Origin of the sequence: Pseudomonas sp. zfem005, from assembly GCF_032621735.1 — a bacterium.
Taxonomy (GTDB): domain Bacteria; phylum Pseudomonadota; class Gammaproteobacteria; order Pseudomonadales; family Pseudomonadaceae; genus Metapseudomonas; species Metapseudomonas solani.
This window is the reverse complement of record NZ_JAVYJE010000005.1, coordinates 1-230,686: the sequence shown is the minus strand read 5'-3', so window position 1 is coordinate 230,686 and position 230,686 is coordinate 1. Positions and strand designations below refer to the sequence as shown.

174 protein-coding genes, 1 tRNA gene and 4 pseudogenes (1 of these 179 cut by a window edge) are annotated in these 230,686 nt (G+C 66.9%); 88 read left to right on the top strand and 91 right to left on the bottom strand.

Annotation, left to right across the window (positions count from 1 at the left end; translation table 11 throughout):
• A protein-coding gene (locus RTW82_RS13255; RefSeq protein WP_316925358.1) for a PglL family O-oligosaccharyltransferase crosses the window boundary here: on the top strand, positions 1-1,676 show its 3' portion. 52 nt of this gene lie to the left of the window's left edge; 1,676 of the gene's 1,728 nt are visible here — the last part of the coding sequence; its start codon lies off the left edge, out of view; it ends in the stop codon at positions 1,674-1,676.
• Between the two features lie 39 nt (positions 1,677-1,715).
• Positions 1,716-1,791: transfer RNA gene (locus RTW82_RS13250), tRNA-Thr, on the top strand.
• Between the two features lie 61 nt (positions 1,792-1,852).
• On the opposite strand, the gene nadC is transcribed toward RTW82_RS13250, so the two are convergent.
• The gene (gene nadC / locus RTW82_RS13245; protein WP_316925357.1) at positions 1,853-2,701 is read right to left on the bottom strand and encodes a carboxylating nicotinate-nucleotide diphosphorylase; all 849 of its coding nucleotides are present in this window, start codon (positions 2,699-2,701) and stop codon (positions 1,853-1,855) included.
• A 321-nt stretch (positions 2,702-3,022) separates the two neighbouring features.
• Here nadC and RTW82_RS13240 point away from each other — a divergent pair, with 321 nt between their 5' ends.
• The 5 genes and pseudogenes from RTW82_RS13240 to RTW82_RS32170 all read left to right on the top strand — a co-directional run bounded on the left by RTW82_RS13240 (position 3,023) and on the right by RTW82_RS32170 (position 9,179).
• Positions 3,023-5,362 (top strand): DUF1631 domain-containing protein, encoded by a 2,340-nt coding sequence (locus tag RTW82_RS13240; RefSeq protein WP_316925356.1) that lies wholly within the window; start codon positions 3,023-3,025, stop codon positions 5,360-5,362.
• A gap of 105 nt (positions 5,363-5,467) precedes the next feature.
• Entirely contained in the window at positions 5,468-6,031 is a 564-nt protein-coding gene (gene ampD, locus RTW82_RS13235) for a 1,6-anhydro-N-acetylmuramyl-L-alanine amidase AmpD (protein WP_316925355.1), read from the top strand.
• The gene (gene ampE, locus RTW82_RS13230) at positions 6,028-6,864 is read left to right on the top strand and encodes a regulatory signaling modulator protein AmpE (RefSeq protein WP_316925354.1); all 837 of its coding nucleotides are present in this window, start codon (positions 6,028-6,030) and stop codon (positions 6,862-6,864) included. Before ampD ends, ampE begins: the two co-directional genes overlap by 4 nt.
• Before the next feature lie 317 nt (positions 6,865-7,181).
• Positions 7,182-8,321: pseudogene (locus tag RTW82_RS32175) on the top strand (HAMP domain-containing protein); the annotation flags it as partial.
• Between the two features lie 144 nt (positions 8,322-8,465).
• Entirely contained in the window at positions 8,466-9,179 is a 714-nt protein-coding gene (locus RTW82_RS32170; protein WP_410478800.1) for a methyl-accepting chemotaxis protein, read from the top strand.
• Between the two features lie 115 nt (positions 9,180-9,294).
• On the opposite strand, the gene RTW82_RS13220 is transcribed toward RTW82_RS32170, so the two are convergent.
• Positions 9,295-10,101: a TatD family hydrolase gene (locus RTW82_RS13220; RefSeq protein WP_316925352.1), complete on the bottom strand. Its 807-nt coding sequence runs from the start codon at positions 10,099-10,101 to the stop codon at positions 9,295-9,297.
• Positions 10,102-10,181: 80 nt separating this feature from the next.
• Entirely contained in the window at positions 10,182-11,765 is a 1,584-nt protein-coding gene (locus RTW82_RS13215; RefSeq protein WP_021217730.1) for a peptide chain release factor 3, read from the bottom strand.
• A 562-nt stretch (positions 11,766-12,327) separates the two neighbouring features.
• On the opposite strand from RTW82_RS13215, the gene RTW82_RS13210 reads away from it, so the two are divergent.
• The 6 genes from RTW82_RS13210 (at position 12,328) to RTW82_RS13185 (ending at position 19,968) form a co-directional block, all read left to right on the top strand.
• The gene (locus RTW82_RS13210; protein ID WP_021217731.1) at positions 12,328-13,491 is read left to right on the top strand and encodes a type III PLP-dependent enzyme; all 1,164 of its coding nucleotides are present in this window, start codon (positions 12,328-12,330) and stop codon (positions 13,489-13,491) included.
• 136 nt (positions 13,492-13,627) lie between these two features.
• Positions 13,628-14,746 carry an alpha-hydroxy acid oxidase gene (locus RTW82_RS13205; protein ID WP_316925351.1) on the top strand — a complete coding sequence of 373 codons (1,119 nt, stop codon included), beginning with the start codon at positions 13,628-13,630 and terminating at the stop codon, positions 14,744-14,746.
• Between the two features lie 164 nt (positions 14,747-14,910).
• On the top strand, positions 14,911-17,499 hold the full coding sequence (locus RTW82_RS13200; protein WP_316925350.1) for a sulfite reductase flavoprotein subunit alpha: 2,589 nt from the start codon (positions 14,911-14,913) through the stop codon (positions 17,497-17,499).
• 125 nt (positions 17,500-17,624) lie between these two features.
• Positions 17,625-18,371, top strand: a complete 747-nt coding sequence (locus RTW82_RS13195; RefSeq protein ID WP_316925349.1) for a 5-oxoprolinase subunit PxpA — start codon at positions 17,625-17,627, stop codon at positions 18,369-18,371.
• Positions 18,368-19,045, top strand: a complete 678-nt coding sequence (gene pxpB, locus RTW82_RS13190; RefSeq protein ID WP_316925348.1) for a 5-oxoprolinase subunit PxpB — start codon at positions 18,368-18,370, stop codon at positions 19,043-19,045. Before RTW82_RS13195 ends, pxpB begins: the two co-directional genes overlap by 4 nt.
• Positions 19,042-19,968, top strand: a complete 927-nt coding sequence (locus RTW82_RS13185) for a biotin-dependent carboxyltransferase family protein (RefSeq protein ID WP_316925347.1) — start codon at positions 19,042-19,044, stop codon at positions 19,966-19,968. The genes pxpB and RTW82_RS13185 overlap by 4 nt, the downstream gene beginning before the upstream one ends.
• Before the next feature lie 431 nt (positions 19,969-20,399).
• Here the strand turns inward: RTW82_RS13185 and RTW82_RS13180 are convergent, their stop codons facing one another.
• The 8 genes from RTW82_RS13180 to RTW82_RS13145 form a co-directional block, all read right to left on the bottom strand.
• Complete coding sequence (locus tag RTW82_RS13180) at positions 20,400-21,371, bottom strand: peptide ABC transporter ATP-binding protein (RefSeq protein WP_316925346.1); 972 nt, start codon at positions 21,369-21,371, stop codon at positions 20,400-20,402.
• The gene (locus RTW82_RS13175) at positions 21,371-22,342 is read right to left on the bottom strand and encodes an ABC transporter ATP-binding protein (protein WP_184488641.1); all 972 of its coding nucleotides are present in this window, start codon (positions 22,340-22,342) and stop codon (positions 21,371-21,373) included. The genes RTW82_RS13180 and RTW82_RS13175 overlap by 1 nt, the downstream gene beginning before the upstream one ends.
• A gap of 10 nt (positions 22,343-22,352) precedes the next feature.
• Positions 22,353-23,255, bottom strand: a complete 903-nt coding sequence (locus RTW82_RS13170; RefSeq protein ID WP_184488642.1) for an ABC transporter permease subunit — start codon at positions 23,253-23,255, stop codon at positions 22,353-22,355.
• Positions 23,256-23,264: 9 nt separating this feature from the next.
• The gene (locus RTW82_RS13165; RefSeq protein ID WP_021217741.1) at positions 23,265-24,275 is read right to left on the bottom strand and encodes an ABC transporter permease subunit; all 1,011 of its coding nucleotides are present in this window, start codon (positions 24,273-24,275) and stop codon (positions 23,265-23,267) included.
• Between the two features lie 114 nt (positions 24,276-24,389).
• On the bottom strand, positions 24,390-25,970 hold the full coding sequence (locus RTW82_RS13160; RefSeq protein ID WP_316925345.1) for an ABC transporter substrate-binding protein: 1,581 nt from the start codon (positions 25,968-25,970) through the stop codon (positions 24,390-24,392).
• 45 nt (positions 25,971-26,015) lie between these two features.
• Positions 26,016-27,461, bottom strand: a complete 1,446-nt coding sequence (locus RTW82_RS13155) for an OprD family outer membrane porin (RefSeq protein ID WP_316925344.1) — start codon at positions 27,459-27,461, stop codon at positions 26,016-26,018.
• Positions 27,462-27,704: 243 nt separating this feature from the next.
• On the bottom strand, positions 27,705-29,306 hold the full coding sequence (locus tag RTW82_RS13150; protein ID WP_316925343.1) for an ABC transporter substrate-binding protein: 1,602 nt from the start codon (positions 29,304-29,306) through the stop codon (positions 27,705-27,707).
• A gap of 277 nt (positions 29,307-29,583) precedes the next feature.
• Complete coding sequence (locus RTW82_RS13145; RefSeq protein WP_021217745.1) at positions 29,584-30,147, bottom strand: helix-turn-helix domain-containing protein; 564 nt, start codon at positions 30,145-30,147, stop codon at positions 29,584-29,586.
• A gap of 163 nt (positions 30,148-30,310) precedes the next feature.
• Here RTW82_RS13145 and RTW82_RS13140 point away from each other — a divergent pair, with 163 nt between their 5' ends.
• Entirely contained in the window at positions 30,311-31,525 is a 1,215-nt protein-coding gene (locus tag RTW82_RS13140; protein WP_316925342.1) for a Xaa-Pro peptidase family protein, read from the top strand.
• 63 nt (positions 31,526-31,588) lie between these two features.
• Here the strand turns inward: RTW82_RS13140 and RTW82_RS13135 are convergent, their stop codons facing one another.
• The 8 genes and pseudogenes from RTW82_RS13135 to RTW82_RS13100 all read right to left on the bottom strand — a co-directional run bounded on the left by RTW82_RS13135 (position 31,589) and on the right by RTW82_RS13100 (position 41,634).
• Positions 31,589-31,858, bottom strand: a complete 270-nt coding sequence (locus tag RTW82_RS13135; protein WP_316925341.1) for a hypothetical protein — start codon at positions 31,856-31,858, stop codon at positions 31,589-31,591.
• 441 nt (positions 31,859-32,299) lie between these two features.
• Positions 32,300-32,776: a hypothetical protein gene (locus RTW82_RS13130; protein ID WP_316925340.1), complete on the bottom strand. Its 477-nt coding sequence runs from the start codon at positions 32,774-32,776 to the stop codon at positions 32,300-32,302.
• On the bottom strand, positions 32,763-35,438 hold the full coding sequence (locus RTW82_RS13125) for an RHS repeat-associated core domain-containing protein (protein WP_316925339.1): 2,676 nt from the start codon (positions 35,436-35,438) through the stop codon (positions 32,763-32,765). The genes RTW82_RS13130 and RTW82_RS13125 overlap by 14 nt, the downstream gene beginning before the upstream one ends.
• Positions 35,439-35,457: 19 nt before the next feature.
• A complete protein-coding gene (locus RTW82_RS13120; protein WP_316925338.1) occupies positions 35,458-36,957 on the bottom strand; it encodes an RHS repeat protein in 1,500 nt (499 codons plus the stop codon).
• A gap of 295 nt (positions 36,958-37,252) precedes the next feature.
• Positions 37,253-37,392, bottom strand: a pseudogene (locus RTW82_RS13115) (aldehyde dehydrogenase family protein); the annotation flags it as partial.
• A 56-nt stretch (positions 37,393-37,448) separates the two neighbouring features.
• On the bottom strand, positions 37,449-39,038 hold the full coding sequence (locus RTW82_RS13110) for an ABC transporter substrate-binding protein (RefSeq protein ID WP_316925337.1): 1,590 nt from the start codon (positions 39,036-39,038) through the stop codon (positions 37,449-37,451).
• Between the two features lie 54 nt (positions 39,039-39,092).
• Positions 39,093-40,694 carry an ABC transporter substrate-binding protein gene (locus RTW82_RS13105; protein WP_184488671.1) on the bottom strand — a complete coding sequence of 534 codons (1,602 nt, stop codon included), beginning with the start codon at positions 40,692-40,694 and terminating at the stop codon, positions 39,093-39,095.
• Positions 40,695-40,920: 226 nt separating this feature from the next.
• On the bottom strand, positions 40,921-41,634 hold the full coding sequence (locus RTW82_RS13100; RefSeq protein WP_043246084.1) for an SIMPL domain-containing protein: 714 nt from the start codon (positions 41,632-41,634) through the stop codon (positions 40,921-40,923).
• Between the two features lie 236 nt (positions 41,635-41,870).
• Between RTW82_RS13100 and RTW82_RS13095 the strand changes: the two genes are divergently transcribed.
• The 9 genes from RTW82_RS13095 to RTW82_RS13055 all read left to right on the top strand — a co-directional run bounded on the left by RTW82_RS13095 (position 41,871) and on the right by RTW82_RS13055 (position 55,298).
• Positions 41,871-43,127 (top strand): ATP-binding protein, encoded by a 1,257-nt coding sequence (locus RTW82_RS13095; protein WP_184488672.1) that lies wholly within the window; start codon positions 41,871-41,873, stop codon positions 43,125-43,127.
• A 22-nt stretch (positions 43,128-43,149) separates the two neighbouring features.
• Complete coding sequence (locus RTW82_RS13090; protein WP_021217751.1) at positions 43,150-43,710, top strand: response regulator transcription factor; 561 nt, start codon at positions 43,150-43,152, stop codon at positions 43,708-43,710.
• Between the two features lie 344 nt (positions 43,711-44,054).
• Positions 44,055-44,996 (top strand): AEC family transporter, encoded by a 942-nt coding sequence (locus RTW82_RS13085; RefSeq protein WP_043246081.1) that lies wholly within the window; start codon positions 44,055-44,057, stop codon positions 44,994-44,996.
• Positions 44,997-45,113: 117 nt separating this feature from the next.
• Complete coding sequence (locus RTW82_RS13080) at positions 45,114-45,905, top strand: YfaP family protein (RefSeq protein WP_043246079.1); 792 nt, start codon at positions 45,114-45,116, stop codon at positions 45,903-45,905.
• Positions 45,906-45,940: 35 nt separating this feature from the next.
• Positions 45,941-47,632 (top strand): DUF2138 domain-containing protein, encoded by a 1,692-nt coding sequence (locus RTW82_RS13075; protein WP_316925336.1) that lies wholly within the window; start codon positions 45,941-45,943, stop codon positions 47,630-47,632.
• Entirely contained in the window at positions 47,617-48,279 is a 663-nt protein-coding gene (locus RTW82_RS13070) for a DUF1175 domain-containing protein (RefSeq protein WP_271660102.1), read from the top strand. The genes RTW82_RS13075 and RTW82_RS13070 overlap by 16 nt, the downstream gene beginning before the upstream one ends.
• Positions 48,276-52,844 carry an alpha-2-macroglobulin gene (locus RTW82_RS13065; RefSeq protein WP_316925335.1) on the top strand — a complete coding sequence of 1,523 codons (4,569 nt, stop codon included), beginning with the start codon at positions 48,276-48,278 and terminating at the stop codon, positions 52,842-52,844. Before RTW82_RS13070 ends, RTW82_RS13065 begins: the two co-directional genes overlap by 4 nt.
• Positions 52,845-52,872: 28 nt before the next feature.
• A complete protein-coding gene (locus RTW82_RS13060) occupies positions 52,873-54,492 on the top strand; it encodes a DUF2300 domain-containing protein (RefSeq protein ID WP_316925502.1) in 1,620 nt (539 codons plus the stop codon).
• A gap of 5 nt (positions 54,493-54,497) precedes the next feature.
• Positions 54,498-55,298 carry a YfaP family protein gene (locus RTW82_RS13055; RefSeq protein ID WP_271660104.1) on the top strand — a complete coding sequence of 267 codons (801 nt, stop codon included), beginning with the start codon at positions 54,498-54,500 and terminating at the stop codon, positions 55,296-55,298.
• A 604-nt stretch (positions 55,299-55,902) separates the two neighbouring features.
• On the opposite strand, the gene feaR is transcribed toward RTW82_RS13055, so the two are convergent.
• The 3 genes from feaR to paaY form a co-directional block, all read right to left on the bottom strand.
• A complete protein-coding gene (gene feaR / locus RTW82_RS13050; protein WP_031286962.1) occupies positions 55,903-56,817 on the bottom strand; it encodes a transcriptional regulator FeaR in 915 nt (304 codons plus the stop codon).
• A 156-nt stretch (positions 56,818-56,973) separates the two neighbouring features.
• A complete protein-coding gene (gene paaX / locus RTW82_RS13045; RefSeq protein WP_316925334.1) occupies positions 56,974-57,897 on the bottom strand; it encodes a phenylacetic acid degradation operon negative regulatory protein PaaX in 924 nt (307 codons plus the stop codon).
• Between the two features lie 67 nt (positions 57,898-57,964).
• Positions 57,965-58,561 carry a phenylacetic acid degradation protein PaaY gene (gene paaY / locus RTW82_RS13040; RefSeq protein ID WP_043247186.1) on the bottom strand — a complete coding sequence of 199 codons (597 nt, stop codon included), beginning with the start codon at positions 58,559-58,561 and terminating at the stop codon, positions 57,965-57,967.
• 420 nt (positions 58,562-58,981) lie between these two features.
• Here paaY and paaF point away from each other — a divergent pair, with 420 nt between their 5' ends.
• The 7 genes from paaF to RTW82_RS13005 all read left to right on the top strand — a co-directional run bounded on the left by paaF (position 58,982) and on the right by RTW82_RS13005 (position 65,735).
• Positions 58,982-59,755 (top strand): 2,3-dehydroadipyl-CoA hydratase PaaF, encoded by a 774-nt coding sequence (gene paaF / locus RTW82_RS13035; protein WP_316925333.1) that lies wholly within the window; start codon positions 58,982-58,984, stop codon positions 59,753-59,755.
• 38 nt (positions 59,756-59,793) lie between these two features.
• The gene (gene paaG / locus RTW82_RS13030; protein WP_316925332.1) at positions 59,794-60,585 is read left to right on the top strand and encodes a 2-(1,2-epoxy-1,2-dihydrophenyl)acetyl-CoA isomerase PaaG; all 792 of its coding nucleotides are present in this window, start codon (positions 59,794-59,796) and stop codon (positions 60,583-60,585) included.
• 4 nt (positions 60,586-60,589) lie between these two features.
• Positions 60,590-62,113, top strand: coding sequence for a 3-hydroxyacyl-CoA dehydrogenase PaaH (gene paaH, locus RTW82_RS13025; RefSeq protein WP_316925331.1), 1,524 nt, complete (start codon positions 60,590-60,592; stop codon positions 62,111-62,113).
• Complete coding sequence (gene paaI, locus RTW82_RS13020) at positions 62,100-62,549, top strand: hydroxyphenylacetyl-CoA thioesterase PaaI (RefSeq protein WP_316925330.1); 450 nt, start codon at positions 62,100-62,102, stop codon at positions 62,547-62,549. Before paaH ends, paaI begins: the two co-directional genes overlap by 14 nt.
• A complete protein-coding gene (gene pcaF / locus RTW82_RS13015; protein WP_316925329.1) occupies positions 62,542-63,747 on the top strand; it encodes a 3-oxoadipyl-CoA thiolase in 1,206 nt (401 codons plus the stop codon). Before paaI ends, pcaF begins: the two co-directional genes overlap by 8 nt.
• Before the next feature lie 90 nt (positions 63,748-63,837).
• The gene (gene paaK, locus RTW82_RS13010; protein ID WP_184489018.1) at positions 63,838-65,151 is read left to right on the top strand and encodes a phenylacetate--CoA ligase PaaK; all 1,314 of its coding nucleotides are present in this window, start codon (positions 63,838-63,840) and stop codon (positions 65,149-65,151) included.
• A 230-nt stretch (positions 65,152-65,381) separates the two neighbouring features.
• On the top strand, positions 65,382-65,735 hold the full coding sequence (locus RTW82_RS13005) for a DUF1428 domain-containing protein (protein WP_316925328.1): 354 nt from the start codon (positions 65,382-65,384) through the stop codon (positions 65,733-65,735).
• A gap of 154 nt (positions 65,736-65,889) precedes the next feature.
• Here RTW82_RS13005 and RTW82_RS13000 read toward each other — a convergent pair whose 3' ends face one another.
• Positions 65,890-66,078 (bottom strand): hypothetical protein, encoded by a 189-nt coding sequence (locus RTW82_RS13000; protein WP_316925327.1) that lies wholly within the window; start codon positions 66,076-66,078, stop codon positions 65,890-65,892.
• 69 nt (positions 66,079-66,147) lie between these two features.
• The gene (locus RTW82_RS12995) at positions 66,148-66,786 is read right to left on the bottom strand and encodes a hypothetical protein (protein WP_316925326.1); all 639 of its coding nucleotides are present in this window, start codon (positions 66,784-66,786) and stop codon (positions 66,148-66,150) included.
• Between the two features lie 113 nt (positions 66,787-66,899).
• On the opposite strand from RTW82_RS12995, the gene paaA reads away from it, so the two are divergent.
• The 16 genes and pseudogenes from paaA to RTW82_RS12920 all read left to right on the top strand — a co-directional run bounded on the left by paaA (position 66,900) and on the right by RTW82_RS12920 (position 82,570).
• Entirely contained in the window at positions 66,900-67,889 is a 990-nt protein-coding gene (gene paaA / locus RTW82_RS12990; RefSeq protein WP_316925325.1) for a 1,2-phenylacetyl-CoA epoxidase subunit PaaA, read from the top strand.
• Positions 67,890-67,939: 50 nt separating this feature from the next.
• Positions 67,940-68,221: a 1,2-phenylacetyl-CoA epoxidase subunit PaaB gene (gene paaB / locus RTW82_RS12985; protein WP_111262632.1), complete on the top strand. Its 282-nt coding sequence runs from the start codon at positions 67,940-67,942 to the stop codon at positions 68,219-68,221.
• A 10-nt stretch (positions 68,222-68,231) separates the two neighbouring features.
• Positions 68,232-68,993 (top strand): 1,2-phenylacetyl-CoA epoxidase subunit PaaC, encoded by a 762-nt coding sequence (paaC, locus tag RTW82_RS12980; RefSeq protein ID WP_316925324.1) that lies wholly within the window; start codon positions 68,232-68,234, stop codon positions 68,991-68,993.
• Positions 68,980-69,513: a 1,2-phenylacetyl-CoA epoxidase subunit PaaD gene (paaD, locus tag RTW82_RS12975; protein ID WP_316925323.1), complete on the top strand. Its 534-nt coding sequence runs from the start codon at positions 68,980-68,982 to the stop codon at positions 69,511-69,513. Before paaC ends, paaD begins: the two co-directional genes overlap by 14 nt.
• Before the next feature lie 165 nt (positions 69,514-69,678).
• Entirely contained in the window at positions 69,679-70,755 is a 1,077-nt protein-coding gene (gene paaE / locus RTW82_RS12970; protein WP_316925322.1) for a 1,2-phenylacetyl-CoA epoxidase subunit PaaE, read from the top strand.
• Positions 70,756-70,918: 163 nt separating this feature from the next.
• Entirely contained in the window at positions 70,919-71,227 is a 309-nt protein-coding gene (locus RTW82_RS12965) for a DUF485 domain-containing protein (protein ID WP_316925321.1), read from the top strand.
• A complete protein-coding gene (locus RTW82_RS12960) occupies positions 71,224-72,870 on the top strand; it encodes a cation acetate symporter (RefSeq protein ID WP_316925320.1) in 1,647 nt (548 codons plus the stop codon). Before RTW82_RS12965 ends, RTW82_RS12960 begins: the two co-directional genes overlap by 4 nt.
• A 71-nt stretch (positions 72,871-72,941) precedes the next feature.
• Positions 72,942-74,996: a phenylacetic acid degradation bifunctional protein PaaZ gene (gene paaZ / locus RTW82_RS12955; protein ID WP_316925319.1), complete on the top strand. Its 2,055-nt coding sequence runs from the start codon at positions 72,942-72,944 to the stop codon at positions 74,994-74,996.
• A gap of 226 nt (positions 74,997-75,222) precedes the next feature.
• Positions 75,223-76,560 (top strand): hypothetical protein, encoded by a 1,338-nt coding sequence (locus RTW82_RS12950; protein WP_316925318.1) that lies wholly within the window; start codon positions 75,223-75,225, stop codon positions 76,558-76,560.
• 44 nt (positions 76,561-76,604) lie between these two features.
• Positions 76,605-77,894, top strand: a pseudogene (locus RTW82_RS32165) (HAMP domain-containing protein); the annotation flags it as partial.
• A 24-nt stretch (positions 77,895-77,918) separates the two neighbouring features.
• Positions 77,919-78,749 (top strand): methyl-accepting chemotaxis protein, encoded by an 831-nt coding sequence (locus tag RTW82_RS32160; protein WP_410478799.1) that lies wholly within the window; start codon positions 77,919-77,921, stop codon positions 78,747-78,749.
• 431 nt (positions 78,750-79,180) lie between these two features.
• Positions 79,181-80,326 carry an amine dehydrogenase large subunit gene (locus tag RTW82_RS12940; RefSeq protein WP_316925316.1) on the top strand — a complete coding sequence of 382 codons (1,146 nt, stop codon included), beginning with the start codon at positions 79,181-79,183 and terminating at the stop codon, positions 80,324-80,326.
• Positions 80,327-80,336: 10 nt separating this feature from the next.
• Positions 80,337-80,876 carry a MauE/DoxX family redox-associated membrane protein gene (locus RTW82_RS12935; protein ID WP_316925315.1) on the top strand — a complete coding sequence of 180 codons (540 nt, stop codon included), beginning with the start codon at positions 80,337-80,339 and terminating at the stop codon, positions 80,874-80,876.
• A 3-nt stretch (positions 80,877-80,879) separates the two neighbouring features.
• A complete protein-coding gene (gene mauD / locus RTW82_RS12930; RefSeq protein WP_021217249.1) occupies positions 80,880-81,497 on the top strand; it encodes a methylamine dehydrogenase accessory protein MauD in 618 nt (205 codons plus the stop codon).
• A gap of 15 nt (positions 81,498-81,512) precedes the next feature.
• Complete coding sequence (locus tag RTW82_RS12925) at positions 81,513-82,034, top strand: methylamine dehydrogenase light chain (RefSeq protein WP_316925314.1); 522 nt, start codon at positions 81,513-81,515, stop codon at positions 82,032-82,034.
• Between the two features lie 14 nt (positions 82,035-82,048).
• Positions 82,049-82,570, top strand: a complete 522-nt coding sequence (locus RTW82_RS12920; RefSeq protein ID WP_316925313.1) for a cytochrome C — start codon at positions 82,049-82,051, stop codon at positions 82,568-82,570.
• Positions 82,571-83,293: 723 nt separating this feature from the next.
• Here RTW82_RS12920 and RTW82_RS12915 read toward each other — a convergent pair.
• The 5 genes from RTW82_RS12915 to RTW82_RS12895 all read right to left on the bottom strand — a co-directional run bounded on the left by RTW82_RS12915 (position 83,294) and on the right by RTW82_RS12895 (position 88,189).
• Positions 83,294-83,893 carry a LysE family translocator gene (locus RTW82_RS12915; RefSeq protein ID WP_316925312.1) on the bottom strand — a complete coding sequence of 200 codons (600 nt, stop codon included), beginning with the start codon at positions 83,891-83,893 and terminating at the stop codon, positions 83,294-83,296.
• Between the two features lie 94 nt (positions 83,894-83,987).
• Positions 83,988-84,824, bottom strand: a complete 837-nt coding sequence (locus tag RTW82_RS12910) for an AraC family transcriptional regulator (protein ID WP_316925311.1) — start codon at positions 84,822-84,824, stop codon at positions 83,988-83,990.
• A gap of 125 nt (positions 84,825-84,949) precedes the next feature.
• Entirely contained in the window at positions 84,950-85,567 is a 618-nt protein-coding gene (gene ycaC, locus RTW82_RS12905; protein ID WP_316925310.1) for an isochorismate family cysteine hydrolase YcaC, read from the bottom strand.
• A gap of 63 nt (positions 85,568-85,630) precedes the next feature.
• Entirely contained in the window at positions 85,631-87,469 is a 1,839-nt protein-coding gene (locus RTW82_RS12900) for an amidohydrolase (RefSeq protein ID WP_316925501.1), read from the bottom strand.
• A 153-nt stretch (positions 87,470-87,622) separates the two neighbouring features.
• On the bottom strand, positions 87,623-88,189 hold the full coding sequence (locus RTW82_RS12895) for an antibiotic biosynthesis monooxygenase (protein WP_021217256.1): 567 nt from the start codon (positions 88,187-88,189) through the stop codon (positions 87,623-87,625).
• Positions 88,190-88,578: 389 nt separating this feature from the next.
• On the opposite strand from RTW82_RS12895, the gene RTW82_RS12890 reads away from it, so the two are divergent.
• The 4 genes and pseudogenes from RTW82_RS12890 to RTW82_RS32150 all read left to right on the top strand — a co-directional run bounded on the left by RTW82_RS12890 (position 88,579) and on the right by RTW82_RS32150 (position 93,893).
• Positions 88,579-90,000, top strand: coding sequence for a mechanosensitive ion channel domain-containing protein (locus tag RTW82_RS12890; protein ID WP_263404636.1), 1,422 nt, complete (start codon positions 88,579-88,581; stop codon positions 89,998-90,000).
• A 465-nt stretch (positions 90,001-90,465) separates the two neighbouring features.
• Positions 90,466-91,599, top strand: coding sequence for an alanine dehydrogenase (gene ald, locus RTW82_RS12885; protein ID WP_021217258.1), 1,134 nt, complete (start codon positions 90,466-90,468; stop codon positions 91,597-91,599).
• Between the two features lie 401 nt (positions 91,600-92,000).
• Positions 92,001-93,035: pseudogene (locus RTW82_RS32155) on the top strand (cache domain-containing protein); the annotation flags it as partial.
• Positions 93,036-93,128: 93 nt separating this feature from the next.
• The gene (locus RTW82_RS32150; RefSeq protein WP_410478798.1) at positions 93,129-93,893 is read left to right on the top strand and encodes a methyl-accepting chemotaxis protein; all 765 of its coding nucleotides are present in this window, start codon (positions 93,129-93,131) and stop codon (positions 93,891-93,893) included.
• Between the two features lie 424 nt (positions 93,894-94,317).
• Here the strand turns inward: RTW82_RS32150 and RTW82_RS12875 are convergent, their stop codons facing one another.
• Positions 94,318-94,671: a winged helix-turn-helix transcriptional regulator gene (locus tag RTW82_RS12875; RefSeq protein ID WP_263404633.1), complete on the bottom strand. Its 354-nt coding sequence runs from the start codon at positions 94,669-94,671 to the stop codon at positions 94,318-94,320.
• Positions 94,672-95,055: 384 nt separating this feature from the next.
• On the bottom strand, positions 95,056-95,940 hold the full coding sequence (locus tag RTW82_RS12870; protein WP_316925308.1) for a LysR family transcriptional regulator: 885 nt from the start codon (positions 95,938-95,940) through the stop codon (positions 95,056-95,058).
• Between the two features lie 100 nt (positions 95,941-96,040).
• Between RTW82_RS12870 and RTW82_RS12865 the strand changes: the two genes are divergently transcribed.
• Positions 96,041-97,027 carry a cyclase family protein gene (locus RTW82_RS12865; RefSeq protein WP_316925307.1) on the top strand — a complete coding sequence of 329 codons (987 nt, stop codon included), beginning with the start codon at positions 96,041-96,043 and terminating at the stop codon, positions 97,025-97,027.
• 152 nt (positions 97,028-97,179) lie between these two features.
• On the top strand, positions 97,180-98,025 hold the full coding sequence (locus RTW82_RS12860; RefSeq protein ID WP_021217263.1) for an EamA family transporter: 846 nt from the start codon (positions 97,180-97,182) through the stop codon (positions 98,023-98,025).
• 5 nt (positions 98,026-98,030) lie between these two features.
• Here the strand turns inward: RTW82_RS12860 and RTW82_RS12855 are convergent, their stop codons facing one another.
• From RTW82_RS12855 to RTW82_RS12820, 8 genes are all read right to left on the bottom strand, one after another.
• A complete protein-coding gene (locus RTW82_RS12855) occupies positions 98,031-98,687 on the bottom strand; it encodes a DUF2848 family protein (protein WP_021217264.1) in 657 nt (218 codons plus the stop codon).
• A 244-nt stretch (positions 98,688-98,931) separates the two neighbouring features.
• Positions 98,932-99,273 (bottom strand): I78 family peptidase inhibitor, encoded by a 342-nt coding sequence (locus RTW82_RS12850; RefSeq protein ID WP_021217265.1) that lies wholly within the window; start codon positions 99,271-99,273, stop codon positions 98,932-98,934.
• 223 nt (positions 99,274-99,496) lie between these two features.
• Positions 99,497-100,759 (bottom strand): type II toxin-antitoxin system HipA family toxin, encoded by a 1,263-nt coding sequence (locus RTW82_RS12845; RefSeq protein WP_316925306.1) that lies wholly within the window; start codon positions 100,757-100,759, stop codon positions 99,497-99,499.
• Positions 100,752-101,069, bottom strand: coding sequence for a helix-turn-helix domain-containing protein (locus RTW82_RS12840; protein ID WP_265168507.1), 318 nt, complete (start codon positions 101,067-101,069; stop codon positions 100,752-100,754). The genes RTW82_RS12845 and RTW82_RS12840 overlap by 8 nt, the downstream gene beginning before the upstream one ends.
• 228 nt (positions 101,070-101,297) lie before the next feature.
• The gene (locus RTW82_RS12835; protein ID WP_316925305.1) at positions 101,298-102,593 is read right to left on the bottom strand and encodes an MFS transporter; all 1,296 of its coding nucleotides are present in this window, start codon (positions 102,591-102,593) and stop codon (positions 101,298-101,300) included.
• Between the two features lie 44 nt (positions 102,594-102,637).
• Positions 102,638-103,972 (bottom strand): amidase, encoded by a 1,335-nt coding sequence (locus RTW82_RS12830; protein WP_316925304.1) that lies wholly within the window; start codon positions 103,970-103,972, stop codon positions 102,638-102,640.
• Entirely contained in the window at positions 103,969-104,643 is a 675-nt protein-coding gene (locus tag RTW82_RS12825; RefSeq protein ID WP_263404447.1) for a DUF2848 domain-containing protein, read from the bottom strand. Before RTW82_RS12825 ends, RTW82_RS12830 begins: the two co-directional genes overlap by 4 nt.
• Positions 104,644-104,695: 52 nt before the next feature.
• On the bottom strand, positions 104,696-105,370 hold the full coding sequence (locus RTW82_RS12820) for a GntR family transcriptional regulator (RefSeq protein WP_316925303.1): 675 nt from the start codon (positions 105,368-105,370) through the stop codon (positions 104,696-104,698).
• A 190-nt stretch (positions 105,371-105,560) separates the two neighbouring features.
• On the opposite strand from RTW82_RS12820, the gene RTW82_RS12815 reads away from it, so the two are divergent.
• On the top strand, positions 105,561-106,448 hold the full coding sequence (locus RTW82_RS12815; protein ID WP_316925302.1) for a pseudouridine synthase: 888 nt from the start codon (positions 105,561-105,563) through the stop codon (positions 106,446-106,448).
• 369 nt (positions 106,449-106,817) lie between these two features.
• Entirely contained in the window at positions 106,818-108,218 is a 1,401-nt protein-coding gene (gene lpdA, locus RTW82_RS12810; protein WP_184489045.1) for a dihydrolipoyl dehydrogenase, read from the top strand.
• 226 nt (positions 108,219-108,444) lie between these two features.
• Here the strand turns inward: lpdA and RTW82_RS12805 are convergent, their stop codons facing one another.
• On the bottom strand, positions 108,445-109,731 hold the full coding sequence (locus RTW82_RS12805) for a sigma-54-dependent transcriptional regulator (protein WP_263404450.1): 1,287 nt from the start codon (positions 109,729-109,731) through the stop codon (positions 108,445-108,447).
• 316 nt (positions 109,732-110,047) lie between these two features.
• On the opposite strand from RTW82_RS12805, the gene RTW82_RS12800 reads away from it, so the two are divergent.
• Together RTW82_RS12800 and RTW82_RS12795 are read left to right on the top strand one after the other, a co-directional pair.
• Positions 110,048-111,925 (top strand): di-heme-cytochrome C peroxidase, encoded by a 1,878-nt coding sequence (locus RTW82_RS12800; protein ID WP_316925301.1) that lies wholly within the window; start codon positions 110,048-110,050, stop codon positions 111,923-111,925.
• 69 nt (positions 111,926-111,994) lie between these two features.
• Complete coding sequence (locus RTW82_RS12795) at positions 111,995-113,161, top strand: catalase family protein (RefSeq protein ID WP_316925300.1); 1,167 nt, start codon at positions 111,995-111,997, stop codon at positions 113,159-113,161.
• 277 nt (positions 113,162-113,438) lie between these two features.
• Here RTW82_RS12795 and RTW82_RS12790 read toward each other — a convergent pair whose 3' ends face one another.
• Together RTW82_RS12790 and RTW82_RS12785 are read right to left on the bottom strand one after the other, a co-directional pair.
• Entirely contained in the window at positions 113,439-114,002 is a 564-nt protein-coding gene (locus RTW82_RS12790) for a hypothetical protein (RefSeq protein ID WP_316925299.1), read from the bottom strand.
• 1 nt (position 114,003) lies between these two features.
• Entirely contained in the window at positions 114,004-115,596 is a 1,593-nt protein-coding gene (locus RTW82_RS12785; protein WP_316925298.1) for an anti-phage dCTP deaminase, read from the bottom strand.
• 532 nt (positions 115,597-116,128) lie between these two features.
• Here RTW82_RS12785 and RTW82_RS12780 point away from each other — a divergent pair.
• On the top strand, positions 116,129-116,632 hold the full coding sequence (locus RTW82_RS12780; RefSeq protein WP_271661147.1) for a Bro-N domain-containing protein: 504 nt from the start codon (positions 116,129-116,131) through the stop codon (positions 116,630-116,632).
• A 334-nt stretch (positions 116,633-116,966) separates the two neighbouring features.
• Positions 116,967-117,590: a hypothetical protein gene (locus tag RTW82_RS12775; RefSeq protein WP_316925297.1), complete on the top strand. Its 624-nt coding sequence runs from the start codon at positions 116,967-116,969 to the stop codon at positions 117,588-117,590.
• Between the two features lie 284 nt (positions 117,591-117,874).
• On the opposite strand, the gene RTW82_RS12770 is transcribed toward RTW82_RS12775, so the two are convergent.
• The 11 genes from RTW82_RS12770 to RTW82_RS12720 form a co-directional block, all read right to left on the bottom strand.
• Complete coding sequence (locus tag RTW82_RS12770; RefSeq protein WP_316925296.1) at positions 117,875-118,279, bottom strand: phosphate ABC transporter substrate-binding protein; 405 nt, start codon at positions 118,277-118,279, stop codon at positions 117,875-117,877.
• Between the two features lie 11 nt (positions 118,280-118,290).
• Positions 118,291-119,460 (bottom strand): hypothetical protein, encoded by a 1,170-nt coding sequence (locus RTW82_RS12765; RefSeq protein WP_271661145.1) that lies wholly within the window; start codon positions 119,458-119,460, stop codon positions 118,291-118,293.
• Between the two features lie 26 nt (positions 119,461-119,486).
• The gene (locus RTW82_RS12760; protein ID WP_271661144.1) at positions 119,487-121,109 is read right to left on the bottom strand and encodes a methyl-accepting chemotaxis protein; all 1,623 of its coding nucleotides are present in this window, start codon (positions 121,107-121,109) and stop codon (positions 119,487-119,489) included.
• A 564-nt stretch (positions 121,110-121,673) separates the two neighbouring features.
• Complete coding sequence (locus tag RTW82_RS12755) at positions 121,674-122,051, bottom strand: cupin domain-containing protein (RefSeq protein WP_236208344.1); 378 nt, start codon at positions 122,049-122,051, stop codon at positions 121,674-121,676.
• Positions 122,052-122,127: 76 nt separating this feature from the next.
• A complete protein-coding gene (locus tag RTW82_RS12750) occupies positions 122,128-122,937 on the bottom strand; it encodes an AraC family transcriptional regulator (protein ID WP_316925295.1) in 810 nt (269 codons plus the stop codon).
• Between the two features lie 666 nt (positions 122,938-123,603).
• Positions 123,604-124,644 carry a hypothetical protein gene (locus tag RTW82_RS12745; protein WP_316925294.1) on the bottom strand — a complete coding sequence of 347 codons (1,041 nt, stop codon included), beginning with the start codon at positions 124,642-124,644 and terminating at the stop codon, positions 123,604-123,606.
• A 109-nt stretch (positions 124,645-124,753) separates the two neighbouring features.
• Positions 124,754-125,530, bottom strand: a complete 777-nt coding sequence (locus tag RTW82_RS12740) for an APH(3') family aminoglycoside O-phosphotransferase (RefSeq protein ID WP_316925293.1) — start codon at positions 125,528-125,530, stop codon at positions 124,754-124,756.
• A 120-nt stretch (positions 125,531-125,650) separates the two neighbouring features.
• Positions 125,651-127,174, bottom strand: coding sequence for an MFS transporter (locus RTW82_RS12735; protein WP_316925292.1), 1,524 nt, complete (start codon positions 127,172-127,174; stop codon positions 125,651-125,653).
• On the bottom strand, positions 127,171-128,595 hold the full coding sequence (locus RTW82_RS12730) for an efflux transporter outer membrane subunit (RefSeq protein ID WP_316925291.1): 1,425 nt from the start codon (positions 128,593-128,595) through the stop codon (positions 127,171-127,173). The genes RTW82_RS12735 and RTW82_RS12730 overlap by 4 nt, the downstream gene beginning before the upstream one ends.
• Positions 128,596-128,600: 5 nt before the next feature.
• Complete coding sequence (locus RTW82_RS12725; RefSeq protein WP_316925290.1) at positions 128,601-131,726, bottom strand: efflux RND transporter permease subunit; 3,126 nt, start codon at positions 131,724-131,726, stop codon at positions 128,601-128,603.
• A 27-nt stretch (positions 131,727-131,753) separates the two neighbouring features.
• The gene (locus RTW82_RS12720; protein WP_316925289.1) at positions 131,754-132,902 is read right to left on the bottom strand and encodes a MexC family multidrug efflux RND transporter periplasmic adaptor subunit; all 1,149 of its coding nucleotides are present in this window, start codon (positions 132,900-132,902) and stop codon (positions 131,754-131,756) included.
• 172 nt (positions 132,903-133,074) lie between these two features.
• On the opposite strand from RTW82_RS12720, the gene RTW82_RS12715 reads away from it, so the two are divergent.
• Positions 133,075-133,638, top strand: a complete 564-nt coding sequence (locus RTW82_RS12715) for a TetR/AcrR family transcriptional regulator (RefSeq protein WP_316925288.1) — start codon at positions 133,075-133,077, stop codon at positions 133,636-133,638.
• Between the two features lie 479 nt (positions 133,639-134,117).
• On the opposite strand, the gene RTW82_RS12710 is transcribed toward RTW82_RS12715, so the two are convergent.
• A complete protein-coding gene (locus RTW82_RS12710; protein ID WP_316925287.1) occupies positions 134,118-135,248 on the bottom strand; it encodes a M14-type cytosolic carboxypeptidase in 1,131 nt (376 codons plus the stop codon).
• Positions 135,249-135,347: 99 nt separating this feature from the next.
• Positions 135,348-136,001, bottom strand: coding sequence for a YceH family protein (locus RTW82_RS12705; protein ID WP_316925286.1), 654 nt, complete (start codon positions 135,999-136,001; stop codon positions 135,348-135,350).
• A gap of 386 nt (positions 136,002-136,387) precedes the next feature.
• Here RTW82_RS12705 and RTW82_RS12700 point away from each other — a divergent pair, with 386 nt between their 5' ends.
• Positions 136,388-136,873, top strand: coding sequence for a hypothetical protein (locus tag RTW82_RS12700; RefSeq protein ID WP_316925285.1), 486 nt, complete (start codon positions 136,388-136,390; stop codon positions 136,871-136,873).
• Between the two features lie 136 nt (positions 136,874-137,009).
• Here the strand turns inward: RTW82_RS12700 and RTW82_RS12695 are convergent, their stop codons facing one another.
• On the bottom strand, positions 137,010-137,468 hold the full coding sequence (locus RTW82_RS12695; RefSeq protein WP_316925284.1) for an Lrp/AsnC family transcriptional regulator: 459 nt from the start codon (positions 137,466-137,468) through the stop codon (positions 137,010-137,012).
• A gap of 131 nt (positions 137,469-137,599) precedes the next feature.
• On the opposite strand from RTW82_RS12695, the gene RTW82_RS12690 reads away from it, so the two are divergent.
• Complete coding sequence (locus RTW82_RS12690) at positions 137,600-138,238, top strand: LysE family translocator (protein ID WP_316925283.1); 639 nt, start codon at positions 137,600-137,602, stop codon at positions 138,236-138,238.
• Positions 138,239-138,287: 49 nt separating this feature from the next.
• Here RTW82_RS12690 and RTW82_RS12685 read toward each other — a convergent pair whose 3' ends face one another.
• The 3 genes from RTW82_RS12685 to RTW82_RS12675 are packed head-to-tail and all read right to left on the bottom strand — an operon-like array spanning position 138,288 to position 143,209.
• On the bottom strand, positions 138,288-139,412 hold the full coding sequence (locus RTW82_RS12685) for an ABC transporter permease (RefSeq protein ID WP_263403977.1): 1,125 nt from the start codon (positions 139,410-139,412) through the stop codon (positions 138,288-138,290).
• 3 nt (positions 139,413-139,415) lie between these two features.
• Positions 139,416-142,139 carry a ribosome-associated ATPase/putative transporter RbbA gene (gene rbbA, locus RTW82_RS12680; protein WP_316925282.1) on the bottom strand — a complete coding sequence of 908 codons (2,724 nt, stop codon included), beginning with the start codon at positions 142,137-142,139 and terminating at the stop codon, positions 139,416-139,418.
• A complete protein-coding gene (locus RTW82_RS12675; protein ID WP_316925281.1) occupies positions 142,139-143,209 on the bottom strand; it encodes an HlyD family secretion protein in 1,071 nt (356 codons plus the stop codon). Before RTW82_RS12675 ends, rbbA begins: the two co-directional genes overlap by 1 nt.
• A 233-nt stretch (positions 143,210-143,442) precedes the next feature.
• Between RTW82_RS12675 and RTW82_RS12670 the strand changes: the two genes are divergently transcribed.
• Positions 143,443-143,631, top strand: coding sequence for a hypothetical protein (locus tag RTW82_RS12670; protein WP_263403980.1), 189 nt, complete (start codon positions 143,443-143,445; stop codon positions 143,629-143,631).
• 62 nt (positions 143,632-143,693) lie between these two features.
• Here RTW82_RS12670 and RTW82_RS12665 read toward each other — a convergent pair whose 3' ends face one another.
• Positions 143,694-143,990, bottom strand: coding sequence for a hypothetical protein (locus tag RTW82_RS12665; RefSeq protein WP_184489109.1), 297 nt, complete (start codon positions 143,988-143,990; stop codon positions 143,694-143,696).
• Positions 143,991-144,183: 193 nt separating this feature from the next.
• The gene (locus RTW82_RS12660; protein WP_316925280.1) at positions 144,184-144,627 is read right to left on the bottom strand and encodes a VOC family protein; all 444 of its coding nucleotides are present in this window, start codon (positions 144,625-144,627) and stop codon (positions 144,184-144,186) included.
• Positions 144,628-144,760: 133 nt separating this feature from the next.
• Between RTW82_RS12660 and RTW82_RS12655 the strand changes: the two genes are divergently transcribed.
• Positions 144,761-144,991: a DUF2789 domain-containing protein gene (locus RTW82_RS12655; protein ID WP_263403982.1), complete on the top strand. Its 231-nt coding sequence runs from the start codon at positions 144,761-144,763 to the stop codon at positions 144,989-144,991.
• A gap of 249 nt (positions 144,992-145,240) precedes the next feature.
• Here the strand turns inward: RTW82_RS12655 and RTW82_RS12650 are convergent, their stop codons facing one another.
• Positions 145,241-145,984 carry an SDR family oxidoreductase gene (locus tag RTW82_RS12650; RefSeq protein WP_021217302.1) on the bottom strand — a complete coding sequence of 248 codons (744 nt, stop codon included), beginning with the start codon at positions 145,982-145,984 and terminating at the stop codon, positions 145,241-145,243.
• A 138-nt stretch (positions 145,985-146,122) separates the two neighbouring features.
• Between RTW82_RS12650 and RTW82_RS12645 the strand changes: the two genes are divergently transcribed.
• Positions 146,123-147,037, top strand: a complete 915-nt coding sequence (locus RTW82_RS12645) for a LysR family transcriptional regulator (RefSeq protein ID WP_316925279.1) — start codon at positions 146,123-146,125, stop codon at positions 147,035-147,037.
• Between the two features lie 279 nt (positions 147,038-147,316).
• Here RTW82_RS12645 and RTW82_RS12640 read toward each other — a convergent pair whose 3' ends face one another.
• Complete coding sequence (locus RTW82_RS12640) at positions 147,317-148,318, bottom strand: zinc-dependent alcohol dehydrogenase family protein (RefSeq protein WP_316925278.1); 1,002 nt, start codon at positions 148,316-148,318, stop codon at positions 147,317-147,319.
• Positions 148,319-148,552: 234 nt separating this feature from the next.
• On the opposite strand from RTW82_RS12640, the gene ptrC reads away from it, so the two are divergent.
• Complete coding sequence (ptrC, locus tag RTW82_RS12635) at positions 148,553-148,744, top strand: type III secretion system co-regulatory protein PtrC (protein WP_316925277.1); 192 nt, start codon at positions 148,553-148,555, stop codon at positions 148,742-148,744.
• Between the two features lie 24 nt (positions 148,745-148,768).
• On the opposite strand, the gene RTW82_RS12630 is transcribed toward ptrC, so the two are convergent.
• From RTW82_RS12630 to RTW82_RS12615, 4 genes are all read right to left on the bottom strand, one after another.
• The gene (locus RTW82_RS12630; RefSeq protein WP_316925276.1) at positions 148,769-151,006 is read right to left on the bottom strand and encodes a xanthine dehydrogenase family protein molybdopterin-binding subunit; all 2,238 of its coding nucleotides are present in this window, start codon (positions 151,004-151,006) and stop codon (positions 148,769-148,771) included.
• Between the two features lie 11 nt (positions 151,007-151,017).
• Positions 151,018-151,476 carry a (2Fe-2S)-binding protein gene (locus tag RTW82_RS12625; RefSeq protein ID WP_043244769.1) on the bottom strand — a complete coding sequence of 153 codons (459 nt, stop codon included), beginning with the start codon at positions 151,474-151,476 and terminating at the stop codon, positions 151,018-151,020.
• Positions 151,477-151,615: 139 nt separating this feature from the next.
• Positions 151,616-152,542 (bottom strand): AraC family transcriptional regulator, encoded by a 927-nt coding sequence (locus RTW82_RS12620; protein WP_021217308.1) that lies wholly within the window; start codon positions 152,540-152,542, stop codon positions 151,616-151,618.
• Positions 152,543-152,808: 266 nt separating this feature from the next.
• Positions 152,809-153,828: a zinc-dependent alcohol dehydrogenase family protein gene (locus RTW82_RS12615; RefSeq protein WP_316925275.1), complete on the bottom strand. Its 1,020-nt coding sequence runs from the start codon at positions 153,826-153,828 to the stop codon at positions 152,809-152,811.
• A 166-nt stretch (positions 153,829-153,994) separates the two neighbouring features.
• Here RTW82_RS12615 and RTW82_RS12610 point away from each other — a divergent pair, with 166 nt between their 5' ends.
• The 4 genes from RTW82_RS12610 (at position 153,995) to RTW82_RS12595 (ending at position 161,268) form a co-directional block, all read left to right on the top strand.
• On the top strand, positions 153,995-154,912 hold the full coding sequence (locus RTW82_RS12610) for a LysR family transcriptional regulator (RefSeq protein WP_031286975.1): 918 nt from the start codon (positions 153,995-153,997) through the stop codon (positions 154,910-154,912).
• 523 nt (positions 154,913-155,435) lie between these two features.
• A complete protein-coding gene (mexE, locus tag RTW82_RS12605; RefSeq protein WP_271661126.1) occupies positions 155,436-156,677 on the top strand; it encodes a multidrug efflux RND transporter periplasmic adaptor subunit MexE in 1,242 nt (413 codons plus the stop codon).
• 11 nt (positions 156,678-156,688) lie between these two features.
• On the top strand, positions 156,689-159,877 hold the full coding sequence (locus tag RTW82_RS12600) for an efflux RND transporter permease subunit (protein WP_263403987.1): 3,189 nt from the start codon (positions 156,689-156,691) through the stop codon (positions 159,875-159,877).
• Positions 159,874-161,268: a TolC family protein gene (locus RTW82_RS12595; protein ID WP_316925274.1), complete on the top strand. Its 1,395-nt coding sequence runs from the start codon at positions 159,874-159,876 to the stop codon at positions 161,266-161,268. Before RTW82_RS12600 ends, RTW82_RS12595 begins: the two co-directional genes overlap by 4 nt.
• 460 nt (positions 161,269-161,728) lie before the next feature.
• Here RTW82_RS12595 and RTW82_RS12590 read toward each other — a convergent pair whose 3' ends face one another.
• The 6 genes from RTW82_RS12590 to RTW82_RS12565 all read right to left on the bottom strand — a co-directional run bounded on the left by RTW82_RS12590 (position 161,729) and on the right by RTW82_RS12565 (position 167,294).
• Positions 161,729-162,352 (bottom strand): NIPSNAP family protein, encoded by a 624-nt coding sequence (locus RTW82_RS12590; RefSeq protein WP_043244765.1) that lies wholly within the window; start codon positions 162,350-162,352, stop codon positions 161,729-161,731.
• An 85-nt stretch (positions 162,353-162,437) separates the two neighbouring features.
• A complete protein-coding gene (locus RTW82_RS12585; protein ID WP_410478796.1) occupies positions 162,438-163,427 on the bottom strand; it encodes a 3-hydroxybutyryl-CoA dehydrogenase in 990 nt (329 codons plus the stop codon).
• Positions 163,427-164,533, bottom strand: a complete 1,107-nt coding sequence (locus RTW82_RS12580) for an NAD/NADP-dependent octopine/nopaline dehydrogenase family protein (protein ID WP_316925273.1) — start codon at positions 164,531-164,533, stop codon at positions 163,427-163,429. Before RTW82_RS12580 ends, RTW82_RS12585 begins: the two co-directional genes overlap by 1 nt.
• Positions 164,534-164,868: 335 nt before the next feature.
• A complete protein-coding gene (catA, locus tag RTW82_RS12575; RefSeq protein ID WP_316925272.1) occupies positions 164,869-165,798 on the bottom strand; it encodes a catechol 1,2-dioxygenase in 930 nt (309 codons plus the stop codon).
• Positions 165,799-165,853: 55 nt separating this feature from the next.
• The gene (gene catC, locus RTW82_RS12570) at positions 165,854-166,144 is read right to left on the bottom strand and encodes a muconolactone Delta-isomerase (protein WP_021217318.1); all 291 of its coding nucleotides are present in this window, start codon (positions 166,142-166,144) and stop codon (positions 165,854-165,856) included.
• A gap of 28 nt (positions 166,145-166,172) precedes the next feature.
• Positions 166,173-167,294 carry a muconate cycloisomerase family protein gene (locus tag RTW82_RS12565; RefSeq protein WP_184489120.1) on the bottom strand — a complete coding sequence of 374 codons (1,122 nt, stop codon included), beginning with the start codon at positions 167,292-167,294 and terminating at the stop codon, positions 166,173-166,175.
• Between the two features lie 125 nt (positions 167,295-167,419).
• Between RTW82_RS12565 and RTW82_RS12560 the strand changes: the two genes are divergently transcribed.
• Complete coding sequence (locus tag RTW82_RS12560; RefSeq protein ID WP_265168490.1) at positions 167,420-168,301, top strand: LysR family transcriptional regulator; 882 nt, start codon at positions 167,420-167,422, stop codon at positions 168,299-168,301.
• A gap of 355 nt (positions 168,302-168,656) precedes the next feature.
• On the opposite strand, the gene RTW82_RS12555 is transcribed toward RTW82_RS12560, so the two are convergent.
• From RTW82_RS12555 to RTW82_RS12510, 10 genes are all read right to left on the bottom strand, one after another.
• A complete protein-coding gene (locus RTW82_RS12555; protein ID WP_021217321.1) occupies positions 168,657-169,934 on the bottom strand; it encodes an OprD family porin in 1,278 nt (425 codons plus the stop codon).
• A gap of 280 nt (positions 169,935-170,214) precedes the next feature.
• A complete protein-coding gene (locus RTW82_RS12550) occupies positions 170,215-170,715 on the bottom strand; it encodes a flavin reductase (RefSeq protein ID WP_031286976.1) in 501 nt (166 codons plus the stop codon).
• A gap of 18 nt (positions 170,716-170,733) precedes the next feature.
• Positions 170,734-171,690, bottom strand: coding sequence for a PDR/VanB family oxidoreductase (locus RTW82_RS12545; protein WP_316925271.1), 957 nt, complete (start codon positions 171,688-171,690; stop codon positions 170,734-170,736).
• Positions 171,691-171,766: 76 nt separating this feature from the next.
• Positions 171,767-172,507 carry an SDR family NAD(P)-dependent oxidoreductase gene (locus RTW82_RS12540; protein WP_316925270.1) on the bottom strand — a complete coding sequence of 247 codons (741 nt, stop codon included), beginning with the start codon at positions 172,505-172,507 and terminating at the stop codon, positions 171,767-171,769.
• 153 nt (positions 172,508-172,660) lie between these two features.
• Positions 172,661-173,137, bottom strand: coding sequence for an aromatic-ring-hydroxylating dioxygenase subunit beta (locus RTW82_RS12535; RefSeq protein WP_043244749.1), 477 nt, complete (start codon positions 173,135-173,137; stop codon positions 172,661-172,663).
• Between the two features lie 159 nt (positions 173,138-173,296).
• Complete coding sequence (locus RTW82_RS12530) at positions 173,297-174,571, bottom strand: aromatic ring-hydroxylating dioxygenase subunit alpha (RefSeq protein WP_316925269.1); 1,275 nt, start codon at positions 174,569-174,571, stop codon at positions 173,297-173,299.
• Between the two features lie 137 nt (positions 174,572-174,708).
• Positions 174,709-175,230 carry a nuclear transport factor 2 family protein gene (locus RTW82_RS12525; RefSeq protein ID WP_316925268.1) on the bottom strand — a complete coding sequence of 174 codons (522 nt, stop codon included), beginning with the start codon at positions 175,228-175,230 and terminating at the stop codon, positions 174,709-174,711.
• Between the two features lie 5 nt (positions 175,231-175,235).
• Entirely contained in the window at positions 175,236-175,598 is a 363-nt protein-coding gene (locus tag RTW82_RS12520) for a hypothetical protein (protein WP_021217328.1), read from the bottom strand.
• 27 nt (positions 175,599-175,625) lie between these two features.
• Positions 175,626-176,798: an acyl-CoA dehydrogenase family protein gene (locus RTW82_RS12515; protein WP_316925267.1), complete on the bottom strand. Its 1,173-nt coding sequence runs from the start codon at positions 176,796-176,798 to the stop codon at positions 175,626-175,628.
• A 25-nt stretch (positions 176,799-176,823) separates the two neighbouring features.
• Complete coding sequence (locus RTW82_RS12510) at positions 176,824-177,936, bottom strand: amidase (protein ID WP_316925266.1); 1,113 nt, start codon at positions 177,934-177,936, stop codon at positions 176,824-176,826.
• Between the two features lie 785 nt (positions 177,937-178,721).
• Here RTW82_RS12510 and RTW82_RS12505 point away from each other — a divergent pair.
• The 7 genes from RTW82_RS12505 (at position 178,722) to RTW82_RS12475 (ending at position 187,028) form a co-directional block, all read left to right on the top strand.
• Positions 178,722-179,873 (top strand): ABC transporter substrate-binding protein, encoded by a 1,152-nt coding sequence (locus RTW82_RS12505; protein WP_184489129.1) that lies wholly within the window; start codon positions 178,722-178,724, stop codon positions 179,871-179,873.
• A 159-nt stretch (positions 179,874-180,032) separates the two neighbouring features.
• Positions 180,033-181,070: a branched-chain amino acid ABC transporter permease gene (locus RTW82_RS12500; protein WP_265168485.1), complete on the top strand. Its 1,038-nt coding sequence runs from the start codon at positions 180,033-180,035 to the stop codon at positions 181,068-181,070.
• Entirely contained in the window at positions 181,067-182,869 is a 1,803-nt protein-coding gene (locus RTW82_RS12495; RefSeq protein WP_316925265.1) for a branched-chain amino acid ABC transporter ATP-binding protein/permease, read from the top strand. Before RTW82_RS12500 ends, RTW82_RS12495 begins: the two co-directional genes overlap by 4 nt.
• A 5-nt stretch (positions 182,870-182,874) precedes the next feature.
• Entirely contained in the window at positions 182,875-183,660 is a 786-nt protein-coding gene (locus RTW82_RS12490) for an ABC transporter ATP-binding protein (protein ID WP_410478795.1), read from the top strand.
• A 49-nt stretch (positions 183,661-183,709) separates the two neighbouring features.
• On the top strand, positions 183,710-184,690 hold the full coding sequence (locus tag RTW82_RS12485) for a 2-dehydropantoate 2-reductase (protein ID WP_316925263.1): 981 nt from the start codon (positions 183,710-183,712) through the stop codon (positions 184,688-184,690).
• A 14-nt stretch (positions 184,691-184,704) separates the two neighbouring features.
• The gene (locus tag RTW82_RS12480; protein ID WP_316925262.1) at positions 184,705-185,469 is read left to right on the top strand and encodes a class II aldolase/adducin family protein; all 765 of its coding nucleotides are present in this window, start codon (positions 184,705-184,707) and stop codon (positions 185,467-185,469) included.
• A 2-nt stretch (positions 185,470-185,471) separates the two neighbouring features.
• On the top strand, positions 185,472-187,028 hold the full coding sequence (locus RTW82_RS12475; RefSeq protein WP_316925261.1) for a methyl-accepting chemotaxis protein: 1,557 nt from the start codon (positions 185,472-185,474) through the stop codon (positions 187,026-187,028).
• 172 nt (positions 187,029-187,200) lie between these two features.
• Here RTW82_RS12475 and RTW82_RS12470 read toward each other — a convergent pair whose 3' ends face one another.
• The gene (locus RTW82_RS12470; protein WP_316925260.1) at positions 187,201-188,184 is read right to left on the bottom strand and encodes an AraC family transcriptional regulator; all 984 of its coding nucleotides are present in this window, start codon (positions 188,182-188,184) and stop codon (positions 187,201-187,203) included.
• 324 nt (positions 188,185-188,508) lie between these two features.
• On the opposite strand from RTW82_RS12470, the gene RTW82_RS12465 reads away from it, so the two are divergent.
• Both RTW82_RS12465 and RTW82_RS12460 read left to right on the top strand, forming a co-directional pair.
• Positions 188,509-189,852 carry an MFS transporter gene (locus tag RTW82_RS12465; protein WP_316925259.1) on the top strand — a complete coding sequence of 448 codons (1,344 nt, stop codon included), beginning with the start codon at positions 188,509-188,511 and terminating at the stop codon, positions 189,850-189,852.
• Between the two features lie 176 nt (positions 189,853-190,028).
• Complete coding sequence (locus RTW82_RS12460; protein WP_021217341.1) at positions 190,029-190,505, top strand: MarR family winged helix-turn-helix transcriptional regulator; 477 nt, start codon at positions 190,029-190,031, stop codon at positions 190,503-190,505.
• A gap of 436 nt (positions 190,506-190,941) precedes the next feature.
• On the opposite strand, the gene RTW82_RS12455 is transcribed toward RTW82_RS12460, so the two are convergent.
• From RTW82_RS12455 to RTW82_RS12445, 3 genes are all read right to left on the bottom strand, one after another.
• Entirely contained in the window at positions 190,942-193,197 is a 2,256-nt protein-coding gene (locus RTW82_RS12455) for an acylase (protein ID WP_316925258.1), read from the bottom strand.
• Positions 193,198-193,265: 68 nt separating this feature from the next.
• A complete protein-coding gene (locus tag RTW82_RS12450) occupies positions 193,266-194,600 on the bottom strand; it encodes a lysine N(6)-hydroxylase/L-ornithine N(5)-oxygenase family protein (protein WP_021217343.1) in 1,335 nt (444 codons plus the stop codon).
• A 134-nt stretch (positions 194,601-194,734) separates the two neighbouring features.
• The gene (locus RTW82_RS12445; RefSeq protein ID WP_316925257.1) at positions 194,735-195,214 is read right to left on the bottom strand and encodes a sigma-70 family RNA polymerase sigma factor; all 480 of its coding nucleotides are present in this window, start codon (positions 195,212-195,214) and stop codon (positions 194,735-194,737) included.
• A 185-nt stretch (positions 195,215-195,399) separates the two neighbouring features.
• Here RTW82_RS12445 and RTW82_RS12440 point away from each other — a divergent pair, with 185 nt between their 5' ends.
• From RTW82_RS12440 to RTW82_RS12425, 4 genes are all read left to right on the top strand, one after another.
• Positions 195,400-196,431: a FecR family protein gene (locus tag RTW82_RS12440; protein ID WP_316925256.1), complete on the top strand. Its 1,032-nt coding sequence runs from the start codon at positions 195,400-195,402 to the stop codon at positions 196,429-196,431.
• A gap of 130 nt (positions 196,432-196,561) precedes the next feature.
• Entirely contained in the window at positions 196,562-197,710 is a 1,149-nt protein-coding gene (locus tag RTW82_RS12435; RefSeq protein ID WP_184489139.1) for an efflux RND transporter periplasmic adaptor subunit, read from the top strand.
• Positions 197,707-199,683, top strand: a complete 1,977-nt coding sequence (locus RTW82_RS12430) for a MacB family efflux pump subunit (protein WP_316925255.1) — start codon at positions 197,707-197,709, stop codon at positions 199,681-199,683. The genes RTW82_RS12435 and RTW82_RS12430 overlap by 4 nt, the downstream gene beginning before the upstream one ends.
• Positions 199,680-201,110 carry an efflux transporter outer membrane subunit gene (locus RTW82_RS12425; protein WP_316925254.1) on the top strand — a complete coding sequence of 477 codons (1,431 nt, stop codon included), beginning with the start codon at positions 199,680-199,682 and terminating at the stop codon, positions 201,108-201,110. The genes RTW82_RS12430 and RTW82_RS12425 overlap by 4 nt, the downstream gene beginning before the upstream one ends.
• A gap of 607 nt (positions 201,111-201,717) precedes the next feature.
• Here the strand turns inward: RTW82_RS12425 and RTW82_RS12420 are convergent.
• Positions 201,718-203,349 carry a PvdJ/PvdD/PvdP-like protein gene (locus RTW82_RS12420; RefSeq protein WP_316925253.1) on the bottom strand — a complete coding sequence of 544 codons (1,632 nt, stop codon included), beginning with the start codon at positions 203,347-203,349 and terminating at the stop codon, positions 201,718-201,720.
• A 173-nt stretch (positions 203,350-203,522) separates the two neighbouring features.
• Between RTW82_RS12420 and pvdM the strand changes: the two genes are divergently transcribed.
• The 5 genes from pvdM to RTW82_RS12395 all read left to right on the top strand — a co-directional run bounded on the left by pvdM (position 203,523) and on the right by RTW82_RS12395 (position 211,380).
• Positions 203,523-204,896, top strand: a complete 1,374-nt coding sequence (gene pvdM / locus RTW82_RS12415) for a pyoverdine-tailoring dipeptidase-like protein PvdM (protein WP_316925252.1) — start codon at positions 203,523-203,525, stop codon at positions 204,894-204,896.
• Positions 204,896-206,185: a pyoverdine-tailoring periplasmic protein PvdN gene (gene pvdN, locus RTW82_RS12410; protein WP_316925251.1), complete on the top strand. Its 1,290-nt coding sequence runs from the start codon at positions 204,896-204,898 to the stop codon at positions 206,183-206,185. Before pvdM ends, pvdN begins: the two co-directional genes overlap by 1 nt.
• 26 nt (positions 206,186-206,211) lie before the next feature.
• Complete coding sequence (locus tag RTW82_RS12405) at positions 206,212-207,066, top strand: formylglycine-generating enzyme family protein (RefSeq protein ID WP_271661096.1); 855 nt, start codon at positions 206,212-206,214, stop codon at positions 207,064-207,066.
• Between the two features lie 110 nt (positions 207,067-207,176).
• Complete coding sequence (locus RTW82_RS12400; protein WP_184489146.1) at positions 207,177-208,826, top strand: cyclic peptide export ABC transporter; 1,650 nt, start codon at positions 207,177-207,179, stop codon at positions 208,824-208,826.
• A gap of 148 nt (positions 208,827-208,974) precedes the next feature.
• On the top strand, positions 208,975-211,380 hold the full coding sequence (locus tag RTW82_RS12395) for a TonB-dependent siderophore receptor (protein ID WP_316925499.1): 2,406 nt from the start codon (positions 208,975-208,977) through the stop codon (positions 211,378-211,380).
• A 662-nt stretch (positions 211,381-212,042) separates the two neighbouring features.
• On the opposite strand, the gene RTW82_RS12390 is transcribed toward RTW82_RS12395, so the two are convergent.
• From RTW82_RS12390 to RTW82_RS12380, 3 genes are all read right to left on the bottom strand, one after another.
• Positions 212,043-212,999 carry an alpha/beta hydrolase gene (locus RTW82_RS12390; RefSeq protein WP_316925250.1) on the bottom strand — a complete coding sequence of 319 codons (957 nt, stop codon included), beginning with the start codon at positions 212,997-212,999 and terminating at the stop codon, positions 212,043-212,045.
• Between the two features lie 87 nt (positions 213,000-213,086).
• Positions 213,087-225,410 (bottom strand): non-ribosomal peptide synthase/polyketide synthase, encoded by a 12,324-nt coding sequence (locus RTW82_RS12385; RefSeq protein ID WP_316925249.1) that lies wholly within the window; start codon positions 225,408-225,410, stop codon positions 213,087-213,089.
• A partial coding sequence (locus tag RTW82_RS12380; RefSeq protein WP_316925248.1) for a non-ribosomal peptide synthetase occupies positions 225,410-230,686 on the bottom strand: 5,277 nt, incomplete at its 5' end. The genes RTW82_RS12380 and RTW82_RS12385, both read right to left, overlap by 1 nt.

The window sequence follows — 230,686 nt, the reverse complement described above, 5'->3', positions numbered from 1 at the left end:
TTGGCCTGGCTTTCTGTATACCTCTACACCTCTACCCCTTCCCCAATTATATTGAGGAGCTGTTGGTCACCTTGGGGGTATTCGCCTGTTCGGCATGGTTAATGTGGCAAAGGGTAGATCTGAAGTTTTCCGTATGGTCCGGCCTTTGGCTTATTTTGGGAGTGATGTTCATTGCTTCGGCCCTGACACAAAGTGCCTCATTCGCTGCTTTCAAGCTGTTCTATATTTTTTTCTGGTTCGTTGGGGCCTTGGCGCTACTAATCAGTGAGCAGGTGGACTGGGACGATCATGGTGTTTCCGACGTCTTGGCAATGGTGTTGCTTTATTCGGCCCTGGTGTGTGCGGTGGTTGGGCTGCTGCGTCACTTCGATCTGCTCTGGCAGGATGTTACGATTTTTATTCCCATGTACCGATCAGAGCGGATGATGGGGCTTATTGGGCATAGCAATTACTTTTCTTTTGTATGCCTTGTCGGTGTTTTGTCGGCTGCCTGGTTGTTTCAGCGTGGCAAGTTGGGGATGTTTGGGGTTATATCGTCTGTCACGATTTTTATAATTTGTATTGTCTTGACATGGACTCGCTCGGTAGTCGTTGCCTGGTTTGTACTGGCTCTGCTTTTGTCGCTGCAGTTCAGACGGCTCAATGCCAGTCGGTTCATGCTTGTGGTTTTGCTTGGCTTGGCAGCATTGGCTCTGCTACAGCCTTTTGGTAGCTTGCTGAGTCAGTTGTTGGGTGGTGGAGCGGCAAATGTTGTCGTTGATGACAGGCTGGCGGCATTTGGTGGCAAGGGGGGGGACAGTTCTGGGCGCCTCAGGGAATGGGTTATCGCTTGGCAGGTGTTCTGCGATCATCCATTTTGGGGGGTGGGTATTGGCAATTATGGGGAAGCAGCTTTTGCGAAGCATATCGAGTTAGGTGTTCTCTCTCCGGCTGGCTTATTTACACATTCCCATAATTTGTTACTGCAATTTCTTGCTGAGTTGGGTGTGTTTGGCGGGCTGTGGCTTTTGCTTTTTTTCACCTTGGGTGTGCGGGGGTGGTGGCGTGCGGCTGCGGATGTGCAGCGTGTGCTTCCAGCATCGATATTGTTGATTTTTAGTGTGTACAGTTTTTTTGAGTTCCCTTACTGGCTCATGCATTTCTTCGTCTTGAATTTGCTTGTTTTGGGGGCGTTGGGTGGAAAAAGAGTTCAAGTGGACTTGACGTTGGGAAAGGTTTTCTCGGGTATTCTGGTTTTCGTTTTTTTTGCAACATCCATCGTGTATGTGCCGCTTGTCGAGCGGTTTTACTGGTCTCTGAACCAATACTTGGTTCGAGCGCCTACTGACATAAATCAGTATGTCTTTGTCGATTCGCTCATTAGGGATCCTTTGATGGAGCCTTATGGGTATTTGGTTTATATCGCCAATTTCGAGGTTTCTCCCAAAACGGCTCAGCAGGAATTGCCGGTGCTTGAGAAGCTCCGGCGTCACCTCCCGTTCGACAGCGTTTTGGCGCGGCTTGCGGTTTTGCAGTTCGCAACTGGACGTACGGCCGAGAGTTTGAAAACTATTGAGGACATGCGGATCTACTATGGCGATGAGACTGTGAGGAATTTCTTGTCACAGCTTGAAGAAGTTGAGCGCGCATTCCCTGATGTTGATTTCTCGGCTCTATCCAACGCAATGGAGCAGTGATTGCCTTCCGCGAGGGGGAGTGCTAATTTCCGCCCCGCCGCCGGTGTAGCTCAGTAGGTAGAGCAGCGCACTCGTAACGCGAAGGTCGCAGGTTCGATTCCTGTCTCCGGCACCAGCTCAAACGAAAAGCCCCGCTTCTGCGGGGCTTTTTGTTGGGCGCTATATAAAGGAAAGGATCAGATGCTCAGGCGCATCGACAGGTCGACGGCCCTGACGTCCTTGGTCAGGGTGCCGATGGAGATGTAGTCGACGCCGGTCTCGGCGATGGTGCGCAGGGTGGTGTCGTTGATGCCGCCGGAGGCTTCGAGCTTGGCGCGGCCGGCGGTGAGGGTGACGGCGGTGCGCATGTCGTCGAGGCTGAGTTCGTCGAGCATGACGATGTCGGCGCCGGCGACCAGGGCCTGGTTCAGTTCGTCGAGGCTTTCCACTTCGATCTCCACCGGCTTGCCGGGGGCGATGCGGTGGGCGGCGGCGATGGCTTCGGCGATGCCGCCGCAGGCCGCAATGTGGTTTTCCTTGATGAGGAAGGCGTCGTACAGGCCGATGCGGTGGTTATGGCCGCCGCCGCAGGTGACGGCGTACTTCTGCGCCAGGCGCAGGCCGGGCAGGGTCTTGCGGGTGTCGAGCAGTTTCACCTGGGTGCCTTGTACCAGCTCCACGTAGTGGGCCACGCGGGTGGCGACGCCGGAGAGGCACTGGAGGAAGTTCAGTGCGCTGCGCTCGCCGCTGAGCAGGGCGCGGGCGGGGCCTTCGAGGTGGAACAGCGGCTGGTTCGGCTGCACCTTGTCGCCATCGGCCACCTGCCAGTGCACGGCCACCCGTGGGTCGAGCTGACGGAACACCGCGTCGACCCACGCTGTCCCAGCAATCACGGCGGCCTCGCGGGTGATGATGGTGGCGTGCGCGAGGCGCTCTTCGGGGATGAGTTGGGCGGTGATGTCGCCGCTGCCGATGTCTTCGGTCAGTGCCCGGCGGACGTTGGCTTCGATCTCCGCGCTCAGGTCGGCGAGTTTCAAATTGGGCATGGGAGGCTCCGCTGCAGAATGGCGCGATTATAGAGGCAGGCGACCGCTGGTACAGCGCTGGTGGCAACTGTCTTGGGCTTTCTGCTAGATATTCAGGGGATGGGACGGTCTGTCAGAGGTCGTCCCACAAAGGGTTGGGACATCTGTGACGTATTTCATGTCTGGAGGAAATCTCCCCTTGGTTGCGACGAGAGTATCCCTATAATGATTCTGACTTTCTCTATTTGACGCCAGAAGCTTGACGTTAGGGATAACTCCCCGTTTATAGCTGTGCAGCCAGCGAAGCCCACTAGATCGGACGCTGGTTGCGGGAGATTCACTATGCAGACCGACGCGAACGTGGTGCCCCTGAACAAGGGCGCCTCCGAGCAATCGCCAACTTCGCCGGTAGGAAGGCTGCCCGTGGCACTTATCCAGGTGCGCGACAAGGCTGCACAACAGCTGAAGCAAGCGCTGCAGGCGCTGTTCGACAACGCGGACGACACCCTCTTCCAGATGGCCGACCGTGCGACCAGCAACGCCGAGCAGAACGCCTTCTTCGAGGCAATGCGCGACTTGCGCCTCAAGCGCAAGAGCATCGAGCGCGGCTTCCTGCAAAAAGTGTTCGAGACCTTCGCCAACCTCAACCAGTACGAGATCGGCAAGGCGCCGGTGCTGGATGCGGTGTCGTTCGAGAGCCTGAGCCTGGTGCAGAACGACGAGCTGGAAGAGTCCGTCGCCCTGGATGCCATGGTCGCCAAGGTGATGAGCCGTGACGGCGTCGCCCTCGGCCACCTGACCACCCGCCTCAACACCCTGGTCACCAAGAAGATCGAGGACAAGAGCAACCCGCTCGGCCCGCGCGCCCTGTGCGAAGCCTTCCTCGACGCCTGCCGCAGCCTGGGCGTGGAGATCAAGGTCAAGCTGATCATCTTCAAGCTGTTCGAGAAATACGTCCTCAGCGACCTCGACCAGCTCTATGCCGAATCCAACCTGGCGCTGATCACCGCCGGTGTGCTTCCCGAACTCAAGTCCGCGCCACCGGCCCGTCGTCCCCAGGGGCGCACCCCGGGTGCTGCCCGCTCCGCACAGGCCGCCGCAGGCGGTGAGGCGATGGGCGATGGCGCCTACGCCGACGAGGGCGTGCAGGAAGTTTTCGGCGCACTGCAGGAATTGCTCTCCCAGGTCCGTGGCTCCGGCGGCGGTGTGGGAATGGGCATGGGCGGCCAGCGTCGCGAGATGCCCGCCGATGCGGTGCCCATCACCAGCAACGACCTGATGCGCCTGCTTTCGCACCTGCAACAGCATCTGCCCATGCAAAGCGCCGGCGATGTTGACCTGCGTTTCCAGCTCGACAACCTGCTCACCCGCGCCAGCGCCAAGAGCGGCAAATCCCGTGTCGTGGGCCAGGTGGACGACGACGTCATCAACCTGGTGTCGATGCTTTTCGAATTCATCCTCGACGACCGCTCCCTGCCGGATTCGCTCAAGGCCCTGATCGGCCGCCTGCAGATCCCGATGCTCAAGGTCGCGGTGCTGGACAAGACCTTCTTCAGCCGCGGCAGCCACCCGGCGCGCCGCCTGCTCAACGAAATCGCCTCGGCGGCCATGGGCTGGAACGAGCAGGACGATGTCCAGCGCGATGCCCTCTACCAGCGCATCGAACAGGTCGTGCTGCGCCTGCTGAACGATTTCGTCGACGACCCGACCATCTTCTCCGACCTGCTGTCCGACTTCCTCGCCTACACCGGCGACGAGCGCCGTCGCAGCGACCTGCTGGAACAGCGCACCCGCGACGCCGAGGAAGGCCGCGCCAAGGCCGAGCTGGCCCGCCAGCAGGTCGAGCAGGCCCTGAACGAGCGCCTGCTGGGCCGCACCCTGCCCGAAGTGGTGGTGCGCCTGCTGCAGGAAGCCTGGAGCAAGGTCATGCTGCTGACCTGCCTCAAGCACGGCGTCGATTCCGAGGAATGGCAGGCCACCCTGTCGACCATGGACGACCTGATCTGGAGCGTGGAGTCCCACGAAGCGCCCGAGGCACGCATGCGCCTGCTGGAGCTGGTGCCGGGGCTGCTCAAGGCCCTGCGCGAGGGGCTGACCAGCGCCGCTTTCGATCCCTTCTCCACCAGTGAATTCTTCAGCCAACTGGAAACCCTGCACGTGCAGGCCTTCCAGCGCTTCAAGCGCGTCGAGCCGGAGCCGGTCAGCGTGCCGGCAGCGACCGAGGGGGAGGGCGAGAGCCTGACCGCAGAAGTCGAAATGCCTCTGCTCGACCTGCCTGCCGACCTGGAAGTGGGCATGCCCGCCGAAGCGCCGACGATGGTCGAAGTGGTCGAGGAGATCGTCCTGCTCGCCCCCGGCGAAACCCGTGCGCCCGAGCCCGATGCCGCCCTGCCGGATGACGACGAGGCGCTGGGCCATGTCGATAACCTGCGCGTCGGCAGCTGGGTCGAGTTCCAGGAGGACGAAGAGCACAAGGTGCGTTGCAAGCTGGCGGCGATCATCAAGCCCACCGGCAAGTACATCTTCGTCAACCGCACCGGCATGAAGGTGCTGGAGAAGACCCGTATGGGCCTGGCCGTGGAGTTCCGTCGCCAAGCCATCCGCCTGCTGGACGATGCCCTGCTGTTCGACCGCGCGCTGGAATCGGTCATCGGTAACCTGCGCCGCCTCAAGGGCGCCTGAGTCATCGCTCCCCTCACGACGCCCGGCTTGCCGGGCGTCGTCGTTTCCGGGCCTTGGCCCTGGGCGCGGCCTGCTCTAGAGTGTCCGCCAACCAAGGAGCCCTTCATGCAGCCGGACCCCGCGACAGGTTGGTGCCAAGGCGCCCGCCACTGCCCCTCGCCGAATTTCAATGCCCGCCCGGAGGGGGAAATCTCCCTGCTGGTGATCCACAACATCAGCCTGCCGCCCGGGCAGTTCGGCACCGGCAAGGTCCAGCAGTTCTTCCAGAACTGCCTGGATGCCGACGAGCATCCCTACTTCGCCGATATCGCCGCCATGCAGGTCTCGGCGCATTTCCTCATCGAGCGCGACGGTGCCGTCACCCAGTTCGTCTCCTGCCTGGAGCGCGCCTGGCACGCCGGCAAGTCCTTCTTCGCCGGCCGTGAGAACTGCAATGACTTCTCCCTCGGCATCGAGCTGGAAGGCACTGATGACCAGGCCTATTCCGAGGCCCAGTACGCCGTGCTCGGCCAGCTCGCGCGGGGCCTGCTGCGCGCCTACCCCGGCATCACCCCGGCACGTATCCAGGGGCACAGCGACATCGCGCCCGGGCGCAAGACCGATCCCGGCCCCGCATTCGATTGGGCGCGATTCCGCGCCAGCCTGCTCGACAAGGAGGTACACCCATGAGTTTCCTGGTTCTCCTGCTGGTGCTGTGGGTGGAGAAGTTCTCCAGCCTGCGCCAGCGCATCCAGCAGGACGGGCCCTGGCTCCGCCAACTGGCCCGTCTTTCCGCTAACCCGCGTCTGGCCGGCCGCCCCTGGGCGGTGCTCGGCCTGCTGGTGGTGTTGCCGCTGGTGCTCCTGGCCCTGGTGCTGATGGCGCTGCAACCCCTGGCCTATGGCTGGCTGGCCTTGCCGCTGCACCTGTTGGTGGTGATCTACGCCCTGGGGCGTGGCGATGTGCAGGCGGACCTCGGTTCCTTCCGTGATGCCTGGCGCCGGGGTGACGTACAGGGCGCCTACCACGTTGCCGAGCGTGACCTCGGCCTGGAAGTGGAGGAGGGCGACGACCTGCTGCTGCGGGTCCAGGGCCACCTCGTGTGGCAGGCCTATCAAAGCTTCTTCGCGGTGATCTTCTGGTACTTCCTGCTCGGCCCGGTGGCTGCCCTGGCCTATCGCCTCCTGGCGCTGGCCGCCGACCACGCCGAAGAGCCCGCCCTGCGTGAGCGCGCCGCGCAGATGCGCCACGCCTTCGACTGGCTGCCGGTGCGGGTACTGGCGGCGAGCTTCTCGCTGGTGGGTAATTTCGTCGCGGTCAGCCGTGTGCTGCTGCACGAGCTGTTGAACTGGGATATCGCCGCCGAGCGCTTCGTGGTCATCGCCGGGCGTGCTGCCGGTGAGTTGCCGGACGACACCGCGGGCGAGGCGGGTGTGGCCAGCCTGGATGCGCTCTGGCACCTGCTGGTACGTGCCGCCGTGCTCTGGTACGCGGGCTTCGCGGTCTGGACCCTGCTGTTCTGACGGACGGCCGGCGGTGCAATACCGCCGGTCCGCCGCTACCGTTTTTGCTCCTGCTCAGGGGGCTTTCTTAACCTTAAGTTACAGAAACTTCCGCCGATATCAGGTACACAGTTCTTGAGCCTCGCCAGCTTTTTCGTGAAATGCGTCACGATTATTGTTCGGCATTGGTAGTCCTTATCTGTCATCCACAGGTCGGACAATCTGGGACGGCCGCACTGCCAGATGCGATCCTTGGCCGCCCCCGAGGCGACCCATAAGAATAATTAGGAAACAGGAGACGTCTTGTGAAGACCGTGTTGTATCCGGCCATCGCGCTGATGAATCGCCTCAGCTTCGGCATGAAATTCAGTCTGATCAGCGTGTTGTTCTTCCTGCCCATGCTGGTCACCAACTTCTACCTGGTGCGCGAGTCCTACGAGCAGTTCGTCAGTACCCGCTCCGAGCTGGAAAGCCTCGACCTGCTGGGTACCAGCCAGGGCATCCGGCGCAACCTGGAAAACCTCAACGACCTGGTGCTGATCAACTCGCTGATCGGCCAGTCCGGCCAGGCCGGCGACCTCGACACGCGCATCGGCAAGCTGGAAAAGGACCTCACGGGTGCCCTGGAGAACCTCGCCCCCGTCACCTCCGAGCCGGAGCAGGTCACCGAGTTCAACAACAAGCGCGAAGAGATGCTCAAGGGCCTGCAGGCCGCCGAGACGGAAACCTCCCTGCAGAGCAAGAGCGCCATGATCGAGAAGCAGCTGGGCAATGCCCAGGTGTTCATCAAGCTGGTCGCCAGCCAGGCCGGCCTCAGCCAGGACAGCCAGCGCGACGTGCGCCAGGTGGCCGAGCTGGTCACCGGCGTTACGCCGACCGTCACCGCCGCCATCAGCAAGGGCCGCGCCATCGGCGCCTATTCCCTGGGCCAGGGCTTCCTCAACTCCGCCGCCAGCACCAAGCTGGACGAGCTGCTGCTGGAACTGGAGAAGATCGGCTCCGAGTACGGCCTCAAGGTCCAGGACGCGCTCAACGGCAACCCCCGCGCCCAGGCCGCCCTGGGTGACCTGGCCACCGCCAGCCGTGAAACCCTCAAGCAGAGCGCCACCCTGTTCGAGGACCAGGTGATCATGGCCGACACCCTCGACACGCCCTGGCCGCAGTTCTACGACCAGGTCACTGCGCAGATGGACAAGACCTACCAGCTCAACGACGCCGCCCTCGGCCTGCTCAAGAGCGAGCTGGAGAAGCGCCTCGGCGAGAAGCGCGCACAGACCGTGCTGCTGGTCGTCGCGCTGGTGGTGGTGTTCCTCGCCATCGTCTACCTCTACAGCGGTTTCTACGTTTCCACCCGCACCACCCTCAAGAGCCTGGGCCGGGTGATGGACCAGGTCGCCGCCGGCGACATGACCGTCAGCTTCCGCGCCCAGAGCAAGGACGAGCTCGGCGAACTGGGCCAGGTGTTCAACGGCACCGTGGCGAAGATCCACGACCTGATCGAACTGGTCGGCCAGACCGTCACCGAGGTCGAGCGCCAGGCCGGCCGGGTGCAGAGCGTGTCCGAAGAGAGCAACCAGGCCGTCGCCGGCCAGCGCAGCCAGATCGAGCAGGTGGCGACGGCGATGAACGAGATGTCCGCCACCGCCCAGGAAGTTGCTCGCAGTGCGGCCGCCGCGGTGAACAGCGCCCAGAGCGTCAACCAGGAAACCGTCAGCGGCCGTGCCCTGGTGGAATCCCAGTTGGGCAGCATCGAGCGCCTGGCCCAGGAGATCGAACAGTCGGTCAACGTGATCAACCAGCTCGCCTCCGACAGCGCCTCCATCAGCCGCGTGCTGGAAGTGATCAAGGGCATCGCCGAACAGACCAACCTGCTGGCCCTCAACGCCGCTATCGAGGCCGCTCGCGCCGGTGAGCAGGGCCGTGGCTTCGCCGTGGTGGCCGATGAGGTGCGCACCCTGGCCAAGCGTACCCAGCAGTCCACCGAAGAGATCGAGCAGATGATCGTCCGTCTCCAGGGCGGCGTCGGCGCGGCGGTCAAGGCGATGAACACCAGCCACCAGATGGCCGATGGCACCGTCAACCAGTCCGGCCGCGTGCAGCAGGCGCTGGAAAACATCCTCGGTGCGGTGGGCATGATCGTTGACCAGAACCAGCAGATCGCCGCCGCCGCCGAGCAGCAGACCGCCGTGGCCCACGACATCGACCAGAACATCGTCGAGATCAACAGCGCCGGCGAGCGCACCGCCCAGGGCGCCAGCCAGACCGAGCAGGCCAGCCGCCAGCTCTCCGACCAGGTGGCGCAGCTCAAGCAGCTGATCGGCGCGTTCCGCGTCTGATCCAGTGCGCCACGCAAAAGCCCGCCGATTGGCGGGCTTTTTCGTTTATTGGAGGCGCCGCCGGTGGGCTGAAGCCCACCCTGCATCTGGCCTGTGGAGCTTCGTAGCCCGGGCTTCAGCCCGGGAGGGGCGGCCAGCCGAACAGCTCGCAGGCATTGCGGCTGCTGGTGGCGGCAAGCTCGCTCGGGGTGAGGCCCAGCAGCTCGGCCAGATTGGCGCAGATGTCCGGCAGGTACTCGGGGCTGTTGCGCTGGTGCGGGTGCATGGAGGGGGCCATGTCCGGGGAGTCGGTCTCCAGCACGATGGCGTCCAGCGGCAGTTGCGGCACCACCTTGCGCAGGCGGTTGGCCTGGGGCCAGGTAGGCGCACCGCCCAGGCCGAGGCGGAAGCCCAGCTTCAGGTACTCGCGGGCTTCCTCGACGCTGCCGGCGAAGGCATGGACGATGCCGGCGCGCTGCAGGCGGAAGCGCTTGAGGGTGGCGATCACCGCTGCGTGGCTCTTGCGCACATGCAACAGCACCGGCAACTGCGCATCGGCGGCAATGGCGAGCTGGGCCTCGAACAGCGCCTGCTGCGCGTCGCGGTCGAGCGCTTCGAGGTAATAGTCCAGGCCGATCTCGCCCACCGCGCAAAGCTTGGGGTGCCCGGCATGGGTCAGCAGCGTATCGCGCAGCTCGTCCAGATGGGTTGGTTGGTGCTCGTCCAGATAGATGGGATGCAGGCCGAAGGCGGCGTAGAGGTCGCCCTCGGTGGTGGCCAGTTCCCAGATGCGCTGCCAGTTGCCACGGGTCACGCCCATCAGCACCTGGCGCTGCACCCCCAGCGCGCGGGCACGGGCCAGCACTTCGGCGCGGTCGGCGTCGAACTCGGGGAAATCCAGGTGGGTGTGGGTGTCGATCAGCATGGTGGGCGGCGGTCGCATCAGGGGATGGGTGTCAGCCTAGCCCAGGGGCGCCGCCGGGAAGCGGCGCCCCTGTTGTGCATCCGATCGATAAAGCGCGATCAGTGGTGTTCGCGGGTGGCGCGGAACTTGATGTCCGGCCAGCGCTCTTCCATCAGCGCCAGGTTGACGCGGGTCGGGGCCAGGTAGGTGAGGTGGCCACCGCCGTCCACGGAGAGGTTCTCGAAGGCCTTGTCCTTGAACTCCTTGAGCTTCTTCTCGTCCTTGCATTCGATCCAGCGTGCCGACCAGACGTTGATCTGCTCATAGGCGCACTCGACCTTGTATTCCTCCTTCAGGCGGCTGGCGACGACGTCGAACTGCAGCACGCCGACCGCGCCGAGGATGATGTCGTTGTTGCGCTCGGGGAAGAACACCTGGGTGGCGCCTTCCTCGGCCAGTTCCTGCAGGCCCTGGCGCAGCTGCTTGGATTTCAGCGGGTCCTTCAGGCGCACGCGGCGGAACAGCTCGGGTGCGAAGTGGGGGATGCCGGTGAAGCCCAGGGCCTCGCCTTCGGTGAAGGTGTCGCCGATCTGGATGGTGCCGTGGTTATGCAGGCCGATGATGTCGCCGGCGAAGGCTTCCTCGAGCTGCTCGCGCTCGCTGGAGAAGAAGGTCAGCGCGTCGCCGACGCGCACGTCCTTGCCCAGGCGTACATGGCGCATCTTCATGCCTTGGCTGTACTTGCCCGAGCAGATGCGCATGAAGGCGATACGGTCGCGGTGCTTGGGGTCCATGTTTGCCTGGATCTTGAACACGAAGCCGCTGAACTTCTCTTCCTGCGGCTCCACGCTGCGCTCGTTGGCTGCGCGCGGCAGTGGCTTGGGCGCCCAGTCGACCACGGCGTCGAGCACGTGATCGACACCGAAGTTGCCCAGCGCGGTGCCAAAGAACACCGGGGTCAGCTGGCCGCTGATGAACTCGTCCTGGTCGAAGGGATGGCAGGCACCCTGGACCAGCTCCAGCTGATCGACGAAACGGTCGTACTCGTCGCCCAGGTGGGCACGGGCCTCGTCGGAGTCCAGCTTCTCGATGATCTTCACCGCGGTGCGCTCGTGGCCGTGGCCCGGGGTGTAGACGATGATGTAGTCGTCGGCCAGGTGATACACGCCCTTGAAGTCCTTGTAGCAGCCGATGGGCCAGGTGATGGGCGCGGCCTTGATCTTCAGCACCGCCTCGATCTCGTCGAGCAACTCGATGGGGTCGCGGATATCGCGGTCGAGCTTGTTGATGAAGCTGACGATGGGCGTGTCGCGCAGGCGGCACACGTCCATCAGCGCGATGGTGCGCGGCTCTACGCCTTTACCGCCGTCGAGGACCATCAGCGCCGAGTCCACCGCGGTGAGGGTGCGGTAGGTGTCTTCGGAGAAGTCTTCGTGGCCGGGGGTGTCGAGCAGGTTGATGATGTGCTCGCGGTAGGGGAACTGCATCACCGAGGTGGTGATGGAGATGCCGCGCTGCTTCTCCATTTCCATCCAGTCGGAGGTGGCGTGGCGGTCGGACTTGCGCGACTTCACCGTACCGGCGACCTCGATCGCCTTGCCCATCAGCAGCAGCTTCTCGGTGATGGTGGTCTTACCGGCGTCAGGGTGGGAAATGATGGCGAAGGTGCGGCGTTTGGCGACTTCGGCGGCCTGGATGGTCATGGATATGTGCCTGGCTGGAAACGGTTGCGGGCCATGTGCGGCCCGAAAAGCGCGGAATTATAGCGGGAAACGACCGGGGGATCAGTCCGCATGTCGCAGGCGGCGGTGATGGTGTTGCCGGCACCCAGTCGGGCGATGGGGATGAACCCTCGAGGGGATCATCGGTCTGTCAGAAAGGAGGGCCATGATCGCCAGGTCCGGGCGCGTACTGATGCGCTGCAAGGGCCGTCGCCAGCGGTTTTGTGCAGCATTCCATAACGTTTTGTTTTGAATACAGAACAGTCAACAGGTAACGCGACAAAGGGATGTGAAAAAGCGGCATTTTTTGATTGATCTGCGCCCCCCATGGTCCTAAAGTTCGCGCCCGAACGTCCATGCTGGAAACGATCCATCCGGCTCAAGTACTGACGACGAGAGGTTGGCGGCCGCAAGGCTGCAAATCCTCGGCGACATGCCTTGGGAAGTAGGCGAACCAAAGTGGGGAAACGGATTAGACGTTCAGGCTTTTCGCACCAAGCCCATCCCTTGCAACTTTTGTGTTTTTTGCCCAATGGAGCCCAGTATGTCGATCAAGGTCGAAGACTATTTCGCACCCGCCACTTTCCAGCGCATGAAAGCGTTCGCCGATCAACACGAGACCCCTTTCGTGGTGATCGACAAGCAGACCATCGCCGATGCCTACGACCAACTGGTCGGCTGCTTCCCCTTCGCCAAGATCTACTACGCGGTGAAGGCCAACCCGGCGACCGAAATCACCGAACTGCTGCGTGACAAGGGCTCCAACTTCGACATCGCCTCCATCTACGAGCTGGACAAGGTGATGAAGACCGGCGTCGGCCCGGAGCGCATCAGCTACGGCAACACCATCAAGAAAGCCCGGGACATCCGCTACTTCTACGAGAAGGGCGTGCGACTGTTCGCCACCGACTCCGAAGCCGACCTGCGCAACATCGCCAAGGCCGCCCCGGGCTCGAAGATCTACGTGCGCATCCTCACCGAGGGTTCCACCTCCGCCGACTGGCCGCTGTCGCGCAAATTCGGCTGCAACCCCGACATGGCGCTGGACCTGCTGATCCTCGCCAAGCAGCTGGGCCTGGAGCCCTATGGCCTGTCCTTCCACGTGGGCAGCCAGCAGCGTGATATCGACGTCTGGGACGCCGCCATCGCCAAGGTCAAGGTGATCTTCGAGCGCCTCAAGGAAGAAGACGGCATCACCCTGAAGATGATCAACATGGGCGGCGGCTTCCCGGCCAACTACATCCAGCGCACCAACGCCCTGGAAACCTACGCCGAGGAAATCACCCGCTTCCTCAAGGAAGACTTCGGCGACGAACTGCCGGAAATCATCCTCGAGCCGGGCCGCTCGCTGATCGCCAACGCCGGCATCCTGGTCAGCGAAGTGGTGCTGGTGGCGCGCAAGTCCCGCACCGCGGTGGAGCGTTGGGTCTACACCGACGTGGGCAAGTTCTCCGGCCTGATCGAAACCATGGACGAGTCCATCAAGTTCCCCATCTGGACCGAGAAGAAAGGCGAGATGGAAGAAGTGGTCATCGCCGGTCCGACCTGCGACAGCGCCGACATCATGTACGAGAACTACAAGTACGGCCTGCCCCTGAACCTGGCCAGCGGCGACCGCCTCTACTGGCTTTCCACCGGTGCGTACACCACCAGCTACAGCGCGGTGGAATTCAACGGCTTCCCGCCGCTGAAAGCCTTCTACCTGTAAGCGCCGCGTGACCGAAGAAGCCTGCCTCGCGGCAGGCTTTTTTATGCCCGCGAGATAATCCGAGGCGGCGTCTTGTCGCGGTTGCCTCGCTGCATCCCGCCCTTACCATGTGCAGCCGCGCTTCCCCAGGTGACCCATGACGCTTCTGCCCCCGCTGCAACAGATACCCGCCAGCATCGCCGCCGTTTCCGACTACGAACCCTTCGCCCGCGAACGCATGACGCCCCAGGCCTGGGCCTATATGGCCGGCGGCGCGGCGGACGAACTCACCCTGGGCGAGAACCGTGCGGCCTTCCAGCGCGTGCGTCTGCTCAACCGAGTGCTGGAGAACCTGAGCGGCGGCCACACGCGCCTGCAGCTGTGCGGGCTGGAACTGGACTACCCGATCCTCCTGGCGCCGGTCGCCTTCCAGCAGCTGGCACACCCGGATGGCGAACTGGCCAGCGTGCTCGGCGCGTCCGCGATGAAGGCCGCCATGGTGGTCAGCACCCAGGCGGGCATCAGCCTGGAAGACATCGCCGAGGCGGCGCAGACGCCACTGTGGTTCCAGCTCTACATCCAGCCGGACCGCGACTTCACCCTGGCGCTGGTGCGCCGTGCCGAGGCGGCGGGTTACCGGGCGCTGGTGGTCACGGTGGACGCGCCGGTCAGCGGCCTGCGCAACCGCGAGCAGCGCGCCGGCTTCGTGCTCCCCAAGGGCATCGAGGCGGTCAATCTCAAGGGCATGCGGGCATTGCCGCCTGCCGTCGCCCAACCCGGCGAGAGCCCCCTGTTCGGCAGCCCGCTGCTGGAGCAGGCGGTGACCTGGCGCGACCTCACCTGGCTGCAGGCCCATACGCGCCTGCCGGTGCTGCTCAAGGGCGTGATGAACCCCCGGGACGCGGCGCGGGCCGTGGAGCAGGGCGTGGCCGGCATTGTCGTCTCCAACCACGGCGGCCGCACCCTGGACGGCATGCCGGCGACGCTGGACATGCTCCCGGACGTGGTCCAGGCGGTGCAGGGCCGGGTGCCGGTGCTACTGGATGGCGGCATCCGGCGCGGCACCGACGTGTTCAAGGCGCTGGCGCTGGGCGCCAGCGCGGTGATGATCGGCCGGCCTTACATCCATGGCCTGGCGGCCGCCGGGGCGGCGGGTGTCGCCCATGTGCTGCACCTGCTGCGCACCGAACTGGAAGTGAGCATGGCGCTGACGGGGTGCCGCACCCTGGCGGATATCCACCGTGAGCTTCTCGTGCTGCCCCCCGCAGGACGCTGAGGACGGGGGGGCGGGCGGCGGCCACAAAGTAAATAGAAAGTAAAAGGCGCAGCTCGCACTGTTGGTGAAATTTATTCTCAAATAGAATCGCGTCCCATCTGAGTATCCATGGCCCCCGTCACTCCGGCTGACGGGGCGCTGCCTGCTTCCAACAAGGGGTCACCGTGTTCAAGAAAGTCCTTTTCCAGCTGCACTGGTTCCTCGGCATCAGTGCCGGCCTGGTGTTGTCCCTCATGGGCATCACCGGTGCCGCCTACAGCTTCCAGGACGAAATCCTCGACTGGCTAAATGCCGACACCCTGCATATCGAGGTGAGTGACAGCGGTGTGCTGCCGCCCGCCGAACTGGTGCGCAAGATCGAAGCCGCCGAGGGCAAGCAGGTTACCGGGCTCTGGGTGGAAACCCAGTCCGGCGGGCCGGCGCGGGTGTTCTTCATGCCGCCCCCCGGCGAGCGGCGTGGCCCCATGCGCTGGTTCGACCCCTACACGGGTGAGCTGCTCGGTGACCCTGTCGGCCAGCCCTTCTTCGGCCTGATGCTGCAACTGCACCGCTTCCTCGCCATGGGCGAGACCGGCAAGCAGATCACCGCCGCCAGCACCCTGGCACTGATCTTCTTCTGCCTCTCCGGCCTCTACCTGCGCTGGCCGCGCCAGGCTGGCAGCTGGCGTGCCTGGCTGACCCTGGACTGGGCGCGCAAGGGCCGCAGCTTCAACTGGGACCTGCACGCGGTGGCCGGCACCTGGTGCCTGGCGCTCTACCTCCTGGCCGCGCTGACCGGCCTGTTCTGGTCCTACGAGTGGTACCGCGCCGGCCTGCAGCGCCTGCTGGCCGATGCGCCACCCGTCGAACAGCAGCAGGGCAAGCCTGGCGAACGTCGTGGTGAAGGCCGTGGCGAGCGCCGCGAAGGGGGCCGCCCGGGCATGCAGCAAGCGCCGTCGGGCCCGCCGCTGGTGGTGGACTACGACGCCGTCTGGGCCAGCATCCGCGAGGCCGCCGGCCCCGGCATGACCGCCTACAACCTGCGCCTGCCGCCGGTGGGTGGCCAGCCGGCCACGGTGTTCTACCTCCTAGGGGATTCCAGCCATCCCCGTGCCACCAACCAGATCACCCTCGACCCGGCCACCGGCAAGGTCGCCCGTGTCGAGCGCTACGCCGAGAAGAGCTTCAAGGCGCAGTTGCTCACCAGCATCTACGCCCTGCACGTGGGCGAATACTTCGGCCTGACCGGGCGCATCCTGATGATGCTGGCGAGTCTCGCCATGCCCCTGTTCTTCATCACCGGCTGGCTGCTCTACCTCGACCGCCGGCGCAAGAAGCGCGCGATCAAGGCCGCCCGCGGTGGCCTCGGCAACGGCGGTGACGGCGAGCCCTGGCTGATCGGCTTCGCCAGCCAGAGTGGCTTCGCCGAGCAGCTCGCCTGGCAGAGCGCCGGCCAGCTCCAGGCCGCCGGCTACCCGGTGCGCGTGCAGCAGTTGGGCGAACTGGATGCCGGGCAACTGGCCGAGGCGCGCAACGCCCTGTTCGTGGTCAGCACCTTCGGCGATGGTGAGGCCCCGGACGCTGCCCGCGGCTTCGAGCGCAAGGTGCTGGGCCAGGCCTCGCAACTGGCCGACCTGCGCTTCGCCGTGCTCGCCTTGGGCGACCGCCAGTACCAGCACTTCTGTGGCTTCGCCCACCGCCTGCAGGCCTGGCTCCAGGGCCAGGGCGCCAACACCCTGTTCGACACGGTGGAAGTGGACAACGGCGACGCCGGCGCACTGCAGAGCTGGCAGCAGCAACTGGCCAGCCTGTCCGGCTCCAGCCTGGTGCCGACATGGACCGAGCAGCCTTTCGAAACCTGGACCCTGGCCGGCCGCGAACACCTCAACCCCGGCAGCCAGGGCGAATCCACCTGGCTGCTGCGCCTGGGCGCCCCGGCGGGCAGCCAGATCAGCTGGCAGGCCGGCGACCTGGTGGAAATCCTCCCGCGCCAGGCCGACCCGCGCATCCAGGGCTGGCTCGACCGCCATGGCCTCGACGGCGAGGCCCAGGTGACGGTGGATGGCATCGCCCAGCCCCTGCGCCAGGCCCTGGGCGCACGCCTGCTGCCGGACTCCTTCGAGCACCTGGTGGGCCTGCACCCGCAAGCGCTGCTGGATGCGCTGATCGTGCTGTCGGTGCGCCAGTACTCCATCGCCTCCCTGGAAAGCGACGGCGCCCTGGAGCTGATCGTGCGCCAGGAACAGCACGCCGACGGCACCCTGGGCATCGCCTCCGGCTGGCTCACCCATGCGCTGCCGGTGGGCGCCAGCCTGCCGCTGCGCCTGCGTCGCAATGCCCGCTTCCACCGCCTGGAAGGCGAACGCCCGGCCATCTTCATCGGCAATGGCACCGGCATCGCCGGCCTGCGTGCGCTGCTCAAGGCCAACGTCGCTGCCGGCAACGGCCGCAACTGGCTGCTGTTCGGCGAGCGCAACCAGGCCCACGACTACTACTGCCGTGACGAGATCGAAGGCTGGCTGGCCAGTGGTGAGCTGGAGCGGCTGGACCTGGCCTTCTCCCGCGACCAGGCGCACAAGGTCTACGTACAGGACCGCCTGCGCGAAGCCGGGAGCGAAGTGCGCGCCTGGGTCGAGGCGGGTGCGGTGTTCTACATCTGCGGCAGCCTGCAGGGCATGGCCGACGGCGTCGACCGTGTGCTCCGCGAACTGCTGGGCGACGAGGCCCTGGATGCCCTCGCCGCCGAAGGCCGCTACCGCCGCGACGTGTATTGATCGGTTCATGGGCTGTGCTTCAGACCCGGGTGGGCTTCCCGGGCTGAAGCCTGGGCTACGGGCGCTGATCCACCTGTGGATAACCCCATCTCGCACAGCCCGCCCGCTGTCGCCATAATCAGGCGATGAAAAATCGAATCCTGCTGAACTGCGACATGGGCGAGAGCTTCGGCGTCTGGACCATGGGCGACGACGAACACGCCATGCCGCTGGTGGACCAGGCCAACCTGGCCTGCGGCTTCCACGCCTCCGATCCCATGACCATGCAACGCACCGTCGACCTGGCGGTGCAGCACGGCGTGAGCATCGGCGCGCACCCGGCCTACCCGGACCTGATCGGTTTCGGCCGCCGGCAGATGGCCCTGTCGGTGGAAGAGGTCCGCGCCCTGGTGCTCTACCAGATCGGTGCGCTGGACGCCTTTTGCCGGGCCGCCGGTACCCAGGTGGCCTACGTCAAACCCCATGGCGCGCTGTACAACGAGCTGGTGCGCAACGATGCCCTGCTGGAAGCGGTGCTGGACGCCTGCGCCAGCTACCGCCAGGGCCTGCCGCTGATGGTCCTGGCCCTGGCCGACAACCGCCGCGAAATGCGCCTGGCGGACGAGGCGGATGTGCCGCTGATGTTCGAGGCCTTCGCCGACCGTGCCTACCTGGCCGACGGCCAGCTGGCGCCGCGCCGGCTCGAAGGCGCCGTGCACCACGAGCCGGAGCGCATCATCGGGCAGGCCGTGGCCATCGCCCGGGGCGAGCCCTTCGCCGATATCGACGGCAAGCCGCTGCAACTGGTGGCCGACAGCCTCTGCGTGCACGGCGACAACCCGCAATCCCTGGCGGTGCTGCGCCGGCTACGAGCCTACCTGGACGCCTCGTGATCCGTATCGAACCGGTCGGCGCCGAGGCGTTGCTGCTGGTGCTGGCGGATGAGCCGGACAGCCGCCTGCCGCAACGCATCGCCCAGCTCGCCACTGTTCTGCGCCAGCACTTCGGCCACCGGCTCCGCGAGCTGGTGCCGGGCTGGACCACCCTGCTGCTGCACTACGACCTGTTGCACACCGATCACCTTCGGCTGGCCGCCGAGTTGGCGCCGTTGCTGGAGCAGTGGCAGCGGGCGGCTACGGTCGAGCAGGCCGGGCGCCTGCACGAGCTGCCCGTCTGGTACTGCGGCGAGGACCTGGCCACGGTGGCCGATGCCTGTGGGCTCAGTACCGGGCAAGTGATCGAGCTGCACGCCGGGGTGGAATACCGCGTCGGCGCCATCGGCTTCGCCCCGGGGTTCGCCTACCTGGGCGAGCTGGATGCGCGCCTCGCCCTGCCACGGCGCGGTACGCCGCGCACGCGGGTGCCGGCGGGCAGCCTGGCCATCGCCGAGCGGCAGACGGCGATTTATCCACAGGCCTCACCGGGCGGCTGGCACCTGCTGGGCCTGTGCCCGACGGCGCTGTTCGACCCGGCGCGTGAACCGCCGTGCCCGCTGGTGCTGGGGGACCGTGTGCGCTTCGTGCCCATCGATGAACGGACCTACCGCCGCGAACGGGGTGAGCCATGAACGGCCTGCGGGTGATCAAGGCCGGGCCCCTGAGCCTGCTGCAGGACGGCGGGCGCAGCGGCTGGCAGCACCTGGGGGTGTCCCCGTGCGGGCCCATGGACCGCCACGCCGCCTACTGGGCCAATCGCCTGCTGGGCAATGCGCCGGGCGCCAGCCTGGTCGAGATCGCCCTGGGCGGTGTCGAGCTGGAAAGCCTGGGCGATGGCTGGGTGGCGCTCTGTGGCGCGGACCTGCCCATCACCCTGGATGGCGCGGTGCAGCCCAACTGGTCGCGCTTCCCGCTGCGCGCCGGGCAGCGCCTCAAACTCGGCTTCGCCCGCAACGGCCAGCGGGCCTATCTCGCCATCACCGGTGGCTTTCGCGTCGAGCCGGTGCTGGGCAGCGTCGCCTGCCAGGTGCGTGAAGGCCTCGGCGGGCTGAACGGTCAAGGGGCGAAGCTGGCCGACGGCGATCTGTTGCCAGGTGGGGAGGGGCGTTTCGAACGGGGCGCCAGCGTGCCTTGGCCCTGGCAGCCGGACTACCGCGCCGAGCGCCCGCTGCGGGTGATGCTCGGCGGCGATGCCGGGCAGTTCGCCGATGACCAACTACAGGCCTTTTTCCAGCGACCCTGGCAGCTCAGCCCGCAATCGGATCGCATGGGCGCGCGCCTGCAGGGCGAGGCGATCCGTGCGCCGCAGCGGCAATGGTCCCTGGGCGTGGTGCGCGGCACCGTGCAGGTCCCGCCGGATGGCCAACCGATCATCCTCCAGGCCGACCAGCAGACCATGGGCGGCTACCCCATCCTCGGCTGGCTGCACCCCCGGGATTGCGACCGCCTGGCCCAGTGCGCCTCGCACCAGGTGCTGCGCTTCGAGGCTGTGGATATCCCGGTCGTGCAGGCCGAGGTGCGCGAATTCCGTCGCTTCTTCGGCGCCCGTTCGTAGGGCGGGTGAAACCCGCGTGTGCCCTTGTCGGGTTTCACCCGACCTACAAGAGCTGTGTCGTTCCGTAGCCCGTGCTTCAGCGCGCAGAAAGGCGCTGCCGGTGTTCCCGGACTGAAGTCCGGACTACGGGTGTGGTTGGAGTGTAGGGCGGGTGAAACCCGCGTGTGTTCTGGCCGGGTTGCCCCCGACCTGCAAGAGCCGTGTCGTTCCGTAGCCCGTGCTTCAGCGCGGGAAGGGCGCTGCTGGTGTTCCCGGACTGAAGTCCGGGCTACGGGTGGTGTTGGGGCGTAGGGCGGGTGAAACCCGCGTGACAGGGGATGTATGTGTCGGGTTTCACCCGACCTACGGGCATCGCGAATGAATTCGCTCCTACAGAGCGGTCATCACGGGCCAGCGAACCCCATCGTGGCGATGGGGTTCGTAGGGCGGGGTTACGGGGCGATGGTTTCGGCGTGGTGGCAGGCGACCTGGCGGGCGTCCAGCGGGCGCAGCTCGGGGACTTCCACCTGGCAGCGCTCGGTGGCGTAGGGGCAGCGCTTGTGGAAGGCGCAGCCGCTGGGCGGGTCGAGGGGGTTGGGCAGTTCGCCGACGATCTTGATCTTCGGCTTGGCCGGGTCCGGGTGGATGGTCGGCGTGGCCGAGAGCAGCGCGCGGGTGTAGGGGTGCAGCGGGCGCTCGTAGATGAGCGCCGCCGGGCCGATCTCCGCCGGGCGGCCGAGGTACATCACCAGCACGTCGTCCGCCACGTGTTGCACCACCGAGAGGTTGTGGGAGATGAACACGTAGCCGGTGTTGAAGCGTTCCTGCAGGTCCATGAACAGGTTGAGCACCTGGGCCTGGATGGAAACGTCCAGCGCCGAGGTGGGTTCGTCCGCCACCAGCACCTTGGGGGTGAGCATCATGGCGCGGGCCAGGGCGATGCGCTGGCGCTGGCCGCCGGAGAACATGTGCGGGTAGCGCTGGTAGTGCTCGGGGCGCAGGCCCACCTGCTGCATCATCGCCTGCACCCGTTCGCGGCGCTCGGCGCGGGACAGCGAGGTGTTGATCAGCAGCGGCTCGGCCAGCTGGTCGCCGATCTTCTGCCGCGGGTTGAGGGATGCATAGGGGTTCTGGAACACCATCTGCACGTCGCGGCGCATCTGCTTGCGCTGCAGGCCGTTGGCGCGGGTGACTTCCTGCCCGCCGATCTGCAGGGAGCCGGAGCTGGGGATCTCGATCAGGGTCAGGGCGCGGGCCAGGGTGGACTTGCCGCAGCCGGATTCGCCGACCACGGCGAGGGTCTTGCCGGCCTGCAGTTCGAAGGACACGCCATTGAGGGCGCGCACCGTGGCCGTGCCTTTGAACAGGCCACGGGAGATGTCGTAGTGACGGGTCAGGTCACGGGCGGTCAGTACGGCAGTCATCAGGCCACCTCGCCGAGATTCAGGGGGAAGAAGCAGCGCACCGCGCCATGTTCGTGCGGGTCCAGGCCGGGGCGTCGCTCGCGGCAGCTGGCCTGGGCGTAGGGGCAGCGCGGCGACAGCAGGCAGCCGTGGGGCCGGTCGTAGCGGCCGGGGACGATGCCGGGCAGGGTCGCCAGGCGGCGCTGGCCCTGGCTGTGCTCGGGAATCGCCTTGAGCAGTGCTTCGGTGTACGGGTGGGTGGGTTCGTCGAACAGGCGCGGTACCTCGCCTATCTCCACCGCCTGGCCGGCGTACATCACGCAGACGCGGTCGGCGGTCTCGGCGACCACCGCCAGGTCGTGGGTGATCAGCACCAGGGCCATGTCATGGTCGCGCTGCAGGTCCAGCAGCAGGTCCATGATCTGCGCCTGGATGGTCACGTCGAGGGCGGTTGTGGGTTCGTCGGCGATCAGCAGCTTGGGTTCGGCGGCGATGGCCATGGCGATGGCCACGCGCTGGCTCATGCCCCCCGACAGCTGGTGCGGGTAGGCGTCGAGGCGGCTGGCGGCGCCGGGTATCTCCACCCGCTCCAGCAGCTCCAGGGCGCGCTGGCGGGCGGCGCGGCCCTTGAGGCCGAGGTGCTGCTGCAGCACTTCCTCGATCTGGAAGCCTACGGTGTAGCTGGGGTTGAGGGCGGTCATCGGGTCCTGGAAGACCATGGCCAGGTCCTTGCCGACGATGTGGCGGCGCTGCTTGCCCTTGAGGCGCAGCATGTCGGTGCCGTCGAACTGCATGCTGTCGGCGGTGACCTTGCCGGGGGCGTCGATCAGGCCCATCAGCGCCATCATGGTCACCGACTTGCCGGAGCCGGACTCGCCGACGATGGCCAGCACCTCGCCCTTGTTCACGGAGAGGTCGAGGCCGTCGACCACCGGTACCGCATTGGCGTCGCCGAAGCGCACGCCGAGGTTCTTGATATCCAGAAGGCTCATGGTGGGCTCCTCAGACGGCATTCTTGAGTTTCGGGTCCAGCGCGTCGCGCAGGCCGTCGCCCATCAGGTTGATCGCCAGCACGCTGAGCAGGATGGTCAGGCCGGGCAGCGAGACCACCCACCAGGCGCGCTCGATGTAGTCGCGGGCGGAGGCCAGCATGGTTCCCCATTCCGGGGTCGGCGGTTGCACGCCGAGGCCGAGGAAGCCGAGGGCCGCGGCATCGAGGATGGCGGAGGAGAAGCTCAGGGTCGCCTGGACGATCAGCGGCGCCATGCAGTTGGGCAGCACGGTGATGAACATCAGGCGGAAGATGCCGGCACCGGCGAGGCGCGAGGCGGTGACGTAGTCGCGGTTGCGCTCGACCATCACCGCGGCGCGGGTCAGGCGCACGTAGGAGGGCAGCGAGACGATGGCGATGGCGATCACGGTGTTGATCAGCCCTGGGCCGAGGATGGCGACGATGGCCACTGCCAGCAGCAGCGAGGGCAGGGCCAGCATGATGTCCATCAGGCGCATGATCAGCATGCCCAGCAGCGGGGCGAAGCCGGCGATCAGGCCGAGGAGGATGCCGGGCAGCAGCGACATCACCACCGAGGCGAGGCCGATGAGCAGCGACAGGCGCGCGCCGTGGATCAGCCGCGAGAGCAGGTCGCGGCCCAGCTCGTCGGTGCCGAGCACGAACTGCCACTGGCCGCCTTCGAGCCAGGCCGGCGGGGTGAGCAGGGCGTCGCGGAACTGCTCGCTGGGGTCATAGGGCGCGATCCAGGGCGCGAACAGCGCGCAGATCACGATGATCACCATGAAGGCGAGGCCGCCGACGGCGCCCTTGTTGTGGGAGAAGGCCCGCCAGAATTCCTTCATCGGCGAGGGGTAGAGGATGGCCGGTTCGACCGTGTTCTGAGCGATGGTCATGACGGGGCCTCAGCGCTGGTGGCGAATGCGTGGGTTGGCGAAGCCGTAGAGCACATCCACGACGAAGTTCACCAGGATCACCAGGCAGGCGATCAGCAGGATGCCGTTCTGCACCACCGGGTAATCGCGGGCGCCGATCGATTCGATCAGCCATTTGCCGATGCCCGGCCAGGAGAAGATGGTTTCGGTGAGCACGGCACCGGCCAGCAGTGTGCCGACCTGCAGGCCGAACACCGTGAGCACCGGGATCAGCGCATTGCGCAGGCCGTGGACGAAGACCACGCGGGCCGGCGACAGGCCCTTGGCGCGGGCGGTGCGCACGTAGTCCTCGCGCAGCACCTCGAGCATGGCCGAGCGGGTCATGCGGGCGATCACCGCCAGGGGGATGGTGCCGAGCACGATGGCCGGCAGGATCAGGTGGCGCAGGGCGTCGAGGAAGGCGCCTTCCTCGTCGGAGAGCAGCGTGTCGATGAGCATGAAACCGGTGACCGGCTCGATGTCGTAGAGCAGGTCGATGCGCCCGGACACCGGCGTCCAGCCGAGCCAGACGGAGAAGAACATGATCAGCAGCAGGCCCCACCAGAAGATCGGCATGGAATAGCCCGCCAGCGAGATGCCCATCACCCCGTGGTCGAACAGTGAGCCGCGCTTGAGCGCTGCGATCACCCCGGCCAGCAGGCCCAGGGTGCCGGCGAACAGCAGGGCGGCCAGGGCCAGCTCCAGGGTCGCGGGGAACAGGGTGAGGAATTCGTGCCAGACGCTTTCGCGGGTGCGCAGGGACTCGCCCAGATCACCCTTGGCGAGCTTGCCGATGTAATCGAAGTACTGCTCGCGCAGGGGTTTGTCGAGGCCGAGGCGGGTCATCGCCTGGGCATGCATTTCGGGGTCGACCCGGCGTTCGCCCATCATCACTTCGACCGGGTCGCCCGGGATCAGGCGGATCAGCGCGAAGGTGAGCAGGGTGATGCCGAAGAAGGTGGGGATCAGAAGCCCCAGTCGGCGGGCGATGAAACTTAGCATCTCGGTGGTTGACTCCTCAGGTATCACGCCCGCTTCCGCTTGTGACGGTGGGCGGGCGCCGTTCTTGTTGTTGGGAGCGTCGCGGCTGTGGGTTGGACCGCCGCGACGCTGCCGTTACTTCACCCGGGTGGTGGCGAAGTTGTTGTTGCTCAAGGGGCTGATCACGTAGCCGTCGATATTGCTGCGGCGCACATTGAACAGCTTAGGGTGTGCCAGGGGAATCCATGGGGCCTGGTTGTGAAATACCTCCAGGGCCTGTTCATAGAGCTTCGCCCGTTCCGCCGGCTCGCTCACGGTGCGGGCCTTCTGCATCAGGGTTTCGAAGTCCTGGTCGCACCAGCGCGCCTGGTTTTCCCCCGACTTGGCCGCCGCGCACGACAGGTTGGGGCTGAGGAAGTTGTCCGGGTCGCCGTTGTCGCCGGCCCAGCCCAGCAGCACCATGTCGTGTTCGCCGCCCTTGGAGCGCTTGAGCAGCTCGCCCCACTCCAGCGAACGGATGGTCATCTGGATGCCGGCCTTGGCCAGATCCGCCTGCATCATCTGTGCCGCCAGCGCGGGGTTGGGGATGGTAGGTGAGGTGCCGTTGCGGATGAAGAGGGTGATCTTCAGGTCCTTCACCCCGGCTTCGGCGAGCAGCGCGCGGGCCTTCTGCGGGTCGTGGGGCCAATCCTGTATCTGGTGGTTGTAGCCCAGCAGCGTCGGCGGGTAGGGGTTGACCGCGGCGCTGGCGGCGCCCGGGCCGAACACCGCGCCGAGCAGGGCCTGCTTGTCGATGGAGAGGTTGATGGCCTGGCGCACGCGGGCGTCGTCCAGCGGCTTGTGCTCGGTGTTGATGGCCACGTAGGTAGTCAGCAGCGCGTCGATCTCGTCCACCGCCAGGCGCGGGTCGTTGCGGATGCCGGCCACGTCCTCGGGTTTCGGGTAGAGCGCCAGCTGGCACTCGCCGGCGCGCACCTTCTGCAGGCGCACGTTGGGGTCGAGGGTGATGGCGAAGATCAGGTTGTCGATCTCGGGCTTGCCGCGGAAGTAGTCCGGGTTGGCCTTGTAGCGCACCTGGGCGTCCTTGGCGTAGCGGTTGAAGACGAAGGGGCCGGTGCCGACGGGCAACTGGTTGAGCTGGTTGGTCTTGCCCGCCGCCAGCAACTGGTCGCCGTACTCGGCCGAGTAGATGGAGGCGAAGGGCATGGCCATGTCGGCGAGGAAGGGGGCTTCGGGGTGGGTGAGGGTGAAGCGCACGGTGAGCGCGTCGACCTTCTCCACGGACTTGATCAGCTCGCGCATGCCCATGGCGTCGAAGTAGGCGTAGCCGCGCTGCGCCGACTCATGCCAGGGGTGCTTGGGGTCGAGGGCGCGCTGGAAGGTCCAGACCACGTCGTCGGCGTTGAACGGCCGGCTGGGGGTGAACCAGTCGGTGGCGTGGAACTTCACGTCCGGGCGCAGGCGGAAGGTGTAGATCAGGCCGTCGTCGCTGATTTCCCAGCTGGTGGCCAGGCCGGGGATCAGCTCGGTGGTGCCGGGCTTGAAGCCGAGCAGGCGGCTGAACACGGTCTCGGCGGTGGCGTCGGCGGTCACCGCGCCGGTGTATTGCACGATGTCGAAGCCCTCGGGCGCGGCTTCGGTGCAGACCACCAGGTTCTGGGCCTGGGCGCTGGCGGCGGCGAGGGCGGCCAGCAGGGGCAGGTAACGTAGCTTCATGTCGGGTCCTCCAGGCGCCGGCGCGGGGCCGGCGCCGCATCCATGTCAGAGCAGGTCGAAGGGGAAGGTGCTGACGATACGCAGCTCGTTCACGCTGCCGTCGATCTGCTGCTTGCTCGCTTTGTGGGACATGTAGGTGACCTTGAAGGTGCTGTCCTTGATGGTCCCGCTCTGCACCTTGTAGGCCGCCATCAGGCCGTATTCACGGTGGCGCTCGTCGTCCATGGCGCGCACTTCCGCGTAGTTGCCGTAGGCACCGTTGCGGTCACCGTCGTAGTGGGTGCCGTCGATGTCCCAGCCCTTGGCGTACCAGGCGGTGGTGGAGAAACCGGGGATGCCGAAGTAGCTCCAGTCGGTCTCGTAGCGGATCTGCGCGGACTTCTCGTTGGGGCTGTTGTAGTCCGAGAGCAGGGAGTTGGCCAGGTAGATGGCGGCGGTTTCGTGGATGTAGTCGAAGTACTCGTTGCCGTCGACCTGCTGCCAGGCGAGGGTCAGCGCGTGGGCCTGGTGGGCCAGGGTGAAGGCCAGGCTGAAGGTGTCGTTGTCGATGTAGCCGGCCTTGCGGTCACCGGTGTCGCGGGTGCGGTAGCCGTTGAAGGCGGTGCGCAGGGACAGGGTCTCGCGGTCGCCCAGGTCGTGGGCCACGCTCAGGTAGTACTGGTCCCAGACGTCTTCGAAGCGGCCGGCGTAGACCGCGACCTCGAGGTTATCCAGCGGCTTGTAGTTGCCGCCGAGGTAATGCATGTGCTCGCCCGTGACTTCGCGGGTGCCGTATTCGGTGGTGAAGGCCTCGTCGCCGGCGCCGGTACGCGGGCTGGCGCGGCGGAAGCTGCCGGCCTGCAGGGCGAGGCCGTCGAACTCCTCGCTGGTCACCGCGTAGCCGGTGAAGCTGGAGGGCAGGGCGCGGTTGTCGATGTAGCTGAGTACCGGGGTGTCCACCAGGAAACGGCCGGCCTTGAACTCGGTGTTGGAAGCGCGCAGGCGCACGTTGGCGACGCCGAGCTTGGACCACTCCTCGTGGCCGTGGCCGTTGCTGTCGGCCAGGGTGCGGTTGCCGCCACCGCCGATGCGGCCCTTGCCGCGCTCGAGGTTGATGGCGTTGAAGGCCGCCACATCCAGGCCGAAGCCGATGGTGCCTTCGGTGTAGCCGGAGCTGTATTTCAGCTGGGTGCCCTGCACCCAGGCGCGGCGGCTGTGGGTGCGCTGCGGGCCGTCATCCTTGGGGATGGTGAAGCCGAAGCCGTCCTTCATCTGCTCGCGGGCGGCGAAGTTGCGGGTGCTCAGGCTCAGGCTCTGGCCTTCGATGAAGCCGGTGGCGCCAGCCTGGCCCTTCACCGGTTTTTCCACGGCGGGGATGTTCTGCACCTGGGCGGCGTAGCTGGGGTTCTCGGGCACCGGCGGGACCTTTTCCTCTTCGGCGGCGAAGAGGTGTGCGCTGGCAGCCATCAGTGCCAGTCCCAGGGTTACTCGTTGGAAGGGGGTGGATTTCATCACGTGTGCTCCTTTTTTGTTATCGCTTCTTCATCGAAACAAGGGCGCTCATGCGGACTGCCGCCGACGCCGGGCAAGCCGGTGCCGACGCGCGCAAGCGCAGCATCCTTGCGAACTCGTTGGGGCAGGTATGAAAGGGGCCTCCTCCGATCTGGCGTCGGATGGAGATGGGGTTCACGGAGTGGCCCGGAACGGGCCGCGAAAGCCGGCGGGCGTGGGGCCCGCCGGGTTCGTCAGATGCAGTCAGGGCGCATTGGATACGCCGTAGAAGGAGTTGGTGGAGAAGGGGCTGATCTTGAAGCCCTGCACGCTCTTGCTCATGGGCTGGTAGACGGTGGAGTGGGCGATCGGGGTGATCGGCACTTCACGTTGCAGCAGCTGCTGGGCCTGCTTGTACAGCTCGGTGCGCTGGGCCTGGTCGGTGACGTTCTTGGCCTGCTTGACCAGCTTGTCGTAGTCCTTGTCGCACCACTTGGAGAAGTTGTTGCCGTTGATCGAGTCGCAGCCATAGAGGGTGCCGAGCCAATTGTCCGGGTCACCGTTGTCGCCGGTCCAGCCGATCAGCATGGCGTCGTGCTCGCCGGCGTGGGCGCGCTTGATGTACTCGCCCCACTCGTAGCTGACGATGCGTGCCTTGATGCCGACCTTGGCCCAGTCGGCCTGGAGCATCTCGGCCATCAGCCGTGCGTTGGGGTTGTAGGGACGCTGCACGGGCATGGCCCAGAGGGTGATCTCGGTGCCTTCCTTGACGCCGGCGGCCTTGAGCAGCTCGCGGGCCTTCTCGGGGTTGTACTCGCTGCCCTTGATGGTCTCGTCGTAGGACCACTGGGTCGGCGGCATGGCGTTGACCGCCAGTTGGCCGGCGCCCTGGTACACGGCCTGGATGATCGCCGGCTTGTTCACCGCGATGTCCAGCGCGCGACGCACCTCGACCTTGTCGAAGGGCGCGTGGGTGACGTTGTAGGCGATGTAGCCGAGGTTGAAGCCGGGGTTCGACGGCACCTGCAGCTTGGCGTTCTGCTTCAGCGACTCGAGGTCGGCGGGGCGCGGGTTGAGGGTGATCTGGCACTCGCCAGCCTTGAGCTTCTGCGCGCGGACCGAGGCGTCGGTGTTGATGGAGAAGATCAGGTTGTCGATCTTCACCTCGCCGGGCTGCCAGTAGTCCTTGTTGCCGGCGAAGCGGATCTGCGCGTCCTTCTGGTAGCGCTTGAACACGAAGGGGCCGGTGCCGATGGGCTTCTGGTTCAGCTCGGCGGCCTTGCCGGCCTTGAGCAGCTGGTCGGCGTATTCGGCCGAATGCACCACGGCGAAGGGCATCGCCAGGTTCTGGATGAAGGCGGCGTCGACGGTGTTGAGGGTGAAGCGCACGGTGTGCTCGTCGACCTTCTCGACCTTGGCGATGTTCTTGTCCAGGCCCATGTCGGTGAAGTAGGGGAACTCGCTGGGGTACGCCTTACGGAACGGGTGTTCCTTGTCGATCATGCGCTGGAAGGTGAAGAGCACATCGTCGGCGTTGAATTCGCGGCTGGGCTTGAAGTAGTCGGTGCTGTGGAACTTCACGCCGGGGCGCAGGTGGAAGGTGTAGCTGAGGTTGTCCGGGGAGATGTCCCACTTCTCTGCGAGGGCGGGGACGGCCTGGGTGCTGCCTCGTTCGAACTGCACCAGGCGGTTGAACAGGGTTTCGGAAGCCGCGTCGAAATCGGTGCCGGTGGTGTACTGGCCGGGGTCGAAGCCCGCTGGGCTGCCCTCGGAGCAGAACACCAGGTTGCTGGCGGCGGAAACGAATGGGGAACCGAGAAGCAGGCCTGCGGCGAGCAGGGCCTGGATGGGGGTGTTCTTGCGCATGCAAACCTCAATTTGTTCTTTTTCTGAGGGCGTCATGTGCGTGGCGGCCTTTTGGACCGAGCACATGCATCGGTACACCCCGCTGCATTCCGGGTCCCTGGTCGGGTGAGCCGGCCCTTTGCAGCGGTAAGCGGCGTTGCCATGGGTCCATCCCCGGCAAACAGCCGAGGCCGAAATTAAGTCATGCTGAAATTCCGGTCAATAGAAATTAAGCGCGACTAACATTGGCGCGTCACAGTCCTGTGCATGGGCGTTGCGGGAGCCCCGTGGAAAGGGCTCAGGAAGCGCTGTGGTCGTCGAACAGCGGCATGGTGGTGATGGTCAGGACCTCGGCCATTTCGCTGCCGGCGTTGGCCAGGCAATGGGCCTTGCCCGCATCGAAGTGCACCGAATCGCCGGCGCTGAGAGGATATTGCCGACCCTCGATGGTGTAGATGATCTGCCCCGAGAGCACATAGGCGAACTCCGAGCCTTCGTGGGCGATGAGCTCCGACTGGTAACCCACCGGCATGTTCATCTTCACCGCATTGAGCAGGTTGCCGGGAAACGAGGTGGACAGGCGCTCGTAGGCCAGCGGCTGGCCCTCGATGGTGTAGCGCACGCGCTCGCCCTGGTGGGAGTCGGGCTGCGGCTGGGGCGGCTGGTCGAAGAGGACGTTGAGCGGAACGTTGAGGGATTTGGCGATGCTCGCCAGGGACGAGATCGACACACCGGTGAGATTGCGCTCCGCCTGGGAGAGGAAACTGGCGGTGAGGCCGGACTCGCTCGCGACCTCGTTCAGGGTCTTCTTGGCGGCGCGTCTGTAACGGCGCAAGCGTTCTCCGATGCGATCTACGGACATGGCGAGGGCTCTTGTTGGAAGGCGGCCAGTATAACGGCACGGGGCCTGCGTGAAAGCGCCGCAGGGGGTGGATGATTTTTAAGTGGGACTGAAAATTTGTTTTGACCTCTATTTAAGTCTCACTTAAATTTCGCCGCAATTGTCGGACAAAGAGGTTTCAGCGATGACCAGGGGTGTAGGCGGAAGTACGCCGGAGCAGGCGCTCGCCGGATTGCGTGACATGACCGCCGGGAGCAGTCCCATCGGGCTGGCCGAATACCAGGCCCGGATCGAGCGCGCCCAGGCCTTGATGCAGGCGCAGGGCATCGCCGCCCTGTACCTCAACGCGGGCAGCAACCTGCGTTATTTCACCGGCGTGCAATGGCACCCGAGCGAACGCCTGGTGGGCGCGCTGCTACCGGCCAGCGGCGAGTTGGAATACATCGCCCCGGCCTTCGAGGAAGGCACGGTGCGCGACTTCCAGGTGGTCCCGGGTTCGATCCGCACCTGGCAGGAACACGAGAACCCCTATCGCCTGCTGCTGGACATGCTCGCCGGCCTGAACCTGGCTGCCGATGCCCGGGTGGCGCTGTGCCCGAGCCTGCCGTTCTTCATGTTCGACGGCATCCGCCGTGAAGGCAGCGCCTACGACTTCATCGACGGCGCCCGGGTGACCGGCCACTGCCGCCAGCGCAAGTCCGCCGCCGAGATCGCCCTGATGCAACGGGCCAAGGACATGACCCTGGAAGTGCACAAGGCCGCCGCCAGCATCCTCCGCGTCGGCATCAGCACCACCGAGGTCGAGGAGTTCATCCACCAGGCCCACCGCAAGGTCGGCGCCCCCGGCTCCTACTTCTGCATCGTGCTGTTCGGCCCCGCCAGCGCTTTCCCCCACGGCGTGCGCGAGCCGCAGGTGCTCAAGGACGGCGACATGGTGCTGGTCGACACCGGCTGCAAGCTCCACGGCTACATCTCGGACATCACCCGCAGCTACGTCTTCGGCACCCCGAGCGAACGCCAGCGCACCTTCTGGGACTTCGAAAAGGCCGCGCAACTGCACGCCTTCGAAGCCGCGCGCCTCGGCGCCCCCTGTGAATCGGTGGACGCCGCCGCCCGCCGCTCCCTGGAAGCCAACGGCCTCGGCCCGGACTACCAACTCCCCGGCCTGCCACACCGCGCCGGCCACGGCATCGGCCTGGACATCCACGAAGGTCCCTACCTGGTGCGCGGCGACGCCACGCCCCTGGAGCCGGGGATGTGCTTCTCCAACGAGCCGATGATCTGCGTGCCCGGCGAGTTCGGCATCCGCCTGGAAGACCACTTCTACATGGCCGAAGACGGCCCGCGCTGGTTCACCCAGCCCAGCCACTCCATCGACGACCCGTTCGGGTTGGGGTGAGCCAATCAAGAAGCCTGCCCGGCAGGGTAGGCCTCTTCTTTCTCGCTATTGGTTGTGTGGTGATCAGGGTCTTGGCTGATCAGCCGGCAACTTCGCCAACTCCACCAGCCTGCAGAAGTCCTCATAGTTACTGCGCGACAGGTGAACCATCGCGTCCATCAAGGCGCCTTCCCGGTATCTGCTGAGGTAGGAGTAGTCGGCGCCGTCGCGCAAGGCTGCGAAATCCAGGAGCAACTCCGCCATCACTTGGGTGGTGTGCAGTCGCGTATCGAGGTGGTCGACCAACTGCTGGATGCGCTGCTCTTTGTAATCGATCAAAGGGGCGCTGTTCATGCCGAGGCCTCCTTTGTGGATACGTGGAGGGGGTGAGCAAGAGGGACATAAGCTTCATGCATGGTGGGTCTCCGTTATGAGGTCAGGAGCTGGCACCAATTCGCTGTCAATCGAAGGGTGGCAGACCGCACGGGGTTGACAGACCGGCTAACGGGAACCGGCAGACCGCGAAGGTCTCCCCGCGCGATCTGCCATAGAGCAGAGCAGCTATGAAAGCTGCATGCGTACCGATGCCTGCAAAAAACATTCGCTGTTTCTCGCATGCACGTCGTGGCGCATTCGCGCCCGTTAGTTTCGGGCTGTCAAACCCGGCCACGGGATTGACCGTGGCCGGGGCAGGATAGGGAGGAGGGGGCGGGAGGGCAAGGGGAGATAGTCGGTATCTATTCAATTGGACTACGCGCGGCCATTCCTTCTCATGAAGCAAACGGCACTGAGCTTTTAGCTGTTGAGAGAGGCTAGCAATTCTTGAATTTTCATGTCGTCTTCAAAGTTTGTGTACATGTGCATGACTCCTTTTGCTTCGGATTTCAGGCCTAATTCGAGTCTCGCATTTATTCCTCCAATTATGGAGTTCAACAATATTTTTCGTGATTTCTTGGCAGCGTCATCAAAGAAAGTAATGGAGTTTTGCGTATTGTCTTCTACGGCGTAGCAAAAATACCCAAGTTCCATGAGTGTTTCAGGGTTTTCTGGATCAAGTGCTAGGGCTGAAAATAGAGCTTCTTTTGCATCATCTAAAGTATAGCCTTGTGAGTCCTCTGCTAGCTGTATTGCTGTTGATTTCATTATTAGTAAGCTAGGGGTGAGCTGCTCGTTTTTTAGGTTTTTGTACTCCTCAATGACTAGGTTGAACGACTTCTCTTTAATTAGTCTGGAGATTTTTTTAAAGGCGTCGGAAGGGTCATAATTTGTCATGAAGTCGCTCCTGCTGCTCAATTAGCTTTTTCATTTTCTTCGCCTTGTTCGCGATTTCTCCACTGCCCTTTGCCAATTTGCATATCTCGGCATAAGAGTGGCCCTCAAGCTCGCTTGCGTATGATGCTGATTGCCTTGTTTTCCCTCTAATCAAGTCTCTTGCTGGAGTTAGTGCTCGTCTGATTATTGCATTTTGGGCGGGGCTGGCTGTTGCCTCCATTATTGTTTGCAGCTCTGCCACATCACCGCGACTGATGGCCTGCGTAATTGCTTTGTCGACTGTAGTTTGCTGAAGGCCAAACCCATCAATAAAGATCAAGGGGTTGGCATTTACATACCCATAAGTATTCAACCCCCCATCCAAGCCAATCGGATCACTCTCCACATACCGCCCGGTCTCTGGATCGTAATCCCTGAAGTAGTTGTAGTAGAGCGCACTGTGCGCATCGGCGACTTGCCCAGGGAAGCGCAGGATCACATCGATATTGCCGCCGTAGGTGTTGGGCTGCCCCACCCCAAAGGCATCGCTCTGCCAGCTCCACACCAGTTTGCCGCCCTGGTTGGTGGCCAGACGTGGAGTGTTGAGGTGGTCGCTGTGCAGGTAGGTGAGGGTGGTGCTGGCGATGGTGGTGCCGGCGGCGTCGTAGCTCAGGTCGATCTGGGCAATGGGCAGGCTGTCGAGCCACACGTAGTAGCTGGCTTTGCTCTTCTTGCCGTTGCTGGTGTAACGCACCTGCCCGAGCACCTGGCCATCCGGGCCGTAGAGGTAGGTGTAGGGCGTGTGGGCGGTGCCTTGCTGCACGTCCTTGAGCACGCGCTGGCCGAGGGCGTTGTAGGCGTAGCGGGCGATGGGCGTGCCGGCCTCGTCGGTGACGGCGCTGAGGCGGCCCTGGTCGTCGTAGGTGTAGCGACGGCTCTGGCTGTAGCGGGTGTAGTTGCCGGCGGCATCGGCTTCGACGGCGTAGCTGGTGCTGCGCTGGCTGAGGCGGTTGCTGTCGGTGGCGTAGTGCAGGGTCTGCTTGGCGGTCTGCGCTTCGGTGCCATTAGTGGTGGCGTAGGTGGTGCGCGAGCTGCGGTTGCCGGTGGCGTCGTAGGCGTAGGCCTTGCGGCTGGCGGCGGCCTTTTCCTCGGTCAGGCGATCGAGGGCGTCGTACTGGTAGTCGAGGCTGCCGAACAGGCTGTGGGCGTGGGCGGTGATGTTGCCGTTGGCGTCGTGGCTGTAGCTGCTCTGCCAGTTGCCGACCTGYTGGGCGGTGAGCTGGTAGTCCTGGTCGTAGGTGCGGCTGAGGACGATGCCGTTGTTCCAGGTGAGGCTCTTGAGCGGCCCGAAGGGGGCGTAGCCGATGTTGCTGGCGAGGCTGGTGGGYGTGGCGCTGCCCACCGCAAAGCCGACCTGGCTGACYTGGCCGGCGGCGTTGCGGCTGTAGTGGATGCTGAAGCCGGCCGGGTAGTCGATGCGGATGAGGTTGTTGGCGGCGTCGTAGGCGTAGCCGAGGGTGTCGTACTGATCAGTCCCCAGCACGGCCACGGAGCGCAGCTGCTCGATGAGGTTGCCGCGCTCGTCGTACTTGTAGCCGAGCACGCCACTGGCGTCCTGCACCGCAGTGAGGCGGCCGATGCCCTTGTTGCCGTTGGCGGTCATGTCGTAGTGGTACTGGACGTTGAGCGCRGGGGTGGCGGGGKACTGGCGGCCGGTGAGGCGGTCGAGGGCGTCGTAGCTGTAGGTGGTGACGATGCCRCGGGCGTCGGTCTTCTGGGTGACGTTGCCGGCRGCRTCGTGCCCRTAGGTGGTRGTGCCGGTGTCGGGGCTGATGAGCTTGGTGAGGTTGCCGAGGCCATCGTATTCGTAGCGGGTGGTGACACCACGCGGGTCGACGACCTGGGTGAGGTTGTCCTGGGCGTCGTAGCCGAGGCTGGTGACCTTGTTCAGCGGGTCGGTGCTGGAGACCAGGCGGTCGAGGGCGTCATAGGCCTGGGTGTGGCTGAACTGGCGCGGGTTGGTGTCGGTGGTGGGGTTGTCGTTGAGGTCGTACTGCCGGCTGTGGGTCTGGCCACCGGCGCCGACCGAGCGCAGCAGGCGGCCGAGCTCGTCGTACACCCACTGTTGCTGCTGGGTGAGGTTGTTGGAGGCGTCCTTGATGCGCTGGGCGGTGCGGTTGCCCATGGCGTCGAGGTCGAACTCGACCTGCTCGCCGAGGTTGTTGGTGATCYTGGTCAGGCGCCGGGCATCGTCCCAGGTGTAGGCGAGCCARYTGCCRTCGCCGCGGGTGACCTTGGTGATCTGGCCGATGGCRTCGTGCTCGAAGGCGGTGSTGCCGCCGGCAACGCTGACCGAGGCGAGCCAGCCCTGCGGGGTRTAGGTSAGGGCGGTGGTGACGCCGTTGGGGTCGATGACGGTYTGCGGGTTGCCGAAGCTGTCGAAGCTGGACAGCTGGGTGATATGGCCCAGGGCATTGGTGACGCTGGTGAGGTGGCCCTGGGCGTCGTAGGCGTAGTGGGTGACGTCCTGGACATCGGTACGGGGGCCATCGGCGGTTTCGATCTGGCCGGTGGCGGTATAGGTGTAGCTCCAGTTGCGCGGGGCGGCCTGGAGGTTGGCGGCAGCGAGGGTGCCGGCCAGGGCGAGCGTGAGTACGCTCAAGCGGTGGTGCAGGAGTTTCATGGGCAAGTCCTTGTGCGGATCAGCGCTGGCTTACGCTCTGGCTGAGTGGTCGTCCTTGGTCGTCGTAGCTGTAGGTGGTGATGCGGTCGGGCTCGGTCACGGTGGCCGGCAGGAACAGGGTCGGGTGCCAGGTGGTGGTGACGGTGCGCGCCTGGGGCGTGCCGAAGGCTTCGGTGCGGGACACTTCGAGGCCACGCTCGTTGTAGTCGAAGGTAGTGACGTTGCCCTTGTTATCGGTACGGGTCTTCACCAAGCCGCGGTCGTCGTAGGTGAAGCTGGAATTGCTGTTGGGGCAGTTGGCCGAGGGCTCGCCTTCGATGGCGGTGATGCGCCGTATGCCCTGGACGGTCTGGAAACGGTAGGTGGTGCGCTTGCCAAGGGCGTTGGTGACGGTGGAGGAGCCATCGGCGTTGTAGCTCACCAGGGTGCGCTCGGCGCCGCCGGCATGCTCGCTGGAGATGGCGCGGCCCTGGTCGTCATAGGTCCAGGTGGCGTAGCGAACGCCGCGTTCGTCGGTGATGCCGGTGAGGAGGCCTACATTATGCGGATCTTCATACGAGTATTTGCTGCTGGTTACGACCCCATTGGCCCGACGTGTCGCTTCTATTAATTGACCCGTTCTGCTGTAGGTGTAGTCGATAATCTGAGTGCCGGCTTGTGCGCTAAGAATACGGCGGTCTACAGATTGAGTAATTACAAGTACCCTCCCATTTTGGTCAGTAATTGTGATCTTGTTGTCCAGGTAGGAGAGTGTGATATGTGCCGATATGCTGTTTTGAGCGATGAGTCGGCCGTTGCTGTCGAAATGGAGGTCTTTATTGTCTCTAGACTTGTAGGTCCATCCACTGCTGTTTTTTGTTAGTGTTCCAGAATTGATGTCGGTTGGAGTGGTGTCGTTCTCGTTGTGGAGAAATATTTCTTCTTGGCCAGTTGGTTTTATTAACGCTATATATTTTTCTGAGCTGGTGCGCAAGCGAGTGGAGTAGCTATGCTGCCAGGAACTGTCGATACTGTTGTAGTGTAGCTGCAGGGGGGCGTTAAGTCCGCTTTCCTGTAGCTCTTCTCTGAATATGTAGTTGTTTCCGATCGATGTTTTTATACTTGAGTCTTGGGTGCTGCATAGTGCAGGTGAATTGATTGAGTCGGGCCCTTTCTGTTCGTCGTTGCTGCACTCCCCGGTTGTGGGGTTGTATTGGCGATATTGTGGGCAAGTATCACCAGATCGGAATAGCAAATCATAGTCGCGGAGGGATTCTGTTGCAAAATTATCCTGCCAGTATGACTGAATCGCCCAGCATTTGGCGATAGGAAAGCCATCTCCTGGAGTTAGAGTCGTATGAGAGTATCTCAGCCTCAACAGTTGTGGGTTTGTACTTGGGAGGTTTTTTATACAGCCTGCAGTTGGAGATGCATGGGTGCCAACGTAGCTGAACGACGTCCAGTAGAACTCCTGTGCAGAAGTCATAGGGCTGAATTGCAGAGGATAAAGTGCTATTGCCAGCGATGCGTACTTCTTCAATCCTTGAGTCCTAGCGCGGTGAGAGCTTGCGTCATGCGTTGCTCTGCTTTAGGCGGCAATTATAAATTGATGGTCTCTTAGCTTTTCAAGGTTCAATCTGCTTTACAGTCAAGTTTATTTTACGCTCATGCTGGTTTTGGGCAGGGCCAAAAAGGCGTTCAGATGCGGGATGAGTGTTGTTCGCCTCAGTCTTAGAGGACCTATTAGCCTGACCAGACTCGGATTGTCCTCAGGGCTGAAAGTGGTCCATGCATTTAGCTCCCCAAGGCCCGCCTCTAAAAGCGGGCCCCTCCTCTCACACTCTGATCAACTCCGACTGCACCTCCGTGTAGTGCTCGATCGCAGCTGCGCCCATTTCCCCCCGACCCCCGACATCTTGTAGCCCCCGAACGGCAGCGCCGGGTCGAGAGCGCTGTGGCAGTTAACCCAGACGGGGTTAGCAATAAGTTCACGCGCCCTGGGCGCCAGCCGCTATCCCGCTTCCTCTCCGCTCAATTCCGATCCAACCATACCCGCGCAAAGTTGTTCGACCCCAGCGGGCTCATGCGGAAGCCTTCCACCTCGGGGGTGAGGACGTTGAACAGCCTGGGGTGGGCGAGGGGGATCCAGGGGGCTTGCTCGTGGAAGATCGCCAGGGCCTGGCGGTAGAGCTGGGCGCGTGTTTCCCGGTCGTTTTCTGCGCGGGCCTGGCGGATCAGTTCGTCGAACTTCGTGTCGCACCAGCCGGCCTGGTTCTCCCCTGATTTGGCGGCGGCGCAGGAGAGGTTGGGGGTGAGGAAGTTGTCCGGGTCGCCGTTGTCGCCGACCCAGCCCATGAACACCAGGTCGTGCTCGCCGTTCTTGGCGCGCTTGATCAGTTCACCCCATTCGAAGACGCGGATGTCCGCCTGGATGCCGACGGCGGCCAGGTCGGCCTGGAGCATCTGCGCGCCGATGCCGGGGTTGGGGTTGGTGGGGCCGCCGCCGGGGCGGGTCCAGATGGACAGCTTGAGGCCCTTGCCGTGGCCGGCTTCGGCCAGCAGCTGGCGGGCGCGTTCGGGGTCGTGGGGCCAGGGGTCGAGGTCGCTGTTGTAGCCCAGCAGGGTGGCGGGGTAGGGGTTGACCGCGGCGCTGGCGGCACCTTCGCCGTACTGGGCGCGGATGTAGGACTTCTTGTCGAAGGCGAGGTTGATCGCCTGGCGCACGCGCACGTCGTCCAGCGGTGGGTGGCGGGTGTTGAGGGCGACGTAGGCGACCATCAGCGCGTCCTGCTCCACCAGCTTCACGCCGGGGGCGCCGCGCAGGGCGGGCACGTCGGTGGGCTTGGGGTAGAGGGCCATCTGGCAGGCACCGGCACGCAGCTGCTGGATGCGCACGTTCGGGTCGGGGGTGATGGCCAGCAGCAGGCGGTCGCTGGGCGGCTTGCCGTTCCAGTAGTCGGGGTTGGCGAAGAAGCGCACCTGGGCGTCCTTGGCGTAGCGCTGGAAGACGAAGGGCCCGGTGCCCACCGGCTGGCTGTTGAGGGCGTCGGGGGTGCCGGCGGCCAGCAGCTTGGCGGCGTATTCGGCGGAGTAGATGGAGGTGAAGCCCATGGCCAGGTCGGCGAGGAAGGGCGCCTCGGGGTGGCGCAGGACGAAGCGCACGCGGCGGTCGTCGAGCTTCTCGATGCGCTCGATCAGCTGGGCGAAGGCCATGGATTCGGCATAGGGGAAGCCCCGTGGCGAGAGGCCGTGCCAGGGGTGCTTGGGGTCGAGCTGGCGCTGGAAGCTCCAGAGCACGTCGTCGGCGGTGAATTCGCGGCTGGGGGTGAACCAGGGCGTGGTGTGGAACTTCACCCCGCGGCGCAGCTGGAAGTCGTAGGTGAGGCCGTCCGCGCTGATGTCCCAGCGCTCGGCGAGGCCGGGCTGCAGGCGGGTGCTGCCGGGGGCGAACTGCACCAGGCGGTCGAACAGCGTTTCGGCAGCGGCATCACCCGTGGTGGCGGCGGTGTACTGGACGATGTCGAAGCCTTCGGGGCTGGCTTCCGTGCACACCACCAGGGAGCTGGCGGCGTTGCAGGCGAGGGGCAGGAGCAGGGCGAGGGACGACAGGCATCGGCGCATGGTGCTTCCCTTCGGGGGTGGAGGGGCGGGGCCGGGCGGCCCCGCCGACAGGGCCTACTTCTCGACGCTGACGCCATAGAAGGAGTTGAGGCCGAAGGGGCTGATGCGGAAGTCCTTGACCGTCTTGCTCATGGGTTGGTTGACGGTGGAGTGGGCGATCGGGGTGATCGGCACTTCGCGCTTGAGGATCTGCTGGGCTTCCTTGTAGAGGGCGGTGCGCTTGTCCTTGTCGGTGACCGCCTTGCCTTCCTTGATCAGCTTGTCGTAGCCCTTGTCGCACCAGCGCGAGTAGTTGTTGCCGCCGATGGCGTCGCAGCCGTAGAGCACGCCGAGCCAGTTGTCCGGGTCACCGTTGTCGCCGGTCCAGCCGATCAGCAGGGCGTCGTGCTCGCCGGCCTTGGCGCGCTTGTTGTACTCGCCCCACTCGTAGGAAACGATCTTGGCCTTGATGCCGATCTTGGCCCAATCGGCCTGGAGCATCTCTGCCATCAGCTTGGCGTTGGGGTTGTAGGGGCGCTGCACCGGCATGGCCCAGAGGGTGATCTCGGTGCCTTCGGCGACGCCGGCGGCCTTGAGCAGGGCCTTGGCCTTCTCGGGGTCGTAGGCCGGGTCCTTGATGCTGTCGTCATAGGACCACTGGGTCGGCGGCATGCCGTTGGTGGCGAGCTGGCCGGAGCCCTGGTAGACGGCCTTGATGATGGCCGGCTTGTTCACCGCCATGTCCAGCGCCTGGCGCACTTCGAGCTTGTCGAAGGGTTTGTGCTCCATGTTGTAGGCGATGTAGCCGACGTTGAAACCGGCCTGCTGGGGCACGTCGAGCTTGGGGTCCTTGCGCATGGCGTCGAGGTCGGCCGGGCGCGGGTAGGCGGTGATCTGGCATTCGCCGGCCTTGAGCTTCTGGTAGCGCACCGAAGCGTCGGAGTTGATGGCGAAGATCAGGTTGTCGATCTTCACGTCCTCGGGCTTCCAGTAGTCCTTGTTGCCCTTGTAGCGGATCTGCGCGTCCTTCTGGTAGCGGCTGAAGACGAAGGGGCCGGTGCCGATGGGCTTCTGGTTGAGGTCGGCGGCCTTGCCGGCCTTGAGCAACTGGTCGGCGTATTCGGCCGAGTGGATGGAGGCGAAGCTCATGGCCATGTTCTGGATGAAGGCCGCGTCCACGGTGTTGAGGGTGAAGCGCACGGTGTGCGCGTCGAGCTTCTCCAGCTTGGCGATGTTGGCGTCCATGCCCATGTCGGTGAAGTAGGGGAACTCGGTGGGGTACGCCTTGCGGAAGGGGTGGTCCTTGTCGAGCATGCGCTGGAAGGTGAAGAGCACGTCGTCGGCGTCGAATTCGCGGGTCGGCTTGAAGTAGTCGGTGCTGTGGAACTTCACGCCGGCGCGCAGGTGGAAGGTGTAGGTCAGGCCGTCATCGGAGATGTCCCACTTCTCCGCCAGGCCGGGTTCGACTGCGGTACCGCCGCGCTCGAACTGGGTGAGGCGGTTGAACACGGCTTCGGCGCCTGCGTCGAAGTCGGTGCCGGTGGTGTACTGGCCGGGGTCGAAGCCCGCCGGGCTGCCTTCGGAACAGAAAACCAGGTTGCTGGCGGCGCTGGCGAACGGTGCGGCGGCGATCAGGCCGGCGGCGAGCAGCGCTTGGATGACGGCGTTTTTACGCATTTTGACCTCATGTCTTGTTGTGGTTGTCATCGTGAGGGGCCCCTTCGTGAGGGACCTTGCAAGAACCTATGCACGGCACATGCCTGAGGCAAGCCGAGGGCAGGGGAGAGTGTAGAAGCTGTGACGAAGGTGTACGGCGGTGTCGCAAATATGCAAAAGAAGTGGCGCGTGTATGACGCGTATATGAAAGGGAGCCGCGCCGTTGCAGCGCGGCTCCCGCCCGTTATCAGGGCATCTGCACCTCGATGACGCCGTCGGCGTTGACGGTCACGCGGCTGGTGCCGGCTTCGACTTCCGGTGCCGGGGCGCTGTCGTACATCGACGACTTGGCGGCCATGGCGCGCATCATCACCGGCTGCGGCTGGAAGCCGGCGCTGTTCAGGTTGAGGCTGACCAGCTTGTAGCCGCTGCCGCCGAGGGCTTCGGTGGCCAGTTGGGCACGGGCCTTGAAGGCGTCCACGGCCTGCTTGATCAGGGCGTCTTCGTTCTTCTTGCGGGTCGGGTCGGCGATGCTGAAGTCCATGCCGCCCATCTTCAGGCTGCCCATCAGGTCGGCGCTGAGCTGGGAGAGGGTGGCGAAGTCCGGGCTTTCCAGGCGCAGTTCGGCGCGCTCGCGCCAGCCGGTGATCTTCTGGCCCTTGTCGTCATAGACCGGGTAGCTGTTGCGGCTGCCCAGGCTCACCGATACCCCGTTGGTGGCGCGGGCCTTCTCCACCGCCGCGTTGATGGTGCGGGTGATTTCGGCGGCGAGCTTGGCCGGGTCGGCGCTCTGGGATTCGCTGTAGAGGGTGACGTGCATCAGGTCGTGGGCCACTTCCTGGCTGACCTCGGCGCGCAGCGCCACCTGGTTGTAGCGGGCGTCTTCGGCCTGGGCGGAGAGGCTGCCGAAGGTCGCGGCGCACAGGGTGATGGCGGCGGCGAGGCGGGTGATGGCTTGCATAACGGCTCCTTGTGAGAGGCAGTGGGTGCACGGATTGTGCAGCAGTCACGGGGTTAGACGCAGGTCCGCTGCGAACGGGGTTAAGACCTGGAAGTTTTTTTTGCGTTCCGGTCGGGCACTGCCAAAGGGCGACCCGTCGTCGGCCGACGAAAGGCGCGCGACGATGCGGCGAGTTGACGCATATCAGCGGAGCGCGCGGCGCCTTGGTTATACTCCGCCGACGCCCTGGAGTACCCATGCTCGCACCCTTGCAATTGTTATCCGCCAGCCGGCAGAACCTGCTGCGCCTGACCTTCATCCGCATCCTCGTGCTGGCCGCCCAGGCCGGTTCGGTGGGGCTCGCCTACAAGGCCCAGCTGCTGCAACTGCCCTGGCTGGAGCTGTCGGTGACCCTCGGTGTTTCCCTGGTCCTGTGCCTGAGCACCGCCTTGCGCCTGCGCGGGCCCTGGCCGGTCACCGAGCTGGAATACTCGGTGCAGCTGGCCTGCGACCTGGTTATCCACAGCGTGCTGCTCTATTACTCGGGCGGCTCGACCAACCCCTTCGTTTCCTACTACCTGGTGCCGCTGACCATCGCCGCGGCGACCCTGCCCTGGCTCTACACCCTGGTGCTGGCGGGCATGGCGCTGGCTGCCTACACCTTGCTGCTGGTGTGGTTCCACCCGCTGGAGATGCCGGTGGCCCAGCGCGAGACGCTGCTGATCTACGGCATGTGGCTGAGCTTCGCCCTGGCCGCCGCGATGATCACCTTCTTCGCCGCGCGGATGACCGAGGAGCTGCGCCGCCAGGACCAGCTGCAGTCGGTGCGTCGCGAAGAGGGCATGCGTGACCAGCAACTGCTGGCCGTGGCCACCCAGGCCGCCGGTGCCGCCCATGAACTGGGCACGCCGCTGGCGACCATGAGCGTGCTGCTCAAGGAACTGCGTCGGGAGTATGGCGACAAGCCCTCCCTGCAGGAGGACCTGGCCCTGCTGCAGGAGCAGGTGCGCCTGTGCAAGGACACCCTGCAACAGCTGGTGCGCGCCGCCGAGGCGGATCGACGCCAGGCGGTGGTGGAGCAATCGGCCGTGGAGTGGCTGGAGGTCACCCTCAACCGCTGGCACCTGATGCGCCCTGAAGCCACCTATCGCTACCAGTGTCTGGGCATCGGCCTGCCACCGCGGCTGATGCCGCCGGCCGACCTGACCCAGGCCCTGCTCAACCTGTTGAACAACGCCGCCGACGCCTGCCCGGACAAGCTCGACATCCGCCTCAACTGGGATCCCCAGTGGGTGGTGCTGAGCATCCGCGACCAGGGCGCCGGCGTGCCTCTGGCCATCGCCGAGCAGCTCGGCCGGCCCTTCTTCACCACCAAGGGCAAGGGCTTCGGCCTCGGCCTGTTCCTCAGCCAGGCCAGCGTTACCCGCGCCGGCGGAACCGTGAAACTGTACAACCATGAAGATGGCGGTACGCTCACCGAGTTGCGCCTGCCGCGAGGCTACGGCGTTGCCTGAGCTGAACCCGCGAGGAGTTGAAATGAGCGATGAACCCCTGATCGAAGGCGAAGAGCAGCCCCACCTCCTGCTGGTGGACGACGACACCACCTTCACCCGCGTCATGGCTCGTGCCATGAGCCGCCGCGGCCTGCGGGTCTCGGTCGCCGGCTCGGCCGAAGAAGGCCTGGTCGTGGCCAAGGACGACCTGCCCGATTACGCGGTGCTCGACCTGAAGATGGACGGCGACTCCGGCCTGGTGCTGCTGCCCAAGCTGCTGGAGCTGGACCCGGAGATGCGCGTGGTGATCCTCACCGGCTACTCGAGCATCGCCACCGCCGTGGAAGCCATCAAGCGCGGTGCCACCAACTACCTGTGCAAGCCGGCCGACGCTGATGACGTGCTGACCGCGCTGCTGTCCCAGCATGCGGACCTGGACACCCTGGTGCCGGAAAACCCCATGTCGGTGGACCGCCTGCAGTGGGAGCACATCCAGCGCGTGCTGGCCGAGCACGACGGCAATATCTCCGCCACCGCCCGCGCCCTGGGCATGCACCGCCGCACCCTGCAGCGCAAGCTGCAGAAGCGCCCGGTCCGCCGCTGACGCCGGCGCCGAACAAAACCTCGGCGCCTTGTTAGGGATGTGTAGGGTGGGCTTCAGCCCACCGCTTCTCCTTTACTTGCTAAATCATCGATGCCGGAGCCCCGGGCACACTCCTGTGCCGACCCTGGCCCCGTCTGGTGGAGGTAAAAGGCGACCTCCACCCTACGCCGGAGCCGTCCTGGCAGCCCGGGTTCGCAGAGGCCTTGTAGGGGCGACTTCAGTCGCCAAGCGGCGCGCAGCGCCGCCCTCGGTTTTTATCCCCCTGAAAGCTTCCCGAAAGCCACTTCCCGCCCCGACTTGGTTATCCTTAGCCGCCTAACTATCCCCGCGCGCCAGGCCCCTCCATGTTCGCCGTCGTCCAGCAAATCATCGGCATCACCGCGCCGGTCTTTTCCATGCTTTTCCTCGGCGTCCTGCTGCGTCGCCTGCGCTGGATCGATGCGCCCTTCATCGATACGGCGTCCTCGCTGGTGTTCCGCGGCACCATGCCGACCATGCTGTTTCTCGCCATCGTCCAGGCCGACCTGCGCACGGCGTTGCAGCCACGGCTGATCGGCTACTTCGTCCTGGCCACGCTGGTGTGCTTCGGCCTGGCCTGGCTCTGGGCGACCTGGCGGGTGCCGAAGGCGGACCGCGGCGTCTACACCCAGGGCGCCTTCCGTGGCAACAACGGCATCATCGGCCTGGCCCTGGCCACCAGCATGTACGGCGACTACGGACTCTCGGTGGGCGGGGTGCTCGGGGGCGTGGTGATCCTCTGCTACAACACCCTGTCTTCGGTGGTGCTGGCCATCTACGCGCCCAACGCCAAGACCGACCCCTGGAGCCTGTTCAAGAGCATCCTCTGCAACCCGCTGATCATCGGCGTGCTGGCGGCCATCCCGGTGGCCTACCTGCAACTGCCGCTGCCGGCCTGGGTGGTCACCTCCGGCGAGTACTTCGCCCAGATGACCCTGCCCCTGGCGCTGATCTGCATCGGCGGCACCCTGTCTTTGGCTTCCCTGCGCGCGAGCGGACCGATGGCGCTGAGCGCCAGCCTGATGAAGATGGTCTGGCTGCCCCTGGTGGCCACGCTCGGCGCCTGGGCCTGCGGCTTCCGCAATGCCGAGCTGGCGATCCTCTTCCTGTATTTCGCCAGCCCCACGGCGGCGGCCAGCTTCGTCATGGCGCGCGCGGTGAACGGCAACCACGAGCTGGCGGCGGCGATCATCGTGGTCACCACCCTGGCGGCGGTGGTTACCACCAACATCGGCCTGCTGACCTTGCAGCTGATGGGGCTGATCTAGCTTTCCGAGGTTAGATGTTTCAAATTGTGAGGAACTTCCGACTCCTCATCGCCCCGGATTGCGCGGCTCCTCGTCAGGCTCTAGCATCACCGCCTTTGCGCCGTTAAAGGATTAAACATGCGCGCCCCCCTCCTGCTCTGCCTGACGCTCCTGGCCTCCCTGGCCCAGGCTGCCGAACCGTCTGCGACGCTGGAGGGGCCGACTGCCGGCTGGCGCTACGCCGGGCTGCTGGACCGCAGCGAGAACCCCGCCGTCGCCTACCCCACGCCGCCCATCGACCGTGGCGGCCAGCGCAACCGCACCCTTATCGAGGGCCGCCTGGCCAACATCGGCCAGGTGCGCCAGCCGCACCGCCTGGTGGTCAACGGCAACCCGCTGCCTCTCTACACCGACGACCAGGGCCGCTTCGTCCGCCCCTATGCCTTCGGCGCCGGCTCCAACGGCGTGGAAGTGGTGTCCGGCGACGGCAAAACCCTCCGCCGCGTGCAGTTCTACGAAGCCAACACCCATCGCACCCCGGCGCGCCTGCGCGTGGTGCTCGGCTGGGACGACCCCAAGGCCGAGCTCGACCTGCACATCGTCACCCCCGACGGTCAGCACGCCTTCTGGGCGGACCCGGTGATGAGCAACGGCGGCGGCCTGGACACCGACAGCGTCGATGGCCCGGGCCCCGAGATGTTCACCATGACCGCGCCGCTGCACGGCACCTACCTGGTGTACGTGAACTACTGGGGCAACCTGGGCGCCGGCGGCTACAACTTCGATGCCGGCAGCAACCAGAACGAGGTGATCACCTCGCAGATCAGCCTGGTGTTCAACGAGAACACCGTGAACGAGAAGCGCGAGACCTTCATCGTCCCGCTGCGCGCCATCGGCGAGCTGCTGCTCGTCAAATCCTTCAATTTCTGATGTCCCGACGCTTGGATGAACTGGGGTTATTCGACATGAGCCAGACCACCACACCCGAACCGGCCCGCCGCCCGGCCCTGGCACGCCATCCGCGCGTGCTCGCCGCTGGCTTGCTGCTGCCGCTGGCCGCCTTCGGCCTGCTGGGCGGGTGCTCCAAGGAACCGCCGCGCGAGCTGGCCGAGAAGAGCGCCCTGGGCCTCGACCTCAAGCGCCCCGACGCGCTGATCGAGAGCGTCTCGCTGAGCCGCCTGCCCAAGGACATCCTCGCCGTGCCGCTGCTGCGCGACACCCTGACCGAGGACTTCGTCTTCTACTACCAGGACAACGCCGATCGCCTCGGGCTGTCCGGCAGCCTGCGCCGGATCATCTACGAGCGTGACCTCAAGCTGCAGGACACGCTGCTGGACGAACTGCTCGACCAGCCCGCCGAAGTCGCCCTGTGGCGCGGCGCCGACGGCAAGCTCAAGCACGTGCTGCTGACCATCGAGCGTGGCGGCCTGGCGCGGGTGCTGGAGCCCCTGGCCCACATCGCCCTCGACGACAGCCAATTGAGCCAGGCCGGCGAACTGCGCGTGGACGGCGACTCCGTGCCGCTCTACCGCCTGAGCTACCTGGGCGACCGCTCCGTGCTGCTGGCCAGCCACGGCGACAAGCTGCTGGTGCTGTCCAGCCCCGGCATGCTGATGGACGAGGCCGGCCAGCTGGCCAAGGACGCCACCGAGTCGGTGGAATCCCTGCTCGACGGCGAGAATCCCTTCCCCGAGCGCTTCGGCCTGGATGCCCGTGGCACCGAGCAGCAGCGCATCGCCCTGTCCGGCGAGTACGTCGCCTTCGGCTACCAGCGCTTCTTCCCGTCCTTCGCCGGGCTGCGTTTCGAGATGGACGACAAGGGCTGGCACAGCTACGTCGCCCTCAACGAGATCGACGATCAGCCAGCCTTCGACTTCACCCCCATCTGGAAGGCCATGCCCATGGGCGCCAGTGCCTGCGTGGCCCTGCCGGTGGCCCCGGGTGTGCCCGGCAAACTGCTGGACCGCGTCGGTGGCGGCAAGGACGTTGCCGCCGAGCTGGAGAAACGCCTGAACGGCGCGGCCGGTCTGTGCTGGTACGCCGAGTCGCGCCTGCACTCGCCGCTGCTGGTCACCCAGCTGGGCGAGGCGGCCACGCCTGAACTGGATACCGCCATCGAGGGCCTGTTCGGCTCGGTGATCGGCGCCTACGAGCCCTATGTCGAAGGCGGCCGCTTCCCGGTGGACGACCAGACCAATGGCCCGACCCGCCGCTGGACCCGCGACGTCGGCTCCAACTTCGGCCAGTACCCCGCCAGCGAGAACGCCAACCCGGACGCCCTGGGCTCCACCGGCTTCTTCCGCGTGAGCCTGGCGCGCCATGGCGACACCCTGCTGTTCTCCCTCGACGACAAGCTGGTGACCAAGGGCCTGGATACCCTCGACAAGCGCTTCCCGCCGTTGGCCGAGACCCTGCCCAAGGACGCCCTGGTGCCGGCCTTCATGGCCCCGGATGGCCTGTCCAAGCTGCTCGAGCGCGAGACCCTCGACAGCCTGCCGAGCAACTACGAGCCGGTGTTCCGCAACGCTGCCGAAACCCACCTGCTGCCCAAGCTGCGGGCCCTCGGTGGCCACGGCAAGTACGCCCTGGCGCTGCCCGAAGGCACCAAGGCCGGTTCCGACTGGCAATGGCTGCCGCTGGAATGGCGCCCGCTGTGACCCGCACCCTGGCCCGCCTGCCGCTGGGCTTCGCCGCGCTGTTGATGGCGTGGAGCCTGGCCCTGCGCGCCGACGACGTTCCCGCCCTGGACGCCGAGCAGTCCCAGGTGTTCCGCGCCTGGTTCGTGCGCATCGCCCAGGAGCAGCTGCGCCAGGGGCCGAGCCCGCGCTGGCACCAGCAGGACTGCGCCGGCCTGGTGCGCTTCGCCGCCAACGAGGCGCTCAAGCCCCATGACGGCAAGTGGCTGCGCGCCAATGGCCTCTCCAACCGCTACCTGCCGCCGGAGCTGGACCTCAGCGAGGGCCAGCGCCGCCTGGCGCAGACCTGGCAGCAGGGCGGCGGCAAGGTCGGGCCCTATGTGAATGCCATCAAGCTGATCCAGTACAACAGCCGGTTCGCCGGCCGTGACCTCAACCAGGCGCGGCCCGGCGACCTGATCTTCTTCGACCAGGGCGACGAGCAGCACCTGATGATCTGGATGGGCCGCGACATCGCGTACCACACCGGAACCACCACGCCGACCGATAACGGCATGCGCTCCGTGAGCCTGCAACAACTCATGACATGGAAGGACACCCGATGGATCCCCGACGAATCCAACCCCAACTTTATCGGCATCTATCGGCTGCACTTCCTCTCCCGATGACTGCCGCCCGCCTGCTGCGCCGCGCCGCCTCCCTATCGGCGGCGGCCCTGCTCGCCCTGGCCTTGCCCTTCGGCAGCGCCCAGGCCGAGGACGAGGTGCCGTCCAGCGGCTACACGCCGCTCGCGGGGGAATCCTTCTTCCTGCTCTCCGACAGCAGCTTCGCCGCCGATGAGGTGGCCAAGGTGCGCCTCGAAGCGCCGGGCCGCGACTACCGCCGCTACCGCATGGAAGGCTACGGCGGCGTCGACGTGCGGGTGTACCGCATCGACAACCCGCTGGACTTCCTCAAGCGCCAGAAGAACCTGCACCGCGTGGTCGCCGAGGGCGACTTCAAGGGCGAGGGCCTGTCCAACACCCTCGGCTACCTGTGGGACAACTGGTACCGCAAGTCGCGGCGGGTGATGCAGCGCGCCTTCTCCTACGAGTCGCGCAAGCAGGTCACCGAGGAAGCCCCCGAGCTGAAGATGGGCGATGCCATCCGCACCCCCACCGAGTTCACCCCGCAGGTGCAGTACGCCCCCATGAAGGGCCTGCCCCTGGTCGCGCAGTTCCGCTACCCGCTGTGGGAAGCCAAGCCCATCGAGCCGCCGAAGGGCGTCGAGCTGGCCGGCTCCTCCAGCCAGTTCACCAGCACCCAGCCGGGCAACGTCTACATCCCCCTGGGCAAGCTCAAGCCGGGTCTGTACCTGGCCGAAGCCATAGTCGGCAAGTACCGCGCCACCACAGTGGTATTCGTCTCCAACACCGTCGCCGTGAGCAAGATCACCGGCGGCGAGCTGCTGGTATGGACCGCGCGCAAGCATGAAGGCACCCCAGTCGCCGGGGCCAAGGTGCTGTGGACCGATGGGCTGGGCGTGATGACCAGCGGCAGCACCGATGCCGAAGGCCTGCTGCGCCTCGGCCATGCCAGCCCGGAGCGCTCCTACGTGCTGGGCGAGGACGCCGAAGGCGGCGTGTTCGTTTCCGAGAACTTCTATTACGACAGCGAGATCTACGACACCAAGCTCTACGCCTTCACCGACCGCCCGCTGTACCGTCCGGGCGATTGGGTGGAAGTGAAGATCGTCGGCCGCGAATTCAAGAACGCCCGTGACTCGGTGGCGCCCGGCGCCGCACCGGTCAAGCTCGCCGTGCTGGATGCCAACGGCACCCAGCTGCAGACCCTGGACCTGAAGCTGGAATCCAGCTCCGGCACCGCCGGCCGCTTCCAGCTGCCGCAGAACGCCGTGGCCGGTGGCTACGAGCTGCGCTTCACCTACCGCGACCAGGTCTACAGCAGCGCCTTCCGCGTCGCCGACTACATCAAGCCGCACTTCGAGGTGTCGCTGGACCTGGCCAAGCCCGATTTCCGCACCGGCGAGCCGATCAAGGGCGCCCTGGTGCTGCTTTACCCGGACGGCAAGCCGGTGGTCAACGCCAATGTGCAGCTGAGCCTGCGCGCCCAGCAGCTGTCGATGATCGACAACGAACTGCAGTACCTCGGCCAGTTCCCCGTTGAGCTGACCAGCAGCGAGCTGTCCACCGACGCCAAGGGCCGTGCCGAGTTCGACCTGCCGGCCGCGGAGAAGCCCAGCCGCTACCTGCTCACCGTGTTCGCCAGCGATGGCGCCGCGTACCGGGTCAAGACCAGCAAGGAAATCCTCATCGAGCGCGGCGCCGCCCGCTATGTCCTGAGCGCCCCGCAGCGCTTCAGCAGCACCGGCGAATCGGTGCGCTTCACCTACCGCAGCGAACGCCCCACCGAGCTGAAGCCGGCGCGTTACGACTGGGTGCGCCTGGAAGACCAGAGCAGCCACAGCGGCAGCCTGTCCGCCGGTGACGAGGGCTTCGACCTCAAGTTCGAGCGCCCCGGCACCTACAGCATCACCCTCAAGGACGAGCACGACCTGATCCTCGGCGCCACCGGCCACTCGGTGAGCGGCGAGGGCGTCAAGTCCGTGGCCGGCACCATCGAGATCGTGCTGGACAAGGCCGAGTACCAGGCCGGTGACGAGGCCCTGGCCCTGATCACCTTCCCCGAGCCGGTGAGCGATGCGCTGCTGACCCTGGAGCGCGACAAGGTCGAGGCCACCGCGCTGCTGTCCAAGGGCGCCAGCTGGCTGAAGCTGGAGCGCCTGTCCGACACCCAGTACCGCGCGCGCATTCCGGTGGGCGAGACCTTCTCGCCGAACATCACCTTCTCCGCGCTCTACACCCGTGGCGGCGACTACAGCTTCCAGAACGCCGGCATCAAGGTGGCGACGCCGCAGATCGACATCCAGATCGTCGCCGACAAGGAAACCGCGCGCCCCGGCGACATGGTCACCGTCGAGCTGACCACCCGCTACGCCGGCAAGCCGACCGCCTCGCGCCTCACCGTCAGCGTGGTGGACGAGATGATCTACGCGCTGCAGCCGGAGATCGCCCCGGGCATCGACCAGTTCTTCTACCACCCGCGCCGCAACAACGTGCGCACCAACGCCAGCCTGTCGTTCATCGCCTATGACCTGGCCCTGCCCGGCACGCCCAGCGCCCCGGGCCGCGCCAACCGCAGCGACCGTGGCGTGAAGGTGCTGGAGCGTCCGCGCCGCGAGGAAGTGGACACCGCCTCCTGGCAGCCGGACCTGGTCACCGACGCCGACGGCAAGGCCCGCTTCAGCTTCCGCATGCCCGACTCGCTGACCCGCTGGCGCATCACCGCCCGCGCCGTCAACGCCGATGGCCAGGTCGGCCAGAAGCGCCAGTTCGTGCGTTCCGAGAAGCCGCTGTACCTGAAGTGGAGCGGCCCGGCCACCTACCGTGGCGGCGACAAGCCGGCCCTCGGCCTGTTCGCCTTCAACCAGGGCGAGGCCGCGACCAAGGCCGAGCTGGTGACCCGCTACAATGGCCAGGAACAGCGCACCCCGGTGGAGCTGGCCAAGGGCATCAACTACCTGCCCCTGGCCGAGACCGCTTTGGTGAATGGTGACTTCCACGCCGAGCTGGTGCAGGACGGCCAGGCCGTCGACGCCCTGGACGTCGCCCTGCACCTGGCCGCCAGCGGCTGGCAGAGCGCCCAGGCGAAGACCGTCGTCGCCTACGCCGGCAAGACCGAACTGGGCCTGCCGGCTGACGCCAGCGCCATCCGCCTGCGTCTCGACGACAGTGGCCGCTCCCTGTTCAAAGGCGCCCTGGACGACCTGCTCGGCTACCCCTACGGCGGCGTCGAGCAGACCGCCAGCCGCCTGCTGCCGCTGGCCCTGGCCTACCCGACCCTGGCCCAGGGCGAGCCGCGCGTGCGCGACCGCCTGCGCCTGATCATGCAGAACAGCCGCCTGCGCCTGGTGCAGATGGCCGGCCCCGAAGCGTCCTTCACCTGGTGGGGCGACGAGGCGGATGCCGATGCCTTCCTCACCGCCTACGCCTACTACGCCGACTGGTACGCCAGCCGCGCCCTGGAGGTGCAACTGCCGGCGGAACACTGGCAGCGCGTGCTGGACGTCTACGCCGCCCAGGCGCCGACCACGCCGTTGCTGCAACGTGCGCTGATCCTCGGCTTCGCCCGCGAGATGCAACTGCCGGTCAATACCCTGATGGAGGGCCTGATGGCCGACCTGGCCGCCGCCGGGGAGGGCAGCGACCAGGCCCTGTCGGACGACGGCAGCCAGAGCCTGGTGATGACCGCGCCGGATTCGGCCCTGGGCCTTGCCGCCGCGCGGGTACTCACCGTTGGCCTGGCGCGCCAGGTGCAGGTCCAGGTGCCGGACGCACTGGCCGCCCAGGTCGGCGCCGCCCGCGAACGCCTGGCCGCCAGCCAGCAGCCCTTTGGCGAGGCCATCGGCCTGTACGTCAACGGTGCCGACCGCGAACGCGCCGCCTCGCTGCTCAAGCGTCTGGCACCCGGCCAGGCCACCCTGGAACGCGCCCTGGCGCTGACCTGGCTGCAGCGTTCCCTCGGCCAGGACAGCGAAGACATCGTCCTCAAGCCCCAGGGCGACTGGCACGCGGCCGAAGGCACCAGTGGCGAAGGCTACTGGCTGTGGCAAGGCCAGGGCGTGCCGAGCGAGCTGGAACTGCCGGCCGACCTGCCGCACCCGGTGGACGTGCGCCTGGACTTCAACAGCGCCCAGGCCACCCCGGTGAAGCTGGACGTGGAGATTTCCCGCCGCTTGCTGCGCCTGGTCCCCAGCGATGAGGCTTTCAACTTCACCGCCGAGGAGGTGAAGCCGGAAGACATCTCCAGCGACGACCTCTACCTGGACACCATCGTGCTCACCAGCAAGGGCGAGCGCGCGCTGCGCTACGGCATGCTGGAAGTGCCGCTGCCGCCGGGCGCCGATGTCGAGCGCACCACCTGGGGCATCAAGATCTCCGGTCTGGGTGGCGAGGAAGCCGAAACCCTGGAGCGCGCGCGCAACGAGCCGGGCCAACTGCTCTACGCGGTGCCGGTGGACAGCCTGCAAGGCAGCGTGGTGCTGCAACACCTGGTGCGCTTCTCGCAGAAAGGTTCCTTCGAACTGCCGCCGGCCCGCTACCAGCGCCTCTACGCTCCCCAGGAGCAGGCGCTGGAGAGCGAACCTGCGCTCGGACGGATCAAGGTTGACTAGGACGCGACATCTGGCCGGGGCCCTGCTGATGCTGGCGGCCCCGTTGCTTCACGCGGGCGAGGCGCCTTTGAACCTCGCCTGGCGTGGGCCCCAGGGCAATGAGCTGCTGCAGCTGGACCGCAGCCGGGTGCTCACGCGCGGGCCGCTGCCCGCCGAGCACCAGACGCCCCTGGGCAGCCTGTGGAAACTGTTCATCTACGCCTACCTCGTGGATAACGCGCGCCCCGACCCCGGCTACCAATGCAAGGGCCAGGACCGCGACGAGGTCTATTGCTGCAACCCCGGCGAGCGCATCGACCGGGACCAGGCGCTGGTGAAGTCCTGCGGCCTGTACTTCTCATCCCCCGAACTGCACCTCGACCCTGCCGACTGGTCGCGCTACTGGCATGAGCGCCAGGGCGCCGGCTGGCTGCAGCGGCTGGACCAGCTGCAGCCCCAGGCCCGGGTGCCGGTGGGCGAGCTGCTGGACGAGCTGGCCCACCTGCCGGCCCAGGCCCAGGCGCGCCAGGTGCTGCTCGACGTGCCCCTGTCGGCCCCCGATTCCGCCACCCTGGGCGCCCTGGGTGGGCGCCTGCGGGCCAAGACCTGGAGCTGGCTGGCCGATGGCGATGCCCAGGCGCGCCAGGGCGGCTTCGCCGGCTGGCTGGCCGATGGCACGCCGATCTGGGCCGGTGGCCCGGGTACCAGTCAGCGGGTGCTCAAGGATTACGCCGAGATACTCGGGCAGACACTGCCCACGACCTGGCCAGCGGAAACCGGCGCCTGCGTCGAAGTCGATCTGTTCACCCGCTACCCGGTGCGCCAGGTACGCCGCGAGGGGCAGGCCGCCGCCGTGGCGCCGGGCATGCTACGCGGGCACTATGAGGTGGAGTTCGCCAATGGCAACCGCCTGGGTATCGAAAGCGACGGCGAGCTGTTCCTCGAAGGCCAGGGCGATGCCCAGACGCTCACCGCCCACCTGCAACGCGAGGACTACGTGGCCCGCGTGCTGCAACGCGAAGCCTCGGCGCAGCCGGCGGAGGCGGCCAAGGCCCTGGCCGTAGCCATCCGCAGCTACCTGCAACAGAACGCCGGCCGCCGTGGCGAGTGCCTGACCATCGACGACAGCAGCGCCAACCAGCGCGTGGCGCCACGCCCGGCCACCGCCGAGGCCCGCGCCATCGCCGCCTGGACCGCCGACCTGGTACTGGCCGGCAGCCCGGTGACCTATCACAGCGACAAGCCGGGGCCCGATCGCCTGGCCTGGCAACAGGCGGTGCAGCAGGCCGGCGATGGCTTGCGCTACGACGCCATCCTCGCCCGCGCCTTTCCCCGTGCCAGCCTCAGCCGCTGGGACAAGCCCGTGGCCGCCTGCCAGGGGCTGCCCAATGCCGAGGAGTGGCTGCGCACGCAGCGCCGCGGCTGGCGCGCGATCCTGGATGCCGAGCCCGGTTATGACGAGATCCAGCAATTCGCCGTGTGCCGCCTGGCGTCCGGCAAGCCCCATGTCGACCGCGAGCGGCGGCGCATCTTCGTGCGCGGCCTGTTCTCCCTGCAGGACCGCCTCGACCTGACCCACGAATACCTGCACCTGGCCTTCGAAGCCCACCCCAACGGCCAGGACGAAGACTACGTCGAACGCCTCGCCCGCCACCTGTTACTGGAATGACCCCCATGCGCCTGCGCCCCGGATACCTCGCCCCCTTGCTTCTCAGCCTGATCCCCCTGGCCGCCAGTGCCGAGGTGCGCCTCGACACGCCCCGTGGCGGTTGGCGCGAAGGCAGCGGCAACGGCGAGCACTTCATGCAGCAGGTGAACTACCCGGCGTCCTCGGTGAACGTCGCCGAGGACCAGGCCGACACCGCGCGCATCAAGGGCGCCATCACGGGCCTGGCCAAGGCTCCGCAGGGCCCGGGCCGGCTGGTGGTCAACGGCATCGACATGCCGCTGAAGATCAATGAGGACGGCGGCTTCGACCGCCCCTTCGTGTTCCCGGGGGGCAGTAACAGCGTTGAGGTGCGCAGCCCCGACGGCCAGCAGAAGCGCCGCGTGCAGTTCTATAGCCTCGGTCGCGGCGGGGCCTCGGCGCGCCTGCGGGTGGTGCTGTCCTGGGACAGCGACAACACCGACCTCGACCTGCACCTGGTGACCCCGGATGGTGGCCATGTGTGGTACGGCGAGCGCTCCCTGGCCAACGGCGCGGCCCTGGACGTGGACGTGACCACCGGCTACGGCCCGGAAATGATCGCCACGCCGACCCCGCTCAAGGGCCAGTACCTGGTCTACGTGAACTACTACGGTGGTGGTTACCGCAGCGAAGAGGACGGAAGCAGCTCGCCGGGCCAGGCGCTGACCATCGGCCAGATCACCGTGATCAGCGAAGAGGGCACGGCCAACGAGAAGCAGCAGAGCTTCCTCGTGCCCATGCGCCAGCCGGGGGAGCTGACCCTGGTGAAGAGCTTCAGTTATCCCTAATCGCTAGGCATGGCGGCGCTGCGCGCCGCTTGGCGAATGAATTGGCTCTGTCGGCGTTAGCTGTTGTGGTTTTAACTCAGGCGCTCAAGCACGGCCCTTTCCGGGCACCCAAGGGTTTGTGCCACCTCCACCGCATGGGTTTCGCTTCGCTCTACACCATCCTACGAAAGCCTGTGCGCACCACGTGGCGATGCGCTGGACGAAGAAAGTTGGAGCAGCCGCCAAGGCCCCTCCAGGAGGCCGAACGCAGTCGTTGCGCCGGGGGACGAGCGGCATGGATGCCGCGAGAGGCGCGCCAGGCCATGGATGGCCCATCGCGCCGGCCCCCAGACGACGCTTGCGGCGAACGCACTTCAGTGCGGCCCGAAGGGCGAGCGTAGCGAGTAACGACGATGGAGTGAGGGAACCCCAGCGAAGCCGGGGCCGGATGATGGGGCAAGCCCTTTTGGTTCCTTTTCTGGCGACTGAGAAAAGGGACTCGCCCGGGTGGGCGAAACCAAAAGCACCAGCAGAACTCGGCAATCAGCTGGGCTCAAATCCTCTCGCAACACTTAACGCAGACAGAGCCAATGAATTCGCCCCTACAGCGTCGCGCACAGGCCAATCAGTGCTGGTAGCGCTTGCGGTACTCGCCGGGGGAGACGCCGAAGCGCGCCTTGAAGGCGGTGGAGAAGTAGCTGGAGTCCGAGAAGCCCCAGGAGTAGCCGAGGGCCGAGAGCTTGTGCTCGGCGGCGCCCAGGCGCAGGGACTCGGCGCAGAAATCCAGCCGGCGGTTCTTGATGTACTGCGCCACCACCAGCCCCTTGCGCGAGAACATGCGGTACAGGCCGCGCACCGAAACCCCCACCTCGCGAGCCAGCAGCTCGGGGCAGAGCTCCTCGGAGCGGATGTGCGCATCGATGAAGTCCAGGGTCTTGCGGAACGCCCGCTCATGGGGATCGGCATCGCCTTCGGCGGCACTGATAGCCGGGCGCAGCAGGCTGACCACCGCCTCCAGGGTCGCCTCGCTCTCGTGCTGGCTGAGGCACTCGTGCTGGCTGGCCTCGAGGATCAGCCGATGGGTGAGCAGCGCGATGGGCGAGGTGGCGGCGATCTTCTGCGCGCAGCGCACGCTGCCGTAACGCAGGTTCTGCTCCACTAGGTGGCGCGGCAGGATCAGCGACAGCTGCCGGGAGTTGGCGCCGTAGGTGAAGTCGCTGGGCAGCGAGGAGTCGATCAGGGTGATGTCGCCAGGGGCCAGGCGCACGCGGTTGCCGCCCTGCTCCATGTTCGACTCGCCCTGCAGCTGGAAGGCGGCGAAGAAGTGTCGGCTGTCGCTCTGCGCCACCTCATGCTCGGTACGGTAAAGCCGGGCCTGGGCGACGTCGACGAAGCTGAGCTTGATCGCGCCGGATTTGTATTCGCGGACCGCCCCGGAGAATTCCTCCCCGAGGGTCTTGGCGCAGAAGCGCCCGCAAACCTGATTGATCCGCTGCAACCATTCGTCGAAGCGGTCGGTTCTCAGTGCACGTGCAGTCATGGCCATGGAGCCTCTGGCTAGCTTTCTTATTGTTATTCAAGGCCGCATCGAGGCGACCTTCGTTCATTCTTCCTCCGTGCCATCCCGCAACCTGCGGTGCGGCCCGGCGGATCACGCCAAGCACTTCGCCCTCCAGGGCATTTCGAGACAGGAGCCCTATTTAAGCCCGCCGAACCGCCGATAGAAACTTTCGCCGACATCCGGCAGCGGGCCGTCGGCGGTTTCCAGGGCGCCATTGAGCCATTCCTCGGCCTTGGCATGCACCAGGCGATAGATGTTGCGGCACAGCTGGCGCGCCGCACGGCCTTCCCAGTCGCCCGGCAACAGCTCGTCGGGCAGCTGCGGGTCGCGCAGCAGCAATTTGCGGTACTCGTGTATGAGCAGGGTTCGTGCCAGGAAGCAGTCCTGCGGCTGCAGCGCTTCCTGTTCCCGCAGCGCCTGCCAGAGCGGGCGGAACAGCTGGATGAATTCGCTGTAGTGGGTCGCCAGCTCGTCGATGTTCCAGCTCTCGCGAACCTGCATGCGCAGGGCCCTGGACGCCAGGACGTCCTGGGCGGTGGTCTCGAAGACGATGGTTTCCTCCAGGGCGTCGAGGTCCTGCAGGGTGGCGTTCACGTCCATGCGGTCGCAGCGCGGGCAGGCCAGCACGATGGGAGAAACCGCACCAAAACCTTGCCACTCCAGCTCCTCGCGCACCTGTTTGCGCTTTTCCTGGGGCAGCTGCGAGAGCATCACCAGGCACCAGGAGCCGTCCCAGGCCGGCAGGCTGGAGCTGTACACGCGCTTGAAGGCCTTCTCGAAACGCCGCCGCCCGGTGCCGGTGAGGCTGTAGTAGCTGCGCCGGCCGACCTTCTCGGCGGTGAGCCAGCCTTCCTTGGTCAAGCGGAAGATCGAGGTGCGGATCAGCCGCTCGTTGACGCCAATGGGTTCCAGCAGCTGGATCAGGCTGCCCAGCCACACGGTGCCGCCGTGGGGTTCGATGGCATCGCCATAGAGGGTGATGATCAGCGAGCTGGCGCGCAGCGGCGTCTGCTCCTGGAAGCGGGTGATGAGGTGCTGCAGGGGAGCGAGGGACGTCATGGGCGAACCGGGCGCTGGAAAGTTGCCGAATATACCCGCCGCATCGGCGCGCTGACCACAGTCGCACTCATGCCGACTCCCCCTTCGGACGCAGGCCGTCGACGCGGTTGCGCGGGCGATCGGCCTCCACCGCCGCCAATGGCTCGCAGGCCACCATGCTCGCCATGCAGCGCCGCGCCAGCGCCTGGTACTCCTGGGTGCCGCGCTGCTTCCAGGCCACCTCCTCGTCGCTGAGGCGACGCTTCACCTGCGCCGGCGCGCCCATGACCAGGGACTGCTCCGGGCACTCGAAGCGCGCCTTGACGAAGGCAGCGGCGGAAACGAACGAACGGGCGCCGATCTGCGCGCCATCCATCACCACGGCATTCATTCCCACCAGGGCGTCCTCGCCGATGCGGCAACCGTGCAGCACCGCGCCATGGCCGATATGGCCGTTGCGCTCCACCACCGTGTCGCTTTCCGGGAAGCCGTGCATCACGCAGGTGTCCTGGATGTTGGCGCCCTCCTCCAGGACGATCCGCCCGAAGTCGCCACGCAGGCTGGCCAGCGGGCCCACATAACAGTTGGGGCCGATGATCACGTCGCCGATCAGCACCGCCGAAGGGTGCACGTAGGCGCTCGGGTCCACCACCGGAACCAGGCCGTCGAGGCTGTAGCAGGTCATGGCGCGACACCCCGCGCGACGGGCTGTAGAGGGAACAGGCGGCTCATGGTCGGTCCTCGCAGGGCGATGCCGCAACGGAAAGCGATGCGACGGATGACGCAACTTGTATCACATCATTTTTATCGGATAAAGCAGGCAATCGCGTATCGGTTGGTGCGAGGCCCACGCCCGCCTCGCGAAACCCGCATAAATACTGGATAAACTTCCCAGGAAAAGGCAGCAGGCCAGCACCCGGATACCCATCGAAGCATGGAAAGCCACTCCATTAGAGACACATAAATACGATTCAATACTTATTGTTTTGTATCGCTTCATGCGTATACTCCGGAAAAACGCCAGCCCGCCCAACGGACGAACGCCTGGCAATCCAACAACAAAGCCCGGCCCAGATGCCGTGCGTGCACCCTGAGGGCCCGTTCCATGCCCGAGACTCTTGCCGTCCTGCCCCCTGACCGGGGCGTGCGCCTGATCACCCTGCAGCGCCCGGAGGCGCTCAACGCCCTGAACACCCGGCTGCTGGGCGAACTGGCCCAGGAACTGGACGATGCGGAACACGACCCGCAGACCCGCGTGGTGGTGATCACCGGCAGCCGCAAGGCCTTCGCCGCCGGCGCCGACATCAACGAGATGGCCGAGCGCGACCTGGCGGGCATCCTCGACGACCCGCGCCAGGCCCACTGGCAGCGCATCACCCGTTTCCCCAAACCCCTGATCGCCGCGGTCAACGGCTTCGCCCTCGGCGGCGGCTGCGAACTGGCCATGCACGCCGACATCCTCATCGCCGGCGAGGACGCCCGCTTCGGCCAGCCGGAAATCAACCTCGGCATCATGCCCGGCGCCGGTGGCACCCAGCGTCTGCTGCGCGCCGTGGGCAAGTCCCTGGCCATGCAGATGGTGCTCAGCGGCGAGGCCATCGACGCCCGCCACGCCCTGCGCGCCGGCCTGGTCAGCGAAGTGACTCAGCCGGAGTTCACCGTCGAGCGCGCCCTGGCCATCGCCCGCGTCATCGCCGGCAAGGCGCCCCTGGCGCTGCGCCTGGCCAAGGAGGCGTTGCTCAAGGCGCAGGACACCGACCTCGCCAGCGGCCTGCGCTTCGAGCGCCACGCCTTCACCCTGCTGGCCGGCACCGCCGACCGCGAAGAAGGCCTCGCCGCCTTCCGCGAGAAACGCACCCCCGAATTCACCGGCCGCTGACCCGGCCGCCCACAACTCGACTCCATAGAGCGCACGCCATGAATTTCGAGCACATCCTGTTTTCCATCGAGGCCGGGGTCGCCACCCTCAGCCTCAACCGTCCCGAACAGCTGAACAGCTTCAACGCCGCCATGCACGGCGAAGTCCGCGAGGCCCTCAAGCGCGTGCGCCAGGACCCGGAGGTGCGCGTGCTGCTGCTCACCGGCGAGGGCCGCGGCTTCTGCGCCGGGCAGGACCTGGCCGACCGCAACGTCGCACCGGGCGCCGAAATGCCCGACCTGGGGCTGTCCATCGAGCGCTTCTACAACCCGCTGATCCGCGCCCTGCGCGACCTGCCGCTGCCGGTGATCTGCGCGGTCAACGGCGTGGCCGCCGGTGCCGGCGCCAACATCCCGCTGGCCTGCGACCTGGTGTTGGCGGCGCGCTCCGCGAGCTTCATCCAGGCCTTCTGCAAGATCGGCCTGGTGCCCGACTCCGGCGGCACCTGGAGCCTGCCGCGCCTGGTCGGCATGGCCCGCGCCAAGGCCCTAGCCCTGCTGGGCGACCGACTGACCGCCGAACAGGCCGAGCAATGGGGGCTGATCCACCGCGTGGTGGACGACGCCGCGCTGCGCGACGAGGCCCTGAAGCTGGCGCGCCACCTGGCCACCCAGCCCACCTACGGCCTGGCCCTGATCAAGCGCGCCCTCAACGCCAGCCTGGACAACGGCTTCGACCAGCAGCTGGAACTGGAGCGCGACCTGCAGCGCCTCGCCGGCCGCAGCGAGGACTACCGCGAAGGCGTTGGCGCCTTCATGGAGAAACGCACCCCGAGCTTCAAAGGACGCTGAGCCCATGCACGCCCTGAACAGAGAAACCCCGGTGGCCGTGATCGGCGCTGGCGCCATGGGCGCCGGCATCGCCCAGGTCGCCGCCCAGGCCGGGCACCCGGTGCGCCTGTACGACACCCGCCCCGGTGCTGCGGCCCAGGCCATCGCCGGCATCGACCGGCAGCTCGCCCGCCTGGTGGAGAAAGGCAAGCTGGAGGCCGCCGCCCAGGCCGCCACCCTCGCCCGCCTGCGCCCGGCCGATGCGCTGGAAGAACTGGCCGACGCCGGCCTGGTGATCGAGGCGATCGTCGAGAAGCTGGAGATCAAGCGCGAGCTGCTGCAGCGCCTGGAAGCCCTGTGCGCCCCCGATTGCATCCTCGCCAGCAACACCTCCTCGCTGTCCATCACCAGCCTCGCCGCCGGCCTGCAGCACCCGGGCCGTGTACTCGGCATGCACTTCTTCAACCCCGCGCCGCTGATGGCGCTGGTGGAAGTCGTCTCCGGCCTCGCCAGCGACCCGACCCTGGCCGCCCGCCTGTTCGCAACCGCCCACGCCTGGGGCAAGCAGCCGGTGCACGCCCGCTCCACCCCCGGCTTCATCGTCAACCGCGTGGCGCGCCCCTTCTATGCCGAAAGCCTGCGCCTGCTGCAGGAAGGTGCAGCCGACTGCGCCACCCTCGACGCCTTGCTGCGCGAGGCCGGCGGCTTCCGCATGGGTGCCTTCGAGCTCACCGACCTGATCGGCCATGACGTCAACTACGCCGTCACCTGCTCGGTGTTCGACGCCTACTACGGCGACTTCCGCTTCCAGCCCTCGCTGATCCAGAAGGAGCTGGTGGAAGCCGGCCGCCTCGGGCGCAAGAGCGGCCGGGGCTTCTACGACTACGCCGAAGGTGCCGAGCGCCCGCAGGCGGCAACGCTCGCCAGCACCGCCACCGTGGACGCCTGCGCCATCGAAGGCGACCTCGGTGTCGCAGCCCCGCTGGTACAGCGCCTGGAAAACGCCGGCGTGCGGGTCACCCGCCGTGACGGCGCCGGGCTGCTGCGGGTCGGCGACGCCACCCTGGCGCTGAGCGACGGCCGCCTGGCCGCCCAGCGCGCCCGCGAGGACGGCCTCGACAACCTGGTGCTGCTGGACCTGGCCCTCGACTACGGCCGCGCCGAACGCCTCGGCGTCAGCTGGGCGGCGGGCACCACCCAGGCCGCCATCGACGCGGCGGTCGCCCTGCTCGCCCGCGCCGGCATCGCCGCCAGCCCGCTGGCCGACGTCCCCGGCCTCGCCGTGCTGCGCACCGTGGCCATGCTCGCCAACGAAGGCGCCGACGCCCTGCTCCACGGGGTCGCCAGCGCCGCCGACATCGACCTGGCCATGTGCGCCGGGGTCAATTACCCGCGCGGCCCGCTGGCCTGGGCCGACGCCATCGGCCTGCCCCAGGTGCTGGGCACCCTGGACAACCTGCAGGCCGCCTATGGCGAGCCGCGCTACCGCCCCTCGCTGGCCCTGCGCCGCCGGGTGGCCGAAGGGAGGACGCTGCATGACCAACCGTGAAGCCCTGTCGCTGGCCGAAGCCTGCGCCAGCACCCTGTACGAACGCGACGCCGCCAGCCAGGCCATGGGCATGCGCCTGCTCTCGGTGGCGCCCGGCGCCGCACGGGTCGGCATGAGCGTGCGCGCCGACATGCTGCAGGGCGTCGGCACCTGCCATGGCGGGCACCTGTTCGCCCTGGCCGACTCGGCCTTCGCCTTCGCCTGCAACACCTACAACGAAGTCACCGTGGCCATCGGCTGCAGCATCGACTACGTGGCCCCGGCGCACCTGGGGGACACCCTCACCGCCCAGGCCACCGAACAGAGCCGCAGCGGCCGCACCGGCAACTACGACGTACGCATCGAGAACCAGAACGGGCAGCTGATCGCCCTGTTCCACGGCAAGTCCTACAAGGTGCGCGGCGCCCTGCTCGACGAGGAATCCCTGCATGAATGACGCCCTGATCATCGACGCCGTGCGCACGCCCATCGGGCGCTACGCCGGCGCCCTGTCCTCCGTTCGCGCCGACGACCTTGGCGCGGTGCCGATCCGCGCCCTGATGCAGCGTCACCCCGAGCTGGACTGGGGCGCCATCGACGACGTGATCTACGGCTGCGCCAACCAGGCCGGCGAAGACAACCGCAACGTCGCACGCATGGCCGCCCTGCTCGCCGGTCTGCCGGTCACCGTGCCCGGCACCACCCTCAACCGCCTGTGCGGCTCGGGGCTGGACGCCATCGGCAGCGCCGCCCGCGCCCTGCGCTGCGGCGAGGCCGGGCTGATGCTGGCCGGCGGCGTGGAATCCATGTCCCGCGCGCCCTTCGTGATGGGCAAATCCGAGCAGGCCTTCGGCCGCAGCGCGGAGCTGTTCGACACCACCATCGGCTGGCGCTTCGTCAACGGTCTGATGAAGCGCCAGTACGGCATCGACTCCATGCCCGAGACGGCGGAGAACGTCGCCGAGCAGTTCGGCATCAGCCGCGCCGACCAGGACGCCTTCGCCCTGCGCAGCCAGCTCAAGGCCGTCGCCGCCCAGGCCAATGGCCGCCTGGCGAAGGAAATCGTTCCGGTGGAGATTGCCCAGCGCAAGGGGCCGTCGAAGTGGGTCGAGCAGGACGAACACCCGCGCAGCGACACCACCCTGGAACAGCTGGCGCGCCTCGGCACGCCGTTCCGCGAGGGCGGCAGCGTCACCGCCGGCAACGCCTCCGGGGTCAACGACGGCGCCTGCGCCCTGCTGCTGGCCAGCACCGATGCCGCCCGCCGCTTCGGCCTGAAACCCCGCGCCCGCGTGGTCGCCATGGCCTGCTCCGGCGTCGAGCCGCGCATCATGGGCATCGGCCCGGTGCCGGCCACGCGCAAGGTGCTGGCGCTCGCCGGCCTGTCGCTCGCCGACATGGACGTGATCGAACTCAACGAAGCCTTCGCCGCCCAGGGCCTGGCCGTGCTCCGCGAACTGGAGCTGGCCGACGACGACCCGCGGGTCAACCCCAATGGCGGCGCCATCGCCCTGGGCCACCCGCTGGGCATGAGTGGCGCGCGCCTGGTCACCACCGCACTGCACGAGCTGGAAGCCCGCGCCGGCCGCTACGCCCTCTGCACCCTGTGCATCGGCGTCGGCCAGGGCATCGCCCTGATCATCGAAAAACTGTAACCGCCACACCGGACCGGGAAGGCCGGGAGTATCCTGCCTTCCTGCACTCAGGCGCCCAGCGCCACGCACAAGAACAATACGAGTGATGAAATGAACATGATCGCCAATGCCGCCTTGCTCGACCCGATGGAAACCGCCAGCGTCGACCAGCTCCGCCAGCACCAGTTGGAGCGCCTGCGCTGGAGCCTCGACCACGCCTACCGCAACGTGCCGCTGTACCGTCAGCGCTTCGACGAACTGGGCGTGCACCCCGAAGACCTGAAAAGCCACGACGACCTCGCCCGTTTCCCCTTCACCGGCAAGTCCGACCTGCGCGACAACTACCCCTACGGCATGTTCGCCGTGCCCCAGGAAGAGGTGGTGCGCATCCACGCCTCCAGCGGCACCACCGGCAAGCCCACCGTGGTCGGCTACACCCAGAACGACATCGACACCTGGGCCAACGTGGTGGCGCGCTCGATCCGCGCCGCCGGTGGCCGCAAGGGCGACAAGGTGCACGTCTCCTACGGCTACGGCCTGTTCACCGGCGGCCTCGGCGCGCACTACGGCGCCGAGCGCCTGGGCTGCACCGTGATCCCCATGTCCGGTGGCCAGACCGAGAAGCAGGTCCAGCTGATCCGCGACTTCCAGCCGGACATCATCATGGTCACCCCCTCCTACATGCTGAACCTGGCCGACGAGATCGAGCGCCAGGGCCTGGACCCGCACAAGCTGGCCCTGCGCCTGGGCATCTTCGGCGCCGAACCCTGGACCGCCGAGCTGCGCCGCGCCATCGAGGAGCGCCTGGGCATCACCGCCCTGGACATCTACGGCCTCTCGGAAATCATGGGCCCGGGCGTGGCCATGGAATGCGCCGAAACCAAGGACGGCCCGACCATCTGGGAAGACCACTTCTACCCCGAGATCATCGACCCGGTGACCGGCCAAGTGCTGCCGGACGGGCAGATGGGCGAGCTGGTGTTCACCTCCCTGTCCAAGGAGGCGCTGCCGATGATCCGCTACCGCACCCGCGACCTCACCCGCCTGCTGCCGGGCACCGCGCGGCCCATGCGGCGCATCGACAAGATCACCGGGCGCAGCGACGACATGCTGATCATCCGGGGCGTCAACGTCTTCCCCACGCAGATCGAGGAGCAGGTGCTCAAGGTCCGCCAGTTGGCCGAAACCTACGAGATCCACCTCTCGCGCAACGGCAACCTCGACAGCATGGAAGTCCACGTCGAACCCCGCCACGGCCTGGAGCCCCTGGACGAAACCCAGGAACTGGCGCTGTGCAGCGAGCTGGGCCGCCACATCAAGACCTACATCGGCATCAGCTCGCGCATCGTGCTGCGCCCGGCGTACTCCCTGAAGCGCTCCGAGGGCAAGGCCTGCCACGTCTACGACAACCGCGCCAAGGCGTGAGCCGCACCACCGCATGGGTTTCGCACAGCTCTACCCATCCTACGGAGCCACTCCGCAGGATGGGTCACAGCGCCCGTGCGGCTTCCGCACGAACGCTCACCCGCCCACGCAACTCCCTACAACCGCCTGTCGGCTCCGGCTCCATCCCTGTCTCAATCGCCAATCCTGAATCGACTACCGGATGAGACCGGCACGTGGACCGCCACGCGCCACCGACCAGGAGATCGCTCATGAGCTATGTAGATGGATTCGTCGTTCCCGTGCCCACAGCCGAGCGCGAGGCCTATATCGCCATCGCCCGCATCGCCGCCCAGGTGTTCAAGGACCATGGCGCCCTCAGCGTCGTCGAGTGCTGGGGCGATGACGTGCCAGAGGGCAAGGTGACCTCCTTCCCCATGGCGGTGAAACGCAAGGATGACGAGACGGTGGTGTTCTCGTGGATCACCTGGCCCTCCCGCCAGGCCCGCGACGAGGGCATGAAGAAATCCATGGAGGACCCGCGCCTGCACCCCGACCCCGAGAAGATGCCCTTCGACGGGCAGCGCATGATCTTCGGCGGCTTCGAAGTGATAGTCGACGCCTGATGCCGGGTAGCCCGGGCTTCAGCCCGGGGCTTTCTTCGCGAATGAATTCGCTCCCACAAGGAATCGATGCGCAGCATCCATTGGACGAAGAAGTCGGAGCATCTAGAACGGTGGGCTGAAGCCCACCCTACGCCTGTAGCCCACCCGATCAGGGCTACGGCGCCGGGGATTGCAGCGCCACCAGCACGCCGTCGGTCCATCGCAGGCGCGAGGCGAGGCGGCCGGAGTCCTCGCGGGTGGGGGCGGCCAGTTCAGTGGCGCCTTCTGCCAGGGCCTGGGCGTGCAGTTCTGCGACGCGCGGGGTGACCAGCAGCACCTCGATGGCTTCGAGACCCGCGCCCATCAGCCCTTCGCCTTCGTGGTCATTTCGAGCATCCCCTGAATGATGGGTTCGAGTGGAATGCGAGGGCGCTCAGCCCCGCACAAGCCCGCGCAGCGAGCTCACCAGCCAGGCGACGGCCATCAGCTCCAGCGCCACCAGCACGCCCACCAGCTCACCGAGCTCGGCCGAGAACAGCGGCAGGCACAGCCCGCCATCGGCGCAGGCGAGGAACGGACGCAGCGCAGCCACCAGCGCCACCACACCCACCCCGCAGGCCAGCAACGCCAGCGCCAGGTGCCCGAACGCCTCCGACGAAGGCGCCGAGAACGACCACGGCCTCGGCCCACGCCAAGCCACCAACGCCGCGCCGGAACCCGGATGGAAACAGAAGGATGAACACACGCGCCTGAACATGAAGGCCTCCAATGCCGATGGCAGGCCCGCAGTATGCAAAGGCGCACCGCGCCGGTCTTTTAAGCTTTGGAGGGCAATTGTTAAAAAGAGTAAAGGGAACGGAACAACGTAGTCATTTCTGTAATTTTGAATCTCTTTCCCCTTAGCTGGAAGCTTGAAGCTTGAAGCTGGAAGAAAAAGCCAGCAAGCGCCCCAACCCAACCGCAGCCCATCGCCCTGGCTCTGGCTCTGGCTCTGGCTCTGGCTCTCAGCTTCCAGCTTCCAGCTTCCAGCTTCCAGCTTCCAGCTCCTAGCTTGCCACTTGAAGCTTGCCACTTGCCGCCCCTCCATTACGACACCTATTTTTTAATTTGATATTTATTTTTGTATCATTTAAAACTAGCGCCATGGCCAAGCCACACCACGAACCCGCATGGCTGGAGAACGGCATGTACGCACAATTGGTTGAGACCGGCGTGAAGCGCGTGAAGGCGCTGGAGGAGATGTCCCCGGAAGAGCGCGCCTTCCAGGAAAAGATCGATGCGGAAATCAAGATCGAGCCGAAGAACTGGATGCCGGACGCCTACCGGCAGACGCTGATCCGGCAGATTTCCCAGCATGCGCATTCCGAGATCGTCGGCATGCTGCCGGAGGGCAACTGGGTGACCCGCGCGCCCACCCTCAAGCGCAAGCTGCAGCTGATGGCGAAGATCCAGGACGAGGCCGGCCACGGCCTCTACCTCTACAGCGCCATGGAGACCCTGGGCGCCTGCCGTGACGAGGAAGTGGCCAAGCTGCACAGCGGCCGCGCCAAGTACTCGAGCATCTTCAACTATCCGACCCTGAGCTGGGCCGACATGGGTGCGGTAGGCTGGCTGGTGGATGGCGCCGCCATCGTCAACCAGGTGGTGCTGCAGCGCACCTCCTACGGCCCCTACTCCCGCGCCATGATCCGCATCTGCAAGGAAGAGTCCTTCCACCAGCGCCAGGGCTACGAAATCCTCCTGCACATGATGCGCAACGGCACCCAGGCGCAGAAGGACATGGTCCAGGACGCCATCAACCGCCTCTGGTGGCCCTCGCTGATGATGTTCGGCCCCAGCGACGAACACTCCCCCAACAGCGCCCAGTCCATGGCCTGGAAGATCAAGCGCCAGGGCAACGACGAGCTGCGCCAGCGCTTCATCGACCAGACCGTGCCGCAACTGGAGCTGCTCGGCTGCACCGCGCCGGACCCGCACCTGAAGTGGAACGAGGCGCGCGGCCACTACGACTTCGGCGACATCCAGTGGGACGAGTTCTACGAAGTGCTCAAGGGCAACGGCCCCTGCAACCACGAGCGCATCGCCACCCGCCGCAAGGCCATCGAAGACGGCGCCTGGGTCCGCGAAGCCGCGGTGGCCCATGCCCGTAAACAACAGAAGCACGACGCCGCCTGACCAACAAGAAGCGGCCTGACACGAGCAGGCCCACGCGAGGAGATAAAACCATGTCTGAATGGACCCTTTTCGAGGTCTTCGTGCGCAGCAAGCACGGCCTCAACCACAAGCATGTCGGCAGCGTGCACGCCGCCGACGCCGCCATGGCCATCGAGAACGCCCGCGAGCTGTACACCCGCCGCAACGAGGGTGTGAGCCTCTGGGTGGTGCCCTCCGCGCTGATCACCGCCTCCTCCCCCGACGAGAAGGAGCCGCTGTTCGACCCGGCCGAGGACAAGGTCTACCGCCACGCCAGCTTCTACGAGCTGCCGGCCGAAGTCGGCCACATGTGAGGCGCCTGCCATGACTGCCAAGCACGACCTGATCGAATACCTGCTGCGCCTCGGCGACAGCGCCCTGGTGCAGGGCCAGCGCCTTTGCGAGTGGTGCGGCAAGGCCCCGGCCCTGGAAGAGGAGCTGGCGTTGATGAACGTCGGCCTCGACCTGGTGGGCCAGGCCCGCAACTGGCTGGAATACGCCGCCGAGCTGCTGGACGACGGCCGCGACGCCGACCACCTGGCCTACCGCCGCGACGAGCGCGCCTACCGCAACCTGCTGCTGGTGGAGCAACCCAACGGCGACTACGCGGTGACCATCACCAAGCAGTTTCTCTATGACGCCTGGCACTTCCAGGTACTCCACGGCCTCAGCAGCTCCAGCGATGAACGCGTCGCCGGCATCGCCGCCAAGGCCCTCAAGGAAGTCACCTACCACCTGCGCCGCTCCACCGAGTGGGTGCAGCGCCTGGGCGACGGCACCGAGGAAAGCCACCGGCGCATGCTGGCGGCCATCCGCGACACCTGGCGCTTCACCGTCGAACTGGTGAACGGCGACGAGGTGGAGCAACGCCTGGCCGCCGCTGGCATCGCTCCGGCGCCGGACGACGTCGCCGCTGCCTGGAAGGCCAAGGTCGCCGACACCTTCGCCAGCGCCACCCTGCCGCTGCCGGAGCCGGCCAGCTACTTCTACCTTTCCGGCCGCCGTGGCCTGCACACCGAGCACCTCGGCCTGCTGCTGGCCGAGATGCAGTTCCTGCAAAGGGCCCATCCCGATGCGTCCTGGTGAGCTGATCGCCAGCGACCGTGGCGCCCGTCCCGGTGCGCCCGCCGACCTGGCCCGCGCCTGGTCGGTGCTCGGCGAGGTGATGGACCCGGAAGTGCCGGTGGTCAGCGTGGTCGACCTCGGCATCGTCCGCGCCCTCGACTGGCAGGGCGGCCACCTGCACGTGGTGGTCACCCCCACCTACTCGGGTTGCCCGGCCACCGAGGTGATCGAGCGCGACATCGAACGGGCGCTGGAAGGCGCCGGTTTCGCCGCGCCGAACCTGGAACGCCGCCTGGCGCCTGCCTGGACCACCGACTGGATCAGCGACGAGGGCCGCGAACGCCTGCGCGCCTACGGTATCGCCCCGCCCAGCGGCAGCACCAGCAAGCGCGCCCTGCTGGGGGACGCCCCGGAAATCCGCTGCCCGCAGTGCGGCAGCGTGCATACCGAACAGTTGAGCGAATTCGGCTCCACGGCCTGCAAGGCCTTGCACCGTTGCAAGGACTGCCTGGAGCCCTTCGATTACTTCAAGTGCATCTAGGAGGACGAAGACAAACTACTGCGCTCGGCCATGCGTCGTTGGAAACAGCCTCGGAATGCTCATTTACAGACGTAAACTCCGCTTCCTCGCCTGCTTCCGCCTAGCCTGACCTTCGCTCGTGACGTTTGTATTCGTCCTCCGTGTGGCTCAGCCACGGGAGAGAACATGAGCAAGTTCCACAGCCTGACCATCAAGGACGTGCGCCCGGAAACCCGCGACGCCGTATCCATCGCCTTCGACATTCCCGCCGCGCTGCGCGAGAGCTTCCGCTTCACCCAGGGCCAGCACCTGGTGGTGCGCACCCAACTGGACGGCGAGGAAGTGCGCCGCTCCTATTCCATCTGCACCGGCGTCAACGACGGCGAGCTGCGCGTCGCGGTCAAGCGCGTGGCGGGCGGGCGCTTCTCCAGCTGGGCCAACGAGCAGCTCAAGGCCGGCCACAGCCTGGAGGTGATGCCACCGTCCGGCCACTTCAACGTGCCGCTGGACCCGGCGCGCCGCGGCCACTACCTCGCGGTCGCCGCCGGCAGCGGCATCACGCCGATCCTCTCCATCGTCAAGACCACCCTGGAAACCGAGCCCCACAGCCGCGTCACCCTGCTCTACGGCAACCGTTCCAGTGCCTCCGCGCTGTTCCGCGAGCAGCTGGAGGACCTGAAGAACCGCTACCTGCAGCGCCTCAACCTGATCTTCCTGTTCAGCCGCGAGCAGCAGGACGTGGACCTCTACAACGGCCGCATCGACGCCGACAAGTGTGGCCAGCTGTTCCAGCGCTGGATCGACGTGCGCGCCCTGGACGCCGCGTTCATCTGCGGCCCGCAGGCGATGACCGAGACCGTGCGCGACCAGCTCCGCGCCAACGGCATGCCGGCCGAGCGCATCCACTTCGAGCTGTTCGCCGCCGCCGGCAGCGAGCACAGGCGCGAAGCCCGCGAGGCCGCCCAAGAGGCAGGCAGCGCGCAAAGCCAGGTGACGGTGATCAGCGACGGTCGCGAAGTGAGCTTCGCGCTGGCGCGCAACAGCCAGAGCCTGCTCGACGCCGGCAACGCCCAGGGCCTGGAACTCCCCTACTCCTGCAAGGCCGGCGTCTGCTCCACCTGCAAGTGCCGGGTGGTCGAGGGCGAGGTGGAGATGGACAGCAACTTCGCCCTGGAGGACTACGAGGTGGCCGCCGGCTACGTGCTGTCGTGCCAGTCCTATCCCGTCAGCGAGAACGTGACCCTGGACTTCGACCAGCTCTGATCCCAACCCCGAACCGTAGGGTGGGCCGGGCGGCGCTCCGTTTCAGCCCACCAGCACGCTACGCGCCCCAATCGGTGGGCTGAAGCCCACCCTACGAGAGCAGACCCACCCGCTTCACCTGCGTGCCGCACCGTCTCGACAACCACAACAAGAGAGAGCAGCCATGACCCCGCAAGACCTCGATCGCATCCGGCAGCACCCGGATTTCATCCAGCTGGTCAAGCGCAAGCAGCGCCTGACCTGGTCCCTCACCGCCGCCATGCTGGCGATCTACTACGGCTTCGTGCTGCTGGTGGCCTTCGCCCCGGAGCTGCTCGGTCGTTCCCTCAGCGGCGGGGTCACCAGCGTCGGCATGCTGGTGGGCGTGGTCATCATCCTGCTGGCCTTCGGCCTCACCGGCATCTACGTGGCGCGCACCAACCGCGTGCTCGACCCGCTGAACGACAAGCTCAAGCAGGAGTGCGCGCCATGAAGCCCCTCCTCGCCCTCTGTGCATCCGCCGCCCTGCTGGCCTCGGGCACTGCCCTGGCAGCCGATGCCGGCGCGCGGCCGTTGAACTGGAACGCCATCTACATGTTCCTGGCGTTCGTCCTCTTCACCCTCGGCATCACCCGCTGGGCGGCCCTGCGCACCCGCTCCACCGCCGACTTCTACACCGCCGGGGGCGGCCTCAGCGGCTTCCAGAACGGCCTGGCGATCGCGGGCGACATGATCAGCGCGGCGTCCTTCCTCGGCATCTCCGCGATGATGTTCATGAACGGCTACGACGGCCTGCTCTACGCCCTGGGCGTGCTCGCCGGCTGGCCGATCATCCTCTTCCTGATCGCCGAGCGCCTGCGCAACCTGGGCCGCTTCACCTTCGCCGACGTGGTCTCCTACCGCCTCGACCAGAGCCCGATCCGCATCACCGCCGCCTTCGGCACCCTCACCGTGGCCCTGCTCTACCTGGTGGCGCAGATGGTCGGCGCCGGCAAGCTGATCGAGCTGCTGTTCGGCCTCAGCTACCTGCAGGCCGTGCTGCTGGTGGGCGTGCTGATGGTCTGCTACGTCACCTTCGGCGGCATGCTCGCCACCACCTGGGTGCAGATCATCAAGGCGGTGCTGCTGCTCTCGGGCACCAGCTTCATGGCCTTCATGGTGCTCCGGCACTTCGGCTTCAGCACCGAGGCGATGTTCGCCGCCGCCACCTCGGTGCATGCCAAGGGCACCGCGATCATGGCGCCGGGCGGGCTGCTGTCGAACCCCGTCGACGCCATTTCCCTGGGGCTCGGCATGATGTTCGGCACCGCCGGCCTGCCGCACATCCTCATGCGTTTCTTCACCGTCAGCGACGCCAAGGAAGCGCGCAAATCGGTGTTCTACGCCACCGGCTTCATCGGCTACTTCTACCTGCTGCTGATCGTGGTCGGCTTCGGTTCCATCGTCATGGTCGGCACCAACCCCGAATTCCGCGACGCCGCCGGCGCCATCATCGGCGGCGGCAACATGGTCGCCGTGCACCTGTCCCACGCCGTGGGCGGCAGCCTGTTCCTCGGCTTCATCTCCGCCGTGGCCTTCGCCACCATCCTCGCGGTGGTCGCCGGCCTGGCGCTGTCCGGCGCCTCGGCGGTGTCCCACGACCTCTACGCCTGCGTGGTGCGCAAGGGACAGGCCAGCGAGCGCGAGGAGATGCGCGTATCGCGTATCGCCACCCTGTGCATCGGCGTGCTGGCGGTGATCCTCGGCATCCTCTTCGAGTCGCAGAACATCGCCTTCCTCTCCGGCCTGGTGCTGGCCATCGCCGCCTCGGTCAACTTCCCGGTGCTGTTCCTCTCCATGTTCTGGAAGGGCCTGACCACCCGGGGCGCCGTGGCCGGCAGCCTGGCCGGCCTGGCGTCGGCCATCGCCCTGCTGGTGGCCAGCCCGGCGGTGTGGGTCAACGTGCTGCACCACGAGCAGGCGCTGTTCCCCTACGCCAACCCGGCGCTGTTCTCCATGACCCTGGCCTTCTCCAGCGCCTGGCTGTTCTCGGTCACCGACCGTTCCGAGCGCGCCACCCGGGAACGCGGCCGCTACCTGGCCCAGTTCATCCGCTCCATGACCGGCATCGGCGCAGCCGCCGCCAGCCGCCACTGACTCCTCGGCCGCCCCCAGCTCCCGAGCGGGGGCGGCCCCACCCCTCGGACACCGCCTCAAGGAGAACCACCATGAGCAACGTCACCACCCTGCAGAGCCTTATCGCCGGCCGCTGGATCGGCCAGCACGGCGCCCAGACCCTGCGCAGCGCCATCGACGGCAGCGCGCTGTTCCGCACCCATGAAGAGCACCTGGATTTCGCCGAAGCCGTCGAGTTCGGCCGCCGCCGCGGCATCCCCGCACTGATGGCGCTGGACTTCCAGCAGCGCGCCGCGCGGCTCAAGGCCCTGGGCCTCTACCTCAACGAGCGCAAGGAGCAGCTCTACGCCCTGTCGCGCCACAGCGGCGCCACCCGCGCCGACAGCTGGATCGACATCGAGGGCGGCAGCGGCACCCTGTTCGCCTATGCCGGCGTCGGCGCCCGCGAACTGCCTTCCGGCAACGTGGTGCATGAAGGCCCGGCCATGCAGCTGGGCAAGCAGGGCCTGTTCGCCGGTAGCCATATCCTGGTGCCGCGCGGCGGCGTCGCCGTGCACATCAACGCCTTCAACTTTCCCATCTGGGGGATGCTGGAGAAGTTCGCGCCGAGCTTCCTCGCCGGCATGCCCTGCATCGTCAAGCCGGCCACCGCCACCAGTTACCTCACCGAGGCCGCCGTGCGCCTGATGCACGAGTCCGGACTGCTCCCCGAGGGCAGCCTGCAGCTGGTGATCGGCGGCACGGGCGATCTGCTCGACCGCCTCCAGGGCCAGGACGTGGTGACCTTCACCGGCTCCGCCGACACCGCCGCCAAGCTGCGGGTGAACGCCAACCTGGTGCGCAATTCCATCCCCTTCAACGCCGAGGCGGACTCGCTGAACTGCGCCATCCTCGCCCCGGAAATCACCCCGGACGACCCGGAGTTCGACCTCTTCGTCAAGGAAGTCGCCCGGGAGATGACGGTGAAGGCCGGGCAGAAGTGCACCGCCATCCGCCGCGCCATCGTGCCGGCGAAACACATCGACGCCGTGGCCGAGTGCCTGCGCGAACGCCTGGCCAAGGTGGTGATCGGCGACCCGGCCGTGGAAGGCGTGAAGATGGGCGCCCTGGCCTCCCATGCCCAGCAGGCCGACGTCGCCGCGCGGGTGGAAACCCTGCTGGCCGGCAGCGAGCTGCTGTTCGGTGCCCGCGACGGCTTCGCCCCGCAAGGTGAAGGCGTGGCCGAAGGGGCCTTCTTCGCCCCCACCCTGCTGCGCGCCCGCGACCCGCACGCCGAAGGCGGCGCCCACGACATCGAGGCCTTCGGCCCGGTGAGCACGCTGATGGCCTATGACGACATCGACGAAGCCATCGCCCTCGCCGCCCGTGGCAAGGGCAGCCTGGTGGCCAGCCTGGTGACCCGCGCCCCCGCCGTCGCCGCTTACGTGGTGCCGCGCGCCGCCGCCCTGCACGGCCGCCTGCACATTCTCGACCGCGAATCCGCCGCCGAATCCACCGGCCACGGCTCGCCGCTGCCGGTGCTCAAGCACGGCGGCCCCGGCCGCGCCGGCGGTGGCGAGGAGCTGGGCGGCCTGCGCGCCGTGAAGCACTACCTGCAACGCGCCGCCGTGCAGGGCTCGCCCACCATGCTCGCCGCCGTCACCGGCGAATACGTGCGCGGCGCCAAGGTGATCGAAACCGAGGTGCACCCGTTCCGCCGCTGGTTCGACGAGCTGCAGATCGGCGAATCCCTGCTCACCCACCGCCGCACCGTCACCGAAGCCGACATCGTCAACTTCGGCTGCCTCTCGGGCGACCACTTCTACATGCACTTCGACGAGCTGGCGGCCAAGGAATCCCAGTTCGGCAAGCGCATCGCCCACGGCTACTTCGTGCTCTCCGCCGCCGCCGGCCTGTTCGTCTCCCCGGCCCCCGGCCCGGTGCTGGCCAACTACGGCCTCGACACCCTGCGCTTCGTCAACCCGGTGGGCATCGGCGACACCATCCAGGCGCGCCTGACCTGCAAGCGCAAGATCGACCAGGGCAAGAAGAGCGCCAAGGGCGAACCCCAGGGCGTGGTGGCCTGGGACGTGGAAGTCACCAACCAGAACGGCGAGCTGGTGGCCAGCTACGACATCCTCACCCTGGTGCTCAAGCGCCCTGCCTGAGCCAGGTATCGCGCAGCACCTCCCCGCAACTCCAGGTAGCCCGGGCTTCAGCCCGGGTTCACCCCTCTGCCCTACACCCGAACGATTCCCACGCAATCTGGCATGCACAGCCAAACGGTTGGCAAGCAGGCACAAGGCTGGCGCGAGGGCGATCCGTACCATCGCCCCATGGGCCGATCCGCGTAGAGCCCCCACGCCAACACCAACAACAACGGGAATCCCACGCATGCAAACTCTCACCCGCGTCACGCCGCTGTTCCGGCTGTCCACCCTCGCTTTATTGGTGGCCTGCGCCTCCCAGGCCGGGGCCTACGAGCTCTACGCCGACGAAGACACCCACCTCAATGCCGACCTGGAAGCCGTGTTCGGCGTCTTCCACAGCCAGGAGAACTACGCCACCACCGGCACCAAGTCGAAGGGCTCCTCCAGCTGGCGCGAGGGCTACATCAAGTACGGCATCAGCGGCGACCAGGGCCTGGGCGGCGCGGGTACCGGCTACGGCGCATTCAACCTGCTCAGCTCCGCCACCTGGGGAGATGGCGACGCAGCGGGCTTCACCGACGGTGACGAGCGCACCACCAAGATCGAAGACGCCTACCTGGGCTGGCGCTCCGGCAGCCTGTTCGAGGCCCTGGGCGAGGACGGCATCGACTTCTCCTTCGGCCGCCAGAACATCTCGGTGGGCGACGGCTTCCTGATCAACGGCGACGCCCTGAACCTGGGCAACGGCCTGGCCGACGGCGAGTTCGACCGGGGCGGCGCCTACTGGCTGGCCGCGCGCAAGGCCTTCGACCAGACCGCCGTGCTGCGCATCGGCGGCAAGGACGGCTGGCGCGGCGATCTGATGTGGCTGAAGTCCGACAACCGTTCCCAGGCCAAGCCCGAGCTGTTCGTCGGCACCCTGGAACACGTGGCCGAGCAAGGCACCGTCGGCCTGACCTGGATCGACATCCGCGACGTCGACGAGGAATACGCCTCCCCCATCCAGCTCGACCGCGACGGCATGAAGACCTACAGCCTGCGCGCCCAGGGCAATGCCGGCGTGGAGAACCTGTTCCTCTCCGGTGAATACGCCTGGCAGGACAAGAAGACCGCCGACAACGAGGACGCCTGGTACCTGGAAGCCGGCTGGACCTTCGCCGATGCGCCCTGGAGCCCCAGCGTCAGCTACCGCTACAGCCGCTTCTCCGAGGCCTTCGACCCGCTGTTCTTCGGCTTCAACCGGGGCTACGGCACCTGGTTCCAGGGCGAGGTGGCGGCCAACTACGCCGGCCCCTTCAACAGCAACACCCGCGTCCACCACGTGGCGCTCAAGGCCACTCCGCTGGAGAACCTGAGCATCGGCGCGCTGTACTTCGACTTCGACACCCTCGACCGCGACCTGGGCAACTTCGACGGCCGCGAGCTGGACCTCTACGCCGAGTGGGCGGTCAACGACAACCTGGTGATCATGCCGGTGGTGGGTGTGTACGAGCCCAGCCGCAGCGCCGACAACGGCGGCACCCAGATCGGCAGCAACGACCGCAACCTCTACACCCAGCTGGTGTTCGCCAGCCACTTCTGAGCCTCCGGCGGCGGGCCTCCCGCCGCCCTTCCCCCGAGCACGCCATGCGTACACCTTCCCTGAGCATCCAGAGCCGGATCACCCTGCTCGCCAGCGCCTGCCTGATCCTGGTAGTGGCGTTGCTGGTGGGGCTTTCGCTGTACCAGACCCGGCTTAGCACCGAACGCGTCAAGGCCTCCAGCGGCCGCATGCTGGCCAGCGCCGCCGAAGCCCACATGCAGGCCCAGGCCCGCGTCCAGGCCCTGCAACTCCAGCGCACCTTCCTGCAGACCTACGAGTACGGCCAGGGCCTGTCGCGCTTTCTCCTCTACCTGCGGGCGCGGGGCGCCAGCGGTGAACTGCCGGCCGCCGAATTGCGCCAGCGCGTCGCCGAGCAGATGCGCACCAGCCTCCTCGCCAAGCCCGACCTGCTCGGGCTTTTCGTCATCTTCGAGCGCGACGCGCTGGACGGCGCCGACAGTCAGTTCGTCGGCCAGGACCAGGCCTTCGGCAACGACGCCGGGCGCTTCTCCCTGTACTGGGTGCAGGGCAAGCCGGGCGAGCTGCAACCGGTGGTGGGCCCGGAGCAGATCCTCACCGACACCTCCCCCGGCCCCAGCGGCAGCCCCTACAACGCCTTCTACACCTGCCCCCGCGACAGCCGCCGCGCGTGCGTGCTGGAGCCCTACTTCGACGAGGCCTCGGGCACCCGCCGGCTGGTCACCAGCATCGCCTTCCCGCTGATCGAGGACGGCAAACTGATCGCCGTGGTCGGCCTCGACATCAGCCTCGATGCCCTGCAGCAGAGCAGCCTGGACAGCAGCCGCGAGCTGTTCGACGGCGCCGGCCGGGTCAGCATCATCAGCCAGGGCGGCGTGGTCGCCGGGCACAGCGCCGATGCCGCGCAACTGGGCAAGCGCCTCGACCAGGTGCTGCCCAACGGTGCCGAGCCGCTGCTCGCCACCCTGCGCCAGGGGCAGCCCATCACCCAGGCGGACGCCGAGCGCATCCGCGTACTGGAGCCGCTGCCGCCGATCACCGGCGCCGCGCCCTGGGGCGTGCTGGTGGACGTGCCGCAGCAGGTTCTGCTGGCCCCGGCCGAAGCCCTGCAGAAGGAACTCGATGCCGAGCGCCTGGCCAGCTCCGCGCTGGAGTTCAGCCTCGGCAGCGGCGCCGCCCTGCTCGGCGTGCTGCTGATCTGGTTCGCCGCCTTCCGCATCACCCGCCCGCTGCAGAGCCTGACGCGCATGCTGGAAGACATCGCCGAGGGCGAAGGCGACCTCACCCGGCGCCTGGCCGTGCACTCCCGTGATGAACTGGGCAAGCTCGCCACCGCCTTCAACCGCTTCGTCGAACGCATCCACGCCTCCCTGGGCGAGGTGGCCTCGGCCACCGGGCAGGTCAACGAAGTGGCCCGCCAGGTGCTGCACAGCTCCAACGCCTCGCTGCGCAACTCCGACGAACAGGCCCAGCGCACCAGCAGCGTGGCAGCGGCCATCAACCAGTTGGGCGCGGCCGCCCAGGAGATCGCCCGCAACGCCGCCGACGCCTCGCAGCAGGCCTCCGACGCCCGGCTGCAGAGCGAGGACGGCCGCCAGGTGGTGGGCAAGACCTTGGAGGCGATGAACGCGCTCTCGACCCGTATCCAGGCCTCCTGCGGCAACATCGAAAGCCTCAGCGGCAAGACGGTGGACATCGGCCAGATCCTCGACGTGATCAAGGGCATCTCCGAGCAGACCAACCTGCTGGCGCTCAACGCCGCCATCGAGGCCGCCCGTGCCGGCGAGGCGGGCCGTGGCTTCGCCGTGGTCGCCGACGAGGTGCGCAGCCTCGCCCACCGCACCCAGGTGTCGGCGCAGGAAATCCAGCGCATGATCGAAGAGCTGCAAGCCGGCGCCCGCGAGGCGGTGGGCACCATGACCGAGAGCCAGCGCTACAGCCAGCAGAGCGTGGAGATCGCCCAGCGCGCCGGCGACAGCCTCTCCGGCGTCACCCGGCGCATCGGCGAGATCGACGGCATGAACCAGTCCGTGGCCACCGCCACCGAGGAACAGACCGCCGTGGTCGAAGCCCTGAACATGGACATCACCGAGATCAACACCCTCAACCAGCAAGGCGTGGAAAACCTCCAGAGCACCCTGCGCGCCTGCTCCGACCTGGAGCAACAGGCCGAACGCCTGCGGCAACTGGTGGGCAGCTTCCGCCTCTGAGCCATCGGGTTGCACCCGACCTGGTGGAGGTAAGAAACGACCTCCACCCCGCACCCGGCACCACCCCGTAGGGCGGGTGAAACCCGCGTGTTCGGCAACCACGCCGTCGGGTTGCACCCGACCTACAGGCTTTTCGTGGGAGCGAATTCATTCGCGATGCGGCGTACCCCGGTGAAGCCAGTGCATCGGTTTCACACCGTCCTGCACAACCCCGCAAGGCGGGTGAAACCCGCGTGACCGGCACTACACTTTCCCCTGCCCGCTGTGCCTGTACGCAAGCCCCTGGCACGGCGGCACAATGGCTGGCACAGGCAGACAACGGGTTGGCAGACAGAGCAATTTCCCTGGCGCAGCCACGAGGCAGACTGGGACTGCAGAAATCTGCCAACGCACCGCGATCCGCCAGACCAATAATTCAGGGAGCCCCCCTAATGCGAATAAACAGGATCCTCGTCCACTCAGCGCTGAGCCTCGGCTTGTCGCTGGCGGGGCTGAACGCCCATGCGGACCTTCCCGCCGACACCATCGGCCAGGTGACCTTGCCCTTCCCGCCGGAGCCGCACCGCGCCTACATCGTCGACGTCGAGTTCGAGAACTTCGTCGCCGGACGCGTGACGGTGGTGGACCCGGAGAAGAAGAAGATGCTCGGCATGGTCAGCACAGGCTTCGCCGCGCCCTCGACCCTGAGCCGTGACGGCAAGCGCCTGTACACCGCCGACCTGTTCTATTCGCGCGGCACCCGTGGCACCCGCACCGATGTGCTGACCGCCTGGGACACCTCCACCCTGTCGCCGTCCTGGGAAGTGCTGATCCCCACCAAGCGCGCCGAGATGCTCACCCAGCGCTACTCCCTGGGCACCAGCAGCGACGACCGCTTCGTCTACGTCTACAACTTCACCCCGTCCACCTCGGTCACCGTGGTCGACACCCAGGCCAAGGCGGTGACCGCCGAGATCGCCATCCCCGGTTGCGTGCTCAACTACCCGGTGGGCAAGCGCGCCTTCGCCTCGCTGTGCGGCGACGGCAAGCTGCAGGTGATCAAGCTCGACGACAACGGCAAGGAAGTGGCACGCACCCAGACCGCCTTCTTCGACCCCAACGCCGAGAAGCTGGTGGAGCGCGGCATCGCCCTGGGCGACACCTACTACTTCACCACCACCACCGGCACCGTGCGCGGCGTGGACGTTTCCGGCGACAAGCCGAAATTCCTCGAGCCCTGGTCGCTGACCACCGAGGCCGAGCGCAAGGCCGGCTGGGCACCGGGTGGCTGGCAGCTGCTGGCCGTGGCACCCAAGCTCAACCGCCTGTACGTGCTGATGCACGACGCCCACGAGCCGATGAAATGGGAAGACCCGAGCCCCTTCGTCTGGGTCTACGACCTGAAGACCGGCAAGAAGGTCGCCACCCTGGAAGCGCCCAACCCGATCTGGAGCCTGGCCGCCACCAACGACGACAAGCCGTTGCTGTTGGGCACCAACATCACCGGCGGCCTGGAAATCTTCGACCTGGCCAGCGGCAAGCACACCGGCACCATGGAAAAGATCGCCAAGACGCCGATCCAGATCCTCAGCCACTAGGAGGTCCGCCATGTACAGCGACCCGATCTTCGTCATCGCCAGCGCCCTCGCCGTCGCGGTGATCCTGGCCAGCGCCGCGACCCACAAGTTGCGCGCGCCGGCCCGGTTCCGCGACCAGGTGGAGGCCTACCAGCTGTTGCCGAAGGTGCTGCTCAAGCCCTTCGCCCGGCTGCTGCCGCTGCTGGAGGTGGCCCTGGCCTTCGCCCTGCTGGTGCCCGCCAGCCGCAGCGTCGCCGCCCTCGGCGCGGCCCTGCTGCTGGCCGCCTATGCCGGCGCCATCGGCCTGAACCTGTGGCGCGGCCGTCGCGACATCGATTGCGGCTGCTCCGGCCCGGACCAGTCCCAGCCCATCCGCCCGCAGTTGCTGCTGCGCAACGCGGTGCTGGTGGCCCTGGCGCTGGTCGCCACCCTCACCCCCGGCGCCCGTGAACTGGGCGCCTTCGACGGCTTCGTGGTGATCGCCGCGGCCGCCGTCGCCCTGCTCATCTATGCCGCGGCCGATGGCCTGCTGGCCAACAGCCCCCGTCTGCTCAAACTCATTGGAAGGTGAAATATGGAAGGCCTGATCGTTTCCAACATCCTGCTCTGGTGCCTGCTGCTCGCCCTGGCCTTCGCCGTGATGGGCCTGGTGCGCCAGATCGGCGTGCTCCATGCCCGCCTGGCCCCGGCCGGCGCGCTGATGATGGACAAGGGCGTCGCCGTCGGTGACGCCGCACCCAAGGTGACCGCCGCCGACCGCAGCGGCCGTCCGGTGAACTTCGGCTACGCCGGCGAGAAGAGCCAGCTGCTGTTCTTCCTCTCGCCCACCTGCCCCATCTGCAAATCGCTGCTGCCGGCCATCCGCTCCATCGCCAAGGAACAGGCCGACCGCCTGGAGGTGATCTACGTCAGCGATGGCGACATGGATGCCCAGGCCGCGCTGATCCGCGAGTTCAAGCTGGAAGACGCCACCTACGTGGTCGGCCCGGAAGTGGGCATGACCTACCAGATCGGCAAGCTTCCCTACGCCGCGCTGATCGACAAGGCCGGCACCCTGCGCGCCAAGGGCCTGGTCAATTCCCGCGAACACCTGGACAGCCTGTTCGAGACCGAGCACCTGGGCAGCGCGACCCTGCAGCAGTACCTGCACGCTGGCCATGCCCATGGCCACTCGCACTCCGCACAACAATAAGGAAGGGAGACTTCCATGAAACTGCTCGATCTCCTGTTCGAACGCTCCGCCCGGCACGTTGCCGACACCACCTCGCGGCGCAAGCTGCTGGCCCGCTTCAGCTCGCTGATGGTGGCCGGTGCCGCGCTGCCGGTGCTGCTGCCCATCGACCGCACCGCCAAGGCCCTGGCCGCCGAGGCGCCCCAGGCCGGCGACCCGGGCGACCCCACCAGCTGCGACTACTGGCGCTACTGCTCCATCGACGGTTTCCTGTGCAGCTGCTGCGGCGGCACCGTCACCTCCTGCCCGCCGGGCACCGAGGTGTCCCAGGTGACCTGGATCGGCACCTGCCGCAACCCGGCGGACGGCAAGGACTACATCATTTCCTACAACGACTGCTGCGGTAAGCACAGCTGCGCCCAGTGCGCCTGTACCCGCAACGACAGCGAGGAGCCGGCCTACCGTCCCTTCAACAACAACGACGTGAACTGGTGCCTGGCCGCCAAGTCGCACATCTACCACTGCACCATCTCGGTGATCCGCGGCGTGGCGATATGAACGGAGGGGTTGTCATGCGAGCACTGTTCATCGTCACGCTGGCCTGCGCCATGGCAGCCCCGCCGGCTTTCGCCCGGGCGATTCCCGACCCGCACCAGCGGGCCGCGCCCGGCAACGAGGCCGAGCAGAAGCCCATCTCCCAGGCGGGCTACAGCACCCCGGTGAACTACCAGCTGCAATGCGCCGGCTGCCACCTGGGCGACGGCACCGGCTCCAAGGCCAACGACACGCCACGGATGAAGGGCTTCGTCGGCAACTTCCTCAAGGTCAAGGGTGGTCGCGAGTTCCTCGTGCGCGTGCCGGGCATGTCCCAGTCCGCGCTCAACGACGCGCAACTGGCCGACCTGCTCAACTGGCTGATGCGCGAAGACGGCATGGCCGGCAAGAGCATGCCCGCCCGCTACGAGCCCTACAGCACCGAGGAAGTCAGCCGCCTGCGCAAGGTCAGCATGCTCAACCTGCCCGGCACCCGCGCCGAGCTGATCGAGCGGATGCGCGAACAGGGCATCCCCATCGAGGACGGCATGGACTACTGAGCGCCCTGCCCCCTTTCGAGCCCGCCTTCATGGCGGGCTTTTTATTGGGCTGCGATGGCCCATTGTGGGAGCCGATGGAGTGCCTGCCCACTCGCAGCCAGGTGCCGGCGGTGAGTCTTTCGCGGCTGAAGCCGCTCCCACAAGGAAAGCCCGCAGCGAGGCCGGACATCGTTGCGTTGGGCCTCGCTGCGCTCGGCGCCAACCTACATGCCCTGCCTGATCGACGGAGCCGACCGGGGCGTAGGGTGGATGGCGCTCTTTTCATCCACCAAGCGACCTTCCAGCCCGCACGCATGCCACGCCTCGTGGGAGCGAATTCATTCGCGATGGATCATCCGGCCATTCGAAGCCAAGTGCCGGCGGGGAGTCTTTCGCGGCTGAAGCCGCTCCCACAGGGAAAGCCCGCAGCGAGGCCGGACATCGCTGTGTTGGGCCTCGCTGCGCTCGGCGCCAACCTACGACGCCGGGCCGACCGTTGTGTAGGGTGGATGGCGCTCTTTTCATCCACCAAGCGACCTTCCAGCCCACACGCATGCCACGCCTCGTGGGAGCGAATTCATTCGCGATGGATCATCCGGCCATTCGAAGCCAAGTGCCGGCGGTGAGTCTTTCGCGGCTGAAGCCGCTCCCACAGGGAAAGCCCGCGGCGAGGCCGATGGGCGAATGAATTCGCCCCTACAGGTGCCATGTGGGGCATCGTGCCGGCGTACCCGACAATGCGCGCTAGACCAACAGGCTGAGCCAGGCGGAGGCCAGGAGCAGCAGGGCCATGGCCTGGTTGAAGCGCTTTTGCGCGGCGGCGCTGCGCCACAGGCGGGCGCTGCCGAAGCCGAGCAGTGCCCAGACGCCCATGCAGGGGATGGAGACCAGCAGGAAGGCCAGGGACAGCGTCACCACCCGCGCGGCCTTGTCGGCACCCTCCCCGGCGAATACGCCGACCACCGCCAGGGCCATCATCCACACCTTGGGGTTGACCAGCTGCAGGCCGATGGCGCCGGCCAGGCCGAGGCGCGTGCCGGGGTCGGCCGGGTCGTCCAGCGAGCGCGCCTCGCTGCGGAAGATCTGCCAGGCCAGCCAGCTCAGCCAGGCGATGCCGGCCCAGGCCATGGCCTGTTGCAGCATGGGGTGGCTGGCCAGCACCTCGCCCAGGCCCAGCCCCACCAGCAGCACGATGGCTGCGGCGGCGGAACAGGCGCCGAGGACGATGGGCAGCGCCGCGCCCAGGCCGAAGCGCGAGGCGTTGCTGAGCACCAGGATATTGGTGGGCCCGGGGGTGATGGAGGCGACGAAGGCGAACAGCAGGAAAGGCAGCAACTGTTCCATGGTCAGCCCCCGCAACGAGGGTGAAGAGAAAGGGAAACGGACATCGGCAAGGGCTCCTGTGAAGACGAGCCCCATGGTCACCGCCGTGCCCGACTCAGTCTGGAAGCTTTGAGCAGCGCTTGCGGTAATCCGCCGGGGTCAGCCGGTAGGCACGGCGGAACCAGCGCCCGAGGTGGCTCTGGTCGGCGAAGCCGAGGGCGCTGGCGACCTGCGCCGGCGTGTCGCCCCGGGCCAGCAGGGTGCGGGCACGGGCCAGGCGCAGCTGGATCAGGTAGGCATGGGGCGCCAGGCCGAAGGCGGCCTTGAAGGCGCGGGTGAGGCGGAAGCGGTCGACGCCGGTGGCGCGGGCCAGGTCGTCCAGGCCGATCTCCTCGTCCAGGTGCGCGTGCAGGTAGTCCCGCGCGCGCAGCGCCACCTGGGGCAGGCGTAGGTCCTGTTGCTGGCGCAGGCGCCAGTGCAGGTGCCCGGTCATCTTCGCCAGCAGATGGTCGATGGCGGCCTGGCGCAGCATGCGCACCTCGTTGCCATGCAGGGCGTGGAAGGCCTGCAGGGTGGCATGGGCCAGCGTCGGGTCGCGGGCCAGGGTGTCGGCGAAGCTCGGCTGGCAGCCGGCTGGCGCGTCCTCGAACAGCGCGTGCATCTCGCGCGCCACCCAGTGCGGGTCGAGGTAGAGCATGGAATAGGTGAAGCCGTCTGCGGTGGGCGCGTGGCCGTCGTGGATCTCGCCCGGCTCCAGCAGGAACACCTGCCCCGGTGTGCTGACGTTGCGCCGGCGCCGGCAGTTGAACTGCTGCACGCCCTGCTCGGTGACGCCCACCAGGTAGCTGTCGTGCCAATGGGGGTCGTAGGCGTGGCCCTGGAAATGGGCGCGGATGGTCTCGATGCCCGTGTCACCGTCCTGCGCGAGATCGATCCAGTTGCGGTTTTCCAAGGGGCTCTCCAAAGGCCAGGGTGCAAGCCTGCACCGGGCGCGGGTGAAAGGCCATTATCCGTCGTCGGAAAAACGCGTCTGGAAGATTTGTGCAGAAACGGCCCCTTTGCGGGGCCGCCCGTGGATCAGGACTTCTGGCTGTAGCTCTGGATCAGGTTGGCGTAGGCCGGCAGGTGGCCGCCGAGGATGCCGCCGAAGCCTTCGATGTCGTTGCGCCAATCACGGTGCAGCTCGCAGCCGACGCTGAACCAGTTCATCAGCTGGGCGCCGGCCTGGCTCATGCGGTCGAGGGCAGCGTCGCGCACCACCGGGTTGAAGGTGCCGGAGGCGTCGGTGACGACGAACACATCGAAGCCCTCCTCCAGCGCCGACAGGGTCGGGAACGCCACGCAGACGTCGGTCACCACGCCGGCGATGATCAGCTGCTTGCGGCCGGTGGCCTTCACCGCGTCGACGAAGTCGGCGTTGTCCCAGGCGTTGATCTGGCCGGGGCGCGGGATGTAGGGCGCATCCGGGAACAGGGCCTTGAGCTCCGGCACGATGGGGCCGTTGGGGCCGTTTTCGAAGCTGGTGGTGAGGATGGTCGGCAGGTTGAAGAACTTGGCGATGTCGGCCAGGGCCAGCACGTTGTTCTTGAACTCGTCGGGGGTGAAGTCGCGCACCAGCGACAGCAGGCCGGCCTGGTGGTCGACCAGCAGAACGACGGCGTTGTTCTTGTCGAGGCGGTTATAGCGGTAAGCCATGGCATTGCTCCTTGCTTCGGTTGGGCGCCGGCCTGGTGGGCCGGCGGAAGGGATTCGGGGTGGTCAGAAGGCGAAACAGGAGCAGCCGAAGGCGCCCCAGAAGCCCTGGAAGTCGCTCACCGGCACGCTGGAAAGGCGCGCCCGCTCATGGCTGTGGGCATGCACGCCGCACGGGCCGACGCATTGGTGCACCTGGGCCACCAGCGGCGCGCTGGGGCGCCAGTGGCCGGGCACCTTGGCCACCGGCGACCAGTCCGGCAGCACCGGCACGGTCGGCGGCGCCAGGTCGTCGAACTCGGCGGCGGCGTGCACCACCTTGCCGTCCACCACCGTGAGCACGGACTCGATCCACTTGATGGCCTCTTCCTCGACGCTGAAGAAGTCCGCCGAGAGCGCCACCAGGTCAGCCAGCTGGCCCACCTTGATCTGGCCCTTCTTGCCCTGCTCCGAGGAGAACCAGGCGCTGCCGTGGGTGAACAGCTCCAGCGCGGTGGCGCGGCTCAGGCCCTGGGGGTACAGCTCCAGGCCGCCGACGGTGCGGCCGCTGACCAGCCAGTAGAGCGAGGTCCAGGGGTTGTAGCTGGACACGCGGGTGGCGTCGGTGCCGGCGCCCACCGGCACGCCCTCGGCGAGCATGCGCTGGATCGGCGGGGTCTTCTCGGCGGCCTTGGAGCCGTAGCGCTCGACGAAGTATTCGCCCTGGAAGGCCATGCGGTCCTGGATGGCGATGCCGCCGCCCAGGGCGCGCACGCGCTCGATGTTCTTCGGCGTGATGGTCTCGGCGTGGTCGAAGAACCAGGGCAGGCCGTTGAAGGGGATGTCGCGGTTGATCTTCTCGAACACGTCGAGCATGCGCGAGATGGATTCGTCATAGGTGGCGTGCAGGCGGAAGGGCCAGCGCTGCTCCACCAGGTGACGCACCACCGGCTCCAGCTCCTGCTCCATGGTCTGCGGCAGGTCCGGGCGCGGTTCGAGGAAATCCTCGAAGTCGGCGGCGGAGAACACCAGCATCTCGCCGGCGCCGTTGTGCCGCAGGAAGTCGTTGCCCTGGCCGTATTTCACCGAGCCGGTCCAGCGCTTGAAGTCTTCCAGCTCTTCCTTGGGCTTCTGGGTGAACAGGTTGTAGGCGATGCGCACGGTGAGCTGGTCGGCCTTGGCCAGCTGCTCGATCACCTGGTAGTCCTCGGGGTAGTTCTGGTAGCCGCCGCCGGCGTCGATGGCGCTGGTGATGCCCAGGCGGTTGAGCTCGCGCATGAACTGGCGGGTGGAGTTGACCTGGTAGTCCAGCGGCAGCTTCGGCCCCTTGCTCAGGGTCGAGTAGAGGATCATCGCGTTGGGGCGGGCCACCAGCATGCCGGTGGGCTCGCCACGGCTGTCGCGGACGATCTCGCCGCCCGGCGGGTTGGGCGTGTCCTTGGTGTAGCCGACCACCTTGAGCGCGGCGCGGTTGAGCAGCGCGCGGTCGTAGAGGTGGAGCACGAACACCGGGGTATCCGGCGCGGCCTTGTTCAGCTCCTCGATGGTCGGCATGCGCTTCTCGGCGAACTGGAATTCGTTCCAGCCGCCGACCACGCGCACCCATTGCGGCGTGGGCGTGCGGTCGGCCTGGTCCTTGAGCATGCGCAGGGCATCGGCCAGGGACGGCACGCCCTCCCAGCGCAGCTCCAGGTTGTAGTTGAGGCCGCCACGGATGAGGTGCAGGTGCGAGTCGTTGAGGCCGGGGATGACGCTGCGCTTCTTCAGGTCGACGACGCGGGTGGCATCGCCGCGCAGGGCCATGGCCTCGGCATCGCTGCCGACGGCGATGAAGCGGCCGTCCTTGATGGCCACGGCCGTAGCGCTAGGGTTGTCGCGGTCCACCGTGTGCAGGCGGCCGTTGAAGAGGATGAGGTCGGCTTTCATGTCGGTTCCCGAAGTGGCGGCGAAAGAGGCGCCGGGCATGCCGGCGAAAGGCAGGGCGGACCAGAGCGCGCCCGCTGCACCCAGCAGGGAGCTGTTGGCGAGGAAGCTGCGGCGGCCCTGGTTGGTGTCGTCGTTGTCCATGGGGTTCTCCGGTCAGCGGGCGTTGAGCCAGCCGGCGAACAGCCGGGTGGCGCGGGGCATGAAGAGGTACACCACCAGCAGCACGATGCTGGCGGTGATCACCAGGTTGCTGCCCAGGTAGCTGCCCAGCCAGGGCAGGCGGGCGAAGGCCGGCTGCCAGAGCAGCGGCACCAGCAGGCTCAGCGGCAGGATCACCAGGAAGGTGACGCAGGCCTGCTTCCAGCGCGGCGGCTGGGGCGCATCCGGTGCTTGCGGGGTGAACCAGAATTCGCGCTCGTCCTGCACCTCGATGCGGTCACCGTCGGCCAGCAGCGGCTCGGCTTCGGCGATCAGCGCGCGGCGCTCGGTGGAATCCAGCCAGTCCTGCAGCTGCCCGGTGCTGGCGAAGCGCAGCACGCAGGTGAACAGCGCCAGGCCGGCCTCGTGGCCGCGCATCACGTCGATGCCCAGGTGGCCCGGGTAGCCCCGTGCAGTGGTGATGGTGCGGCGCAGCCAGGCTTCGTAAGCGGCCTCGCTGCCCGCGCGGATACGGTGGCGTACCAGCAGGGTGACGACTTCCCGCGTGAGTTCATCGGGCATGTCCAGCTCCTGTCCAGGGGTTGAGCGCCGGCGGCCGGCGCCGGGAAATTCAGCGTAGCAGCGCGGTTGCGCCGTACCCGCCGAAGCGCGACACGGGCCCTGTGAATGGGCCGGCGCCGGCGAGCCATTGCAGGTGCCAACAGCGAGTCCCGCAGCGTTGATCGACGACCATGGTGCCGCGCCGGGCCAGGGGTTACTTGTATGCATGTGCTGGCTTGGCGCCGATGTGCGCTGGTGATGACCAAAGCGTCTATTCCGGCACCTCCAGGGGCTTTCGAGCGGCGCGTGCTGGGCCAGAGTGCACCGCCGTGATCGCCCCTCTTGCGCCGGGCGCGTGCCAGCGAGATGCTTGCGCGCCCCGCCATCGCCACCGCCCCGAGGCCCCGCGAATGCCCGACCTGCTGCAGAACTACCCGCTGATCTTCGGCGTCGCCCTGGTGCTCATCGACCTGGTCCTCTGGCGCCTGCTGCCGGCCAATCCGCCGGCCTGGCGGGTGCTGGCACGCCTGGGGCTATTCCTCGCCTACAGCGCGCTGATCATCGGTGCCGGGCTCAGCCCGCTGCTGCCACCGCCCGGTGCCGACACCGCCCAGGCGCTGACCGCCACGGTGCTGGAGATTGTCTGGTGGCTGTACTGCGCACGCACCCTCACCGTGGTGCTGGGCCTGCTGCTGATCTCGCGCAACGGCCACACCGGGCGCCTGCTGCAGGACGTGATGGGCGCGGTGATCTTCCTCGTGGCCATAGTCGCCGCCGCCGGCTATGTGATGCAGCTGCCGGTCAAGGGCCTGCTGGCCACCTCCGGCGCCATGGCGATCATCGTCGGCCTGGCGTTGCAAAGCACCATGGCGGACGTGTTCTCCGGGATCATCCTCAACACCACCAAGCCCTATCAGCTGGATGACTGGATCTCCATCGACGGCACCGAGGGCAAGGTCATCGAGATCGACTGGCGCGCCACCCACCTGCTCACCGGCCAGGGCAGCACGGCGGTGATCCCCAACTCGGTGGCGGCCAAGGCGAAGATCATCAACAGCAGCCGCCCCAACGACGCCCACGGGGTCGCCATCAGCCTGGAAGTGCCGGCCAGCGTGCGCCCGCGACGGGTGCTGGATGCCCTGGAGAAGACCCTGCAGGGCTGCAGCGCGCTGCTCAGTTCCCCTGCACCGAAAGTCTCGATCAAGAGCGCCGGCGCCTCGGTCAATGTCTACGAGGCCAGCGGCTTCATCGGCCCGAAGACCAGCAAGGTGGAAGTGCGCAACCTGATGTTCGACCTCGCCCACCGCCACCTGGAGGCCAGCGGCGTGGTGTGGAACGCCGACGCCCTGCCCCAGCCGCGCCAGCGCCTGCTGCTGGACGAGGTGAAGATCTTCCGTGCCCTGGGCAACGAGGAGAAGGACCTGATCGCCCAGGCCATGGAGGCCCGCGACTACCTGGCCGGCCAGGTGGTGCTCAACGTCGGCGAGGTGGCCGAGCACCTGCTGGTGATCGGCACCGGCGTGGTCTCGGCGGCGGTGCCCGACGGCGACGCCTGGGTCGAGGCCGGGCGCATGGGCCCGGGCGAGATCATGGGCGAGGAAGGCATCATCGATGACACGCCCTCCCGGGCCCGCTTCACAGCCCTCACCTCCTGCCGCCTGTACCGCATCGACCGCGACAACATCCGCACCTGCCTGGAGCAGCGCAGCGAAATCCGCACCGCGCTCAACCGCCTGCATGCCTTCCGCGAGCAGGCCAGCCACTCCCTGCTGCTGCAAAAGCCCACCGCCCTGCGCAAGGGTGGCTTCCTGCAGTGGTTGCGCAAGCCGTAGACCGGGCGCTGCACGTCGCCCGTAGGATGGGTAGAGCACAGCGAAACCCATCAGGCGAAGTTGCAGGACGCCCTGCAAATCGCAACACGAATACCGGCCACGCGGGTTTCACCCGCCCTACGTTCTGCAGTGGTTGCGCAAGCCGTAGAGCGGATGCCTGGCATTCCCGGGCTGAAGCCCGGGCTACAAGCTGAACCGCGAAATGCCCACGTCGCCCGTAGGATGGGTAGAGCACAGCGAAACCCATCAGGCGAAGTTGCAGGACGCCCCGCAAATCGCAACACGAATACCGGCCACGCGGGTTTCACCCGCCCTACGTTCTGCCCCTGTCGGCGCCGCGAATCACCTATGGATTCGCGCCCGCCGTGCAAATTGATGGGTTTCGCGTAGCTCTACCCATCCTACGAATTAGCCAAGCTTTTCTACACTCCAGACAGGAACCCTTCCCGCCTGGAGGAGATGGCCATGCGAATCGGCGTGCCCAGGGAGATCAAGAACCACGAATACCGTGTGGGGCTGACCCCGCAATCGGTCGCGGAGCTGCACCGGCTCGGCCACGAGGTGTGGATCGAGACCCACGCCGGTGCCGGTATCGGTTTCAGCGACGCCGATTACCAGGAGGCCGGCGCGCATATCGCCGCCAGCGCCGACGAGCTCTTCTACACCGCGCAGTTGCTGGTGAAGGTCAAGGAGCCCCTGGCCACCGAACGTTCGCGGCTGCGCTCGGACCAGACGCTGTTCACCTACCTGCACCTGGCCCCCGACCGGCCGCAGACCGAGGAACTGATGGCCTCGGGCGCCACCTGTATCGCCTATGAGACGGTCACCGACCACCTCGGCCGCCTGCCCCTGCTGGCGCCGATGTCCGAAGTGGCCGGGCGCATGTCCATCCAGGCCGGCGCCAGCTGCCTGGAGAAGGCTCGTGGCGGGCGCGGCGTGCTGCTCGGCGGCGTGCCCGGGGTGGCCCCGGGCAAGGTGGTGGTGCTGGGCGCCGGGGTGGTCGGCAGCCACGCGGTGGCCATGGCCGTGGGGATGGGTGCCGACGTTACCGTGCTGGACCGCAGCGTCGATGCCCTGCGCCGCCTGGACACCCTCTACGGCAACCGCATCGTCACCCTCTGTTCCACCCACGCGGCCCTGCGCGAGCAGGTGCTGGGCGCCGACCTGGTGATAGGCGGCGTACTGGTGCCCGGTGCCGCCGCGCCGAAACTGATCACCGCCGAGATGGTGGCACTGATGGCCGAAGGCGCGGTGCTGGTGGATGTCGCCATCGACCAGGGCGGCTGCGCGGAAACCTCCCACGCCACCACCCACGCGGCGCCCACCTACAAGGTCGACGGCGTGGTGCACTACTGCGTGGCCAACATGCCCGGTGCCGTGGCACGCACCGCGACCCTGGCGCTGAACAACGCCACCCTGCCCTTCGTCATCGCCCTGGCCAACAAGGGCACGTACAAGGCCCTGGCGGACGACGCGCACCTGCGCAACGGCCTCAACGTCGCCCATGGCCGCCTGGCCATTGCCGGCGTCGCCGAAGCCCACAACCTGCCCTGGACGGCGCCGGCGGAGCTGCTGAAGGACCTGGCGAAGCACGCCTAGGCCGCGGACGGGTAGCACCCGGTTGCACCCATCCGTCCGCGTTGCGCTGTAAATATGACCGAGGGGGATTCACCCGTCACAACCAAAATGACATCATGCGCGCCACCCGGCGCCATGCGTTCCCGTGTCGGGCCGATCGGCGATGGAATGCCCGCAGATACAACGCCCGCAACCCGGGCTCATGTCCCTTAGCGCCACGGCGCCCGGACCCTTCTCCGCGTCCTGCGGAACCCTCACAGCGTCCAGCCAAGGCCCGCTTCGTGCGTCGGCCCGGCCCTGGCTGTGTTCGCGGCCAGACGGCGACCCCGTACTCCGCGCTGTAACGACTATCCCGCAGCCTGGCAAAACCCGGCTGTCGATAACAGGCACACCCGCTGCCAGAACACGTGGATACCCTTGCGATGCCCAAAAACCTGAAGTTCAGCCACAAGATCCTCCTGGCAGCGTCCCTGGTGATGATCACCGCCTTCGCCTGCTTCGTGCTGTTCAACGATTACCGCCAGCGCCAGACCCTGCGCACCGACGTGCACAACTCCCTGCAGGACCTCGGCGCCCTCACCACCAGCAACATCAAGAACTGGCTCGAAGGCCGCATCCAGCTGCTCGATTCCCTCGGGCAGCAGGTCGCTGCCAATGGCACCGAGAAGGAACAACTGGCCCGCTCCATCGGCCTGCCGGTGTATGGCCAGCGCTTCCAGCTCAGCTACTTCGGCGGTGAAGACGGCCTGATGTTCTCGGTGCCGGCCGGCAATCGCCCGTCCGACTACGACCCGCGCCAGCGTGGCTGGTACAAGGCTGCCAGCGCCGCCCAGGGCACCATTCTCACCGAGCCCTACATCGCCGCTTCCTCGGGCAAGCTGGTGATCACCATCGCCACCCCGGTGCGCGTCGATGGCCGCTTCGTCGGCGTCGCCGGTGCCGACATGGACCTGGACAGCATCACCCGCCTGATCAACTCGCTGAACTTCAAGGGCAACGGCCACGCCTTCCTGGTCAGCGCCCAAGGCAAGGTACTGCTGCACCCGCAGAACCAGTACATCCTCAAGAACCTCAGCGACCTCTACCCCGGCGCCGCCCCGGTGATCCGCCCGGGCGTTTCCGAGATCGACGTGGACGGCCGCACCCAGTTCATCTCCTTCACCCCCATCGAGGGCGTGCCGTCCACCGACTGGTACATCGCCCTGGTGCTGGACCAGGACGCTGCCTTCTCCATGCTCGGCGAGTTCCGCACCTCGGCCATCATCGCCACCCTCATCGCGGTGGTCGTGACCTTCTTCCTGCTGGGCATGCTGATCCGCGTGCTGATGCAGCCGCTGCTGGTGATGGGCCGCGCCATGGGTGACATCGCCGAGGGCGAAGGCGACCTGACCCGCCGCCTGGACGTGCACTCCCAGGACGAGTTCGGCGAGCTGGCCCAGGCCTTCAACCGCTTCGTGTCGCGTATCCACGCGTCGATCCGCGAGGTGTCCTCGGCCACCATCCAGGTCAACGAAGTGGCCAAGCTGGTGGTCAACGCCTCCAACTCCTCGATGCACAACTCCGACGAGCAGGCCCAGCGCACCAACAGCGTCGCCGCCGCGATCAACGAACTGGGCGCCGCTGCCCAGGAGATCGCCCGCAACGCCGCCGATGCCTCGCACCAGGCCTCCGACGCCCGCGAACTGGCCGAGGAAGGCAAGCAGGTGGTGGGCAAGACGCTGACCGCCATGCACGAGCTGTCCACCAAGATCAGTGCCTCCAGCACCCAGATCGAAACCCTGGCCGGTAAGACGGTGAACATCGGCCAGATCCTCGACGTGATCAAAGGCATCTCCGAGCAGACCAACCTGCTGGCGCTCAACGCCGCCATCGAAGCGGCCCGCGCCGGTGAAGCCGGTCGTGGCTTCGCCGTGGTCGCCGACGAGGTGCGCAACCTGGCCCACCGCACCCAGGAGTCGGCGCAGGAAATCCACAAGATGATCGAAGAGCTGCAGGTCGGCTCCCGTGAAGCGGTGGGCACCATGACCGAGAGCCAGCGCTACAGCCAGCAGAGCGTGGAAATCGCCAACCTGGCCGGCGAGCGCCTCTCCAGCGTGACCCAGCGCATCGGCGAGATCGACGGCATGAACCAGTCCGTGGCCACCGCCACCGAGGAGCAAACCTCGGTGGTCGAAGCCCTGAACATGGACATCACCGAGATCAACACCCTCAACCAGGAAGGCGTGGAAAACCTCCAGGCCACCCTGCGCGCCTGCGCCGACCTGGAGCAACAGGCCGAACGCCTGAAGCACCTGGTAGGCAGCTTCCGCATCTGACGCAGACGACGGATGAACAACGGCCCCGCACATGCGGGGCCGTTTGCATTCAGGGGTAACCACGTCGGGTTGCACCCGACCTACATCCGACGCTCAACCTGTGGGAATTCATTCGCGATGGGAGTAGCCGGCAGTACCGTCGGTGCAGTCCTGCAACCTCGCCTGGTGGAGGTAAAAAACGACCTCCACATCCCGGGATGCGTCTGTGCTGACTGGGAGTGACGGTTCGGGTGGACGACGCTTCACCCGTCCACCATTCGCAGCACGGCGCGGCACCGCTGGTGGAGGTAAAAAGCGACCTCCACCCTACGCCCGGCAAAGCTCCGTGGGGTGGGTGAAGCCCGCGTTTCCGGCAAGCGTGTCGGGTTGCGCCCGACCTACATGCGATGCCCAATCCCGTAGGGCGGGTGAAGCCCGCGTGCCGCTACTCGTCCTCCATCACCCGGGGCGGCAGGCCGATCTGCCCGCCGTGACGCTGGCCCCAGTCGTCGAGCACCTTGAGTGCGTCCACCAGCGAGGCGCCCAGCGGGGTGATGCGGTATTCCACCCGGGGCGGCACCTGCTGGTAGTCGCGGCGCAGCACCAGGCCTTCCAGCTCCAGCTCGCGCAGCTGCAGCACCAGCATCTTCTCGCTGATGCCGCCGATCTGCCGGCGCAGCTCACCGAAGCGACGTGTCTGGTCGCCGAGGCTGTAGAGGATCTGCGCCTTCCATTTGCCGCCGATCACCTTCATGACGGCATCCAGGCCCGGATTGCCGTGTTTCTCGTAACTGCTCATAGGCTCAGCATCCTGCTTCGAGGCCGTTTACTGTGCTGCGGACGTCAAGCGCGCCCGGATGCGGCACTGGGTGGGTATCTGAGGACATCTTCTGATTCCTCCGAAAGAGTCTTCTGAAATCCTCTCTATTGGGCACTCAGCGGCGAAGGCCCACCCTGACCTCGATCAAGTCGCACGCACAAAAACACCAGTACTTACATTTCGGGTGGTAGGCGGGTGATGCCTGATGCCGGCAGTGGGAGCGCATTTATTCGCGATCAAGGCCCCGACGACACCGCGCTCCGTAGGGCGGGTGAAACCCGCGTAGTTGATCGGCCACAGCGTCGGGCTGCACCCGACCTACGGCTTAACAGACGAGCTGCGGCGCCCGCCTGTGAAGGGGCTTCATCCCTCCAGCCGCTCCGCCAGGAAGTCGACGAACACCCGCACCTTCTGCTGCAGGTGGCGGTTGCTGGCGTAGAGGGCGTAGATGCTGCGTCGGGCAAGTTGCTGTTGCGGCAGCACCTGCTGCAGCTGGCCGCTGGCCAGGAGCGGTGCGGCGATGAAGGACGGCAGCGCACCGATGCCGGCACCGGCCACCAGCAGGTCGCCGAGCATCAGGCTGTTGTCCACCGAGAGCCGCGTGCGCAGCTCGACGCCGCGCCCCTTGGGGCCGTCCAGGCGCCAGCCGCCGGGGCTGTCGGCCAGGCGGTAGGCGAGGCAGTCGTGGCTGCAGAGGTCTTCGAGCCGCTGCGGCGTGCCCCGCGCCGCGAGGTAGCCCGGGGAGGCGCAGATCACCTGCTCCACCTCCCCCAGGCGCCGGGCGATCAGCGTGGAGTCGGCCAGGCTGGAACGGATGCGCAAGGAGACGTCGAAGCCTTCGGAGACCGGGTCCAGCAGGTGGTCGTCGAGGGTCAGCTCCACGTTCAGCTGCGGGTAGAGCGCCATGAACTCCGCCAGCAGCGGCGACAGCACCTTGAGGCTGAACGACAGCGGCGCATTCACCCGCAGGCGCCCGCTGACCTCGCCCGCACCCTGGGCGGTGGCGCTTTCCAGGGTCTCCAGCTCGTCCAGCAGGCGGCAGCATTCGGCGAAGTAGGCACGCCCGGTGTCGGTGAGGCTCATGCGCCGCGTGGTGCGCAGCAGCAACAGGTTGCCCAGGCGCGCCTCCAGCTGGCGCACCTGCTTGCTCACCGCCGCGGTGGACTGGCCCAGGTCGAGGGCGGCCTTGCTGAAGCCGTCGAGCTCGACGACGCGGCGGAAGGTGCGCATGGCAACGAGCAGGTCCATATTTTCCCTTTGGTTGAATGTCTTTCAGCGGATGCGCAGATTATCTCGCCAGGCTCAACAAATACCATCACGGCACTCATCACCACCCAGGAGTTCCGCCATGCACCTGCCCCGCCCCCTTTCCCGCCTCGCTGCCCTGCCCCTGCTGCTGGCCCTGGCCCAGGGCGCCCTCGCCGCCGAGGAAGTCGGCAAGAGCCCTTGGGGCGAAAAGGACGAGATCGGCCGCCTCAACCTGATCACCCCCGAATCCCGCGCCGCCATCCTCGGCCGCCTCGCCGGCGGCAAGGCTTATGACCTGGCCGTGGAGTACTTCATCGGCATGCCCAGCTGGCAGGCCGCCGGCGACCCGCCCTACCAGATGTGGATGACCCACACGCCCCACGGCAATCTGCTGGCCGACCCGATGGGCGTGGGCGAGGCGATGAACCGCCACGTCAGCTACACCGGTTCGGCAGTGTCCATGTACGCCCACATGGGCACCCATATCGACGCGCTCAACCACTTCGGCCTGGAGGGCAAGATCTGGAACGGCTATGCCGCCGCCGACCACCTGGGCGACCGGGGCTGGAACGTGACCGGCGCCGAGAAGCTGCCCCCCATCGTCGCCCGTGGCGTGCTGATCGACGTGCCCGCCGCCAAGGGCGTGGAGATGCTGCCGGACAGCTACCGCGTCACCCGCCTGGACCTGCGCCAGGCCCTGAACAAGCAGGGCGTGCGCCTGGAGAAAGGCGATGTGGTGCTGATCCGCACCGGGCGCATGCGCGACTACGAGAACGCCCAGCGCTACATGACCAACCCGCCGGGCCTGAGCCTGGACGCAGCGAAGTTCCTCATCGAGGAAGGCGGCGCCATGGTGGTAGGCGCGGACAACCTGAGCTTCGAGACCTTCCCCACCGAGGTGCCGGAGAACTACATCCCGGTGCACACCTACCTGCTGGCCCAGCAGGGCGCGCCCATCATGGAGCTGGTGGACCTGGAAGGCCTCTCGCGGGACAAGGTCTACGAGTTCGCCTTCATCGGCGCCTCGCTGAAGTTCCGCGGTGCCGACGCCGCGCCGATCCGCCCGGTGGCGTTGCCGATCAACTGAGGCTCTCGGCGAGCTTCCCGGGCTGAAGCCCGGGCTACGGAAGCGCGAGGTGCGGCGGTTTCACAGCGGCCGTTGGGCTGTGTCACTATCGCGCCTCCTTCGCGGCGCCCCTCGTGGGCGCCGTCGCTCCGTCGGTACAAGGAACCTCGCGCGTGGAAACCTCGGTCTTTCTGGTGGTAATGGCGGCGGCCGCCCTGCATGCGGGCTGGAACGCGCTGCTGAAGATCGGCCTCGACCGCCTGCTCACCGCCACCCTGATCCAGATGGCCGCCGGCCTGGTCTCCCTCTGCGCCCTGCCCTTCGTGGCCTTCCCGGTGGCCGCCGCCTGGCCCTGGATCATCCTCTCCGCCGTGCTGCACATCGGCTACAACCACTTCCTCGCCCGCGCCTATCAGTACGGCGACCTCGGGCAGGTCTACCCCATTTCCCGGGGCAGCTCGCCGCTGATGGTGGCGCTGCTGTCCCTGGCCTTCCTCCACGACGGGCTCGGCCACGCCGAACTGGCCGGCCTGCTGACCCTGGTCACCGGCATCTGGCTGATGGCCTGGCGCGGCGGGCGTGCCGGGGGCGGGATCAATCGCTCGATGCTGTTCTGCTCGCTGATGACCGCAGCCTTCATCGCCGGCTACACCCTCTCCGACGCGGTGGGCGCACGCAGCAACGGCGATGCGCTGTCCTACGCCGCCTGGCTGTTCGCGGTGAATGGCTGGGTGATGGCCGGGGTGATCGCGGTGCAGCGCGGGCCGCGCGTATTCCTGCAACTGGGCCCGTACTGGAAGAGCGGCCTGGCGGGCGGCGCCATGTCGCTGCTGGCCTACAGCATCGTCATCTGGGCGATGACGCGGGCGCCGGTGGCGCTGGTCTCTGCCTTGCGCGAGACCAGCGTGGTGTTCGCGTTGCTGATCGGCTGGTTGTTCCTCAAGGAGCCCATGAAGCCGATCCGCTTGCTGGCGTGCGCGGTGATCGCCCTCGGCGTGGTGGTGATGAAGCTGGGCTGAGCCCCTCAGGCGAGGGGCTTGACCCGGTAGCTGTGACGCAGGCTGCGCCCCAGGACGGGGTCGTGCAGCTCGACGCTGAACCCTTCCCCCGGCAGCGGTTCGCCGATGAAGGGCAAGGTGCCGCAGAACATCGCCGTGCCGGCCGGCAGGCTGGCATCGCCGGTGCGCCGGGCGATGAGCTCGCGGGGGTCCAGCAGCGTCGCCACCAGCCCGGTCTGGGACAGCTCGTCCCGCCCCTCCACATGGCGCCAGCAGCGCAGCAGCAACTGGTCCCAATGCCCCGCCACCTCGTGGAAGCGCCACAGCTCGCGCCCCACCGGCTTGAGGCAGAGCTGGCGGGAGACGGCTACGTCGTAGCCCTCCACGCGGCGGTCCGCATGGTCGGAGCCAATGCCGACGTAGAGCGCGGTGCCGGTGGAGAACAGTACGCACTCCACCTCGGCGGAAGAGTCGTTGCCCGGCACCTGGAAGTCCTCATCGGTGCTCAGCAGGTCGGCAGACAGCTCGAAGAAGCGGGGCAACTCCTGCGGCGGCGGTGCACTCAGGGTACGGGCCTGGGCGCTGGCCTGGTCGGCATCGCGCCCGGTCCAGCCGGCGACCACCAGGCTGCGCACGTCGAACGCGAGGGACTCCCCACCGGCCACGGTGAAGTGCAGTGTCATGGCTAACTCCTGTCGATTGCGGTGATGCGGTGTTTCCCGCGCGGGGTGATGCCGAATCGTCAGGGGTGCGATCCAGCCGGGCGGGAAGCGATGAAGCTCAGATGCTAGGGGGCGGGACGTTGCGGGCACAGAGGGCGAAGTCCGTAACCCTTGAAGGATGGCACCACCACAGGTGTGGACGGAGCCTTATGGCAGCAGCGGGAGGGACAGGGCCCGGCGACGCGGGCCCTGGAGGTGGATCAGCTCAACCGCAGCTGACGCCCTTGATCAGGTTGGTGTCGTCGGTGTCGATGTTGAGGCGGCGGGAGTTGTATTCCAGGGTCATCACGCTGCCCGGCTTGAGTACGCGCACGTCGCTGGCACCGGCGGCGTTCTTGGCCTGCTCCACCAATTCGGGGGTGGCGGCCTTGCCGATCAGCGAGCGCACCGGGCCGGACGAGCAGCGGCCGTCTTCCGAAGGAGCGGCGGCCGGCAGGCTCTCGGTGGCAGCGGCGGCAGGTTTCTCCGCCGGCGCATCGGTGGAGCTGCAGCCGGCCAGCAGAGCGCCTACGAGCGCCAGGCCAAGGGTGATGGAAGTGCGAGACATACTGCGATCCTCATACAAAGTGAAAACGAAGCTGAAATCGGTGGCTGGGAAGGCCCGGGCCGCGTGCATGGGACACGCACCGCCGGCTCGCCGTTCCCGACGCAGGCGCGCATTGTAGCGCGGCTCCGGCCCGCTGCCCGTTGCGCTGCACGGTGAAATCCTTGCGGCATGTCACTGCGCCGGCCTTATGCAGGCTTAGCACATCCTTGGCGGGGTACGCGCCTCAGCCGAGCAGCGCGATGTTGTCGTCGATGCGCCCCTGGATCGTGCGCACCGTGTCACGGGTGATGCCCTGAGGGAACTGGCCCTCGGCGCAGGCGGTAAAACCACTGGCCACGTCGCAGATCCGTGCGATGACATCGGCGGCGTCCCGCGCCGAGAGGTCCGCCTCGTCCACGGCGAGCTTGAGCAGGTGCTGGCGGGTGATGCGCAGCGCTTCGCCCATCACATCCATCTGGTGGTAGCCGCCCGGCCCTTCGCAGAAGGTCACGTCGTAGGCCGGGGCCAGGGTCCATTGACCGCTGGAAGACATGCGGTAGGCGAAGTTCTTCGGGTGGTCGTCGCGGTTGTTGAACACCACGTTGAACACCATCCGCTCGAAGGCGCGCGCCTTCTCCCGCACGTCGTTGCAGCAGAACTGGGTCGCCCGCAGGAAGCTGGTGTAATCCAATGCGCCGGCTGCGCGGAAGTCCGCCCCGGTGAAGGCGGCCAGGCTCTGCATGGGGACGCGCATGCCCTGCTGCCGATCGAATCGTCGGCTGGCGAACGCAGCCCGCCCATTGGGTAGTTCGAAGTATTCGGTGCCCGGGGTGTCGATCGCGCATTCGCGCAGGCAGTGCGCGTAGACCGCCTCGGTGGCACACACCTCGGGGTGCTCCCAGGCCGCCGGGAACTTGATCAGCCAGGCATCCAGGCCAGGTGCCGCCGCGGTGCTGAAGCGGCCGGACGCAGGGTCGCGATAGAGCAGGACCTTGGGCCGTGCGCCGTGCGGCGAGCCGCCCATGAGCATCAACTGCTGCAGGAACTCCCCGCCCTCGCCGTCGAGCACCTCCTGGACCTCCGCCGCCAGCTGCTCGAGGGGAATCTCCTCGGCGGGCAGCGGCGGTTCTGCTGCCGCCGGTTCGAACGACATCGCCCCCATGGCATGCGCGCCTATGTAGGTCAGGCGCTCCAGGGGGCCGACATGGGCGGGGTTGAGCCCACGGCGCTTGAACAGGCGGTCCATCAGCAACATGCCCCAACCATCGGGCAACGAGTCGTAGACCGGCCCCGGCAGCGACAGCTGATGATCGGGAAAATCCCTGCGCAGCCGTGGGCCTTTCAAGGGCAGACGCAGGGACGACAGCTCCAGCCCCGACTCCAGCGCCTCTTCGCTGTACTCGAAGGCGATCAACGGGCGGCCGGTGAGCGCGGTCGAGGAAACCAGCGAACCCCAGCGCCAATGCGCGCCCCAGCCGTCGTAGTAGACGTCGACCCGCTTAGACATCGCCGGCTTTCCTTTTCACCCGCTGACGCTGGGCGCCTTGCTCATAGCGAAGGATGTCATCCAGGCTTTCCAGTTGCGGCATGAACAGCAGCTCCAGCTCCTCGAGACGCCCCAGAACCATCGCCACGCGAACCACGCTGTCGAACGCGACGCTGCGCCCGGCCTCCAGGTTGGACAGGGTGCCAACGCCGATACCGGCACGGGCGGCCACCTCAGCCTGGGTCATCCCCTGGATCAGGCGCTCCTGGCGCAGACGCACGCAGAGCAGTTCGACCACTTCCGCCGGCTTTACCAGACCTAAATTCATCATATCGAGTGTTAAACCCAGAAATCGCCTTTAATACGCATAATTATAGAGTTATATGAAAATTCGGAAAGCCCTATAACTTCATAAAAACACGTCTTATTGAAGAATAGCGCCAATAATCTTCGGAATACTGAATTTAGCAGTTAGAGCCTCGTGCATGCGGAGCGAGCACAGCTTGCGACGGTCTGCTGCTCGGCCCTAGGTAACCAGCACGCCCTCCCACGCAAGGGTCTACACACGCCGCGCCTTGCGGATGAACACCACCACCAGCAGCGCTGCCAGCAGCTCCAGGCCGGCCACCCCATAGAGGCCGCCAGCCAGTGCGCCGGTGCGGTCCTTCACCCAGCCGATGAGGTAGGGCGCGGCGAAGCCGGCGAGGTTGCCGACCGAGTTGATCACCGCGATGCCGCCGGCCGCCGCCGTGCCGGTGAGGAACAGCGTGGGCAGCGACCAGAACACCGGGAAGGCGGCGAGGATGCCCACCGCCGCCAGGGTCAGCGCCAGCATCGCCGCCACGCCATGCCCCATGGATGCGGCGCAGGCCGCCAGCCCGACTGCGGCCAGGGCGGCGGCACCGGCGCAGTGCAGGCGCCGTTCGCCGCTGCGGTCGGAATGGATGCCGTTGAGCACCATCGCCACCGTGCCCACGGCGAAGGGCAAGGCGGCCAGCAGGCCGATATCCAGGCTGCGCTGCACACCCAAATCGCGGATCAGTGTCGGCACCCAGAAGGCGATGGTGGCATTGCCGCTCACCAGGCAGAAGTAGATGGCCGCGCACAGCCACACATGGGGGTTGCAGAAGGCGTCGCGCAGGCCGGAAGCCTTGCCCGGCGCGGCGGCGTCGGCGGCCACTTCGGCGCTCACCAGGGCGCGCTGCGCGGCGCTCAGCCAGCGCACGTCCGCCGGGCGCTCGGGCAGGTAGCGCAACACCAGCAGGCCGGCGAGCACCGAGGGCACGCCTTCGACGATGAACAGCCATTGCCAGCCGGCCAGCCCACCGACATCGGCCATGCCCGTCATGATCAACCCCGCCAGCGGCCCGCCTACCACCCCGGCCAGGGCGAAGCTGGTCATGAACAGGCCATTGACCCGGGCGCGCCGTGCGCTGGGGAACCAGTAGGTGAGGTAGAGCACCACACCGGGGAAGAAGCCCGCCTCGAACACCCCGAGCAGGAAGCGCAGCACATAGAACTGCATCGGCGTGGTCACCAGGAACATGGCGGTGGAGATCAGCCCCCAGCAAATGGTGATGCGCGCCAGGGTGCGCCGCGCGCCGATGCGCTCCAGCAGCAGGTTGCTCGGCACCTCGAAGAGGAAATAGCCGATGAAGAAGATGCCCGCGCCCAGGCCGTAGACGGCTTCGCTGAAGCCCAGGTCGTCGAGCATGTGCAGCTTGGCGAAGCCGACGTTGACCCGGTCCAGCCAGGCGAGGATGAACAGCAGCACCAGGAAGGGCACCAGGCGCCAGGTGATGCGGCGGTAAGCCCGCTCGCGCAGGCGCGAACGGGCCGGATCGGAAATGGACATGCGATCGCTCCCGGGGCGGCCAGGCCGCCCGCAGAGGTGAAGGGTCAGCCCAGGCAGCGCTCCACCGCGGCCCCCAGTTGCAGGATGTTGGCGTCCTGCCCGCCAAGCCCGCACAGGCTCAGGGCGATGCCGGGGCGTTCCGGCAATGGGATGGACAGCGCGCAGCCGTCGAGGAAGTTGATGACGGCGGGGTTGGCCAGCACCCGCGCGTTGATGCGCTGGAAGGCGTCGTCATCGGTGATCTCCGCCAGGCGCGGCGGCGCGATGGAAACCGTGGGCATCAGCCAGGCATCCGCGCCCAGCAGCACCTCCGCCGCGCGGGCCTTCAGCTCGGCGCGCTCCAGCAGCAGCTCCAGGTAGTCGCAGGCGCTCTGCCGGCTGCCGCGCTCGATGCGTACCGCCACGCGCGGGTCGTAGCGGGCGCTTTCGGCCAGCAGGCGCTCGCGGTGCCAATGCCAGGACTCGGCCGCCGCAAAGCCGCCACCGGCATTGATCTCCGGCAGGCGCAGCAGCTCGGGGAAGCGGAATTCGACGATCTCCGCGCCCTGCTCCGCCAGGCGCGCGATGGCCCAGTCGAAGGCCTGCGCCACCTCCGGCGCGAGGTCTTCCAAAACGTAGTCGGGGGTGACGAAGAAGCGCTGCCCCTGCAGCGGCAGGCCGGCATCGCGCCAGGGCTGCGCGCCGGTCAGCAGCGCGTCCACCTGAGCGCAGCAGGCCACCGTGGGCGCCAGCGGGCCGATGGAATCCAGGCTCTGCGACAGGGGCACCATGCCCTCGCTGGGCACCCGTCGCGCCGTGGGCTTGAAGCCGGTGATGCCGCAGAAGGCCGCCGGGATGCGCACCGAGCCGCCGGTATCGGTGCCCAGCGCCACTACCGACATGCCCAGCGCCACGCTGACGGCGGCCCCGGAGCTGGAGCCCCCGGCAATCAGCCCCTCGCCCACGGGCGACAGGGGAGTGCCGAAGTGCGGGTTGAGGCCAAGGCCGGAATAGGCGAACTCGGTCATGTTGGTGCGCCCGAGCAGCACGGCGCCGGCCTCGCGCAGGCGCGCCACGGCGGGCGCATCCACCGTGGCCGGGGCCTGCCATTCCAGCACCCGCGAACCGGCGCGGGTCACCTGGCCGGCGATGTCGAACAGGTCCTTGATCGACACCGGCAGGCCATCGAGCGGCGACACCCGTCGCCCCAGGGCCAGGCGCTGGTCGGCGAACGCGGCGGCGGCGCGGGCGCCCTCCTCGTCCAGCTCCATGAAGGCATGGCCGCCGCCGGCGAAGTGCTCCTGGGCGCGCGTCAGCATGGTTTCGGTCAGCTCGCAGCTGCTGGTGCGCCCGTTGGACAGGCGCGCGGACCATTCCGCCAGGGTGACGAGGCCGTTCATGCCTCCACCTCCAGTACTTCCACTGTGTAGCGGTGGCTGAGGGTGCGCTCCAGCACCGGGTCGTGCAGTTCGACGCAGAAGGCCTCGCCCGGGGCGATGGGCAATAGCGCCTCGAGGGTGCCGCAGAACATCACGCTGCCCTGGGGCAGGGTCATGCCACCGTTGCGCCGCTCGATCAGGTCCAGCGGGTCGAGCATGCTGCCGGCTTCGCCCTCCTGGTACAGCTCGCGCTGGCCCTCGCGCTCGCGCCAGCAGCGCATCACCAGGCTGTCCCAATGCCCGGCCACTTCGTCGAAGGACCACAGCTGGCGGCTCACCGGCTTGGCGCAGAGCTGCTTGGACAGGGTGATGTCCAGCGCCTCCACCTGGCGGTCGGTGTGATCGGAACCGACGCCGACGTAAAGGCCGTCCCAGGCGGCGATCAGCACGCATTCCACCTCACCGGTGGAATGGTCGCGGGGCAGCTGAATGCTCTCGGCGGTGGTCAGCAGCGAAGCCGCCACCTGGTAGAAGCACGGCACCTCGGTGGGCGGGCGGATGCCCAGCGTCTCCAGCTCGGCGATGTGCCGGTCGACGGCCACCCGGTTGCGCCCGGTCCAGCCGGCGATCACCAGTTCCCGGGGTTCGAAGGCGAGGCGACGCTCGCCCGCGACGATGAAATCCAGTGCCATGGTCATTCTCCTTGCGTACATGAAAAGGCGCCGGGGCCCGTTTGCCCCGGCTTCAGATGCTCCTGCCGATGGTGCTGCGGAAGGCTTCGATGTGGTCGCGCATGGCCCGCTGCCCCGCTGCCACATCCCGCGTGCGGAAGGCCTCGAGGATGCGAAGGTGCTCCTGGTGCACCGCTTCCTGGTGCCCGGCCGTGGCCAGCGAGAGGAACCAGAAGCGCGCCTGGCGCTCGTGCAGGCCGCGCAGCAGCTCGGCCAGCACGCGGTTGCGCGCGGCCGCCGAAATGGCAAGGTGGAATTGCAGGTCCAGGGCGGACAGCGCCGCCACGTCCCGCTCGGCGATCAGCGCCGGCACGCGGGCCAGCAGCTCGTCCATGGCGGCGATTTCCGTCTGGCTGGCGCGCTCGATGGCCAGGCCCACGCAGAGCACCTCGTTGCACAGGCGCACCTCGATCATCTCCAGCACCTCGTCGATGGACAGCGGCGTCACCAGCACGCCCTTGCGCGGGATGATCGACACCAGCCCCTCGGCCTCCAGGCGTTGCAGCGCCTGGTGCACCGGCGTGCGGCCCAGCCCCACGCCGCTGGCCAGCGCGGCCTCGTTGAGCACCTCCCCAGGGCGGAACTCGCAGCGGATGATCCGCGCCTTGATGGCCCTGTAGGCGGCGTCGCGCAGCGAGAGCGAGGCGGCTGGCGCCGGGGCGGAGGGGGCGGTTTCGAAGGCGGTCATGGCGGGGCCCGGTGGCTTGAAGTGGCCGTGATCCTAGGCTGAAGTTTCAAAGGCTCGACAGGTGAGGCCGTCCGCTTCTGCTGCCGGCCGAAGCCCCACCGGGCAATGGGAAAACGAGCACGCCGGGGTTTGACCGCCCGCCCCCGCTGCGGCCTAATGCGCGCCCCGCCAGGCGTTGCCGGAGATGGCCATGAGCACCGAACCCAATGTGCGCCCCAGCACGCTGCACCTGCCCCAGGGCCCCTGGATCACGGTGCTCGACTGCCTGTGCGCGCATTTTCCGGCCATCGACCGCGCCACCTGGCTCGACCGCATGGCCCGTGGCCGGGTCACCGATGGCGAAGGCCAGCCGGTGGACGCCACGCGCCCCTACCAGCAGGGGCTGTGCATCCGCTACTACCGCGAAGTGGCGCAGGAGCGGGAGATCCCCTTCGAGGAGCGCGTGCTCTACCAGGACGAGCGCCTGGTGGTGGCCGACAAGCCGCACTTCCTGCCGGTGATGCCCGCCGGCGAATACGTCGAGCAGACGCTGCAGGCGCGCCTCACCCGCCGCCTCGGTCTCCCCGGGCTGGTGCCCTTGCACCGCATCGACCGACACACCGCCGGCCTGGTGCTGTTCTCCCGCGACCCGAGCAGCCGTGGCGCCTACCAGGCGCTGTTCCGCGAGCGCCGCGTGCACAAGCGCTACGAGGCGGTGGCCGCGCCGCTGCCGCAGCTGGAGTTTCCCTGCACCCTGCGCACCCGCCTGGAAGCGGGCGAGCCCTTCTTCCGCATGCAGCAGGTGGCCGGCGAGCCCAACACCGAAACCCGCCTGGAGGTGATCGAGCGCGGCCCGCAGCTGTGGCGCTACGCCCTGCACCCGGTGACCGGCCGCAAGCACCAGCTGCGCGTGCACATGGCCGCCCTCGGCGCCGGCATCCTCAACGACGGCTTCTACCCCGACCTGCACGACACCAACGCCTCCGACGACCACGCCCGCCCCCTGCAACTGTTGGCCCGCGAGCTGGCCTTCGTCGACCCCATCAGCGGCGAGGCGCTGCGCTTTGAAAGCCAGCTGCGCCTGATGGATATCACTTAATCCCGAAGGGCTCCGCTGCGTTGGGCTTCGTGCCTCAGCCCAACCTACCCCGTGGGAGCGAATTCATTCGCGAAAGCCCCACCGCCCCACCCACGCCACCGGCTTGCCCCCTGTAGGGGCGAATTCCTTCGCCCAGCGGTGCACAGCGCCGCCGTCCGGAGCCCCGACCGGGCTCCGATCGCGAATGAATTCGCTCCCACAATCCAGAGCGCTCCACGCCCTTATCCCCCCTGACCCTCACGATCCTTTCTTGACCGATCATTCAGGCGCGAGGATATTACGGCCGTCATCCAAAGCCGATGGACGCGCCGTGAAGCTCCACTACGCTTGCTGGGTTGATAGCCATCAATCGAGACAGAAGGAAATTTCATGAGCCAATACGACGTGGTTGTGATCGGCGGTGGCCCAGGCGGCTACAACGCTGCCATCCGGGCGGGCCAGCTGGGCCTGAAGGTGGCCTGCGTGGAAGGCCGCGAGACCCTGGGCGGCACCTGCCTCAACGTCGGCTGCATGCCGTCCAAGGCGTTACTGCACGCCTCCGAACTCTATGAAGCGGCCAGCGGCAAGGAATTCGAACTGCTCGGCATCGAGGTCAAGCCCACGCTCAACCTCGGCCAGATGATGAAACAGAAGGCCGACAGCGTGAGCGCCCTGACCAAGGGCATCGAATTCCTCTTCCGCAAGCACAAGGCCGAGTGGATCAAGGGCTGGGGGCGCATCGACGGCCCGGGTCGCGTCGCCGTGAAAGGCGCCGACGGCAAGGAGCAGGTGCTGGAGACCAAGCACATCGTCATCGCCACCGGCTCCGAGCCCACTCCGCTGCCGGGCGTGGAAATCGACAACAAGCGCATCCTCGACTCCACCGGCGCCCTGTCCCTGCCCGAGGTGCCCAAGCACCTGGTGGTGATCGGTGCCGGCGTGATCGGCCTGGAGCTGGGCTCCGTCTGGCGCCGCCTGGGTGCCGAGGTCACGGTGGTGGAATACCTCGACCGCATCTGCCCCGGGCTGGACGTGGAAACCGGCAAGACCCTGCAACGCGCCCTGGCCAAGCAGGGCATGAAGTTCAAGCTCGCCTCCAAGGTCACCAGCGCCAAGAGCGGCAAGAACGGCGTCGAACTCAGCGTCGAGCCGGCTGCCGGCGGCGCGGCGGAAAGCATCCAGGCCGATTACGTGCTGGTGGCCATCGGCCGTCGCCCCTACACCCAGGGCCTGGGCCTGGAAACCGTGGGCCTGAGCGTCGACAAGCGCGGCATGCTCGCCAACGAGAAGCACCAGAGCACCACGCCCAACGTCTGGGTGATCGGCGACGTTACTTCCGGCCCGATGCTCGCGCACAAGGCCGAGGACGAAGCCATCGTCTGCATCGAGCGCATCGCCGGGCACAAGGCCGAGGTGAACTACGAGGTGATCCCCAACGTCATCTACACTCGCCCGGAAGTGGCCACCGTGGGCAAGACCGAGGAGCAGCTGAAGGCCGAGGGCCGCGCCTACAAGGTGGGCAAGTTCCCCTTCACCGCCAACAGCCGCGCCAAGATCAACCACGAGACCGAAGGCTTCGCCAAGGTATTGGCAGACGAGCGCACCGACGAAGTGCTGGGCGTGCACCTGGTCGGCCCCAGCGTCAGCGAGATGATCGGCGAGTACTGCGTGGCGATGGAGTTCTCCGCCTCCAGCGAAGACATCGCGCTGATCTGCCACCCGCACCCGACGCGCTCCGAAGCGCTGCGCCAGGCGGCCATGGATGTCAGCGGCTGGGCGATGCAAAGCTGACGGCGTGATGCCAATGAAAAAGGCGCCTATCCGGCGCCTTTTTCGTTTGCTTGAGACGTGACCATGAGCCATTGGCTCCTCAGAGCCCGGCAGGACGAACGCGTGCCGTAGGGTGTGCCGTGCGCACCTCCGCACGGTGCCTCCGGCAAACTCCCAGGTGCGCGCGGCACACCCTACAAGAACACATCGGCGCGCGGGCTCGGCTCCCTGCACGGAGCCCGGCTGCTTAAAGAAGCTGATGCTTGTGCAGCAGCCGGTAGAAGGTCGGCCGCGAAATGCCCAGCACCCGCGCCGCCAGGCTGAGGTTATTGCCGTAGCGCGCCAGCGCATCGCACAGCGCTTGGTATTCCGCCCGGCGCTTGTAGTCGTCCAGGGTGCCGATCAGCACGCTGTCCATCGGCACGCTGTGCAGGCCCAGTTCCCCCGCCTCGATCTGTTCCCCCTCCGCCAGCGCATAGCCGCGCCGCACCCGGCTGGCCAGCTCGCGCACGTTGCCCGGCCAGTGGTGGCGGACCATCGCTGTCAGCGCCTCCTCACTGAACTGCCGCGGCTTGTGCCCGGACTCCAGGCTGTAGAGGTCGGCGAAGTAATTGGCCAACAGCGCGATGTCGCCCTGGCGCCGACGCAGGGGCGTGAGGCGCACCTGATGCGCCGCCAGCAGCTGGTAAAGCTCGGGGAGGAAGCGCCCCTGCTCGGCCATCAGCTCGATGTCGCGGTCGGAAGCCACCAGCAGGCGCACATCCAGGCTGCGTGCCGGCCCCTGGGGCTGCGGCAACTTGCGGGTGCGCAGGCAGTGCATCAGCGTGCGCTGCACCTCCAGGGGCAACTCGCCCACCGCGTCGAGGAACAGGCTGCCGCCGCTTGCCGCCTGCAGGCGCCCATTGGGGCCGAACAGCGCGGCGCTGCAGCCGGCCTCGTCCAGCAGCCCGCAGTTGAAGGCCACGAAGGGGCCGCCCACGCGCCGCGAATAACGGTGCAGCGTGCGCGCCACCAGCTCCTTGCCGGTGCCGCTCTCGCCGAGGATCAGCACCGGCTTGTCCAGCGGGCCGAACTTGGTCAGTTGCTTGCGCAGGTCACGCAGCGGCCGGCTCTGCCCCAGCAGCTCGTGCTCGGCGCCCTGGCGGCTGCCCAACCCGCGCAACCGGGCGATGCCGAACGCGCGGCCGAGCAGCCCCTGCAGCCGGGTGGAATCCACCGGGATTTCCAGCGTGTCGAAGAACCACTCGCCGGCAAAATCCTCCACCCGCTCCTGGGGCGCGATATCCGGCCCCAGCAGGCCGATCCACTCGGTGCCGCTGCTGCTGATCAGGGTCTTGATGCGTTCGGGGTTATCCAGGTGCTCATGGCGCAGGCATAAAAGGCCTACGTCATAACCGCCGGCCTGGGCCTGTCGTGATTCGCGGCTTTCCACAGTCCAACCGCTCGCCTGCAAGCGCGGCAATAGCTGTCGGCACTCCTCACAAGGGTCGATCATCAGCACGCGGCGGGTACTAGGAGTGATGGTGTCCAACATGTCCCATCCTTGGCGCCAATTTTTTGAATAATTCTTTAAAAACAAGGGTTTGGCGCGCCTGACTGTAACGCTAGCAATATCTTTGACGGGGTATGGAACCATTTCTTATAGGAAAAATCGCGAAAAGTTCTTAAAGCCACAGCGCCGTCAGATGGCGCGGGTCTATGCCGAAAAGGCCGTGGGAAATGGGATTGCAAAAACATGACGCAACCGACAAAACACCCCAATCTGAGGACATTGGTAATAGCACCTTGCCAATATTCCTATTGATTGGCATAACGTAGGATTTTCCACACTGGTTACAAGGATGTATCTGATGCGAATCCTGCGTCGCACCCTGGTGCTTCTGCTCGTGCTCGTCCTCGTGGGCCTGGCGGTCGTCCTCTATTACGTCGCCAACCCCAACCTGCCCACCTACAAAGCCCCCGAGCAGCTGCACTACCTCGACCAGTGGGACGAACAGGCGCGTCAGACCTACTACTACACCCCCCAGGGCACCACGGTTAAGGGCCTGCGCTACGACTGGTTCACCGCCCTCGAGCTGCCCTTCTCCAGCGACAAGTTCGCCCGCCCGGAATACCTCGGCCGCTTCGGCTTCCTCGTCGACCCCAAGCAGAAGCCCACCGAGCTGAACCCCGGCAACCTGCCCGTGGGCTTCGCCCGGCATGAGGACGACGACACAGGCCAGCAGTACCTCGACATCAGCTGCGCCGCCTGCCACACCGGCGAACTGCACTACAAGGGCCAGGCCGTGCGCATCGACGGCGGCGCCGCCCTGCACTCCCTCGCCTCCACCGTGCCCACCCTCAAGGGCGGCGGCTTCGGCCAGGCGCTGGGCATGAGCATGGCCTTCACCTACTACAACCCGCTCAAGTTCAACCGCTTCGCCAAGACGGTACTCGGCGAGGAATACCCCAAGGGCAAGGACGAACTGCGCAGCGACTTCAAGGATGTGCTCGACCGCCTGCTCGGCACCGCCTGGAACGACACCCACCGCGGCCTCTACCCCACCGAGGAAGGCTTTGGCCGTACCGACGCCTTCGGCCGCATCGCCAACAGCGTGTTCGGCGACGCCATCGACCCGGCCAACTACCGCATCGCCAACGCCCCGGTGAGCTACCCGCAGCTGTGGGACATCTGGAAGTTCGACTGGGTGCAATGGAACGGCTCCGCCATGCAGCCCATGGCACGCAACATCGGCGAATCCCTCGGCGTGGGCGCCAGCCTCACCCTGCACCAGGAGAACGGCCAGCCGGTGCCGCTGGACCAGCGCTACGCCTCCAGCGTGCGCGTGCGTGACCTGCACACCCTGGAAGAAACCCTCAAGACCCTGAAGCCGCCGACCTGGCCGGAAGAGGTCTTCGGCAAGATCGACCTGCCCCGCGCCAGCCAGGGCCGCGCCCTGTTCGCCGAGAACTGCGCCTACTGCCACGCCCCCAACCCGCAACCGGTGGACAAGCGCCTCGCTCCCGACCGCGACCCGGAATGGAAGATGCGCATGGTCGCCACCGACAAGATCGGCACCGACCCCACCACCGCCGACAACATCGCCGACCACCGCTTCGACATCACCAAGCTCGGCTGGACCAAGGAGCAGCTCTCCAAGCTCGACGTCGAACTGTTCAGCAAGCCGCCGCTGAAAGACCTCGACTTCAGCAAGATCTCCAGCGCCAAGGGCCTGGCCTACCTCACTGCCTTCGTCGAAGACCGCGCCTACCAGGAAGCCGGCATCAGCGGCGAGGAACGCAAGCAGATGGACGGCTACGGCCTGAAGATCGGCGTGCGCGAACTGCGCGCCTACAAGGCCCGCCCGCTGGACGGCATCTGGGCCACCCCGCCCTTCCTGCACAACGGCTCGGTGCCCACGATCTTCCAGCTGCTCTCCCCCGTACCCGAGCGCGCCAAGGAGTTCTACGTCGGCAACTTCGAGTACGACCCGCAGTTCGCCGGCTTCCAGCACGACAAGTTCCCGGGCGGCTTCCTGTTCAAGACCTCGATCACCGGCAACGGCAACCAGGGCCATGAGTTCCGCGACGGCTGCCGCCAGAACGGCGTGATCGGCCGCGCCCTCTCGCCGGACGAACGCCTCGCGCTGATCGAATACCTCAAGGTCATGGGCAACCAGCCCCTGGAGGAAAAGCTCAGCCCCGTCGCGCCCAAACCCTGGACGCCCGGCCCCGCCTGCGAAGGCTGATAGACCGCTGTAAAACCCCTCCCCGCCACGGGGAGGGCCTGGGAACGAACAACAAGGACTCAAGCTCCCATGCTCAAGCGCTTCTGGCTCTGGCTCGGCCGCCTCCTCGGCAAGCTCCTCCTCATCCTCCTGGTCGTCGGCCTGCTCGGCTGGGGTATCGGCTCGCTCTACTACGGCTGGAAATTCTCCGGCCCCGTCTCCGCCAACGAACAGATCCCGCCGAACGAAGCCAGCGACGCCAAGGCGATCATGGAATCAGCCGTGCGCGTGGTCGAACAGCACCGCGACAACACCCGCGTCATGCGCGATGCCCACGCCAAGGCCCACGGCTGCGTGAAGGCCGAAGTCACCGTGGCCCAGGACCTGGCCAGCGACCTGCGCGCCGGCGTGCTCGCCGAACCGGGCAAGACCTGGCAAGCCTGGATGCGCCTCTCCAACGGCAACGCCTACCCGCAGTTCGACAGCGCCCGCGACGCCCGCGGCATGGCCATCAAGCTGCTCGACGTGCCCGGCCAGAAGCTCATGAACGCACCGGACCACGCCACCGAGCAGGACTTCGTGATGTTCAACCACGACGTCTTCTTCATCCGCGACGTGGCCGAATACCGCAGCAACTTCGAAGCCCAGGCCAACGGCCAGAAGGTCGGCGCCTTCTTCCCCAGCCTCGACCCGCGCACCTGGGAGATCCGCCACATGCTGATCGCCCTGCAAACCCTCGCGCCGGCGCCAGACAGCCCCACCGACACCGTCTACAGCTCCGTCTCGCCGTACAAGCTCGGCCAGGCCAACATCAAGTACCGCGTCATCCCCGACCCGCAATCCTGCCCCCAGTACACGCTGCCCAAGCAGAACACCGACCTGCCCAATTTCCTGCGCAACGCCCTTTACCAGCAACTCTCGCTGGACCGCGTACCGGCCTGCTTCGCCCTCCAGGTGCAGGTGCAGAACCCGCAGTACTACATGCCCATCGAAGACACCAGCGTGGCCTGGAGCGAGAAGGTCTCCCCCTTCAAGACCGTCGCCACCATCAAGGTGCCCGCGCAGGACTTCGATAGCCGCGAGCAGAACGAATTCTGCGACAACCTCTCCTTCAACCCCTGGCACGCCCTCCCCGAACACCGCCCCATCGGCGGCATCAACCGCCTGCGCAAGGTGGTGTACGAAACGGTAAGCGTGTACCGGCATGAACGGAATGGCGTGCCGCAGCCGCAGGCTGAGGTGAAAGAGAGCGAGTGATGTGAGGAGGCCGGCTGGCGCGGGAGTGCTGGCTGGCCTGCAACTCCAAAGAGTTATGAAGAGAGCCGGCACACGCAGATGAAATGCAAAAACGAGTTGAAGAGGCGGGAGTAATTAATGATGCAAGACTAGACGCAACATAGGACCCTTCAAAAATTGCAATAATTTCGAACTAGAACAATCAAGAAATCTTTCAATCTATCAATGTTAAAGGCATATATGAAACCCTAAAACCAACCACAAAATACGCCCAAAAAAATTACACAAAAACAGACCATCACTTATGAGCCTGATCCACTAACGTTTTAACATTCAGAAGCCCAGATTTAAATTCAGCAACACTCAAAACCGAAACCGGAAGCAAATGCAAGTTAAAAGAATTATTTAAATAGCCATAACACTCCTGCATCACCTCATCATCATCAAAAAACAAAACAACCGGGCGTGAGTGATAACGCTTCGATGACAACAAATAGACACAAGCCTCTACAAAATAAAACTCCATCCTCGATAATTGCTCTTGTGAATTAACACCAATTCTTCCAAAAAAATCAAAATACTCAATATTCAGCTCCTCAAACGAAATAAAGCTTAATTTTCTAGAGCCATAAAAAACATCCAGCCGAGGAGCCATTCTTAAATCTAATATACAGCCCGGATTATAGATTTTTGAAAACTGTAGAAATGAATCCTTCTTAGAAGTTTCACTCTCCATCATAAAGACCAAAGCATTAACACCCAAACCATTTTTTGTAGCATGCACATTTGTAAACTCATAGGCCTGACAATACTCCCTTGAATTCACATCATACAACCTTGGAGGAACAGATGATTTCCTCATGTCACTCCTCCATCATATTTTCAACAAGCCGCTTCTCAATAGCCTGATAATTTTCAACCAAAAGACCTGATGACCACTCGGGCTTTCCGAAGGTCATTTCACCCTGCTCATCCTTTAGCTTTCTATCCTTCATAAAAGCTTGCCGATACAACCTAGGAGCCACACCAGTGAATGCCCTAAATAAAACCTTCGGAGAACTTTGCTCACCGAGCTTAACAATCAATTTATTACCTGCAATCACGGCATCACTAGGTGAAACCCAAAGCGCCTTGGAACTTTCAATAGCATCCCCATGCAAGTCAAACGCCAAGCTTTTTGGATAAGGCTCAATATACTGCACCTCATCAACACCAGCCGAAACAATATGCCTCGCACAGTAATGACATGGAAAAGTCGTTACAAACAATCTACTTCCAACAGGAGAAATCCCCTGTCTAGCAGCGGTAAACAAAGCATCCATTTCTGCATGAACCGCACGACTAAACTCGAGCAGACGACCTATACCTGTCTTCTTTAAAATGGCTTTTATTTTTAAGGGCTCAGCACCCTGTAACTCCGGAATACTATCCATCAGCTCTTTAATTATCAGATCTTGATGTTTATTGCTGCTACAGTACTCATTTGAATATGCACAGCGATGATCACTTTGAGAGTCACTTTGAAACCCTCCACCATAAACACCACCACCAGCTGCAGGAACCTCATTCTTTCCTGTAGAAAGTAAATTTCCAGCTCCATCCATAAGAGCGGCACCGACCTGTCGTGACAAACAAGCACTTGTCATTTTCGCACCGTACGCATGAAACATACCGGTTTCACTCGCAGTGGGACGGACAATTTTCTTGAAAGTTAAAATATCGATAAGACGACCCAATTGATCATTGACATCCCACTCTGGGTTCTCGGCGCGATTCGCCTGATCGCTAAATCGATCTTCAGTATTATCAATAAAGAAATCTGCAAGGTGAAAAGTATCACTCACTTTCTGACCGCTATTTAGCCCAGAATCTTGATCACGCTCAATGAATTTATCAATATCCTCTCCTGATGAGGAGTTACATTTTCCATCCCTTAGGCGAGAGCGTCTTTTCTGACTCTCACAAACAACACCTATAAGGCAAAACGCCTCCTGATAAACACTTCGAAGCAACGAAACTTCCGCTGGATTTTTCAGCGAATCAAGTATATAAACCCGAAACGGAGCCTCTTTCGCATCAGAGCCACTATCTCTCTTTTTAATTATTTCTGAAATTAAGCTTACTGCAACACCAGCAGTATCTTTTGATCGAATTTTATCCCCACCATCTTGAAGAGACTTTGCCCTAGCCAGCCTTGAACTATTGTCGATTGGGAATCCTGTTGACTCCGCCCAACTCGAAATTGCCTGACTAGCCTTGAGGACAACCACCTCTGAATCCGGAATAGACTTCCTCAAAATCTCACTTAGAGCCGATGCGATCCAACTGGTACCAGAACCTGCCGGCCCTACAACTGCGAATATCAGCTCTCTAGAAATTAAATTATTTAGCAGCGAGCTTGATGACTTAGCACTATCATTAGAAGCAACAAGTGAAATCTTTTTAGCCACTGCCATCACCCAACTCCTTTTGTAAATTCTCAAGCCAGTAATTCATGCCTGAATTTTATTATTACCGCTAAATAGCTGATTCCAGAGAAAGCAGCATAACGTCTAGTCGTATCGAGTAATCATAAACGAGGACTCGGCAGATGCACACGAGAAACTGCAAATCGTCATCGGGCTTGATCGTATTGAGCTGAATCGGCAACGCCAAATACGTGAAAATTAGTCAATCACCACTCATCCAGTTGCCCTCCCCGCCCCACCTCCCTATCCTTCGCCGGTCGCGGTAAACCCCGCGACCGGGTTTGACAGCCCGTACTGATAGGCGCGATTGCGCCGCTAGGTGCATGCGAAAAACGGCGAACGTTTTTTGCAGGCACGTGCTCGCATGCAGTTTTAACTGCACTGCTCTATGGCAGATCGCGTGGGGAGACCCTCGGGTCTGCCGGGTCCTATCGCCGGTCTGTCAACCCCACGCGGTCTGCCACCCTTCGTTTGACAGCGAATGGCGGCAGCTCCTGAACCAACTGATAGGAGCTACACCATGCACGAAGCACTCACCCCACTCTTCTTCCACCGCAACACCTATCCCCTGCGCGCCGTGATGATCGACAACCAGCCCTGGTTCGTCGCCGTGGATTTCGCGCGGATGATCGGTGCGCTGCGCCCCTATCGCCTGCCCCAGCGCATGGACCCGAACCAGAAGCGCTGGGTGCTGCTGGAGTACGCCACCGGGTTGCGCGAGGAGGTGGAGGTGATCAGTGATGCCGGGGCCTACAAGGCGCTGTACCGCTTCCGCCACCCGGAGCACCGCTGCATCGGCCAGTGGCTGAGCGAGGTGGTGCTGCCCACCCTGCACGACCGCCACCGCGACGCCGAGGCGGCGCCGCAACGGGCCCTGATGCATTGGGCCAACCAGCAGGTGGGCGTGCTCAAGTGGCAAGGCGATATCTGGATCGCGCGTCGCGACCTGCCGGTGTTCCTGGCCATCCATGACGAGCCGGAACTGCGCAACCTGCCGAGCTGGAAGGGCTTGCAGCTCCTGTAGGTTGGGCTGAGGGACGAAGCCCAACAGGGCGGGGGTCGTGGGTTGCACCCTGCCCCCGCCTGTCGCGAATGAATTCGGTCCTGCGCAAGCGCGATGCTGCGCATCGCTGGGCGACTGAAGTCGCCCCTACAGCCTGCGTGCGATCCGTGTGTAGCCCGGGCTTCAGCCCGGGGAGCCGGCGGTGCTATTCCCCTGCGGCCTCACCGGAAGCACCGTGCGGCGGTCCACGCGGCACATGGCCATCCTGTCGGGATCAAGTGAACTACCCTCGTGATAACCCGCACCGCAGCAAGTGACACAGGGTGATCGGATAGGCACAACCGAGGACGACGGAATGGAATCCATAAACAACTGGCAGAAACTCGACTACATCAGCAAAGCCATCGCCGCCGTGCTGATTCCCGTCATGCTGGGCATCCTGGCGAATGTCGTTGCCAACGCGAACAAGCAGCGGGACGCGGAAGTGAAGTTCGTGGAGCTGGCCGTCACCATACTGAACCAGGCCCCTCGCACCGGCGAAAATGCGGAAGCGGACGAGAAGATAAGAGGCTGGGCCGTGAGGATACTCGATGCCTATTCGGGAGTCCCCATGTCGGAAGATGAGTCAAAGGCGGTTATCTCGACCACCACGCTTCCAGTCACTCCCTCCAGTGCGGCTATCACCCCTTCTGCAGCCAGCCCAGCGGATACCTGGGGAGTGATCCTGGGCGGAGATACGTCCCTGGATAACGCGCAGAAAACCGTTGGGATAATCAAACAGCGTGTTGGGCTGGATGCCCAGATATTTCGCCGGGCCGGCTCGTTCCGCAGCGTGAAAATCTACGTCAATAACGACGAGGCCAAGCAAGCCCTAACCAAGGCTACGGAGTACAACCCCACTGCTTACCTGGTCAACATGGCGAAGTGGTGCCCTACGAGCACGCTCCAAGGTGCTTATTACGAGTGCCAGCTTCCCTAAGGCACCGCCTCTCCAGACGTAGGGTGTTCTGTGCGCACCTCGGACTTACCGGAAGCACGGTGCGGCGGTGCGCGCGGCACACTCTACGGCAGGTGTTCGTCCTGTTGGCTTTCGGTTCGTAGCGGGACGGCCTATCGCGAATGAATTCGCTCCCACAAAAAACGCGATGCCGGGCATCGCCGGGCGACTGAATTAGCCCCTACAGGGGGTTGCGTTGGGGTTTGGGTGGGCAAAGAAAAAGGCCGGCGGGTTGCCCCGTCGGCCTTTTCATTACCGCTGCCGGGTTACGGCAGGGTGAAGAGCACCTTGACCTTGTCGGTCACGGCGGTCTTGTCGACGTAGCCGATGGCGTCGGCTTCGGCGGCGACCTTGGCGACCACGTCGGCGTCACCGGCGACGGTGGGCAGCGGTTGGCCCTTGCCGGTGAACACCAGGCCGGACCAGTAGGACTTCAGCTGCGCTTCGTTCTTGCTGGTGACGGCGGTGTAGAACTTCTCCTTGGTGGCGTTCCAGTCTTTCTGGTCGACGCCTTTGAGGGATTTGTTCTTGCCGAGGAAGATGTTGGCCACGTCGGACTGCGAGGGGCTGGCCGAGGCACCGGCATTGACGATGACGGCGACTTCGGCGTTGGCCAGGGTGGCGGCGCTGAGGCCGGCGGCGGCGATCAGGAGGCTGATTGACTGCTTCATGTACCGGCTCCTCAGAACACGAATTCGACGCCGGCGCTGATGATGTCGCCGTCGTAGTTGCGGGCCGGTACACCGAAGGCACCGTTGGTGCGCTCGCTGACGGTGTTCTCGTAGAGCTCCTGGGCGTTGCGGATGAATACGCCGTCGTAGCCGCCGCTGGTGTCCACGCGCTTGTACTCGGTCTTGAGCACGACGGTGGGCAGGATGTTGTAGTTCAGGCCGAGGGTCCAGGAGTTCTGGCGGCCTTCGTCGTCATCCAGCTGGGCGTAGGTGACGTGGCCGAGGAACTCGCCGAAGCGACGGCCGCCCATCAGGTAGAAGGAGTCGGTGTTGCCGGTGTTGTCGCCTTCGACCTTGCGGCTGGTCCACTCGTTGGCGGTGAGCCAGGTGCCGTTGTCGTACTGGTAGCCGATGGAGGTGAACTTGCCCTTTTTGTTGTCGAGGTTGAGCAGGCTCTGCTGCTGCACCACGCCAACGCCCGGCGGCAGGATGCCGACCACGGTGCCGGTGATGTCGGTCTTGATGTCGGCTTCTACGTAGCCGACGCGGAAGGTGCCGAAATCGTTGGTGGCGAGGCTGACGTTGCCGCCGAAGACCTTGTTGTAGTCGATGTCGAACTGGTCGTCGTAGGCGAAGTAGTCACGGTTCTTGGCCTGGCCGCCAGCGAGCTGGAACGACAGCGTGGCGAAGGACAGCGGCATGTTGTAGACGACGTCGGCGCCTTCGTAGTTGGACAGCTGGACCTGGCTGTAGACCTCGTCCGGCAGGCGCAGCCAGGGGTAGCTGAAGCCTACGTCGATGCTTTCGGAATACATGTACACGGGGGTACGCAGGCGGCCGAAGCGGAACATCAGCTCGTCGTTGGCCTGCCACGACAGGTAGGCCCACTCGAGGTTGGCCTTCCACTCGTCCTGCTGGGGCTTGGCGGTGGCCTGGACGGTGACGCCCACGGTGTCGGTGAGGCCGTAGCTCAGCTGGGCGCCGAACTTGCTCAGCTGGTCGCCGCGCCAGGAGTCGGTGGTCTGGCCGGTGATGCCGTAGCTGCGACCGTCGTCCTCGCCACCGAGGTGGGTGACGCCGACGGTACCGAAACCGTTGAAACGGTATTCGCCCTGCTCCAGCGCGAACGCCGGAGAGCCTGCCAGGCAGATGGACAGGCCGAGGAGACGAAGTTTGGTCATCGTGATGCTCCGTTGGAAATGGGGTTTTAAACGCGGAACTGGGCCGTGGCCGCGCGCAGGTGATCTCCAGTGCTGACCAGTTGCTCGCCGAGGCGGGCGGTGGCGTCGGCACCATGGGCGGTTGCTTGTGCGTCCTGCTGCAACACTTGTGTCTCTTGCTGGATGGAACTGGAAAGGCCGATCTGCTCCTGGGTGAGCTGGGCGATGCCGGCGTTCAGTTCATCGATCTGGCCCACCGCGGTGGCGATGGACTCGAGCATGCGGGTGGCTTCGACCGAGCGCTCGATGCTGGCCTGGGCCTTGTCGCCGTTGGCGGTCATGACGTTGAGCACGCCATTGGCGCTGTTCTGCAGGCGCTGGATGATCTGCTGGATCTCGGCGGTGGACGCAGCGGTCTTCTGCGCGAGGTTGCGCACCTCGTCGGCGACCACGGCGAAGCCACGGCCCTGTTCGCCGGCGCGGGCGGCCTCGATGGCGGCGTTGAGGGCGAGCAGGTTGGTCTGTTCGGCGATGCTGCGGATGACGGTGAGCACGGAGCCGACCTGCTGGGTCTCCTCCTCCAGCTGCTGCATGGCCTGCACGGCGCCGAGCACACTGCTGCCCAGGTCGCTGATGCTGCCGGACAGTGCGTTGATGCTGGTGCGCGCATCGACGGCCTGGCGCGAGGCGTCGCCGGCACCCTGGGTGGCCTGCTGGGAGCGCTGGGCCACTTCCTGGATGCTGCTGGTCATGGTCTGGATGTCACGCCCGATGGAGTCGGTGTGGCCCTGCTGCGACTTGGCGTTCTCTTCCGCGCCCTGGGTGAGGCGGTAGAGCTCCTTGGACATCTGCCCCAGCGGGCTGGCGGCCTCGATGATCTGGCGGATGGTGCCCTGGAGCTTGTCGAGGAAGCCGTTGAACAGCTGGATCATCTCGCCGATCTCGTCACGGGAGTCGACGTTGACGCGACGGGTGAGGTCGCCGTCGCCACGGGCGATGGCCTGCAGCGATTCGATGACGCCGTGCACGTTGCCCATGATGCCGCGGATGATCACCCAGGCGCCGAGGCCCACCAGCGCCACCAGCAAGGCGGTGAGGATGAAGCCCACGCGGGTGGTTTCGGCGTTGTCGGTGCGGGCTTGCACCAGGGTGGCCTGGAAGTCCTTGTAGGCATGGGCACGGAAGGCGGCGCCGAGGTCCTGGGCGGCCTTCAGGTCGGTGGCCATGCGGTCGAGGCTGGGGCGCAGGTCGTCGAACCCGGCGCTGCCCTTGATCAGTTGCTCGGAGGCGGAGAGCGCGTTGTCGGCATAGCGGCCGATGGCGGCGCGCCAGGCGTCCAGCTCGCTGGCGCGCTCGCTGTTGGCGCGGGTCAGCGGTTGCAGGGCCTGTTGCATGCCGGCGATATCGGCCAGCACCTTGCGGGCTTCGTCGAGGGTTTCCAGCTCGCCGGCGGCCACCGCGCTGTTGAGCAGCCCGGGCAGGCGGGAGAACTGGAAGTTCACCGCGTCAGCCTTCTCCAGCGTGGGGAAGCTGTTGTTTTCGAGGGTTACCAGGCGGTCGTCGTTGGCCGAGAGCTGCATCGAGGTGTAGCCGACGAACAGCAATAGACCCAACAAGGCAACAGCGGGCAGCAGAGACAGCTTTAGTGTCAGCGACAGATTCTTCAGCATTTTGGCAGGTACCCAAGATTGGGGCGCGGATTGTACAAAAAGACTATTTAGTGGCCAATAGCCACCTGGCGGTCACGCTGTGACTTTTATTTCTAGTTATGCCGATTCCTGTTTCGGCTGCCCTTCTCTTTGCTATAGCCCCCATCCGGGGAAAATGCCTACCTTCTGTCGCAAATCCTTAACCTGCAGGAAGCCCTCTGCGCTGCGCTTTACCGCTGCGTTTGCGGGTTACAGCCAGGCACAGCAGGGGCTCCGGCGGGCCGGGGCGATATGGGGATGAAGGAATCGAAGCGTCGGCCAGATCGGCGCGACGCTGTGCCGCAGTGAGGGTGGAAGGCCGTGCAACGTCGCGTGTCAGGGCGAAGCCCTACATAGCGGGGTCGTGGTTGCACCCTGCCCCGCCTATCGCGAATGAATTCGCTCCCACGAAGGCGCTGGGCGACTGAAGTCGCCCCTACAACCTGCGTGGGATCGGTGTGTAGCCCGGGCTTCAGCCCGGGGCGCGGCTGCGCCCGCTGATCGCAAATGAATTCGCTCCTACGGAGGTGCGATGCGGGCGGGCGATCAGATCCAGACGTCGTTCTGCGCGGTGCGCTCGCCGCCTTCTTCGCCAGTGTTGAGCACGCCACGGGGCTCGATGAGCATCATCTTCACCTCGCCTTCGGCGTAGGGTTTGTGCTCGACGCCCTTGGGCACGACGTAGAGTTCACCCGGCCCGAGGAGGACGGCGCCGTCGCGCAAATCGATACGCAACTGGCCTTCGAGCACCAGGAAGGCTTCGTCGGTGTCGGCGTGGGCATGCCAGATGAAGTCGCCTTCGATGCGCACGACCTTGAACTGGTAGTCGTTCATCTCGGCGACGACCTTGGGGTTCCACTGCTCGCTGAACAGCGAGACCTTGTGCAGCAGGTTGATGCTCTGGTGGTTGGGCTGAACGGCCATGGTGCGGCTCCGGGCTGGGGGTTGAGCCGCGAGAGTAGCGAGGCCCGCCGTAGCGCTCTTGTACGATCCTGCAGCTTCAGCGGCCGTGCATGCGCAGCCAGCGCGCCGGCGGCAGGCCGTAGCACTGGGTGAAGTGACGGGTCATGTGGCTCTGGTCGAAGAAGCCGGCGGCCAGGGCGGCGTCGGCCAGGCTGAAACCGTCCAGCAGCATGCGCCGGCAGCGGTCGAGGCGGCGCAGGGTGAGGTAGCGGTAAGGGCTGGTGCCGTAGAGCGCGCGGAAATCGCGGGACAGGCTCCAGCGTTCGCGGCCGCTGGCGCGCTCCAGTTCCTCCAGGCTGAGGTGGCTGCCGAGGTGGCTGTGGATGTAGTCCCGCGCACGCTCGGCCGAGGCGAAGTCGAAGGCGCGGCGCCCTCGCCGCTTGCCGCCCACGGCCTGCAGCGCCTGGGCCAGGTCGTAGATGGCGTCCTGCTCCTCCAGCGCCTGCAGCGGGTGGTCGATGGCCTGCATGAAGGCTTCGGTGGCGCGGCGCAGGCGCGGATCGTCGGAGAGGCCGCCGGGCACGAAGGGCAGCGGCTGGCCGCCAAGCACCTGCTGGATCAGCACCGGTTCGACGTAGATCATCCGGTAGTGGAAGCCGGCCTCGGTGCCGGCCATGCCGTCGTGGAGTTCGTCGGGGTGCAGCACCAGGGTGCCACCGGGCAGGCTGTGGCGCAGGCTCTTCTGGTAGCTGAAGCTCTGCACCCCAGAGAGGGTGCGGCCGATGGCGTAGGTGTCGTGGCGGTGTGGGTCGTAGCCGTGGCCGCCGAAGTAGGCCTCGATGCGTTCGATCCGCGCCGGGTGGTCGCTGCGCAGCACCCAGTCGCGCGTGCCGGGCAGCTCGGTCATCCGGTGCGCTTCCGGGCCTTGGCGGGGCGCGAGGCGTTGAGCGCGACGATCAGGCGGGTGACGTCGTCGGCGCCCTCTTCCACCTTGCGGCGGTCATTGCTCATGGGGTTGTCTCCATTGGGTCGCGGGTTTGTGCCAGGGGCTGATTGAATACCAGCCAACCTCAGCGCGCCATAGGTTGCAGCAGGCATGCCCTCACCTCCTGGCCTCGGTGTGGGCCCATGGAGGGCGATCGACTGGGGTGGACCGCGCTTCATCGGTCCACCATTCGGGCTCGCCGGACACGTCGCTGGTGGATGAAAAAAGCGCCATCCACCCTACGCGGCCGTGAGTGCGAGCTCGCCTGGAGGCGGCCGTGTTGCCGGTTCGGAGGCCTCGCGTTCGTGGGGGTTCCGGTACATGGGGGCAATTGGCGAGCGTAGGGTGGACCGCGCTTCATCGGTCCGCCATTCGGGCTCGCCGGTCGCTTCGCTGGTGGATGAAAAAAGCGCCATCCACCCTACGCGGCCGTGAGTGCGAGCTCGCCTGGAGGCGGCCGTGTTGCTGGTTCGGAGGCCTCGCGTTCGCGGGGGTTCCGGTGCATGAGGGCAATGGGCGGGCGTAGGGTGGACCGCGCTTCATCGGTCCACCATTCGGGGTCATGCCGGACACCGCTGGCGGGCCGGCTTACGGGGTCAACGACAGCGGCACGCCCCAGAGCGGGTCTTCCTTGCCCTGCTGGCGCAGCGGGGTGAGCTGCAGGGGCACGAGCCGGGACAGCATCTCCTGGTGCCTGTCGCTCAGGTAGCGCGGGGAGATGACGGAGGTGGCGAAATCCATGGGTGCCGGCCAGGTGTAGACGGTGAAGTTCTGCAGCGGGCACTCGATCTTCGTCGGGTCGGTCGCCCGGCACTTGGAGCGCTGGTACTGAGCGCTGGGGCTCTTCAGGTGCATGCGCGGGGCCAGCACCAGTTGCCCGCCCTGGACGGTGAAGCTGGCGAGGGCCTTGTCTGCCGGCAGGCGCGCCTGGACCTTGATCGAGGGTACGTCCCGTGAGTCGGTCTGCTGGTAGTAGCCGGCCCCCGCGCCCTGGGTGGTCTGGCTGTACTGCTGCTCACCCCAGGCCACGCAGGCGCCGCTGGCCACGTGCACGGCGGTGCAGACTTGCTGGGTCTTGATTTCGCTGCCGTAGGTGGCGTCCTTCCACACCTCTTCGCGGTAGTACTCGCGGTACAGCTCGGTGGACAGGTACGCGGTGCCGTTGGGGCCCTTACCCGAGCCGACCGGGCCGCTGCGGGCGCCGACCTCGTCGAGCACGCCGCGGATCTGGTAGTCGTCGCCCCCGGTGAGCAGGTACTTGCCGGGCGGCAGGATGTGCACCTCGAAGGCCGTGAACAGGTTGTTGGGCTTGGGGTCGCGCTGCAGCTCGTTGGTCTTGAAGCGGCGGCCGAAGGTGATGTTCGGGTCGCTCTCGTTCTGCCAGATCACCGTGGGCGTCCACTGGGTCATGGTCAGCGCGTCGTTCAGCGTCTTGTGCGGCATCACGTCGGCCACCAGCACCACGGCCATGTTCGCCTTGAGCGCCGCGTCCACCTTGTCCAGCAAGGGCCCGTTGCTCGGGTCGTCCATGCCGTAGCCGCTGGTGTAGGGCTCGGGCACGCACCCGGCGAGGGACAGGGCAAGCAGCAAGGCGGAAGACAGGGCGTAAAGCGGGCGAGGCAATTTCATGCATCGATCCTTGATAGAGGCTGGAGCGGGTCCTGGACCGGTCATTTTCCATCGACACGGTATGGGGGCGGAATAGTGCAGATGAGCTAGATCAGTGTCCGCGAGGGGCTTAGAACATCTCGTCCAGCTGTTCGAAGAACAGGCGCCTGGCCGGCTGGTCGGGGATGCCCAGTTGGCGGATGAAGCGCTCGGCCACTTCCGGCGACAGCTCCTCGGCGAGGTTGCGGTGGGCGAAGGCGATATCCAGCCAGCGGTCGGCCAGGCCGCCGCGCCCCAGGTCGATGAAGTGCAGGCGCTCCCGGGCATCGAGGAAGAGGTTGGCGTCACACAGGTCGCCGTGGCTGAAGGCAAGGTCTTCGACCGGCACGCTGGCGTGGAGGTGGGCGATCAACGCCTCGGGGGTCGGCAGGTCGGGCCAGGTGTCCGGGTCCCAGTCATCGGCGATCACCCCCTGGCTCACCAGGTACTCCAGCTCGCGCAGGCGCACGGCGGCTGAGGAGTCGAAGGGGCAGCCCTCCACCGGCACGGCTTGCAGCTGGCGCAGGGCCTCACCGAAGGCCTGGTGCACGGTGGGCGCCTCCGCCATCAGCTCGGAGAGCGGCTGGCCGGGCACGGCGCGGGTGATCATGAATTCATGGGCCTCATCCGCTGCGCTGGCCACCACTTCGGGCACAGCGAGCTTGCCGTCCAGCCACTGCAGCACCCGCGCCTCGCGCAGCACGCTGTAGGTGGTGGGTGCATAGACAGCGGCGCTCAGCTTGAGGAAGAAACGGTCGTTGCCCCGGCTGAAGGCGTGGACTTCGCACGGGGATTCACCGACGCAATCCCGCGTCAGGGGCGCGCCGTCGATGAAGCGCGCGATGGAGGGAGGAAGCACGAATGGCATGGAGCCCGCCTGTCGTTGATGGAAAGCGCGCAACGATAGCGCAGCCGCCGAACGCAGGATGCGCAGAAATTGTGACAGGCCTTGAATGCGCAGCCCCAGCCTAGAGCCGGCGCGCCGCACTCAGCCCACTGCGGCAGGCTCGCTGCCCTCCTCCTTGCCCAGCGAGAGGAACACCACCACCGCCAGGCCAGCCAGCAGCGTGGCAGCGGAGAGCAGCACCGCGCCGTGGGCTGCACTGAAGGCTTCGCGGCCGGCCTGGACCAGCGGCGCGGCCAGGGTGGCGTCGAGGCGCTCGGCGGCGACCAGGGTGTCCGACAGCGAGCGGATCGCCTGGTCCTTCACCGCCTCGGGCACGCCGCCCGGCAGGTGGATGGCGGCGCCATAGACGCTGGAGAGCAGCACGCCGAAGGCGGTGATGCCCAGCCCGGTGCCCATCTCGTAGCCGGTGGCTTCCAGCGCACCGGCGGCGCCCGCCTTGCTGACCGGCGCGGCGCCCATGATGGCAATGGAAGATGCGGTGAGGCCGATGCTCAGGGCCAGGCCCAGCAACACCAGCAGGCCGACCACGGCCAATCCCGCTTCGCGGAAGTCGCTGACCCCCAGCCCCGCCAGGCTGATGGCCGAGCACAGCAAGGCGGTGGTCGCCACCCGGCGCAGGCCGACCAGGGACGCCAGGTAGCCCGCCAGAGGCCCGCCGATGCCGGCTGCAATCATCAGCGGCAGCAGGAACAGCCCGGCTTGCAGCGGCGTGCGGCCGAGCACCAGTTGCAGCTCCTGGGCGATGGTGAGTTCGGTGCCGGCCAGGGCGCCGGACACCACCAGCGCCATGATCAGCCCGGAGCGGATGGCCGGCCGCGCGAACAGGCTCAGGTCGAGCATGGGTTCGGCGCTGGTGAGCTGGCGGCGCACGAAGTCGGCCAGCAACAGGACACCCACCAGCAACGTGACGCCGCTGACCCAGGACGGCCCACCCGGCTTGAGGCCGGACTTGAGCGCATGGACGCTGGCGATGATGCCGGCGATCAACAGCAGTGCCTGGCCGATCTTCCAGCCACCGCTACCACTGCCGGCGTCACGGGGCACCAGTACATAGGCCAGGGGCCAGATGAGCAGCATCACCGGCAGGTTGATGAGGAACACCGAGCCCCACCAGTAGTGCTCCAGCAGCGCGCCACCCACCAGCGGGCCGAGCGCCGCGCCGGCGGAGGCCACCGTGCCCCACAGGCCCAGGGCGATGCCGCGCTCCTTGGGCGACTCGAAGGCGCGGCGGATGATCGCCAGGGTGCAGGGCAAGGCCATGGCGGCGCCCACCGCCATACCCGCGCGGGCGGCGATCAGGGCGCCGGCCGTGGGCGCATAGGCCGCCACGCAGGACATGCCGACGAACACCAGCAGGCCGGTGAGCAGCATGGGCCGGCTGCCGATGCGGTCCGCCAGGGTGCCCATGGGCACCAGCAGGCCGGCCATGATCAGCGGGTAGATGTCGATGATCCACAGCACCTGCTCGCCGCTGGCCCCGAGGGACAGGGTCAGCGACGGCACGGCGATGTGCAGCACCGTCATGTCGATGACGATGGGCAGGTACGCCAGGACCACCACCAGCAGGATCAGCCAGCGGTTGCCCGGAGAGTGGCTCGAACTCATCGACTCTCCACGCTGGCGTCGGCACCGCTCCAGCCACCACCCAGGGCGCGGAACAGGTCGACCAGGGCGAGCTGCCGCTGGGTGCTGGTTTCGATCAGCGTGGAGTCGTTGACGAAGCTGCTGCGCTGGGCATCCAGGTAGCGCAGGTGGCTGTCGACACCGCCTTCGTAGCGGGCCTTGGCCAGCTTGAGAGTCTCGTTGCTGGTGTTGGCCAGGGCGCGGCGGGCAGCTTCCTCGCGACGCAGCGTGTCGGTGGCAGCCAGGGCGTCGGCGACTTCGCGGAAGGCCGTCTGGATGCTGCCTTCATAGGCGGCCACGGCGGCGTCCTTGCGCACTTCGGCGAGGTCGAGGTTGGCGCTGTTGCGGCCGGCATCGAAGATCGGCAGCGACAGGGTCGGCATGAAGCTCCAGGAGCGCGAGCCGCCATCGAACAGGCCGGACACCTCGGCGCTGGAACTGCCGTAGCTGCCGGTGAGGCTGATGCGCGGGAAGAACGCCGCGCGCGCCGCACCGATATCGGCGTTGCGCGATTTCAGGCGGTGCTCGGCGGCGAGGATGTCCGGGCGCCGCTCCAGCAATGCCGAAGGCGCGCCGGGGGCGATGTCCTGGATCAGCAACAGCTCGTCACGCGGGGCCTCGGGCAGTGCCTTGGCGGCGTCCGGCGTGCCGACCAGCAGCACCAGAGCGTTGAGCGCCTGCTGCTTCTGCCGCTGGTTGGCCTCCAGCTCGGCACGGGATTGCTCCACCAGGCCGAGGGCTTCCTGGTGGTCCAGCGCGGTGGCGGCACCGGCGGCGCGGCGCTGGGCGGTCAGGTCGAGGGAGTTCTCGCGGCTTTCCAGGGTCTGCCGGGTCAGGGCCAGGCGGCGCTGGGCGCCGTCATAGGTGAGGTAGGCCTGGGTGACTTCGGCGACCAGGGCGATACGGGCGCTGCGGCCCGCTTCCTCGGTGGCCAGGTACTGCTCCAGGGCCGAGTCGGTGAGGCTTTTGACCCGGCCGAACAGGTCGAGCTCGTACTCCGGCAGGCTCACGCCCACCTGGTAGCTGCTGGTGACGGTGGAGGTGCCGGTGCTGGAGAGGTCCCCCGGCACCCGCTGGCGATTGCCCGAGGCACTGGCGGAAAGCCCCGGCACCCGGTCGGCGCGCTGGATGCGGTACTGGGCGCGGGCCTGCTCGATGTCGAGCAGGGTCTGGCGCAGGGAGCGGTTGTTGGCCAGCGCCTCCCCCACCAGCCGACGCAGGTCGGCGTCGACGATGAAGGTGCGCCAGTCCAGCTCGTTGGCGGCCTGGTCGGCTTTGGCGGCTGGGCCGTTCCAGTGCGCGGCCACCGGCGCTTCGGGACGCTCGTAGGTGGGGGCCATGGAGCAGCCGCCCAGGGTCAGGGCGATCAGCAGGGCCGATGCGGTCAAGGCGTGTCTGTGCATGGCGCTCAGGCCTCCGTGGATTGTTGAGCGGGTGCGGAGCGGCGCTTCAGCAGCGACAGCACCCAGACGAAGCAGATGGGCACGAAGATCACCCCCAGCACGGTGGCGCTGAGCATGCCGCCGATCACGCCGGTGCCGAGGGCGCGCTGGCTGGCCGCACCGGCGCCGCTGGCCAGGGCCAGGGGCACCACGCCGAGGATGAAGGCCATGGAGGTCATGATGATCGGGCGGAAGCGCAGGCGCGCGGCTTCGATGGCCGCCTCGCGCAGGCCGCGGCCCTGTTCCATCAGTTCCTTGGCGAACTCGACGATGAGGATGGCGTTCTTCGCCGCCAAGCCGATGATGGTGATCAGCCCAACCTTGAAGTACACGTCGTTGGGCATGCCGACCGAGGTCACCGCGAGCACCGCGCCGAGGGCGCCGATGGGCACGATCAGCATCACCGACAGCGGGATCGCCCAGCTCTCGTAGAGCGCCACCAGCAGCAGGAACACGACCAGGATGGCCAGGGCGAACAGTTGCACCGCCTGGCCGCTGGCGACCTTCTCCTGGTAGGAGAGGCCCGTCCACTCGTAACCGATGCCGGCCGGGGACTGGCTCACCAGGCGCTGGATCTCGGCCATGGCTTCACCGGTGCTGACGCCGGGTGCGGCGTCGCCGGCGATGCGGATGGTCGGGTAGCCGTTGTAGCGCACCAGTTGCACCGGGCCTTCTTCCCAGTGGGTGGTGACGAAGGCGGAGAGCGGCACCTGCTCGCCCTTGGCGTTGCTGACGTAGAGCTTGAGCACGCTTTCCGGCGTCATCCGCTCGCCCTGCTCGGCCTGCACCACCACGCGTTGCTGGCGGCCGGCGTTGGAGAAGTCGTTGATCACCGAGGAGCCGAACGCGGTGGACAGCGCGCTGCCGATGGTTTCGAAGCTCACGCCCAGGGTGCGGGCCTTCTCGCGGTCGATCTCCAGGCGCAGCTGGGGCGCTTCGGCCAGGCCTTCCATCATCGCGTAGAGGATCTTCGGGTTGCCGTTGGCCTGGCCCAGCAACTGGTCGCGAGCGGCCAGCAGGGCTTCACGGCCGAGGCCGCCGCGGTCCTGCAGGCGCAGGGAGAAGCCACCGGAGTTGCCGAGCCCGTCGATGGGCGGCGGGGTGACCGCCATGATCGCGCCGTCGCTGACACCGGCGAGGCTCTGGTTGGTCAGCATGGCTTCGGCACCGGCCGATTGCTCGTCGCTGCGCACGGACCAGTCCTTCAGGGTCGGGAAGGCCAGCGCGGCGTTCTCGCCCATGCCGGAGAAGCTGAAGCCCATCACCAGGAAGGTGTTCTCCACCGCCTCGCGGGAGCCCAGGTACTGCTCCAGCTGCTGGCCGGTGACGTCGGTGCGCGCACGGGTGGCGCCCGGCGGCAGCTGCACGTCGACGATCATGTAGCCCTGGTCTTCCACCGGTACGAAGGATTCCGGCAGGCGCAGGTAGAAGTAGCCAAGCACCGCCACCAGGCCGGCGTACACCAGCATGAAGCGCCCGGCACGTTTCACCAGGCCGCCGTTGAGGCGGGTGTAGCCCTGGGTGAGGCCGGTGAAACCACGGTTGAAGGCGCCGAAGAAGCCGCGCTTCTCATGGTGCCCCTTGGGGATCGGCTTGAGCAGCGTGGCGCACAGGGCCGGGGTGAAGGTCAGGGCGAGGAAGCCGGAGAACAGGATCGACACCGCCAGCGACAGGGAGAACTGCTGGTAGATGACACCCACAGAACCGGCCATGAAGGCCAGCGGCAGAAACACCGCCGAGAGCACCATGGTGATGCCGACGATGGCGCCGGACACCTGGCCCATCGCCTTGACCGTGGCGTCGCGCGGGGACAGCCCCTCCTCGGCCATGATCCGCTCGACGTTCTCCACCACCACGATGGCGTCGTCCACCAGGATGCCGATGGCCAGCACCATGCCGAACATGGTCATCATGTTCACCGAGAAGCCCAGCAGGTACATGGCCGTAAACGTGCCCAGCAGGCACACCGGCACGACGATGGCCGGGATCAGCGTGTAGCGCACGTTCTGCAGGAACAGGAACATCACCAGGAACACCAGCACCATGGCTTCCAGCAGGGTGTGGATCACCTTCTCGATGGCCACGCCGACGAAGCGCGAGGTGTCGTAGGGCACCGAATATTCCACGTCATCCGGGAAGTTCACCGACAGCTCGGCCAGGCGCTGCTTGATCGCCTCGGCGGTCTGGATAGCGTTGGCGCCCGGGGACAGCTGGATGGCGCCCGCGACCGAGGGTTTGCCATTGAGGCGCGAGGAGAAGTTGTAGCTCTCGCTGCCCACTTCCAGGCGGGCGACGTCGGCCAGCTTCACCGAGGAGCCGTCCTGGTTGGCGCGCAGCACGATGCGACCGAACTCGGCCGGGTCGTCCAGGGTGCCCTTCACCGCCAGGGTGGCGGTCAGTTCCTGCTCGGAGCTGCCCGGCGAGCTGCCGAAGGCACCGGCCGGGACCTGCACGTTCTGCCCACGGATGGCGTTGCTCACGTCGTCCAGGGAGAGGCCGTAGCCCACCAGCTTCTGCGGGTCGATCCAGACGCGCATGGCCGCTTCGGAGGAGAAGAACTGCAGCTTGCCGACGCCGGCCACCCGACGCAGCTCGTTGTTGATGTTGCGCGCGGCGTAGTCGCCGAGGAAGGTGGTGTCGCTGCGCTGGGCGCCTTCCTTGAAGTTGAGGGCATAGATGAGCAGGAAGCCGGCGCTGGTTTGCTCCACTTTTACGCCCTGGGTGAGCACGGCCTGGGGCAGGCGCGACTCGGCCCTCTTCAGGCGGTTTTGCACGTCCACCTGGGCCAGTTCCGGGTTGGTGCCCGGCTGGAAGGTGACCACCACTTCAGCGGTGCCGTTGGAGTTACTGGTGGATTCGAAGTAGAGCAGGCTCTTGGCGCCGTTGAGCTCTTCCTCGATCACGCTGGTGACCGAATCCACCAGCACCTGGGCCGAAGCGCCCGGGTAGGTGGCGGTGATGGTGACCTGCGGTGGCGCCACGTTGGGGTACTGCGCGACCGGCAGCATGGGGATGACCAGCAGGCCGGCCAGGGAGATGAACAGCGCCACAACCCATGCGAAGTTGGGGCGCTTGATGAAGAACAGAGACATGGAAGATTCCTCGCGACTATCCCGACCTTACTGGCGGGACGCCTGTTGCTCCTGGGTGGGGCGCGGCTCGACCTTGGTGCCCGGCTGCAGGCCGGTGAGGCCGCCGACGATCACGCGGTCGCCGCTGGCCAGGCCCTGGCTGATCTGCCAGCGCGCGCCCTGCATGGCGCCGGTGTGCACGGGGCGCGCCTCGACACGCTCGTCAGCACCCACCACCAGTACCAGGGCGGAGCCATCGGGCGAGCGCTGCACGGCGCGCTGGGGCACCAGGATGGCCTGGGCGTCGCTGCCCTGGGGCGCGCTCACGCGCACATACATGCCCGGCAGCAGCATGCCGTCCGGGTTGGCAAACTTGCCGCGCAGGGAGACCTGGCCGGTGCCCGGGTCCACCGAGACGTCGGTGAACAGCAGTTCGCCCTGGCGCTGGTAGTCGGTGCCATCGATACGGATGCTCAGCGCCTGGCTGTCACCGGCGGAAAGCTGGCCGCCCTTGAGCGCCTCACGCAGGCGCAGGGCATCGGCCACCGGCTGGGTGAAGTCGGCGTAGACCGGGTCGAGTTGCTGGATGCGCGCCATCAGGGTGGTTTCGCCCTGCCCCACCAGCGCGCCTTCGGTCACCAGCGCACGGCCGATGCGGCCGGAGATGGGGGCCTTCACCGAGGCATAGCCCAGGTTGAGGCGCGCGGTTTCCAAGTCTGCCTGGGCCGAACGCACGGCCGCCTTGGCGCTGCGCAGTTCGGCGGTGGCGGTGTCGAAGTCCTGCTGGCTGACCGCTTCGATCTTCACCAGGGGCTCGTAGCGCTTGACCCGCGCTTGGGCTTCGAAAAGCGACGCTTCTGCGCGGGCCAGCTCGCCTTCGGCACGGGACAGGGTGGCTTTCAGCGGCGCCGGGTCGATCTGGAACAGCAGCTCGCCGGCCTTGACGTCAGCGCCTTCCTCGAAGCGCTTCTGCACCACGATGCCCGCGACCCGGGCCCGCACCTCGGCCACGCGCACGGGCTCGATGCGCCCGGGCAGCTCGGTGGTAAGCACCAGCGGCTCGGTAGTCACCGCCACCACCTCCACGGGCCTGGCCTGCTCGGCCGCCGCTTCCGGCTCGCCGGACGCCCCGCAACCCGCGAGCGCCATGGCCACCACCAACGCATTGATTGTTCCTGCTGCACGCAACCTGCCCATGTAATTCACCCGGACGACTTGACTGGAAAGGCGCGCATGATCTTATCTAGATCGAAATGAGTCAATATTGTCTCATATGAATCTTTTGTTATTAATCATGTCCTCCACCGTTGAAGCCGGGGTTTTTTTCTGCACAATGCGCGCAATCCGAAAATCAAGACGGGATCCATCCATGTCGCTGACAGCTCAAGACGAACGACTTCTCAAGGCACTGGCCGTCGCGTTCGTCGAGCGTCCACGTGCCACCTTGAAGGAACTGGCGGAAGCGGCCGGGGTCAGCAAGGCCACGCTGCACCGCTTCTGCGGCACGCGGGACAACCTGGTGGACATGCTCATCACCCACGGCGAGACGGTGATCAACCAGATTCTCTCGGCCGGCGACCTGCAGCAGGCCGAACCACTGCAGGTGCTGCGCAGGCTGATCGCCGAACACCTGATGCACCGCGAACTGCTGGTGTTCCTGATGTTCCAGTACAAGCCCGACACCCTCGACCCGAATGCCGAGGACGCCCGCTGGCAGACCTACTGCGACGCCCTGGACAAGTTCTTCCTGCGCGGCCAGCAAGAGGGCGTGTTCCGCATCGACATCAGCGCGGCGCTGTTCTCCGAACTCTTCCTGTCGCTGATCTTCGGCATCGTCGACGCCGAACGCCGCGGCCGTGCCGCCAGCTCCAGCTCCGCCTCCCTGCTCGAGCTGTTCTTCCTGCATGGCGCCGCAGCGCCGACCCGCGCCTGAGGAGCGTTCCCGGGCTGAAGCCCGGGCTACGCGCTGCGTGGTGGCGGCTTTCGTAGGATGGCGTAGAGCGAAGCGAAACCCATGCGGTGGCAGAACCCCTTGGGCGCCAGGAAAGCACCGTGCTTAAGCGTTTGCTTTAAAACCAAAACAGCTAGCCAAGCGACGCGTAGCGCCGCCAGCTTCGCGAGCAGAGCTCGCTCCTACAGGCGTGCAAAGCGGTGGGGTCTTGGCAAGATCCGACCCTGCTGTGTTGGGCTTCGTACCTCAGCCCAACCTACGGAGCTGCATGGCGCCGAGCGCAGCGAGGCCCAACGATGCAGACCCCGGCCCCGCCTGTTGGGCTTCGTACCTCAGCCCAACCTACGAGCAGCCCCAGGAGCGAGGGCCGTGGGAGCGGATTCATCCGCGATGGCGCCCTAACGAAAAAGGCCGCCTCCCCGTTGCCGGGAAGGCGGCGTTTCACAGGGGCGCGGCGGCGGTCAGCGCAGGCCGTCGACCATGGCGGCGGCGACACTGATCACGTCCTGGCCGAGCTTCATGGAGCGCTTGCCGTCCCAGGCGGTTTCCCGGTTGGGGTTGTCGTCGTGGTCCTTGAACGGCATTTCGATGGTGAACGACAGGCAATCGAACTCCATGCCCACGGCGTTGCAGGCCAGGGTGGTGTTGGCTTTGCCGGGCTCGTCCTTCGGGTAGCCGTAGCGGGTCTGGAAATCGGCGCCGATATCCACCAGGCGGTTGCGGAACTCGTCTTCCAGGCGTTCCAGGCGCTTGCTGTAGCCGGGGTTGCCTTCGCAGCCGGCGGTGAACACATGGGGGATTTCCTCGTCGCCGTGGATATCGAGGAACAGGTCGACGCCCACCTTGCGCATCTGCTGCTGGACGAAGAACACCTCGGGGCTCTCGGCTTCGCTGGCTGACTGCCAGGCGCGGTTGAGGTCCTTGCCGGCGGCGTTGGTGCGCAGGTGGCCACGGAAGGCGCCATCGGGGTTCATGTTCGGCACCAGGTAGAGGTCGGCCTTGGCCAGCAGCTCTTCCAGCTCGGCATCGGCCTTGCCCTTGAGGCGCTCGATGATGCCCTCCATGAACCACTCGGCCATGTGCTCGCCGGGGTGCTGCTGGGCGATGATCCAGACCTTGCGCTGGGCCGCCGGGTTGCGGCTGACGCGCAGCAGTTGGATATCGCGACCCTCGACGCTCTTGCCGGTGGCGAACAGCTCGGCGCCGGCATTGGCCAGGGCGTCGGCGATCAGGCGATCGTGGCGCTCGCGGCTGTAGGGCTCGAAGTAGGCGAACCAGATCTGCCCTTCACGGGGCTGCAGGCCGAAGTGCAGGCCCTTCTCGTCGAAGTGGCTGGGCACGCGGAACCAGTTGACGTGGTCGTAGGAGGCGGCGGCGTTGTAGCCGGTCCAGGCATGGGCATAGGCGGACTGCCCGGCGTTCACCAGGCTGAAGTCGTGACGCTGGCCGGGGGTGAGGCTCTCGACCTTGAAGTGGAACCACTGGAAGTGATGGCTCTTGAGGTCCGGGCGCATCGCCAACAGTACGTGCTGGGGGTTGCTGGCGTCCTTTACCTCGATATTGCCGCTATCGAAGTCCGAGCTGATTTTCATGGCTACCTCAAAGGCTGTGGATCAGGGTTGCGCGCAAGGATGGCAGGTCGGCCATCCCTGGGAAACGCGCCAAGCGACAAAGAGTTGCGCAGATGGGGCTCAACGCACCTCGAGTTGCGCCAGGCGCTCTTCGAGTTCGGCGACGCGGGCTTCCAGCTGCTCGATGCGCGCATCGCTGCCGGCACGGCTTTCACTGCGCTCCGGGGCGCTCTGGCGCGCGGCCAGCAGCTCTTCCAGGTCGCCCTTCTCGCCCAGCAGGTGCATGTAGCGGTCTTCCCGCTGGCCGGCCTGGCGCGGAATCAGCGTGACCAGCCCACGGGCGACGAGGCGTTCGAGGTTGTGCTGCACCTGCTCGACATCGTCGAACTCATGCATGCGGCCGCTGCGGGTAAGCAGCTCGTTGAGGGTCTGCGGGCCGCGCAGCAGCAACAGGCCGAGCAGGATCAGCTGGCCGTGCACCAGCTCCAGGGTCTTCTCGGCGCGTTGCTCCCAGCGGTCGGCGCGGCTGCCCATGACCAGGCGCGCCAGGCTGCGCCCTTCGAGGCTGCGCATGCCCTGCCCCACCTGGCCGGCGGTCAGGTTCATCACCGGTTCGCGGCTGGTCTTCTGGTTGCTGGCCAGCACCAGGGCATTGAGGGTCAGCGGGTAGGACTCCGGCGTGGTGGCCTGCTTCTCGATGAGGCTGCCAAGCAGGCGGACCTCGACGGCGGAAAGGGGCTCGTTGCTGAAGGGGGTTTCGATCTCGCTGGACATGTCGCCATCCGATGGTGGGAAAGGGCCATAGCCTAGCCTGAGTGACCGCCCCTTTACACCGCGACGAGGTGGCGGCGCGCCCACCACACGCGTTGTTTTCCTCGAACACTGGATGAGCCAGGAAGCCCAACGAGCCGCTTGAACAGGCCAATCAATCGAATTAATTGATTATTGTCATTTAACGAAAAAGACTTTTACAGCACATTTAAGCACCCTAAAAACACACCACAAATAGAGCTAACTCGTTGATTTTCAATAATGCCAACGCAACTATCGACGGCATCGATGTTGACCATTAGCCGTATCCACTTTTTTATCGATTTTCCATCCGTAACATTGGCCTCGTGTTCACTTTCAACCCCACTTGAAACCACGAGGCACCCAAAATGAAAAAGCAAATCCTTGCCAGCCTGTTCATCGCTTCCCTGTCCGCTACCGCGTTCGCCCTGCCCCAGGACGCCGCACAACCCCAGCAGACCCTCGCCAGCGGCGCTGAGCGCACCATCAACCGCCTGGCCGAAGACGGCTCCGCTCGCACCCCGGGTTTCCGTGTTGCTGAAGACGGCTCCGATCGCACTCCCGGCTTCCGTGTTGCTGAAGACGGCTCTGACCGCACTCCCGGCTTCCGCGTTGCTGAAGACGGTTCCGACCGCACTCCCGGCTTCCGCGTTGCTGAAGACGGTTCCGATCGCACYCCGGGCTTCCGYGTTGCCGAAGAYGGCTCCGACCGCACCCCTGGCTTCCGCGTAGCTGAAGACGGCTCCGACCGCACTCCTGGTTTCCGCGTAGCCGAAGATGGTTCCGATCGCACTCCCGGCTTCCGCGTCGCTGAAGACGGCTCCGACCGCACCCCGGGCTTCCGCGTCTCCTGATAGGCCGTTGCACAGCTTGCAACCCGACCCAGGAATCACGCGCGAGGTCTGAGCGATGTACCCAGCCCGTAAATGCTGAAGGCGCCAATAAGGCGCCTTCAGTGCATCTACCCTTCCCTCTTTCTCTATCCCGCGTTCATTCCTGCCCGACGCCTTCCGGCGACTGCAGTGGGCGCAGCGGAATCGGCTGCGACATGACGATGGATGTGCGCGTCTCGCCAAAGTGATTGATGCTGCCGACGAAGCGCTCCAGGTGGCGGATATTGCGCGTCACCACCCGCAGCACGAACGAGTCCTGCCCCGTGACATGGAGGCATTCCAGCACCTCGGGCATCTGTTGCAGCAAGGCGATCAGCCGTGCCTTGTCCGGCTGGGGCGTGGTCATGCCGATCAGCGCCATCACCTCGTAGCCCGCCTGTTCGGCCGAGACGCAGGCGCGATAGCCCTCGATCACCCCCGCTTCCTCCAGCCGCTTGAGGCGCTCCGAGGTGGCCGGCAACGACAGCGCCACCCGGTTGGCCAACTCGGTGAGGGAAATCCGCCCCTCGGCCTGAACGGCCTGGAGGATTTTCCAGGATTTGGCATCAAGCTCCATGATTAAGGTCCTCACGGGTAAATACGAGAGCATTTCAGGCAAAGCACGATAACTACCGTAGCTTCTGCATTCAAAATCGCTTCAGTGGCCCGCAAAATAATGCCATTCCGCCACCTGCCCGGTACCGCCCGATGGACTTAGCGCTGTTCTTCAAATCCGCCTTGATCGGCCTCTCCATCGCCGCGCCGGTGGGGCCCGTCGGCCTGCTCTGCATCCAGCGCAGCCTGCTTCATGGGGCGCGCATCGGCTTTCTCAGCGGCCTCGGCGCTGCATTGGCCGACGCCTGCTTCGGTGCCCTGGGCGCCTTCGGGGTGCAGGCGCTGATCCAGGGCTTCGTGGCGCTGGCCACGCCCTTGGCGTTTCTGGGCGCGGGCTACCTGGCGTGGATGGGCATCCGTCTGTTGCGTACCGCACCCGCACGGCAAGCCGCCAGCCTGGCGGAGCCCGGCAGTGGCTGGCGGGCGCTGGCCTCGGTCTTCGCACTGACCCTGACCAACCCCATGACCATCCTCGCCTTCGTCGCAGTCTTCGCCGGCCTGGGTGCCGGCGCCGCGCCCGGTACGGCGAACGCGCTGCTGATGGTCGCCGGGGTGTTTTGCGGCTCGGCGCTGTGGTGGCTGGCCCTGGCGTTGGGCGTCGCCGCCGTGCGCCACCGCCTGGACGGGCGCCTGCTGCGGCGCATCGACCAGGTGGCGGGGCTGTTCCTGCTGGGCTTCGCTGCCTGGCAGCTATGGCGAGTGCTGGGCGTCTCGCTTCACAGCGTGGGCTGAAGCGGAGCGCCGCCCGGCCCACCCTACAAGGCGGGCCTCGGGGTGGCGCTTAGGCCATCTGCGTGATGGTGCGGCGGAAGCGCGTCAGGGCCGCGAGGAAGAAGGCACTGCCGATGCCGATGATGGCGAGGAACTGCGGCCAGACGATCTCCAGCCCCGCGCCGCGGTAGAGGATGCCCTGGGCCAGGGCGACGAAGTGGGTGGTGGGCGCCGCCAGCATGATCTGCTGCACCAGCTCGGGCATGCTCTCCCGCGGCGTGGTGCCGCCGGAGAGGATCTGCAGCGGCATCAGCACGAGTATGGTCAGCAGCCCCAGTTGCGGCATGGAGCGCGCGACCGTGCCAAGGAAGATGCCCATGGAGGTGGTGGCGAACAGGTGCAGCGCCGCCGCTACCAGGAACAGCCCGAGGGAGCCTTCGATGGGCACCGCCAGCCAGCCGCGCACCACGAACACCAGGCTCAGCGCCGCGGCCACCAGCACCACCGTACCCATGGACCAGACCTTGGCCAGCATGATTTCGAAGGCCGACAGCGGCATCACCAGCAGGTGTTCCACCGTGCCGTGCTCGCGTTCGCGGATCAACGCCGCGCCGGTGAGGATGATCGACAGCATGGTGATCTGGTTGATCACCTCCATCACCCCGCCGAACCAGGCCTGGGTCAGGTTGGGGTTGAACAGCGTGCGCACCGCCAGCTCCGCCGGCATGGCGCTCGCCCCCCGGTAACGGGCGACGAATTCGTTGACCTCGGTGTTGACGATGTTCTGGATGTACCCCGCCCCGCTGAAGGCCTGGCCCATCTGCGTGGCGTCGACGTTGAGCTGCACCGCCGGGGTGCGCCCGGCGAGTACGTCGCGCTGGAAGTCCGGCGGAATGTCCAGGGTGAAGGTGTAGAGCCCGGTGTCCATGCCCCGGTCCATGCGCCCCTGATCGATGAGCTCCGGGGTGCGGAAGTACGGCGGCTGGAAGGCGTTGACCAACCGTGTGGAGAGCTGCGAGCGGTCCTCGTCGACCACAGCGATGGGCGCGTGGTGCAGGGTTTCCGGAATGCCGGTGGCGGAGCTGTACACGCCCAGGCTGAAGGCCCAGAGAATCAGCACCAGCATCGCGTAGTCGCGCTGCAGGCTGCGGAACTCCTTGAGCCCCAGGTGGAAGATATTGGCCAGGCTGCGCATGGGTCAGGCCTCCTGCTTCTTCAGCGAGAGCACGCTGAACAGGGTGAACAAGGGAATGGTCAGCAGCAGCGGGACGAAGTAGAAGGCCAGGTCGGAGAACCCCAGCGCCTTGGAGAACACGCCCCGGCTGATGATCAGGAAATGGGTGGCGGGATAGGCCTGGCCGATCGCCGCTGCCGCCCCTTCCAGGGACGACACCGGGTGCACCAGCCCGGAGAACTGGATGGCCGGCACCATGGTGGCGATGGCCACGCCGAACACCGCGGCGATCTGGCTGCGCATGAAGGTGGAGAGGAACAGGCCGAGCCCGGTGGCGGCCGTGACGTAGCACAGCGCCGCCAGCACCAGGGTGGCGAAGCTGCCCTTGAGCGGCACGCCGAACACGAACACCGCCAGGGCCACCATCAACAGGAAGCTGACCATGCCCATGGCCACGTACGGCAGCTGCTTGCCCAGCAGGAACTCCAGCCGCGTGACCGGCGTGACATAGAGGTTGGTGATCGAACCCAGCTCCTTCTCGCGCACCACGCCGAGGGCGGTGAGCATCGCCGGGATCATGATCAGCAACAGCGGGATCACCGCCGGCACCATGGCCTTGAGGCTCTCCACATCGGGGTTGTAGCGGTAGCGCACCTCGACGCTGGCGGCGGCCTGGGCGCCACCCTCCGGGGATTGCCGGGCCAGCTCGGCGAGGTAGCCCAGGTGCATGCCCTGCACGTAGCCGGCGACGGTGTTGGCACGGGTCGGCATGGAGCCGTCGATCCACACGCCGATGGCGGGGCTGGCGCCACGCTTCAGGTCACGGCCGTAGCCGGGCGGGATCTCCACGGCCAGGCTCAGCTCGCCGCTGCGCATGCGCCGGTCCAGTTCCGCGTAGTCCTGGATCGGCGCGCGCTCGATGAAGTAGCGCGAGCCCGACAGGTTCAAGGTGTAGGCCTGGCTGGTGGTGGTCTGGTCGCGGTCGAGCACCGCATAGGAAAGGTCCTCCACATCCATGCTGATGCCGTAGCCGATGATGAACATCAGCAGCACGGTGCCCAGCAGCGCCAGGGTCAGACGGATCGGGTCGCGGCGCAGCTCCATGGCTTCGCGCCGCGCATAGCTGAACAGCCGCTGCGGGCTGAAGCGCTGGTCACGCGGAGGCTCGGCCTGGGCGGTGACGCTCGGTGCGCTGGCGGGTGCCGAGGCGGTACCGGCGGCCTCCTCCAGGTAGGCGATGAAGGTGGCTTCCAGGCTCGGCAGGCCGCGCTCGGCCACCAGCGCCGCCGGGGTGTCGCTGGCCAGCACGCGGCCGGCGTGCATCAGCGAGATGCGGTCGCAGCGCTCGGCCTCGTTCATGAAGTGGGTGGAGATGAAGATGGTCACGCCGTCGTTGCGCGACAGGTCGATCATCAACTCCCAGAAGCCGTCGCGGGCCACCGGGTCGACGCCCGAGGTGGGCTCGTCGAGGATGAGGATCTCCGGCTGGTGGATCACCGCCACCGCCAGGGACAGGCGCTGGCGGATGCCCAGCGGCAGCGCGTCGGGCAGCTCGTCGGCCACGCCGGCCAGGTCGAAGCGCTGGAGCATCTCCGCCACCCGCACCTCGATGCGCTCGGCCGGCAGGTGGAACAGCTGCGCATGCAGCACCAGGTTCTGCCGCACGCTCAGCTCGCGGTACAGGGAGAACGCCTGGGACATGTAGCCCACCCGCCGCCGCGTGGCCATGTCGCCGGCATCCACTGGCTGGCCGAACAGCGCGCAACTGCCTTCGCTGGCGGGCAGCAGGCCGGTGAGCATCTTCATGGTGGTGGACTTGCCGCAACCGTTGGAGCCGAGGAAGCCGAAGATCTCCCCGCGCTCGATGCGGAAGCTGACGCGGTCCACGGCGACGAAATCACCGAAGCGGCAGGTCAGCCCGTCCGCCTCGATGGCCACCGCGCGCTCGCCGTCGGGCAGTGGCGGGATGACCAGGCGACGGTGGTCGCGGCGCTTCTCTTCCGGCAGCAGGGCGATAAAGGCCGCTTCCAGGCTGTCGGTGCCGGTCTGCCGGCGTATCTCGGCCGGGCTGCCGGTGGCCAGCACGCGCCCGGCGTCCATCGCCACCAGGCTGTCGAAGCGTTCGGCTTCCTCCATATAGGCGGTGGCCACCAGCACGCTCATGCCGGGGCGGCCCTGCCGGATACGGCCGATCAGCTCCCAGAACTGGTTGCGCGACAGCGGGTCGACGCCGGTGGTGGGTTCGTCGAGGATCAGCAAATCCGGGTCGTGGATCAGCGCGCAGCACAGACCGAGCTTCTGCTTCATGCCGCCGGAGAGCTTGCCCGCCGGGCGCTCGCGGAAGGGATCGAGGCCGGTGCTGCGCAGCAGGTCGTCGATGCGCCGCTCCCGTTCGGCGCGGTCGTGGCCGAACAGGCGGCCGAAGAAGTCGACGTTCTCGAACACCGTCAGCGTCGGGTAGAGGTTCTTGCCCAGGCCCTGGGGCATGTAGGCAACGCGCTGGCAGATGGCGCGGCGATGGCGGGCGGAGCGCATGTCGCCGCCCAGCACCTCGATCTCGCCCTGCTGCATCTTCCGCGCCCCGGCCAGCAAGGCCAGCAGGCTGGATTTGCCGACGCCGTCCGGGCCGATCAGCCCGACCATACGGTTGGCCGGGATCGCCAGGTCGACCTCGCGCAGGGCGAAGGTCTCGCCGTAGCCCAGGCTGACCCCGACCAGGCGCGCGACGCTGCCGTTTGAGGCGTCCATCAGGGCACCTTGACCTGCAGTTGCTGCGGCCATTCCTGCTCAGCGTCCAGGCGCAGGTAGGCCATGCCGGGCACGCCGGTCTTCACCGCGGTCATGTGCTGCTTGAGCAGCGCCGGGTCGATGCGCGCCTTGACGCGGAACATCAGCTTCTCGCGCTCGCTGGCAGTTTCCACCGTCTTCGGGGTGAACTGGGCGACGCTGGCCACGTAGGAAATCTTGGCAGGGATCACGTACTGCGGCACCGCATCGATGATCAGCCGCACCTCGTCGCTCAGGTGCACGCGGCCGGCCTGGCCGGCGGGCAGGAAGAAGGTCATGTAGACGTCGCCCAGGTCCACCAGGTTGAGCAGCTTGCCGCCGGCCGGCAGCACTTCACCCGGTTGCGCCACGCGGTACTGCACGCGGCCGGCGCGGGGCGCCTTGAGCAGGCTGTCGTCGATGTCCGCCTGCAGCCGGGCGACGCTGGCGTTGGCCGCCTCGATGGCCGACTGCGCCTCGATCACCTGGGACTTGGCCGCCTCGATGCCGGCCTGGGCGGAAATCACCTGGGAGCGCGAGGCCGCCAGCGCCGCCTGGGCGCTCTGCATCACCGCACGGTCATCGTCCAGCTGCTGCTGGGGCATGGCATTGCGCTTGACCAGGGTTTCGGTGCGGGCGAAGCGCTTCTGGGTCGCCACCAGCTCCGCCTCGCGCTGGCTCACCACCGCCTTGGCCGTGGCCTGTTCGCTTTCGCGCTGGGCCACCAGGGCCTGGGCGGTCAACCGGGCGTTCTCGGCCTGGCGCACCTGGGCCTGGGCCTGGGCCAGCTGTGCCTTCAGCACCTGGGTGTCCATCTGCGCCACGGGCTGGCCGGGGGTAAGGAAGTCGCCCTCGTCGACCATGATCTCGGCCACGCGGCCGGCCAGCTTGGTGGCCACATCCACTTCGGTGGCCTCGATGCGGCCGTTGCCGCTGGCGAAGCCCTCGCCGAGGCCGGCGGGCCGCAACACCCACCAGGCACCGGCGGCGACCGCCACGGCGGCCAGCACCGCCACCGCCCAGGTCAGTTTCTGCTTGCTTGGCTGCTTCATCTTGGTGTCCCGAATGGCTGGATTTCGATGGAAGAAATCATCCGCCAATCGGCAATGAGTCACTTTGACTCATGTCAGGTCAGGCCTTTTCAGGGCCCTTTTCGGCCGCCTTGGGAACCCGGAAATCCATCGGGCCGAAGCCACGGCAGGCGAAATCGAGTTGATGTATGATTGCGCGCCTCAATCACGGCCAACCACAAGCGAACCGGCGCCCAGGCGCCCCCGGACCGACCATGAACACCAACGAACCCACCAGCCCCGAGCAACAGCCCCAAGCCGAAGGCAGCACCGAGGCTGCGACCCCCGCCAAGGCCGTGAAGAAACAGAACGTGCCCTGGTACCAGACCCTCAAGGGCCACGACCGCGGCCAGCGCCCCGGCGCGGCACCGCGCGGCTCGCGCCGCTCCATGGGCAAGCGCTGATCCGGCGCCCGGGCACAAAAAAAGCCAGCTGATGCTGGCTTTTTTGTGGGCGCTCGGCGGGGTTACTGGCTGTTCTTCACCAGGCTCATGCGCTTCTCGGTGAACACGCAGATGACGCCCGCGTTGTTGTACATCACCTCGTGGTTGAAGTTGCAGTAGGCCGCGGCGACGCTCAGCGGCAGTTGCTCGTTGTTCCACTGGGTGGGTTTGAACCAGGACAGCTCGCCTTCCTTGCACTGGCGCGCCTCGGCGTCGGAGCTGTAGGTGCAGAGGGACGATTGATCGATCTCGCCCTTGAAGCAACCAGCGAGGGGAAGGAAGCAGAGACCTGCCAACAGAAGTTTGGTGTGCACGCGCATGACAGCTCCGGGAATCGGCATGTGAGGGGGAATCCGTGCCGATTTGAACCAGCGCAGCGGCGCGGGTTCCCTGGAGCTGGCAAAGATTTCCCGCCACGCGACGCCACACACACGCCGCCCGCCACCCACCACCCACCATCCGTAGGAGCGAGCTCTGCTCGCGAAGCGCTGTGCTCGCGTGCCGCAGCCCTCGTCACCCCCGCTCCGGCAGAACCCCACTGAACGCCCGCATGCCCAGGCTCTGGTGGAAACGCAGCAGGTAGCCGTCCGGGTCCTGCAGCAGGAAGTTGCACTCGCCGTGCTCCTGCTCGTCCTGGCGGTACCAGCGCTCCAGAGCCCCGCGCCGCAAGGGCACGCCGGCCGCCTCGATGCGCGCGATCAGGGCGAGCGCATCGGCACAGCGAATGGACAGGTTGAGACCACGGCCGAACGGCGCCTCCAGCGGTTCGACGCGCCACTCAGAGGCCTCACCGTCGTCCTCTTCCAGCATCAGCTGGGCCTCGCCCAGGCGCAGGTAGGCAAAGCGGTGCTCGGGGCGCTGGTAAGCCACCTCGAAGCCCAGTACGCGGCAATAGAAATCCAGGCTACGGGCGAAATCGCTGACCAGCAGTTCCGGGACCAGGGCATTGAAATGCATGTTGGGCTCCATCCTCTCGCACCCACCCTCCATGGGCGGGGCGCGCCACCTTAGCGCAGGTTTCACCGACACTAAAAGCGCGGAATGCGGGTCTATAGTCCTTGCACCTTTCCCATCCGTACCGGAGCCCTCAATGGATACGACCCCGCACAACCTCGCCACCCTGTTCGAGCAGCTCGGCCTGGAGTCCGACCACCGCCAGATCGAAGCCTTCATCGCTGACCACCACCTCGCCGACGGCCAGAAGATACAGGACGCGCCCTTCTGGAACGAAGCCCAGAGCGCCTTCCTGCGCAACGCCTTGGTGCAGGACGCCGACTGGGCCGTGGAGGTGGATGAGCTGGCGGTGCGTTTGTCGAAGTGAGCCGGCGAACAGCCAGGGAAGCTCGCGGCTCAGATGTAGGGTGTGCTGCGCGCACCTGGGACTCGCCGGAAGCACCGAGCGGAGGTGCGCACGGCACACCCTACGGCACGAGTTCATTCTGCAGGACTCTCAGTCACAGGCAGAGCCGATAGCGCAGGCCACACGCCAAGGACGTGATGCCTGAAGCCCGAATGAAAAAACGGCCCCATAGGGGCCGTTTCGTTTTGCTGCGCAGGTGCACCCGCTCGATCAGAAGTCCTGCACGGTCGGGCGCAGCACCACTTCGCTGATGTCCACCTCGGCCGGCTGCTCCACCGCGTAGGCGATGGCGCGGGCGACGGATTCGGCGGGGATCGCCAGCTTGTAGAACTCGCCCAGGGCCTGGCGGCTTTCCTCGTGGGAGCTGCCCAGCTTCAGTTCCGAATCCACCGCGCCGGGGGAGATGACGGTGACGCGAATGTCGCCGCCCACTTCATGGCGCAGGCCGTCGCTGATGGCGCGCACGGCGAACTTGGTGCCGCTGTACACGGTGCCGCCCGGGCTGAACACCTTGTGCCCGGCCACCGAGGCGACGTTGATGAACTGGCCGCTGCGCTGCTGCTGGAACACCGGCAGCGCTGCTGCGATGCCGTAGAGCACGCCCTTGATGTTGATGTCGATCATGCGGTCCCACTCCTCCACCGGGGTTTCGGCGAGCGGCGCGATGGCCATCAGGCCGGCGTTGTTGACCAGCACGTCGATGCGGCCGAAGGCGTCGATGCCGCCCTGCACCAGGGCGCGGACCTGGGCCGCATCGGTGACGTCGGTGGCGAAGGCCACGGCCTTGCCACCGGCGGCGGTGATTTCGCTGACCAGCGCGTCGAGACGGTCGACGCGGCGGGCGCCGAGTACCACCGAGGCGCCCAGGGCAGCCAGGTGGCGGGCGGTGGCTTCGCCGAGGCCGCTGCTGGCGCCGGTGATGACGATGACTTTGCCGTTGATATTGGTGCTCATGTCGGGTTCCTCAGGTTGGCTGCTGGCAGGAGGTGTTCCTGCTGTTGGGGCCAGTATGGGAAGCCGATGACGACCAGGGAATGGAAGTATTAGGATTGCAAAATTCCATTAATCGGAACAATCCAAAGGTCATCCGCCATGCTCAATCGAATGGAGATGCTGCGCATCTTCTGCATCGCCGCCGAGTCCGCCAGCTTCCGCGAAGCGGCCACACGCCTGAGCGCCTCCCCGCAGACCGTGACCCGGGCCATCAAGGAGCTGGAGCAACTGGTGGGCGAGCCGCTGTTCCACCGCAGCACGCGGCAGGTGCAGATCACCGCCTACGGCGAGCAGCTGGCGACCCAGGCGCGGGAGACCCTGGGCAGCTTCGACCAGCTGTTCCAACGCCACGCCCGCCGGGGGCAGAACGGCATGGCCGGGCGCGTGGGCATCACCGCGCCCCGCTCCATCGGCCGCCGCTACGTGCTGCCGCTGCTGGCGGAACTGCAGCGCGAGCATCCGGAAATCGTTTTGGACATGCGCCTCTCGGACCAGATGACCGACTCCGTCGACGAGCAGATAGACATCGGTGTGCGCATGGGCTTCATCCGCGATCGCCGCTACATCGCCCGCGCCACGGCGCGCGTGCCGCTCTATGTGGTGGGGTCGCCGGAGCTGCTGGAGCGCGTCGGTGCGCCCGAGGACATCGATGCGCTGAACCGAGTGCCGACCACCGCGCTGATCGACGGCAACACCGGGCGCCTGTGGCCCTGGACCTTCGCCGAAGGCCGGCAGATGCAGCCGCAACGCGCCGCCTTCACCACCGACGACCAGGAATGCGAATGCGCAGCGGTGCTGGCCGGCACCGGCTTCGGCCAGCTGCCCAGCTACCTGGTGACGCCGCATATCCGCAGCGGCCAACTGGTGAGAGTGCTCAGCGACAACGAGTCGCCGGCCTGGGAGATGTTCGCCTACCGCCCCCAGCGCGGCCCGGTATCACCCCGGGTGCGGCTGGTGTTCGATCGGCTGGTGGAGCGGCTTTCCGATCCGGCCTGGGTTCCGCTGGAGCCCTGAATTCCCGATAAGCCGTGGGCGGGACGTCGCGGGTTGCACCCGCCCTAAGAGTTGAACTCCGCCCCCCCGTAGGATGGCGTAGAGCGCAGCGAAACCCATCGATCCGAGCCCGAAACACCGCGATCATCGGCGACCCCAGCATGGGTTTCGCACGGCTCTACCCATCCTACGAGTTGAATTCCGCCCCCCGTAGGATGGCGTAGAGCGCAGCGAAACCCATCGATCCGAGCCCGGAACACCGCGATCATCGGCGACCCCATCAATGCCGCTGTTCGGGGATCACTCGGCGATATCGATGACGACCTTGCCGAAGGCGGTGCCCTGCTCCACCGCATCGTGGGCGTCGTGGGCGGTCGCCAGGGTGAAATGACGCGGGTCGAGCACCGGCTTGAGCTTGCCGGCTTCCACCAGGCGCGTGGCGTCGGCGAGGACTTCGCCATGGTGGGCACGGCCTTCGCCGGTGAGCATCGGCAGCAGCACGAAGATGCCGTTCAGGGTCGCCGCACGCAGGGACGACGGCGCCAGGCTGTGGTTGCCGAAGGCGGCACAGCTGACCACATGGCCACGGATACGCACCGATTCCAGGGCGTCGTCGAGGGAGCTGCCGCCCACGGTGTCGTAGACCACATCGAAGCCCTTGCCACCGGTGAAGGCCGCCACGTAATCGGCCGCCTTGGTGGTGTGGTAGTCGATGGGGGTGGCGCCCAGGCTGCGCACCATCTCGTGCTTGGCCGGCGATGCGGTGGCGAAGACCTCGGCGCCGAAGGCCTTGGCGATCTGCACCGCGATATGGCCGACGCCGCCGGAGCCACCGGTTACCAGTACGGTTTGCCCGGCATGCAGGCGCGCGCTGTCCACCAGGCCTTCCCAGGCGGTGAGGAACACCAGCGGCAACGCGGCTGCTTCACGCATGTTCAGGTTCTTCGGTTTCAGTGCCAGCAGGCGCCAATCAACCGCGGCGAACTCGGCCAGGGTGCCTTGCAGCCCGCGCACGCCGCCGACCAGGCCGTAGACCTCGTCACCGGCCTTGAAGCGCGTAACGCCCGCGCCCACCGCTTCCACCACGCCCGCCAGTTCGGTGCCCAGCACCGCCGGCAGCACCGGGTCGGCATAGGGCGCACGGCCGGTACGGATCTTGTAGTCGATGGGGTTCACCCCGCTGGCCTCGATACGCACCAGGACCTGGCCTTCGCCGGCCACCGGGCGGGCGATCTCCTGCTGGGTGAAACGGCCGCTCTGGTAGTCCTCGAGCACGAGGGCGCGCATGGTGGGGTTCGACATGGGATTCACTCCTTGGCAATCAGCTTCGCCGGGGCCTGGCCCGGCATCCGGCGCCCACTATAGAGCCGCCGCGAGGGCGAGGAAACAGGGACGCTGCCGCACCAGGCGTCAGCGCAACGACAAGCATCGACACCACTGATACTGACCATCAGCCCCTTTCAATTCTCCGATTGCCAACGCACCGGCAAGATTCACCCATCGCCCTTGCGTCGCCAATGAACCGAGAATCCAGCCATGACCGCACAATCGAAATTCATCGACAGCAGCTACTTGGTCACCCACGTCACCCTGGACGAGTTCCACCTGCACTTCGAAACCGAAGTCGCGATCTGCCAGGAAGACGGCACCTTCGAGATGCTCCAGGCCCCGACGCCCATCGCCGAGCGCCGCGCCCTGCGCCAGTTGATCCGCAACCAGGCCGCCTGATAACAGCGGCCCGGTCGCGCCGCCTCAGGCCTTGACCTGGGCGGGGAACGGCAGGGTCCGCAAGCGCACGCCCACCGCCGCATGCAGGGCGTTGGCCAGTGCCGGCGCCAGGGGCGGCACCCCGGGTTCACCCACACCGGTGGGCTGCTCGGTGGATGGCAGGATGTGCACCTCCACGGCCGGCATCTCGTTCATCCGCAACACCTGGAAGTCGTGGAAGTTGGATTGCTCCACGGCACCATCCTTCAGCGTCACCGCACTGTGCAGCGCCGCCGCCAGGCCGAAGCCGATGCCGCCCTCCATCTGCGCGCGGATCACGTCGGGGTTGATCGGCACGCCGCAATCCACGGCGCAGACCACGCGATCCACCTTGTAGCTGCCGTCGGCCTTCACCGTCACTTCCACCACCTGGGCCACGTAGCTGCCGAAGGACTCGTGCACGGCGATCCCGCGACCCCGCTTCTCGCCTTCGCCACCGGCCTTGAGCGGCTGCTTCCAGCCCGCCCTGTCCGCCACCAGTTCCAGCACGCCCCGATGGCGCGGGTGTTTCTCCAGCAGTGCATGGCGGTAGTCGTAGGGGTCCTTGCCGGCGGTGGTGGCGGCTTCGTCGATCAGCACCTCGGCGGCGAAGCCGGTGTGGGTGTGGCCCACCGAGCGCCACCATTGCACCGGCACCAGGATGTCGTCGGGGGTGGCCAGTTCCACCTGCAGGTTGGGCACGGCGTAGGAGAGATTCGCCAGCCCTTCCACCGAGGTGTTGTCGATGCCGTCCTTGATCAGGAAGGCCTCCATGCCGGTGCCCTTGATGATGGATTGGCCGACGATGCGGTGGTGCCAGGCCAGCAGCTTGCCCTCGGCATCCAGCGCCAGGCGCGCACGGTGCAGGTAGGCCGGGCGGTAGTAGCCGCCACGGGTGTCGTCCTCGCGGGTCCAGACCAGCTTCACCGGCACCTTGATGCCCTGGTCCCGTGCGGCCTTGGCCACCGCCACGGCTTCCAGCGGGTAGTCCGACACCGGGTTGGCGCGGCGGCCGAAGCTGCCGCCGGCGTAGAGCTGGGTGATGGCGACCTTGTCCACCGGGATGCCCAGGTACTTGGCCACGGCCACCTGGTCGCCGGTCTGCCACTGCTCGCCGTTCCAGATTTCGCAGGTGCCGTCGCCGAGCTTGACCAGGCAGTTCATCGGCTCCATCGCCGCGTGGGCCAGGTAGGGGAATTCGAACTCCGCCTCGATCAGCTTCGCCGGCTTGGCCAGCGCGGCGTCCACGTCGCCGCTGCGCGCGGCCATCAGCCCGGGCTTCCCGGCGCTCTCGCGGTATTTGGCGAAGATCTCGGCACTGCCCAGCTTGAAGGCCTTGCTCTCGTCCCATTCGATGACCAGCGCATCGCGGCCCTGGCGCGCGGCCCAGGTGTTCTTCGCCAGCACGGCGACCCCGGAGCGGCCATGAGGCAGGTCACGGAATTCGACCACGGCCACCACGTTGGCGATGGCCTTGGCCTTGCTCGCGTCCACCTTCCCGGGCACGCCACCGAAGCGCGGCGGGTAGGCGACCACGGCCACCAGCATGTCCGGCAGCTTGAAGTCCTGGGTGAATACGGCGGTGCCGTTGGTCTTGTCGTGGCTGTCCTTGCGCTTGGCGGTCAGCTGGCCGATGAGCTTGAAGTCCTTCGGCTGCTTGAGCTTCACCTCGGTGGGCACCGACTCCTGCGCGGCCGCCTCGGCCAGGTCGCCGAAACCCGCCTTGTTGCCGGAGGCGGCATGGGCCACCACGCCCTCGCTGACGGTGATGGCCTCGGCCGGCACCTTCCATTGCTTCGCGGCGGCGGCCACCAGCATGGCCCGGGCGCTGGCCCCGGCCTTGCGCATCTGCTCGAAGGAGTTGGCCATGGCACTGCTGCCACCGGTGCCCTGCAGGGTGCCGAAGGCCAGGTTGTTGTACACGGCGGCGTTGGCCGGCGCGCCTTCGACCACCACGCGGCTCCAGTCGGCGTCCAGTTCCTCGGCCACCAGGGTGGCGAGGCCGGTGTAGGCGCCCTGGCCCATCTCCACGTGCTTGGCGACCACGGTCACGGTGCCGTCGCGGGCGATGCGCACGAAGGCGTTGGGTTCGAAGCGGGCGTCGGCAGCGAACATCTCGGCGGCGTCCAGCAGCGGCGCGAAGAGCACGCCCAGGGCCAGCCCGCCGCTGCCCTGGAGGAAGGTGCGGCGGCTGATGTTGAGGATGCCGTTGCCCGGCGCGGTCTGGGTTTCGATCTTGCCCATGTCGGTGCTCCTCAGGCCAGTTGGCCGGCTGCTTCGTGGATGGCCGCGCGGATGCGCACGTAAGTGGCGCAGCGGCAGATATTGCCGCTCATGGCCGCATCGATATCGGCATCGCTGGGTTTGCGGTTGCCCGCCAGCAGTGCGGTGGCCGCCATGATCTGCCCCGACTGGCAGTAGCCGCACTGGACCACGTCAAGCTTGCGCCAGGCCTCCTGCACCACCTTGCCCACGGCGTCATCGCCCACCGCCTCGATGGTGGTGATCTTCTTGCCCACCAGCATCGACACCGGGGTGATGCAGGCCCGCGTCGGCTGCCCGTCCACGTGCACGGTGCAGGCCCCGCACAGGGCCATGCCGCAGCCGTACTTGGTGCCGGTCATCTCGGCGACGTCGCGCAATGCCCAGAGCAACGGCATATCGGGGGCGATATCGAGTTCCTTGTCTTGGCCATTCAGGTTCAGGGTGATCATCGGCTTCTCCACCTCTACGGGTATGGATTCATGGATCACCGGCCACGGGCGGGCCGGTTCAGGGCACGGTTGTTTCAGGGTAGAAGCTCCCGGGCCGTCCCAACGCCGTTGCAGCGGCGGGACGACCAGCGGAGCGGTATCAGGCGCTCTGGCGCAGGCGCGCGATGTCGCGCTGCGGCGGCTCGCCGAACAGGCGGCTGTATTCGCGGCTGAATTGCGAGGGGCTTTCGTAGCCGACGCGGCTGCCGGCGGTGGCGGCGTCCAGCGCCTCGGCGAGCATCAGCCGGCGCGCCTCCTGCAGGCGCAGCTGCTTCTGGAACTGCAGCGGGCTCATGGCGGTGACCGACTTGAAGTGGTGGTGCAGCGCCGAGGTGCTCATGTTCACCTCGCCGGCCAGGGAGCCGATTTGCAGCGGCCGGTGGTAGTTGTTCTTCAGCCAGCTCACGGCCTTGGCGATGCGCTGGGTGTGGCTGCCGACGCAGGCGATCTGGCGCAGCTGCGCGCTGCGCTCGCCCAGCAGCAGGCGGTAGAGGATCTCGCGCTCCACCAGGGGCGCCAGCACGGCGATGTCGTCGGGGGTATCGAGCAGGCTCACCAGGCGGATCACCGCGTCCTGCAGGGGCTCGTCCAGGCTGCACACCGAGATGCCGCGCGCGGAGCTGGTCACCGCCGGCGGCCTGTCCATTTCCAGCAACAGCTCGCTGATGCGCGCCGGGTCCAGGTCCAGGCGCATGCTGAGGAAGGGCACTTCGGGGGTGGCGTCCAGCACCTGGCCGATCACCGGCAGGTCGAGGGACACGATCAGGTACTGGGACTGGCCGTAGATGTAGGTCTCATCATTGAGCATCGCCTGCTTGCAGCCCTGCACGACGATGCCCAGGGCGGGCTCGTAGAGGCAGTGGATGGGCTCGGTGGCAGCGGTGGCGCGGAACAGTGACAGGCGTGGGATAGGCGTGTGATTGACGCCCTCCTCCCGGGCGAATCGTTCAATCAGGCGCGCGAGCCTGGCTTGCGGCCCCAGGGGTGCGCTGCGCCCCTGTTCTTCGAGGGTTGCGGGTGTGGTCATGGTTTCAGCCCCTCCGGATCAGGCGACAACTCTACTTGCGCGCGCGGGGCGCGTCTTGGGCGGGAAACCACTTAGGCAGGATCAGGCAAGAATCCTGCAGAATCCTGCTACCGAAGCGGCGACCCGTGATCACACACTGGCGCCCCTTCGAGCCTGGCCGACTCCGTGCATCGATGAACGCCGTTGCGACGATCGGCACCCAGCCGGCGAAAACGAAAACCGGCGCACATGGCGCCGGATTCGGTGAAGCCCATTGCAACGGCGGGTCAGTCGGCGACGTGGATCACCACGCGGCCACCGGCCGGGCAGGTTTCCATGTAGCGGCTCGCTTCGACGAAGTCGACGAACTCGAAGACCCGGTCGATGACCGGCTTGAGCAAACGGTCGCCGGTCATCTGGTTGATATGCGCGAGCGCTCGCTGCACGGCAGCGTCATCACGCTCCAGGCCGGTTTCCGGGTCGCCGGTGAAATCCATCACGCAATGGCGGAAGAACTGCAGGTGCTTCTTGAAGGCCGCGCAGGCCGGGAAGGCTGCATCGTTGCCACCGTTGATGCCATAGAGGATCAGCTTGCCGCGCGGGGACGCGACATCGCCCAGCAGCTTCATCTGCGGGCCGGCGCATTGGTCCAGCACCACTTCCACGCCCTTGCCGGCGGTGAAGCGCTCGACTTCCAGGACCAGGTCCTGCTCCTCGGTGACGATGACCTTGTCGGCGCCCAGCTCCTTCAGGAACGGGCGGCTCTCCGGGTAGCTGGTGGAGGCGATGACGATCGCGCCCAGCGCCTTGGCCAGCTGCACCGACTGCGGCGCCAGGCAATGGCCGGCCTCGGTGATCAGCACATGCTGGCCGGGCTTGACCTTGGCCAGTTCCACCAGGGCGAAGTAACCCAGCAGCAGCGGCGTGTAGTGAACGGCGGCTTCGACCGGGGTCAGCACCTCGGGATAGCGGGTCAGGGCACGGCGCGGCATCAATACGATGTCGCCCCAGGCCGGATAGGTATTCGGGGTGGCGGACGGGAAGCTGGCCACGGCCATGCCGGGCTGCAGGTCATCGACACCTTCGCCAACGGCCTCTACCACGCCGGCCAGCTCGAAGCCGAGCCCGGCAGGCAGACGGGCCTGTTCGGAAGCCAGATTCTGCCGCCAGAGCACGTCTTTCCAACTGACGCCCAGCGCCTGGGTGCGCACCAGAACTTCGCCGAACCCCGGTTTCGGGGTGGGCAGCTCTTCCAGCTTGAGCACATCGGCCTCGCCGAATTGATGAAAACGGATCATGCGGGACATCACACACCTCGCCTGTGACTCTGTCATGGCCATGGACTCTATCCGGGCTTTATCCCTAAAACCACCCGCGCGCATCAATAGTTGTCATAAACACGGATGATGTGAGCCTTGACGACCGCGCTGCAGAGCCTCATTTTTCACACACTTATTTCGGAAGTAGCCCTGCATGAACAGGAACGACCTACGTAGAGTTGACCTCAATCTACTGATCGTGTTCGAGACGCTCATGCATGAGCGCAGCGTGACACGGGCGGCGGAGAAGCTCTTCCTCGGCCAGCCCGCCATCAGTGCCGCACTGGCGCGGCTGCGTACCCTTTTCGACGACCCGCTGTTCGTGCGCACCGGCCGCAGCATGGAGCCTTCGGCGCGAGCGGTGGAAATCTTCGCCCTGCTCTCCCCGGCGCTGGACTCCATCTCCACCGCCGTGAGCCGTGCCGCCGACTTCGATCCGGCCACCAGCAACGCGGTGTTCCGCATCGGCCTGTCCGATGACGTCGAGTTCGGCCTGCTGCCCGCCCTGCTCCGCCGCCTGCGCGCCGAGGCGCCCGGCGTGGTGCTGGTGGTGCGCCGCACCAACTACCTGCTGATGCCCAACCTGCTGGCGTCCGGCGAAATCTCCGTGGGCGTCAGCTACACCGACGAGCTGCCGGCCAACGCCAAGCGCAAGACCATCCGCCGCTCCAAGTCCAAGCTGCTGCGCGCCGATGCGATACCCGGCGCGCTGAGCCTGGAGGATTACTGCGAACGCCCCCACGCCCTGGTGTCCTACGCGGGCGACCTCTCCGGCTTCGTTGACGAGGAACTGGAAAAACTCGGCCGCAAGCGCCGCGTGGTGCTGGCCGTGCCCCAGTTCAACGGCCTCGGCGCGCTGCTCGCCGGCACCGACATCGTCGCCGTGGTGCCCGACTACACCGCCGCCGCCCTCACCGCCGCCGGCGGCCTGCGCGCGGAAGACCCGCCCTACGGCGGCCGCTCCTTCGAGCTGTCCATGGCCTGGCGCGGCGCCCAGGACAACGACCCGGCGGAACGCTGGCTGCGCTCGCGCATCCAGATGTACTGCGGTGACCCGGATAGCCTCGAATAGCGTGTAGGTCGGGTGAAACCCGACGCCCCCGGCCACTCCGTACGCGGGTTTCACCCGCCCTACGGCGGTGCTGCGCACCGCTTGGCGACTGAAGTCGCCCCTACAGCCCCGCCGCACGTACGCGACCGCTGCGTAGGGTGGATGACGCTTTTTTCATCCACCAGCGGAGCCCGCCATGACACTGATGGACCGGTTTCAACCGCGAAACGCTTCGCGAGCAGAGCCCGCTCCTACGAGTACCCGCGCGAACCCGAATCGATGAAAAGCAACAGCCATTCGCTTCTATCGATAGAACCGCCCCGATTCGCCGTTGCAAGCAATCCCGTGAATGCCCCGAAACCATGCAACGATCCGCCGAAAGCCCCATTCCAGGGCGGTTTCGCAGGGCAAGCCACCTACTATCAATGGAAAAAATTGATTTATCACTGACGGTGATATTTATCTTCGTGGCGTTCGATTCGTCCGCGAACGAGCCAGCCAGCAGACTCCGCCCCATCTACAAATCCAAATGGCGGAGCTACACATGGAACAGTCCACTCAATCCACCTGGCGTACCGGCCTCACCCTCGCATCCCTGCTGGTGCTGGTGGCGTGCGGTAAGGCCCCGGAAGCCACGCTTGCACCCGCTGCCGCCAAGGTCAGCGTGGCCGAGGTGCTGCAACAGCCGATCAACGAATGGGACGAATTCACCGGCCGCCTCGAAGCGCCTGAATCCGTCGAGATCCGTCCGCGCGTCTCCGGCTACATCGATCACGTGTCCTTCCGCGAAGGCAGCCTGATCAAGAAAGGCGACCTGCTGTTCCAGATCGACCCGCGCCCCTTCCAGGCCGAAGTGAAACGCCTCGAAGCCCAGCTGCAACAGGCCCGCGCCAGCCAGACCCGCGCGCTGAACGAAGCCCGTCGCGGTGACCGCCTGCGCCAGAGCAACGCCATCTCCGCCGAGCTGGCCGATGCCCGCAGCAGCGCCGCCCTGGAAGCCCAGGCCGCCGTCGCCGCCACCCAGGCCGAGCTGGACAACGCCAAGCTCAACCTCAGCTTCACCCGCGTCACCTCGCCCATCGATGGCCGCGTCAGCCGTGCCGAAATCACCGAAGGCAACCTGGTCAACGCCGGCCAGTCGCTGCTCACCTCCGTGGTCTCCACCGACAAGGTCTATGCCTACTTCGATGCCGACGAGCGCGTTTTCCTCAAGTACGTAGAACTGGCCCGCAAGGCCGGCGGCGATGCCCGTGGCGCCAGCCCCGTGTACCTGGGCCTGACCAGCGAGACCGGCAACCCGCACCTGGGCCAGCTGGACTTCCTCGACAACCAGGTCAACCCGCGCACCGGCACCATCCGTGGCCGCGCCGTGTTCGACAACAAGGACGGCCGCTTCACCCCCGGCCTCTATGCCCGCATCAAGCTGGTCGGCAGCGACACCTACCCCGCCGCGCTGATCAAGGACGATGCCATCGGCACCGACCTGGGCAAGAAGTTCGTCCTGGTCCTGGGCGAGAACAACACCGTGGCCTACCGCTCCATCGAGCTCGGCCCGAAGGTCCAGGGCCTGCGCATCATCCGCACCGGCCTGGCCAAGGGCGAGAAGATCGTGGTCAACGGCTTGCAGCACACCATGCCCGGCGCCACCGTCGACCCGCAGTCCGTGCCCATGGCCGACGAGAACACCCTCGCCGAGCTGGCCCGCCTGCGCCAGAGCGTGGAAGGCCGTGACGCACCGCGTGTCGCCGAACAGAACGCCAAACCTGCCGTCGCTCCGCGCGGTTGAGGTAGTACGACATGAATTTTTCCCAGTTCTTCATCCTGCGGCCGATCTTCGCCGCCGTGCTGTCGCTGCTGATCCTGATCGGCGGCGCCATCTCGCTGTTCCAGTTGCCCATCAGCGAATACCCCGAAGTGGTCCCGCCCACCGTGGTCGTACGCGCCAACTTCCCCGGCGCCAACCCCAAGGTGATTGGTGAGACCGTGGCCTCGCCCCTGGAGCAGGCCATCGTCGGCGTGGAGGGCATGCTCTACATGTCGTCCCAGTCCACCAACGACGGCAAGCTGACCCTGACCATTACCTTCGCCCTGGGTACCGACCTGGACAACGCCCAGGTGCAGGTGCAGAACCGCGTCACCCGGACCATGCCCACCCTGCCGACCGAAGTGCAGCGGCTCGGCGTGACCGTGGACAAGGCCTCCCCGGACCTGACCATGGTGGTGCACCTGACCTCGCCGGATAACCGCTACGACATGCTCTACCTGTCCAACTACGCCGCGCTCAACGTGAAAGACGAGCTGGCGCGCCTGGACGGTGTGGGCGACGTGCAGCTGTTCGGCATGGGCAACTACTCCCTGCGCGTCTGGCTGGACCCGAACAAGGTGGCCTCGCGCAACCTCACCGCCACAGACGTGGTCAACGCCATCCGCGAGCAGAACCGCCAGGTGGCCGCCGGTGCCCTGGGTGCGCCGCCGTCCGATGCGGGCAACAGCTTCCAGCTCTCGATCAACACCCAGGGTCGCCTGGTCACCGAGGAAGAGTTCGAGAACATCATCATCCGTGCCGGCGACGACGGCGAAATCACCCGCCTGCGTGACGTGGCGCGCATCGAACTGGGCTCCAGCCAGTACGCCCTGCGCTCGCTGCTGAACAACCAGCCGGCCGTGGCCATCCCGGTGTTCCAGCGCCCCGGCTCCAACGCCATCGAGATCTCCGACTCCGTGCGGGGCCGCATGGCCGAGCTGAAGAAGAGCTTCCCCCAGGGCATGGACTACGAAATCGTCTATGACCCGACCATCTTCGTGCGCGGCTCCATCGAGGCGGTGGTCCACACCCTGCTCGAAGCCATCGTGCTCGTGGTCCTGGTGGTGATCCTGTTCCTGCAGACCTGGCGCGCCTCGATCATCCCGCTGGTGGCCGTACCGGTCTCGCTGATCGGCACCTTCGCGGTCATGCACCTGTTCGGCTTCTCCCTCAACGCCCTGTCGCTGTTCGGCCTGGTGCTGGCCATCGGCATCGTGGTGGACGACGCCATCGTCGTGGTGGAAAACGTCGAGCGGAACATCGGCCTCGGCAAGTCACCGGTGGACGCCACCCGCCAGGCCATGAAGGAAGTGACCGGCCCCATCGTCGCCACCGCCCTCGTGCTGTGCGCCGTGTTCGTGCCCACCGCCTTCATCTCCGGCCTCACCGGGCAGTTCTACCAGCAGTTCGCGCTGACCATCGCCATCTCCACCGTGATCTCGGCCTTCAACTCGCTGACCCTGTCGCCGGCGCTGGCCGCCGTGCTGCTGAAGGACCACCACGCGCCCAAGGACCGCTTCTCGCGCATCCTCGACAAACTCTTCGGTGGCTGGCTGTTCGGCCCGTTCAACCGCGTCTTCGAGCGTGCCGGCAACGGCTACGTGGGCACCGTACGCCGCGTGCTGCGTGGCAGCTCGGTGGCCCTGCTGGTCTACGGCGGCATCCTGGTGCTCGGCTACCTGGGCTTCTCCAGCACTCCGGCCGGCTTCGTACCGCAACAGGACAAGCAATACCTGGTGGCCTTCGCCCAACTGCCCGACGCCGCGACCCTGGATCGCACCGAAGCGGTGATCAAGCGCATGTCCGAGATCGCCTCCAAGCACCCGGGCGTGGAGAACACCGTGGCCTTCCCCGGCCTGTCCATCAACGGCTTCACCAACAGCCCCAACAGCGGCATCGTGTTCACCCCGCTCAAGCCCTTCGATGAGCGCAAGGACCCGTCCATGTCCGCCGGTGCCATCGCCGCCGAGCTGAACAAGGAGTTCGCCGGTATCCAAGACGCCTACATCGCCATCTTCCCGCCGCCGCCCGTACAAGGCCTCGGCACCATCGGCGGCTTCCGCCTGCAGGTGGAGGATCGCGGCAACTTGGGCTACGAGGAGCTGTACAAGCAAACCCAGAACATCATCAACAAGGCGCGCCAGCTCCCCGAGCTGAACCCCATGTCGGTGTTCACCAGCTACCAGGTCAACGTCCCGCAGGTGGATGCCAACATCGACCGCGAAAAGGCCAAGACCCACGGCGTCGCCATCAGCGACATCTTCGACACCATGCAGGTCTACCTCGGCTCGCTGTATGCGAACGACTTCAACCGCTTCGGCCGTACCTACCAGGTCAACGTCCAGGCCGACCAGCCGTTCCGCCTCGAACCCGAGCAGATCGGCCAGCTGAAGGTGCGCAACAACCGTGGCGAGATGATCCCGCTGTCCACCTTCGTCAAGGTCGACAACGCCTCCGGCCCGGACCGCGTGATGCACTACAACGGCTTCATCACCGCCGAGATCAACGGTGCCGCCGCCCCGGGCTACAGCTCCGGCCAGGCCGAGGAAGCGATCGCCAAGCTGCTCAAGGAAGAACTGCCCAACGGCATGACCTACGAATGGACGGACCTGACCTACCAGCAGATCCTCGCCGGCAACACCGCGATCTTCATCTTCCCGCTCTGCGTGCTGCTGGCCTTCCTGGTGCTGGCCGCCCAGTACGAAAGCTGGAGCCTGCCGCTGGCGGTGATCCTGATCGTGCCGACCGTGCTGTTCTCGGCCATCGTCGGGGTGATGCTCGCCGGTAGCGACAACAACATCTTCACCCAGATCGGCTTGATCGTCCTGGTGGGCCTGGCGTGCAAGAACGCCATCCTCATCGTCGAATTCGCCAAGGAGAAACAGGAAGAAGGCCTCGACCGCCTGGCCGCGGTACTGGAAGCCTGCCGCCTGCGTCTGCGCCCGATCCTGATGACCTCCATCGCCTTCATCATGGGCGTGGTACCCCTGGTGCTCTCCTCCGGCGCCGGCGCCGAAATGCGCCACGCCATGGGTGTAGCGGTGTTCAGCGGGATGATCGGCGTGACCTTCTTCGGCCTGCTGCTGACCCCGGTGTTCTATGTGCTGATCCGCGGCTTCGTCGAGAAAGGCGAAGCCCGCAAGGCGGCCAAGGCCCAGAAACTCAAGGAACTGCACGCATGATCAACAAGGCTTTCGCCCCTGCCCTGCTGGCCCTCGCTTTGAGCGCCTGCGCCGTGGGCCCGGACTACAAGGCCCCCGACAGCGAGCCCGCGCGGCTCGCTGCCGCGGACGCCGGCCACTACGACCGCGCCCGCTTCGAAACCCTCTGGTGGCAACAGTTCGACGACCCGACCCTGAACCAGCTGGTGCAGCAGTCTCTCGAACAGAACCGCGAGCTGCGTGTGGCCTTCGCCCGCCTGCGCGCCGCCCGTGCCATCCGTGACGACGTCGGCAACGACCAGCTGCCGACCATCACCAGCCGCGCCAGTGCCGAAGTCGGCAAGGGCCAGCAACCCGGCCAGACCGAACAGCGCGTCAACGCCGAGCGCTACGACCTGGGCCTGGACATGGCCTGGGAGCTGGACCTGTTCGGCCGCATCCAGCGCCAGATCGAAGCCAGCGACGCCGAAATCGGCGTCGCCCAGGCCGAACTGCAACAACTGCAGGTCAGCCTGATCGCCGAGCTGGTGGACGCCTACGGCAACCTGCGCGGCGCCCAGCTGCGTGAACGCATCGCCCGCGAAAACCTGAAGAACCAGCAGGAATCCCGCGGCCTCACCGAGCAACTGCGTGACGCCGGTGTCGGCAGCGAGCTGGACGTGTTGCGCGCCGACGGCCGCCTGGCCGCCACCGAAGCCACCCTGCCGCAACTGCAGGCCATCGAGGCGCGTTCGCGCAACCGCATCGCCACCCTGCTCGGCCAGCGCCCGGAACAGCTGAGCGTCGATCTTTCGGCCAAGCCGCTGCCGGTGATCGCCAAGGAACTGCCCATCGGCGACCCCGCCGAGCTGCTGCGCCGTCGCCCCGATGTCGCCGCCGCCGAGCGCCAGCTGGCTGCCGCCACCGCCAATGTCGGCGTGGCCACGGCCGACCTGTTCCCCCGCGTCAGCCTCTCCGGATTCCTCGGCTTCACCGCCGGACGCGGCTCGCAGATCGGCTCCTCCGCTGCTCGCGCCTGGGGCGTGGCACCGACCATCAGTTGGGCCGCCTTCGACCTCGGCAGCGTGCGAGCCCGTCTGCGCGGTGCCGAAGCCGATGCCGACGGCGCCCTGGCCGGCTACGAGCAGCAGGTGCTGCTGGCCCTGGAAGAGTCCGAGAACGCCTTCAGCGACTACGCCAAGCGCCAGCAACGGCTGATCTCCCTGGTCCGCCAGTCGGAAGCCACCCGCGCTGCCGCCCAGCAAGCCGCCGTGCGCTACCGCGAAGGCACCGTGGACTTCCTCGTGCTGCTGGACGCCGAACGCGAGCGCCTGGCCGCCGAAGACGCCCAGGCCCAGGCCGAAGTGGAGCTCTACAGCGGCATCGTCGCCATCTACAAGGCCCTCGGCGGCGGCTGGCAGCCCCAGGCCTGATCCTCTCCTCCTGGCTCGGCCGCCCCCCGGCCGACCTCTCGCCCCGCGACGGTGCCCCTGTCGCGGGGCTTTTTTTGCCTGAAGGATTCCAGCCGGCGCGCTGCTCCATCGTTGGAATTCATTCGCGATGGAGCAGCCGACCACTCGCAGCCCAGTGCCGGCGGCGAATCTTTCGCGGCTGAAGCCGCTCCCACAGGGAGTGTCCGCAGCGAGGCCATGCATCGCCGTGTTGGGCCTCGCTGCGCTCGGCGCCAACCTATGCACCGCGCCGCTGTAGGTCGGGTGCAACCCGACATGTGCCGTGCAGTGGCCTCGCGGGCTTCACCCGCCCTACGGAGCTGACCGCTGTGTAGGGTGGATGACGCTCTTTTCATCCACCAGGCGATGCATCACCCCACACCACAGCCCACCCGGTAGGGGCGAATTCATTCGCCCAGCGGTGCACAGCACGGCCATCCCCTCACCGCAACGGCGAGAAACGCGCCGGCAGGCACGCGGTGGAGTGCATGTCGCGCAGCTGCGGGCCGGAGTTTTCCGGCGGCCAGACGCCATCGGCCACCGCGCGGGTGCGCACGTCGAGGCGTTGCTCCAGGCTGGCGTAGGGCCAGATGTGCAGGTAGCGCGGGGTGCGGCCGTCGGTGGCGTAGAAGGCCGCATAGACCTGGGAATAGCCCTCGCCGGTGCGCGGGCCGACGGCCTTCTTCCAGCCCTCCAGGGTCGGCGCCAGGCCGGAGGGGATCAGGTCATACACCCGCAGCTCGTAGAAAGGCCCATGGGCGCCCGGCGCCAGGGGCTCGAGGAAGGGGAACAGCGTGTAGTTCTCCGCCTTCATGTCGGTCATGAAGCATTCGATGCCGAAGGCGTCCCGCGCCAGCAGGTAGCGCTCGCGCTCGGCCTGGCGGGCCAGCTCGTCGGTGAAGCCGCGCAGCACGATGACCTGGTTCAACGGGCCGATCTCCGAGGCCCAGCAACCCATCAGGGTGCAGCCGGGGCCGCTGCTGGCCAGGGTTTCTTCCAGGCGCGCCAGGGCATCGGCCGTGGTGCGCACACGCAGGGTGAAGGTGATCAGTTCGAACAGGCGCATCGCTACCTCGTGGTCCGTGGTTCATCTAGATACGGCGGCGGGCACTGTGCCCGCCACCCTGCAACCGGGGCCGCGAGGGGCGCGCTCACGCCTGCCCCAGGGCCCCGTTGAAACGCGGGGCGAGCCCCATCAGGTCAAGCTTGCGGGTGAATTCGCCGAGGCGGCGCAGCTTGTAGGCCTCCACGTCCACGCCCGCGTAGTCATAGAAGCCTTGCCCCTCACGCAAACCGTTGCGGCCCTCGTGCATGTTGTCGGCGATCACCTGGGGCGAGGCGAAACGCGGGTCGATGGCCCCGGCCAGGTAGCGCGAGGCGTAATAGAGGATGTCGCCGCCGCCCCAGTCGATGAACTCCAGCAGGCCCAGTACCGAGAAGCGCAGGCCGAAGCCGACGCGGATCGCCGTGTCGATGTCCTCGGCGCTGGCCACGCCCTCCTCCACCATGCGCGCGGCCTCGTTCATCGCCAGGGCCTGGATGCGCGGCACGATGTAGCCCGCCGCCGGGGCGCAGAGCACCGGCACCTTGCCCACCTGGCGCAGCAGCGCCAGCAGGCGCTCGACCACCGTGCCGTCGGTGGCCTCGCTGCGGCTCACCTCCACCAGCGGGATCAGGTAGGCCGGGTTGAGCCAGTGGGCGTTGACGAAGCGCCCGGGGTGGCTGACCAGCCCGGCCAGCTCGCTGACCAGGAAGGTGGAAGTGGTCGAGGCGATGATGCAGTCGCCGCTGCAATGCAGGCTCAGCCAGGCGAAGCACTCGCGCTTTACCTCCAGCACCTCGGGTACCGCCTCGAACACCAGCTCGGCGCAGGCCAGGTCGGCCAGCGCCTGCTCGCGGTCGCACAGGCGCACGCGGCCCAACGCCTCGTCCGCCTGCCCGGGGTCGAGCACGCCGAGGCGTACCAGGGTCTGAAGCTCGCTGGCGAGACTGGCGCGCACCTTGTCGAAATACCCCCGCTGCTGCTCGGCATCGCGGGCCTTGATGTCGATGAGGGTCACCGGCAGCCCGGCGTGCATGAAGGCCAGGGCGATGCCTTCGCCCATGCGCCCGGCGCCGACCACGGCGATGCGCGCGGCCATCAGTGGATGCCCTCGCGCAGCAGCTCGACCATCTCGGCGCGGCTCAAATCCGCCAGGCCGAGGCGCTCCAGGGTGCGGCCCTCGGCATAGAGATCGAAGCCGGCCACCGCCGAGGCGATGCTCAGCAGGCCCTGGGCGACGGGCATCGGTACACCGGCCCAGCGGCCGACCGAGACCAGGAATGACAGGCCCAGGCGCGTGTCTTCCAGCATGTAGCGGTGGCGCTGCAGGTCGATGTCCTCGCGCCAGTCGCCGCTGTCGGTGAGCGTGCCGTGGGCACCGCGGCCGTACATCCACTCATCGCCCTCGGTGGTGTTGTAGTGGTCGGCCAGGGGGAAATGCGGCGCCGGGTAGCCGAGGGCCTCGCGCAGAGCCATGCGCTCGGCGTCCAGCGCGGTGGTGACGCGGCGGATGGCCGGCTGGGTGCCTTCGTTGTGGATGTCCCAGGTCTCGAAGTGCTCCAGGGGGCCGGCGTTCATCATGATCAGCGGCGGGTGGATGATCGGCCCGGCGTTCATCAGCGCACCGCTGAGGCCGTCCTCGATGGGCTCGACGCTCGGGTAGGCCTGGCGCAGCAGGGCGAAGGCCGGCTCGGCCAGGCGGCTGGGGAACACCCCGGTGGGCAGGCGCGTGGCGTAGCCGCTGATCACCACGTTGGCGGCGCCGTGCTTGCGGGCCAGGTAGGGCAAGGTGCCGGTCTCGGCGAAGGCCACCTCGGCGTCGTTGCCCGCCTCGTGCATGGCCTTGGCGAACAGGTAGCTGCCGAAGGTGCCCGGCGGCAGGAACAGCACCTGGCCGTCGCGCAGCAACGGCGCCATTTCCCGCGCCAGGCTCTCGTGGGTGGTGGATGGCAGCGGCACCACCAGCAGTTGGGCGAAGGCCACGGCTTCGGCCAGGTCATCGCTCAGGCTGAGGCTGGCGCCCTCGCCGCCCACGACCACCTGGCGGGTGCCGCGGTAGTCCTTGACGGTCAGGCTGCCAATGGCCGCCAGCTCCTTGAGCGCCGCGCCGTCACGGCGCCACAGGCACACGCGGTGCCCCTTCTCCGCCAGCTCGATGGCTGCCGCGTAGCAACCGTGTCCACCGCCGATAACGCTGATATTCATGGGCCAAGCTCCTCGTTCAAGAGCCTCGATCCTAGGGGCCCGACCCGCACCCGGCTGCGCGGAATGCGCAACGAGGATTCGGAATGTGCAAGGGATTGGTGCCGGCTCGGCAATCGATCCCGTAGGGGCGAATTCATTCGCCCAAGGGCCGCACAGCGGCCTGCGTGCGCAACCCGACATCGACGCCGAGCCATGCTCCGCTGGTGGATGAGAAGAGCGTCATCCACCCTACGATTCGGCTCCTCCCCGGCACAAAAAAACCACGCCGGCATGACCACCGGCGTGGTTGAAAACAGCGGGGAAAATCGGGTGATTCCCCGCCGGGACTACGGGCCTCAGGCTTCCAGGGCGCGGACGCGATCGCGGCGCTCTTCTTCCTTGGGCTTGGCAGCAGCTTGCAGCTGGAAGTCGAAGTCGATCTCGGCGAAGCGGCCTTCGATGCCACGGGCGTCGGCGGCAGCGGCGTCTTCGATGAAGCGCACCTCCGCCACCAGGCCTTCGCGGGTGGCGTAGGCGAAGTCGTCCCACAGGTACTGGTCGCCCGAGAGGTTGATCTGGGTGGTCAGGTGGCGATGGCCGGGGGCGGAGATGAAGAAGTGGATGTGCGCCGGGCGGTTGCCGTGGCGGCCCAGGCTGTTGAGCAGCTCCTGGGTGGGGCCGTCCGGCGGGCAGCCGTAGCCGGAAGGCACGATGCTGCGGGCGCGGTAGCGGCCTTCGCTGTCGGTGATGATGCGCCGACGCAGGTTGAACTCGGACTGGGTGCTGTCGAAGTAGGAATAGGTGCCGTTGGTGTTGGCGTGCCAGACGTCGACGGTCGCGCCGGCAAGGGGCTTGCCGTCGGTGTCCAGCACCCGGCCCTGGAGGAACATCACGGTGCCCGGGTCGGTGCCGTCGTCCATGCGTGCCTCACCCTCGGACAGCGGCGCGCCGGCCACGTAGAGCGGGCCCTCGATGGTGCGCGGGGTACCGCCGCTGAAGCCGGCGGCTTCGTCCTGGGCATCCAGCAGCAGGTCGAGGTAGTGCTCGACCCCCAGGCCGGCGACCAGCAGGCCGGCCTCCTGGCGGCTGCCCAGGCGGTTGAGGTAATCCACCGCCTTCCAGAATTCCTCGGTGGTCACGTCCAGGTCCTCGATGATCTTCACGGTGTCGAGGAGGATGCGGTTCACCAGCGCCTTCATGCGCGGGCTGCCCTGGTCGTTGGTGAAGCCGCTGACTTCCTTGAAGAACTGCTGGACGCTATCGGTCTGGGAGAGTTTGACAGTCATGGTTGGAACCTCATCTTGTAGTTATTGGCCGGGCTTAGCTGGGACAGTGCGGCGATCAGCGATCGTCCTGGTGGATCGACGAAGGATGGCGGCAGAGCCCGTCGACCTCGATCTCCATGTACGGGAACAGCGGCAGCTGCATCAGCGTGTCGTGCAGCTCCTCGACGCTGGCCAGGTCGAACACGCTGTAGTTGGCGTAGTGGCCGGCGATGCGCCACAGGTGGCGCCACTTGCCCTCGCGCTGCAGGCGCTGGGCCAATTCCTTCTCGTCGGCCTTGAGCTTGGCGGCCTTGTCCGGGTCCATGTCGAGCGGCAGCTTCACGGTCATCTTCACGTGGAACAGCATGGAAGCATCTCCTTCTTCAGGCGAGTGTTCAGGTACGGCGGAAGCGCGCCAGGCGCTCCTCGTCGAGGGTCAGGCCGAGGCCGGGCAGGCGCGGCACGTGCAGCTGGAAGTCCTGGTAGCGCGGCGGCTCGGTGACGATCTCCTCGGTCAGCAGCAGCGGGCCGAACAGTTCGGTGTCCCAGGCCAGTTCGGCCAAGGTGATGAAGGCGTGGGCCGAGGCCAGGGTGCCGACGCTGCCTTCGAGCATGGTGCCGCCGTAGAGGCCGATGCCGGCCGCCTCGGCGATGGCGGCGGTGCGCAGCACGGCGCGCGGGCCACCGTTCTTGGCGATCTTCAGGGCGAACACCGGGGCGGCACCTTCGCGGGCGAGGTTGAAGGCGTCCTCGACGCATTCGATGGACTCGTCCGCCATGATCGGCGCCGGGCTGCGCAGGGCGAGGCGCGCCTGGCCGGCGCGGTTGTTGCGCGAGATGGGCTGCTCGATCAGGTCGATGCCGTTGTCGCCCAATACCTGGCAGGCACGCAGGGCCACGGCTTCATCCCAGTACTGGTTGACGTCGACGCGCACGCTGGCGCGATCGCCCAGGGCCTTCTTGATGGCGATGACGTGGCGCAGGTCCTGGTTCACTTCGTTGGCGCCGATCTTCAGCTTGAAGATGCGATGGCGGCGCACCTCCAGCATGTGCTCGCCCTCGGCGATATCGCGGGCGGTGTCGCCGCTGGCCAGGGTCCAGGCCACTTCCAGGCTGTCGCGCACACGGCCACCGAGCAGCTCGCTCACCGGCAGGCCCAGGCGCTTGCCCTGGGCGTCCAGCAGCGCGGTTTCCACCGCCGAGCGGGCGAAGGTGTTGCCCTTCACCACGCGGTCGATGCGCTGCATGGCGGCGTTGATGTTGCTGGCGTCCTGGCCGATCAGCAGTGGCGCGAAGTAGCGGTCGAGGTTGGTCTTGATGCTTTCGGGGCTTTCGTAGCCGTAGGCCAGGCCACCGATGGTGGTGGCCTCGCCAATGCCCTCGATGCCGTCGGCGCAGCGGATGCGCAGGATCACCAGGGTCTGGTTCTGCATGGTGTGCATCGCCAGCTTGTGCGGGCGGATGGTCGGCAGGTCGACGATGATCGCTTCGAGGGACTCGATCGCGGTAGAAATCATTTCAATACCCATCAGGTTCTGTTTTCACTGTTCCGCAGCGTAAATCTGCAAATCCCAGGCTTCCAATATTGAGTTTGTCTGGCACGATACCCACCAGGTATCAAACCAGGCACAGAGAGATTCCCATGGAGCTTCGCCACCTGCGCTACTTCCAGGCCCTTGCCGAAACCCTCAACTTCACCCGCGCCGCCGAGCGCCTGCACATCGCCCAGCCGCCCTTGAGCCGGCAGATCCAGCAGCTCGAGGAAGAGCTCGGCGTCACCCTGCTGGAGCGTGGCCGCCCCCTGCGCCTGACCGAGGCCGGGCGCTTCTTCCACGAGCACTCCAGCGCCCTGCTGGAGCAATTGGCCAAGGTCTGCGACAACACCCGGCGCATCGGCCAGGGCGAGAAGACCTGGCTGGGCATCGGCTTCGCCCCCTCGACCCTCTACGGCGTGCTGCCGGAGCTGATCCGCCGCCTGCGCAGCGACGCCGAGCTGGAGCTCGGGCTCAACGAGATGACCACCCTGCAGCAGGTGGAGGCGCTCAAGGCCGGGCGCATCGACATCGGTTTCGGCCGCATCCATATCGAGGACCCGGCCATCCACCAGCAGGTGCTGACCCTGGACCCGCTGGTCGCCGCCCTCCCCGCCGGCCACCCGCTGCTGGCCGCCCCGGCGAGCCTGGAAGCCCTGGCCCGCGAGCCCTTCGTGCTCTACCCGGGCAACCCGCGCCCGAGCTACGCCGACCATGTGCTCGCGCTGTTCGCCACCCACGGCCTGCAAATCCGTGTCGTGCAGTGGACCAACGAACTGCAGACCGCCATCGGCCTGGTCGCCGCCGGCATCGGCATCACCCTGGTGCCCGCCTCGGTGCAGCTGCAGCACCGCGACGACATCGGCTACACCCGCCTGCTGGAAAGCAACGCCACCTCGCCGATCATCATCAGTCGCCGCGTGGGTGACACCTCCCCGGCATTGGGGGACTGCCTGGCGCTGATCGGGGAACTGGTGGCGCAGGACGCCTGAACGCACAGGCGCATCGCAATAAAAAAGGCCCGCAAAGGAGTGGCCGGGCCGAGGTGAAAACAAAGGGATTGGTACAGGACGCGGGCTTATCGCCCGCAGGGTCCGTAGGAGCGAGCTCTGCTCGCGAAGCGCCTTCAAGGGGCTCGTAATCCATGCTGGGTCGGGGCCGCTGCGCAGCACATAGGATGGACCGTTCGTAGGATGGGTAGAGCGGAGCGAAACCCATGCTGTGCCGGGGCCGCTACGCGACCCTTGGCGAATGAATTCGCCCCTACAGATGTGATCCGGCCCGGACGCGCGCTTCCGGCCTTTGCAGGAAGCGACGACGCCGGGCCGGCTCTTCATGTCCTGCTGCTCAGAACTTGAAGGTGTAGGTGGTGATCAGGCGGTTCTCCTTGTAGTCCGCCCCCGAGGCCGCGCCGTTGCCGTAGCGGGTCTTGACGTCGATGTTGCGCCACTCGAAGCCGACACCCTTGAGCGGGCCGCTCTGCACCACGTAGCTGAGGAAGATGTTGCGCTCGCTCTCGACGTTCTCATCCAGGGCGTTGTTGCCGCGATCGATGCCGGTGCCGCGCAGGTAGCGGGTCATCAGCTTGAGGCCCGGCGCGCCGTAGCTGGCGAAGTCCAGGTCGTAGCGCAGCTGCCAGGAGCTTTCGTTGGGCTTGACGAAGGCCACGGTGGACCAGTTCACCAGGTACGGCTGCGGGGCGTAGCCGTTGAGCGTGGGGAAGGTGCTGTCGCCGAGCATGCGCTGGTAGCCGACGCCGATGGCGTGGGCGCCCTTGCGCAGGGTGGTCATGGCGCCGTAGGAGCGGTTGTCGATCTCGCCGTAGAGCGCCTTGCCGTCTTCCTTGTTGTCGAAGTAGCGCAGGTCGGTCTTCAGGCCGAAGCCGTCGCCCAGGTCGGCGTTGTAGGTCAGGCCGCCGTAGTGCTGCTCGTAGATGTCCTCCAGCTGGCCGTAGAAGTAGGTGGCCGAGAGCGCCGGGCTGAAGGCATAGGTGGCGCCGCCGAAGTTGAGGCCATCGCTGCGGCGTTTGATGTCCGGGCCGTTGAACAGGTACATCTTCTCCCGGTCGGAGGATTCGCGCCCGCTGATCTCGGTGAAGCGCCCGCCGGTGAGGGTGAGCTTGTCGATCTCGCGGGATTCGACCAGGAAGCCGTGGTAGGTGGTGACCAGTTGCCGCGAGTCGTCCATGAAGGCCACCGGCAGCATCGGCCGGTGCTCGCCGATCTTCAGCTCGGTCTTGGAGTACTTGACCTTGGCGGTCAGCGCGGCGCGACCGTAGTCACGCACCTGCTCGCCCTTGCTGTCGTCGTAGGGAATGATGCTGTCCGGGCCACGGCCACCACCGCCATCCAGGCGATAGGCATATTGCGCGGAAAGATCGAGGCCGAACTGGATGGGGCCTTCGGTGTAACCGGAGATGGCGCGGAAGTCGAAACCCTGGGTCCAACTGCCAATACGCGACTTCGGTGCATCGCTCTGTTTGTAATCACGGTCGATATAGAAGTTGCGCAAGCCGAGGCTCACTTGCCGATCATCGAGAAAGTCCGCCTGGGCGGTAATCGGCGCGAGCGCACCCATCAGGCTCGCGGCAGCAACGCCGCGGGCCAGCCAGCTTTTCTGAAACATGGGATGTTCCTTTAATACATGTGCAAGGCACTAGAGTGGGAGCAGATTAATTGGCAAATCAGCAAACGCAGGCAGTTAATCCGCAGTGTTGTTTTTATGACCACTTACTGCAAAAAGGCGAAACAGACCCATTACCCGAACGTCAGTAACGGGCACCCTCCTTTATTGTTATGTGTTTCATACAGCAGACTTTGCGCGGTAATCACTCGCAAAGTTTCCGGTGATAAACACCGAAACTTTCTACACCGGGACGTTGCTCTTCCCCGGCCTTGAAGCGTTATCAGCAGGCTGCCTTGGAGGCATCGCCGAGGCGGTGATAGGCGCGGTTGAAATACACCAGGCCTTCCTGGTTCTCGCCGTGGCGGATGCCCAGCACCTCGCAGTAGAAGATGGTGTGCGAGCCCACTTCATGGGCCTGGGCGATGCGGCAATCGAAGCTCACCAGGGCCTCGTCCAGCAGCGGCGCGCCGCTTTCCAGGGTGTGCCAGCTGGCGGCGGCGAAGCGCTGGTCGGAGTCCAGCTCGCGGTTGGCGAACACCGCCGAGATGTCCTTCAGCTCGGCGGTCAGCACGTTTACGCCGAGCACGCCGTTGCTCTTGAAATGCACGTTGGAATACGAGGAGCGGTTCATGCACACCAGCAGCGTCGGCGGCTGGTCGGTGACGCTGCACACCGCCGAGGCGGTGAAGCCGAAACGCCCGGCGGTGCCATTGGTGGTGATGACGGAAACGGCGCCGCCCAGCAGCGCCATTGCGTTACGAAATCCCGTGGTATCGACCATGGTAGTGCCCTCCGGTGTTCAGATATCCAGGACCAGCTTCGAGCTCTTGGCGCGCGAGCAACAGACCAGGATCTGGTCGTTGGCGGCCTTCTCGTCCTCGGTCAGGTAGACGTCGCGGTGATCCGGCTCGCCCTCCAGCACATCGCACAGGCAGGTGCCGCAGACGCCCTGCTCGCAGGAAATCTCGATCTTGATGCCCACGCCCGCCAGCGCGTCGAGGATGCTCTGGCCCTCGGCCACCTGCACCGTCTTGCCACTGCGCGCGGCCACCACTTCGAAGCCCGCGCCGCTGGCGTCGACCTCGACCTGGAAGTACTCGCGGTGGATGTTGGCCTCGGCGTAGCCGGCGTTGCGCGCCTCGCCTATCACCCAGTCCATGAAGCCGGCCGGGCCGCAGACATAGACGTGCACATCCGCCTGGGGGGCGCCCAGCACGCGGGGCAGGTCGAGCTTCTGTGCCGGCTCGTCATCGAAGTGAGTGCTGACGCGCCCGGCGAAGGGCGCGGCGGCCAGCTCGTCGAGGAAGGCGGTGCGGCCGCGCGAGCGGCCACAGTAGTGCAGCTCGAAGTCGCTGCCGGTGGCCTGCAGCGCATGGGCCATGGCGATCATCGGGGTGATGCCGATGCCGCCGCCGATGAGGATCGAACGCTTCGCACCGGCGGCCAGCGGGAACAGGTTGCGCGGCGCGCTGATCTCCACCTCGGCCCCTTCCAGCAGGCTGTCGTGCACGCCCAGGGAGCCGCCGCGGGAGGCCGGGTCCTTGAGCACGCCGAGGCGATAGAGGCTGGAGTCGGCGGGGTCGCTGCACAGCGAATACTGACGCACCAGGCCGGGGGCGACGTGGATGTCCACGTGGGCGCCGGCTTCGAAGGCGGGAAGCGTCGCGCCGCCGACCGGCAGCAGATCGAGGACGACGACGCCGTCGCCCTGCAACTGGCGCTTGTGCACCACGACCTTGAGGAGTTGTTCTGTCATCTCGGGTTCACCCGCATTGCACGTCATGGAAAGAAGGCGGCCGTTCAGCGGCCGTCGCATCGTTGTTCGGTGTCGCTCAGCGCATGTACAGGCCGCCGTTCACATCCCAGGTGGCGCCGGTGGTGAAATAGGCTTCCGGCCGCGTCAGCTGCACGATCAGGTCGCCGAGGAAGTCCGCATCGCCCAGGCGCTTGACCGGGATGTTGGCCAGCAGCCCCTCCATGCGCTCCGGCGGAATCGCCGCGCGCACCGCCGGGGACTCGATGGGCCCCGGAGCGATGGCGTTGACGGTGACGCCGCTGGCCGCCAGCTCCTTGGCGAAGACCTTGGTCAGGGTGACGATGGCGCCCTTGGAGGCCGCGTAATGCGCGCCGGTGGCGGTGCCGCCGTTCTGCCCGGCCAGGGACGCCAGGTTGACGATGCGCCCGTAGCCGGCCGCCGCCATATGCGTGCCGAACACCTGGCAACCGACGAACACGCTGCGGGTGTTGAGGCTCAGCACCCGGTCGAACTCCTCGGGGCTGATCTGCATCACAGGCGTGGTCAGGGTCATGGCGGCGTTGTTGACCACCGCATGCAGCGCACCGAAGCGCTCCAGGGTCGCCGCCAGGGCGGCCTCGAAGTCGGCCTTGCTGGCCACGTCCAGTTTCAGCGCCAGGCTGCGCGCACCGCTCGGGTCGAGACGGTCGGCGGCGGCCTGGGCACGCTCCAGCGACAGGTCGGTGATCACCACCGAATGGCCGGCGGCGAAAAGCCGGCCGGCGATGGCGCAGCCCAAGCCCTGAGCGGCGCCGGTTACCAGTGCTATCTGGCTCATTACCGGCTCCCCAGGGTCTGTTCATGAGCTCGCGAGCTAGAGCGAGACAAGGAAGAGAGGGCTGAGGGAGCGGAGTCTACGGGCTGTAGATGAGCATCTCGAAGCCCTTGATGACGCCGTATCGCCGACGCGCAGCAGCTCATGGGCAGACCCTCAGAGGATGTAGCCGATACCGGCAAGGGTATCGGTCGAGTTGATCAACTGGATGAGCTTGCGCTGGATGCGGAAGCCCTCGCCTTCGCGCTGGAGCTCGAAGGTGATGTCGGCGGTGTAGTGCTTGAGCACGTCCTTGCGGAATTCCCGCAGGTTCTGCGCGCAGCGCACGGTGACCACGCCACCCTCCTCGCCCAGCACGCGGAAGCGCGACAGGGCACGCACGGTGCGGGCGCGCGGGCTGGTGGAGATGGACTCGCCACCGATCAGGCGCTTCACCCGCAGCTGGCGCATGTGATGGTCGTCGTAGGCGTAGTTGAGGGTGTTCTCGAAATCGGTCTCGTTGGGGTCGATGGGGATGATGTAGGTGCCCTTATCGGCCCAGAGGTCCAGCCAGGCGTCGAACTCGCCGTGGTCGAGCATGTCCGCTTCCTGCCAGATGAAGGCGCTGACGTGGTTGAGCAATTCAAGGTTCATGATCGGTCTCTCAAGTAGTGCGTCGAGCAGCAGTGCCGTCTCTTCTTTCGCTCGCGGAAGTGCTGAGCGACTTCCGTAGGAGCGAGCTCTGCTCGCGAAGCTTTTGTGGCGCCCGTGTTCGCGAGCAGCGCTCGCGCCCACAGGCACGTGCTGTCGGCCCTAGGCCGACATCATCTTTTTCCACTGCTGGTAGGCCGCGCGCATGCCGGTCTCGGCGCTCACGTCGCTGACCCGCCCGTCCTCGCTGGGCTTCTCGCCCGGCAGGCCGCGGTTGAGCATGATCCACAGGTCGCTGCCGGCCTGGGCGCCCTTCTGCACGCGCTCCCAGGCTTCGGAGTCGTCCGGGGTGCCGAAGCCCATGGGGCCCTGGAAGTGCTCGTGCAGGCGCAGGCGGTAGCGGTTGGCCACGGCCGGGCCGCCGTCCATGGTGATCACCGCGTGGTGGATCTCGGTCTCGTTCACCGAGATCGGCTGCAGCACGCGGAAGAAGGCCATGGAGCAAGCGACGTTGGGGAACAGGTTGAGGTTGAAGCCCGAGCCACCCACGGCGCGGACGATGCGGCGCACCTGCTGCTCGTCGATGCCTTCGCCGCGCAGTTCCTCGGCCAGGGCCTCGAAGCGCTCGGGGATGGGCTTGTCGAGATCGGCTTCGAGGTCGATCAGGTCGGGGATCATCACCATCACGCTGTGGCCGTTGCCCAGGTCTTCGACATAGCCCGGGCCTTTGACGAAGTCGAAGAGCTCCAGGGTCTGTTCGTCCACCGAGGACAGGAACGACTTGTGCACCAGCGGGAAGTGGTAGGCGTCGGTGGTGTTCTCCAGCTGGATCTTCCAGTTGCCGGGGAAGCGGAAGCGGTGCTCGCCAGACACCTTCACGCCGTAGCCGGCGCCCTGCTTCATGAACAGGTCGATCCATTTCTTCGCCGGGCCGAGGAAGTCCACCAGCGGCTCGATGTCGTCCTTGAAGGTGGCGAAGATCATGCCGTTGTACTGCTCGACGCGCAGGCTCACCAGGGGCAGTTCGCCCTTATCCAGGCAGTCGGCGTAGCTCTCCGGGTGCGGCACGCCGCGCAGGCTGCCGTCCAGGCCGTAGCTCCAGCCGTGGTAGGGGCAGACGAAGCTGTTGGCCTTGCCCTTCTTGTGCTCGCAGACGGTGGCGCCACGGTGGCGGCAGCGATTGAGCAGCACGTGCACGTCCTTCTTGCGGTCACGCACCACGATCACCGGCTGCTTGCCGATGTAGGTGCTCTTGTAGCTGCCGCTGTCGGGGATCTCGCTGGCGTGGGCGACCCAGATCCAGGTGCTGTAGAACACCTTCTCCAGCTCCTCGTCGAAGATGCGCCCGTCGGTGTAGAGCGAGGTGTGCACGCGGTCATGCAGTACCAGGTCGGCCGGGGTGGCAGCCAGGTTCACGGTTTCGATCAGGTTGGTCACGATCACTCCTCGTCGGCGCTGAGCACCGACTTGATTTTTCTCGCCGTGCCGGCAAGTCAGAGCTTCCGGTCGGCGCGATCTTTGTAGGGTGGGCTTCAGCCCACGTCTGGCCTTTCTGTGGTGGGCTGAAGCCCACCCTACGTTTGTTGGTTCTTGCCCGGCACCGGCAGGTGCGCGGCGCTGTTCCAGGTATCCACCGGGCGGCTGAACAGGTTCTCGGTCTGGAAGTGCGCCATGCGCCAGGCGCCCTCCTCCTCGCGGAACTCCACCGTCAGGCGCGCCGCGTTGAGGTGCGAGGCGCCGCTGGCGAAGGTGGAGGTCTGCAACATCACCCAGCTGCCGATCGCTACGCCGCCCTCCACGCGGATCAGTTCCGAACAGAGGAAGTGCACGTTCAAGGCGAAGTGCGCCGGCTCCACCATGTAGGTGGCGAACATGGCGGCGATGGCCTCGCGCCCGCGGTAGCCGCCGAAGCTCTTGGCGTACTTGGCGCCCTTGCCTTCCCACAGCGCATCGTGGGTGAACAGCCCAGCCAGCTCGTCGAGCGGGGTGCGGGCGTCCAGCGCATCGCACAGCACCATGTAGCGGTTCATGCAGGCGCGTATGGCGTTTTCGCTTTCCAGCTGGCGCAGGCGCGCCTCCAGGGCTTCGGTCGACATGGCGGTCACGCGCGCTGGATGATCAGTTCGCGGCCGGTGCGGGCCTCGACCTTGCAGTAGCGCCACAGCTTGTAGGGGCCGGTGCCCACGGCGGTGGTGCGGAACAGGTTGCAGGCGGCGTGCACCGTCTCGATGTCCGGCACATCGGCCAGCAGGTAGGTGGTCCAGGGGTAGCCGGTGGACGGGCCGACCATGCTCTGGTCGTCGTCCATGTTGCCGAACACGGTCACGCCGGGCAGGTCGTGGATGCCGTTCCACATGGCGCTGAACGCGGCCCAGACTTCCAGCTGCTCTTCGCGCGGGGCGTCGAAGAAGTTCTGGTTGATTCCCATGCAGAACAACACACGCAGGGCTTTTTTCTCGCTCATCACAATCACCGATCAGTCAGTTGGAATTCACAGGTAGCCGGGCAGCGGCTTGTTGCCGAAGAAGATCGCGCCGGCGTTCTGGTAGGTCATGTCACCCATGAAGGCGTGCTGGGTGATTACCAGGGTGTCGTTGACGAAGCGCGACAGCGGGTTCTCGCGGTACACGCCGCTCATGCCGGACAGCATCTGCGCGCTGCGCGCCACCTCGGCGGAAACACGGGTCGCATGGGTCGAGGACAGGCGCAGCAGGTTGGTCTGCTCCACCGATACCGCCTCGCCGGCGAGGATGCTGGCCCAGGCGTTTTCCATCGCCTCGTAGAACCAGGCGCGGGCGGCGCGCAGCTCGGCTTCGGCCTTGGCCACCTGCATCTGCGCCAGCGGGCGGTCGGACAGCGCCGGTGCACCGGTCACCGAGAAGCGGCCGCTGGCCATGCCGCCGAGGTAGTCCAGCGCGGCGCGGGCGACGCCCAGGCCGACCACGGACAGCACCTGGGTGGCGAAGGACAGCGACGGGTAGCGGAACATCGGCTCGTCGAGGTTGGCCGGGCCGCCACGGACGAAGGTCCAGTCCTCGGGCACCACCACGCCGTCGATCACCACGTCGTGGCTGCCGGTGCCGATCAGGCCCACCACGTCCCAGGTTTCCTCGATCTTCACCTTGTCCCGCGGCATCACCGCCAGGCGCGGCAGGCCGAGCATCTCGCCGTTCTTCGGGGCGATGCCGACGCCGATCAGCGAGGCGCCCATGCAGCCGCTGGAGAACTTCCAGCGGCCGTTCACCTCCAGCCCACCCTCGACGAAGGTGGCCGGTTGCGGGGGGAAGATGCCGCCGGCGAAGACCACGTCCGGGCCGTTGGCGTAGACCTTCTCCAGGGTCGCCAGCGGCAGCGAGGCCAGGTACACCGGGTTCATGCCGAAGCTCGCCACCCAGCCGGCGGAGCCGTCGGCGATGGAGATGTCCTCGATCATCTGGCAGAACTCGATGGGCGAGCGCTCATCGCCACCGAAGCGCTTGGGCACCAGCGCGCGGTACACGCCCAACGCCTTGAAGCGCTCGATGATGTCCTGGGAGATGTATTTCTGCCGGTCGAATTCCTCGCTCCGGGCGCGCTCGCGGATCTCGGCGAGCAGCGCCTGGAACGCGTCGTTGGCGGTGATCGACACGGGGCGCTGGTAGTCCAGCTCGCTTAGCGCAGACATGGTGTGCTCCAGGGTTGGCATGGGGTTAAGGCTCCAGGCGCCGCACCAGTTCGCGGGCGACTGCGCAAAGCAGTTCGTCCGCGCCCTTGGCGGCGATCAGTTGCAGGCCCACCGGCAGCTTCGAAGCACCCACCAGGGGGATGCTCAGTGCCGGGTGGCCGGTGAGATTGAAGGGCCGCACGAAGGCGGTCATGCCGATCACCGCGCGGGTGTCGGCGGCATCCGCCGTCAGCAGCGGGTAGTCGGGCATGGTCGGCATCGCGAGAATCGGGCACTGCGCCAGGGCTGCATCCACCTCGGCGGTAAAGGCCGCGCGGCAGGCTTCGGCTGCGGCCAGCGCCTCGTCGGTGGTGGCGCCGGCAGCTTCCAGGCGGCCGGCGATATCGGCGCCGACCTTGCCGCTGGCCAGCAGGTGCTGGCAGGCGTTCCAGGTCTCGCGGTTGATCACCGTGAGGCCGGCGTCATAGGCGGCGCGCATGCCCGGCAAGGGCAGCGTCTGCAGGGGGAAATCCGCGGCGGCCAGGGCCGCATCGACGGCGAACTGCACTTCGTCCAGCGCCTGCACCGGCACCACGCCGATGCGCACGCCCTCTATAGAGGGCAGCGGGCCGAAGTCGGGGGCGATCAGGCCCATGGCCTCGATCAGCATGTCCATGTCACGGGCGAATGGGCCCACGCAATCCAGCGACGACTGCGCCGGCATCACCCCTTGGCGGCTCACGCGGCCGAACGTGGGCTTGAGGCCGAACACGCCGCAGCAGGCGGCGGGGATGCGCACCGAGCCGCCGGTGTCGGTGCCCAGGGAGAAGTCGCAGAGCCCACCGGCCACCGCCGTGGCGGAGCCGCTGGAGGAACCGCCGGGGATGCGCCCGGGGTAAAGCGGGTTGTCCGGCGTGCCGGTCCAGGCATTGATGCCGGTGGTGCCGAAGGCCAGTTCATGGAGGCCGGTCTTGCCGGTGATGCGGCAGCCGCCATCAAGCAGCGCCTGGACCACATCGGCATGGCGACTGGCGTCGGGCGCCTCTTCCAGCGCACGGCTGGAAGCGCGGGTCGGGTAGCCGGCGATATCGATGGTGTCCTTCACCATCACGGTCCTGCCGGACCCTCCAAGCTGCAGTTTCTCGACGACTGTCGCCATGCCTTCACCTGTATTCGAGTTGTTCGCGCTGTGCGCTTTCAGGGAAGCCTTCTGCCTGCCTGAGCAGGTGAACGCTTAAATCTAAAATCGGAATATTTACGTGAAATGTCAATTGAATTTTGGCAAATAAATCCGTGTGTAGATTCGGTGCATTTTTCCCTGTTCCGCACCCTTTCCGTGCATTTCGGTAACAGGCATGAAAATGGATATTTCACCTATGAATCTTATTTTTATCGTTTATTTTCAATAGTTTATATATCCAATGAGAAACACAATCATTCAATAAAGTGTTCCCACGCCCTGCTCGAAGGCCCTGCACAAACCCCTTGGAAAAAGAATTTTCAGCCCCTGAAAACAGGCCAAAAATGCCATCAAAAAACAGGTATTTTTTAGCCTTAAAAATCGAGATTTTTTGGTCAGGAAATCGACTTTCCAGAAGCCGTATTGATCCAGATCAATGCCTTGTCACCTGCGGGATCGGAGCGCATCGGCAGCGGTGCGCGAGTGGCCACGGGAACCCCAGCGCCAGCCCCTCGCCCAGCCCCCGCAGACGACGTGCCGAAACGCCCCCTGCCAGACGGCGCCGCAACGGGGTAACGATTTTTCCTGGCATGCAACCTGCTATCGCCCTACACGCCACTCGGCCCTCCATGGGCTCGACGGCGCCGCCCTGCCCTCGGCAGCGTGCAGCGCACGGGCATCACAACAAGAAGGACCACGGGCCCGCCACGCGGCACCCGTCAGACAACCGCCCCGTATCGCCTTGCAACTCTTCGGAGAAAGTCATGCTCTTCAAGAAAGCTGTGTCCACGTTGCTCCTGAGCGCCGCCTGCGCCTCCCTTGCGCAGGCTGAAGTCAAAGTCGGCGTCATCACCTCCTCCACCGGCCCCATCGCCCTGGTGGGCCTGCCGCAGAAGAACAGCGTGCCGCTGCTGCCGACCCAGGCGGGCGACCAGCAGGTGAAATACATCGCCCTGGATGACGGCAGCGACCCGACCGCCACGGTCAAGGCGCTGAAGAAGCTGATCAGCGAGGAGAACGTCGACGCCATCATCGGCCCGAGCGGCTCGCCCAACGCCATGGGCGTGATCCAGTTCGCCGCCGAGGCCGGCGTGCCGCTGCTGGCGCCGGTAGGCACCGCCGCCGTGGTGCTGCCGATGAACGAGCAGAAGAAATGGGTGTTCAAGACCACCCAGAACGACGACCTGATCGCCAAGGCCCTGGTGGACAACATGGTCGCCAAGGGCGTGAAGACTCTGGGCTTCATCGGCACCGCCGACCCCTATGGCGAGAACTGGTCCAAGGTGATGGGCGCGATGGCCGCCGAGCACGGCATCAAGGTGGTCGCCAACGAGCGCTTCCAGCGCCAGGACACCTCGGTCACCGGGCAGAGCCTCAAGGTGCTCTCCGCTCGCCCCGACGCGGTCCTGGTCGCCGCGCCCGGCAGCTCCGCGGTGATGCCGCAGACCACCCTGTTCGACCAGGGCTACCGCGGGCAGATGTACCAGACCCATGGCGCCGCCCTGCCCGACTTTCTCAAGCTCGGCGGCAAGAAGGTCGAGGGCACCATCCTCGCCGCCAGCCTGATGCTGGTGCTGGACGAAGTGCCGGACAGCCACCCCTCGAAGCAGGTCGCCGCCGACTACATCGCCGCCTACGAGAAGCTCAACGGCAGCAAGCCGGCCACCTTCGGCGCCAACACCTTCGACGCCGGCCTACTGCTGCAACAGGCCATCCCCACTGCCGCCGCCAAGGCCGCACCGGGCACGCCGGAGTTCCGCGCAGCGCTGCGTGACGCGCTGGAGCAGAGCCACGAGCTGGCCGCCACCCAGGGCGTCTACAACATGACCCCCGAGGACCACAGCGGCTTCGACGAACGCGGCCGCGAGCTGATCCAGGTGAAGAACGGCAACTGGACGCTGCTGCGCGGCAACTGATCGCAGGCACGGGTTCCCCGTAGGGTGGACAGCGCTTTTCTGTCCACCAGGCGGAGCCCGGCTCAACGCCGAAAGGTGGATGAAAAAAGCGTCATCCACCCTACGCACCGGTCATGCCGCACACACCTACGCCCCCATACCGCAACAAGAGTTCCCACCATGAATTTCCAGATTGCCATGCTGCTCGGCCAGGACGGCATCACCAACGGCGCGATCTACGCGCTGCTGGCCTTGTCGATCCTGCTGGTCTTCACCGTCACGCGCATCCTGCTGATCCCCCAGGGCGAGTTCGTCACCTATGGCGCGCTGACCATGGCCACCCTGCAGGCCGGCCATCCCACCGCCCTGGTCTGGCTGCTGCTGGGCCTGACCCTGATCGACTGCGCGCTGGACCTGTATGACGCCGCGCGCTCCAGCCACGCCTTCCGCTTTCCCAAGCGCATCCTCGCCAAGCTGGCCTACGCCCTGGTCATGGTCGCGGCCATCCGCCTGCTGCCGCTGGCCGAGCTGCCCATGGCGGTGCAGGCGCTGCTGACCCTGGCCCTGGTGGTGCCCCTGGGCCCGCAGATCTACCGCCTGGTGTTCCAGCCCATCGCCTCGGCCAGCTCCCTGGTGCTGCTGATCGTCTCCATCGCCGTGCACGTGGCCATGGTCGGCATCGCCCTGCTGCTGTTCGGCCCGGAGGGCGCGCGCACCGAGCCCTTCTCCGAAGCCGGCCTGGAACTGGGCCCGGTGACCTTCAACAGCCAGACGCTGTGGGTGATAGCCGTGTCCCTGGGGCTGATCATCGGCCTGTTCCTGTTCTTCGAACGCAGCCTCTACGGCAAGGCCCTGCGCGCCACGGCGGTGAACCGCATGGGCGCGCGGCTGATGGGCATCTCGCCGACCCTGGCGGGCAAGGCCACCTTCCTCCTGGCCACCTTCATCGGCGCACTGTCGGGCATCCTCATCGCGCCCATCACCACGCTCTACTTCGACTCCGGTTTCATCATCAGCCTCAAGGGCTTCGTCGGCGCCATCATCGGCGGCCTGGCGAGCTACCCGGTGGCCGCCCTCGGCGCGCTCTCGGTGGGGCTGATCGAAGCCTTCTCGATGTTCTGGGCCAGCACCTACAAAGAGATCATCGTGTTCACCCTGATCATCCCCTTCCTGCTCTGGCGCTCGTTCACCAGCCGTCACGTGGAGGAAGAAGAATGAAACCGCGCCACCTGATCCTGCTCCTGGTCGCCGTGCTCGGTGTCGCACCGCTGGTGCTGCCGCCCTTCTACGTCACCCTGCTCAACTACATCGGCCTCTACACCCTGGTGGTGCTGGGCCTGGTCCTGCTCACCGGCGTCGGTGGCATGACCAGCTTCGGCCAGGCGGCCTTCGTCGGCCTCGGCGCCTACACCACGGCCTACCTGACCACCGCCGAGCAGCTGCCGGCCTGGCTCGCCTGGGCCAGCGCATCGCCCTGGCTGACGCTGCTGGTGGGCGTGGCCATCACCGCCCTGGTAGCCCTGCTGCTGGGCGCGCTGACGCTCAAGCTCTCGGGCCACTACCTGCCCCTGGGCACCATCGCCTGGGGCCTGTCGCTGTACTACCTGTTCGGCACGGTGGAATCCCTCGGTGGCCACACCGGCGTCAGCGGGTTGCCGTCGATCTCGCTGTTCGGCGTGCTGCTCGACAAGGGCGAGAAGGTCTTCTACCTGATCTGGGTGGTCTTGCTGCTGGCCATGCTGATCACCCAGAACCTGCTGGATTCCCGCGAAGGCCGCGCCATCCGCGCACTCAAGGGCGGCCAGCTGATGGCCGAGTCCATGGGCGTCGACACCTTCCGCTCCAAGCTGGTGATCTTCCTCATCTCGGCGGTGTTCGCGGCGGTGTCCGGCTGGCTCTATGCGCACACCCAGCGCTTCGTCAACCCGACGCCCTTCGGCCTCAACATGGGCATCGACTACCTGTTCATGGCGCTGATCGGCGGCGTCGGCAGCGTCTGGGGCGCCCTGCTCGGCAGCGGCATCCTCACCCTGCTCAAGCAGTGGCTGCAGGACCTGCTGCCGCACCTGCTGGGCAGCACCGGCAACTACGAGACCATCGTCTTCGGCCTGCTCATCGTGCTGCTGATGCAGCGCGCACCGGGTGGCCTGTGGCCGCTGCTGGTGCGCCTGGTGCCCAGCCGCCTGCACCCCCGCCAGCGCCTGCCGGCCGCCGAAGCCCCGGCCCGCGACCTGCCGCAACGGCAGCGCCCGGCCCACGGCGAGGTGATCCTCGAAGCGCGCCACGTCACCCGGCGCTTCGGCGGCCTGGTGGCCAACAACGACATGAGCCTGGAGGTGCGCGCCGGCGAGATCCTCGCCCTGATCGGCCCCAACGGCGCCGGCAAGAGCACGCTGTTCAACCAGCTCTCCGGCGTCGACACCCCCAGCAGCGGCGACGTGCTGTTCATGGGCAAGCGCATCAACGGCCTGGCTTCGCGCCGCGTGGCCGGCATGGGCATGAGCCGCACCTTCCAGCACGTGAAACTGCTGCCCGGCATGAGCGTGCTGGAGAACGTCGCCATCGGCGCCCACCTGCGCGGCGGCAAGGGTGTGCTGGCCTCGGCCCTGCGCCTGGACCGCGCCGAGGAAGCCGACCTGCTGGCCGAAGCACGACGCCAGCTGGAACGCGTCGGCCTGGGCGAGCACCTGCACGAGGAGGCCGGCAGCCTCGCCCTCGGCCAGCAGCGCATCCTCGAGATCGCCCGCGCGCTGTGCGCCGACCCTTGCCTGCTGCTGCTCGACGAGCCCGCCGCCGGCCTGCGCCACAAGGAGAAGGAGGCCCTCGGCCTGCTCCTCAGCCGCCTGCGCAGCGAAGGCATGGCCATTCTCCTGGTGGAGCACGACATGGACTTCGTCATGGGCCTGGTGGACCGCGTGGTGGTGATGGAATTCGGCCAGCGCATTGCCCAGGGCCTGCCGGAAGAGGTGCAGAAGAACCCCGCCGTGCTGGAAGCCTATCTCGGAGGCGCAGAGTGATGAACATGCAGATCGAACCCCTCAAGAGCGTGCAAAACCAGGTGGCCGACGCCGTGCTGGAGGTCAGCGACCTGTGCGTCGCCTACGGCAAGGTGGAAGCCCTGTCCAACGCCAGCCTGCGGGTCGGCCAGGGGCAGATCGTCACCGTCATCGGCCCCAACGGCGCCGGCAAGACCACCCTGCTCTCGGCCATCATGGGCGTGCTCGGCTCCCGTGGCCGGGTCGAGTTCGACGGCAGCCTGGAAGCGGTGCCGGAGGTGGAAGTGCTGGTCTCCCGCGGCCTCGGCCTGGTGCCGGAGAAGCGCGAGCTGTTCACCAGCATGAGCGTGGCCGACAACCTGCTGCTGGGCGCCTTCCAGCGTCACCGCCGGGGCGACCGCAGCCACGCCGCCACCCTGGCCGAGGTCTACGCGCTGTTCCCACGGCTGTGGGAGCGCCGCGACCAGCTGGCCGCCACCCTCTCCGGCGGCGAGCGGCAGATGCTCGCCGTGGGCCGCGCGCTGATGGCCAAGCCCAAGCTGCTGATGCTCGACGAACCCAGCCTGGGCCTGGCGCCGCTGATCACCCGCGAGATCTTCCGCATCATCACCGCGCTGCGCCAGCAGGGGGTGTCCATCCTCCTGGTGGAGCAAAACGCCCGTGCAGCCTTGCGCGTGGCCGACTATGCCTACGTGCTGGAAACCGGGCAGATCGCCATGCAGGGCCCCGCCGCCCAGCTAGCCGACGACCCCCGCGTGATCGAGGCCTACCTGGGCCTCGCCAGCAAGCATCAGGACATGCTTGCCGGTTGACCCGAGCCCGCCCGGCGATCCCGGGCGGGCCACTCGATGGAGCGACCCCATGAAGCAACCTCCCCTGCGTATCTGCATCGCCGGTGCCGGTGCCATCGGCTGCACCCTCGCCGCCCGTTTCGCCGCCAGCGGCCAGCGGGTCAGCGTGCTGGCCCGAGGCGAGACCCTGGACGCGATCCGCCGCGACGGCATCCGCCTGCACGACCTCGACGGCACGCACCAGGTGCGCGTCGACGCCAGCGACGATGCCGCCGAACTGGGTCCCCAGGACCTGGTGTTCCTCTGCACCAAGGCCCCGGCGCTGGCCACGCTGCTGCCACGGATCGCGCCGTTGCTGGATGACGAGACGACCGTGGTGCCGGTGGTCAACGGCGTGCCCTGGTGGTACTTCCACGGCCTGCCCGGCCGCTTCGCCGGGCGCCGGGTCACGGCCGTGGACCCGGACGGCGCGCTGCTGGCGGCCCTCGATCCGGCGCGGCTGATCGGCTGCGTGGTGTTCATCACCGCGCAGTGCCCGGCGCCCGGCGTGGCCGAGTCCGGCAACCCGCACCTGATGATCGTCGGCGAGCCGGACAACCGCCTGACGCCCCGCCTGGAACGCCTGCGCTCGGTGATCGCCGACGCCGGCATCGAAGCCCGCGCCAGCGAACGCATCCGCGACCCGCTGTGGACCAAGATCATCGCCAACCTCACCTCCAACCCGTTATCCGTGGTCAGCGGCGCCACTCTGGAGCAGCTCTACAGCCAGCCCGGCCTGCGCGAGCTGGCCCGCGCCACGCTGAACGAGGCGCTGCTGGTGGCCGCCGGCCACGGCGCACGGGTCGACATCGACCCGCAGACCTTCCTCGAACTCGGCGCCGGCATGGGCGCGGTACGCACCTCGATGCTGCAGGACCACGACAAGGGCCGCCCGCTGGAGCTGGCCGCCATCGGCGACGCCGTGCTGGAACTGGCCGAGCTGCTCGACCTGCCCATGCCCATCACCCGCCACCTCATCGCCCTGGCGCGCTTCCGCAGCGCCAGCCACTGAACAAGGAGCCTTCCATGAACGCCATCGCCATCACCCAGCCCCCTCATTGCAGCGACGAGGAATGGGCCCTGCGCGTGCAGCTCGCCCACTGCTACCACCTGGTGGATTTCTTCGGCTGGACCGAAACCATCTTCAACCACATCTCCGCGCGCCTGCCCGGGCCCGCGCACCACTACCTGGTCAACCCCTTCGGCCTCAACTACCGCGAGGTGACCCCGACCAACCTGCTCAAGGTCGACCTCGACGGCCACAAGCTGGAAGACTCGCCCTACGACGCCAACCCCGCCGGCTTCGCCCTGCACAGCGCGGTGCACGGCGCCCGCGACGACATCCACTGCCTGATCCACACCCACACCACGCCCATCTCCGCCGTGGTGCAGAAGAAGGCCGGCTTCGGCCACCACGACTTCTATGGCGCGCAGCTGTACGGGCGCATCGGCTACCACACCTTCGAGGGCATTACCCTGTTCGACGACGAGAAGGCGCGGATGATCCAGAGCCTCGGCGACAAGCACATCCTGGTGCTGCGCAACCACGGCATCGCGGTGGGCGAAAGCAGCATCGCCAAGGCCTTCTTCCTGCTCTGGACGGTGCAGCGCGCAGCGGAGATCCAGTGCGCCGCCGGCGCCCTCGGCGGCGAGGACAACCCGCTGCCGGAGGCCGTCAGCCAGAAGTGCGCCGACCTCACCGCCATGCTGATCCGCGAGAGCGGCTTCGCGGTGAAGTTCTTCGACGCCATGGTGCGCAAGATGCAGGCCGAACGCGGCGCGGGCTGGTGAGCATGGGCGCCTCACTCGCCACCCTGCCCGCCTTCGTCGAGCCGCCCATCTCGCGGCTCGCCCCGGACGGCCGCCTGCTGGCCTGCAACGACGCCTACCTGGCGCTCTCCGGCTACCGCCGCGACGAGCTGCTGAACCAGAGCTTCGAGCTGATCAACCACCCGCAGATGCCGACGCGGGTGATCGAGCGCATGTGGCGCACCCTGCGCGCCGGCACCCCCTGGAGCGGCCCGCTGATGGGCCGCACGCGGGACGGCGCGAGCTTCTGGAGCCAGCTCTACGTGGTGCCGCTGTTCGATGGCGGCGAGCTGGTGGCCCTGGGCACCGTCTACCACCCCATCGACGCCGCCCAGAGCCGCCGCGCCGATGCACTCTATGCGCGCCTGCGCCAGGGCCGCGCCCCGCTGCCGCTGGCCGGCCGCGTGCAGCAGTGGCTCGCCGGCCAGGGCCTTGGCCTCGCGCTGGCCCTGCTGCTGGGGGGCGCCACCCTCGGCGGGCATGTCGCGCCGGCACTGGGCGGCCTGGCCCTGGCGCTGCTGCTCGGCGCCGCCTGGCAACGGCAGGCGGCCCAGCGCCGCGACCTGCAGCGCGCCCTCGGCGGCCACGCCCAGGTGTACAGCGACGCGCTGCTGGCGCCGATCTACCGCAGTGCATCCGGCGGCAGCGGCCTGTTCGAGATGGCGCTCAACAGCCAGAAGCTGCGCATGCGCACGGTGATGGCGCGGATCAGCATCAACGGCGAGATCCTCCGCGCCCGCAGCGAGGAATCCGCGCAACTGGTGGCCAGCGGCGCCGAGCAACTGGACCGCCAGTTGCAGGAAGCCGAGCAGTCGGCAGCGGCCATCCACGAGATGAGCGCCACCATCCAGGCGCTGTCGCGCAACCTGCAGGAAGCTGCCCAGGCCACCACCCAGGTCGACCAGCTGGCCCACGACGGCGAGCGCCTGGCCGAGCAGAGCCAGGCCTCGATGCAGGGCATGCGCGCGTCGGTGGCGGACATCGACCTCGCCGTGGGCCGGCTGGCGGAGTCCATCGAGTCCATCAGCGGCATCGCCACGGTGATCCAGAGCATCGCCGAGCAGACCAACCTGCTGGCGCTGAACGCGGCGATCGAGGCGGCGCGGGCCGGGGAATCCGGACGCGGCTTCGCCGTGGTCGCCGACGAAGTGCGCACCCTCGCCTCGCGCACCCGCGACTCCACGGGGCAGATCCAGCACTCCATCCAGCGCCTGCGCGACGGCAGCGCCGAGGCCCTGGCCACCGCGCGCCGCGGCGAGCTGGCGGCGCAGCAGTCCGCTCAGGACGTGGAGCAGGTGCGCCAGGCGCTGCGCCGCATCTGCGGGGAAGTCGGGCAGATCAGCGGCATGAGCCTGCAGATGGCCGCCGCCATCGAGCAACAGGGCCAGGTCGCCGAAGAGGTCAACCGGCAGATCGCGCAGATCGCCGGGCTGGCCGAATGCAGCGCCGGCCAGGCCCAGCGCAACAGCCAGATCGGCCAGGAGCTGCACCAGTTGGCCAACTCCCAGCTGGACCTGGCCCAGCGCTTTCTCGACGGCTGAGTCGTGCCTGTTGCTCCTGCCCCTTCAAGGGAGCGAAAGCCGTGCAGCCATCCCGTGTTTCGCCCCTAGGGTGTGCTGCGCGCACCTGCGCCTCGCCGGAAGCACCGGGCGGCGGTGCGCACGGCCCGCCCTGCGGCACGAGGCCAGCTCTTGGCACGGATGCAGGGTGTGCTCACCGGCCGCTGCGCAGGGTCTCCGAAGGCAGGCAGCCGTACTGGCGGCGGTAGTGGGTGGCGAAGTGGCCGAAGCTGCTGACGCCGTGGCGCAGGAGGATGTCGGTGACGCTGTCGCCGGCACCCGCCCGCTGCAAGGCCTCGTGCACCCGCGCCAGCCGCCGGCTGCGCACGTAGTCGGTGGGCGACTGCTGGAGGAAGTGGGCGAAGCCGTTCTGCAAGGTGCGGATGGAGACGCCGGAGAGCTCGGCCAGGGTGGCCAGGGCGATGGGTTCGTCCAGGTGTTCCTCGATGTAGTCGCGGGCCCGGCGCACGTGCACCGGCATCGGCTGGCGACGGTCCTCGCAGAGGGCCGCGGAGTAGTTGTGCGGCAACTGCGTCAGCAGCACCGAAAGCAGGTAGTCCGAGAGGCCGCTGCCCAGGGTCGGAGCCAGGTCCGCGGCAATCGGCCCCTGGTGCAGGCGGCAGATGTAGTCCAGCGTCTCGCGCACCGCCGCCATCCCCGGGTGCCCCGCCGCCACCTGGATGTCGAACAGCAACGGCTGCTTCAACGGCCGCTCCAGCAGGCGCTGCAACTGACGCTCCAGGGCATCGCGCTCCACCCGCAGGATCAGGTTGCGGCACTCCTTGCCGATGCGGATCAGGCTGCGCTCGGAGGGCGAGGAAATGGTCAGGCTACCCCGGCGCATGGCCGCGCTTTGCGCGCCCAGGGTCACGGTGCCGGTGCCCTGCAGGGTGATGCGGATCAGGTAGTAGCTGGCGATATCGCCGGCGTCGATCTCCACCTCCGCGCCGTAGTGCAGGTCGAACAGCGCCGAGCTGCCGAAGAACACGCCATAGAGCGCTGAATGCAGCGCATCCGCACGGGGCAGGTTCATCCGGTGCGGCCACAGGTAGTGGCTGACCTTGTCGCGGATCTCGCCGATACCGGCGGCAGGGTTCAGCAGGCAATGGCGCTGCAGGAGGGATGCATCGTCGAGCATGGTGGCGGCCCCGTGATCAGTGCGGCACGCCCACTGCATGCACCGCAGAATTAGTGGAAAAGGAAAGCAATTTCCACGCCACGCAAAGCAAATCTGCGCAGCCGGAACAGCAGCTGCGCCTGGCGCATAGAGCCCCGGGGGCCAAGGGCATAAAAAGACAGGGCGGGGCTCGCCGACAGCGGGTTCTGCCAGTTGGCGATGCATGAAAACAACAAAGGGCGCACCAGGGCGAGGCACATCGGTAACGCAGCCGTCACCGAACTACCCCGCTCCTTCCAACGCTGCCGCAGACCTCATCACCACCGCCTCGAGGGGCCGAACCGAATGACCAGCCAGACACCCACCGACCTCACCCGCAAACGCTACGCCTACGAGTGGTACGTGGTCGCCATCTGCATGGTGGCCTACATCTTCTCCTTCGTTGACCGGCAGATCCTCGCGCTGATGATCGAGCCGATCAAACACGACCTGCAGCTCTCCGACACCCAGTTCAGCCTGCTCCACGGGCTGGCCTTCTCGCTGTTCTACGCCTTCATGGGCATGCCCATCGCGCTGCTCGCCGACCGTTTCTCGCGGCCGAAGATCATCGCCATCGGCGTCGCCTTCTGGAGCCTGGCCACCGCCGTGTGCGGGCTGAGCAAGAACTTCACCCAGATGTTCCTCGCCCGCATCGGCGTCGGCATCGGCGAGGCGGCGCTGTCACCGGCCACCTACTCGATGCTCAGCGACATGTTCCCCCGCGAGAAGCTCGGCCGTGCCGTAGCCATCTACTCCATCGGCTCCTTCATCGGCGGTGGCGTGGCCTTCCTCATCGGCGGCTACGTGATCGACCTGCTGAAGAACCTCGACAGCGTGCCCCTGCCCCTGCTGGGCAGCATGCGGCCCTGGCAGGTGACCTTCTTCCTCGTCGGCCTGCCAGGGCTGCTGGTGGCCCTGCTGATCGCCGCCACCGTGCGCGACCCGGCGCGCAAGGGCCTGAAGCTGGATGCCAACGGCCAGGTGCACAAGCCCAGCCTGGGCCAGGCCTTCGCCTTCCTCGGCCGCCACCGGCAGACCTTCACCTGCCACTACCTGGGCTTCTCCTTCTACGCCATGACGCTGTTCTGCATGCTCAGCTGGACACCGGCCTTCTACATGCGCAGCTTCGGCCTGGCGCCCAGCGAGGCCGGCTACATCCTCGGCCTGATCGTGCTGCTGGCCAACACCAGTGGCGTACTCTGCGGCGGCTGGCTGATCGACTGGCTGGCCAAGCGCGGCTACAGCGACGCGCCGATGCGCGCCGGGGTGATCGGCGCCATCGGCATGGCCGTGCCGGCGGTGCTGTTCACCCAGGTGGGCGAGCTGTGGCTGTCCCTGGCGCTGCTGGTGCCGGCGATGTTCTTCGCCTCCTTCCCCATGCCCGCCTCCACCGCGGCCATGCAGATCCTCCCGCCCAACCAGATGCGCGCCCAGGTCTCGGCGCTGTTCCTGCTCATCTCCAACCTCATCGGCCTGGGCCTCGGTACCACCCTGGTGGCGCTGCTAACCGACCGCCTGTTCCAGTCGCCAGCGCTGGTGGGCCACTCGGTCTCCCTCCTCAACGCCGGCGCCGTGCTGCTCACCCTGGGCCTGCTGATCAAGGGCTGCGGCCACTTCCGCCGCAGCCTGGAGCGTGAAAACATCAGCTGAACCCCCACCGCCTCCCTGCCCCAACGGGCGCGCCGACGCCGCCAGGCGTTGCGCGCCCGCATCCCGCGCCCTGCCGAAGCTGACTTGCATCAAGGCAATGACGACAGCCAGTCGACAGCCTGCGCCCAACCCCCTATAAATCACCCCCACATCTTTGCAACAGCACGCAGTTACCCATGACCACCCCGAAAAAACGCCAAAGCCGCTACAACCCCGCCAGCGACAACTTCAGGAAGGAAGACTTTCCCTTCTACTGGCTGGCACGGGTGCACGGCCGCTACTCCATGGCCATGGAGAAAGCGCTGAAGAAGATCGACATGGACATCCCGCGCTGGCGCATCCTGTTCATCCTCAAGGAGAACGGCGAGTCGAGCATCTCGGAAATCTCCGAGCACGCCATCGCCAAGCTCTCCACCGTCACCAAGATCGTCTACCGCATGAAGGCCGACGGCCTGGTGGACACCAACCCCTGCAGCAACGACGGCCGCGTCACCCAGGTCTCCATCACCGAAGCCGGCCGCCGCACCGCCGAACAGATCCAGGTCACCACCGCGCACATCTTCACCAACAGCTTCAAGGACCTCAGCGAAGCGCAGATCACCAAGCTCAACGGCACCCTGGAGAAGATCTTCAACAACCTGCCGGAGGATTGAGGGGCGCGCACCCTTCCCGCTCCGGGTCGTGATCGAGCGCAGGCGATCACCCTGAGAACCCCATCCCAGGCACGTCGGCCTTTCATCCGGGCGCCTTTCCAATCAGCGATCCGTTGCCAACCTTGTTGCGCACACTCAAAGACGCCGGTGGTGCCGGCCTCACGCTCTTCGCTCAATGGGTCGCACTGAGCGCGCGTAACCTCCCAGGTGCGCTCAGCACAGCCTACGGCGGAGCACCGAGCGCTTCGTAGGATGGCGTAGAGCGAAGCGAAAACCATGCTGTGGATGTACCAGGTGCCCAGCGAGCCCCTGAAGCACAGCTCTGTGCTTTGAATCCACAACAGCTAGAGCAGACACAGCCCATTCATCTGCCAAGCAACGCCCCGCCGCCGGCGACCCCGGACTGAAGTCCGGGCTACGGAACGGTGGAATCCGCTCACTTCACCTTCAACACCTTGCGCTCCAGCGCCGGGTCGGCGTCGATTTCGGCGTTGGTGAAGGGCAGCTTCTGCCATTGCTGGCGGGCGAAGAGCTCGGTCTGGTCGCTGTGGTGCGGTGAGCCGGCTTCGCTGGACTGGGAGAAGGCCAGCAGTCCACGGGCCTGGGGGCCCTGGCCGTCGAAGGTGACCAGTTGCAGGTAGCTGGTGCCGCTGACCACTTCCAGGTGGTCGCCCTGCAGTTCGCTCTGCATGGCGTTGTAGACGCCGAAGTGGCCGTCGCCGCCGGGGATGCCGATGGCCCCCGAACGCTGGATGTCGCCCCAGCGGGCCTGTTCGGGCACGCCGGCCTTGGCCACTTCCTCACCGGCGGCAACCAGCGCCTGGATCACCTTGTCCTTGGCCGCCGGGTTCAGCCCGCGCGGGGTGACGGTCGGGCGTTGCGGGTCGAAGGGTTCGCGCCAGCCGTCCTCGATCTCGGCGAAGCCCTTCATGAAGTACTGGAAGTGCAGGAAGCCGATGCCGCTGTCGAGGTTGGCCTTGCCATCCCAGGCGGCCAGGGCCTTGCAGGGCGCGGCCAGGGCGGCGTTGCCCGTCTCGGCCTGGCACAGCTCCAGCAACCCGGGCAGCAGGTCGGTGGCCAGGGCCACTTCGTTGTCGGTGACCATCGCCTTGAGGAACTCGGCGCTCAGCGTCGCGTCGCCCTGCAGGCGGCCCAGGGCGAAGCGCGCGCGCGGCGACAGCTCACGCCCTTCGCGGTTGACCAGGGGCGAATAGCCGGCCAGCGGGCTGTCCGGGTTGCTCAGCCAGGCGCTGTCGTTGGAGTTCTGCACGAAGTCGTCGCGCTGCAGCACCGGCAGCTGGGCCGCGGGGGTGATTCCCGGCTGGGCGGCGCTGGCGTCGCGGGTCCATTCGCAGGCGCTGGTATTGCCCTGCAGGGCCGGCAGGCCTTCGGCGGCCAGTTGCGGGATCACGCACTCCGCCAACTGCTTGGGCAGCAGGTGCGGCACCACGGACTGGTTCATGTACAGGGCCTTGCCGCTGGCGTCGGCGGCCAGGGTGTTGACCCAGGGGATGCCCTGGATCTTGGTCACGGCGGCACGCAGGGCATCGACGTCGCGGGCCTGGTTGATCGCGTACCACTGCTGCAGCACACGGGTGTTGCCGAGGTTGGCGTCCTTCAGCGCCCAGGCTTCGCCAGCGGTCCACTCCAGCATGCCCGGCCAGTTGAGCAGCGGACCGAAGCGCGACTCGTAGAGGTCGTGGCTGCGCACCGAGAGCGTGCCGGCGGCGTCACGGACCTGCACCTGCAGGCGGGTCTTCTTCAGCTTCTCGGTACGGCCGTCGATGCGGTAGCGGGTCGGGTCCTTGGGGTCGAGTTCCAGGCGGTAGAGGGTGAAGTGCGCGGAGGTGTCGACGGTGTGGGTCCAGGCCAGCTGCTGGCCGAAGCCGATGTTGACCACCGGCAGGCCGGGCAGCGCGGCGCCCATCACGTCGAGCTTGCCGGGGATGGTCAGGTGCAGCTGCCAGAAGCGCAGTGCGCCGCTCCAGGGGAAGTGCGGGTTGGCCAGGAGCATGCCGCGCCCGTCGGCGCTGCGCTTGCTGCCCACGGCCACGGCGTTGCTGCCGCGCTCCAGGCGGAAGCCTTCGGTGCGCGCGGCGGTGTAGCCGGAGTCCAGCTGCGCCTGCTGGGCACCGGGCGGCGCGGCACCGATCAGCGCTTCGGCGAACTGGCCGGCACCGCCTTCCACCAACAGGCGACGGGTCAGGCGCACCAGGTCGTCGGCGTCGATGGGGCGCAGCCAGCCCTCGCCCAGGCAATGGGTGGTGCGCGCATCGGCTTCCTTCAGGTAGTGGTTGAAGCCGGCGGCGTAGCCGTCCAGCAGCTGGGCCACTTCGCGGGTCTGCGCCTTGCGGAAGGCGGCAATCGACGCCGGCTGGTTGAGCCAGGTGAAGAAGAAGTCGGACGGCAGGTTGTCGAGGTGGGCAGAGGACTGGCCCTCCGCGCCGAACCAGCGGGAGCGTTCGCCCCGGGCGGTGACGATCTCCTCGGCCAGCAGGCAGGCGTTGTCGCGGGCATAGGCGTAGCCGATGCCGTAGCCGAGGCCGCGCTCGTCCGCCGCCTGGATGTGCGGGACGCCGTGGGCGGTCCAGCGGATAAGCGTTTCTCGCGGCTTGGCGGCCGTATCGGCGGCCAGAACGGCAAAAGCCGGGCACAGCAACAGCGCTGCGACACCGGCAACAAGGCTACGCATGGGCATCGGGGGTTCTCGCAAGGAAGGGTGGAAACCGCGCCGACGGGTGCCGGCGCGGATCAAACGGATCAGCTGGCAGCGGCCAGCGCCTGGACGACACCGCGCTCGGCACAGGAGCCAGGCTGGAGGTGGTCGTAGAGCGAGGCGGCGATCTCGTCGGCGCGGATCGGCAGCACCGACAGCAGGGTGTCGCTGAGGCCGTGGCTGGCCTGGCAGAAGCCCTGCATGTATACGGCCGCCTGGCAGCGCTCGTCGGTGCGAACGCGGTAGTCGCGGCCCACCTCGAAGTCGCCCATCCACTGGGCCAGGGGCTCCAGCAGGTGACGGTGCACCTGGCGCTCGTAGCCGGTGGCGAGCACCACGGCGTCGTAGCGCTGCACGCTCTGCTCGCCGCTGGCGTTGTTGCGCAGCACCAGTTCGATGCCATCGGCACCGGCGGTGGCGCGCTCCACGGTGCTGAGGATGTGGAAGGCGTGGCGCTGGATGCCGGAGACCTTCTGGCGGTAGAAGATGCCGTAGATGCGCTCGATCAGGTCGATGTCCACCACCGAGTAGTTGGTGTTGTGGTACTCGCGGATGAAGCGCTCACGCTCGGCGCCGGCCTGGTTGAAGATCAGGTCGGTGAACTCGGGGGAGAACACCTCGTTGACGAAGGGGCTGTCGTCCGCCGGCTTCAGCGCCGAGCCACGCAGGACCATGTCCACCTGCACCGACGGGTAGCTGTCGTTGAGGTCGATGAAGGCCTCCGCCGCGCTCTGCCCGCCGCCGATGATGGCGATGCGCATCGGCTTGCCGCCGACGCAGGGCTGCTTGGCGATGCGCTCCAGGTACTGGGAGTGGTGGAACACCCGGGCGTCGTCCTTGAGGTGGCGGAAGGCCTGGGGAATCCGCGCGGTGCCACCGGCGCTGACCACCACCGAGCGCGTGGCGCGGACATGGGTCTCGCCACCGGCATCGCGGGAGATCACCCGCAGCGCCTCGACGCGCTGGCCTTCCAGCACCGGCTCGATGGCCAGCACCTCTTCGCCATAGCGGCTCTGCTCGATGAACTGCCCGGCCACCCAGCGCAGGTAGTCGTTGAACTCCATGCGGCACGGGTAGAAGGTGCCGAGGTTGATGAAGTCCACCAGGCGGCCGTGCTGGTGCAGGTAGTTGACGAAGGAATAGGGGCTGGTGGGGTTGCGCAGGGACACCAGGTCCTTGAGAAAGGAGATCTGCAGCTCGCTCTGGGTCACCAGGGTGTTGCCGTGCCAGCGGTAGTCGGCCTGCTTGTCGAGGAACAGGGCATCCAGCGCACCCTGCTTGCGGGCACGCTCCTGCAAGGCGATGGCCAGGGCCAGGTTGGAGGGGCCGAAACCAATGCCGATCAGGTCGTGGATAGCGGTGTTCAGGGGCTGAGTCATGTCCAGTGTCCTCTGGAGGTGCGCCCGTCCGGGCGACGGTTGCCGTTCGCTGACGGCCCCACTGGCCGCCTGTTGACTAGGAACGAGGACAAGGAAATGAAATTTAGCCGGCGGGCGTTGCACTCACCGGTCGATCAGGCCGCGTCCCACTCACGCATGCGCAGGCGGCAGTGTTTCATGGCGTTGACGATGTGCTTCTCCACCAGGGGCTGGGAAATCCCCAGGCGCTCGGCGATCTCGTCATGGGAGAGCCCCTCCAGCTTGCGCAGCAGAAAGGCGTCGCGGCACGGCGCCGGCAACTCGTCGAGGGCGCGCTGCAACATGCCCAGGCGCTGGCTTTGAGCCAGGGAACGGTGCGGCGATGGGGCGTGGTAGCGCTCCTCCTCGTCCAGCACGTCCAGCGGCTCGTTGCGGCGAATGGCGTTGCGGCGGTGTTCGTCGATCACCAGATTCAGCGCCGTTCGGTAGAGAAACGCGCGGGGCGAATCGATCCGCTCTTGACTCGCGCGTTCCATCACCCGCAAATACGCGTCATGTGCCACATCCGCAGCTGCCTGCCGATCCCCCAGTTTTGCACTGAGGAAACGCACCAACTCGCGATAGTAGATTTCCAAGTCGCTTCCCCGGCGCCTAACGAATGCGGCGCATACACTTGAGCTGGATCAAGACACACCCTTTGGGTGATGCTGGCAGTCTGAAATTATTAAATTTATAATAATTCTCATCAAGATTCATATTTCAGCGTGCCGCTCCACCGTGTGAATACAGAACTCGAATTCAGGCATAACCGGTAATCCTGATGAACAACGCCTCCTCGCAAACCCAAAGCGACCCGCTGGTCGAGGTCGCCGCACACTGGTGCATGCGCCTGCACGCGGAGGATTGCACGGACGAGGAGCGCGCCCAGTTCAAGGCCTGGATCGAAGCCGACCCGAGCCATGCCCTCGAATACGCCGAGATGCTGGAGATCTGGGACCTGAGCGAGCACCTGCCGCCGACCCAGCCCTCGCCCCGCCTGCACATTCCCCGTCAGCTCCCGCCGCCACCGCCGACCCTCGCCCAGCTGCCGGTACGCCAGCGCCCACGCGGCTTCATCCGCCGCCATGCACGCGCCCTGGCCCTGGCCCTGATCGCCGCGCCCCTGGCCGGCTACAGCGGCTGGCTGGCCGGCTGGGTGCCCGACAGCTACCAGCGCTACGAGGCCGAAAGCAGCATCCGCCGCGTCACCCTGCCCGACGGCAGCGACGTGGAGCTGAACCTGGCCACCCGCCTGAGCTACGCCAACTTCATCGACCGCCGCCGGGTCAGCCTGGACAGCGGCGAAGCCTACTTCCACGTCAGCCACGACAGTGCCCACCCCTTCGTGGTGCATGCCGGCGAAGGCTCGATCACCGTGACCGGCACCCGCTTCAACGTGTGGAAGTACCAGGACAACATCGTCGTCACCGTCACCGAAGGCTCGGTCAAGGTGCGCAGCGAGCAACGCGGCAACGACAGCAACCTGACCCCCGGCATGCAGGCCAGCTTCAAGGCCGGCGACATGAAGCCCCGGGTCGGCGCCGTGGATACCCAGCAGGCCCTGGCCTGGCGCGACGGCAAGCTGATCCTCGACGACCTGACCCTCGCCGAGGCGGTGCCGCTGATCAACCGCTACCTCGACGCGCCGCTGGTACTGGGCGACCAGGCCAGCTCCGACCAGCGCATCGGCGGCATCTACAGCACCCGCGACATCCGCAGCCTGGTCACCGCACTGCCCCGCGTCCTGCCCATCAGCCTCGCCCAGCAGGCCGACGGCAGCACGCTGATCAGCAACCGCAAGATGCGTCTCTGATTCCGGGCGTCCGGGCCGCCAAGGACGCACCGCCCGGTAAATTTCCCCGCCCCTAGCTCGTTCAACTGGCAGCGCCCCTTAGGCTGCCGCACCGCGCCGGCCAGGGCCCCACCCAGAGCCGGACATCTCCATGAGCGCCCCACGACTTTCACGCCGCCTGATCCTCGCCCCGCTGCTGCTCGTCCCCCTCATCGCCCTGGCCGCCTGGAAGGCCCTGCCGGACGGCATCCACGAAGGCGACACCGTGCGCGTGGCGGTCACCAGCATCGAAAGCAGCGTCAGCGCCCTCGGCACCCTGCAGCCACGGCGCTATGTCGACGTCGGCGCCCAGGCGTCCGGGCAGATCCAGAAGCTCCACGTGGAAGCCGGCGACACGGTCGAGGAAGGCCAGCTGCTGGTTGAAATCGACCCCTCCACCCAACAGGCGCGGGTCGATGCCGGGCGCTCCTCCATCGACACCCTCAAGGCCCAGCTGGAAGAACAACGGGCCCAGCACGAACTGGCCCGGCAGCAGTACGCCCGCCAGCAGAAGCTCGCCGCCAGCGGCGCCACCCGTGACGAAGACCTGCAGGTGGCCCACGCCCAGCAGCGCTCCACCCAGGCGCGCATCGCCATGATCCAGGCGCAGATCCGCCAGGCCCAGGCCACACTGCGCAGCGACGAGGCCGAGCTCGGCTACACGCGCATCTACGCCCCCATCTCCGGCACCGTGGTCGCCGTCGACGCCCGCGTCGGCCAGACCCTCAACGCCCAGCAGCAGACGCCGCTGATCCTGCGCATCGCCAAGCTCTCGCCGATGACGGTCTGGGCCCAGGTTTCCGAAGCCGATATCGGCCGCGTGCGCCCCGGCATGCCCGCCTGGTTCACCACCCTCAGCGGCGAAGGCCGTCGTTGGGAAGCCCGCGTGCGCCAGGTGCTGCCCTTGCCGCCGCGCCCCCTCGACCAGCTCAGCCAGGGTGGCGGCAGCCCCACCGGCAGCGGCGGTCGCGTGGTGCTCTACACCGTGCTGCTGGACGTGGACAACCAGGACAACGCCCTGATGACCGAGATGACCGCCCAGGTCCACTTCGTTTCCCAGCGCGCCGAAAATACCCTCGCCGTGCCCATCGCCGCCCTGCGCGACGGCGACGCCGGCGGCGACATGGTGCTGGTGGTCGGTGCCCGTGGCGCCCTCGAGGAACGCCCGGTGCAGACCGGCGTGCGCGACCGCATGCAGGTCCAGGTGTTGTCCGGCCTGGCCGAGGGTGAGCGCCTGCTGATCGGCGAACCCGCCCCATGAAGGCCCTGCACGAACCCGCCCTGCTGGAACTGGTCGACGTCCGCAAGCGCTACGGCGGCAACGGCACCCCGGAAGTCGAGGTGCTGCGCGGCATCTCCCTGCGTATCGATGCCGGCGAATTCGTCGCCATCGTCGGCGCCTCGGGCTCCGGCAAATCCACCCTGATGAACATCCTCGGCTGCCTCGACCGCCCCAGCTCCGGCAGCTACCGCTTCGCCGGCCGCGACGTCGCCGCGCTGGATGTCGACGAACTGGCCTGGCTGCGCCGCGAGGCCTTCGGCTTCGTGTTCCAGGGCTACCACCTGATTCCCTCCGCCTCGGCCCGTGAAAACGTCGAGATGCCAGCCATCTACGCCGGCACCCCCGGCCCCGAGCGCGCCGCCCGGGCTGCCGAACTGCTGCAGCGCCTGGGCCTGGAAAGCCGCGCCGGCAACCGCCCGCACCAGCTGTCCGGCGGCCAGCAGCAACGCGTCTCCATCGCCCGCGCGCTGATGAACGGCGGCCACGTGATCCTCGCCGACGAACCCACCGGTGCCCTCGACAGCCAGAGCGGCATCGAGGTGATGAAGCTGCTCGACGAGCTTTCCGCCCAGGGCCACGCGGTGATCCTCATCACCCACGACCGCGAAGTGGCCACCCGCGCCCAGCGCATCATCGAAGTGCGCGACGGCCATATCCTCAGCGACAGCGCCGACGGCCAGCTGCCCAGCGACAACGCCGGCGCGCTGCCCGCCAGCCGCCTGCGCGAGCGCCTGGAAGAACGCCGCGAACTGCCCGCCGGCGCCTGGCGCGGTGAGCTGCTGGAAGCCCTGCGCGCCGCCTGGCGGGTGATGTGGGTGAACCGCTTCCGCACCGCCCTGACCCTGCTCGGCATCGTCATCGGCGTCGCCTCGGTGGTGGTCATGCTGGCCATCGGCGAAGGCAGCAAGCGCCAGGTGATGGCGCAGATGGGTGCCTTCGGCTCCAACATCATCTACCTCTCCGGTTTCTCGCCGAACCCACGCGTGCCCGAGGGCGTGGTCACCCTTGCCGACATCGCCGCGCTGTCCGGCCTGCCCCAGGTGCAGCGGATCATGCCGGTCACCGGCGGCGACACCCTGGTACGCCACGGCAACCTCGATTTCCAGGCCTACACCCGGGGCAACGGCATCGACTTCCCCAGCATCCTCAACTGGCCCGTCGCCGAAGGCGCCTTCTTCGACCAGGCCGACGAAGACAGCGCCGCCACCGTCGCGGTGATCGGCCAGAAGGTGCGCGACAAGCTGTTCGCCGGGCGCGACCCCATCGGCCAGCACATCCTCATCGAGAACGTGCCCTTCCAGGTGATCGGCACCCTGGTGGCCAAGGGTGCCAGCTCCGGCGACGAAGACGCCGACACCCAGATCGTCGTGCCCTACTCCACCGCCAGCATCCGCCTGTTCGGCAAGCCCGACCCGGATTTCGTCGTGGTCGCTGCCGCCGACGCCAGCCGCGTGCAACAGGCCGAAGCCGCCATCGACCGCCTGCTGCTGCGCCTGCACCGCGGCGTGCGCGACTTCGAGGTGACCAACAACGCCGCGCTGATCCAGGCCGAGGCCAGCACCCGCAACAGCCTCTCGCTGATGCTCGGTGCCATCGCCGCCATCTCCCTGCTGGTAGGCGGCATCGGCGTGATGAACATCATGCTCATGACCGTGCGCGAACGGACCCGTGAAATCGGCATCCGCATGGCCACCGGCGCCCGCCAGCGCGACATCCTCCGCCAGTTCCTCACCGAGGCCACGCTGCTCTCGGTCACCGGCGGCATCGCCGGCATCGCCATCGCCCTGCTGGTGGGCGGTGCGCTGCTGCTGGCGGACGTCGCCATCGCCTTCTCCCTCACGGCCATGCTCGGCGCCTTCGGTTGCGCCCTGGCCACCGGCGTCGCCTTCGGCTTCATGCCGGCGCGCAAGGCGGCACGGCTCGACCCGGTAACCGCACTGAGCAGCCCATGACCGTATTCACGCCCCGCACCCTGCTGCCCCTGTGTCTCGCCCTCGGCGCCTGCGCCGGCACGGACAAGACGCCCACCACCGGCATCGCGCCGCCCGCCCATTGGCAGGCCAGCACCGACAACCGCCAGGCGCAGGTTGCCGCCGACTGGTGGCGCGCCTTCGGCAGCCCGGAACTCACAGCGCTGATCGACCAGGCCCGCCAGGGCAGCTTCGACCTGGCCGCCGGCCGCGCACGGGTGCGCCAGGCCAGCACCGCCGCGATCATCGCCGGCGCCCCGCTGTTGCCCGAGGTGAAGGCCGAGCTCACCGGCAGCTATCAGCAGCTGCTGGGCGACAAGGGCTTCAGTGCCCTGGATGCCTACGACGACCAGCCTCGCTTCGACACCTACGCCACCGGCCTCAGCGCCAGCTACGAGCTGGACTTCTGGGGTGGCAAGCGCGCCGCCCGCGACAGCGCCCTGCACGGCCTGGATGCGGCCCGCTTCGACCAGGCGACCCTGGAACTGACCCTGCTCGCCGGCGTCGCCACCAGCTACCTGCAGGTACTGGCCCTGGACGAACAGCGGCGCATCGCCGAAGGCAACCTCGACAATGCCCGCCAGGTGCTGCAACTGGTGGGCGCGCGCCAGGGCGCCGGCGCCGCCACGCAACTGGAACTCGCCCAGCAGCGCAGCCTGGTGGCCAGCCGCGAACGCGCCCTGGAGCGCCTGCACCAGCAGGCCGGGGAAGCCCGCGTCGCCCTCGCCGCCCTGCTCGGTCAACCGGTGCAAACCCTCAGCCTGAAGGGCGAGAAGCTGGACGCCCTGCAATGGCCCGGCACCGGCGCCGGCCTGCCCAGCGAACTGCTCGGGCGCCGCCCCGACATCGCCGCCGCCGAAGCCCGCCTGGCCGCAGCCGATGCCGACGTGCGCGTCGCCCGCGCCGCGATGCTGCCGAGCCTGACCCTCAGCGCCAACCTCGGCACGGGTTCCGAGCAGTTCTCCGACGTGCTGCGCAACCCCTACTTCGGCGTCGCTGCCGGCCTCACCGCGCCGATCTTCAACGCCGGCCGCCTCGACGCCAGCCACCAGCAGCGCCAGGCCCGCGAGGAAGAGTTGCTGGCCAACTACCGCGCCGCCATCGTCGCCGCCTTCGGCGATGTGGAACGCGCCCTGCTGGCCATCGACGGCCTCGACCGCCAACGCCAATGGCAAGCCGAAGAGCTGGCCCAGGCGCAACGCGCCTTCGACCTCGCGGAAAACCGCTACCGCGCCGGCGCCGAAACCCTGCTCACGGTGCTGGAAACCCAGCGCAGCCTCTACCAGGCCGAAGACGAAGCCGTGCAACTGCGCCTCGCCCGCCTGCAAGCCGCCGTCGGCCTCTACAAAGCCCTGGGTGGCGGCTGGACGCCGGAGGCCAATCAGCTGGCCGAACGCACCCCGGGCTGAAGCCCGGGCTACCCGGTACGCATCAGGCGTAGCATCGCCCGTGGGAGCGAATTCATTCGCGATTGGCAGTGCACCACGCGCCGGGTTTCACCCGACCTACATCCCGCCTCACCCGCCATCGGTGTCGACCTGATGCCCCGCCTGGTGGAGGTAAAAAGCGACCTCCACCCGCTCCGGGGTACGCCCTGCCTGTGGGAACGAATTCATTCGTGATCGGCATTCAGGCACGCGCACAGGCCGATCCCGGCACGCTTGTGTAGGGGCGAATTCATTCGCCCAGCGGTGCGCAGCATCGCCCGTGGGAGCGAATTCATTGGCGATTGGCAATGCACCATGCGCCGGGTTTCACCCGACCGACATCCCGCCTCACCCGCCATCGGTATCGACCTGATGCCCCGCCCGGTGGAGGTAAAAAGCGACCTCCACCCTACGCTCCGGGGTACGCCCTGCCTGTGGGAACGAATTCATTCGTGATCGGCATTCAGGCACGCGCACAGGCCGATCCCGGCACGCTTGTGTAGGGGCGAATTCATTCGCCCAGCGGTGCGCAGCATCGCCCGTGGGAGCGAATTCATTCGCGATGCCCGCCACGCGGGCCAAGGCCGGATCAGGCCTTGCCCGGCAACTTCAGGTTGCGCGCATACCAGGGCCGGCGCGGGGTGCGGCGCAGCAGGTCGCTGATATCACCCTCGTCACTGAAAGCGATGCGCAAGGCCAGCTTCATGGCTTCGATCTCCATCTCGCCCATGCCACCACCGGCATCGGTGATGCCGCCGCAGCCATGGGTGCTCGGGCCGAGCCAGGGGTCGGGCACCTCCACCCAGCGCCCCGGCGCGAACCAGGAGACGCCGTTGATATCGCGGCGCTGCACCTCGCCCGGGTGGGCGCGCTCATGGGCGCGGTACCAGTCCTCGATACGGTCGTCGATCCAGCCATGAAAGCGCCAGAACACCGGGTTCACATGGGAGGAAAAGGGGTCGCCCAGATAGTCGTTCTCCGCGCGGAACCAACGCGCGGCGTAGTCCGCCTGGTCGCGGTCGCCCACCACCGGCATGCCGTTGGACGGGTCGCGGGTGACCGTGGCCCAGCGCATGTGCAGCCAGTCGTGGATGTTCAGCTCCACCTCGGAGCCGAACTCCGCCAGGGTCAACCGGCTCAGGTAGTCCGGGTCCTGGTACTGGGATTCCCACACCTGGAAGTTGCTGAAGAAGGTCTCGCCGGCCTTGATGCCGCGCAGCCACTCGCTCAGCTCCTCGTCATCGGCCGCCAGCCAGGCCGGCGGTACCGAGTTGCCGTCGTGGTTCTCCTGGTAGCGGATGAACCCCAGGCGATCGTGCTCGACATAGGGTGACGGCAGCGGCAAACGCTTCCAGTCCGGCAGGTCGGGTTGCAGGGCGCGGGCCTGGCCGAGCATGTGCCGGTGCATGAAGAAGAAGTCCTCGCCCGAGCCGTTGAGGTGCTTGCGCCGCCCCCGTGCGCCCCGCTCGGCGTCACGCGGGCCGGGCTGCCAGCCGGCGCCACGCAGGGCGTCGCGCCTGGCCTCGTCGAGGCGGTGCCACTTGTCCCGGGTGGCGTGCCAGAGCTGGTGGAACAGCCGGTGCTCGGCGGACACCAGCCAGCGCATCAGCGCCGGTGCCAGCGGGGTGACTTGGTGCGCCTCGGGGAAGGCACGCTTGGTGGCGACGAACTGGCTGTCCGGCTCAGGCATGTCCAGCGGCCGGTCGATACGGCGGATGCGCCCGGTCAGCGTCCCCGCCCCGGCATCACCCCAGCTGCTCCAGACCTCGTCGAGGATCGCCTCCAGTTCATGGCTGGGGGCCGACTCGCCCACCGGCACCAGGCGCCAGCGCAGCTTGCCGGCATCCGCCGCCACCAGCTCGCCCAGCACCCGGTAACGGGGCTCTTGGCTGCCACGCAGGCGCTCGCCCAGGTCGATGAAGCCACGCAGGGAGCGCCCGGTGGGGCCGATATCGAGGAGCATCTGCACGCCCTGCACAGGCAGGTCGTCCAGGCCGATGTCCATGCCGCTGAAGCGCAGGTCCCAGATGCCGCGCAGCTTGCCGGTGAGGCTCACGCCCTCGCCTGCGGCGGCCTCGACACTGGCCTCGCCAGGGGTCTCCACCTGGTCCTTCTCCAGCTTGTCGTCGTGGTCCACCGGCTGGCGTGCGTACCACACCGCAGGCACTGCCGCCCCGACCACCGCCAGCCCCGCCATGAACCCACGCCTGGAAAACCTCATCGTCACATCCGTATCCGTGTCAGCCACTCCAGCTAGAACGAGAGGCCCTGATACAAATTTACTGCCCCCGCAGCGCTAAATTTCCCGCCGCCACCCTCGTTCCTCCGTGACAGGCGAACCCCGCAGCGGCGGGCGCCGGAACCGCATCGAACCTGGCAATCAACGGGATGGCAATGAACACGACCCGCTCCAGCAAGGCCCCCTACCTCGTCGCCCTGGCGCTTCTCCTCGCCCTCGTCGCTGCTGCGGCCTGGTACGTCCTCTTCCCACGGTCCGCCGAAGGCTACCCGCGCGAAGTGATGAAGCACGCCGAGGAACTGCAGGACCGCATTCTTTCCTTCGACAGCCACATCACCGTGCCGCCGGACTTCGGCACCGGAGGCAACGAGGCCGACAAGGACGGCGAAGGCCAGTTCGACCTGGTCAAGGCCGGGCGCGGACGCCTCTCCGGCGCGGCGCTGACTATCTTCGGCTGGCCGGAGATCTGGAACGGCCCCAACGCGCCCCATCGCCCCACCGCCGCCTTCGTCGACGAGGCGCGCCACCAGCAGGAACTGCGCTACAAAATCATTAGCGGCATGGTGCGCGACTTCCCCAACCAGGTCGGCATCGCCTACACCCCGGCCGACTTCCGCCGCCTGCACGGCGAAGGCAAGTTCGCCATCTTCATCAGCATGCTCAACGCCTACCCCCTGGGCGATAACCTGGGCGCCCTGGACACCTGGGCCGCGCGTGGCATGCGCATGTTCGGCTTCAGCTACGTGGGCAACAACGCCTGGGCCGACTCCTCGCGCCCGTTGCCCTTCTTCAACGACAGCGTCGATGCCCTCGGCGGCCTCTCGCCCCTGGGCGAGCAGGCGGTGGCGCGCCTCAATGACCTGGGCGTGATCATCGACGTGTCGCAGATGTCCACCCTGGCCCTGGAAGACGTCGCGCGCCTCAGCCGCGCCCCCATGGTCGCCTCCCACTCGGCACCGCGCGCGCTGGTGGACATCCCGCGCAACCTCAGCGACCGCGAGCTGCAAACCATCAAGGACAGCGGCGGCGTGATCCAGGTGGTGGGCTTCCCCGCCTACCTCAAGCCCCTCAGCAAGCCGACCCTGGACAAGCTCAACGCCCTGCGCGCGCGCTTCGACCTGCAGCCGCTGGACGGCCTGGCCAATGCCCTGATGCCGGGTGACGCGATCATCTCCATCTGGCCCGAACAGCGCTTCGGCGAGTACGCCAGTTCGCTCTACGCCATCCTCGAAGAGGAGCCCCGCGCCAGCGTCAAGGAGCTGGTGGACGCCATCGACTACACCGTGCGCAAGGTCGGCATCGACCACGTCGGCATCGCTTCCGACTTCAACGACGGTGGCGGCGTCGACGGCTGGATGAACGTCGGCGAGTCGCGCAACCTCACCGCCGAGCTGATCCAGCGCGGCTACTCCGACGCCGATATCGCCAAGCTCTGGGGCGGCAACTTCCTCCGCGTCTGGGAAGAGGTGCAGCGCCGCGCCAAGCCGGCCGCCGCCAGCGCCGAGCAACCGCAAGCGGAGCGTGGCTGATGAGCGATCGCCGTACCTTCCTCAAGCAGGCCGGCCTGCTCGCTGCCGCCCTGCCCCTGGGTTCTACCCTCGCCGGCCAGGCCCAGGCCGCCACGCCGCCGGCCAGCCCGGCCAAGGACAAATGGCAGGCGCTGCGCCAGCAGTTCGACCTGGACCCGGCCTACCTGCACTTCTGCAGCTTCCTCCTCGCCTCCCACCCCCGCGTGGTCCGCGAGGCCATCGCCCACTTCCGCGCCCGCCTCGACCAGAACCCCGGCGAAGTGCTGGACTGGGAGCGCGAGGAACTCTGGGGCTACGAGAACGAAGTACGCGCCTGGGCTGGCCGCTACTTCGGCGTGCAACCGAACCAGGTCGCCCTCACCGGCAGCACCACCGACGGCCTGTCGATGATCTACGGCGGTCTGCAGGTGGCACCGGGCAAGGAGATCCTGGTCAGCGCCCACGAGCATTACTCCACCATGACCCGCCTGGAGTACCGCGAGCAGATGATGGGCACCCGGGTGCGCCGCGTGCCGCTGTTCAAGGCGCCGCACAGCGCCTCGGTGGACGAAATGCTCGGCAACATCCGCCAGGCCATCCGCCCCGAGACCCGCGTGCTGGGCATGACCTGGGTGCAATCCGGCAGCGGCGTGAAGCTGCCGGCACGCGAGGTCGGCCAGCTGGTGAGGGAAGCCAACCAGGGCCGCGACGAAGCCGACCGCATCCTCTACGTGGTGGACGGCGTCCACGGTTTCGGCGTCGAGGACCTGAACTTCGCCGACTTCAACTGCGACTACTTCATCGCCGGCACCCACAAGTGGCTGTTCGGCCCGCGCGGCACCGGCGTCATCATCGCCCGCGAGGAAAAACCGCAGCCCCATCTGGTGCCCAGCGTGCCCACCTTCACCATGGGCGAGACCTTCGGCACCCTGATGACCCCCGGCGGCTACCACGCCTTCGACCATCGCCTGGCGGTGGGCAAGGCCTTCGAGCTGCACCTGGAGCTGGGCAAGGCCGATGTCCAGGCACGCATCCACCAGCTCAACAGCTACCTCAAGGACCGCCTCGCCGAGCACGCCAAGGTGCAGCTGGTCACGCCGCGCAGCCCTGCGCTGTCCTCGGGTTTCACCTTCTTCCGCGTCGAAGGCCGCGACTGCGACGCCGTGGCCCGCTACCTGCTGCAGCACAAGGTGATCAGCGACGCCGTGGACCGCGACGTCGGCCCGGTGGTGCGCCTGGCCCCCGGCCTGCTCAACGACGAAGCCGAGATCGACCGGGTGATGGACATCCTCGCCCCGCAGCTCGCCTGACCCTTTCGCCATTCGAGAGAACCGCCATGCATGCACTCAAGCCCCTGGCCCTGGTGGCCACCCTGTTCGCCGCCGCCCCGGCCTTCGCCGCCGAGGCGAACAAGCCCGGCAGCCTGTTCAAGGACTGCAAGGACTGCCCCGAGATGGTCGTGCTGCCCGCCGGCAGCTTCACCATGGGCACCCCCGACGACGAAGTCGGCCGCCAGCCCGATGAAGGCCCGCTGCACACCGTGACCTTCGCCAAGCCCTTCGCCATCAGCAAGTTCCAGGTGCTGGCCAAGGAGCTGCAGGCCTGGCAGCGCGAGGCCAAGGTCACCCTCCCCGACGGCGACGACCGCCCCGGCCGCCTGTGCAGCAACGGCAAGCCCAGCTACCCGCAGGGCCCCGAGCAGCCCGCCGTGTGCATCAGCTACGACGAGGTGAAGGCCTATGTCGCCTGGCTGTCGAAGAAGACCGGCAAGCACTACCGCATGCTCAGCGAATCCGAACGCGAGTACGCCGCCCGCGCCGGCAGCGAAGGCCCGTTCCCCTTCCCCTTCGACGAAGGCAAGGAGTACAGCATCGCCCAGCACGCCAACACCTACGGCGCCGCCGACGGCTACAACTTCACCTCCCCGGCGGGCACCTTCCCGGCCAACGCCTTCGGCGTCTACGACATGCACGGCAACGTCTACGAATGGGTGGCGGACTGCCTGCACGACAGCTACGTCGGCGCCCCCACCGACGGCAGCCCGTGGATGGAGGAGACGTGCGAGGTCGTGCAGATCCGCGGCAACGACTGGGGCGAGGCGCCGATCTTCTCCCGCTCCGGCAACCGCAATGCGCTGGTCACCACCGAGCGCGGCGACTGGATCGGCTTCCGGGTCGCCAGGGAGCTTTAGCCCCCCGCTAAATTTGCCCCGTCACCAGACGTTCAAGAGGTGCGCAGCCACGGGTTGCGCCCCAGCGGGTGGCAGCGGCCACCCGCCAACTCTTCAAGCAGGTACCCCCCATGAACAGGCCCGCGCGCGGAGTGATCAAAGAGTTGTTCACGCTGCTCAAACCTTTCCGACTGATCGTCATCAGCTCCATCGTGCTGGGCATGGTGGGCGGCCTCAGCGTCACGGTGCTGCTGGCGACCATCAACGGCGCCCTGCACTCCGAAACCAGCCTGAGCGGCGGCGTCGTGGCCGCCTTCGCGGGGCTGTGCCTGCTGGCACTGGGCAGCGCCATCTATTCGGACATCGGCACCAACTACGTCGGGCAGCACATCATCGCCAAGCTGCGCAAGGAACTGGGCGAGAAGGTGCTCTCGGCGCCGATCGAGCAGATCGAGCGCTTCCGCACCCATCGCCTGATCCCCGTGCTGACCCATGACGTCGACACCATCAGCGACTTCGCCTTCGCCTTCTCGCCGCTGGCCATCGCACTCACCGTCACCCTGGGGTGCATGGGCTACCTGGCCATGCTGTCCTGGCCGATGTTCTTGATACTGGTGCTGGCCATCGTCATCGGCATCACCGTGCAGTACTTCGCCCAAGGGCGGGGGATCAGAGGCTTCATGCAGGCCCGCGACTGGGAAGACGACCTGCAGAAGAACTACAGCGCCATCGCCGAGGGCGCCAAGGAACTGAGGATCCACCGCCCACGCCGCAACCGCATGTACGTGTCCGGGATCGAGCAGACGGCCCAGAACATCTGCAACACGCAGATCCGCTCCATCAACACCTTCGTGATCGCCAAGTCCTTCGGCTCGATGCTGTTCTTCGTGGTCATCGGCCTGGCCCTGGCCATGCAGTCGATGTGGCCGAGCGCCGACAAGACGGTCATGAGCGGCTTCGTCCTGGTGCTGCTGTACATGAAGGGGCCGCTGGAGCACCTGATCGGCACGCTGCCGATCATCGGCCAGGCACAGATCGCCTTCAGCCGCATCGCCGAGCTGTCGGAGCAATTCTCCTCGCCCGAGCCCCACCTGCTCCTCAACGCCCAGGGCAGCCCGGACAAGTCCATCAGCAGCCTCGAACTGCGCGATGTGTCCTACGCCTTCCCCGCCGTCGAGGGCAGCGCCCCGTTCCGCCTCGGCCCGGTGAACCTGAAGATCGACCAGGGCGACATCGTCTTCATCGTCGGCGAGAACGGCTGCGGCAAGACCACCCTGATCAAGCTGCTGCTGGGCCTCTATGCCCCGCAACATGGCGAGATACGCCTGAACGACCAGGCGGTGAACGCGCGTACGCGGGATGACTACCGCCAGCTGTTCACCACCATTTTCGCCGACTACTACCTGTTCGACGATGTCGTCCAGGGCGACCAGCACCTGCCCGAGGACGCCAACACCTACCTGGAACGCCTGGAGATCGCCCACAAGGTGAGCGTCCGGGACGGCTCCTTCACCACCACCGACCTGTCCACCGGGCAACGCAAGCGCCTGGCGCTGGTCAACGCCTGGCTGGAAGAGCGGCCCGTGCTGGTGTTCGACGAATGGGCCGCCGACCAGGACCCCACCTTCCGGCGCATCTTCTACACCGAGCTGCTGCCGGACCTCAAACGCCTGGGCAAGACCATCATCGTGATCTCCCACGACGACCGCTATTTCGACATCGCGGACCAACTGGTGCGCATGGAAGCGGGGAAAGTCGTGACCGAATTGCAGACAGCGTGATTGATCACGATTCTTATTTCCGGTTTTTTCAGTGCCATCCGTCTTATCAAAAATCAAAAACAACGCCATCACTTTGAAGACCAAGAGGACCACCATGCCAGCGCTACCGGGACTTACGAACCTCACCAAGGCATTGCTCATGCGCCGTATGCTTCAGCCGGGTTTCAACGCCACCGCGCTGGGCTTCGCCTTCTCCATGGCGGTTGCCGCCCAGGTACAAGCCCAAGAGATCGAATTCAACATTCCCGCCCAGTCGCTGCCCAGCGCGCTGCTGACCCTGGGCAAGCAGGCCGACCTCCAGGTGCTGTACAGCGCCGATGACGTCCAGGGCCTGCGCAGCCAGGCGGTCGTCGGCCGGTTCTCCACCGACAAGGCCCTGGCGCGGATGCTGGCGGGCACCAACCTGTCCTTCAGCCTGCAGAACAACACCGCCATCCTGCAGAAGCGCTCCGCCTCCGACTCCCTCGAGCTGAGCACCATCAACATCTCCGGCCAGTCGACCGAATCGGCCTATGGCCCCGTCGACGGCTATGTGGCCACCCGCAGCGCCACCGGCACCAAGACCGACACCCCGATCCTGGAGATCCCCCAGGCCGTCAACGTCATCACCGCCGACCAGATCGAGACCCAGGGCGCCCGCAACCTGACCCAGGCCCTGCGCTACACGCCCGGCCTCGGCGTCAACGGCTTCACCGATCGCAACGCCATCGCCGACGAGATCACCAGCCGCGGCTTCGCCCCGACCCCGCTGTACCTGGACGGCGCCTACCTGCCCTACGCGGGCAGCCTGGGTGGCGCACCGCAGATCGACCCCTACACCCTGGAGCGCGTCGAAGTGCTCAAGGGGCCGTCCTCGGTCCTCTACGGGCAGAACCAGCCGGGTGGCGTGGTGAACATGGTGTCCAAGCGCCCGACCACCGAGCAGCGCAGCCAGGTGAAGTTCGGCCTGGGCAGCTACCACCGGGTGAACGGCGCCTTCGACACCAGCGGCCCCATCGACGAGGAGAAGCAGTTCTCCTATCGCCTGGTGGGCCTGGCCAAGAAAGGCAACGAGCAGGTCGCGCACACCAACAACGAACGGCTGCTGCTCGCCCCCAGCCTGACCTGGGCCCCGTCGGAAGACACCTCCCTGACCCTGCTGGCGCAGATCCAGCGTGACGACGGCCTGTTCGACTACCAGGCCCTGCCGATGGTCGGCAGCCTGGTCCGTGGCCCCACCGGGCAGAAGATCGACCGCGACTTCTTCGCCGGCGACTCCAAGTACAACGACTACAAGCGTGACCAGTACATCCTGGGCTACGACTTCACCCAGAACCTCAGCGATGACCTGAAGTTCCGCTCCACCGCCCGCTACATCGACGTGCGCGACCGCTACAAGGGCTTCTACCTGCGCAGCTTCGCGACCGACACCAACGGCAACACCGACTACACCCGCGCCAACCGCGTGAAGCTGGACTGGCAACAGCACAACATCGCCTACACGCTGGATAACAACCTGGAATTCAGGTTCAACACCGGCGCCCTGGAGCACACCACCCTGGCGGGGATCGACTACCGCCACTTCAACCGCAAGTACGACGGCTACAACGCCTACAACGTGCTGCCGGTGGACCTGTACGGCAAGAACAACTACGACACCAGCAGCCTGACACCGGTGCTGGACACCAAGTGGGACAACACCATCCGCCAGATCGGCCTCTACGCCCAGGACCAGATCAAGCTCGACAGCTGGATCCTCACCATAGGCGGCCGCAAAGACTGGGCCGAGGTGGAAAACAAGGACCTGCTGGCCGACACCATCACCGAACAGCGTGACCACAAGTTCACCGGCCGCGTGGGCCTGACCTACGTCACCGACTTCGGCCTGGCGCCCTACGTCAGCTACTCCGAGTCCTTCCTGCCGACCGTCGGCACCGCCGCGCCCGAGCGCGGTGGCAAGGCATTCGAGCCGACCGAAGGCAAACAGTACGAAGTGGGCGTGAAGTACCAGCCCTATGAGAAGACCCTGATCACCGCCGCGGTTTTCCAGATCGAGCAGAAGAACGTGCTGACCGGGGACGTCGAATACCCCCAGTACCAGTCGCAGCAGGGTGAGGTGCGTTCCCGGGGCATCGAGCTGGAGGCCAAGTCCAGCATCGAGAACATCGACGTGCTCGCGGCCGCGACCTACATCGACTCCTTCTACACCAAGGAAACCTACGGCAACGAAGACAACCGCAGCGAGGCGCAGGCCCCCGTGTCCGCAACCGCCTGGGTCGATTACCACTTCGTCCAGGCGCCCCTCGCCGGCCTCACCTGGGGCGTGGGCGCGCGCTACACCGGCCGCAAGCCGGGCGACGCCGCCAACAGCTTTCACACCCCGTCCTACGTCGTCTACGACACCACCCTCAGCTATGACCTGGGCAAGCTCTCCAGCGACATGCGGGGCCTCCAGGCCAGCCTGAACGTGCAGAACCTCTTCGACCGCGAATACGTGTCGGACTGCAACTACTCGTTCGGCTGCTACTACGGCCAGGAGCGTGTCGCTTCGGTCGAGGTGTCCTACGACTGGTGAACGCCAGTGGCATGAAGGAACCGGGCTCAGGCCCGGTTTTTTTATGGCCCTGTCTGCGTTAACTGTTGTGGTTTTAATGCAAGCGCTCAAGCACGGCTATTTTCGGGCACCCAAGGGTTCGTGCCCCCCACCGCATGGGTTTCGCTCCGCTCTACACCATCCTACGAAAGCCCGTGCGCACCACGTGGCGATGCGCTGGACGAAGAAAGTTGGAGCAGCCGCCAACGCCCCTCCAGGAGGCCGAACGCAGTCGTTGCGCCGGGGGACGAGCGGCATGGATGCCGCGAGAGGCGCGCCAGGCCATGGATGGCCCATCGCGCCGGCCCCCGATAGCGACGATGGAGTGAGGGAACCCCGGCGAAGCCGGGGCCGGATGATGGGGCAAGCGTTTTTGGTTCCTTTTTTGTGGTTCGGCATCCCGACGATTGAAAAAAGGGACTCGCCCGGGGGGGCGAAACCAGAAACATCACCAGAGCTCGGCAATCAGCTGGACTCAAATCCTCTAGCAACACATAACGCAGACAGAGCCTTTTTATGGCTGCCGTGCAGGGTCGAGGCCAGCATTCCGGGGGCGGACATCCCCTCCTCCGCCCATGAAAAAACCGGGCCTTGGCCCGGTTTCCGGTATCGCGCGGCCTGGGCCGCCGGGTGCTATCGCCGGCTCAACGCGCCAGCGCCTGGCGCAAGGCGGACACCAGCTGCGCGTAGACGTCGTCGATATCCGGCACCACGCTGCGCAGGCGCAGGAAGTCGTGGATCAGCCCCTCGAACTCCAGCACCTGCACCGCAACCCCCTGCTCCTGCAGGCGTCGCGCATAAGCCCGCCCCTCGTCCAGCAGCGGGTCGAACCCCGCCAGGGCGATCACCGCCGGCGCCACGCCGGCATGGTCAGTCGCCAGCAACGGCGAGAAGCGCCAATCGAGCCGGTCGGCCGCCTCCCGCGCGTAATGCCGGTAGAACCACTCCAGGGTTTCGCTTTCCAGCAGGTAGCCCTCACCGAACAGCTGCATCGACGAGCTGCTGGCCGAGGCATCGGTAACCGGGTAGCACAGGAGCTGCAGGCAGGGCCTGATGACCGCCGCCGCCGAGCGCGCCGCCTCCAGGGCCAACACCGTGGCCAGGGTGGCGCCGACGCTGTCGCCGCCGAAGACCACGCGGGTGAGATCCAGGGATTGCTCCCCGGCATGGGCGGCCAGCCAGGCCAGCGCATCGGCACCGTCGTTCAGCGGGGTCGGGAACCTGTGCTCGGGCGCCACGCGATAGCCGACCGAAAGCACCGCGCACGGCGTCCGCTCGCAGAACTCGCGGCACACGCCGTCATGGGAGTCGAGGCTGCCGACCACGTAGCCGCCGCCGTGGAAATACACCAGGACGGGCAGCGTTCCGCTGGCAGTGGACGGCCGGTACAGGCGCAGGGGCAGCGAGGCGCCATCCCGGCTGTGGAACTCGAAATCCGTCGAACGCACGCCCTGCGGCGCGGCCCAGCGCAACTGCCCGGTGGTGCGTTCGAAGGCCTCCCTGGCCTGTTGCGGGGACGACACATGGAAAGGCCCGGGGCCACTGGCCTGGCTTTCTTCCGCCAGGTCGAGGAAGGCGTTCAGCTCTGGATGCAATGGCATCGCATGGTTCCTTGATCAAGGGGTACATCCACCGGAGGGGCCACGCAGGTGGCGCCCCCCAGCAGTACGAAGGACCGCAACGAATACTTAGGCCGCCTGCGCGACGCAGTGCTCGATCAGCGCCTCCAGTTCGGCCTGGTAGGCCTGCATCAGCTGTTCGACGGTCTCGACGCGGTAGCGGCGGTTGCTGAAGACACAGCGCAAGGCCAGCTGCCCGTCGTACACCTGCCCGACGATTTCCAGCCAGTTGCCCAGTGCGGCCATGGGGCTGTAGCAGCTGCCATAGCTCTCGGCCGCCGGCACCAGCATGGCCTTGTCGTCGAAGCTCTGGTCGAACTGCCCCAGGTAGTTGAAGGTGACCCGCGCCTGGGGGGCGGCACTCAACTGCGCGGCGACCTCCGGGCCACTCAGGTGGCGCAGGACGCCATAGCCGAGCCCCTTGTTCGGCACCGCCGCCAGCTGGCGTTGCACGGCCCTGACCGAGGCGCCGATGTCGTCGTCCAGCCCCGGGGTGAGGCGTACCGGGAACATGCTGGTGAACCAGCCGACGGTGCGGCTCAGGTCGATGTCGGCCACCAGGTCCTCACGCCCGTGCCCTTCCAGCTGGATCAGCGCCGAGGCTTGCCCGCTCCAACGGCACAGCACGCGGCCCAAGGCCGCCAGCAATACGTCGTTGATCTGCGTCCGATAGACCGCCGGCACCTGCTTGAGCAGCTGCTGGGTGTGCACCTCGGACAGGGTCAGGTGAGCCACCGCCTGGTGCCGCACCTGGTTCTTGCCCCGCGGGTTGTCGCAGGGCAGCTCGCTGCCCGGCTGGCGCGCCTGCGCGAGCCAGTAGTCCCGCTCCTCGGCCGGGAAGCTCTCGGCATAGGCGCCCAGGCCTTCCGCCCAGGCACGGTAGCTGCTGGTGCGGAACGGGAAGCTTGGCGTCTCGCCCCTGTCATAGGCCTCGTAGGCCATCTGCAGGTCCTGCAGCAGCACCCGCCAGGAGACGGTGTCGATGACCAGGTGATGGATCACCATCAGCACCCGGGTCTCGCCGTTGGCCATGGCCACATGGGCGGTGCGCCAGACCGGGCCGTCGTGCAGGTCCAGGCTGCGCTGGACCTCCTCGGCGAACAGTTCCAGCTCCGCCTCATCCACGACCTCCCGTTGCCAGAGCAAGGGCTCCGACGCCCAGAGCGCCTGCATCTCCGCCAACGGCTGGTAGTGCTGCAGGTTGCGCCCGCCAACCTCGGTGAAGCGCAGGCGCAGGGCGTCGTGCTGCTGGACGATGCTGCGCAGCGCCAGCTCCAGGGCCGCCAGGTTCAATGCCTGGCGTGCGCGCAACATCAACGCCTGGTTGAAGTGGTGAGGCTCTTCCATGCGCTCGTCGAACAGCCACTGCTGGATCGGAATCAGGTTGAACTGGCCTTCGGCAGCCACCTGGGTGGTGTCCGCCTGGGGCTGATCCGCAACCGGTCGCTGCCCGAAGATCTCCTCGATGGTCTGGTGGCGCATCAGGTCCCGCAGCTTCAGCTCCATGTTCAGCTCCGGGTGGTTACGCACCCTCGACACCACCTGCAGGCTGAGGATGGAGTCGCCCCCCAGCTCGAAGAAGTTGTCGGTGATGCCCACCTGCTCCACCTGCAGCACCTCGGCCCAGACCTGCGCCATCAACTGCTCGTCGCGGGTCCGCCCGGCCACGTACCGGGTGCCCTTGAACTCGGGCTCCGGCAGCGCCTGGCGATCGAGCTTGCCGTTGGGCGTCACCGGCAGGTGCGGCAGGCAGATGATCTGCGCCGGCACCATGTAGTCCGGCAGGCTGGCCCGCAGCTCGGCTTTCAGGCGGTCGCCGATGGGCTCGCCGCCCGGCGTCACCACGTAGCCGATCAGTTGCTTGCCCGAAGCGCTGTCCCGGGCGACCACGACGGCGTCGCCGACATCGCCCGACTGGCGCAGGCAGGCCTCGATCTCACCGAGTTCGATACGGAAGCCCCGTACCTTGATCTGGTGATCGATGCGGCCGACGTAGTCGAGCACGCCATCGACGCGGCGGCGCACGAGGTCGCCACTGCGGTACATGCGATCGCCCGGCTTGCCGAAGGGATCGGGCACGAAGCGCTCGGCGCTGAGCCCGGCACGACGGTGATAGCCACGGGCGACGCCTTCGCCACCGATGTAGAGCTCGCCGGCGATGCCCGGCGGCAACGGGTTGAGGTTCTCGTCCAGCACATAGAGCGCGCGCTGCCCCACTGCGCGCCCGATGGGCGCATAGGCGGCTTCGCAGCGGGTGCTGGCCGGCACCTTCCACAGCATCGGGGTGACCACGGTCTCGGTCGGCCCGTAGCCGTTGGTGAAGTAGCGGGGACGCAGGGCGGCCTTCACCTGCTCGAAGGTCTGGTCCGGCACCGCGTCGCCGCCGAAGCAGTACACGCGCACCGGTGGCGGGGTCAGCCCGCTCTGCTCCGCGTATTCGGCCAGCTGCTTGAGGTAGGCCGGCGGGAAGCAGGCGATGCTGATGGCGTGCCGGTGCAGCGCCTCGAAGGTCTGTTCGGGCGTCCATAGCGCACCGTCGCGGATGACCAGGGTGCCACCGCTGAATAAGGTGCTCAGCCAGCGCTCATGGGCCCCGTCGAAGGCGAACGACATGAAGTGCAGCTCGCGGGTCGCGGCATCCATCTCGTACAGCCTGGCGATCGCCTGGCAATGCATGCTCAGCGGGCCATGGGTCACCGCGACGCCCTTGGGCCGGCCGGTGGAGCCGGAGGTGTAGATCAGGTAGGCCAGGTTCTGCGCCAGCAGGCCGCTGTGCAGCGGCTCGGTGCTGCCGGCCCATTCGTCGAAGCCATCCAGCAGCAACACCTGCGGGCCATCCAGCCGGGGCAACCGCTCCTGCACGCCGCTGTGGCTCACCAGCAGCGCCATGGCGGAGTCTTCGATCATGAAGGCCAGCCGTTCCGCCGGGTAGTCGATGTCGAGGGGGACATAGGCCGCCCCGCTCTTCATCACCGCCAGGAAGGCCACGACCGTCTCCACGGAGCGCTCCAGGGCCACGCCGACCACGTTCTCCGGGCCTGCGCCAAGCGCCAGCAGGCGGTGGGCCAGCCGGTCCGAAAGGTTCGCCAGTTCGCTATAGGACAGTTGCCGCTCACCGCAAACCAGCGCCACGGCATCCGGGCGCTCGGCGGCGTGGCGGGCGATCAGCTCGGGCAGCAGTGCCGTCGGCTGCTCATCGGCCACAGGCGCCGCGCTCCACTGGGCGAAGGCCTGTTGCTGCACGGGCGGCAGCAGCGCGAGGTTGCCCAAGGCCACGTCCGGCGAGGCGATCAGCACCTCCAGCATGTGCTCCAGGGTGACGCGGATACGCTCCACCGCCTCGACGCTGAACGCGTTGCGCAGGAACAGGTACTCGATGGACAGCCGGTCCCCCAGGTGCACCGCCAGGTCCATGGGGAAGTTGGTCACATCGTGGTTGCGGGACGCACCGAAGCTCAGGCCGGTGTCGTTCTCCTCGCCCAGGCGTTCGTCGATCGGGTAGTTCTCGAACACCAGGATGCTGTCGAACAGCCCCTGGCCGCCCATCCCGGACCAGCGCTGGATATCCGCCAGGGGGGCGTGGGCGTGCTCGCGGATCTCCAGGTTGTACGCCTGGAGCTGCTGCAGCCATTGCACCAGGGGCTGCTCCGCCCGCAGGGTCTGGATCACCGGCAGGGTGTTGATGAACAGGCCCAGGATGCTGTCGGCGTTGGCCAGGCTGGCCGGGCGCCCCGCCACGGTGGCGCCGAACACCACGGTGGATTGGCCGGTGAAGCGCTGCAACAGCAGCAGCCAGGCGCCCTGGATCAGGGTGTTGGGGGTGATGTGCAGGTCGCGGCAGGCCTGCTGCAGGCGGCGGGTCTGCACCTCGTCCCAGCGGGTGTACAGGGCGTCGTGGCCGGGCAGGTCCTGCACATGCCGGGGGAAGACCGACTGGCCGAGGAAGGTGGCCTGCTCCAGCTCGCCCAGGCGTGCCCGCCAGAACGACTCCAGGCTGTTTCCGTCCTGCCGCTTCAGCCAGGCGATGAAGTCACGGTAAGGCCCGTTGCGGGTCGCGACCTGGCCCTTGGCATAGAACTGCATGACCTCGCCGAACAGCCGCGAACTGCTCCAGCCGTCCATGAGGATGTGGTGGCAGGTCCAGATCAGCTGGTGGCGCTGCTCGTCCAGGCGCAGCAGCAACACGCGCTGCAAGGGTGCCTGCGCCAGGTCGAAGCCTTCCCGGTAGTCGGCCGCCGCGCGCTCGGCGAGGGCCTCTTCGCCCTGCTCGCGCTGCCGCCAGTCTTCCTGCCGCAGGTCCAGCGCCACATGGCGGTGGACGATCTGCACCGGCTCGCTCGAGCCGCTCTGCCAGTGGAAGCTGGTCCGCAGGATGTCCTCGCGGGCGATCACCTGCTCCCAGGCCCAGGCGAAGCGCTCGGCGTCCAGGCCTTCGACGGGCAGGCTGATCTGGTTGACGTACAGCCCGGTGGCGTCGTCGGCCAGGCTGTGGAACAGCATGCCTTCCTGCATCGGCGACAGCGGGTATACATCCTGGATCTGCGGCACCGCTACCGGCAGCGCATCCAGCTGCTTCTGGTTCAGGCCGGCGAGCGGGAAGTCGGACGGCGTCAGGCCCTGGATGCCCTCGTCGCAGCAATGGTCGATCAGCCGCTCCAGCGCAGCGCCATAGGCGCCCGCCAGGCGCTCCATCACGGCGATGTCGAACACCTCGCGGCTGAAGGTCCAGTCCAGGCTCAAGCGGCCATCGAAGACCTTGCCGTTGATGGTCAGCCAGTTGCCCAGGGGCACATCGTCGTCGTGGCCGTCACCGCTGCCCTCCTCGCCCGGCACGAACAGCGCCTGCTCGTCGAAGCTCTGGTCGAACTGGCCCAGGTAGTTGAAGGTGATGCGGGCCTGGGGCAGCCCGGCCAGGCGCTGCTGGATATCCGGCGCGCCCAGGTGGCGCAGCACGCCATAGCCGAGGCCCTTGTCCGGCACGGCCCGCAGCTGCTCCTTGATGCGCTTGATCGATTCCCCCGGGTTCTCAGAAGGGGTCAGCAGCACCGGGTACAGGCTGGTGAACCAGCCGACGGTGCGGCTCAGGTCGATGCCGTCGAAAATCTCCTCGCGGCCGTGGCCTTCCAGCTCCACCAGGCAGGCCGGCTGGCCGGTCCATTGGCAGACGGCCGTGGCCAGCGCGCTGAGCAGCAGGTCATTGACCTGGGTGCGATAGGCCGACGGGGCCTGCTTGAGCAGGCGCTGGGTCTGCTCGACGCTCAGCGACAGGCTCACCGAATGCCCATGCGCGGAGGCCTGGCTGCCTTCGGGGTTCGCCCTGGGCAATTCCGGCAGGGGCTGGTCGAGGCGGCTGGTCCAGTAGGCCAGCTCCCGCTCCAGCGCATCGCTTCCCGCATGGTCGTGCAGACGCTCGGCCCAGGTCCTGAATGCCGTCGACTTGGCCGGCAGCTTCACCGCCTCGCCGCGCGACAGCTGCTCGTAGGCGCTCTGCAGGTCTTCCAGGAGGATGCGCCAGGACACGCCATCCACCACCAGGTGGTGGATGGCCAGGTGCAGGCGCGAGCTGCCATCGGCCATGTCGATCAGGCTGCAGCGCAGCAACGGCCCCTGTTGCAGGTCCAGGCTGCGTTGCGCGCGGTTGGCCAGGGCGACGAGCTCATCGGCATCGCGAGCGCTGCCTTGCCAGACCTCGAGCGGTTGTGCAGCCACGGCCGCGTGGCGGGCCTTCCAGCTGCCGCTGGCGGTCTTGTGGAAGCGCAGGCGCAATGCATCGTGATGGGCGACGACCGCTTCGAGGGCCGCACCCAGCCGGGCGACATCCAGCGGCTCGCGCGGCGTCAGCAGGATCGACTGGTTCCAGTGCTGCGGCTGGGCGATTTCGCTGGCGAGGAAGCCCTGCTGCATGGGCAGCAGCAGGCTCTCTCCGGTGACCGGCCCCTGGTCCACCAGGTTCGCCTCGCCCTGCTGGGCGACCTGGGCCAGGGCCTGGATGTTCTGGTGCAGGAACAGGTCGCGAGGCGCCAGGACGATGCCCCGCTGGCGGGCGCGGCTGACCACCTGGATCGAGTTGATCGAATCGCCGCCCAGGGCGAAGAAGTTGTCGGTGATGCCCACCTCGGGCACACCGAGCACCGCCTGCCAGATTTCCGCCAGGGTCCGCTCGACCTCGCTGCCGGGTGCCACATAGGCGCTCTGCGCCTCGTCCAGGCTCGGAACCGGCAGCGCCTTGCGATCCAGCTTGCCGTTGGGGCTCAGCGGCATGCGCTCCAGCGCGGTGATGTGCGGCGGCACCATGTGCTCGGGCAGGGTGCGCTGGAGGTGCGCGACCAGTTGCTCACGCAGGAGCGGCCAGTCCGGCGTTTCTCCCTGCAGGACCAGGTAGGCGCTGAGGTACTTGCCGCTGCGCCCGTCCAGGGCGACGACCACGGCCTCGCGCACGCCGTCATGGTCCAGCAGGCGCGCTTCGATCTCGCCCAGCTCGATGCGCAGGCCGCGGATCTTCACCTGGTGGTCGATACGGCCCAGGTAGTCGATGACGCCATCGGCGCGGTAACGGGCCAGGTCACCGGTGCGGTACAGCCGTTCGCCCTCCACGAAGGGGCTGGCCACGAAGCGCTCCGCGGTCAGCGCGGGGCGGCGATGGTAGCCACGGGCAAGGCCCTGGCCACTGAGGTAGAGCTCGCCGCTGACGCCGACCGGCACCGGGTTCAGCTCGGGGTCGAGGATGTAGGTCATCAGGTTGGCGATGGGCTCGCCGATCGGCACCGCCTCGCGCCCTTCGTCGCGGCAGGTCCAGTGCGTCACGTCGATGGCCGCTTCCGTCGGGCCATACAGGTTGTACAGGGCGGCACCGGGCAACCGGGCGAACACCTGCTGCTGGGCATCCACCGGCAGGGCTTCGCCGCTGCAGACGATGCGGGTCAGGCTGCGGCAGCGCCCGGCGCTCTCGTCCAGCAGGAAGGCCTGCAGCATCGAGGGCACGAAATGCAGGGTGGTGATGGCCTCGTCCTCGATCAGCCGGATCAGCTGCGCGGGGTCGCGGTGAGCACCCGGCTCGGCGACCACCAGGCGCACGCCGTACATCAGCGGCCAGAAGAACTCCCAGACCGAAACGTCGAAGCTGAACGGCGTCTTCTGCAGCACGCTGTCGCCTTCGCCGAGCCCGTAGGCGTCCTGCATCCAGCACAGACGGTTGGTCAGCGCGCCATGGCTGTTGCCCGCGCCCTTGGGCTTGCCCGTGGAGCCGGAGGTGTAGATCACATAGGCCAGGTTCGAGGCGGCGAGCGGCACCTCGGGGTTGCCGGCCGGGTAGCCCTGCAACCGCGCCTCGCCATCGTCCAGCAGCAAGGTCTTCACGCCACCGGGTATCGGCAGCTGTTCCTGCAGCCCGGCCTGGGTCAGCAGCAGCTCGATGCCGCTGTCCTCGATCATGTAGGCCAGGCGTTCGCGAGGGTATTCCGGGTCCAGCGGCACATAGGCACCGCCGGCCTTGAGGATGGCCAGCAGGCCCACGACCATTTCCAGGCTGCGGTGCACCGAGATCCCCACCAGGGAGTCGGCGGTCACGCCCTGTTCGATCAGGCGGTGCGCCCAGCGGTTGGCCCGCGCGTTGAGCTCGCCGTAGCTGAGGGCCTGGCCGGCGAACACCAGCGCACAGGCCGCGGGGTTCGCCGCCGCCTGCGCCTCGATCAGGTGGTGGACCGGCTGGTGGTTCGGATAATGGGCGCCGGTGCGGTTCCACTCGTAGAGCATGTGATGACGCTGCCCGGCGTCCAGCAGCGGCAGCTCGCCGACGGCCTGGCTGGGGCTGGCGACGATGCCGCGCAGCAGGTTCAGCCAGTGCTGCCCCATGCGCTCCACGGTGGCGCGGTCGAACAGGTCGGTCGCATAGGACAGCGCGGCGGAAAGGCCCGCCTCGTACTCGAAGGTGTCCAGCGTCAGGTCGAACTGCGCGGTGCCGGCATCCCAGCTGAGCTCTTCCAGCGCCAGGCTGGCCAGGGAGGTGACCTCGCGCTGCACCTCGCCGCCGTGGTTGAACATCACCTGGAACAGCGGGCTGTGGCTCAGGTTGCGCGCCGGTTGCAGCGCCTCCACCAATTGTTCGAAGGGCAGGTCCTGGTGCGCCTGGGCCTGCTGGGCGGTGTGGCGCACCTGGCGCAGCAGCGTCGCGAAGGGTGCGTGGCCGTCGACCTGGGCCTTGAGCACCTGGGTGTTGACGAAGAAGCCGATCAGGCCTTCGGTCTCCAGGCGGTTGCGGTTGGCGATCGGCACGCCGACTCGGATGTCGCCCTGCCCGCTGAAGCGGTGCAGCAGCACCTGGAAGGAGGCCAGCAGCACCGTGAACAGGCTGCAGTTCTCGCGCTGCGCCAGCTGCTTGAGCGCAACCGCCAGGGTCGGCTCCAGGGCGATGGCGATGCGCGCCCCGCGATAGCTCTGTTGTGCCGGGCGCGGGCGGTCCGTCGGCAACTCCAGGACGGGCTGCTCGCCTCCCAGCTGCGCGCTCCAGTAGGCCAGCTGGCGGGCCTGTTCGCCCTCCTCCAGCCAGCGCCGCTGCCAGTGGCCGTAGTCGGCGTACTGGATCGGCAGCTCCGGCAGCACTACGGGCTGGCCCTGGCTGTGGCCGACATAGAGTTTCAGCGTCTCGTCGATCATCACGCGCATCGACCAGGCATCGGAAACGATGTGGTGCTGGGTGAGTACCAGGACATGGTCGTCTTCCGCCAGCCGCAACAGCTTCACCCTCAGCAGCGGGCCGGCCTGCAGATCGAACAGGCGCCGGGTCTCGGCCTCCACCGCTGTCCGAATCGCCTCGTCGCTGGCGTCGGCGGCCAGCGCCTCGACCTCGATCACCACCGGCGCCGCCGGGTGGATCACCTGCAGGGGCCGCTCGCCGTCCAGCACGAACGATGTACGCAGGCTTTCATGGCGCGCGACCAGGGCGGCGAAGCTGCGCTCCAGCGCGGGCAGGTCCAGGGCGCCGCGAAGGCGCAGGGCCGCCGGGATGTGATAGGCGCTGCTGGTGGGCTCCAGCTGCCAGAGAATCCATTGCCGTTGCTGGGCATGGGACAGCTCCAGCGGCTGCTCCCGGGAAACCCGCGGGATCGGTTGCTCGACCGGCTGCATGTCCTCTTCCAGGGCACGCGCCAGGGCATCGAGCTCCGGGTGGGCGAAGAGCAGGCGCAGCGGTACCTGGGCCTGCAGGGCCTGGCGCAGGCGCGCCATGACCTGGGTGGCGAGCAGCGAATGCCCGCCCAGTTCGAAGAAGCTGTCGTGCACGCCGACCCGGTCGACGCGCAGCACCTGCGCCCAGACCTCGGCGATGGTCCGCTCCAGTTCGGTGCGCGGCGCCACATAGGCCTTCTGCCATTGCCGCGCATCGGGCCTGGGCAGTTGCTTGCGGTCCAGCTTGCCGTTGGGCGTGAGGGGGAAGCGCTCCAGCAGCACCGTGTACGCGGGCACCATGTAGTCCGGCAGCTTCAGGCGCAGGCGGTCGTTGAGGCTGTCACGCAGCCGGGCCTGGGCGTCGGCATCTTCGGCAGCCGGCAGGTCGCGGGGCACGACGTAGGCCACCAGCACCTGCCCGCCCGGGGCGTCCTGCGCCACCACGGCGACCTCGCGCACCTCGTCCTGTTCCTGCAGGCGCGCCTCGATCTCGCCCAGCTCGATGCGCAAGCCACGGATCTTCACCTGGTGGTCGATGCGGCCCAGGTACTCGATGATGCCGTCGGCACGGATACGGGCCAGGTCGCCGGTGCGGTACAGGCGCTCCCCAGCCTTGAAGGGATTGGGAATGAAGCGTTCGGCGGTCAGCCCCGGGCGCTGGAAGTAACCCCGCGCGAGGCCGTCGCCGGCGATCAGCAGTTCACCGGCCACGCCATGGGGCACGGGGGACAGGTCGGCGCCGACCACATAGAGCGCGGTGTTGTCGATGGGGCGCCCCAGCCAGGGCTCGGGGGCCTCCTGGCCAATCCCGTGGATGGCCGACCAGATGGTGGTCTCGGTCGGCCCGTAGAGGTTCCATACCTCGCCGCCCAGGGCCAGCATGCGGGCCGCCAGCTCGCGCGGCAGCGCCTCGCCGCCACAGAGGAAGGTGCAGCCACGCAGGACCTCCGCCCGCTCGTTGTCCAGCAGCATGCGCCAGGACGAAGGCGTCGCCTGCAGCACATTCACCTGCTCGCGTTCCACCAGGTCCAGTACCGCGTAGGGGTCCTGGGCGACCTCGGGTCCGCTCAGCACGATGCGCGCGCCGACCATCAGGGGCACGTAGATCTCCAGGCCGAAGATGTCGAAGGAGAAGGTGGTCAGCGACAGCACCCGGTCCCCGGCCACGACGCCCGGAACACGGGCCATGCTGGCGACGAAGTTGGTCAGCGCGCCATGGTGCACCATCACGCCCTTGGGGCGCCCGGTGGAGCCCGATGTGTAGAGGGTGTAGGCGAGGTTTTCCGCTTCGATCCGGGTGGGCAGGTCCGCGTCGGGGAAGGCATCCAGCGAGTCGCCCAACTCGTCCAGCAGCAGTGCCCGCACCATCGTCGGTACCGGCAGGCGCTCGGCCAGCGCGCGCTGGGTCAGCAGCAGCTCGATACCGCTGTCCTCGATCATGTAGGCCAGGCGATCCTCGGGGAACGCCGGGTCCAGCGGCAGGTAGGCGCCGCCGGCCTTGATGATGGCGAGCAGCCCCACCAGCATGTCCGCGCTGCGCTCCACCGAGAGCCCCACCAGCACGTCCGGCCCCACGCCCAGCTCGACCAGCCGGCCGGCCAGGCGATTGGCGCGACGGTTGAGATCGGCATAGCCCAGTCGTTCCCCGCCGATCACCAGGGCGATGGCGTCGGGATCACGCGTCACCTGGGCCTGGAACAGCTCATGGACGAAACGCGCCTCCGGCAGCGCGACCGCCGTGTCGTTCAGCTCCACCAGCATCGCCTGCTGCTGGCTCGCATCCAGCAGCGGCAGCTCGCCGACGACCTGCTCCGGCCTGGCCAGGATGCCGCGCAGCAGGTTCAGCCAATGGCCGGCCATGCGCTCCACCGTGGCGGCGCAGAACAGGTCGGTGGCGTAGGTCATGGAGGCGCTGATGCCGTCGGGATGCTCGAGCGTCTCCAGGGTCAGGTCGAACGACGCCGTGCGGGTCTCGCCCTGCAGCCCCTCGACCCGCAGCCCACCCACCGGCGCCCCGCGTGCAGGGCCCTCCGTCTGGTGGTTGAACAGCACCTGGAACAGCGGCGTATGGCTGAGGTTGCGTTCCGGCTGCAGCGCCTCCACCAATTGTTCGAAAGGCAGGTCCTGGTGGGCCTGGGCCCCCAGCGCCGCCTGCTTGACGTCCTGCAGCAGCTCGCGGAACGGCGCCTGGCCGTCGACCTCGCTGCGCAGGACCTGGGTGTTGACGAAGAAGCCGATCAGGCGCTCGGTCTCCACCCGGTTGCGGTTCGCGGTGGGCACGCCGACGCGGATGTCGTCCTGCCCGCTGTAGCGGTGCAGCAGGGCCTGGAAGGACGCCAGGAGCAGCATGAACAGGCTGACGCCCTCACGCTGGGCCATCTGCTTCAACCCGGATGACAGGCCGTCGTCCAGCGCGACCTCCAGGCGCGCGCCGCGGTAGCTCATCACCGCCGGGCGCGGGAAATCGGTGGGCAGTTCCAGCACCGGCTGCCGCCCGCCGAGCAGGCCCGTCCAGTACTCCAGCTGCCGTTCGCGCTCGCCCGCTTCCATCCAGTGCCGCTGCCAGATGGCGTAGTCGACGTACTGGATCGGCAGCGGCGGCAACTCGGGCGCCTGGCCACGGCTGAAGCCGGCATAGAGGGTGACCAGCTCCTCCACCATGACCTGCATCGACCAGCCATCGGAGACGATGTGGTGCAGCACCACGATCAGCAGGTGATCGTCATCGGCCAGGCGCAACAGGCGGACGCGCAGCAGCGGCCCGTTCTGCAGGTCGAAGAGCTGCTCGGTCTGCTCCTCGATCAATTGGCGCAGCTGCTCGGCATCCGGCACCTGCGCCAGGGGCTCGGCCACCAGCGTCAGCGGTGCCGGCGAGCCGACCCGCTGGGAGGTCGCCTCACCGTCCTGGACGAAGGTGGTGCGCAGGCTGTCGTGCCGCGCGACCAGGGCGTTGAAGCTGCGCTCCAGCGCCGCCACATCCAGCGCGCCATGCAGGCGCAGGGCCGTGGGCATGTGGTAGGCGGCGCTGTCCGGGTCGAGCTGCCAGAGGAACCATTGGCGCTCCTGGGCGAAGGACAGCGGCAGGCTGTCGAACGCATCGCTCACCGGCGGGATCGGCAGGTTCGCCGGCGACACGTTTTCTTCACGCATCTTCTGCAGGTACTGCCTGCGCTTCTCCAGTGGCAACGTGATGAAGCGCCTGGCGATGCGTAAAGCAACCGTGTTGTCCATCAAACCTCCTCCATTTCATCGAGCAGGGCCTCGAGCCTGCTCAATGTCGACGTACTCGTTGGCGCCCCGGTCTGTTGCAGCTGGGCGACGAAGTCCCCCAGTACCGGGTGCTGGAATATCAATTGCGGGGTGAGGCTCATGCCCAGCTCCAGTTGCAGGCGCGAAACCACGTTCACCGCCAGCAACGAGTGCCCGCCCCGTTCGAAGAAATCGTCGCCGAGCCCGACCTGATCGAGCTTCAGCACGTCCTGCCAGATGGCGGCGACCTTCAGCTCCAGCTCGCTGCCGGGCGCCACGTAGGCCACCTGCAGCGGGCGGGCATCCGGCGCCGGCAGTGCCTTGCGATCCAGCTTGCCGTTGGTGGTCAGCGGCAGGCGGTCCAGGAACACCACCTGGCCGGGCACCATGAAGTCCGGCAGGTGATCGGCCAGGCGCGCCTTCAGGCGTTCGCCGAGCACCGCTTCGGCCGGCTCCAGCGCACCCGCCTCGGCGACCACATAGGCCACCAGGGCCTGGCCATCCGGGGCCAGGACCACGGCTTCACGCACCTCCGGCTGGGCCCGCAGGCGGGCCTCGATCTCGCCGAGTTCGATGCGCAGGCCACGGACCTTGACCTGGTGGTCGATGCGCCCGATGTACTCGATGACGCCATCCGCGGCGTAGCGCACCAGATCCCCGGTGCGGTACAGCCGCCCGCCCTCGCGACCGCTGCGGGCGAAGGGGTCGGGTATGAAGCGCTCGGCGGTCAGTGCCGGTCGCTGGTGATAACCACGGGCCAGCGAATCGCCAGCGATGTACAGCTCGCCGACGGCGCCGATGGCGCAGGGCTGCAGCGCGCAGTCGAGAACATAGGTGCGCACGTTGCCCAGCGGGCGGCCGATGGCGACCGTGCGGCGCTCGTCACCCTCGGCGGCTGCCACGAGGTGGCTGGTGCTGTCGATGGTGGCTTCCGTCGGCCCGTAGAGGTTGTGCAGCTCACCGTCGAACAGTGCCATCGCCTGGTCCGCCAGGTGCTGGCCCAGGGCCTCACCGCCGCAGAGCAACAGGCGCAGGGTGGCCAGCTGCTCGCGCCGGGCCAGGGGCAGCAGGGCCTGCAGCAGCGAGGGGGCGAGCTGCAGGACGCTGATCCGCCAGCGCGCTACCTCGGCCCAGAGCCGGGTCAGGTCGAGGTTCAGGTCCGGGCTCGCCAGGACCAGCTGCGCACCGCTCATCAACGGCAGCCAGAATTCCCAGACCGAGGCGTCGAAGCTGATCGCGGTCTTCTGCAGCACGCGGTCCTCGGCCTGCAGCGCCAGGCGGTCCTGCATCCACGCCATGTGGTTGCTCAGCGCGCTGTGGCGGATGCCCACGCCCTTGGGGCGCCCGGTGGAGCCGGAGGTGTAGATCACATAGGCCAGGTTCTGCCCGTCCGGCGAAACCGCCGGGTCGCGCTCGTCGCGGCTGGCCAGCGCTTCGTCCAAGCCATCCAGCGCCAGGCAGCTCATGCCGCTGTCGGCGAACCGCGCCTCCAGGGCCCGCTCGCTGAGCAGCAGGGCGATGCCGCTGTCCTCGACCATGTAGGCCAGGCGGTCCTGCGGGTAGGCCGGGTCCAGCGGCACATAGGCGCCACCGGCCTTGAGGATCGCCAGCAGCCCGACCACCATCAGCGGCCCTCGCTGCAAGGCGAGCCCCACCAGCACATCGGGGCCCACGCCGCGCTCGATCAGCAGGTGCGCCAGGCGGTTGGCTTGGGCGTTGAGCTGCCCGTAGGTGAGGCTCTGCCCCTCTGCCAGCACGGCCACGGCCTGGGGCTGGCGCTGTGCCTGGAAGGCCACCCACTGGTGCACCTGGCGCGCATCCCGCAGCGCGGTCTCGGTGGCGTTCCACTGCTCCACCACGCGGGTGTGCATCGGCGCGTCCAGCAGGCCGAACTCGCCGAGACGACGCTGGGCGTTCGAACCGGGCATCTGCATCAGCAGGTGCACCATCTGGTCACCGAGGCCTTGGATCGATTCGCGGGAATAGCAAGCGTTGGCATAGGTGAAGTGCAGGTTGAGGATGTCACTCAGATGAACGGCCAGGGTCAGCGGGAAATTAGTTTGTTCCCGGTTGCCGAGGGTGCCGAAGCCGAGCCCGTCCGGTGCGCTGTCCTGCAGCGCCTGGGAGACCGGGTAGTTCTCGAACACCAGCAAGGTGTCGAACAGGCTGTCCCCGCCCTGCCCCGCCCAGCGCTGGATGTCGTACAGCGGCGTGTGCTCGTGCTCGCGCAGCGCCAGGTTCTGCGCCTGCAACGCCTGCAGCAGGTCGACGAGGGATTGCTCGGGACGCGGGCTGGCGATCACCGGCAAGGTGTTGATGAACAGGCCGATCTGCTCCTGGATGCCCCGCAGTTCGGCCGGGCGACCGGCCACCGTGGCGCCGAACGCCACGCCGTCCTGCCCCGTGTGGCGTTGCAGCAGCAACAGCCAGGCGGCCTGCACCAGGGTATTGAGCGTGACCTTCTGCTGCCGGGCGAACTCGCCCAGGCGCTGGCATTCCTCCTGCGAAAGCGAGCGATGGAAGCTGTCGTGGCTGGGCTCGTCGGCCCGGGAGGCGCGCGGCTGGTCCGGCCCGGCCAGGCGGGTCGGCGCGTCGAGGGCTGCCAGTTGGCCACGCCAGAAGGTTTCGCTGGCAACGGGGTCGCGCCCCGCCAGCCAGGCGATGTAGTCGCGGTAGCGCCCGCCCTGGCGCACCACCTGCTGCCCCGCATAGCGCTGCAGCACCTCGCCGAGCAGCTGCGAATTGCTCCAGCCATCCATGAGGATGTGGTGGTGGGTGTAGACCAGGTGCCAGGCACCTTCGCCGACCTGCACCAGGGCCAGGCGCAGCAAGGGCGCACGGGCCAGGTCGAAGCCCTGCTCCAGCTCGGCGGTCGCCAGGGCATCGAGCGCGGTGGCCAGGTCATCGCGGCCACGCCAGTCGTGCCGTGCGAAGGGAACCTCGACCTGGCGCTGGACGACCTGCAGCGGTCGCTCCAGGCCACCCTCCCAGATGAACCGGCTGCGCAGGATGTCATGAGCTTCCACGGCTTCCTGCCAGGCCCGCTGGAAACGCTCGGGGTCGAGCCCCTGCATGTCCAGGCGCATCTGGTTGATGTAGTGGCCGGTGCCCGGCTCATACAGGCTGTGGAACAGCATGCCCTGCTGCATCGGCGTCAGCGGGTAGAGGTCGTCGACCTCGCGGGCGGAAACCGGCAGCGCATCCAGCTGCCCCTGGCCAAGCCCGGCCAGGGGGAAGTCCGAGGGCGTCACGCCCTGGTTGATCGGCTGGGCGCAGTGTTCGATCAGCTGCTCCAGCTCGGCGGCATAGTCATCGGCCAGTCGCTGGATCGTCTGCTCGTCGAACTGCTCGCGGCTGAAGGTCCAGCCCAGGCTCAGCTCGCCGTCGTACACCTGGCCGTTGAGGCTCAGCCAGTTGCCCAGGGGCGCCAGCGGGCTGTGGTCGGCGCCGGAACCCTCGCGGGCCGGGCGGAACAGTGCCGCCTGGCTGTCGTCGAAGCTGCCGTCGAACTGGCCGAGGTAGTTGAAGGTCAGGCGCGGCTCGGGCAGTGCCCGCAGCGCGGCACGGGCGCTCTCGTCCCCCAGGTAGCGCAGCGCGCCGAAGCCCGTGCCCTTGTCGGGAACGGCCCGCAGCTGCTCCTTGATCGCCTTGATCGACGCCGCCAGGGCGCCCGCCGGCGTGAGCTTCACCGGGAACAGGCTGGTGAACCAGCCGAGGGTGCGGGTCAGGTCGATGTTGGGGAACAGCTCCTCACGGCCATGGCCTTCCAGCTGGATGAGGGTGTTCGGCTGCCCGGTCCAGCGGCAGATCACCCGTGCCAGCGCGGTGAGCAGCAGGTCGTTGACCTGGGTGCGGTAGGCCTTGGGGGCCTCCTGCAACAGGCGACGGGTCGCCTCCCGGCCCAGCTGGGTGAACAGGGTGCGCGCCAGGCGCGCCTCACGGGGTGCATCCGGGTGTTCGCAGGGCAGTTCGGCACAAGCGTCCTGCAGGTGCTCCTGCCAGAACCCCAGCTGCCGTTGCAGGGTTTCGCTGCGGGCATGGCGCTGCATCTGCTCGGCGAACGCCTTGACCGAGCTGGTCTTGGACGGCAGCCGCACCGGCTCGCCGCCCTGCACTTGGCGGTAGGCGATCTGCAGGTCGTCGAAGAGGATGCGCCAGGAGACGCCATCGATCGCCAGATGGTGGACCACCAGCTGCAAGCGCTGGCTGCCGTCCGCCAGGGTGGCCAGCACCGCGCGCAGCAGCGGGCCGTCCTGCAGGTCCAGGCTGCGCTGGGCCCGCTCGAGCAGCGCGTCCAGGGCGGCGGCATCCGCGACACGGGCCTCCCAGAGCAGGCTGGCGTGTGCCCAATCCTGCTCCTGGCGGTCGAGGTCACGGTGGGTCGCTTCCCAGCCTTCCACGCCCTCGACGAAGCTCAGGCGCAGGGCATCGTGATGCCTGACCAGGCTGCGCAGGGCCTGCTCCAGCCCCCCGGGCTGCAACGGGCTGGCCGGGGCCAGCAACACCGACTGGTTGTAGTGATGGCGTTCGGGGATGGGCTCGGCGAAGAAGGCTTGCTGGATCGGCAGCAAGGGCGTGCTGCCCAGGACCGGCCCCTGGTCCACGACGAACGCTTCGTCGCTCACCTGCGCAACGCCGGCCAGTGCCTGGACGGTCTGGTGCTGGAACAGGTCCTTGGGCGTGATGCGGATGCCGTCCTGACGGGCGCGGCTCACCACCTGGATGGAGATGATCGAGTCGCCGCCCAGCTCGAAGAAGTTGTCGTTGAGCCCCACCCGCTCCAGCTTGAGCACGTCCTGCCAGATCAGCGCCAGGCGCTGCTCCAGTTCGCTCTGCGGCGCCACGTAGTGCTGCTGCGCCTGGCTCGCATCCGGTTGCGGCAGCGCCTTGCGGTCCAGCTTGCCGTTGGCGGTCAGCGGCCAGTGCTCCACGAACAGCAGGTGCGTCGGCACCATGTAGTCCGGCAGCTCGGCCTTCAGCTCGGTTTTCAGGGCGTCACGCAATACCCCGGCATCCTCCAGCGGACTCGCTGGCAGCACGTAGCCCACCAACTGCGTGCCGGTCGGCCCTTCATGGGCCAGCACCACGGCCTCGCGCACGGCATCCAGCGCCGCCAGACGTGCCTCGATCTCGCCCAGTTCGATGCGGAAACCACGGATCTTCACCTGGTGATCGATGCGCCCCACGTACTGGATGACGCCATCGCTGCGGTACTGCGCCAGATCGCCGGTGCGGTACAGGCGCGCACCGGGCTCGCC

What these genes read in the sequence shown, in the direction of transcription:
- nadC (WP_316925357.1), bottom strand. Translation starts at nt 2,701, where the DNA reads ATGCCCAATTTGAAACTCGCCGACCTGAGCGCGGAGATCGAAGCCAAC.
- RTW82_RS13240 (WP_316925356.1), top strand. Translation starts at nt 3,023, where the DNA reads ATGCAGACCGACGCGAACGTGGTGCCCCTGAACAAGGGCGCCTCCGAG.
- ampD (WP_316925355.1), top strand. Translation starts at nt 5,468, where the DNA reads ATGCAGCCGGACCCCGCGACAGGTTGGTGCCAAGGCGCCCGCCACTGC.
- ampE (WP_316925354.1), top strand. Translation starts at nt 6,028, where the DNA reads ATGAGTTTCCTGGTTCTCCTGCTGGTGCTGTGGGTGGAGAAGTTCTCC.
- RTW82_RS32170 (WP_410478800.1), top strand. Translation starts at nt 8,466, where the DNA reads ATGAACGAGATGTCCGCCACCGCCCAGGAAGTTGCTCGCAGTGCGGCC.
- RTW82_RS13220 (WP_316925352.1), bottom strand. Translation starts at nt 10,101, where the DNA reads ATGCGACCGCCGCCCACCATGCTGATCGACACCCACACCCACCTGGAT.
- RTW82_RS13215 (WP_021217730.1), bottom strand. Translation starts at nt 11,765, where the DNA reads ATGACCATCCAGGCCGCCGAAGTCGCCAAACGCCGCACCTTCGCCATC.
- RTW82_RS13210 (WP_021217731.1), top strand. Translation starts at nt 12,328, where the DNA reads ATGTCGATCAAGGTCGAAGACTATTTCGCACCCGCCACTTTCCAGCGC.
- RTW82_RS13205 (WP_316925351.1), top strand. Translation starts at nt 13,628, where the DNA reads ATGACGCTTCTGCCCCCGCTGCAACAGATACCCGCCAGCATCGCCGCC.
- RTW82_RS13195 (WP_316925349.1), top strand. Translation starts at nt 17,625, where the DNA reads ATGAAAAATCGAATCCTGCTGAACTGCGACATGGGCGAGAGCTTCGGC.
- RTW82_RS13185 (WP_316925347.1), top strand. Translation starts at nt 19,042, where the DNA reads ATGAACGGCCTGCGGGTGATCAAGGCCGGGCCCCTGAGCCTGCTGCAG.
- RTW82_RS13180 (WP_316925346.1), bottom strand. Translation starts at nt 21,371, where the DNA reads ATGACTGCCGTACTGACCGCCCGTGACCTGACCCGTCACTACGACATC.
- RTW82_RS13175 (WP_184488641.1), bottom strand. Translation starts at nt 22,342, where the DNA reads ATGAGCCTTCTGGATATCAAGAACCTCGGCGTGCGCTTCGGCGACGCC.
- RTW82_RS13170 (WP_184488642.1), bottom strand. Translation starts at nt 23,255, where the DNA reads ATGACCATCGCTCAGAACACGGTCGAACCGGCCATCCTCTACCCCTCG.
- RTW82_RS13165 (WP_021217741.1), bottom strand. Translation starts at nt 24,275, where the DNA reads ATGCTAAGTTTCATCGCCCGCCGACTGGGGCTTCTGATCCCCACCTTC.
- RTW82_RS13160 (WP_316925345.1), bottom strand. Translation starts at nt 25,970, where the DNA reads ATGAAGCTACGTTACCTGCCCCTGCTGGCCGCCCTCGCCGCCGCCAGC.
- RTW82_RS13155 (WP_316925344.1), bottom strand. Translation starts at nt 27,461, where the DNA reads ATGAAATCCACCCCCTTCCAACGAGTAACCCTGGGACTGGCACTGATG.
- RTW82_RS13150 (WP_316925343.1), bottom strand. Translation starts at nt 29,306, where the DNA reads ATGCGCAAGAACACCCCCATCCAGGCCCTGCTCGCCGCAGGCCTGCTT.
- RTW82_RS13145 (WP_021217745.1), bottom strand. Translation starts at nt 30,147, where the DNA reads ATGTCCGTAGATCGCATCGGAGAACGCTTGCGCCGTTACAGACGCGCC.
- RTW82_RS13140 (WP_316925342.1), top strand. Translation starts at nt 30,311, where the DNA reads ATGACCAGGGGTGTAGGCGGAAGTACGCCGGAGCAGGCGCTCGCCGGA.
- RTW82_RS13135 (WP_316925341.1), bottom strand. Translation starts at nt 31,858, where the DNA reads ATGAACAGCGCCCCTTTGATCGATTACAAAGAGCAGCGCATCCAGCAG.
- RTW82_RS13130 (WP_316925340.1), bottom strand. Translation starts at nt 32,776, where the DNA reads ATGACAAATTATGACCCTTCCGACGCCTTTAAAAAAATCTCCAGACTA.
- RTW82_RS13110 (WP_316925337.1), bottom strand. Translation starts at nt 39,038, where the DNA reads ATGCGCCGATGCCTGTCGTCCCTCGCCCTGCTCCTGCCCCTCGCCTGC.
- RTW82_RS13105 (WP_184488671.1), bottom strand. Translation starts at nt 40,694, where the DNA reads ATGCGTAAAAACGCCGTCATCCAAGCGCTGCTCGCCGCCGGCCTGATC.
- RTW82_RS13100 (WP_043246084.1), bottom strand. Translation starts at nt 41,634, where the DNA reads ATGCAAGCCATCACCCGCCTCGCCGCCGCCATCACCCTGTGCGCCGCG.
- RTW82_RS13095 (WP_184488672.1), top strand. Translation starts at nt 41,871, where the DNA reads ATGCTCGCACCCTTGCAATTGTTATCCGCCAGCCGGCAGAACCTGCTG.
- RTW82_RS13090 (WP_021217751.1), top strand. Translation starts at nt 43,150, where the DNA reads ATGAGCGATGAACCCCTGATCGAAGGCGAAGAGCAGCCCCACCTCCTG.
- RTW82_RS13085 (WP_043246081.1), top strand. Translation starts at nt 44,055, where the DNA reads ATGTTCGCCGTCGTCCAGCAAATCATCGGCATCACCGCGCCGGTCTTT.
- RTW82_RS13080 (WP_043246079.1), top strand. Translation starts at nt 45,114, where the DNA reads ATGCGCGCCCCCCTCCTGCTCTGCCTGACGCTCCTGGCCTCCCTGGCC.
- RTW82_RS13075 (WP_316925336.1), top strand. Translation starts at nt 45,941, where the DNA reads ATGAGCCAGACCACCACACCCGAACCGGCCCGCCGCCCGGCCCTGGCA.
- RTW82_RS13070 (WP_271660102.1), top strand. Translation starts at nt 47,617, where the DNA reads ATGGCGCCCGCTGTGACCCGCACCCTGGCCCGCCTGCCGCTGGGCTTC.
- RTW82_RS13065 (WP_316925335.1), top strand. Translation starts at nt 48,276, where the DNA reads ATGACTGCCGCCCGCCTGCTGCGCCGCGCCGCCTCCCTATCGGCGGCG.
- RTW82_RS13060 (WP_316925502.1), top strand. Translation starts at nt 52,873, where the DNA reads ATGCTGGCGGCCCCGTTGCTTCACGCGGGCGAGGCGCCTTTGAACCTC.
- RTW82_RS13055 (WP_271660104.1), top strand. Translation starts at nt 54,498, where the DNA reads ATGCGCCTGCGCCCCGGATACCTCGCCCCCTTGCTTCTCAGCCTGATC.
- feaR (WP_031286962.1), bottom strand. Translation starts at nt 56,817, where the DNA reads ATGACTGCACGTGCACTGAGAACCGACCGCTTCGACGAATGGTTGCAG.
- paaX (WP_316925334.1), bottom strand. Translation starts at nt 57,897, where the DNA reads ATGACGTCCCTCGCTCCCCTGCAGCACCTCATCACCCGCTTCCAGGAG.
- paaY (WP_043247186.1), bottom strand. Translation starts at nt 58,561, where the DNA reads ATGACCTGCTACAGCCTCGACGGCCTGGTTCCGGTGGTGGACCCGAGC.
- paaF (WP_316925333.1), top strand. Translation starts at nt 58,982, where the DNA reads ATGCCCGAGACTCTTGCCGTCCTGCCCCCTGACCGGGGCGTGCGCCTG.
- paaG (WP_316925332.1), top strand. Translation starts at nt 59,794, where the DNA reads ATGAATTTCGAGCACATCCTGTTTTCCATCGAGGCCGGGGTCGCCACC.
- paaH (WP_316925331.1), top strand. Translation starts at nt 60,590, where the DNA reads ATGCACGCCCTGAACAGAGAAACCCCGGTGGCCGTGATCGGCGCTGGC.
- paaI (WP_316925330.1), top strand. Translation starts at nt 62,100, where the DNA reads ATGACCAACCGTGAAGCCCTGTCGCTGGCCGAAGCCTGCGCCAGCACC.
- pcaF (WP_316925329.1), top strand. Translation starts at nt 62,542, where the DNA reads ATGAATGACGCCCTGATCATCGACGCCGTGCGCACGCCCATCGGGCGC.
- paaK (WP_184489018.1), top strand. Translation starts at nt 63,838, where the DNA reads ATGAACATGATCGCCAATGCCGCCTTGCTCGACCCGATGGAAACCGCC.
- RTW82_RS13005 (WP_316925328.1), top strand. Translation starts at nt 65,382, where the DNA reads ATGAGCTATGTAGATGGATTCGTCGTTCCCGTGCCCACAGCCGAGCGC.
- RTW82_RS13000 (WP_316925327.1), bottom strand. Translation starts at nt 66,078, where the DNA reads ATGGGCGCGGGTCTCGAAGCCATCGAGGTGCTGCTGGTCACCCCGCGC.
- paaA (WP_316925325.1), top strand. Translation starts at nt 66,900, where the DNA reads ATGTACGCACAATTGGTTGAGACCGGCGTGAAGCGCGTGAAGGCGCTG.
- paaB (WP_111262632.1), top strand. Translation starts at nt 67,940, where the DNA reads ATGTCTGAATGGACCCTTTTCGAGGTCTTCGTGCGCAGCAAGCACGGC.
- paaC (WP_316925324.1), top strand. Translation starts at nt 68,232, where the DNA reads ATGACTGCCAAGCACGACCTGATCGAATACCTGCTGCGCCTCGGCGAC.
- paaD (WP_316925323.1), top strand. Translation starts at nt 68,980, where the DNA reads ATGCGTCCTGGTGAGCTGATCGCCAGCGACCGTGGCGCCCGTCCCGGT.
- paaE (WP_316925322.1), top strand. Translation starts at nt 69,679, where the DNA reads ATGAGCAAGTTCCACAGCCTGACCATCAAGGACGTGCGCCCGGAAACC.
- RTW82_RS12965 (WP_316925321.1), top strand. Translation starts at nt 70,919, where the DNA reads ATGACCCCGCAAGACCTCGATCGCATCCGGCAGCACCCGGATTTCATC.
- RTW82_RS12960 (WP_316925320.1), top strand. Translation starts at nt 71,224, where the DNA reads ATGAAGCCCCTCCTCGCCCTCTGTGCATCCGCCGCCCTGCTGGCCTCG.
- paaZ (WP_316925319.1), top strand. Translation starts at nt 72,942, where the DNA reads ATGAGCAACGTCACCACCCTGCAGAGCCTTATCGCCGGCCGCTGGATC.
- RTW82_RS12950 (WP_316925318.1), top strand. Translation starts at nt 75,223, where the DNA reads ATGCAAACTCTCACCCGCGTCACGCCGCTGTTCCGGCTGTCCACCCTC.
- RTW82_RS12940 (WP_316925316.1), top strand. Translation starts at nt 79,181, where the DNA reads ATGCGAATAAACAGGATCCTCGTCCACTCAGCGCTGAGCCTCGGCTTG.
- RTW82_RS12935 (WP_316925315.1), top strand. Translation starts at nt 80,337, where the DNA reads ATGTACAGCGACCCGATCTTCGTCATCGCCAGCGCCCTCGCCGTCGCG.
- mauD (WP_021217249.1), top strand. Translation starts at nt 80,880, where the DNA reads ATGGAAGGCCTGATCGTTTCCAACATCCTGCTCTGGTGCCTGCTGCTC.
- RTW82_RS12925 (WP_316925314.1), top strand. Translation starts at nt 81,513, where the DNA reads ATGAAACTGCTCGATCTCCTGTTCGAACGCTCCGCCCGGCACGTTGCC.
- RTW82_RS12920 (WP_316925313.1), top strand. Translation starts at nt 82,049, where the DNA reads ATGCGAGCACTGTTCATCGTCACGCTGGCCTGCGCCATGGCAGCCCCG.
- RTW82_RS12915 (WP_316925312.1), bottom strand. Translation starts at nt 83,893, where the DNA reads ATGGAACAGTTGCTGCCTTTCCTGCTGTTCGCCTTCGTCGCCTCCATC.
- ycaC (WP_316925310.1), bottom strand. Translation starts at nt 85,567, where the DNA reads ATGGCTTACCGCTATAACCGCCTCGACAAGAACAACGCCGTCGTTCTG.
- RTW82_RS12900 (WP_316925501.1), bottom strand. Translation starts at nt 87,469, where the DNA reads ATGAAAGCCGACCTCATCCTCTTCAACGGCCGCCTGCACACGGTGGAC.
- RTW82_RS12895 (WP_021217256.1), bottom strand. Translation starts at nt 88,189, where the DNA reads ATGCCCGATGAACTCACGCGGGAAGTCGTCACCCTGCTGGTACGCCAC.
- RTW82_RS12890 (WP_263404636.1), top strand. Translation starts at nt 88,579, where the DNA reads ATGCCCGACCTGCTGCAGAACTACCCGCTGATCTTCGGCGTCGCCCTG.
- ald (WP_021217258.1), top strand. Translation starts at nt 90,466, where the DNA reads ATGCGAATCGGCGTGCCCAGGGAGATCAAGAACCACGAATACCGTGTG.
- RTW82_RS32150 (WP_410478798.1), top strand. Translation starts at nt 93,129, where the DNA reads ATGCACAACTCCGACGAGCAGGCCCAGCGCACCAACAGCGTCGCCGCC.
- RTW82_RS12875 (WP_263404633.1), bottom strand. Translation starts at nt 94,671, where the DNA reads ATGAGCAGTTACGAGAAACACGGCAATCCGGGCCTGGATGCCGTCATG.
- RTW82_RS12870 (WP_316925308.1), bottom strand. Translation starts at nt 95,940, where the DNA reads ATGGACCTGCTCGTTGCCATGCGCACCTTCCGCCGCGTCGTCGAGCTC.
- RTW82_RS12865 (WP_316925307.1), top strand. Translation starts at nt 96,041, where the DNA reads ATGCACCTGCCCCGCCCCCTTTCCCGCCTCGCTGCCCTGCCCCTGCTG.
- RTW82_RS12855 (WP_021217264.1), bottom strand. Translation starts at nt 98,687, where the DNA reads ATGACACTGCACTTCACCGTGGCCGGTGGGGAGTCCCTCGCGTTCGAC.
- RTW82_RS12850 (WP_021217265.1), bottom strand. Translation starts at nt 99,273, where the DNA reads ATGTCTCGCACTTCCATCACCCTTGGCCTGGCGCTCGTAGGCGCTCTG.
- RTW82_RS12845 (WP_316925306.1), bottom strand. Translation starts at nt 100,759, where the DNA reads ATGTCTAAGCGGGTCGACGTCTACTACGACGGCTGGGGCGCGCATTGG.
- RTW82_RS12840 (WP_265168507.1), bottom strand. Translation starts at nt 101,069, where the DNA reads ATGATGAATTTAGGTCTGGTAAAGCCGGCGGAAGTGGTCGAACTGCTC.
- RTW82_RS12835 (WP_316925305.1), bottom strand. Translation starts at nt 102,593, where the DNA reads ATGTCCATTTCCGATCCGGCCCGTTCGCGCCTGCGCGAGCGGGCTTAC.
- RTW82_RS12830 (WP_316925304.1), bottom strand. Translation starts at nt 103,972, where the DNA reads ATGAACGGCCTCGTCACCCTGGCGGAATGGTCCGCGCGCCTGTCCAAC.
- RTW82_RS12825 (WP_263404447.1), bottom strand. Translation starts at nt 104,643, where the DNA reads ATGGCACTGGATTTCATCGTCGCGGGCGAGCGTCGCCTCGCCTTCGAA.
- RTW82_RS12820 (WP_316925303.1), bottom strand. Translation starts at nt 105,370, where the DNA reads ATGACCGCCTTCGAAACCGCCCCCTCCGCCCCGGCGCCAGCCGCCTCG.
- RTW82_RS12815 (WP_316925302.1), top strand. Translation starts at nt 105,561, where the DNA reads ATGAGCACCGAACCCAATGTGCGCCCCAGCACGCTGCACCTGCCCCAG.
- lpdA (WP_184489045.1), top strand. Translation starts at nt 106,818, where the DNA reads ATGAGCCAATACGACGTGGTTGTGATCGGCGGTGGCCCAGGCGGCTAC.
- RTW82_RS12805 (WP_263404450.1), bottom strand. Translation starts at nt 109,731, where the DNA reads ATGTTGGACACCATCACTCCTAGTACCCGCCGCGTGCTGATGATCGAC.
- RTW82_RS12800 (WP_316925301.1), top strand. Translation starts at nt 110,048, where the DNA reads ATGCGAATCCTGCGTCGCACCCTGGTGCTTCTGCTCGTGCTCGTCCTC.
- RTW82_RS12795 (WP_316925300.1), top strand. Translation starts at nt 111,995, where the DNA reads ATGCTCAAGCGCTTCTGGCTCTGGCTCGGCCGCCTCCTCGGCAAGCTC.
- RTW82_RS12790 (WP_316925299.1), bottom strand. Translation starts at nt 114,002, where the DNA reads ATGAGGAAATCATCTGTTCCTCCAAGGTTGTATGATGTGAATTCAAGG.
- RTW82_RS12785 (WP_316925298.1), bottom strand. Translation starts at nt 115,596, where the DNA reads ATGGCAGTGGCTAAAAAGATTTCACTTGTTGCTTCTAATGATAGTGCT.
- RTW82_RS12780 (WP_271661147.1), top strand. Translation starts at nt 116,129, where the DNA reads ATGCACGAAGCACTCACCCCACTCTTCTTCCACCGCAACACCTATCCC.
- RTW82_RS12775 (WP_316925297.1), top strand. Translation starts at nt 116,967, where the DNA reads ATGGAATCCATAAACAACTGGCAGAAACTCGACTACATCAGCAAAGCC.
- RTW82_RS12770 (WP_316925296.1), bottom strand. Translation starts at nt 118,279, where the DNA reads ATGAAGCAGTCAATCAGCCTCCTGATCGCCGCCGCCGGCCTCAGCGCC.
- RTW82_RS12765 (WP_271661145.1), bottom strand. Translation starts at nt 119,460, where the DNA reads ATGACCAAACTTCGTCTCCTCGGCCTGTCCATCTGCCTGGCAGGCTCT.
- RTW82_RS12760 (WP_271661144.1), bottom strand. Translation starts at nt 121,109, where the DNA reads ATGCTGAAGAATCTGTCGCTGACACTAAAGCTGTCTCTGCTGCCCGCT.
- RTW82_RS12755 (WP_236208344.1), bottom strand. Translation starts at nt 122,051, where the DNA reads ATGGCCGTTCAGCCCAACCACCAGAGCATCAACCTGCTGCACAAGGTC.
- RTW82_RS12750 (WP_316925295.1), bottom strand. Translation starts at nt 122,937, where the DNA reads ATGACCGAGCTGCCCGGCACGCGCGACTGGGTGCTGCGCAGCGACCAC.
- RTW82_RS12745 (WP_316925294.1), bottom strand. Translation starts at nt 124,644, where the DNA reads ATGAAATTGCCTCGCCCGCTTTACGCCCTGTCTTCCGCCTTGCTGCTT.
- RTW82_RS12740 (WP_316925293.1), bottom strand. Translation starts at nt 125,530, where the DNA reads ATGCCATTCGTGCTTCCTCCCTCCATCGCGCGCTTCATCGACGGCGCG.
- RTW82_RS12735 (WP_316925292.1), bottom strand. Translation starts at nt 127,174, where the DNA reads ATGAGTTCGAGCCACTCTCCGGGCAACCGCTGGCTGATCCTGCTGGTG.
- RTW82_RS12730 (WP_316925291.1), bottom strand. Translation starts at nt 128,595, where the DNA reads ATGCACAGACACGCCTTGACCGCATCGGCCCTGCTGATCGCCCTGACC.
- RTW82_RS12725 (WP_316925290.1), bottom strand. Translation starts at nt 131,726, where the DNA reads ATGTCTCTGTTCTTCATCAAGCGCCCCAACTTCGCATGGGTTGTGGCG.
- RTW82_RS12720 (WP_316925289.1), bottom strand. Translation starts at nt 132,902, where the DNA reads ATGGGCAGGTTGCGTGCAGCAGGAACAATCAATGCGTTGGTGGTGGCC.
- RTW82_RS12715 (WP_316925288.1), top strand. Translation starts at nt 133,075, where the DNA reads ATGTCGCTGACAGCTCAAGACGAACGACTTCTCAAGGCACTGGCCGTC.
- RTW82_RS12710 (WP_316925287.1), bottom strand. Translation starts at nt 135,248, where the DNA reads ATGAAAATCAGCTCGGACTTCGATAGCGGCAATATCGAGGTAAAGGAC.
- RTW82_RS12705 (WP_316925286.1), bottom strand. Translation starts at nt 136,001, where the DNA reads ATGTCCAGCGAGATCGAAACCCCCTTCAGCAACGAGCCCCTTTCCGCC.
- RTW82_RS12695 (WP_316925284.1), bottom strand. Translation starts at nt 137,468, where the DNA reads ATGGAGCTTGATGCCAAATCCTGGAAAATCCTCCAGGCCGTTCAGGCC.
- RTW82_RS12690 (WP_316925283.1), top strand. Translation starts at nt 137,600, where the DNA reads ATGGACTTAGCGCTGTTCTTCAAATCCGCCTTGATCGGCCTCTCCATC.
- RTW82_RS12685 (WP_263403977.1), bottom strand. Translation starts at nt 139,412, where the DNA reads ATGCGCAGCCTGGCCAATATCTTCCACCTGGGGCTCAAGGAGTTCCGC.
- rbbA (WP_316925282.1), bottom strand. Translation starts at nt 142,139, where the DNA reads ATGGACGCCTCAAACGGCAGCGTCGCGCGCCTGGTCGGGGTCAGCCTG.
- RTW82_RS12675 (WP_316925281.1), bottom strand. Translation starts at nt 143,209, where the DNA reads ATGAAGCAGCCAAGCAAGCAGAAACTGACCTGGGCGGTGGCGGTGCTG.
- RTW82_RS12670 (WP_263403980.1), top strand. Translation starts at nt 143,443, where the DNA reads ATGAACACCAACGAACCCACCAGCCCCGAGCAACAGCCCCAAGCCGAA.
- RTW82_RS12665 (WP_184489109.1), bottom strand. Translation starts at nt 143,990, where the DNA reads ATGCGCGTGCACACCAAACTTCTGTTGGCAGGTCTCTGCTTCCTTCCC.
- RTW82_RS12660 (WP_316925280.1), bottom strand. Translation starts at nt 144,627, where the DNA reads ATGCATTTCAATGCCCTGGTCCCGGAACTGCTGGTCAGCGATTTCGCC.
- RTW82_RS12655 (WP_263403982.1), top strand. Translation starts at nt 144,761, where the DNA reads ATGGATACGACCCCGCACAACCTCGCCACCCTGTTCGAGCAGCTCGGC.
- RTW82_RS12650 (WP_021217302.1), bottom strand. Translation starts at nt 145,984, where the DNA reads ATGAGCACCAATATCAACGGCAAAGTCATCGTCATCACCGGCGCCAGC.
- RTW82_RS12645 (WP_316925279.1), top strand. Translation starts at nt 146,123, where the DNA reads ATGCTCAATCGAATGGAGATGCTGCGCATCTTCTGCATCGCCGCCGAG.
- RTW82_RS12640 (WP_316925278.1), bottom strand. Translation starts at nt 148,318, where the DNA reads ATGTCGAACCCCACCATGCGCGCCCTCGTGCTCGAGGACTACCAGAGC.
- ptrC (WP_316925277.1), top strand. Translation starts at nt 148,553, where the DNA reads ATGACCGCACAATCGAAATTCATCGACAGCAGCTACTTGGTCACCCAC.
- RTW82_RS12630 (WP_316925276.1), bottom strand. Translation starts at nt 151,006, where the DNA reads ATGGGCAAGATCGAAACCCAGACCGCGCCGGGCAACGGCATCCTCAAC.
- RTW82_RS12625 (WP_043244769.1), bottom strand. Translation starts at nt 151,476, where the DNA reads ATGATCACCCTGAACCTGAATGGCCAAGACAAGGAACTCGATATCGCC.
- RTW82_RS12620 (WP_021217308.1), bottom strand. Translation starts at nt 152,542, where the DNA reads ATGACCACACCCGCAACCCTCGAAGAACAGGGGCGCAGCGCACCCCTG.
- RTW82_RS12615 (WP_316925275.1), bottom strand. Translation starts at nt 153,828, where the DNA reads ATGTCCCGCATGATCCGTTTTCATCAATTCGGCGAGGCCGATGTGCTC.
- RTW82_RS12610 (WP_031286975.1), top strand. Translation starts at nt 153,995, where the DNA reads ATGAACAGGAACGACCTACGTAGAGTTGACCTCAATCTACTGATCGTG.
- mexE (WP_271661126.1), top strand. Translation starts at nt 155,436, where the DNA reads ATGGAACAGTCCACTCAATCCACCTGGCGTACCGGCCTCACCCTCGCA.
- RTW82_RS12600 (WP_263403987.1), top strand. Translation starts at nt 156,689, where the DNA reads ATGAATTTTTCCCAGTTCTTCATCCTGCGGCCGATCTTCGCCGCCGTG.
- RTW82_RS12595 (WP_316925274.1), top strand. Translation starts at nt 159,874, where the DNA reads ATGATCAACAAGGCTTTCGCCCCTGCCCTGCTGGCCCTCGCTTTGAGC.
- RTW82_RS12590 (WP_043244765.1), bottom strand. Translation starts at nt 162,352, where the DNA reads ATGCGCCTGTTCGAACTGATCACCTTCACCCTGCGTGTGCGCACCACG.
- RTW82_RS12585 (WP_410478796.1), bottom strand. Translation starts at nt 163,427, where the DNA reads ATGGCCGCGCGCATCGCCGTGGTCGGCGCCGGGCGCATGGGCGAAGGC.
- RTW82_RS12580 (WP_316925273.1), bottom strand. Translation starts at nt 164,533, where the DNA reads ATGAATATCAGCGTTATCGGCGGTGGACACGGTTGCTACGCGGCAGCC.
- catA (WP_316925272.1), bottom strand. Translation starts at nt 165,798, where the DNA reads ATGACTGTCAAACTCTCCCAGACCGATAGCGTCCAGCAGTTCTTCAAG.
- catC (WP_021217318.1), bottom strand. Translation starts at nt 166,144, where the DNA reads ATGCTGTTCCACGTGAAGATGACCGTGAAGCTGCCGCTCGACATGGAC.
- RTW82_RS12565 (WP_184489120.1), bottom strand. Translation starts at nt 167,294, where the DNA reads ATGATTTCTACCGCGATCGAGTCCCTCGAAGCGATCATCGTCGACCTG.
- RTW82_RS12560 (WP_265168490.1), top strand. Translation starts at nt 167,420, where the DNA reads ATGGAGCTTCGCCACCTGCGCTACTTCCAGGCCCTTGCCGAAACCCTC.
- RTW82_RS12555 (WP_021217321.1), bottom strand. Translation starts at nt 169,934, where the DNA reads ATGTTTCAGAAAAGCTGGCTGGCCCGCGGCGTTGCTGCCGCGAGCCTG.
- RTW82_RS12550 (WP_031286976.1), bottom strand. Translation starts at nt 170,715, where the DNA reads ATGGTCGATACCACGGGATTTCGTAACGCAATGGCGCTGCTGGGCGGC.
- RTW82_RS12545 (WP_316925271.1), bottom strand. Translation starts at nt 171,690, where the DNA reads ATGACAGAACAACTCCTCAAGGTCGTGGTGCACAAGCGCCAGTTGCAG.
- RTW82_RS12540 (WP_316925270.1), bottom strand. Translation starts at nt 172,507, where the DNA reads ATGAGCCAGATAGCACTGGTAACCGGCGCCGCTCAGGGCTTGGGCTGC.
- RTW82_RS12535 (WP_043244749.1), bottom strand. Translation starts at nt 173,137, where the DNA reads ATGAACCTTGAATTGCTCAACCACGTCAGCGCCTTCATCTGGCAGGAA.
- RTW82_RS12525 (WP_316925268.1), bottom strand. Translation starts at nt 175,230, where the DNA reads ATGTCGACCGAAGCCCTGGAGGCGCGCCTGCGCCAGCTGGAAAGCGAA.
- RTW82_RS12520 (WP_021217328.1), bottom strand. Translation starts at nt 175,598, where the DNA reads ATGAGCGAGAAAAAAGCCCTGCGTGTGTTGTTCTGCATGGGAATCAAC.
- RTW82_RS12515 (WP_316925267.1), bottom strand. Translation starts at nt 176,798, where the DNA reads ATGTCTGCGCTAAGCGAGCTGGACTACCAGCGCCCCGTGTCGATCACC.
- RTW82_RS12510 (WP_316925266.1), bottom strand. Translation starts at nt 177,936, where the DNA reads ATGGCGACAGTCGTCGAGAAACTGCAGCTTGGAGGGTCCGGCAGGACC.
- RTW82_RS12505 (WP_184489129.1), top strand. Translation starts at nt 178,722, where the DNA reads ATGCTCTTCAAGAAAGCTGTGTCCACGTTGCTCCTGAGCGCCGCCTGC.
- RTW82_RS12500 (WP_265168485.1), top strand. Translation starts at nt 180,033, where the DNA reads ATGAATTTCCAGATTGCCATGCTGCTCGGCCAGGACGGCATCACCAAC.
- RTW82_RS12495 (WP_316925265.1), top strand. Translation starts at nt 181,067, where the DNA reads ATGAAACCGCGCCACCTGATCCTGCTCCTGGTCGCCGTGCTCGGTGTC.
- RTW82_RS12490 (WP_410478795.1), top strand. Translation starts at nt 182,875, where the DNA reads ATGCAGATCGAACCCCTCAAGAGCGTGCAAAACCAGGTGGCCGACGCC.
- RTW82_RS12485 (WP_316925263.1), top strand. Translation starts at nt 183,710, where the DNA reads ATGAAGCAACCTCCCCTGCGTATCTGCATCGCCGGTGCCGGTGCCATC.
- RTW82_RS12480 (WP_316925262.1), top strand. Translation starts at nt 184,705, where the DNA reads ATGAACGCCATCGCCATCACCCAGCCCCCTCATTGCAGCGACGAGGAA.
- RTW82_RS12475 (WP_316925261.1), top strand. Translation starts at nt 185,472, where the DNA reads ATGGGCGCCTCACTCGCCACCCTGCCCGCCTTCGTCGAGCCGCCCATC.
- RTW82_RS12470 (WP_316925260.1), bottom strand. Translation starts at nt 188,184, where the DNA reads ATGCTCGACGATGCATCCCTCCTGCAGCGCCATTGCCTGCTGAACCCT.
- RTW82_RS12465 (WP_316925259.1), top strand. Translation starts at nt 188,509, where the DNA reads ATGACCAGCCAGACACCCACCGACCTCACCCGCAAACGCTACGCCTAC.
- RTW82_RS12460 (WP_021217341.1), top strand. Translation starts at nt 190,029, where the DNA reads ATGACCACCCCGAAAAAACGCCAAAGCCGCTACAACCCCGCCAGCGAC.
- RTW82_RS12455 (WP_316925258.1), bottom strand. Translation starts at nt 193,197, where the DNA reads ATGCGTAGCCTTGTTGCCGGTGTCGCAGCGCTGTTGCTGTGCCCGGCT.
- RTW82_RS12450 (WP_021217343.1), bottom strand. Translation starts at nt 194,600, where the DNA reads ATGACTCAGCCCCTGAACACCGCTATCCACGACCTGATCGGCATTGGT.
- RTW82_RS12440 (WP_316925256.1), top strand. Translation starts at nt 195,400, where the DNA reads ATGAACAACGCCTCCTCGCAAACCCAAAGCGACCCGCTGGTCGAGGTC.
- RTW82_RS12435 (WP_184489139.1), top strand. Translation starts at nt 196,562, where the DNA reads ATGAGCGCCCCACGACTTTCACGCCGCCTGATCCTCGCCCCGCTGCTG.
- RTW82_RS12430 (WP_316925255.1), top strand. Translation starts at nt 197,707, where the DNA reads ATGAAGGCCCTGCACGAACCCGCCCTGCTGGAACTGGTCGACGTCCGC.
- RTW82_RS12425 (WP_316925254.1), top strand. Translation starts at nt 199,680, where the DNA reads ATGACCGTATTCACGCCCCGCACCCTGCTGCCCCTGTGTCTCGCCCTC.
- RTW82_RS12420 (WP_316925253.1), bottom strand. Translation starts at nt 203,349, where the DNA reads ATGAGGTTTTCCAGGCGTGGGTTCATGGCGGGGCTGGCGGTGGTCGGG.
- pvdM (WP_316925252.1), top strand. Translation starts at nt 203,523, where the DNA reads ATGAACACGACCCGCTCCAGCAAGGCCCCCTACCTCGTCGCCCTGGCG.
- pvdN (WP_316925251.1), top strand. Translation starts at nt 204,896, where the DNA reads ATGAGCGATCGCCGTACCTTCCTCAAGCAGGCCGGCCTGCTCGCTGCC.
- RTW82_RS12405 (WP_271661096.1), top strand. Translation starts at nt 206,212, where the DNA reads ATGCATGCACTCAAGCCCCTGGCCCTGGTGGCCACCCTGTTCGCCGCC.
- RTW82_RS12400 (WP_184489146.1), top strand. Translation starts at nt 207,177, where the DNA reads ATGAACAGGCCCGCGCGCGGAGTGATCAAAGAGTTGTTCACGCTGCTC.
- RTW82_RS12395 (WP_316925499.1), top strand. Translation starts at nt 208,975, where the DNA reads ATGCTTCAGCCGGGTTTCAACGCCACCGCGCTGGGCTTCGCCTTCTCC.
- RTW82_RS12390 (WP_316925250.1), bottom strand. Translation starts at nt 212,999, where the DNA reads ATGCCATTGCATCCAGAGCTGAACGCCTTCCTCGACCTGGCGGAAGAA.
- RTW82_RS12385 (WP_316925249.1), bottom strand. Translation starts at nt 225,410, where the DNA reads ATGGACAACACGGTTGCTTTACGCATCGCCAGGCGCTTCATCACGTTG.